This window comes from Cobetia amphilecti (genome assembly GCF_020217465.1).
In the GTDB taxonomy this organism is placed as follows: domain Bacteria; phylum Pseudomonadota; class Gammaproteobacteria; order Pseudomonadales; family Halomonadaceae; genus Cobetia; species Cobetia amphilecti.
The window spans coordinates 1,319,432-1,549,053 of record NZ_CP084115.1; the positions used below are offsets into that span (position 1 = coordinate 1,319,432).

Consider the following 229,622-nt stretch of genomic DNA (forward strand, 5'->3'; position numbering starts at 1 on the left):
CAGCGACGATTGAAGGCGTAGGCACTGATGCGCAGCCAGTGACTACCGACATTCAGGGAGAGCGAAAGGAAATATCCCAGACGTAGAGACACTTGGATAGTGAGCAGAACGCTTGAGCAAGGGCTTTGGGACCCTCCACCATCCCCTCTAGAACGACCTGGTGGCAAAACCCTTTCTCAAACGCTTTCCTGTCCTGGGTGTCGCTGTCCCGACATTCATTGCCCGCCACCATGGCGGGTTTTTTTATGCCCGGATTCCAGAAGGGCACAGCAAGTGGCTGGTCGACTCTGTGTATGGCACCTTGCTTGATGCCCGCAATATTCTGAGGGTTTTCCAGATGATTCGTAAGGATTCATCGGCAGTTCACTGTGTGGATGTCATGATGCATCACGGTGATTAAACGTTGTTGATTGCCGGCCTGCATGTCGGATATCCCGAGGCAGGATGCCATGATATCAATCAAGTGGAGGCCCATGATGGTGCGCGGAAAACTCAAGAAAGTGGCGGGTTCATTGGTGTTGGGCGTTGGTCTGATGTCAGGGAGTGTGATGGCGGGTGATGTCGTCGAAAAGCCCAAGGTGCTGATCTTCGATGTCAATGAAACGCTGCTGGATCTTGCCTCGATGCGCAGTTCCGTCGGCGAGGCACTGGGGGGAAGAGAAGACCTGCTGCCCCTGTGGTTCTCGACCATGCTGCATTATTCTCTGGTGTCTACCGTGACTCGGGATTACCACGATTTCGGGCAGATCGGTGTCGCCTCGTTGCGGGTGGTCGCGCAGAACAACGGTGTCGAATTGACGGATGAGCAGGCGAAGAAGGCCATCATCACCCCGTTGCTGACACTCCCGCCTCACCCTGATGTCAAGGAAGGTCTGGCCAGGCTGAAGGCGGAAGGCTACAAGATCGTCAGCCTGACCAACTCGTCCAACAAGGGCGTCCAGGCGCAGTTCGAAAACGCGGGATTGCTGCCGTATTTCGATGCGCGCTACAGCATTGAAGATATCCAGATCTACAAGCCGGACCTGCGTTCCTATGAATGGGTGCTGGACAAGCTTGATGTCGAACCCGAGGAAGCCATGATGGTCGCGGCACATGGCTGGGATGTCGCGGGCGCCAAGGAGGCGGGCTTGCAGACCACGTTCATCGCCCGCCCGGGCAAGGCATTGTTCCCGCTGTCAAAGAAGCCCGATCATGTCGTGAAGGATGTGAACGAACTGGCCGACATTCTGCAATAGCACCAGAACCCTTGATTGGCAGAACCCTTGATTGACAGGTGCTGAAGATATTCTGTCATCATGGCGTTTATGGCATCGGTGAGGCTGGCGGGCGTCGAGTGACAGGGCAATTTGCCTGTTCATCGTGAGATTGCCAGCCTCATCGCATGGCAGATGCCAGCGTCAATGGTAGGCTGGGCGGCATTCCCCTTCTTACCGACCGGAGCTGAACATGAGTGACGCATCACAGCAGCATGGCCACCGTGCCCCTCAGATCATCGAGCCGAGCGCCCAGGCGGATGCCTGCGTGATCTGGCTGCACGGCCTGGGTGCTGACGGCAGTGATTTCGTGCCCGTGGTGCCTGCATTGGGTCTGCCTGAGAATCACGGCGTGCGTTTCGTCTTCCCGCATGCACAGGAGCTGGCCGTGACCGTCAATGGCGGCATGCGCATGCCGGCCTGGTACGACATTCTCGAGATGAATCTCGGCCGGCGCGTCGATGAGGTGCAGCTGCGTGAATCCGCAGCCTACGTGCATGCCTTGATCGAGGAGCAGATCGCCCAGGGCATCGCCAGTGAGCGCATCATTCTGGCCGGCTTCTCCCAGGGCGGTGCGGTGGTCTATGAGGCGGCGTTGAGCTGCGAGCGTCCGCTGGGCGGCTTGCTGGCGCTCTCGACCTATTTCGCGACCAGCGCGACCATTGCGCCGAGCGCCGCCAATCAGGGCCTGGCCCTCAGTGTCCATCACGGTACCCACGACGATATCGTGCCGCTGGCACTGGGTGAGGCGGGCGCCGAGAGTGCGCGTGCACTGGGTCATCCACTTGAATGGCAGACCTGGCCGATGGCGCACGCCGTGTGTCTCGAGGAAATCGAGGCGATCGGTGAGTGGTTCAAGGCGCGTCTGCTGGCCTGATCGGCTGCCAGGATCGACTGTCAGTATCGACTGCCAGAGCAAAAACGCCGCTGACGGATCACTCCGTCAGCGGCGTTTTCATGTGCTGCCAGCGGCCCCGTCATACGCCGTCAGCGGTCTTTGCCAGTGCTGGTCGCGCTCAGCAGCGATAGCGGTAGGCGAGGTGTTCATCCTTGCGCGGGCCGGTGATGCGCCAGTCGAGATCAAAGCCCAGGGCATTGCCCACCTCATCGCGCACGATGACCAGCGTGGCGGCGTAGAGATCATCGATGCACAGATGCGCTTCACGACTGACGAAGTGATCTTCGCCTCGAGCGCTGTCGGCCACCAAGTCGAACAGGAAGACGGCGGCATCGCGGCCACGACGTTCATGACTGAGCGACAGCGCCTCGCCATCCGCAGCCAGCTGCCAGCGATAGCGGTTGTGGAAGTTGACGCTGGATGACTGGCCCTCGAGCTGGAACTGGCCCTGCTCGAGAAATACCACACTCTCCTCCTCTTGCTGAGCCGCCTGTCGTGACCCGTCGTGGGGGAAGGCTGGGGCTTCGCGGGTGACCGTCACCTCGCCGCTTCCCTGGCCAGACCAGGCATTGCGCGAGGCCGGGCCGGAGCGTGACGAAAAATCCAGCCGGCGGATCTGCGCGAGCAGCGCATAGAGGGTTACAATTGGTGTCAACTTCTTCTGGCTACCGAGTTTACTCGTCATGTCCTACCTGATTGGTGTCACGGCCCTCTGGGCCTTCTCGTTTTCCCTGATCGGCGTCTATCTGTCCGGTCAGGTCGATAGCTATCTGGCCGTACTGACGCGTATCGTGCTGGCGTGCCTGATCTTTGCGCCGTTCATGCGCCCGCGGGCGATCAGCGGTCGTCTGCGCTTCCAGTTGATGGCCATCGGCGCGATCCAGCTCGGCCTGATGTACATCTTCTTCTATCGCTCCTTCCTGCTGCTGCCCGTGCCGGAAGTGCTGCTGTTCACCATCTTCACGCCTATCTACATCACCTTGCTCGATGACCTGATGAACAAGCGCCTGTCGCCATTCTACCTGCTGACCGCCGCGATTGCGGTGCTGGGTGCGGCGATCATTCGCTACAACGGGGTCAGTGACGGCTTCTGGCTCGGCTTTGCGGTCGTGCAGGGTGCCAATCTGTGCTTTGCCATCGGGCAGGTGGCCTATCGTCAGGTTGCTCCGCAGCTGCCGGCGGATGTCGCCCATCGCCATGTGTTCGGCTGGTTCTATCTCGGCGCGCTGGCGCTGGTGATCGTGATGTTCCTGCTGTTCGGCAGTACCGACAAGCTGCCGTCGCAGCCGGTGCACTTCGTGGTGCTGGGCTGGCTGGGCATCGTGGCCTCGGGGCTGGGCTACTTCCTGTGGAACAAGGGCGCGACGCGGGTCGATGCCGGCACGCTGGCGATCATGAACAATGCGCTGGTGCCGGCGGGCCTGCTGGTCAATCTGCTGATCTGGAACCGCGACGCCGACCTGGCGCGTCTGGCGCTGGGTGGGGCGGTCATCGTGGCGGCACTGGTGATCAATCAGGTGTGGGCACGTCGCCGCGAGCAGGCGCTGCGCATGGCCTGACAGTCTGTGCCATAAGCAAATCCAGACATCGCACCTCAATCAGCCCTCGCCCTGTGCGAGGGCTTTTTGCAGGTGAGCGGTGAGGCGCGCCAGTATCTCCTGCTGGCGGGGAATCTCGTCAGAGGGCCGCGCAGCGTTCTGCATCGCTTCCTCGCCGAGCTGGGCCGCATTGAGACGCAGGCCGGATTGTTCGGCATTGAACAGGCTGCCGGGCAGGGTGGCGATGCCTGCATTCAGCAGCTCCTGATGCAACTGCTCAAGCTGGCGCGCCTCAAGGCTGGGCAGGCCACACCATTGCAGATAGCCGCCGCTCGGTGGCGGCAGCCAGACTCGGTCACCCAGCGCCGTGCTCAGGTGCGCACGCAGACGCTCCAGGCGCCTCGCATAGCAGCGTCGCATGCGCTGCACGTGGCGGCCGTAATCCCCGCTGGTGATCAGTTCGCTCAGGGCAGCATGCATCCACGGCATGTCGCCCATGCCATTGGCCCAGCGCGCCCGAATCATCGCCTGCAGCCCCAGTGGTGACTCCTGCTCGGGCCGTGACAGCCACAGCCAGCCGCAGCGGGTGCGGGGGTCCAGCGTCTTGGAAAATGATCCGAGACTGATCAGCGCAGGCATCGGCCTGTCGGCATGGCGATGGGCGAGGTCGGCCAGCCACGGCTGGCGGGTATCGAAGCTCAGCTCGGCAAAGGTGGTGTTCTCGACCAGCAGGATGGCGTGGCGGGCCGCCAGTGCCAGCAGGCGGTGGCGATCTGGCGTGCTCAGCTGTCCGCCCAGGGGATTGTGGCCATCCGCGGTCACGATCAGGGCATCCAGCGTCAGGGCGGGCGTCTTGTCATCATGACGTTCGAGCAGACGCTCGAGCGCCGCGACATCCAGTCCCTGGTGCGCGCGGGCCGGAATGGCGATCGCCTGATGGCCCTGGGCTTCGATGGCAGCCACGATGCCGAAATAGCCCGGCGCTTCGACGCCGATCCGACAGCGGCCCTTGGCGGCACGCAGCTGGCCGAGCAGCAGGGACATGCCATGCTGCGCCCCCTGGCTGATCAACAGGGCGTCGCTGTCACAGGGATGGCCGTGGTGGCTGAGGTGCTGGGCGATGGCGGTGCGCAGCGCGCTCGAGCCCGGCGGTAGGGCATAGGCGCTGGGATGCTGGGCATGCGCCCCGAGCTGAGTGCGCGCCAGACGATACAGGCGACGCACGGCGGGGGCGTCCAGCTCTGGGTGAGCGGCACCTAACGGCGCCAGGCGCGGATCACTGGCATTCGCCATCGCCTGCCAGGCCGGGTCACTGATGGTGAGGGTGGTGATGGCGCGCGGCCTGTGATGTGACTCTCGCTGCCCGTGCTCTAGCTCGTCGGGGTGGCGAGATGAAGCCGGGCTGGTCTGTGAGTCGGTATTCAGGGCATCCGCGTCGTGAGCAGCCTGCGTCGCTGGCGCGACCCGATAGCCGGCACGCGGTTCGGCGATGATCAGGCCCGCCGCCTCCAGCTCGCCATAGGCACGAATCACGCTGTTGAGGCCGAGCCCCGACTGCGCCGCCTGCCGCCTGAGCGAAGGCAGGCGCTGTCCCGCGCTCAGTTTACCCGTCGCCATCTGGGTCTTGAGCCGCTCGACCAGCTGCTGATAGCGCGGCAGCGTCGCGGCTGTGGCGCCTGAGCTGGCGGTTGAGCTGGTGGTTGAGTTGATGGCGGGGCCTGCAAGCGAAGGGCGGCTGGCGGACGAAGCGTGCTCGGCGGATGACATGCCTGTCTGTACCCCTTGAATTGGTGATTATCTGTATCTTGTGCCCCCTTGAGGGTTCGCGGCAAGCTGAAGGCTCATGTCGTGGTCCCGTCGGTGCACGTCCTGCACCTGCCTATGGGCCGACCGCTTGTCATTTCTCTCGCTGGAGTCTGCGTGATGTGGATGCCACTTTGCTTCGTGTTTCTGTTCGCCAGCGGCTTCATCGCCGCGCGCTTCGGCACCCTGGACGCTGAACCCTTCACCTTGCTGCTGGTGCGCAGCCTGCTGGTGCTGCCGGTGCTGGGGTTGATTCTATGGCTGCGCCGCAAGCCGCGTCAGTGGGGCCGGCGCAATGACCGTCTGGCGCAGATGGGCATTGGCATGCTGTTGCATGGCGCCTACCTGGGCGGCGTGTTCGCGGCGGTCAAGGCGGGGCTGCCGGCGGGCCTGACGGCGCTGCTGGTCAGCCTGCATCCACTGGTGACGGCGGCCTTGTCACTGCCGCTGTTCGGCGTGCGGCTGGGCGCCAAGCAGTGGGCGGGGCTTGGCTGTGGCGCCATCGGCGTCAGTCTGGTGCTGGGGGCAGGGCTTGCCAAGGATGGCGCGGGTACCCTGGAGTGGCCGCTGATCGGGCTCGTCTGGTGCCTGGTGGCGCTGATCGGCGTGTCCAGCTCGACGCTGTGGCAGAAGCGGGTCTCCGGGCGCATGGGGCTGGTCGAGGGGCTGATGTTCCAGTATCTCGGTGCGGGCGCGGTGTTCGTCGTCGCGGCGACCAGTGTCGGCAGCTTTGCCTTTGACCCCACGCCGCGTCTGCTGCTGACCATGGCCTGGCTGGTGATCGCCATCTCGGTCGGTGCCATCTGGCTGCTGATGCTGATGCTGGAGCGGGGCGAGGCCCATCAGGTCGCGCGCACCTTCTTCCTGGTGCCGCCGTGTGCCGCGCTGATGGCATGGTGGCTGTTCGATGAGCAGTGGACCGCGCTGATGGTGGCGGGCGCGGCACTGGTGGTGCTGGGGCTGGTGCTGGACCGCCCGCGTCCGGGCAAGGTGAGCAAGGCGCCGGCCGACGACGCCATGCCGCCTTCGCCTTCAACGCCCTCAACCTCAATAGCTTCAGCAACTTCCAAGGCCTCGGTAACGAACAGCGGGCAAGCCGCCCCGCGCTGAGGCGTGCCGAGCGCACAACTCACAACGCACAACGCACAACGCACAACGCCCCGCCGGCCCGAGATGGGCTGGCGGGGCGTTGTCGTTTCTGACCAGTCAGAAGCGCTAGCCAGGAAGTGGCTGATCAGAAGCGATAGCTGATCCCGGCCATGGTCACGATGGGGTCGATCTCGACCTTGTCGTTGACGCTGCCCGCCACGGTGACATCGGAATCGATATCCAGATACCAGGCGGCGACGTTGGCCGCCCAGTGCTCGTTGATCACCAGATCGACGCCGATCTGTGCGGCCGCGCCCCAGCTGTCATCCATCTCGAGCTTGGTGCCATCGTCGAGGGTTTCATCGGAGAAGTGGGTGTAGTTGACGCCCGCGCCGATGTACGGCTGAATGCGCGATTCACGTCCGCCAAGCGGGTAGTACTGCAGTGTCAGGGTCGGCGGCAGGTGATCGACGGAACCGGCTTTCTGGCCATTGAGCGAGATGTCGTGGTCGAAATCCTGCGCCGCCAGCAGCTCGATACCGAAGGTGTCGGTGAAGCGATAGCCGAGAGTGAAGGCAAAGGCGCTGTCATCATCGACATCCACGTCGGCACCGATGGCATCGATGCGACCGTTGTCACTCTTCGGCGAGACCTTGGCGACACCTGCACGCGTCCAGAACTGTCCGGCGCCGTAGTTGAGCGAGCTGAGAGAGTTGAGAGAGCTGTGAGAGCTGGCATTCAGCGAGTCGGCGGCCATGGCCGGTGTGGCGCCGAGAGTCGCGAGGCTGGTGAGGCCTGCCAGTGCCAGAATCTGCCACGGGCGTGCCGCAGAGCGCGGGCTGCGCGAAGTCAGGTGCGCGGGGAGGGAGGCTGAGCGAGAGACGACGTCGGACATGATGGCTCCTGAAGGATGGCGGGAAACAATGCCCTCATTCTAGGTAGCCGAATTTCGAGAAATTTGATCTGGGGCAAGAGTTTACGGGCGTTCTTGCTCGGTCAGGGACGTGGTTGATCCAGGTCAATTTCTGCGCCACGTCGCTGAAGATCGGCCATGTAGCCGTTGGCTGCCCACAACGAAAACGCCGCAGACCCGAAGGTCTGCGGCGTTTGTGTGTGATGCCCATCTGGCGCCTGGACGGCTCGGCGTTGCCGAGCTCCATCGCTGACGTTTTCATGACGCGGCATCACACGGCTTGCCAGGTACTCGCTGGAGGCATGTTCACGCCTCGTGCAAGGACTTAGAAGCGGTAGGTGACACCGGCACCGACAGTGACCGGGTCCAGCTCGGTGTCGTTCACGTCCTGTCCGGCGATCTTGGTATCGGCCTTGACGTCGGCGTAACGAGCGAAGCCGTTGACGGCCCAGGCTTCGGTGATCTTGAGGTCCACACCCAGCTCGGCAGCGGCGCCGTAGCTGTCGTCGATGTCCATGCTCTGGCCACCGGCAGACTCACCGGAGAAGTGGGTGTAGTTCAGGCCGACACCAGCGTACGGCTGGACGCGGGCTTCAGTACCGCCCAGCGGGTAGTACTGCAGCATCAGGTTGATCGGCATCTGATCGAAACCACCGGCGCTGTTTTCCCAGTCAGTGCTGAATTCTTCAGTGGACTGCAGGGCGATGGCCAGGTTGTCGTGGAACATGTAGCCCACGGAACCGGCGAAGCCAGACTCGTCCTTGGCGATCAGACCGTTGCCGTTGTTGCTCTTGCCGTCGACCTTGGCAACGCCACCGCGCAGGAAGGTATCACCCTTGCCATATGCCATGGCGGATTGTGCGCCCATTGCCATGGTGCCGGCGATAACAGTAGCGGTCAGGATCTTGATAGCTTTCATGTGTAGTTCTCCTTGAAGCTTGGCTTCGTGAGCTGCCTGTCAGCAGTGCCTCGCTACCCTACGGCTTGGGCCGTGTGCTCTGCGTGGCTGCGTCGATCAGGGGACGCTGCAAACTATAAAAAACAGCGTTCTGTTTGGCAAGCTTTTTTTAGAACGTTGTTTGAAAACTTATTAGGCGTCCTGTTAGCGGATGTTACCGATTATTTCAGGGAAGTTTAATGTCTCACGAGTGAGACTTGTGGTGACGCATTCGAGCGACATCCCCATTCATCCTCGCGCAAGGTGACCAAGACCTTGGTCGCATGCCGTGCGCGAGGTTAGTGTTCACTACGCAAAGGTCATTTCCGGCCTCTGCAGGCTCAGCGCCGCTTGCGTGCGGCGCGTGCTTCCAGCTCTTTCAGCCACTGACTGACCTCGGCGCTCTGCGCATCCGCATCGCGATAGACGGCAAGAAATTGTCGCCATTCATCGTGCTGCCAGCTCTTCAGGCGGCGCCACAGCACGTAGAGATCGCGCAGGCACTCGTGGCGGCGCAGCACGAAGCGGCGCGTCTTCTCGAGGTCGATGATGACGGCGTCCATCTGCCAGGTGCTGTTCGGCGACTCACTCGGCGGGCGACTGAGGAAGAGGTGCTTGGGGAACAGACAGCCATGCATCAGGCCAGCCTGATGAATCTCGCGAACGAGGCGGGCGCTGGCGGTGATGACCTGAGAGCGCATGCCGGCATCGAGTTCCGCCCAGCGTTCATGCCAGTGATCCAGATCATCGCGCCCGGCGAGATCGAAGGTGATCAGGATGGCGCGCCATTCCCGGCCAGCACGCCGCTCGCCGTACCAGCCGGCGTCCACTGCCGGTATTCCCAGCGCGTGATAGTGGCGGATGGCACGCCATTCGCGAGAGAAGGTCGGTTCGCCCAGCGGGCGCGCCAGGCTGCGGCCCAGGTGGTTGGTCTGGCGCTTGAGATAGAGGCGATGACTGTTGCCGTCCTCATCCTCGAGCGTCAGCAGCGAAACCGTCGAGACGCCGCCGCGTTCACGATTCGGCGCGTCGACGTCGTGGGCTGCCACTTGCCACAGGGCATCGAAGCTATTGAGGTCGTGCTGCTCCAGCAGGCGGGCGAGGCCGGCTTCGCAGTAATCGCCGTGGCCGCGCGGCGCCGTGGCGCTGGGGCTGGTGGTGGCGGTGTGACCAGCAGAGGGATGAATGGGGGAGCGATGCGTCATGTCAGGTAGGAATCACGGTCTCGGGTGATAGGCGGTAAGCGTTCACTGGCAATCCTTGGCGGTGAGCGCTGCGATGACTGGCCATGATAGTTAGCCTGCTGGGGAAGTGACAGGCCTGCGGCACAAAACTCTCCTTCCCAGCGCGTCAATGGCGCGGGGCCGTGATGGCTTGCTGCGCGGCGACTGGCGGCGCTTGGGTGCGCCAGTCGGTCGCAGCGTGGTGCAACGTCGCAGTGTGGTCGATGGTCGCAGCGCGCGCAGGGGTGCGCAGAGTCAGCGTTGAGATGGCGCCAGGCCAGCGAGGCCCGCCGCTCCAGCATCCATGCGGCTTGCAGCGGAGTTGTCCAGTGACAGCAGGCACTTGGCGGAGGTAGCGGGTGCGACATGCGCCCGGTGAGTGCGACAACCTGACATCTGGAGACTGGCGCGGGAGGGTAGACAATGCCGACCAAGGTCTTGGTGCCACGGTGCCATTGCCTGTGTGCTTGCCGGCGAGAGTCGGCCTGATGTGTCCGTCCGACGTCGGTGGCAAGCGCATGCAGGGACGGCAGCCTGACCGTCCGCCTTATCGCAAAGGGGTTAAGACATGATCTCCGATACCGTCGTGGAGCTGTCGCGGTTCCAGTTCGGCATGACCGCGCTCTACCACTTCCTGTTCGTACCATTGACCATCGGCATGGCTTTCCTGCTGGCCATCATGGAATCCCTGTATGTCATGACCGGCAAGCAGGTCTACCAGGACATGACCAGGTTCTGGGGCAAGCTGTTCGGTATCAACTTCGCTCTTGGCGTGGCCACTGGCCTGACGATGGAATTCCAGTTCGGCACCAACTGGGCCTACTACTCGCATTACGTCGGCGACATCTTCGGTGCGCCGCTGGCCATCGAGGGCCTGGTGGCCTTCTTCCTCGAGTCCACCTTCGTCGGCCTGTTCTTCTTCGGCTGGGACCGCCTGACCAAGCGTCAGCACCTGATGGTGACCTGGCTTGTGGCCTTCGGCTCCAACTTCTCGGCGCTGTGGATCCTGATCGCCAACGGCTGGATGCAGAATCCGGTCGGTGCGGCCTTCAATTTCGAGACCATGCGCATGGAGCTGACCAGCTTCGCGGATGTCATCTTCAACCCGGTCGCCCAGGCCAAGTTCGTGCATACCGTGTCGGCAGGCTATGTGACCGGCGCCATGTTCGTGCTCGGCATCAGCGCCTTCTACCTGCTCAAGGGGCGTGACCTGGGCTTTGCCAAGCGCAGCTTCGCCATCGCCGCCGCCTTCGGTCTGTTCTCGGTGGCTTCGGTGATCGTGCTGGGCGATGAGTCCGGTTATGAAGTCGGGGATGTCCAGAAGGCCAAGATGGCCGCCATCGAGGCGATGTGGGAAACCGAGCCGGCGCCGGCGTCCTTCACGCTGATCGGTCTGCCCAACGAGGAGACCCAGCACACCGATTACGGCATCCATATTCCCTATGTGATGGGCCTGATCGGCACGCGCTCGCTGGATACCGAGATTCCCGGCATCAAGGAGCTGACCGAGGAGCACCGCGGACGCATCCTCAATGGCATGCAGGCCTATGACCTGCTCCAGCAGCTGCGTGATGGCCAGGACGACATCGCGACCCGCAAGGCCTTCGATGCGGTCAAGGATGATCTCGGTTACGGCATGCTGCTCAAGCGCTACGTCGAGACTCCGTCAGATGCCACGCCGGAGATGATCGACAAGGCCGCCGCCGACTCGATTCCGCCGGTCGCGCCGATGTTCTTCTCGTTCCGCATCATGGTCGCCTGCGGCATGGCGATGCTGGTGATCTTCATCGCGGCGGTGTGGATGACCGCCAAGCAGCGCTTCGACGTGCGGCCCTTCCTGTGGATCTGCCTGCTGTCGATCCCGCTGCCGTTCATCGCCGTGGAAACCGGCTGGTTCGTGGCCGAATTCGGGCGTCAGCCGTGGGCGGTGGGGGAGATCCTGCCGACCTTCATGGCGGCCTCGAGTCTGGATGAGTCCGACCTGTGGTGGTCCATCGGTGGCTTCCTGGCCTTCTACAGCCTGTTCTTCGTCATCGAGATGTGGCTGATGTTCCACTTCGCGCGCAAGGGGCCGTCTTCCCTGCACACCGGTCGCTATCACTTCGAGCGCAGCGGCATCCACCATGGCGCCATGTCCGAAGATGACGGCATGTCACTCAATCCTTCGCTGTCATTCAAGGAGTAACGGATCATGTGGGATTACGAGATCCTCAAGCTGTTCTGGTGGGTGGCGGTAGGGCTGCTGCTGATCGGCTTCGTCATCACCGATGGCATGGACATGGGCGCGGCGATGCTGATGCCGCTGGTCAGCCGCAATGACAGCGAGCGCCGTGTGGTGATCAATACCCTGGCCCCGCACTGGGATGGCAATCAGGTATGGCTGGTCACCGCCATCGGCGCGGTGTTCGCGGTGTGGCCGGTGGTCTACGGCGCCGTGTTCTCCAGTTTCTATTTCGCGATGCTGACCATCCTGTTCTCGCTGTTCTTCCGCCCGCTGGGCTTTGACTATCGCTCCAAGCTCGAGAACACCCAGTGGCGTGGCTGGTGGGACCGCGGCATCGTCGCCGGCAGCCTGATTCCCACCGCCTTCTTCGGGCTGATCTTCGGCAACCTGCTGCAGGGCGTGCCGCTGGAAGTCGATCAGTTCATGCGTGCCAGCTACGCCGGCAGCTACCTGGGGCTGTTCAACCCCTTCGCTTTGCTGTGTGCGGCGCTGTCCATCGTGATGGTGATGCTGCATGGCGGCACCTGGCTGGTGGCACGTGCCGATGAGGCCGTCGCCGCACGCAGCGCGCGTCTGGTGCAGCCGCTGGGCCTGCTGACGCTGGGGCTGTTCGCGCTGGGCGGCCTGTGGGTGTGGCTGTCCGGCATGGGCTACAGCATCGATCAGATGGGCGATACCGCTTCGGCCTTGAAGCTGCTCGACAAGCAGGTCGGGCCAGGCAGCTGGCTGGATGTCTATGCGCGTGAGCCGCTGACGCTGCTGGCACCGCTCAGCGCAGTGGTCGGTGTGCTGGCCGCGATGGTGCTGTCGGCCCGGCGCAAGGGCGGCGCGGCCTTCACGGCAAGCTCCGTCGGGGTAGGGGGTGTGGTCGCCACCGCGGGCATCAGCATGTTCCCGTTCATCGTGCCGTCCTCGCGCATGAGCGAGGCCAGCCTGACGCTGTGGGATTCCGTTTCCAGCGAGCTGACGCTCTCCATCGTCACCGTGGCGGGGCTGGTGATGGTGCCGACCATCATCCTCTACACCACCTGGTGCTACGTGAAGATGTGGCGTCGCGTCACCGTCGCGCATATCGAGCAGGACGGTCACAGCCTGTATTGAGGTGCGCTGACCTGAGTTGAGCTGATCTGAGTTGAGCTGATCTGAATTGAGTTGAGCTAGCTGAGCCAATTGCTCCCATTTGCTATCAACAGGCGAGGGCAGTGCCCTCGCCAGGAGACGACACCATGTGGTATTTCGCCTGGATTCTCGGTGTGTTGCTGGCCTGCTTCGCGGGCATCATCAATGCATTGTGGCTTGAGCAGACCCACACCTTTGACGATGATTGAGTGAGGCGGCCCCCAACGTTACTTCTGCGCCGCTGACCGTTCCGATCAAGGAGAGCTCGATGTCACGACCCTGGTACGCCTCACGACCACCGGCCTGGTGCCGAACTCGACCTGCCCATCTGGCCTCGCTGCTGCTGTCTGCCATGGTGGCCATCTGGATGCTGCTGGGGCCGGATGCGATAGCCTCGATGCAGACAGGACCGCGCTATCTGATGTTGCTGGTCGCGCTGTGGGGGCTGGGCGCCGGCTTCACGCATGGCGTCGGCCTGGTGCCGCGCCATGCGACCCGCGCCTGGCTGCTGGGGGCGCCGCTGAGCTGGTGTCTTTTGCTCATCACGCTGGTGACCCTCGCGTCCAGCCAGTAACGCGATTGCGCGGGCTCTAATCATTACATCAACAAACACGGCCGCTCCCTGGAGCGGCCGTGTTTGTTTAGGGCTAAAGGCATGGCTCAAGGGCATGGCTTGCGAGCCCTTGAGTGATTCAGGCTTTACTTGTTGAGGCCGCAGGCTCTATAACGCAGCGAGGTGGTGTCGCGCTCAATGACCCGCGCAGACCGCTCTCGCAAGCCCTCGTAAACCCTCGCAAGCCCTTGCCGATGTCTGGCGCTGTGCGGAGCTTTTCACGGATTCTTGCAGCCGGCAGACCGGTTCGCGCTGGTCACCGTCAGCATTGACGCTGCGTTGTATTCGTCGCCCTCGGCCCCAAGAGGTAATGGAGCGGAGGGAGGAGGGGCGCCGATCGAGAACGGGAGAGTGTCTGGTAAGCCGCTGGTGCAGCACCTGTGTCCTCTTCACTCTCACCTTGTCAGATGATGATGCCCTGGCGTGTATGAATGACGGGGCTCTCGATGGAGGAAATACCATGCGGTCTTCAGCTGATGCATCCTGCGGCCAGGCGTCTGGCCGGCAGTCCTCGTCGGGGCACATTCCCCGCGACATGTCGCGCCGCCTTTCCGGTGACTGGGTCTTGTCATTGGTGGTGCCGGTGATGAACGAGGAGGAGACCATCGGTCTCTTTCTGGAGGCCATCGAGAAGACTCTGGGCTCGCAGGTGCCACACCTTGAAGTGCTGTTCGTCGATGATGGCTCGACCGACGGCACCCTGGCGTGTCTGGAGGCCGCGGCGGCCGGCGATGCCCGCGTGCGCTACCTGAGCCTGACACGCAACTTCGGCAAGGAAGCGGCCATGTCCGCCGGCATCGAGCAGGCGCGTGGCGATGCCATCGTGCCGATGGATGTCGATCTGCAGGACCCGCCGGAGGTGATTCTCGAGTTCATCAGCCAATGGCAGGCCGGCTACGACATGGTCTATGGCGTACGCGCCGCGCGTAATGAAGACACCGCCACCAAGCGCAAGACGGCAGGCTGGTTCTATCGCGTCTTCAACCGCCTGACCTTCACCGAGATACCGCGCGATGCGGGCGACTTCCGCCTGCTGGACCGCCGTGTCGTCGAGGCGCTGCGGCGCCTGCCCGAGCGCAATCGCTTCATGAAGGGCCTGTTCTCATGGCCCGGCTATCGCTCGGTGGGCGTCACCTACCAGCGCCCGTCGCGCACGGCCGGCACCACCAAGTTCAACTACTGGAAGCTGTGGAACTTCGCCCTCGATGGCGTGGTGAGCTTCTCGACCTGGCCGCTGCGGGTCTGGACCTATATCGGCAGTGTCGTCGCCGCTCTGTCCTTCCTCTATATCCTGGTGATCATCAGCAAGACGGTGCTGTTCGGCGCCGATGCGCCGGGCTATGCCTCACTGATGGTCGCGATCCTGTTCTTCGGCGGCATGCAGCTGATCTCGATCGGCGTGCTGGGCGAATACCTCGGTCGTCTGTTCATGGAAACCAAGCAGCGTCCGCTTTACCTGATCGACCATGACAGCCTGCACGACAGCCCGCCGGGCAGCGTGTCACCGGACAGGGGCCTCGATAGCGGCCTGAGCACTGCGCGAGTCGTGCGCGGCGCGTCACGCGATGCGGCGCGAGGTGAATCACTTGAGCGCTGATCGTGAGGGCGTCAGCGAGTCCGACAGGCCAGTCACTGCCCGCGCCAGGGAGGAGGCGGGCACCGCGACCCGCTTCGGGCTGGTCGGGCTGGCCGCGACGGGCGTGCACCTGGGCGTCGCCGCCTTGCTGCTGTTCCTGTGGCCGCAGCTCAATGAATTCATCGCCAATATCATTGCCTTCTGCGTCGCCTTTCAGGTCTCGCTGGTCGGCCATCGCCGGCTGACCTTCAAGCGCCAGGGCAGTGCCTGGCGTTTCGGGCTGGTCGCGGCGGGCGGCTTTGCGCTCAACAATGGCCTGTTGGCACTGCTGATGCAGGGGCTGGATCTGTCGGGCTTCGTCGCCATCGCGATCGCCACGCTCTCGGTGCCGATCATGACCTATCTGGCCTCACGGCTGTGGGCCTTCAAGGAAGACCATGCATGAATGACAGCGTCACCGCAGGACCGCGCTCGACGCTGGGGGAGCGCCTCAAGACATTGGCAGCCGAGACGCCGCCCCCTGCCGAGGCACTCGCGCGGGCGCAGGCCGTGCGCATTCCCTGGGGGCATATCCTGCTGGCGCTGCTGGTGACGCGCGCCGTCTGGCTCGCCATCGCGCTGTGGGGCGATCACAGTTATCTGCACGCCATGGCGCAGTTCGACGGCAGCTGGTTCAAGGGCATCATGACGCGCGGCTACGATGTCGAGGCGCGCGGCATGAGCGATGGCGACGCCGCCAACTGGGCCTTCTTCCCGCTCTATCCGGCGCTACTGTGGCTGGTGACGCTGGGCGGTCAGCTGGACCCCGAGCTGATGGGCGTGCTCCTGAGCAATGCCTTGCTGGCCGTCGCGCTGGGGCTGGGCTGTCGCTATCTGGCCATCACGCGCCCCGGCGCGCCGTTGCTGCTGTTCGTGTGGCTGGCGGCCAGCATGCCGTACAGCTTCTATTTCAGCGCGCTCTATTCCGAGTCACTGTTCTGGCTGCTGTGTCTGGCGTCATTGATCGACTGGCGCTGTCAGCGTACCGGCCGCGTGATGCTCTGGACGCTGCTGTTGTCGATGACCCGCGCCACCGGGGTGTTCTGGGTCATCGCGATGGGAATCGAGCTTGTGGCGCGCCTGCGCCTGCGGGCTTTCGCCGAGCTGTGGCGGCGGCCCGATTGGCTGCTGATCGGCGTGGTGGGGCCCTTGGGGCTGTTCCTGTTCATGGCGCTGCTCTATCACCGGACGGGTGACGCGCTGGCCTTCAGTCATGTGCAGATTTCCTGGGGCCGTGAGATGGGCAATCCCCTCACCAACCTCATTGAAGGGCTGAGCTACTGGCAGAGCGCGCCGGAGACGCTGCGCCCGGCGTGGCAGGCGAGCATGGCGCTGGTCGGTGTCGGCCTGATCGGCTGGCTGGGCGTGCAGCGGCGCTGGCTGGAGATGGGGCTGGCGGGCTTCACGCTGTTCGTACCGCTGGCGACCGGGCTGGACGCTATTCCGCGCTACATGATCGGCATGCCGGTGTTCGTGCTGGCCCTGCATGACCTGCTCACTCGTCTGCCACGCATGCTGGCCTGGGGCCTGGTCATGCTGGGCGCGCTCGCTAATCTCTGGCTGGTGGAGAACTGGTATGACACCGTCTTCTGGCTCGTCTGATGCCCTGTATGGCGCGCCACGGCCACGGCGCAGCCAGCGGGTCTGGTGGCTGCTGGCCACCGTGGTGGTGTTGGCCTTCGAACTCACCCTGCTGTGGCTGGCGCGCACGCCCAGGGTCGATGATCACTACCGGCGCTACTTCATCGAGCATGCCACCACCTGTTACCGGCCGATGGGCGAGGTGCCGGTACTGACGCCCGGTGAGCGCTACCCCATCCGCAAGGGCGAGCCGCTGGGCAATTGCGGCGTGCTGTGGGCCGGTTTCTACTCGCCCCAGCCAGATGTGCCGGTCAGTGCGCGGCTGGCGGAGGTCACCTTGCGCCTGCGGGTGGCGCCCGAGGTCTCGCCGGCAGGCTCGCAGGCCGTGGTCGTGGCGCTTGAGCTGTCACGCTTCCCGGATTCGGCCGCCGCGCTGCCGGTGGAAGTCATGATCGGGGAGCAGACCGTCACGCGCTGGCCGGTAGGCGGCCGTTATGAGCGCTTCGAGGTCGAGGTGCCCGCCGCGCTGATCGCGAGCGACGGCAGCTTCAGCCTGACCCTCAAGGGGCCGCCGCCCATCGCGCCGCGCGATGCGGGCCTGGATGCCAACAAGTTTCCCGTGGGCCTGCGCCTGGACGCGCTGACGCTGCGCTCACCGCTGGGACTGACGCCCGCTCGGGCGCAGCCCTGAATGGATGAATGGCCTGTCAGGGCACGCTGCTTCAGCGGCAAGAGCACTGACGTGACGCCGATAGTCAGGTAAATTGTGTGCGCGTGAATACCCAATGATCCGTTCGGCCGAGTGTCAGTGCGTCCCCGGCGCGCGCCTCGTGCCCTATAACGATAAAGCACCCGGTGGTCTGCTGACCGCCACGCAAGGGATGCTCAAGGAGTTGTCGTGGAATTTTTGAATGCCATCCCCATGGATACCAGTCAGCTGTTCGAGATAGGGCTGCAATGGGGCGGAACCCTGCTGTCGGCGCTGGCCGTGCTGGTCTTCGGCATGTGGGTCGCCAAGCGCCTGACCCAGTGGGCGACCTCGCTGCTGCACCGCAAGAGCATGGACGAGGCGGCGGCCGGTTTCGTCGGCCAGATCGCCTACGCCATCCTGGTGGTCATGGTGCTGCTGACCGCTCTGGACCAGATCGGTGTCGATACCACCTCCATGATCGCCGCGCTGGGTGCGGCGGGTCTGGCGATCGGTCTGGCGCTGCAGAGCTCGCTGTCCAATCTGGCCTCCGGCTTCCTGCTGGTCACGCTGCGTCCGTTCAAGAAGGGCGATTACGTCGAAGCCGCCGGCACCTCCGGTAGCGTCGATCAGATCACCATGCTGCAGACCCGCCTGGTGACGCCGGACAACCGCAAGGTCACCGTGCCGAACTCCAGCGTCATGTCCAACACCATCACCAACTACTCGGCGCTGCCGACGCGGCGTCTGGACCTGGTGGTCGGTGTCAGCTATGACGACGACATCCGTCAGGTCAAGGCGGTGCTCGAGGAGCTGGTCGCCGGTGACGAGCGCATCATGAAGGAGCCGTCCTACCTGATCGCCGTGTCAGAGCTGGCCGACAGCTCGGTCAACTTCAACTTCCGCATGTGGTGTCAGGCCTCCGATTACTGGGCGCTGAAGTGGGACATGACCGAACGCATCAAGCTGACCTTCGATGAGCGCGGCATCAGCATTCCCTATCCGCAGCGCGATGTGCACTTCCATCAGGCCAGCACGCCGGCCGAGTAACTTTTGCATCACGTAGGCATGTCGACAACGCCACCCTCGGGTGGCGTTTTTGATGGGCTTTCGTCGGGGCATTCCATCGCGCCCCGAGTCAGGTACTCTCGACGTCATCCGTCCTGGGTATCGTTCTGATCGGGAGTCCAGTGCATGACAAGCTCGCAGCCGTTGTCCCAAGCGTGTGATGCCGCTGATGCCAGGCGGCGTCAGGCATGGCGCATTCTGCTTGCCAGTCTCGTGGTGATCGGGCTCGGGCTTGTGCCACTGATCGCCACGCGCGCGCTGTATCTGGATGACATGAGCCGTGCCCTGGATGGCTATTACGGCTGGATGCTCAATGCGCGCCCGGCCGCCGAGGGCATCATGCGCCTGCTGGGCTTTGGCGATGTGCTGGTCAATGTCGCGCCCTTGCCGCAAATGGCGGCCTGGGGGTTGGCGGCGAGCATGGCGCTGGCCTGGTGGCGATGGCTGCCGGGGCTCTCGCTGGCGGGCTGCGTAGTGGGCAATGCGCTGATCTGGCTGACGCCCTTCACCCTGCAGAATTTCAGTTACGCCTTCGACAGCCTGCCGATGAGCGTGGCGCTGGCCAGTGCCACACTGGCCAGTCTGGTGCTGCGTGCTGGCGGGAAAAGCGGGGCAGAGGGAGAGCAAGGCGGAGGGATAAGCGAAGGGCGAGGCCCATGGCAAGTCTGGCAGCCACCGCTGAGCGCCTTGCTGCTGTTGTTGCTGGCGCTGTGCTGCTATCAACCGGCCCTGAATGCCTTTCTGGTGCTGAGCCTGCTCGAAGCCCTGTTCGCGGGCGCCGTCAGCACGTCACTGTGGTCGCGCTGGCGGATGCTGTTGCAGCGTGGGGCGCTGGCCGCCGTCGCCTTGCTGCTCTATCTGCCCATCACGCGGCTGCTGGTGGCGGGGGAGTACAGTCAGCAGCATGGCCAGATGCTGCCCTTCGCCGACCCTCAGGCCTTGCTGGCAGGGATCGAGCACAACCTGAGCGTGGCGCTGGGCGCGCTGCGTGAGGGGCTGGGGCAGGTCACGTTGTTGCTCAGTCTGGCGCTGCTGGCCGGGGCAGCGCTGTTGCGACTCCTGCCTCGAAGCGTGCCTTTATGTCATGCAGAAGCCGCTGGCGCGCCCGAGGGCAGGTCTCGCTCGGCGCGCCAGCTATCGCTGCAGCGCATGAGCTGGGCCCTGTGGGCGCTGCTGCTGGTTCCCGCCCTGTGGGGGCCGATGCTGTTGCTGGCCGAGCCGGTATTTCATTCGCGCACCCTGATCGCCTGGGGACCGCTGTTGGGCGGTGCCCTGATGCTGGCACTGAGTGTGAGTGTGAGTGTGAGAGAGGGCGCGAGCGCGGAGGCAAGCGCAACGCCGAGCATGACAGAAACGGCCAACACGCAGCGCAAGTCACCTGGCTGGCGGGGTCTGACGCAGTGCCCTTTGAAGCCGTGTCTGTTGATCGTCGCCGGCCTGTTGCTGGTGCGCCATGGGGTGATCTTCGCCGCCTGGAGCAATGCGCTGGGCGCCCAACAGGCCCATGAGACACAGCTGGCGCGCACTCTGGTGGCTCAGGCGCGGGAGCAGGGCCTGCCGCTGGACTCGCCCCGTGACGCCGAGCGCTACCAGCCGCGCGATGCCTTGCCGGTACTGGTGCTGGGCGAGGCGCCAGTGGCGCCGCTGGCGCGGGTCGCTCGCCAGCAGGCGGCGGCCGTGGGCCAGAATCTGGTTGCCGCCTTCACGCCTGACAACTACTGGGCCGTGGTGCGGCTGCGCCTGGCGGGCGCCAGCGCGGTGACCTTGCTGCGCGATGAGGCGCTCAAGGCACGCCTGCAAGCGCGATCGCCCTGTGCGCCGGGCGATGCTGTCAGTCAGGCCTCCGATCAGCCCACCAGCCAGCCCTCAGCTCCTTTATCAGTTCTGTCGCAAGTGCCGTCGCCAGCGCTGTCACTGCAAGAAGGAGTCTGGGTAATCGATTTCCGCAAGCCTCGCCAATGTGATTAGGACATATGAGAGAGCCATGACAGCCAGAGTCAGTGAGGACAAGTTGCCATGAACGACAACGCCGCCCCGAGGGGCGGCGTTGTCGTATTGCCGATATGAGCGGCAATAGGTACAGGCTTCAACAATGTGTTGTCACACCTCGATCAGGCGTGGTTCTCGACCTTGTCGAATTCCGTGGTGATCTCATCAGCCGGTGCTGCGCTCATGATGCTGGCCACGTAGATGGCGATGTAGGCGAAGATGACGCCCGGCACGATCTCGTAGAGATCGAAGATGCCACCGGAAAGCTGCTTCCAGACCACCACGGTCACGCCACCGACGATGATGCCGGCCAGCGCGCCGAAGCGGTTCATGCGGCGCCAGTACAGCGACATGATCAGCGCCGGGCCGAAGGCGGCACCGAAGCCGGCCCAGGCGTAGGACACCAGACCCAGCACGCTGGAGTTCGGGTCCAGCGCCAGGATCCAGGCGATGATGGCGATACCGACCACCGCGAAGCGACCGACCCACACCAGCTCGGACTGGGTCGCATCCTTCTTGAACAGCGCCTTGTAGAAGTCATCGGCCAGAGCAGAGGACGATACCAGCAGCTGGGAGTCAGCGGTGGACATCACGGCAGCCAGGATGGCGGCCAGCAGCACGCCGGCAACCGCCGGGTGGAAGATGAAGTTCACCATGACCATGAAGATCTTCTCGCTGTCGGCCAGGTCCTTCGGCACGTAGACGAGACCCAGCAGGCCGATACAGATGGCCGCGAACAGACCCAGTGCAGACCAGACGACGGCGATGGTACGGGCCGCGCCGATGTCCTTCTCGCTGCGGATGGCCGCGAAACGCGCCAGGATATGCGGCTGACCAAAGTAGCCCAGGCCCCACGCCAGTGAGGAGACGATGCCGACCAGGGTCAGCGCTTCGCCGGTGGAGGCGTCACGGAACCATTCCAGCAGCAGCGGGTTCTCGGCAGTGATGCGCGAGGTCGCTTCTGCCACGCCACCCATGTCGGTGAGTGCCACGATGGGCACCACGATCAGGGCAACAGCCATCATCAGACCCTGGATGAGGTCAGTCCACGACACGGCGAGGAAGCCGCCGAAGAAGGTGTAGGACACGATGGCGATGGTACCGACGGTCACGGCGATGGTGTAGTCGAGGCCGAAGACGGTCTCGAACAGCTTGCCACCTGCCACCAGACCGGAGCTGGTGTAGAAGAGGAAGAACAGCAGGATGAAGACGGCCGAGATGACGCGCAACATCTTGGAGTTGTCGCGGAAGCGCTTCTCGAAGTAATCCGGCAGGGTCAGCGAGTCGCTGGCGACGAAGCTGTAGATACGCAGGCGCTTGGCGACGATCAGCCAGTTGAGCCAGGTACCGGCCAGCAGACCGATGCCGATCCAGGCAGCGGACAGGCCGCTGAGGTAGGCAGCGCCGGGCAGGCCCAGCAGCAGCCAGCCGGACATGTCAGACGCACCGGCGGAAATGGCGGATGTCCAGGGGCCCAATGAGCGGCCACCCAGGATGTAATCCGACATGTTGGAGGTGCGCTTGTAGGCCAGCAGGCCTATGCCGAGCATCACCGCCAGATAGATAGCGAACGTGATGAGTATGGTGGGGCTGTTATCGACCATCGTGGAGTAAATCCTTTGCATTTATTGTTGTCGGACGGCGAGCGTCGTGATGATTCACTGCCAGTGACGGTTCCTGTCAGACCGTCGCCGGGAGTCCTGCGTCATGCATCGAACGTCCTTCGAGGGCCATGTCGCGGCGGCTCTCGCAAGTTCCTGCCAATCTTGTACGTTCAGACTAGCGCATAAACGAATCTTCTGACGTTCGTCCGTCCCCGCATATTGCCGTCGAGTCAAAAGGGGAAACGGCAACGGACACCGCAGGGCACGAGCATGAGGGGCCAGTCGCTGGCGATTCATGTCCGTGGGCGTCCCTGTCGGTGTCCGGGGCAGATGACGGCCTGGCGTGCTCGCCGTCATCCACTGGGCATCGTCCTGATGCCCTGTCACCTGGCTACCTCATGCACGTCCAGCATGCAGTCTTCCGCCAGGCATGACCTCTGCTGCTGCCGCGAGAGCAGGCAGCGTCGGTCATTCGTCGCCCATGGCGAGAAGAGACGCGTTGCCGCCGAGAGCCGTGGTGTTGACGGTACGGGTCTTCTCGGTAGCGAAGCGGTGCAGGTAGTGCGGGCCGCCGGCTTTCGGGCCAGTACCAGAGAAGCCCTGACCACCAAACGGCTGTACACCTACCACAGCACCGATGATATTCCTGTTGACGTAGACATTACCAACACGAATTTTCTGTGCAACGGCATTAGCAAAACTTTCGTTTCGCGAATGCACACCGAAGGTCAGGCCGTAGCCGAGGCCATTGATGGTATCGATGACCTTGTCCACTTCGCCGCCTTTCCAGGTCGCGATGTGCAGTACCGGACCGAACTGCTCGCTTTCCAGGCTATCGATGCCATCGATGCGCAGGGCGACCGGCGCAACGAAGGTGCCGTGCTCGGTGATGGTCTTGTCGACGGCGGCTTCGGCGATCACGCGGCCCTGGCTGCGATATTCCTCGATGTGCTTGAGCAGACCGGCACGCGCTTCCTCGTCGATGACCGGGCCGACGTCGGTGCCCAGATCGCGCGGGTCACCGATCTTCAGCTCGTCCATCGCGCCCTTGAGCAGGCCGATGACGCGCTCGGCGACGTCTTCCTGCACGTAGAGCACACGCAGGGCGGAACAGCGCTGACCGGCACTCTGGAAGGCGGACTGCACCACGTCATTGACGACCTGCTCCGGCAGGGCGGTGGAGTCGACGATCATGGCGTTGAGGCCACCGGTCTCGGCGATCAGCGTCGGCAGCGGAGCGTTCTCACGCGCGGCCAGCGAGCGGTTGATGATCTGCGCGGTCTGGGTGGAGCCGGTGAAGCACACGCCAGTGATGCGCGGGTCGCTGGACAGCACGCTACCCACGGTCGGGCCATCGCCCGGCAGCAGCTGGACGACATCGTGCGGCATGCCGGCTTCGCGCAGCAGCTCGACCACGCGGTGAGCGACCAGCGAGGTCTGCTCGGCGGGCTTGGCGACCACGGTGTTGCCGGTGACGGCGGCGGCGACCATCTGGCCGCAGAAGATCGCGACCGGGAAGTTCCACGGGCTGATGCAGGCGAAGACGCCCTTGCCGCCGAGCATGATCTGGTTGTGCTCGCCGGTCGGGCCCTGCAGCTCGGTCGGCTCGGCGAAGTCGGCACGCGCACGGTTGGCGTAGTAGCGGCAGAAGTCGACCGCTTCACGGATCTCGGCGATGCCGTCGGTGAGCAGCTTGCCACCCTCGCGGGAGCACAGGGTCATCAGCTCGGCGGTGTGGGTTTCCATCAGGTCACCGAAGCGCTCGAGAATCGCGGCGCGTTCCTCGACCGGTGTCTGCTCCCAGCGCGGGAAGGCAGCCCAGGCGGCGTCGATGGCCTTGGAGGCTTCCTCGGCGCTGGTCCACTGCACGTGGCCCAGGGTGTCACGACGGTCGAACGGGCAGGTGACGGCCTGACGACGCTCGGCATTGACCTCGACATCGAAGGCCAGCTGCGGACGCACGTCGTAGGTGGTGTCCATGTGCGTGGCCATCTCGTCGATCAGCGGCTGGTACTGGCTATTGATGTTCAGATTGATGCCCCGTGAATTCAGGCGGTCTGCGCCATAGATATTCGGCGGCAGCGCGATGCGTGGGTTGTGGTAGGTCTTGTACTGATTGAGCGTGACCACCGGGTGGGTGCACAGGCTCTCGACCGGCACGCGCGGGTCGACCAGCTGGTGAACGAACGAGGAGTTGGCCCCGTTCTCCAGCAGACGACGCACCAGGTACGGGAGCAGGTCCTTGTGCGCGCCGACCGGCGCATAGATACGGCACCAGGTCCCCTTGGGGGCACGCTTGAGCGCGGCTTCATACAAGGCTTCGCCCATGCCGTGCAGACGCTGGAATTCGAACTGACGTGTCTCGCCGGCGTTGGCCACATCCAGAATGGTGCTGATGGTGTGGGCATTGTGGGTGGCGAACTGCGGGTAGATGCGTCCGCGAGTGTTCTCGGACAGCAGGAAGCGCACGCAGACCAGGTAGCTGACGTCGGTGGAGGCCTTGCGGGTGAACACCGGATAGCCTTCGACACCCAGCTCCTGGGATTCCTTGATCTCGCTGTCCCAGTAGGCGCCCTTGACCAGACGCAGCGGGATCTCGTCGCCTTGCAGGTCGGCGATGCGGTTCAGGTACTGCAGGGTCGGCAGGGCACGCGTCGAGTAGGCCTGCACGACGAGGCCGAACTTGCCCCAGCCGCGGCAGGTGTCGCTCTCGTAGACGGCGCGGAACACTTCCAGCGAGATCTCGAGGCGATCGACTTCCTCGGCATCGATGGTGATGGCGACGTTCAGCTCGCGGGCGATGCCGGCCAGTTCACGCACGCTTGCCACCAGCTCTTCCAGCACCTGCTCACGACGGCCGAATTCATAGCGCGGATGCAGGGCGGACAGCTTGATGGACACGGACGGCGACGGGGTGCCTTCCTTCAGCTTGCGCGAGGTTTCGCCGACGGTGCGGATGGCACGCGCGTAGTCGTCGAAGTAGCCCTTGGCGTCGTCGCGGGTACAGGCCGCTTCACCCAGCATGTCGTAGGAATAGGTGTAGCCCTTGTCGAACAGCGGCTGGGAGCGCTTGAGCGCTTCCTTGATGTCGCGGCCCAGCACGAACTGCTTGCCCATCACCTTCATCGCCTGGTACATGGCGCGGCGGATGACCGGCTCGCCGAGACGATTGACCATGCGGTTGATGAAGGTGGCCGGCTTGCCGTCACCCTTGGGCAGATCCATCTTGATGACGTTGCCGGTCATCAGAAGGCCCCAGGTGGAGGCGTTGACGAACCAGGACTCGCTCTGGCCCAGGTGGGACTTCCAGTCGGCCACGCCGAGCTTGTCCTCGATCAGCGCATCGGCGGTTTCCTTGTCCGGAATGCGCAGCAGCGCCTCGGCCAGGCACATCAGCAGCACGCCTTCCTGGGTGTCGAGGCTGTACTGCTGCAGCAGCTCGTCGATGGAATCGACGGCGGTGTCCATGGTGCGGATCTCGCGAACCAGCTCGGCCGTCTTGTCGCCGATGCGCTTGGCATCCTTGTCTTCGGCGTTCAGCAGCCCGACCAGCTCGCTGACGTAGGCGCTTTCATCGACCAGGTAGTGGTCGCTTAAGCGCGCGAACAGCGCCTCCGGAGACTGCTGCCAGGTGCTGGCGGCCAGCATCTGGTCACTGCGCAGGATGTTGTCCTTGAGCACATTGCCCTTGAGCACCCCTTGCTTGTCGTTTGTCGATGACTGGGCGGCTGTGGACGTGGCTGAGGCGATCGCGGCATTCACTGCACTGGACTGATCGGAGGAAGTGGAGGTGGTCATGGTGCGAACCCCTTGCTGCTGGGCGTCGAAGCGCCGAATGGGATTGCCGAGTCACAGCGCCGGGAGTGATGCAGAACGCATCAGAAAGCGCGACAGCGGCACGTCTGGATGTATGACTGAGAATGTAGGGTGGCGCAGGGGGGCGGGTCTTTCCAATTTCTCGGCTGCACATGTCAAATTCACGGGCATGTCAGAAAAGTGACACGCTTCTCCGACCTTTGTCGAAGGCTGTGCAGCGAAATGATGCGATCTTGTTATACCAAGGTGGTAGAGGCTTGAGGGGCGAATTGAAGAGCGGCGTGCCAGGCACACGGGCGGATCTGACACGCACGCCTCATCGGCTCCTGCCGGCTCGATCAGGACTTGCGCAGTGCCGAAGGCGGGAAGCCGAGATGCTTGCGGAAGGCGTGGGACAGGGCGCTCTGGTTGGCAAAGCCGCAGCGATCCGCGATCTGGGACAGGGAAAGCTCGCTGGTGCCCAGCAGCTGGCGTGCCTCTTCCAGCCGACGGCGCAGCAGATACTGATAGGGCGAGAGGCCGGTCAGGACGCGGAAGCGCTCGCTGAAATGCTGCTCGGAGAGATGCGACTGGCGGGCAAGATCCGCCACGCTGAGGCGCTGGCCGAGATTGGCGTCGATGAAGCGGTTGAGCGCGACCAGATCCAGCTGACGACCACTGGTGCTCAGCGCGCTCATCGGCTCTTCTATGCGTGTGTTCAGGCAGGCGAGGAAGGTGGCGGCGAGCAGGTCGCCCGGCGCCTGCTGGTAGTCGTTGACTTCCGCGAGCATGAATTCGAGATAGCCACGCAGGCGGGTGTCCAGCGTGAAGAAGCGTGGGCGCTCGAAGAGACGCTTGAGCTCGCGATGATGGGCGGTCAGGTAGGGCGCATCATCGGGCAGGTCGAGAATCAGCTGGCGATTCTCGCCGATGCCCGCGTAGTAATGGACATGATCGGCCGGCACGATGCAGCCGGTCAGCGGGCGAATCTCGCCGCCCTGGCCCTCGATCTCGAACTCGGCCAGGCCATCGAGGCCGATCACCAGCTGGTGGTAGCTGTGATCGTGGTGCTCACGCAGGTTGGAGAGCGGGATCAGGCGCATCTCGCTGGCGGCCATCAGGCGCGAGTCTCCGCGACACCGGTGCGGGCACGCAGATGGCCCAGCAGCACGTTGAGCTCTTCACGGCCGGCGCGCGAGAACAGCGCACCGCCCTGGGCCAGCTGCCACGGCCGGGCGTGGTTGTCGAAGATGCCCTGGCAGCGGCGCCGTAGACTCTCCAGATACTCATCATGGCGAATCGGGTAGCCGATCACGCTGTGCCACTCGTTCTCGTTGATCTCGCCGCTGATCGCCTGGTCCAGCACGCGGGCGATATCGCTGTAGTCGGTACGAAAGCGCGGCGTACGCGACATCATCAGCATGGCCACGGTGCCGACGGTGACGATCAGGCAGACCACGAAGGTGATGATGAAGATGGACATGAGCGAACCTTGTGCGGGCGTAACCGGAAATAGTGTGGTAGCTCACCATTCTATCACGCTGCACGGCCAGTATCGTCAGTGCGGCAGGCGCGTCATGTTCTGTCTGTCAGAACGTTATGGCATGATTCAAGTCCATTGAGACGGCATGGCACACGTTGCCTGTCAGCCTCGTTCTTCACCTGCCGTGGGAGCCCCGCCGCATGGCCAATCAACGTGTGGAAGCGGTCGAGCGTGCCTTGACGCTGCTGGAAGCCTTTACCCCCGCGACCCCTCGCCTGACGCTCAACGAGCTGGCGCAGGCCAGTGGTTTCTACAAGAGCACGATTCTGCGGCTGATGGGCTCGCTTGAGCACTTCGGCTATGTGGCGCGTGACAGCCATGGCATCTACTCCATCGGCGCGGCGCTGGGGCGTTTTGCCCAGCTGGCACCGGCGCTGCCGGCCCGCGAGGCTCAGCTGCGCGGCTGGTTGGCGGCGCTGAATGCCGCCAGTGGCGAGACGGCCAGCCTGATGCTGGTCGAGCATGGCCCGCTGGCCGAGGCGCGCCCGGTGGAGGGCGTGACACGCCCGCGTCAGGCGATGTGCCAGTACGCGCATGTCAGCCAGTGGCCGCTGCGTCATCAGCTGGAGGAGGGCGAGCTGGTCGATGAGGCGCTGTCCGCCTTGCTGCAGCAGTGTGTCGACAGTGGCGAGATCGAGACCGGTGAAGCCGCCGGCCTGTCGGTGGCGGCGTTGGCGGTCAGCGTCGCCCAGCATCACGACGAGGGGCTGGCACCGGCGGAAGTCATCGTGCTCAGTGGCCCGACGGCGCGCCTGACGCCTGCCCAGGCCCACCGCCTGCTCGCGCAGTGGCAGCAGGGCAACTGATGCGCGCTCACCAGTGACAGGAGTCTTGAAGTGCTGAAATGACATCGCCCCCGCCGGTCTTGCCGGCGGGGGCGATGTCATTTCAGAGCGCTGTCATTCAGGGCGTGGCACCTCATGAGAGGCGCGGACCCTGGCCAGGATCAGGCGTCGGTGGCGGCCTTGGCGGCGCTCATGCGGCGACGCAGGATGGGGCCGACGATCACCGGCAGCAGCAGACCGGCGATGGCGATGCACCACAGGGTCACGGCCAGCGGGCTGCCGATCAGGATGGTCCAGTCGCCGTCAGACAGCTGCATGGCGTGACGCAGGTTCTTCTCCATCTCTGGCCCCAGCAGCATGCCGAGAATGACCGGCACCAGCGGGATATCCAGCTTGCGCAGGAAGTAGCCAGCGACCCCGAAGGCGACCATGAAGTACAGGTCGAAGGTCGAGTGGCTGATGGAGTAGATGCCCACGAAGGCGACCATGGTCACCACCGGCAGCAGATACTTGGGCGGCACGGACAGCAGCTTGACGAAGATGCCGACCATCGGGATGTTCATCAGCAGCAGGATGACGTTACCGATCAGCAGCGCCGCGATCACGCCCCACACGATGTCGCCGTGCTGGGTGAACATCAGCGGGCCGGGGGTGATGTTGAGCGAGATCAGCATCGCCAGCAGCACCGCGGTGGTACCGGAACCCGGCACGCCCAGCGTCAGCATCGGCACCAGGGCACCAGAGGCGGCGCCGTTGTTGCCGGCTTCCGGGGCGGCCACGCCGCGCGGATCACCTTCACCGAAGTTGCCTTTCTTGCCGAGGATCTTCTTCTCCAGCGTGTAGCTGATGAAGCTGCCCAGCGACGCACCGGCGCCCGGCAACACGCCGGAAATGAAGCCCAGCACACCGCCACGGAAGGAGGTCGGCAGAATCGCGACGATGTCCTTCAGCTTCAGGGTCATCTTGTTCATGGCGATCATCGGCTTGCCTTCACCGGCGTGCTGTTCGATGAAGAACAGCAGCTCCGAGATGGCGAACAGACCGACGATGGCGATGATGAAGTCGATGCCCTCGAACAGCTCCAGCACATCGAAGGTGTAGCGCTGGGTGCCGGTGGAGCCATCGATGCCGACGGTGGCGATCATCAGGCCGATGGCGGCGGCCATCAGCGTCTTGACCGGATTCTTGCCGGTGATGCCGCCCAGGGTGGCGAAGGCCAGCACGAACAGCGCGAAGTATTCCGCCGGGCCGAAGGTCAGCGCGAAGCTGGCCAGCCACGGCGCCATCACGATCAGGCCGATGGTGGCGATCAGGCTGCCGATGAAGGAGGCGATCGCCGAGATGGCCATCGCTTCGGCGGCCTTGCCTTTCTGGGCCATCGGATAGCCATCGAGACAGGTCATCATCGCCGGCTCATCGCCCGGGATGTTGAGCAGGATCGAGGAGATGCGCCCGCCGTACATGGCACCGGCGTAGACCGAGGTCAGCAGGATAAGCGAGGTTTCCGGGCTCAGGCCCAGGGTGAAGGCCAGCGGAATCAGGATGGCCACACCGTTGGCCGGGCCCAGGCCCGGCAGTGCGCCGATCAGGGTGCCCAGGAAGGCCCCCAGCACGGCGAACATCAGATTCTCTGGCTGCAGGGCGATGCCGAAGCCCTGCATCAAGAAGCCAAGACTTTCCATTACGCCACCTCCAGGATGCCCAGCGGCAGTGGTAGCTCAAGCACGAAGTTGAACAGGGCGAAGACGACGATGCCGCCGAGCAGGCCTGTCACGTAAGCGCGAACCGGCTTGGAGCCCATGCGCCAGCACAGGGTGCCGACCGCAGCGGTGGTCGTGACGATGAAGCCCAGCGGCTCAAGCAGTGCGGTGTACAGGCACAGGATGACGATGGCCAGCACCATCTCGGCGCCGGTGCGGCTCCACGGCCATTGCTGGTCCGGGTCGGGGCGCACGATCAGATACAGGCTGCTCAGCGCCAGCACGATCGAGAGCACCGTGGGGAAGGTTTCGGGCCCGATGGACTCGGCCCCGCCGAAGGGTTCCGGGAACTGCTGGGCACCCCAGCCGTACGCGACGGCCAGGGTGAGCATCAGCAGACCAAAGATGCGGTCATTCATCAGCGAATCAGCCCAATGTCCTTGGAAAGGGTCTGGATGTCCTGGATCTGTGCCTTCACGAAGGCATCAAAGTCGGCACCCGATTTGTGGAACGGCATTAGGCCGCTCTTGGTCATCACATCTTTCCATTCTTCGCTTTCATAGACGCTGTCCAGCGTGGTGGTCCAGTACTGCTCGGCATCGTCGCTGACACCGGCCGGGATGTAGAAGCCGCGCCAGTTGGGGGCGACGGCATCGATGCCCTGTTCGCGAGCGGTCGGCACCTCAGCCAGCTTGCCCGGCAGGCGCTCTTCGGAGAGCACGGCCAGCACTTTCAGGTCGCCGGATTCCATGAAGCCCTGAATCTCGGAGATATCACCGGTGAAGGCCTGCACGTGGCCGCCGACGACCTGGGTGATGGCTTCGCCGCCGTTGTTGTAGGACAGGTAGGAGACCTTGGGCAGGTTCTCGACATCGGCAGCCTGGGCGGCGATCAGCACCTTGAGGTGATCCCAGCCACCTGCGGCACTGCCGCCGGCGAACTTGACGGATTTCGGGTCTTTCTTCAGCGCGTCCATCACCTCACTCAGGGTGTTGTACGGCGAATCCTTGGAGACGGCGATGGCGCCGTAGTCCGCGCCCAGTGCGCCGATCCACTCGACCTGGTCCTGATTCATGCCCGGGAACTGGCCCTGGGCCAGACGGGTGGTGGTCGCGGTGGAGGCGGCCACCAGCAGCTGCTCGTCACCGGCACGCTTGGAGACGGTGTGCGCGAAGGCGACACCGCCACCGGCACCGGCCATGTTGATGGTCTGCACGTTGCCCGGCACGAAATCGAGCTCAGACAGGATCTTGCCGACGCTGCGGCAGGTGAAGTCCCAGCCGCCGCCCGGATCAGCCGGCGCGATGCAGTCAACCTTGCCTTTCGGTTCGAAGGCGAAGGCCTGGGCGGACATGGCGGTGACCACCGCAGCTGTCAGGAGTTTGAGTGTCATATGACGTGTCATGGCGACCTCTGGTGTTATTGGATTGTGGTAGCGGCACATGTCGTGAGTCAGGTGCTGGCAGCGGTCGAGCGAGAAACTCGCCCTGCGCCGCGAACCTGACAGCAACCTTACAATTCTGTAAGGCGGAACTTTATTCTGTATGGTGAAATTAGACTGCCGCCCGATGGCTCGCAAGATACCCATTCGTCGCACCGACCTTGGTCGAAAGGCGTATTTGCGCACCTTTGTGGTGCATTTTTGTGAATGATCCGGCGGGATGTCGTGTCGGAATCTGGCGGTTTCCGACGCTCTCTTGCTTCTCTCTTGCTTTTCTCTTGTTCCTCTCTCACTCCTCTCTTGTTTCTCTCTCGCTTCTCTATCGCTGCTCTCTGGCTGCTCTTACTTGCCTCCCTCGCACCTCGCCCAGCAGGCCCGAGCGGGACGCTTGCGTCGCCTGCGTGAGCTGTGCGTTCACGGGCGTCATGGCTTGCTTGTCGTGTTTGAAACGTTATGCGGCGTTGCAGCAGAAGCGTGGCCATTGGGCTTTGGTCTAGCGTGTAGCCGGTAGCCAGACTGCGTGCTGACCGGGTGCCATCGGCAATCGTGCAAGGGGACAGGGGAGGGGAGAAGACTCATGGCCAAGGTGTTGGGCAGTGTGTGGGCGTTGTTGCTGGGTATCGTGCTGATCATGCTCGGCAATGGCATGCACTTCACGCTGATCGGTCTGCGTGGCGGCATCGAGGGCTTCTCCTCGGCGGAGCTGGCGATCGTCACCTCGGGCTACTTCGTGGGCTTTCTCTCCGGCGCGCGCTATACGCCGGTGCTGATCCAGCGGGTCGGGCATGTGCGGGTGTTCGCGGCACTCGGCAGCTTCATCTCGGCGGCCTTGATCGCCTTGCCGCTGCTGACCGAACCCTGGGCCTGGACGTTGCTGCGCCTGCTGATCGGCTTCTGCATGTCAGGCATCTATGTCACGGCGGAAAGCTGGTTGAATGCGGCTGCCAGCAACGAGACGCGCGGCAAGGTGCTGTCGGCCTACATGATGGCGCAGACACTGGGCATCATCGGCGCGCAGGGCCTGTTGACGCTGGGCGACGCCGCGACCTCGGTGCTGTTCATCTGTGCCTCCATCCTGGTGTCGATCTCCTTCGGGCCGATTCTGCTGTCGGCAGCCGTGGCCCCGGTGGTCGAGGTGTCGCGGGCCATGTCGTTCGCGAAACTGTTCAAGGCGTCACCGCTGGGCGCCATCGGCATCTTCCTGCTCGGCAGTGTCTATGCGACCCAGTCGGGGATGGGCGCGGTCTTCGGCACCCAGGTGGGCCTGTCGGGCTCACATATCGCTCTGTTCATCGCCATGCTGTTCGCCGGCGCGCTGGTGTTGCAGACCCCGATCGGCTGGCTGTCGGACCGCATGGACCGCCGCGTGCTCATCTGCGGCCTGTCCGCCGCAGGGGCAGGCTCATGTCTGTTCGGCTGGATGGCGGGCGATGCGCTGTGGCCGTTGATCGCCTCGGCCTTCTTTGCCGGGGGCGTGACCACACCGCTGTATGCGCTGCTGCTGGCCTTCACCAATGATTCGCTGTCGGCCGAGGAGATGCCGGGCGCCTCCGGCGGGCTGGTGTTCGCCTTCGGGCTGGGTGCCATCGTCGGGCCGCTGGCGGCAGGTGGCGCGATGGAGGTGATGGACCCCTACGCCTTCTGGCTGGTGCTGGCGACCACCTTCGTGGCCATCTCGCTGTATGCGCTCTATCAGATCACCCAGCGCGAGATGGTGCCGGTCGAGGAGACCGACAGTTACCTCAACATCCTGCCGACGGCGTCACCGATGGCGGTCGAGGTGGCGGTGGAGTGGGCGCATGAACACGCCGAGGATGAGCAGCTGGCCGCCGAGGCAGCCGAGGCAGCGGCGCAGGAAGAGGCCTTCGAGGTCGCGCTGGAAGAAGCCTTCGAGGAGGCATTGGAAGAGGCGCTGGATGAGGCGTTCGAGGCCAACGTCGCACCGCTGGAGGAGGCGGAGTTGGTGGAGCCGGATCACGAGTACGTGGCAGAGCCGCTGCTCGAGGCTGATGCCGACACGGAAATCGCGTTCGAGACGGAGCGGTTGTCCGAGCTGTTGCCGGGAGCGGAGCCTCGGTCACAGACAGCTTCTGAGACAGGTTCAGGCGCTGACACAGGTTCAAGCTCGGACTCAGAGCCGCACGAAGAGAGAGACCAGGCATCGTCCTATCAATTCGACTCCGAACATCAGCCGCCCAAGGGGCCCTGGCCCTCCATGCCTTGAGGTCGTTGGAAGCCAGTCAGTCGCAAAAAGACGCCACCCCGGCTAACGGGTGGCGTCTTTTTTGGGGCTGCCTTGAGCTTTTGCCAGTCTCGAGCGTTTGCCAGGCGAGCGCGGCGCTCAGGGCTCAAGGGTCTCAGGGAGCCAGTACCTCAGGGCTTCAGTTGATCACTGCAGGCCCAGCTCCTGCGACATCTGCTCGACATCGTTGACCTGCTGGGTGATGAAGCGATCCAACGCCTGGCCGGACTTGTGGAACGGCATCAGGCCGTTGTCCTGCATCACCTGCTGCCACTCGGGCGTCTCGGCCATGCGGTTGAGGGTCTGCTCCCACCAGTCGAAGGCGGCATCCGACGCGCCACCCGGCAGGTAGAAGCCGCGCCAGTTGGGTGCGACCACATCGATCCCCTGCTCACGCGCGGTGGGGATGTCGCTGTACTGGCCGGGCAGACGCTCTTCACTGAACACTGCCAACAGGCGCAGGTGGCCGGATTCGACGAAGCCGCGGGCCTCGGTCATGTCGCCGGTGAAGGCCTCCAGGTGTCCGCCCATCACCTGGGTGATGGCGACGGAGCCGGAGTCGTAGGCGAGGTACGGCAGGGCGCGCAGATTGTCGATGCCCGCCTCACGCGCCGCCATCAGCACCTTGAGGTGATCAAACCCGCCCGCGACATCGCCACCGGCGAAGCGCACCGCCTTGGGGTCTGCCTGCATGGCGGCCAGCAGCTCGTTCAGCGATTGGTAGGGTGAGTCCTCGGCCACGGCAATCACACCGTAGTCGGCGCCGAGAGTCATCAGCCAGCGTACGTCGTCGACCTTGCCGTCCTGATAGGCATGCTGGCCCAGGCGGGTGGTGGTCGCGCTCGAGGCGGCGACGATGACTTGCTCATCGGCGTGGCGCTTGGACTTCACATGCGCGAAGGCGACGCCACCGCTGGCGCCGGGCACGTTGAGGGTCTGCATGCCGGCAGGGATGAGGTTCTGCTCATCCAGCAGGCGGGCCACGCTGCGACAGGTGAAATCCCAGCCACCGCCGGGCTTGGCGGGTGCGATGCACTCCGTCTTGCCCTGCGGGGCGAAGTCGGTCTGTTCGTTCTGCTCCTCTTGGGCGGCGTTGGCGCTCAAGGGTGCCAGCAGGCCAAGGCTGAGCAGCAGGGCAGCAGGGCAGCGGGCAGGGCGCCAGTGCGCTGTCGAGATTGCTTTCTGCGTGAGAAGGGATGGCGTGCAGGGGATGTGGCGTGCATGGCTATCGTGTCCTTGGTGTTCAGCGTCGATCGTTATGGTTATGTCAGTCAGCGTGGCATGGGGCTGAGCGTTGCTGGCTGTCGCACGCTCATGACTGTTGTGATGAGCTTGTGTCGTGAGCTTGCGAGAGTGCGAATGAACGAAAATAGCCTATTTCGGCGAGTCGCGAAAAGGCACGGCAGGCGGGCAGTGAGTAGAGAAATCGCATTTCCCGCGCCGTCACTCCTCAAGGTGGTCTCGGGATTGCTAGAATTGCGCCATCAGGCTGTGGTGAGCGCTCCGCGATCTTCCAGCCGCCGCCTTTCATTGAGGAGACGGGCCATGACCCTTACCCCGCGCATGCACGACTTTCTCGCCCGCCTGCCCAAGGTGGAGCTGCACCTGCACATCGAAGGCTCGCTGACGCCGGCCTTGATGTTCGAGCTGGCGGCGGAGCAGGGCATCACATTGCCCTACGCCACCCTGGAGGAGGTCGAGGCGGCCTATGACTTCGCGGACCTGCCTGCCTTCCTCGCGCTCTATTACCAGGGCATGGGCGTCTTGAATGATGAGTCACACTTCTACCGCCTGGCGCAGGACTACTTCCGCCGTGCGAGCGCCGATGGCGTCAAGCATCTGGAGCTGTTCTTCGATCCGCAGGCGCATCTGGCGCGTGGCGTGAGTCTGGAAACCCAGTTCGCGGGGCTGGAGCGCGCCTGTCGTGAGGCAGTGAAGGAATTCGATATCACCTCGGCGCTGGTGCCGAGCTTCCTGCGTTGTCATTCCGCGGCGTCTGCGCGCGAGCTGTTCGACGCGCTGATTCCCTTTGAATCGCGCTTCGTGGGTGTCGGCCTGGACAGCGCCGAGATCGGCAATCCGCCGGAGAAGTTCACCGAAGTCTTCCAGCTTGCGGGGGAGCGCGGCTGGCATCGTGTCGCGCACGCAGGTGAGGAAGGCCCGGCAGAGTACATCCGCACGGCGCTTGAGGTGCTGGGGGTGGAGCGTATCGACCACGGTGTGCGCTGCCTGGAAGATGCCGCCCTGGTCGCGGAGCTGGCCGAGCGGCGTATCCCGCTGACGGTGTGTCCGCTGTCCAATGTCGCGCTCAAGGTGGTGGAGCGCATGGAAGACCACCCGCTGCCGAAGCTGATCGATGCGGGCCTCAATATCACCCTCAACTCGGATGACCCGGCCTATTTCGGCGGCGGCATGCTCGACAACTTCATCGCCGTGCAGCAAGCGCTGAACCTCAGCGAGGCGCAGTGGCTTACCCTGTGCCGCAACGCCATCGACGCCGCCTTCCCGCAGCGCGGCGAAGGCCTCGGCATGAGTGACGCCCGCCGTGGTCTGCTGCTGGCGCAACTCGATAGCTGCGCAGCCTGAGAATTATCACCGGCGCTTGAATACTGAATGCAATCAACGGCTTGGCCACCAACATCGCCAGTACGACGCCGCCTGCGGCAACCGCTCCATCAGATGTTGCTTGACCGCGCTAAGTCGTTGAGTACAATGCAGTTCTGGCGTGCGCAATGCACCGCCCTGCGGGTGTAGCTCAATGGTAGAGCAGAAGCTTCCCAAGCTTAAGACGAGGGTTCGATTCCCTTCACCCGCTCCAATAGGGCATCTTCTGATGTTCTAAATTGATTCTAACCTCCTGATTTTGCTATCAACTAGCAGTCGGGAGGTTTTTCGTTGTGCGTCCATATATCCCAGTAGGCCGATCATTCCTGTATGTTGTCGTGTATGTTGTTCGAGAAACATACACGAGGCCCCCTCCGACATGAAACGCACCGCCATCAAGCGCCGACCTTTGGCCGATTCCGTGCTTGCCAATCTTGAACCTGAGCAACGCATCTATCGCGAGAGCTATGGTGTGGACCGCCTGTATTTCGTGGTGTTGCCCAGCGGCACCAAGCGGTGGGAAGTCAGGTACAAGCGTCCCTCAGATGGCAAGTGGGCGTGGGTTGGCGCTGGTAGCTACCCCAAGGTTTCTGCCAAGCGTGCGCGAGCCAAAGCGTTGGAGGTAGCCGCCATGGTGGACGAGGGGGTTGACCCTATTCATGGTGAGCAGCAGCAACAAGGCATCTCATTCCGTGAGGCATCGAAAGCCTGGTTCGAGCACAAGAAGATCCAGGGGAGAGCAGTCAAGACGCTCACGGGCATGCAGCTCTGGATGAAGAATGATGCTCTCCCAATGCTGGGTGACATGCCTCTAACGGATGTGGGGCGCAAGGAGTGTGCTCAGCTGCAAAAGCATATTGAGGATCGCAAGGCGCACAACACAGCGGAAAAGAGTCGAGTATGGCTGAAGCAGATATTCGACTATTCCATTGCAAGCGGCTGGGCAGACAGCAACCCCGCGACCAATCTTGTGGCCATAGCGGCGCCGACGCCTGTAGCAGACCGCTACCCGCACCTTATGGAATCCGAGCTTCCGGACTTCCTGAACAAGCTGAGTCTTAGCACGAGTTCGCTGCATGTGCGTACAGCTGCCAGGGTTGTGATGCTGACTGCATCACGCCCCGGGATGGTTCGAATGGCAGAGTGGCAGGAGCTCGATCTCGAGGAGGCTATCTGGAGTGTCCCTGCTGAGAAAATGAAGACCAGACGGCCTCATCGTGTGCCACTTTCCAAACAGGTGGTTCAGCTTTTGAAGGATCTCAAGCCCGTGACCGGACGGTCGAGGTGGGTATTCCCCGGGCAAGGGGAGGCTCCGACCATCAGCGACATGAGCATTAATGGATGCTTCAAGCGTATTGGCTATGGTCGGAAGATGACAGGCCACGGCGCCAGGCATACCGCCAAGACATTGTTGGCTGAGCATGGCTGGAGCCGAGACTGGACAGAAACTCAGTTGGCTCACAAGCGCCCAGGACTCGAGGGCGTGTATAACCAGGCTGAGTATCTGGAGGAGAGGAGGGAGATGATGCAGTGGTACGCCGACTATCTTGATGCCTTGGAAGCCGGCGATGGTAAGGTGCTGAAGAGGCTGTCACGCAAGACTGTCTAGCCACGAGTTGCCATTCGCTGGGTCATCCATTGATCGATCTCGCTTTCGACCCAGCGGATCTGGCAGGTACGGAGTTCTTCTCTCCCGAGCTTGATGGGTTTCGGAAAGTCCGGATCTTCATTGCGCAGCTTGTAGAGCTTTGACCGTGACAAGCTGGTCTTTTCAATGAGCTCATTGGTAGTGATGAAGCGGAGCTCGTGTTCGCTGTGTAGTGCTTGAGCTGTATCTGACATTTTCAGTCTCCTTGATATCGACCTTGGCCATAGCCCATGGCCTCACGTTCTTGCTCTGCCTGTCGCGCCGCCTGGTATTGCTCCACGGCCTGACGCACGCCGGGCACCTTCATCAGCTGGGCATGTGCTTGTCGCCAGTGATCGCGGCGCCGACTGATCATCACGATCAGGTCTTCCAATGGCAGCGCCTCACCATCGTCAGCGGCGTACCCGGTGCCATGGCAGTGAGCACAGGGCGAACGATGGAAGACGCCATGGAATGTGCCGCTGCCACCACACTGCGGGCACGGGCCATGTGCTGGCGGCTCCCACGTTGATTGCGATACCTGACGCATCTGGCCTCCCTGCGGGCACAAAAAAACCACCTCGTGGATGGCCGTGATATTCGAGGTCGTCGACTCTCAATATGCATTGATTTACAAGGGATTATTGCTTGTCTTCATGCTCTGGAGAGGGAGGTCGTCGACTCTTGAGAAACTCTTCCAGGTATTGAATTCGCTTCTTCTCGACTCGTTTGACCTGCCTGCCGACATCCCAGATGACGAGCGAGATAATCCCCCAGATGGCCAGCGTGATTCCTATGGCGACGAGTGCATCGGTAATTGTGATGTTCACTGGTCGCCGCCCTCCGCCTGCTCTCGGTGCAGGGTGGCCATGCGGTTGACCAGCTTGCAGATGCCCACTGGATTCATATCCCACGCATCCTCACCTATCGACTTTGCGAAGCGGGAAAGATCGTGGGGGTTAAGCGCCTCCAGCGCCTCAGCCTTCATGCGGGCGTCTCGTCGGGCGAGGGCGTCTGTACCTGTGGCACTTACAGCTCGTGTCCAGCGTATTGGTGCTTCGTTGATCACGCTGTAGTCCTGAAGTGCAATGTGTTTCAGCCCGGGCAACAGTGCCTCGAATGCCACGTAGAGGCCATTGCCGCTTGCCTCTAGCTCTTGGATGCGGGAATGCAGGCGCGCACTGGAATTACCAGGATTCTCGTTGACCACCGATCGCCAGGCAGCCATCGCCGCACTCGTATCTGGATCGCGTTCTGTAAGCGCCCACTGCTGAAGCTCGTCGTGAAGGGTGCGCCCACTTTTCACTAGCTCGCCAACGTGCGCCACCAACGCGTCCCGCTGCTCTGTGATGGCCACCAAGTGAGTTTTGGTATTCTCGAGCCGAGTATCACGTAGCGCCGCATAGTCGCTAGCAGCGCTGGCGATAGGGTTGTTTTCTATGAAGTTATCGAACGAGGCATCTGCCCCACAGTGAATAGCTTCATCGATCACCGTGCGGATAAGTGCCTCCAATGCATCCCGCTCCTCACGAAGTCCTCGGGCCTCCTGCCAGTGCTCGATCAGGTAGGCCAGGGAGCCGCACACTGACCGGCACAGTGACTGTTCGTTGCACTCGGTTCCGTGGGGAAGATCCACCACATGTGGCTCGATCAGATCGGCGCAGTGATGGTAGGCATCGGAAGCAGTCATCTCCGGCTCGTGGCTGCGATCTTCCAGTTCGGCCTTGAGCCGGTCCCGATCTGCCTCAGCCTTCCGAAGACGCTTGAGCGCATCCGCCATCAAGCCGGTGATGGATACATGCCCGCTCACTCCGCCGTCATACTCGATTTCGAAGGCGTTACCCTCGACGGTTTCCGGCGGCGCTTTGGCCAACAACTCGGCCTGATAGATGAACAGGTCCGTCAGGTATTGTTCGTTGCTCACCACTCTACCTCCTGAATGCCTATGGCATTGACCTCTTCATGCTCAGCCAGATCGCCGCAGAAAGTCCGGTCGGGCTCAATGACTAGCTTCACGACAAGATGCCCGGTCCGGCCTATTACGGCTTCACACGCCACTGGCGCATCCGCATCCCCCTTTACCTTTCCCTCTATCAGCGGACTCACCATGTTGGAGAACGTCTGTTGCAGGACTGCCGGATTCAGCCCGACCTTGATTTTCTTGATGTTGCTCATGCCTCGCCCTCCGCCTGCTTGCGGTACTCGGCGGCCAGCGCCTTGGTTGATCGACTGGCCGTGAAGTGCTCCATGCCTGGCTGTGCAGCAAGCTCCTTCAGCGCCTCAGTCTTCATGCGGGCGTCGCGGCGGGCGAGGGCGCCGCCTTCGTCATGTACCAACCCCGCTATCTTCTGCACGATTTCGTCTGCTTCACCTTCGCTCGAGGCGTAAGTCAGGCTGTCGGCCAGTGCCGCCATCTCGGAGAACTGAGCCGCCAATTCATCACGCTCAGCCTCCACCTTCAGCGCGGCCTCTCGAAAGCGGTTCTTCTGCTCCACCGAGATCATCGGCATGTCGCGTAGAGTGGTCATTGCAGCATCTCCCCAATGTGTTTCATCAGCCGCTGCCGAGCCATCTCAACCTGCGAGGGCGTGAGAATGTCAGCGAACATCAATCGCGTAATGGCGTCGGCCTGGTTGTCCCACGCTTGTGATCTGCTGGGGTCGATATCCACACCCTGATCAGCCAGCTGCTGCGTGATGGATGGGGCCAGCGCGCCCATCTGGATTTCCACTTGCTTGCTCATGCTGCCTCCTTGGCAACCGCCCTCATGACTTGCTTGATCGTGGCCGGCCCGATGCCCTTGATGGCCGTCAGCTGCTGCTCGATGCCGTCTGCCTGAAGTTCGGCCAGCGTCTCGATGCCGGCATCTTCCAAGCGGCGCATCACCTTGGCGGGAAGGTCGAGGTCTTCGACGCGCAGCCGGTGGTTGTCGGCGCGCCACTTGGCGGCCAGGGTGCCGATGGCGCCTTCCACGAATTCGGCGTAGTCGCCGGCGCGGATGCCGTCGATCAGCCCACAGAAGACGACGCGGGCTTTCTTTGACTTGTTGAGCGGCTGGCTGCTGACCATGTACCAGCGATCCGGCTCATGGATATGCACCTGGTTGTAGGCCAGCTGCACGATGCACTTGCCGTCGTCACTCTTGATGGTGGCGTGGTTGCCTGCGTCACGTTGCTTCTCTCGCCGGGCTTCTGCGCGGGCCTTGTCCAGTGCCTGCTTCGTCTCGTGGCGGATCTGCTTGGCCTGCTTCTCGGTGGCGTCCAGCTTGGCGCGCAGTCGGTCGGCGCGGTCCTTGTGCTGCTGGGCTTCCTTGGCGGCTTTCTCGGCCTGCTTGAGCTTGCCTTCAAGCGCCTTGCTGCGCTGGCGTTCTGCCATCAACTCGGTGCGCAGGTCGGTATTGGTGAGCTGCTGCTGAATGGCGAAGGCGAGGGGATCATCGTGCTGCAGTTGAGTGTTCATGCCTTGCTCCCTTGTACGTTGCGTGCCGGCCCCACCAAGGGCGGCTGGCCTTCATCGAGCGTCCACTCGAATATCAGGTGGCAGTCGCCGCATTGCTTCTCGTTGGTGCTGCTGTACAGCACCAGTGCCGTGCTGCCGCATTGAGGGCAGCGCTTGGTGGATGTCTTCACGGGGTGTCTCCGGAGGCGCTCACGCGGCTTGCTGCAGCGCCTTGATGATGTGGCTGACCGGCGTAGGGCATACCGCGTTGCCGAGCAGATGCACGGCGAGGCGGTGGTTGTCCGGTAGCTGGTAGGTGTCGGGGAAACTCATAGCCGACCGACATTCCCACCGGCTGAGCATGCGCATGCGGTCGCCATCGACGATGGCCCAGCGATCGCGCGTGGTGATGGTGCCGATAGGGCGATACAGCGAGCGTCCTGTCTTGGTGTTGCCGTAGTAGCTGATCAGGAATCGCTCGCCGTGGGTGGCGCGGCCAGCGCGAACACGCTCGAGAGTGGCGGCGGCTCGTCCGGGCTTCTCGATGGGTTGCCATCGGCCTGACTCGAAGTCGATGAAGCTGGCGGCTGGCAGGTGATCGAGTGTCGGCAGGTTCAGCTTGAGTGGCTGGGCAGACTGGGTGAGCACCAGGAACATGCGGATGCGGTTCTGTGGGGCGCCGAGATCCGCGGCGTCTACTACATGCGGGCTGACGGCATAGCCCAGTGCCTGCATGGCCAGCACCCAGGGGCGGTAGAGCTGCCAATCGAGGAACTCGGGGACGTTCTCCACGAGGATGGCTGGCGGCCGGTGATACTCGGCAGCTGATACCACTGCCCAGGCAGTCGAGCGGCTGGCATCGTGCTGAGGGTTGCCGCTGGCCTTGCCTCGCGCCTTGCTGTGGCCCTGACAGCAGGGCGACGCCAGCATCAGATCATGCGCGGGCACCTGACTCCAATCCGCCTGATGCAAGTCCTGGCAGATGTGCGCTGCCTTCGGATGGTTGCGGCTGTGCCACTCGACAGCATCCGGCCAATGGTTGGCAGCCCAGGCCACGTTGCAGCCGGCCATAGTGGCACCGGTGCTGAATCCTCCGGCACCGGCGAAGAGGTCGATGACGTTCATGGCGTCACCTTGCGATGGCCTGCGTCGTAGAGTGCGCCCAGCAGGTACTCTTCCGACAGTGCCCCATGCAGCTCGCGCTTATGAGCGTCAGCCGCGGCCTTGGTGATCTGCTTCATGTCCTCGATCGCCGTCTCGCGCTCGCTGTGAATGGGGCGGAAGTCATTGTTGGCAGTGTACAAGTGCGCAGTTCTCTCCGAATCGCTTGAGGTGCAGATCGTGTGGCGGCTGTCGATGTAGATGATGCGAGCCTCTACCCATTTATCAGACCAACCATGGCTAACCTCCACCACCGCACCCACCGGCGGCAGGCCATCGCCATTCCAGTCGCCTGGATCGACTTCATCTGCTGAGGTGGTTGGAACCGCATCGCAGACTGGCCGCTCGAGGTGTTGGACGTGTGCCAGCAGCGCCTCTTCCCATTGTTCCCGGGTGATGACGATGCGGCGCTCATGGGCGCCGATCCATGCGTAGTGCCATTCGTTGTTGGTCGGGCCCTTGATCCAGCCCTCGAGGTCACCGTGGCCGTTGTCGGTCGGGAGGTTGCATTCCGTCTCGGGTCGCGGCCACGGGTGAGGGAGGTGCAGCAGGCTTTCCATCAGTTGATCGCGGGTCATTGGCGCTTGTCCTCTTTCAATATGCTGTCCATGGCACTTGCTCCCCAAAGCGCCAAGACGATGAGCAGAAGCGCACCAGCCCCGAGGAACATATAGATCATGGTTACTCTCCCTTGGTGAGCAGCGTGTCGAGCCAGCCACCGGCGAGCAGGTAAAAGAAAGCCGCCAGGCAAGTGGCGGCGATGAGCAGCGGGTGAATCATGGTCATTGGCTAGAACGGGATCTCGTCATCGAAGTCATCGAAGCTGCCGGCTGGCGGTGCCCCGAAGTTGTTCGGCTGCTGCTGGCCTGCTGGTGGCTGGCCTATACCGTGATGCGTGCTTGCGGGTGCCGGTTGCTGGTAGCCGCCTTGCTGCTGGGGTGGCTGCTGATAGCCCTGCTGAGCTGGCGGCCGCTGTGCCTGGGATGGCTGGCCGCCACCGGAACCGCCGAGCATCTGCATGTCGTTGGCGACGATCTCGGTGCTGTAGCGTTCGATGCTTTGCTGGTCCGTCCACTTGCGCGTCTGCAAGCGTCCTTCGATGTACACCTGAGCGCCTTTCTTGAGGTACTGCTGAGCGATCTCGGCGGTCTTGTTGAACAGCACCACCCGGTGCCATTCGGTGCGCTCCTGGACGTTGCCGGTCTGTTTGTCACGCCACTTGTCGGTGGTGGCGATGCTGATGTTGGCAACGGCTGAGCCGCTGGGGGTGAAGCGCACCTCTGGGTCTTGGCCGAGATGGCCGATCAGGATCGCCTTGTTGATGCCGCGGGCCATGCTGGCCTCCTTGAGTGGTTACGTGGCGGGCTGAGCTTCGCCACCCATCCATGAGATGAGGTCTGATGCCACCTGGTCGAGCAGGCCAGCCATCAGTGCGAAGTCTGCTTCCAAGCGCAGCACCGGGTCTTCGTCATCATCTTGGGCGTTGGCCTCATCGATGATGGCGTCTGCGAAGTGCAGCTGCTTGATCGACATGTCATCGCAGAGCGTCATTGCTACCTTGCCATCCAGCTCAACGGCCATCTGGCTGACGATGTGCCCGAGGCTGAGAGCGGTCTGTATCTCTTCACCATCAAGGTCGTACAGGCGGGCACGGAGCACGCCATCCTCACCACCTGGCGCCGTGAGCGTGACGGCATCGCCGACGATCAGGCCTTCCGGGCGTGAACTCACATCCTTTAGCCAGGTCGTCATGACCTGTGAGGGTGGTTGAGCGACTGCCAGCGGCGTCACCTTGAGGCTGCCGAGAGACTGTCGCAGTAGGTCCAGCACCTCTTCGGCCCGCTTGGCCGTGCTTGCGTTGATCGCGATCAGTCCGCTGCGGCGACTCCACCACAGGTCAGTGCGCTTGGAGCGCGTGAAGGCCCGGGGCAGGAGCTCCTCGTATATCTGCTCCTTGAGTGTCAGCTTCTCCCGCCGGCGAAGCGGTCGGCCTTCAGTGGCCTCACGCTCGGCGACTCGTTCATCCAGCTCATCCTTGATGACGCTCGATGGCAGGATGCGATCCTGATAGAGCGCCGAGACCAGGAAGTGTCCGGACACTTCATGCACCAGCACATCGCTGTCTCGCCCCGCTGGCGGCACCCACCCGATTCGCTTGGCCTCAACCCCAGACACCGGCCGGAACCGATACTCGGGTAAGCATTCAGCCAGGCGGCCATCGTCAAGCGGCGTGCTGTCGTGCAGACGGTAGAGCTGTAGATTCTTGAACCACATGGAGGCTTCCTCATGGATGGTTGAGCGCACAGGTCAGCCCCCAGAAGAGACTGGCGTGTGAGCACAAAAAACAAAAAGCCGCCTCAGAGGGCGGCTTGGATTTGATTTAGATAGCTTGCAGAAGTTAATTAATCTGGGACAGCGCAAATATAACGAGTATGAAAATAATGATTGCGCCGATTATTTTTCCACCGAGTTCAGCTTCTTGGCCGCGCTTCTCTGTGTCTGCAATGAGTTTTTGAGTATCGGCCTCTAGCTCAGCATTAAGAGCATCGCTTTCTTGGGCGTACATCTCAAAAAAGCGAGCCTGCTCTTCGGGGCTCATGCCTTCCGTATGCTGCTCAACGATAATATCTTGCTGATCTAAAGCAAGTTGGTGGATATTTTCTCCGCGCTGGGCGGCCTCTGCTAGCTCGGTGTGATTTATCTTCACCAGCTCCCTTACTGCCTTCCTGCTTAGTGATCGATCTGTCATATGCCCCCTCCCTGGTTCTCCTTATCGTAGCTTAAGGAGCCGCTAATGAGGTAGCGCCCCAGAAGAGGCTGGCGCGTGAGCACAAAAAGGCCCACCGGTTGGGGTGGGCAAGGTGCGCCGAGAGACACGATGAAAAGGGGGATGCCCAAAGGCCCCGTCAGGGACGTGACGGGAAGCACAGGCACTGCAGGGAAAGGGCATGGGTAAGCCGACACATAGAGTGACGGCTTGCTGATGGCCTTTCTTGGATGCCCTGATCTCGCCCAGGGCAGCGCCATTTCATCCAGCTGCGATACCAGATGATCCGGTTCCGTTGTGGTTTGGCGTGGGCTTCCCTCCTCTCGGCTCAATCGCATCGTCGAGATTCTTAGGGCCATTACAACGCCGGTGATGCAGCCCGGTGCACAAGTGATGGAGGCACGGCCGGCGAGGTCGTATGCCCAGTATTTCGACAGCCCTAGGCGAGGGCGTACTCCCAGCGGCCTCTCGCGTGTCTAGCGCTACGGGCGGGCTGGGCATGCCTGATTGTTAAAGAGCAGCCGCATTGCCCGGCGGTTCGGGACTCATCAGGCGATACCGGCAGTGCCGATGCCCTCTGATAAGCGCTGTCTCTCCAGCTGTCACACCACTTGCCCAGGTGTCGGGGGTAAGGCCGCTAGCGCAAGGGAGGAACCGGCGCCTTACCTGCGGGTGGTTATGCTCGTAATCCCACTGGCACCACCTGCTGGCCGTGGGGCGAGGCGGGATCAGCGACTGGCAAGCTGCTGACCATGCGTAATCTGAGGGGTGCAGAGGCTGGCGGCATTGCGATGGAAGTCCGGCCAGCCGCGGCGCTGTGATTCGGTGAAACCGGCCTTGGCGTCTTCCTGCCACATGGCGGTCATCTCGCAGTATTCGGCTTCGCTGGCGGTCAGCTGGCGCGGGCCATCGGTCTGCTGGGTGAGGCTGGCGAGCGTGACCAGACCGCCGACGATGACGGCGAGGGTGATAGCTGAACGATGCTTACGGGCTGTGTCGGTCATGGGCTGCTCCAATCCACTCAGTGACGATGGCGATGTGCCGTGTCGATGGATCAAATATGAACTATCGGTTCAGCTACAGTCAAGTACCAAAAGTACATCTTGTGATTTAGACAATAAAAAACCCGCCACGATGGGCGGGTCAGATGGCCTGCGGGAGGCTTAGCGGTCTGCGTTCTCGATGCGTCGCTTGTACGCCTCGGCGGCCTGAGTGTCTGTGCCACCGTGTTCCGCGTAATCGAAGCTACCGGCTGGAATGGGGGCTGGCTCCCGCGTCTTTTGTGGTTGGGGAGGGGCTGGCGGTGGGGTGGGGGATTTCGCCCCGTGCGCGGGCTTGCTGGCGGTCAGTGCGCTATTACGACCGCAGTGATGACAGATGGTGGCCTGCTTGGGAATCAGTGAGAGGCAGTGCGGGCATTCCTTGTCAGTGGACTTGGCGCCGCGCAGTCGGCGGCGCTTGAGTTTCACCGGGTCGCCCGGCATGGCGATGACGTAGAGCATGCCCATCAATGGTGTGCCGAAGAATCCCACCGCGCCCGCCGAGAGGACATCCACACCCTTGTAGTACGCGGCATGCATCACGGCCAGCCAGGGCAAAAAGAAGAGAGGGAAAAACAGAATCATGATGATAGCTGCAGACATGAGTTCGCCTCCTTGCGAGTCATGTTGAAGGTTAACTGAGCTTTACTTTGCCTGACTCAATCTTTCACCCTTTAAAGTTGGGGTATAGTTGAAAGGAACCTCATACCAATACGCATTCTGCGATGATATGAGGATTTTTGATAGATCAGGCCACCACTTGAGTAGTTGGAGAGCTATTACCCACCCTTTCTTTTTGGACCATTTTTTGTCGAGATTAATGATAGTCAGTCCCGATGATCGAAACACAATTTTTTCTGGTGCACCTTTGTCAAATTTGTCTTTTGACAGGATTGCCCAGTTGCCTTCAGCTCGGAGTGTCTCTAACCACTCATGATCTGGAGTGCCGGGCTTAAATTTTTCTGTGGCATGCACAAAAGTATGATTTTCATTGAGTAACTTTTGTAAGTGGTTCATTGCGGCCGCGAGGGCTGGGCTGATGTTTTCATCAATGAATATTCGCACCAACTGCTGTCCTTGTTTCAAAGTTGGCAGCACGTATCACTTCATCTTCCGTGATTCCAAACTGTCTAGCCACTATTTCGGCATTGCCGTCCTCAGCCTCAAAAGCCTGGGCAAGAGTTCTAGTCGGCATGCAGCTGGGTAAGACATGAGGTTTGCCAAAGCCGATTTTTGGGTCTACGCGGATATTTTCGTCAGACGGATCAGGTTGCCACCACTCCGGAATTTCATTTTCATTGAAATGGATCATCTCCAGAATTGAAGGCTGCATCACTTCAGTAAATACATGTTGGAAAGTTGTCACATCTGACATGCATTCGTCGCCACTCTCTTTCAGAGTGTTAAGGAAAATCGCTCGGCCATCAGTAGAAAGTCTAGGATTGGTCAAGGGGTAGTCATCTGAATACTTCTCGCGCAGGTTGATAAGCGCGGCGCGAATAGCTTGCAGAGATACCTTGTGCTTACGTAGCGCCGACACAGCCTGTACCTCGAGAAGATCTCGAAAGCTAATGGCTTCACTGGCACCGAGAGCACTGGGCTCTGGCTCCCACAAAGGCTTTCGCCTGTCACTTTCGGATAGCAACCAGCGCCGGATGGTTTTGGAATCTATGCCTGTCAGCTTTTCAGCTTGTTTTGGGCTGTAGAGCCCTATGCCAGTCAATGTTTTCATGGGCATCACCTCTCAAATTTTGATGCCTTCCCTTTTATATCAATAGGTTATGTGTATTTGGGCACCCTTCGGTATATACAGTTTAACTCACTCCGTCACTGGCGTCGCAGTCCCTTCTCTCGCTCCTTCGACAAATTGACGTGGGCCCACCACACGGGAGGGCCGCGAGTGACATAGGAGGGTGTCACCAGTGACACGGGGAGGGGCGCACCGGTGATACGGGGAGGGTCGCACCAGTGCTACCCCCAGAACCTACCTATTAGAACCACTCTCTCTGGTTACGCGTGCGCACGAGGATTTCTCAGGCAAACACTTCCCACCAGAAGACTCGGCCGATGATCTTCGGGGCATCCGGATCGCCCAGAGTGTAGACCTCCTCCGGGTACTCGAAATGGTTATCGCTGACCACTCGCATGCGGCCCAGCGGTAAGCGGTAGAGGCGCTTCACGCGCAGCATGCCGCCATGGTCCAGCGCGTAGATCTTGCCATCGATGATGTGGCGGCAGCTCTTGTCGATGCCGATGGGTGAGCCGTCAAAGATGGCTGGCTCCATGGAATCCCCGGAGACGGTGGCGCAGGCAGCCTGCTTGGGGTCTACCCCGGCACGCGCCAGGCGCGGCAGGCTGAAGCGCATGTACGCCCCGTGGTTCTCGATGACTTGAGTGCGGCCATCGCCCGCCGCCATCTCGACTTCGCGGAAGTAGGGGATTTCCACCTCATCCTCAGCTAGCGGAGCATCGCCATCCACGATTTCAGTTTCATGGAAGACCAGCTCGTTTTTCCTGGTCTCCCGCATTGGGCCAGTCCCGAACCTCAACCACTCCGCGCGTACGTTCAGCCCTTTGGCGATCGCCACCAGCTTAGCTTGGCCTGGCATTGACTCGGCATTGAGCCATTTGCTCGCAGCCTTGGGTGTAACGCCAGTGAGGTTTTTGAGGTGCACGCCCTGGCCCCGATCAGGTATGCCCTGCTCAGCTAGTGCTTTCTTGAGGCGGGAGACGAACTCATCCCTTTCTGTCAATGAATGAACCATGGGTCCAATGATGATTGGACTTGCTTTGACTTTCAGTACACGTCTATTATGTACTTTCGGTACAAATTGAAGGGTGAGCAAATGAACTCCTTGCGCGAATTGGTCGAGCAGGCAGGAGGTGTGGAGGCGGTATCTAAGGCATGTGGAGTTTCAATCCGTGCCGTTTACAAGTGGATCGAAAAAGGATGCCTACCGAGGACTGAGTACACGGGTGAAACCTGTCATGCAGAGGCCATCGCGGAGATATCACCTGCTGGATGTGACGCTGCAAACATTCGAGCGCTGTTCACGCCCAAGAGAAGCACCGCCTGACACCAACAGCATAGCCAGCCGCCCATATCGGCTTAAACGGAACGAACACGGAGAGATTCACCATGGACAGCCATACAGCCCCCGAACGTGACATGGATACCTATCTGGATGCGGTGCATGACGTGGTTTTCGAGTGCTGCCCCAAGGTGCTGGCAAGCGATATCGGCATGTCGGTGAAGTCGCTTTACCGCCGGGTGGCCGAGGACGACCCCATGCCGATGCGACTGATCGACGTGGTGGGGGTCTTCTGGAACGTGGATCGCGAGCACCAGTTGCGCCTGATCGCCCCGTTCCTCGATCACCTGGGCATGGTGGCGGTGCCGCGCTGCGAGAAGGGCGAGGTGAGCCGTGGTGACGTGTTCGCGTCAGTGCTGGATGCCCAGCAGGGGCAGGGCGCGATGGCAGCGCTGATTCAGGCGGCGATTGCGGATGGCGAGGTAGACGAGGAAGAGGCGGCGCAGCTTGAAGCGCAGCACAAGGCCATTGAGCAGCAGATGAGCACCCTGATGGGCCAGCTGCAGGCGATGCGCAAACCGCTGAAGGTGGTGGGCCGGTAACCGGGCACCAGATACGAAAATCCCCCGAAGGCGTCGAAACCAATCCGGGGGAAGCATCTCACTATGCCAAGGGAGTATGGCATGACGATCAAGACGAGTGAAGCCAGGCAGATGTTGACCAGCTATCGGGGTTGGAGCTGTGAGTCCCTCAAGGCCGAGACCTATCGGCTGGCGGTGATGATCGAGAAGCGTGAGCGCGTGGGTGGCGTGATTGATCTGCGCATGAGCATGCAGCACCACCTGGCCGTGGTGGCCTTGCTGGAGTGCGGCAAGGTGCAGGGTGAGACAGCCCGGGAAGATGCCCGCCGCACTCTGTCGATCGACCACCACATGAGCGAGGCAGGCCGGTTTGAGCGCTTGTCACTGGGCGTGGCAGCCAAGGGCGATGAGGTATCGGCATGAGCATCACGGCACGAATGAGTTCAGCACGCCTTGAGACAGAGATGTCCCGTGCTGGCCGCAAGGTCGCCAAGCTGAAGGAGCTGCTGCCGGACCAGCCGCGCCTCTCCGGCGAATATCACTCGGCCTACGCCACCTGGCACCAGTGCAATGCGTTGCTGGCGGCCCGCCGCGGTGACAAGGACGGCGATCTGGGCAGCATGCAGTGGCATCAGGCCCGCGCTGCCAAGTATCTGACGCTGGCGGGAGGTGAGGCATGAGTCTGCATGCGATGAGTTGGGCGCGTGAGGTGATGCCCGAGATGCCGGAGTCGATCAAGGCGGGCCCGCGTCTGTTGTTGTTGCTGATGGCCGATTACGCGAACGAGCAGGGCGTGTGCTGGCCGTCCGTCCGTCGCTTGGCGGATGAGATGGCCTGCTCACGCAGCACGGTGCAGCGTTCGATTGAGGCGCTGGTGGTGCATGGATTGATGACGGTAGTGGCGCGCAAGACGCCGACCGGCCGCCAGACCTCGAACTTCTACCGCCTCGCCATGGGCAATGATCAGCAGCAACCGCAAGCCGCCGATGAGCCGTCACCGGCAGAGCTCGAGGCGCTGATGGCGGGTAGCGATGAGGAAGAAGTGCCTGCTGAGCCTGCCACCGCACCTGCCCAGGCCGAGCACCCCATCTTCGCCAACGCTGCCCAGCAGGCTGACAACGGCCAGCCGCAAGCGACTGCCGGCGCCCGTCAGGTGCCGATGACGCTGGACTGGCAGCCGGATGCCAGCCACTGGCAGACAGAGACGGTGCGCCGGGGCGATCCATCCCTGACGTGGGATCAGGGCGAGCTGGCGGACTTCACCGCGCACTTCGCGGATCAGCCCGGTCGGACGTACTCGCATCATGCCTGGTGCGCCAAGTTCGTGCGCTGGGTGAGTGATAACCGCAAGCGAGAGGCGGCCCGCCAGGCACGCATGAGCCAGAACGCCAACACTTCATCGAACAACACTGCGCGCAACGCTGGAGGCTCCCATGGAAGCCGTCGCTCAACTGGTCCAATCCGTAACTCGAAACTCTCAGCCGCTGAAGGGCGTGCACTCATTGAGCAGCGCCGCCGTGAACAAGCCGAAGGCCAGCCGCCGTCCGGCGACGTCATCGATGGCGAGTGGCTGTGATGACCTGCCACGGGTGAGCCAGAAAGCGGTGGATGCGCTGTTCGATCGCTTGGCCCAGCTGCATGGCGCCCACTGGCATCGCCGCTGCCGCGAGATGGGGTGGGGCACTGAAGAGAATGGCCAGTGGGTGAGCTGTGACGTGGAAGGTGAGTGGCTGGCGGCCCTGAGTCATCTGAGCGCCCAGCACCTGCGCTGTGGCTTGCAGGCCGAGAAGGCCCGCACGGCCAAGTCACTCCAACAGCGTGGCAACGCCTTCCCACCGGACAGCGCCATGCAGTTCGCCGAGCTATGCCAGATGACGCCCGAGGGACTGGGCCTACCGGACTTCGACACTGCCTGGCAGGCATTGCAGGACCACGCCTTCACCGGCAAGCCGTATCCGCATGAGGCCATCGCCGCCGCGGGCGAGAACATGGACCTTCACGGCATGGCCTCGGCCAGCTATCAGCGCATGGACAAGCACGAACGTGCCTTCCGCGTGTACTACCAGCAGGTGGTGGAGCGATACGCCCGGGGTGATGACCTCAAGCCGCAAGCAGCGATTGGGCATGACGGTCAGCTGTCACCGGCAGAACGTGCCGCCATGGCAGGCCAGGCCCGCGCCCAGCAGCAAGCCGAGGCCTCTGGTCTGCCTCACGCCATGAATGCCGATCAGGGGATGCGTTCCCTGCGTGCCGCACTGAAAGGAGCTTGACCCATGAGCAACGTGATCCCGTTCGAGTTTGATGACCAGCAGGTGCGTGTGGTGGAGGGCGATGGGGGTGAGACCCTGTTCGTGGCTTCTGATGTGGCGTTGGCGCTTGGGTACTCCAATCCTCGAGATGCCGTCAGTCGCCATTGCAAGGGGGTCGTGAAACGCGACATCCCCACGGCTTCTGGCATCCAGTCATTCAGCATGATTCGTGAGTCGGATCTCTATCGCCTGATCGTCAAGAGCAAGCTGCCCAGCGCCGTATCGTTTGAAGAATGGGTGTTCGATGAAGTCCTTCCGACCATCCGCAAGACCGGCAGCTATCAGGTGGCCCAGCCTGCGCCGGCACCGGTAGACCCCACCACGGACATTTCCCGTGCTTCGGCCATTGCCAGCGCGCTTGATGGTGCTGCCCGGGCGTTTGGCTTTGACGACAACATGCGCTTGCTGTCGGTGAATCAGGCCGTGCAGAAGCGTACCGGCATCAACCTGCTGGAAGAGCTGGGGGCGACCCACCTGCTGAGCCCGATGAACGAGCGCTACCTGACCCCGACTGAGCTGGGCATGCCGTTGGACATGAGCGCGATCGCCATCAACCGCCTGCTGCGCGACAAGGGTTTCCAGCGTCAGGAGCGTGACGGCAAGGGCAAGGCGTACTGGGTGATGACTGAGGCAGGCCGCCAGTCAGGTGGCCGCATGCTGGATACCGGCAAACGTCACAGCGATGGCGCACCGGTGCAGCAGTTGAAGTGGCCGGAAAGCATCGCCGAGGCGCTGCGGGAGGATGCGGCATGAGTCCGTACAGCGAAATGAAGGTTTCAAGGCAGCAAGAGCAAGAGGCGCATGCTCGTTCAAGTGCGCTTTCGGTTGTCGGATCAAGAAAAGCAGAGCTGAAGACGTACTCCAAAGGCGACTTGATCCGTTATGCGCTTCGACTGGAAGAAGCGGTCGAGCTACTCAAGAGCGATAGAGGACTTTGAGATGGAAAACCAGCACCGAAAGATCAGTGGATATCGCGAGCTGACCCAGCAAGAAATTGATTTGATGAACGAAGCTAAGGATCTGGAAGCGAAATGCTTGGCCCTTCACCAGAAGATTGGCAATCGTCTCGGCGACCAGGTGCTCGACCCCTCAGATCACAAGCGGCTGGATGCGGCAGGCGGCTTCCGCTGGCACGCCATCGCCCGCACCGACATCGAGACAGGTTTTATGGCGCTGGTTCGATCCATCGCGCAGCCTCAGCCGCGAAGCATTGACCAATAGCCCGGAGGACCTGCAATGAGCTATCGCCCCGCCGGCAGCTTCAAGCGCCCGAATCGCTCAGCCCTGCGTCGCTGCTTTGCCTGCGGTAGGCGAGTGGCTGTCCATCAGCTGGCGGCGTGCCTGGGGACGTGCAAGCGCTGCATTGCCCTGGGCGCTCCCCGCTTCAATGCCAATGGTGAGCGGCTGAGGGGGCAAGCGTGACAGAGACCACGCCCAAGCCCGCTGGCGGTCCACTTGCCCGCAAGGCCGCGATGCTATGCCAGGCCGAGGGATTCCATCGCTATCTGGATCAAGCGCGTCGCGCCCGACACGGCATCGATACCAATGTGCTGCCGGATGGTACGCACAAGGAGGAAGACGCGGTGGACTTCATTCGCACGGCCTGCGGGGTGAAGAGTCGGGCCGAGATCGATCATGAGCCGAGGGCGGCGCACATGCTGCGCCGGATCATCACCAACTATCGCCGCTGGCAATCCAATCAGGTGAGGGCATCGTCATGAGCTGGGCAACACATCCTTCCGCCAAGGTGGCGGCCCGCAAGTCGCCGAACCGTACCGCCGGCCAAGCCCGCAAGTCGGCGCCACGCATCGACCGTGAAGGGTTGGAGCAGAAGGTTCTGATTCGCTGGCTCAAGGGCGAGAAGCTGCGCGGCAAGCCGGTGGGCGTGCTGCTCGAGGATGTCACCTATCACGTCCCCAATGGTGGCAAGCGCAACAAGAAGACGGCTGCCGACCTCAAGGCCCAGGGCGTGCGGGCTGGGGTGAGTGACCTGGTGGTGGCCACGGCCCGCGGTGGGTATCACGGACTCTACATCGAGTTCAAAGCAGCCCCGCCACATGATGCCGCCCTGGCGAAGTCTCAGCGCGAATGGCTTGAGAAGATGGAGGGCAATGGCTATCTGGCGGTGCTGGCCAAGGGCGTGGATGAGGCCAAGGCGGTGCTGGTGGCTTATGCGAGCTGGCCCGAGACAGTGGTGGCCGGTGAGCCAGAAGCGATGCCGCATGGTAGTGAGTGGCGCAAGGCAACGGCATAGGGCTCACGGATCAGGAGGGCAGGACATGCAGCGGATCGAGGATATGGGGCTGGCGGAGACCTTCCGCTTGATCGAGAAGCTGCCGGAGGGCGTGAGGCGTCAGCAGGCGTTGGCGCATGCTCTGGATGAGCTGCTCGAGGAAGAGATCGAGTATCGCACCGGGCTGCGCCACCAGAACGCGGGATGGCATCAGGTGTCATCGGTGGGCGGCATGGGCGAGGGGCGAGGCGATTGCACGGGCCTGGTGGATCATGTCGGCAAGGCGGCAGAGCGTTATCAGCAGGAAAGCCAGTGGCGGACGATGGCGGCGGCGTTGCTGTCACGTCTGACCGATCGCCAGCGCATGGCGGTACTGCTGGCGGCCTATGCGATTCCGCCGGTGCAGCATTGCCAATCACCGCGCATGATGACCCAATCGCAGGCCGTGGCGGCGCAGGTGGCGATTCTGGCGCGGCTGGGGTGGGTGCCCGGGGCGGTGAAGGTGGCAGAGCCCTTCAGCACTGTGAAGTCGTTGCAAAGAGCGGCCACGAGAGCGCGTGAATCTCTACTGCATATGGTGCTTTCTCAGGCTGAAATGGCTGCCTGACTACCACATGTTGCAAAAGCGGGGGTTTGGGGGTACGATTCAGCTACTGTGTGATTCTTGTGTCCCTGGATCACCGGTCACGCTGAAGCCCCCTGCCGTCTTCGTGGTTTGTACGGCTTCCAGTTGGTAGCTGGAAGGGCTTGACCCGTTTGGTAGACGGGGTGATTCTTATAGAGATTGTGTCTTTTGCCTTATCACGGCCTCTTACTGCTTGGGGTTGTGCTTCCAGTTGTCGCTGGAAGGGCTTGATTGAATGTCAAACGAAAACGGGCTTCTGCCCTTGAGCCGGGGAGGTTGCAGCCTCCCCGGCTCCCACATGACGCCTCGCTGGCTTTCCAGCGGGGCGTTCTTGTTTCTGCCTACCGGTGATGCCCATGCCTGCACATGCCCCCGCGCACTGGCTCGATGAGGTCGAGTTGGTGGGCTTCGATGCGCCAGTTGATCCGGCAGCTGATGACGCCAGCAATCTGGCGGCCTTCCTGGACACCATTGCCTATGCCGAAGGCACACCACGTTTCAGCTCGATTGAGGGCTATGACGTGCTGGTGGGCGGCAAGACCTTCGATGGCTTCGATGATCACCCCCGCCAGTCGGTATGGCTGAAGTCGTACAACATCCACAGCACCGCGGCTGGTCGGTACCAGTTCCTGGTAGGGACGTGGGATGACTTGGCCAAGCGCTTCCACCTGCCGGACTTCTCGCCAGCCTCTCAGGATGAGGCTGCCAAGCAGTTGATCCGCCAGTGCCGGGCATTGGGGCTGGTGTATGACGGCCGCATCGCTGAGGCCATCCATGCTTGCCGGCGCATCTGGGCGAGCCTGCCAGGGGCAGGTTATGGCCAGCGTGAGCTTGATACCGATGAGCTGCTGGGCGTGTACGTGCGTGCTGGCGGCCACATCGCATAACGATAACGACGAACTACGCAGGGCCTACCGACTCAGGAGGCCATATGCATGATGACGACCACGAGCCCGCCGATATGCCACACCGCGATCCATCGACATGGCAGATGCTGCTGGAGTGGCTACAGCCGTATCAAGCCAACCTCTATGCAGCGGGTCTGTCATTCGTGATCGCGCTGCTGCGCGGCCTGCATGCCGGTGGCCGCTTCTACAAGTCAGTGCTCGAGGCGACCCTGGTGGGTGGCCTGACGCTGGCGCTCAAGCCGCTGTTGGACTGGGGTGGCTTGGATCAGGACATGGCCGTGGCCATTGGCGCCGCGATCGCTTTCCTCGGTGTCGAGTGGCTGCGTGCCAAGTCTGACGCCATCTTCGATAAGGTGCTGGGACGATGGCTGCACTGATCACGACCGCGTGGGCATGGGGCCGCAAGCTGATATCAGGCGTGAAGTTCGAGGTCATCCTGATGGCGGTGGTGCTGGGCTGGGGTGCGATGCAGACCTATGAGGCAACCAAGGCCGAGCAGCATGCCAATGACCTCAAGGCTGAGCTATCCACTGAGAAGGCGGTCAACCGCGGGCTCGAGATGATGGCGCTGCACTATGGCAATCAGATGAAGCGATTGTCCGTCGCATTGGAGGCGCGCGAAGCCAGCCGCGCCCTGGATGACCGTTCAATCATGGCTGCCCGGGCAGCTGCTCGCCGAATGGAGAACGACGATGCGCCGACTTCTGAGTGGGCTGACCGGCCTGTGCCTGATGCTGCTGCTGAGTGGCTGCAGCGCCTTCGAGAGCAAGTCAGTGGTGATGCCCACTGAGTGGCAGTGCACACCTGAGGTGCCGAGCTACCTGCTCAATCCACTGCCTGCCCCTGATCGGCCAGTGGCCTCCAATCGCGATCTGCTCAGCCTGCTGGCCGACTATGAGTCACAGCGCCGTCGCTTCAATGCTGACCGCACGGCGACAGCCTCGATCCTCGAGCGCCTGGCCGATGGCCCTGATGGGGCCGAGCAGACGACTGCTGAGTGACGACGCTCTGAGCTGCTCGGTCAAATTGACCGATCGGCATAGCTACCCAAAAGAGACCACTCCTCCTAGAGCCCTGCCACCCGGCGGGGCTTTTTTGTGGGCGCTTCACCCGTGCCCGGTACTTACCAGAGCCTTTCAGGATAGAGCCTGAGGAGCGCCGATGGCTTCATCGGGCCTCTCTGGGTTGGCGACTCCTGGGTGACAGGCTCTATCTCTAAAAGGCTCTACCGATGACAAACGTTATTCCGCTCGACTACGAAGGACAGTTCATCCGCTTCAACACGGATGGCTGGATCAATGCCACCGACATTGCCAAGCGCTTTCATAAGCGCCCTGTGGACTGGCTTAAGCAAGACGAAACGCAGGCGTATCTTCGAGAGTTTGCCGCGGCACTTAATTGTGATCCTGAGTCACTTTTAAAAACCCGCCGTGGTCGTTATGACAGTGGCACATGGCTGCACCCGAAACTCGGAGTCCGGTTCGCCCAATGGCTGGATGTCCGGTTCGCAGTATGGTGCGACCTCAGAATCGACGCATTCATGCGGGGCGAGCTGAGCGCTATGCAAGAGTTCGAAAAGGCCTGCCGCGCACTGGATGACCAGAATGCCAAGGGGAGCCTTGCCGGCCGCGAGCTGGCCAGCCATCGATGGATCAAGCCGGCGCTGGAGTCTCGCGCTGACTATTGGCGACAAGAGCTTCAGATGGCGCTGCCCATCGACTCCTGAGCTCTTGATTGCTTGACAGGGCTGATGAGCGGGAAAGGCACCCCCAGCTTGGGGGTGCCTTGATGCCCCCGAACCAAGTACATGCCGCCTCGGTCACTGCGCGAGCTACCGTCTTGACGAAACCTCCTCTTAAATACCATTTTCTGCGGTAATTAAGAGTTATCAGTGAGTTGGGCATCACTATCTCGATCATTGAGCTCCTTGATCTTCGTGCAGATAGCGGAGATGAGAGGCTATCAGAATGAAAAATTACTCACATCGCGGTAATGCCTGACAGGCCGTGACCGGCCTGCAGCCCAGAAACCACGCGGCCTGCAGAAAAATTGCGGGTCCTTCTGGCTAGGGGTGAAGCAACCACGGGGACGCAAGATCGCGGATTTCGGCATTTTTTCGGGGTTCTAGCGTCGTCAGCAGCACCGTACTCAAACCCGCATGGTTACTGGCTTTCGAGGTGCCGAAGGTGCCGATTCACCGGCAGTGATGTGATCAGCAGAGGATGGCCAGCGCATGGCAGATATCAGCGCACTACAAGAGGCCTACCACTGGAACATCACGCGCATCGCGGACGCCTTCAATCTTCACCGCGACACCGTGCGCAAGCGGCTGCGAGCCGCCGGCGTAGTGCCCGCCGGCCAGCGTGGAGGCACCAGCGTCTATGCCCTGGCCGATGTCGGCCCCGCGCTTTACTCCGACATGATTGGTGGCACGGGGATAGATCCTGACGACCTGCCTCCCCAGGAACGGAAAGCCTGGTATCAGTCTGAGACAGAGCGCGTGAAGCTCGAGCAGCAGCTGCGCCTACTGGTGCCGGTAGAGGATGCGCACCGCGAGATGAGCCGACTGGCCAAAGCGGTTGCATCAGGCCTGGACTCACTGGCTGACATGTTGGAGCGAGATGCCGGGCTGACCCCCGAGACCATACAGCTGGTCGAGCACACTACCGATGCGCTGCGCGAGCAGATGTATCAGGCCGTGATCGCTGACGACGGAGAGGCCGACGATGACTAGCACCGCCAGTGCCGCTTCTATCCGGCGTGATGTGGCCGAGCTGATTCGCCCACCGCGACGCATCCAGCCCAGTGAGGCAGCGGCCGAGGCGATGAAGGTGGTCAGCGGTGATGGCACCGTGCGCGACTGGAGCGCCGACACCACCCCGTATATGCGCGAGCCGCTGGATTGCATGGGCTCACGACTATACGACGCCGTGATATTTGTCGGCCCTGCGCGTACCGGCAAGACCAATGCCTTGGTGGATGGCTATGTCGCCTACAAGATCGAGTGCGACCCCGGCGACGGCTTGATCGTGCAGATCAGTGAGGAGAAGGCGCGCGAGTTCAGCAAGAAGCGTATCGACCGCATGCTGGTCAACTCGCCTCGCCTGGTAGGCCGCATGAGCCCGCGCGGGCACGATAACAACGTGCATGACAAGACGTTCCGCGCCGGCAACTACTTGGGCATCAAATGGCCATCAAAGAACGTTCTCGCCTCGAGTGATTACCAGTTTGTACTGATTACGGATTACGACCGCCTTCCCGATGACGTGGATGGCGAGGGCAGTGCGTTCCTGCTCGCCAGCAAGCGCACCCAGACATTCGGATCCACCGGCATGACGCTGGCCGAGTCTTCGCCAGGGCGCGAGATCACTGACCCCGACTGGCGCAGGCCAGATGACTCGCCGCACATGGCCCCACCAACCACCGGCATTCTGGATCTCTACAACGCTGGTGACCGCCGAATCTGGTACTGGCAGTGCCCCGAAACGAACTGCCGGCAATGGTTCGCGCCAGTGATGGACAACTTCAGCCGCCAAGCGGGCTGCGTGTTCTGTCCACACTGTGGCAGCGAAATTGACCCATCGGCCAAGCGCTCGCTCAATCTGGCGGGCCGATGGCTGCCGGAGGGCGCCCAGCTCAACGATGCCGGCGAGATGATCGGCACCCCGCGCCGCTCGCGCATCGCCTCATTCTGGATGGAAGGGCCATCTGCCGCCTTCCAGTCATGGGCATCGCTGACAGAGAAGCTCCGCCGCGCCGAAGAGACATACCAGCAGACGGACAGCCAAGAGACGTTGAAGGCAGTCATCAATACTGACTGGGGGCGTCCGTATCTGCGGCGCCGCGCTGCCACGCAACGCTCGAGCGAGCGGCTGGCGGATCGCTCTGAGGATTATGAGCGCCGCAGCGTGCCAAGGGGTGTCAGGTTCCTGACGGCATCGGTAGATGTTCAGGGCGGCAAGGACAGGCGATTCGTTGTGCAGATTCAAGGCTGGGGTGCTCACCGCGAGTGCTGGGTGATCGACCGGTTCAACATCAAGGAAGACCGCGGGCCTGATAACGATCAATCCCCACGGTCCATATCGCCTGCCACTCAGCCAGAAGATTGGGACCTGCTGACGCGTGACGTGATGATGCGCAGCTATAAGCTCGACGACGGCAGTGGCCGCCGCATGCCGGTCGCCGCGATTGCAGTGGATACCGGCGGTGAAGGTGAGGGCGAGGAGAGCGTGACCAGCCAGGCATATGACTGGTATCGCCGCCTGCGCACTGACGGCCTCCAGTCACGCGCCTTCCTGGTCAAGGGCTCGAGCACGCGGGGCAGCTCGCGGGTGCGCAAGACATGGCCGGACAACACCGGCCGCAAGTCTCGCCAGTCCACGGCGCGCGGCGATGTCCCGCTCTATCTGCTGGGCACCGATCTACTGAAGGATTCGGTCGCCGCCATGATGGACCGAGACAACGCTGGTGCGGGCTATCTCCATACGCCCAGTTGGCTGGGTCGCTGGTGGTATGACGAATTGACCTATGAGATCCGCGATCCCGCGAATGGCAAATGGCGCAAGCCTGGCAAGCGTCCCAACGAGGCGTTTGACCTGTGCGTCTACAACCTGGCGCTCTTCATTCTCTTGAAGGGCGAACGCATCGACTGGAGCTCTCCGCCGCCCTGGGCAGCTGAATGGGATGAAAACCTGCTGATCTCTTCTGCAGAAGAACCCGCTTCTCCGATACCTGCAGCGCCTGTTCCGAAAGGGCGCCCGCGCCGAAAGCGCGTCATCAAGCCCAACCTCTAGGAGCCACCATGGCCTATACCGCTGAACAGCTTGCCCAGGTTCGGCAGGCCATCATTGACCTCGGCACCGGCGCCCGCGTCGTCAGCGTCACGCACAACGGGCGCACGGTTCAGTATGCCGCCTCCCGTATCGAGGACCTGCGATCGCTGGAGCGATCAATCGTGGAAGGCTTGGCCTCGACCAGCCGCCGCCGTCGCTCACGCACCCGTTACACCACAACATCAAAGGGGCTGTGATATGGGCGTGATCAGCACCCTATCGAGGGGCATGCGCCGCGCCGCATCGCGGCTGGGAATCAAGGCCAGTGCCTATGAAGGTGCAGGCCAAGGCCGCCGTATGGCAGGCCGCGGGTCCGTGGCAACAGGGCCGAATGCCCCGATCGCCAACTCGCTCCCCCTCCTGCAGGCACGCAGTCACAGCGCAATTCGCAATAACGCCTATGCCTCGAGCGCGAAAGAGAAGTACGTCTCCAACCTGGTAGGCATCGGGATCAAGCCGCAATGGGGAGACCCTGAGATTCAGGCACTGTGGGACCGCTGGCTGCGAGAGTGTGATGCCGACGGCATCGATGACTTCTACGGCTTGCAGGCGCTTGCGGCGGGCGCTCAGTTTGAATCGGGAGAGGCGCTGGCCAGATTTCGCTATCGACGAGTCAGTGACGGGCTCAGCGTTCCCCTGCAGATCCAGATGATCGAGTCAGAGCATCTTGACCCCGCCTTCTCGCGCACCTTCGGTGGGCGCCTGATCAAGATGGGGATCGAGTTTGATGCCATTGGCAGCCGGACGGCGTTCCACCTATGGCGCCATCACCCACACGAGCACCTCACGGCAGAGCTGAACACACGAGCTCGCGTGCCGGCAGATGCCGTGATTCACATGTATCGCCGTACTCGCCCGGGGCAGTTGCGAGGCATTCCAGAGCTGACCCCTGTCATCGTCCGGCTGTACGAAATTGATGCCATGCAGGACGCCACGCTGGCCCGCCAGAAGCTGTCCCAGCTGTTCGGAGCATTCGTCAAGCGCAAGACGGATCACGATCCAGAAGACGATGGCCCATTTTTCGGCACCCAGGTGAGCAGCGCGGATGACCCTGAGGGGCTGTCTGAGTTCACGCCCGGCGGCATCCACTACCTGGAGGATGACGAGGAGGTGACCTTCTCGGCGCCGCCAGACATTCAGGGCCAGTACACCGAGTGGCTGCGTACCGAGCTACTCGCTGTGGCAGCAGGCTCGGGCATCACCTATGAGCAGCTGACCGGTGATCTGAAGGGAGTCAACTACTCGTCAATCCGCGCGGGGCTGCTGGAGTTCCGGCGCCGCGTCGAAGCGCTGCAAGCGCAGCTGCTGACCCACCAGTGGTGTCGCCGTATCGCTGCCAAGTGGCTGGACGTCGCCGTGACATCAGGCGCCCTGCGCATAGACGGCTACTGGCAGAAGCGCTCGCAACTGCTGGCGATTGACTGGATCGCGCCCAAGTGGGCGTGGGTTGATCCACTCAAGGAAGTGTCTGCCGACCTGATGGAAGTGCGGGCCGGATTCAAGCCTCGCAGCGAAGCGGCAGGCGAGCGTGGCTGGTCGCTTGATCAGCTCGATACCGAGATTGCCAAGGGCAATGCCAGTGCTGATGCGCAGGGGCTGATGCTCGACTCGGACCCGCGCCGCGTTGCCAAGAACGGCAGCGCGCAGGCGAATGACATTGACCCCGCTGCTGATCCCGATGCCGACCCCGACCAATGAGGAATCACCATGAAATGGTTTGAAGTACAGGCGGCCGCTGATGGCCGTCACGCTGACGTGTGGATCAATGATCAGATCGGCTTTGACTGGTGGAGCGGTGACGGCACTACGGCCAGCGCGTTTATCAACGCCATCGCGTCGCTGGGTGATCTCGAGACACTGACCGTGCATATCAACTCGCCAGGCGGTGACGTGGCGGATGGCATCGCTATCGCCAACTACCTGCGCGGCCACAGCGCCCAGGTGACCACACGCGTGGAGGGCATCGCCGCCTCTATCGCCGCCACCATCGCCATGGGCGGCGACCGCCGCGAGATGGCTACCGGTTCGCTGCTGATGATCCACGACCCGTGGACCGTCGCCATGGGCAATGCCAGCGAGATGCGCAAGCTGGCCGACGATCTCGACACCATCCGCAACGGAATCCTCGATCTGTTCGTCGCACGTGCCGGCGAGCCCCGTCGCGAGGAGATTCAACAAGCAATGAGCGCCGAGACCTGGATGACAGGTGCTGAGGCGGTGGCGCTTGGCCTGGTGGATGCCGTGGAGGCTGATATCAAGGCGGCAGCTTCGATTGGCGATTATTCCCGTGCGCTTGCCGCAGCTGGTCGGTCTGCTCAGCAGCATATCGATCAACAGAAAGCACCTGCGCCCAGCGCCATGAGCGCCGCTGATGCCCTGGCATTGGCGTTTGATCTCTCTGTCGAGCAAGCCGAAGCCCAGGCGGCCGAGCTGGGTGACCGCATCGTGGCACTTCGTCAGCGAGAAGGATCTGCCGGCGCGGGAGATCCTGTCGCCTTGGTCGCCAGCAGCCTCCAGCTTGACGCTGAGCAGGTTCGCGCCACCCCGAACATCGCCCTCGATGCCATCAATGCGTTACGCACGCAGGCTGCCTCAGCGTCACCGGCAGCACTGGAGCAGCACCTCCAGGGAGAGCGCACTCGCGTCACCGCCATCGTCAAGGCCTGCCAGACCACCGGCCAGACAAGCCTGATGGAAAAGCTGATCGGCAACGGCATGCCCGAAGCACAAGCCAGCGAATACATCTACGACGTGGCGGCGGCCAGCGGGCACGACATCCACAACTCTCATTCGCCCGAAGGCGGGCACAAGGCAGGCATTGATCACAACAAGATCTATGCCCGCCGCAATCGCAGCAACCAAGCCTGAGGAGGCTTCATGGCTAAGCACACTGAACCCCGCCGCACCGGCGAACATATCGTATCTGAGGCAAATGGCGCTCGCTCTCGAGAGCATGCCACTCTGGCGGCAGGTAACTGTGCCGCCGGCACGGTGCTGGCGCTCAATGGCGCCGGCAACTACGTCCCGCTGGCCCCGACAGCATCAGATGGTACCGAGTCTGCAAAGGCGGTGTTGTATGCCGCCGTGGATGCAAGCCAAGCGCCGCAGCCTTGCGTCGTGCACGTCCGCGCTTGCGAAGTTCATGGCGAGGGTCTGGCCTGGCCGGACGCCATTGACGAAGGGCAGATCGACACCGCCACCAATGATCTGGTGTCCGTCGGCATCATCGTCCGCTGATCGCCGCCTGAGCTGCATCAGCCCCCGTCTGCAGAATCAACGAAATAGAGAGTGAGGCCATTCATGGGCATCTTTGATAAAGACATCTTCACCCTGGCGTCGCTGACCGCGGCGATCAATGAGGTGGAGTACAAGCCGCGCCGCCTTGGCGAGCTGGGCATCTTTGCCGAGCAAGGCATCAGCACGACCAGTGTCGTCGTGGAAAAGTCCGGAACCCAACTGGGTCTGGTGCCTGCGAAAGAGCGTGGGGCACCCGGCACAGTGGTTGGCGGTGACAAGCGCACTGGCTTGACCTTCACTGCCGTGCACCTGCCGGCAGTCGCCACCATCCTGGCGGATGAAGTGAAGAACGTCCGCGCGTTCGGCACTGAGGATCAGGAGGAGGCGATCCAGACAGTCGTCAATGCACGCCTTGCCAAGATGGCGGGTCGTATTGATGTGACGCACGAGTATCAGCGTATCGGCGCCGTAAAAGGCCAGATCCTCGATGCCGATGGCACTACCGTGCTGGCGGACCTCTACAACGGGTTCGGCATCACGCAGAAGGTCGTGCCGATGGCGCTCAACACTGCCGAGACCAACGTCCAGTTGAAGTGTCTGGACGTGCTCGAAGAGATCGAGAAAGGCTTGGGTGATCTGTTCTTCTCCGGCGCTCTGGTGCTCTGTGGCAGCTCGTTCTGGCGCAAGCTGATCAGTCATGCCAGCGTCAAGGAAGCCTACCTGTATCAGCAGTCAGAGCGCCTGCGTGCCGATGGCCGTGAATCCTTCAGCTTCGGCGGCCTGAACTTCGAGCGCTATCGTGGCCACGTTGCCGGCAAGGCGTTCGTAGAGCCGGCAGAAGCGTATGCCATCCCGATGGGTACGGATGACATGTTCATCACTCGCTTTGCGCCGGCAGACTACATGAGCGCCGTCAATACGCTGGGCTTGCCGATGTACAGCTCTTCTGAGCTTCTCAAGCACGGCAAGGGTATCGAGCTGGAAGGCCAGTCCAACCCGATCCACCTCAATACTCGCCCGCAAGCCGTCATCAAGCTCAAGGAAGGCGCGAGCTGATGAGCTTCTCGGACCATTCCCGCCGTCTCGATGACGCGGTGATGATTCACTTGGGTGATGGCCTGTGCACCTATCAGGCCCGTGCCGGGGTTATCCCCGGCGCGACCCATATGTTGGATCGCGACTTCGAGGTATATGGCGAGGACCAGGTCGCCATGCGTGTCACCACGATCAGCGTTCGCTGCACTGAGATTGCCAAGTCAGCGCAGGGTGACCGGGTGGTGACGCCCTCGAGGACATGGACGGTGCAGCAGGTGCTGGAAGATGACGGCCATTGGCGGCGTCTCTGGGTGTCCTGACTCTCTCTCGTATGAGGAGGTGCGATGACTTCCCTGAAGTACGACATTCGCGAGCTGCAAGGCTTGCGGCGCAGGCTTGAGGGGAACTCCAAGCTGGTAGACAAGGCGCTTGGCTGGGCAACGACGGCGGCAGCCAACAAGGCTGCGACCCTCATCTCGAGAGATCTGCGTGATACCTACGTGCTCAAGGCGAGTGATGTAAAGAGCCATCTGCGTATCCGGCGCATCGAGCGTGATGCCACCAGGGCGCTTCTCTACACCGGTGGCCGACTGCCACTTGAGCAGTTCTCGCCCAAGCAGCGCTGGGTGGCTGTCAGTCCCAAGCGGCAGGTGAAAAGCGGCCCCCGCAAGGGGGCAGGCGCTCGACGGCGCGGGGTCAGTATCCATGTGCGCAGGGACCGAGGGCGTCAGCTTGTTGCTGGCGGCTGGTTCGCCAAGGAGCATGTGTTGCGTCGCGCCAAGAAGGAAGACAACCGCAGCGATGCCCGACGTCAATATGGCCCTTCCATTCCCGGCATGGTGGCTCACCCACACACCATTGAGGCAGCCCAGCAGATGGTGAGGGAGACGCTGCCCAATGAGTTCAGTGGGCGGCTTGAGTATCTTCTCGACCAAAAGACAGGGCGGACATGATGGACCCAGATGTAATTGACGGCCTTCTGGCCCGCCTCGCCAGCGAGTGCCCGGGACTGGTCACCATCGATGAGGCATGGTTTGCCGAGCCGATTGATGACTTCGATGCTCAGACGCCAGCAGCGTTGGCGTATCTCGCTGAGGACGCTGGCGAAGCCCTTGAGACATTGCGCCCGACTCAGCGCGTCACGCTGACGTATGGCATCTGGCTGGTCTGCGAGCGTGCAGACTTCCGCGCACAGCGTCAGGCACTTCGATCAGCACTGATGGGCCATGTGTTCAGTGAGCATCATGACCCGGCGGCATACCGTGGTGGCCAGACGACGGATATTCGCGGCGCGCTCATCTGGTGGCGAGAGTTCTGGACGGTAGATACCTGGCTTCACGGCTAGGCCTGCACCACACCTGTATGCCCGGCAATGGCCGGGCTTTTTCATGCCCGGAGGAAACATGCCCAATCAAGGCGGCAGCTACGTGCTGCAAGATGGAAAGCGCGTGCCAGGCTCGCGCTCGCGCCCGATGAAAGACCCGTTGCCAGCAGTCGGCACCGATGCGACGGACCTGACCGACAGCGGAAAGGTCACTCCCGTCAAGGCGGCGTCATCACCGGCGGACAAGACCCACAAAGTGAAGGAGCCAAGCAATGGCTAAGAAGTATCGGAGACGCTATGTCGTCGCGAAAATCGAGTCGGCCTACGGTGTTGCCAGTGCTGACATGACGGGCGCCACGGTGCTCGAGGTTGTCATGCTGGATGGCGGCAACCCGTATGCCGGCAACACGGTAGATCGCGAGCGAATGCGAGATGGTCTTGGGGCGTTCGAACAGGTCAACACTGGACCGTATGTCGAGCGAACCATTACCGTCCCGTATGCCGGTTCAGGCACTGCTGGCACGGCCCCCGCCTACGGCATCCTGCTGCGCGCGTGCGGCATGAGCGAAGACGTGGTGGTCGATACCAGTGTGACCTATCAGCCGGCCAGTGAGGGGCATGAGAGCCTTGAGCTCTGGTGGTTTGAAGACGGCCAGATGCAGCACATCAGCGGCGCGCGTGGCTCCTTCACTCTCAGCGCCGACAGCCAAGGCCTGCCGTCGCTCGAGTTCTCCTTCACCGGGCTGTACAAGAAGACCGAAGCCGCCGGCGACGCCAGCGGGGCCGATCAGGCTGTTCAAGCCAAAGAGGTGCCGGTCAACAAGGACAACACCGTGGCTGAGATCGGTGGACACCAGGCGTGTATGAGTTCGCTGTCGCTGGATGTGGGCAACCAGGTGGAGTACCGCAACCTGATCAACTGCGAGTCGGTGCATATCACGGATCGCCAGGCGACGGGCTCTACCAACATCGAGGCGCCAGATCTCGCCACCAAGGACTACTTCGCGGCGGTTGAAAGCCACAAGGCGAGCGGTGTCACTCTGGTGCCTGTCACGCTGACTCACGGCAAGACGGCCGGCAACATCATTGAGCTCAAAGGCAGCAATGTTCAGCTGTCCTCGATCTCGCCGACGGACAATCAGGGCATCATGCACTACGACATTGGCCTGCGCTTCCTGCCAGACGGCGGCAGCGACGACGACTTCACGTTGACCTTCAAGTAAGCCGGCGGCATCCGTCATAACCTCACGCCATCTGCCAAACGGTAGGTGGCGTGCATGCCTCACCCAACTCAGTTGATTCGAAAGGACACACCATGAGCTTTGTACTCAAGAAGATTCCGGATATCACCGTACCCGTCTCTGTCGTCGTCCCGGGCGAAGAAGCACCGGCCACCCTCTATGCTACCTGGCGCCTGCATCCTGTCAGCGAAACCCAGAAGATCATGGAGAAGCAGCGCGCCGGCGAGATGGACGATGAAGCGCTTGTTGATCAAGACCTGGTTGGCCTCTCAGGCATCACTGATGAGAAGGGCAAGGAAGTGCCTTTCTCCAAGGACCTGGTAGCGCAGCTGATGGACACTGCCTACGTGCGCAAGAACCTGATCATGAGCTGGTTCGCTGCCCAGCAGGGCCGCAGTGAGGCCGCCGCAAAAAACTGAAAGATGCCGGTCGGTGGTGGGCGGGTGCCGGCCGGATAGAAGACACGCGTGAGAGCGATGCCGCCGCGCTGGGCATCGCTCACCAACAGCCCGCTGAGCCAGGCGTCTATGAGCTCTGGGAAGAGCATCTGACGGCCCTCGATGTCTTCCTGTCCTGCCGAACCCAGTGGCGAGTGATCTCCGGCATGAGCGGTGCACATCATCAGGGGCTGGACTACTCGGCTCTCGAGAGCGTCATGCGGATGAAGGCGATCGAAGACCCGGGCGGCACGCTGGTGCAGATTCAGCATATCGAGGCGGGGGCACTTGAGGTGATGAATGGCGGTTGATCGTGTGTCCAGTAGATAGATAAAGCCATGGGCTCTATACTCGCCTCTCATTTCGATAGGCACCCGTTGACGCTATGCCCATGCTCAATCCCGTAGGTCAAGCTATTTCTGAGGCCATGAAGTTTTCCATGCGATTGGAAGAGCGCCGAGGGAGCATTCAGTCTTTTGATATTCGCCGATTGGAGAGTATGGCGTGCCCCCAAAAGGGTAACTACTTGATGTATCTGTCAAAAGAGATGCTCGTGGCAGAAATATGTAGGGATTTTGAGCGTTTCGATAAAGCAGCCCAGAGTTTTCTATCGCAGTCGGTGTCATGGGAATTGGCCGCCAACATGTCAATGACGGCGCTTTTCGCTTTCAGCCCTGACATGGCAAAGATGATGGCGAGACGCGCACTCGACATGGCGCCGGGCAATGGCGAAGTCATCAGCTTTGCATCCGATATTGCTTGGTTCGCTGGTGATCTGCCGTTGTGTACAGAACTTCGGAAGCGCCATGAGCGCTTGGGTGAAGAAATGGACAAGAAGCTGACGGATCAGGATACTCGACGGATTTTGGAAGACGCTGGCGTCACCGAGGGTGAGTATCAAGATTTAGTGGCAGGCTTGCATGCCTTGCTTCGAGAGCACTTGTCTGGGGCGATGAGAGATCGTGTCAGATTGCACTTTGATACTCAGCATCATGAAGATGGCTCTGAGGGCCTCGTGCTTGAGGTGCTCTCAGATATGGACGACGAGAGACTTGATGCCTTGGATGACGCTGTTTTGGAGTACGGCTCTGACACAGGGCGCTGGGGTTATGATCTTTGCCGTATCACGACCTTCTTGGTGAGAGACCTTCCTCAAAGTTCTGCAGAAGGAGCTGCTTGACGTGCCACATAGACTTCATGAAGTAGCCGGAATCCTTAAGGATGCTGACCTTTCTGGCAGTCCACATTTGGATGAGCACCAGGCCAGGAGCGTTGTGAATCGCGCTTACTATGCTGCTTATGTTACCGCCCGAGATTTTTGCACAAGTAAGGGTTTTCCAATGTCTGCAGGTGGCAGCCATGAGAAGATCGTGAATGTGCTTCTAGAACAGCCTAAATGGTCAAGAGTTGGCAATCAGCTGAAGCAGATCAAGGCGCTTCGTCATCAGGCAGATTATCAATGGGATCGCGCCATCACATGGCGAGATGCGAATTCGACATTGAAAAAGAGTCGTCAAATCATTGAGGCCATTCAAGGCGCATAATCTTTTCTGATCAGACTAATCATCCGCTTGGGTGTGAGTCGCCCGCGTAGTCACCAGCATTCAGTATCGCCCGCTCGATAACTCGTAAGCCCATATCAATATCAGCCCTGCCATCTGGCGGGGCTTTTTTATGCCTGTCATTTGAGGTGCCTGCATGGCGACACGTCGATTTACTACTGAGTTCGTCATCACCGGTGACAGCTCAAGCGGCGTGAACGCGTCGCGGGAATTGCAGCAAGCCAACGCTGACATGACGCGCGAGATGCAGCGCGCCGAGCAGCAGAGTGAGGCGACGGGCCAGAGCCTGGAAAACGTGGCGGTCCATGCGCAGAGGCTTGCGGCGGTGAGCACCGCTACGGCTGCTGCAATGGGCGCAATGGCGGTGAGTCAGACACGTAACATCGCCGAGCAGGCAGCGCTTTCTCGCTCCATTGGTGTGACCGTCCAGACGCTGCAGCAGTGGGAGTTTGCCGCCCAGAGTGTAAGCCTTGGCGCCGGCAGTATGGGCGACGTATTCAAAGACGCTGCTGAAAAAATCGGCGAATTCGCTAATTCTGGTGGCGGCGAAGCGGCAGACCTGTTTGAGCGCCTGAATCTCAATATCGCTGAATTGATGGCGATGAGTCCCGACAAGCAGCTGCTTGAAGTCGGGAAGGCACTGGACAGCGTTGCCACTCAGGGCGAGAAAGTCTTCTTCATGGAGGCGCTGGCAAATGACGCCAGTCGCCTGTTGCCGCTGCTCGAGGACAACGCGACGCAGCTCAAGGAGCAGATTCGCCTGGCGGAGCAACTCGGTGTCGCCATTCCTCAGTCGGATGTCGATAGCATTGAGAGTGCCAACCAGGCGCTGAACGAGCTGACGGCGATTGGAACCGGGTTCGCCAATCAAATCGCCGTCCAGTGGGCACCCAGTATCGTTGAGCTGTCTGCTGCTGTTCAGGATGCTGTCGTGGATCTGGGCGGCATGGGTGATATTGCCGAAGATGTTTCCGATGGCATCGTGGCATTGGCGGTCGTGTTGGGTGGACGCCTGGCGGTATCCCTTGGGGCAGCAGCTGTAGCGACCGTTCAGAACGTCAATGCCCAGCGCGCCCTCGCGGCTCAAGCAGCTCAGACGGCCAGCGTAGAAACCGGCGCCGCACTGGCAGCGGCCCGCCGGGCAGAGGCTGAGCAGGCCGCAGCGGTTGTCAGTGCGAAGGCAGCCGCGCAGCGCGCTCAGGCGGCGCAGGTTGAAGCAGCCGCACAGCTGCGCTCCATTCAGCTGACCCAGCAACAAATGGCCGCTGAGCGCGCGCTGGAGACGCAGCGCCTGCAAGCGCAGATCAGCGCCACGGGTCGCCAGCAGTCGCTGACCCGACTCGCGGAGATACGTCGTACCGAGATCGCGCTGAATGGGCAAGCCGCTGCCGCCGAGAAGGCTTTAACAGCAGCGAAGGTGCAAAGCGGTAGCGCCACAAGAATGCTGACGGCTGCCGAGGTAGATCTGGCGCGCGCCACGACGGTAACGACTGGTGCTGCCAACGCCAATACTGCCGCTCTGGGAGCCAATACCGCTGCGCAAAGAGCGATGACCTTCGCCAGCCGTGGCGTCGCCTCCGTGATGGCGCTGGTGGGTGGCCCTACTGGCGCGTTCGTCATTGCAGGTCTTGGCCTGTGGTATATGCACGACGCGCTCGATGACTCTGAGGATCGGGCCCGGGAGCTGCAGTCTGCGATCTATGATCTGACAGGGAATCTCGATCTTCTCACCAAGGCGCAGCTGGAGAACAAGCGCGCCGACTTCCTCGGCACCTTGCTTGAACAGCAGAAAGAAGCGACGCAGATTGCTGGCGAAATCGCGGCCCTTTCCGACCAGGTGAAGCTGGAAGATGTCATGTTCCAAGGGCGTCCTGGCGCTGGTCGAGCGGCACTCGAGGGCGTTACAGGCGACGGGGGGCTGGCCAAGCAGCTGGAAGATTCTCTGTTCAAGGTTGAGCAAACCTCCGGTGCGCTTGAGGACATCAACGATCAGCTCGAGCTTGTTGGCCAGCGCGCTGGCAATGCTGGTCATGGACTGAGCATCACTTCGATAGAGGCGCAGAAGGCTGCTGATGCAGCAAAGAAACAGGCCGACGCACTCAAGGCGCTGCAGCAGGAAATGGACCCGCTGCTGGCGGATCATGAGACCTACGTCGAGCGCTTGCAGGTGCTGGATGCCGCGCTGGCGGCGAATGACATCACGCAGATCCAGTACGCCGAGTCCGTCCAGTGGGCGGCCAAGCAGTACACCGATGCCGCCACTGGCGCGGAGGAGTACGAGAAGCGCGTCAAGAGCCTGGTAGGCGAGTTCGATGGCCAGGAGCAAAAGGCAGAAAAGCTGCGCCAGGCACTGATTGATATCAACGAAGCCTATCGTCGCGGCGACGTTGACGGTATGCAGTATCAGCGCATGGTCAAGAGCGTGCGCGATGAGATGGCCCAGCTCGCTGACGAGTCTGATCCGATCTCCAAGGAGATGGCCAAGTCGTGGGAAGAGGCGGCCAAGCGCATCGACGAAACCTTCGCCGATGCCTTTACCGGCGCGTTCGACTCCTTCGATGACTTCGGTGACCAGCTGCTTGATAGCTTCAAGCGCCTGTTGGCAGAACTGGCCTATCAGGCCACGCTGAAGCCGATCGTCGTCGGCTTCACCAGCGACATGCAGAGCATGATGGGGCAGTCCGGCGGCGGCGTTGGTGGCACTGGCACTGGCTCTTGGGATAACACCCTGAAGGGCTTCGAGGGTGCCAAGAAGGCTTGGGACTGGCTCTCTGCCAGCGGTGTGTCTGCCGCGACTCCAGGTAGTGCCTCGATTGGTTATGGCGGGGCAGGTTGGGCCGCTCAGGCCAACACTGGCACCTATACCGGATGGGCCGGAAGTGCATCGTCAGCAGCCAGCACCGCTGGCGGCGGCTGGGGAGCGGCAGCCTCCAATGTGGGAACGGGGCTCGCCACCGCAGGTGCGGGGTACGTTGGCAGCTATGCCGGCACCGAGCTCGGCTCGGCCCTGACAGGCAAGACAGCCAACTCCAACTATGGCGCCACCATTGGCACAGCAGCCGGCGCCTACATTGGCTCTATCGTGCCGGTTATCGGCACCGTCATTGGCGCTGCTCTCGGCGGCGCGATTGGCGGGCTCGCTGACTCGGCATTTGGCTCGGGCCGCAAATCCTATGGCCAGATAGGTTCAGAGAAAGAGGGCATTGCTGCCGGTGGCTTCACCACCCGCGATGTCTATGGTGAGCCTGGCAATACCCGCTATGCCGGCATGTATGCCGAGTCGGCTTTCGGCGGGATTGGCGTCACCAAGAAGCAGAAGACGGATGATGGCGCACTCAAGGATATGGTCTCGGCGTTCGTTGAGATCGATAACTCCCTGGCGTCAGTGATGACAGCGGCCCAGCTTGAGAGCACCCGAAACGCGCTTGACGGCTGGCGAAGCAGCAAGACCAAGAACATCGGCAAGATCGTTGACCAGCGACTGAGCGCCGTTGTCGAGGCGACGGACTCGATCTTCGAGAACACGCTCAAGGGCATGGACCGAGAGTCTCTGGTCCAAGGTCTTGTCGGCGGACTGCAGATAGAGAATGTCGGCGCCCAGATGGCGACTGCTGTCGCGGCAGACATGAATGAGCAGTTCCGGGAGGTACTGAAGGGTGGCAATGCGGAGGGCATCGATGCCGCGACACAGAGCCTGCTGGCTGCCGCCGCCGCGGTTAAAATGCTGGGCAGTACAGCCGAGACGCTCAACCTCCAGTTTGATGAGACTGCCAGTGGCGCACTGGATGCCGCGGCCAACATCGCCGGGCTGGCAGGCGGGTTCGATAGCCTTGCTTCCCTTCAAGATAGCTACCTGCAGAACTACTTCTCCGAAGAAGAGCGCCGCGAGCTGGTAATCAAGCAGCTGACCAAGCAGATCGGTCAGTTCAATGCCGCAACAGAGCAGAGCATCAACAGCAAAGGCGGGCTGCGCGACTATATCGAGTCTCTCGACTTGATGACGGAGAGCGGGCAGGAAGCCTATGCCTCGGCGCTCAACATTGCGACGGCGTTTGATCAGCTTGCTGAAGCGACTGACTCAGCGCTGACCGCCGTCAATGAGCGATATCAAGCACTGCTGGCGACGGCTCAAGCCACCTATGATTCAACGGCGCAAGCAGTAGCTCAGGCGGCCAAGGCGTTCAATACCACGGCCTTCTCCCAGCAGCTGGCGCTGCTTGAATTGGCGGGCGATGCCCAGGCGATCGTCGTGGCTCAGCGCGAGAAAGAGCTTGCCGCCATTGATGAGTCTCTGCGCCCGACGCAGCGCCGCATCTGGGCGCTGCAAGACGAGGCGGCGGCCCAGAAGGCGGCAGCCGCTGCCGGTGAGGAGTACGCGAGCGCGCTGGCGAGTGCCCAGGAGTGGCTGGGGTCAACGCTGGAAGGTATTTCCGGATGGGTAGACCAGCAGCGCGCAACTGGCGGATCGCCGCCGGATAACCTTGGCGAGTCCCGAAGTCAGTTCGATGAGCAGTTGGCATTGGCGCAAGGGGGCGACCGTGAAGCACTGCAGTCGATCACCCAGTATGCCGATCGCCTGCTGTCCAGCAGCCAAGAGATGTTCGCCTCAGGCCCTGATGCGCAGGCCGAACGCGAGAAGGTGCTGGCTGCCCTGGAAGACCTTCCAGACGCCATCAGTGCTGAGCAGTACATCGCGGATGAGATCAAGCAGGCGCTGCGTGAGCAGACCTCTGGCATCACAGACCGACTTGGCGAAGTGCTGGTCTCTGGCACGCCGGCCAAGATCGCCGAGGCGATGTCCGGCTCATTCGAGGATCTGACGCGCGGCGTGGGTGGAGTCCTGACACGAGAGCAGCTTGCAACCGTGATGCAGGGCAAGGCCACTGATGCTCAGATCGATGCGCTGATGGGCATGGTTGACCTGAACGGCGACGGCATCATCTCCGGGCTGGAAAGCGTCATCATCAAATCACTGCCGAGCGACACGCTGCTCAGCAATGTCATCAAGAACCAGCTCGAGGCCACCCGTAACAAGCAGCTGACGCACGCTCAGGTGCGCAACGCCCTGTCCCCGATCGCAACAGACGATCAGATCAATGCGCTCATCGAGCGTGTGGATGTGAACGGCGACGGGATCATCACTGAGCAAGAGCTGGCCAACGCTCGTATTAGTCAGTTAGCGGTGGGTATTGGCAACACGCTCAAGCCGATGTTCGACGGTATCGATCTCGATCTGGACGGTGTGATCGATTACGAAGAGTTCGGCAAGCAGTTCGATGGTATGGCCTCAGACGCAGAGCTGAAGCGCATCTTCCATCAGCTCGATCTCAATGGCGACGGCACTATCAGCGCCATTGAGGCAGGCAAGGCCTCAACGGATGAGGTCAGCAGCAACACCAAGCCGCTCGAGGACAGTGCCCGCGACCAGCTGGCGACACTGAATGGCCTGGTCGATGAAATGTCTCGCTCAACAGATCAATTTGTTGGCCTCAACACAACAATGATCAGCCTGCGGGATTCGATCAATGCGCTGGGCGTTGCGCAGGAAGAAATCGCGCGCATTGAAAAGGAGCGAGTGGCTGCCGAAATCGCTGAACGGGGGAAGATCGAGAAGTCACGAGTCAACTCCGAGATAAGCGAAGAGCAGCAGCGCATCAATGCTGAGATCAATAGCGCTCGTGAGCGCCGGAACGGCATTGACGATCTCACAACAACCCCTGACCGAAACGTCATCAAGTCTGGCTATAAGCACTGGAAGGACGCGGCTTCCAACATTGATGATGTGGCAGGTCGATTCATCGACCGCTTTGGTGTGAGTGACAATGCCGCTGACAAGCTGTGGGAGCATTTTACCAGCGGAGCTGGTTTCTACGCCGACCGAAATGGGAAAGGCGACGCGCCTGGTCCCGGCGGCGCTTACGCACCAGGCGGGGCGTACTGGGATTATGTTGAAGATTATGTAGAGGCGATCCACAAGTCAGCAAAGGACAATGCAGCTGCCAAGAGCAAGGTCAACAAGGAGATAGATCGGCTCAAGAAGGAGCTCAAGACTGCCGGAAGCGATGTTGATAGGAGTGAGCTGGCATCGTTGCGTAAGCAGTACAAGGACTTGACGGGAGATGCCGCGCCCTTTGCTAAGGGTGGCGTGTTTGCCAACTCCGTAGTGGATGACCCTACCTACTTCAATATGGGACTGATGGGCGAGGCTGGCCCAGAGGCCATCATGCCTCTACAGCGCGGCGCAAATGGGGTGCTCGGTGTTCGCGCGGAGTTGCCGCCGGTTTCACTTCCGCCGCTGCTGGGCAAAGACGACGCTATCGAGGTATTGCGTGACATGCAGCGCGAGATGGCGCTGCTTCGTCGTGAAAACAAGGAGCTGCTCGGCCGTATCGAGCAGCACGGCGGCGCTGCCGTCGCTGTACAGCAGGCTGGCTTCCAGCGGCAGATCAGCGAGCAGCAGCGAGGTAACCGATCTCTCGATGAGATGAGATCTTCTGCACGCCTGGAGGCATCGAGATGAGTGGCGTATGGCTATTGAGCCTCGAGGCACTTGACGAAAAGGATGTGCCGGTGATGTTGCGGTTTTCGACCGGGCAATATCACGGCGATGGGCAGGCATGGATGCCGCGCATACAGCAGGCTGGGTTGTATCGTGCCGGCCTGTTTGCGGGTGACCTGCTGCGAGTCAGTCGATCCGGATACGGAGAAACAACGCTGATCAATGCGGATGGAGCGCTGAACTACCTAGCGGGCTATGCACTAGATGGACGAAGGGCAGAGCTTCGCTATGCAACAGGGAGTGAAGTGATTGATGTGTTGGTGGGCACGGTTGCCCGTGTCAGCTATCAAGGACGCATGATATCGCTGCGCTTGCGCGATCCTATCGAGACGCTCCAGCAGCCGCATCCCAGCACGCGGTACGCCGGAAGCAACGTTCTCCCGGATGGTCTCGAAGGGACTGATGATGATATCGGCGGCACGATCAAGCCCCGCGTATACGGTCAGGTGCGCAACGCTGAGCCGGTGCAGGTCAATAGTGCTCGACTGATCTATCAGGTCAGCGATCAGGACTGCAGGGTGTCAGCCGTGTATGACAATGGCATTCCGCTCGCCTTCGATGGTGACTACTCATCCACCGCTGAACTGCAGAGCACATCGCCTTCCCAAGGGCAGTGGTCTGACTGGGAGCCACCGGCGGGGAAGTGGCGGCGCTACCAAGGGTATATCCGGCTGGGCTCGGCGCCAGTCGGCCAGATCACCTGTGATGCAGATGCGCCGGTCACGAATGCGGGCGCTGTCATGGCTGCCGTGGCTACTGAGGCAGGAGCAGTGACCGGGGATGTGTCATCGCTGGATGCGGTGGGGCAGCTGCGCCTCTGGGTCACCGACGAAGTGACAACGGCTGATCTTCTTGACCGCATCGCTATCTCAGTCGGTGGCTACTGGCGCATCGACAGCAGCGGAAAGATTCAGGCGGGGGCTCTTGCCGCGCCTGACACGCCCACGCTGACGCTGCGAGATCATCAGATTATCGATATCAGTAGAGAAGCGACTGGCGCTGGCCAGAACGGCTTGCCCGTTGGCCATGTGCTTGTGGAGTGCGACCCCATCGAGCGAACGCAGGACTCACTGGCCGGCGGTGTCAGCGAGGCCCGCCGCGCTCGGCTATCAAAGGCAGTGCGGGAGGCGGAAGCATCTGATGCCAGCACGCTATCTCGTCACCCTCTTGCTGATGACGTTCAGATTGCCAGCCGGCTGGCGACCCGGGATCAAGGGAAGGCACTCGCTTCTCGCATCCTGAGCCTGCTGTCTCCGCGCCGAGATATCTTGACCATCACGGCCCGCGTTCAAGATGCCGGCGGACTGGTCACTGGCTCCACCATCCGCATCGTGACGCCGCGACTGGGGTATTCCTCTGGCCGAGACCTGCTGGTGGTGGGACGAGAGATCGACACTTCCCGAAACCGACAAACGCTAGAGCTGTGGGGATAACATGAGCGAGAGACGCGTCACATTGTGCTGGCCCAATCGAATCGATGAGGCGGTGCTTTCGGGCGGCTCGTGGTCCGGGGGGCTGCCCAGAGATCATCTGCAGACCCCGGTCATGGCGGAAGTCGCCGAGAGTTCCGATCTACTCCCATCCAGCACCCGCTTCGATATCACCCTTCCGCGCTTTCGAGCCATCGCCGTTGCGGCGCTCTGCAAACACAACCTGAGTGTTGATGCACGCTGGCGCGTTCGTCTTTTCCGAGATGAGGCTGCCTCTGAGGAGATGTGGGATAGCGGATGGCTGCCGGCTTGGCCTTCGATCTATGCCTCATCAGAGTTGAACTGGGAGGACTCGAACTTTTGGTCTGGCGTGCCCTTTGAAGAAGATCGCCAGGACTTCACTCCACTGGCATGGGCATTCGCAGATCGCCCTCAGGTTTGCCGGTTGGTCCGGTTCGAAATTGAAGACACCAATAATGCCGATGGCGTCGTTCGGATTGGTCGCTGCTTCGTCGGGGATGCCTGGCAGCCGCAGTACAACGCGGCATACGGGATTCAGTACGGGCATGACATCGGCACTGAGTTCGAGTCGGCCGGTAATGCCGAGATGACTGAGTATGCAGATGTCAAGGCGCCCAAGCGCACCGTCACGTTCAGTCTCGACCACTTGAGTGAGGAGGAGGGCGTTCGCCGAGCGCTCGCACTTCAGCGCAAGCAGGGGTTGCACGGCGAGGTGCTGTATACCGAGCACAAGACCCCCGGGCCAATGGCATTCTCGCGCACGTTCATGGGTAGGCAAGTGTCGGTTGACCCGCTCACGCATCCCTATTACGCAACCTATGCCAATACGATCAACCTCAAGGAGATCCTTTGATGCCTGGGTTCGAGCAGTATGTGGGATTGCTGGTCAGTCATGAGGCTGGGGCGACGCCTGGGGCTGAGCACATAGCGCCGGGCCAACTGGCGTTCAACACTGCTGACCAGCGGATATTCGCGCGCTTTGGTGATGATGTGGTTGATATCACCGATGGCTATTCTCGCCACACTGTTGATCAACTTCTCGATGCAAAGGCCAGCTCGTCCGAGCTGGCCAAGGTGGCAACGACTGGGGCGTATGCAGACCTGATAGGCAAGCCGTCCTCCTACCCGCCAAGCCAGCACACACACACGCTGTCCCAGGTGACGGATGCTGGCACTGCGGCACGACTGAATGCACCGGCCAATGGGAACGCGGCCTCAAGCGAGGTAGTGACGGGGGATGACTCCCGGCTATCTGACAGTCGGCCACCGACCAGTCATCAGCACTCGTGGAGCGAAGTGACGGGCAAGCCGTCCTCCTACCCGCCAAGCCAGCACACACACACCCTTTCCCAGGTGACGGATGCTGGCACTGCAGCAGCTTCAGATGTGACGGACTTTGAGCCACGGGGCTCCGTATCGGCAGCTGAGGCGCGAGTGGTGCATCGCATCGATCAGCGCCCAGACCCTCTCCTCATGCACTTTCTCTAACACCGGAGCGAAAACATGGCAGGCGTAACATTCCCGACAGAGTATGGCGGCGACGGCAACACCTATACCGACGATGCTGACCCGAATACAGGCCTGGCGAACGATGGCCACCGGGCGCGGTTTGTGCCCGCGCTTTCCAATGCGGTGGCGATGGCCGCTTGGGCAGAGCAGAAAGCCGCCGAGGCCCATGGCGATCGACTGATAACCACCAAGGCATCAGCCCAGGCAGTGGGGGCCAAGGGTGACGCGGTAAAGGCGGCGAGCACCGCAACTGTCGCCGCTGCCCAGGCACAAGCCGCCGCGCAGGATGCAGCGGGCACCTACGGGGCAGCGGCAGATGGCCTTTCTTCTACGACTGATGGGCAGTTCTTCACAGTCCCTGAGAATGGATACCTGCAGATGTATCGCAATAGCAATGGTGCCGCCGAGCCCATCATGAAGCTGGCGTCTCAGGAGGCCCTCGTCGCGCTAAACAATCGGCCAGACCCCCTCCTTACCTCACTGATCTTCTAAGGACTCTCTATGTCTCTCAAGACCCATGCAAAAGCTCTTTCCGGCAGTGCTCAGACTATCTTTACTGTACCGCAAGGTGCGGAGGGTACGGCGCACAACATCCTTTGCACTGGCACTGGCGACCTGACGCTCCAGTATTTCCATGCTGCCACGGGCGATACTCACACAATATTTTCCGGCAAGACGGTAACGGATGAAATTGCGCTGGAGAAGTCATTCAATTTCGAGAGCGGCGACCAGCTGATCGCCAGCGGCGCGGGCCTGACGATCTTCGCCTCGATCTACTACGTTGGTTCCAACGCTAGCACAGCCGTGCTGCCTTATGGCCCTGGTCCTCAGGAGCTAGTGGCGGGTGACATGAATGCCGGGTACTTCGGCGAGGTGCCCGCCTCTGAGCTATACAGTGGCGACAGACTGGCATTCGAGCTGGCTGTTACGGAAGGCGTGCTGCAAAACAGTGATGCCGGATGGCTCAAGTTCGCACGACAAGGGAAGGTGCTTTTCATTGCCAAGCAGGCGTTCATGCACTCTGTCACATGGGATCACCTGTATGCCCGAGGCATTGTCTATGGGACTGATGATGATGGAAAAGCCCCGCGTGGCACCCCTGTGAACCAGCGAACCGTTGTCGAGCATGGCGGTAATAAATTCGTTGTCCGCCTGATGACTGGCGCTGTCGCCGATCCATTCCCAGAGTCCGATCCGCTATTCTTCACAGACGATATGTATCAGATGGATGTCGGCGGCGGCAGTGAGTGGAATGACCTGATGTATCGCGTATGCACTGATGTACCCAGCGACCCGTCCGTAGATGGGATGGCGGCTGATCGCCACGGCGGCCCACAGATTGGCGATAACTTGGCGTCACTTCCTGCCTCTAGCCTGAATATTGGGCCAGGGAATGGCCGCAATACGTGGTGTCAGGAGCAAAGCGATTCGAACTCCACCGTCCGCGTCAATCGTGGCGGTGGCGACGTAGCGCACTTCGGTCGCTCCCCTGCCTACAGCGGGGCTTCGACTTTCGGCTGGCGGCCCGTCTTGGAGCTAATCCCTAACTAATGGTCACGTGGAGGCTGAGGCCGGCCTCCATGCCCCGCACAATAATTCGAGGTAAATATGCTCACGAACAACATGATTCCACTGAAATACCGCATCACATTCTACGATAATGGCGTGGTGCGCACCGCCTACACTGACGACCGCCAATACTATGAGAAGATGGTTGCAGCGCATGGTCATCTATCAGACCTGTCAATCGAGTCGCTTGTGCTAACAGAAGCGCAGCAGCAGCGCCTTGACGAGATCAAAGATGCTGGCCTTGGCGCTCATGATGCCAGCCTTTATGTCAAATACGGCAGCACGGAAAGCGAGGATACCGGCTATTACGATGTCGCATTGCTCTCAGGCTACCAAAAAGATCAGGTAGCTCCACGCATTCAGGTGGAGCGCATCAAGCAAGAGGCTGTAGGCGTGACCGTCAACGGCATTCGCTACTCTGGCGATGCGTCGAATCGCCAAGCCATGCAGGAGGCGCTGACAGCTGCTGCTGACGGCGACCTGGATTCGTTCTCGTCGTGGAAGTGCAGTGACGGTCGCTATCACTCCAACCATCCAGTGTCGGAAGTTGAGTCTGCGCTGCGCGAGATCGGTAATCGCCGAAGCGCCCTGATAGAACTAGAGGGTCAATATGTGGCTATGGCTGCAGCAGGCGAGGTAGATGTAGAGGCCCTGGAGTGGGTGACTGGGTTCGACTGAAGTGAGCGGTGGGGATATATGCAGTCGGGAGGGAGCGCCTGCCAGGGCGATGCCGAGGTGGGCAGCATGGTCTACATGGATGGAGACCAGATCATCGGCGAGGCACCGAGCTTGCCGGTGGTGATGATCGAGGTGTGAGGAAAATTCACAGGCGATATGGTCGCGTTCAGGCTGCGACCATTCCAGCGTGGTCGCAGTTTGGTCGCAGACTGCGACTAGATAAAACCCGTCATGTGGAGAATGGAATGTGCTAAGTGGCTGAAATATCTCGAAAGACCCGCTGCCAGCGCAGTCCACGAAATGCCAAAAACGGATTCAAAATCCGCCGTGCTGCAACTACAGTTAGGCTGAGGCTTGGCGGTTGAGTGAAGCTGCTTGATCCTGCGACCCGCTCCTGATGTTCTCAGAGTTGTATTGTTGTGCGTACTTATTTCGCGCCGCATGTAGGTTTTTGTGTAGGTTTTTCTCTTAAAATCACTTCAACCACATGATTTTGATAGACATTCGATTCCCTTCACCCGCTCCAGATTCTTCAAAAAAGCCTTCCGAATGGGAGGCTTTTTTGTTTTTCACTCACAACGTTGGCGTATATCTTCCGCCAGCTCGGCCAACTTCTCATCACTTTCACGTGGGCCATCCGCGCTGACAACGTAGCCATCGTATTCGGTCATGTAGTACTTCATCTTCGAGTTTCTGGCCTGCCATTCGCCTGGCTGTGTGCCATGCAGCGGGATGAGCTTGGCGTGCAGGTGGTTGACGCCGTAGCCCTCGAAGATGATGGCGGTGCGTGCTACCCCGAAGTAGGCGTCGAGCTTGCGCGCCACGCGGCGCGTGAAGCGCATCAGGCCGAGAATCACCTCATCGTCTTGTTCATACACGCAGCTGCCCAGGTGGCGTTTGGGGATGACGACCGTGTTGCCCGGAGTAGAGGCAAAGATGGAGAGGAAGGCCAGGAACTGCTCGTCTTCGGCCACGACATGGCTTGGACTGTGGCCCGCAACGATCTGACAAAACACGCAGTCACTCATGGTTCTTCCCTGGTAGTTTAGTGTCGCCAGATTCGTCCTGAATCTGGGGCAGAGTTCTGTGATCAGAGCTTTTGTGAGCAGGGCACTTGTGAATAGCGCTCGGCAGTCTCCTTGCATGAGTGAAGTGTGATGGAGGCTGGTTGTCAATGCCAGGCAGCCCCCGCAGAAGTGGTTATCGGCAGCAACAACGTGCTCAAAGAGGGGAGCGGCTATCTTGCCGAGCCGATCGGAGCGAAAAGTGTTGCTGACGTGGCGGAGAGTCGCGATATTGGCAGGTCACCTTTCAGCAGTTCGTCACTCGTTGAACGACAAGGAAACCCAGTGGAACTCACCGTCTGGCTGGCATATGTCAGCGTCATCACTGCCTTGATCACCTTTCCCGGGCCGTTTGCGTTGCTGTGCATGGATCATGGCCTGCGCCACGGCCGACGCCGCTCGTTCGCGACGGTGGTGGGTGGGGCGGCGGCGTCACTGGTGTTGATGGCCTTATCGTCGCTGGGCCTCGGCGCAGCATTGGCGGCCTCCGAGACGGGGTTTCTGGTGCTGAAGATCGTCGGGGCGCTCTATCTCATCTATCTGGGCATTCAGGCCTGGCGGGCGCCATCCCAGCCGGTGGTGTTCGATGCCGTGGGGGAAGACGGGCAGATGCGCGCCCGAGCCACGCGTTGGCAACTGTGCCGCAAGGGCTTCGGTATCGGGATCAGCAACCCGAAGGACCTGCTGTTCTTCGGCGCGCTGTTTCCCAACTTCATCGACATGGCCCAACCGCAGCTGCCCCAGTTCGTGGTGCTGGCGCTGACCTGGCTGGTGGTGGACCTGCTGACGATGAGCACCTACGCCCATGCGGGTTCCAGCATCAGTCGCTGGTTTGATAGCCACCGGCGCGTGCGGCTGTTCAATCGCACCACGGGCAGTCTATTCGTCGTGGCCGGCGCGGGACTGGCGGCGTCGCATCGTTGAGCAGAGCCCCGCTCTATTGCACAAGACGTGAAGCGCACGAAGACGACAACGGCACCCGAGGGTGCCGTTGTCGTGTCTGGAGCCTGTCGATCATCAGTGCTTTCGGGCTCAGCGCTCAGGACGTGATTCGAGATACTTCGTCAGCAGTTCGCGATCTTCACTGGTGACCTTCTGCTTCCAGCTTTCCACCACATGCTGACTGGCCTCCTCGAGGGCATCCTGCAGCTCAGGTGGGGCCGGGGTGATCAGCTTCGCGCCGTTCTCCTGCAGGATGGCGTAGGCCTCGTCCAGCACGCTGTGGGTGGCCGTCCAGCCGGCAGACTCGGCGGCATGCGCGGCATCGATCAACGCCTGCTGCTGCGCCTCTGTCAGGTCGTCGAAGCTATCGCGATTCATGTGGATGATATTGAGCGGCATCGCGTAGTTGAGCGTGGTGAAGTGGGGCATGTAGCGGTAGAGCTCCGCACTGACACCGCCCATCGCGGAGGTCAGCGCGCCGTGGATGCTGCCACCGGGCAGCAGGGGTTTGAGCTCTCCCCAGCTCATGACCTGAGGCGCCGCGCCCAGATTGAGCAGCACACGCTGCGTGTTGCGGTCGTAGGTGCGGATCGGCATGTCCTTCAGGTCATCACCGTCAGCGATAGGCGCTTTCGACCACAGGCCGCTGGGCGTCCACGGCAGGGCATACAGCAGGATCTGGTTGTACTCGGCGAGCAGTTCCTCGTAGCGCGGCTTCGCGACCACGTACAGGCGGTGAGCTTCATCGAGGTCGTAGGCGATCGCCGGCAGTGAGGAGATGCCGAAGAAGGGGGCTTCCTCGGCGAGCGCGCCACTGAGTGTCGCGGCGATGTCGATGACACCGCCGGCGGTGGCCTGTAGGTGACTGGCGGAGCGAATGTCCGAGCGCAGCGTCAGCGTCAGGTCGCCTTCGGACTGGCTGGCGACCTGCTGACTGAATTCGGCAGCGCGTTGGCCCATCATCGTGTCGGGCTCGTAATCGCTGCTCATGCTGAGGGTCGTCTGGGCGTGCGCGCTGAGTGCGCTGATCAGGCCTGCCGTGGCCAGGCCAGCGGACAACAGCGCGGAAATGCGTGAGGAAGACGTCATGGGGAATCCTTTCTTTTTGTCATTGACCTTTGCCCGCTAGGGTAGTGCATGCCTGCGTTTATGCTCAGGTGAATCGTGACGTCGCGCATTTTCCCTGCGCTGTCGGGAGAGGTTGCCGCGTGGGGTGGCCGTCATGGCCAAGGTCGGTGGCGTGGGCGCGTGCCTGACTCAGAGGGCATCGCGTTGTGCGAGATAGCGATCCAGCAGTTCGCTTTCCTCAAGGTCAACCTTGCTGCGCCAGCTCTCGATCACGCTGACACTGGCGCGTGCCAGTGAGCGCTTGAGTTCGGGCGAGAGCGGATTGCTGACCGTCACGCCGGCCTCTTCCAGCTGGGCATGGGTCTGCTCCAGGACGCTGGCGATGGCGTTCCAGCTGGTGTCTTCGATCTCGGTCGCGGCGCTGAGAAGGGCCTCGCGCTGGGTGTCGTCGAGCGCTTCGAAGCGTGACCGGCTCATGTGAACGATATTGAGCGGCATGGCGTATTGCAGCGCGGTGTAGTGATCCAGCGTGCGGTTGAGCTCCGCCGTCAGGCCGCCCAGGGCCGAGGTCATCACTGCCTCGATACGGCCTTCGGCCAGCTGCTGTTGCATCGGCTCCCAGCCGAGCACGGTGGCGATGGCGCCAAGGTTGAGCAGTACGCGTTGGGTATTGCGGTCGTAGGCCCGCACGGGCACGCCCCGGAGGTCATCGCGTGTGGTGATCGGCTTGCGCGACCACAGCCCGCTGGGCGGCCAGGGCAGGGCGTAGAGCAGAATCTGGTCATGCTCTTCCAGCAGCGCTTCATAGCTGGGGCGCGCCAGGCGGTAGAGTTCGCGCGCCTGATGCGGGTCATCGACCAGGGTCGGCAGCGAGCTGAGGCCGAACAGCGGCATTTCGGCGGCCAGCGCGCCGCTGTGGGAGTCAGCCAGCTGGATGATGTCGGCGTTGATGGCCTCGAGATGATTCACCGAGCGCAGCCGACTCAGCGGGCCTTCTCCGAAGGAGATCTCGAGCTCGCCCTCGCTGAGCGATGCTACCTGATCGACGAACTGCTGGGCGCGCTGGCCCATCATGGTCTGGGGGCCGTATTCGCGGCTCATGGTCAGCTCGACAGGCTCCGCCTGGGCGGGCGTGCCCAGGGTGGCAAGGCCCAGTGCCAAGCCCACGCCGAGCGCTCTCTTGATGCCGAACATTCTCTTCATGTCGAGCACTCCCTGCATGACAAGCACTGCCTTCATGCCGCTACGCTGTCCGATTGGCATTCGTCGTCATCCATCCATAGGGGGTAAATCAAGTATCCCTCAAAAGTGCAGGGCGTGCTGTCGCTGTCTCGATCAACGCTTCCCCGGTTGGCCTGTTTCACGCCTGCACCGGCACGATTCGGAAGGGGCAACGGGCGTTGAACTGCCAGTTGGCGCAATGTGGTCTACGCTCAAATCATGGCTGTGCAACTGCCCTGACACGAACTCCGCGCCGGGACCGCATGGCCGGATTGTCGACGACTGTCAACGGGAGGTAGACCACATGCTGACCCACGTATGGGGCTTGATGGCGCATCCGCAACGGGAATGGCAGACCATCCGCAAGGAACACGAATCCATCACCCACCTCTACGCACATCATGTGCTGCTCATGGCGCTGGTGCCTGTCATCTGCGCCTACATCGGGACCACGCAGTTCGGTTGGAGCCTGACGGAAGGCCACGCCATTCTTCTGGAGCCTCTGGATGCCTTCTTCGCCGGTATCGCGTTCTATATCGCCATACTGACAGCGATCGGCTTCATGGGCACTGTCATTCACATGCTCTCGCAGCGTTTCTCGGGGCACCCCAGCCGCCGGCGTTGCATCATCTTCGCGGGCTATGTCGCCACGCCGATGTTCCTCGCGGGGCTGGTCGCGCTCTACCCTGTCATCTGGGTGTGTATCCTCGCGGGCACCATTGGCCTGTGTTACAGCGCATACCTGCTGTATCTGGGCATCCCGCCACTGCTCGACATCTCCAACAAGGAAGGCTTCCTCGTCACCGGGTCGACACTGGGGATCGGGGTGCTGGTTCTCGAGGGCCTGCTGGCGGTCACCGTGCTGCTGTGGGGGTATGGCGCACGCTGGTTCATGTAGTCCTTCGCGGCACGTAGGCGTCAGTCTGCTGATGCCATCGGCGCGAAAAAGCGTCTCTGCAACGCCTCGCCTTCATCGGCGGGGCGTTGTCATTTTGCGCGCGGGTTGGCGCGTGGCACTTGTGCTCGGTGGCGGCGGCGTGGAAAGTGTTGGACTCAATCGACAGTGTGGAAGAAAGCGCATGGACAAGTTTGAACAGCGACTGGAGCAGGCTGCGCGGGCTGCATGGTTGTCATATGTCGGTGGACGGACCCAGGACGACATCGCGGTTCAGCTGGGGGTGTCGCGCCCCGGCGTGCAGCGCCTGCTGTCGTTGGCGCGTCAGGAGCGGCTGGTCAAGATCTCCATCGATCATCCCGTGGCCAGCAGCATGGCGCTGTCGGATACGCTGGTGGAGCACTTCGGGCTGAGCTTCTGCGATGTGGTGCCCTCTGACACCCAGTCACCGGAGAGCATCGCGGAGTATCTGGCGGTGGCGGGTGCCGAGCGCCTGGCGTTCTATCTCGGTCGCCAGCAGCCACAGACCATCTCGCTGAGCACCGGGCGTGCGGTACGTGCGGCGGTGGAAGCGCTGAGTCGCAGCGAGCGCCCCCAGCATCGCATCGTGTCACTGGTCGGCAATGTGGCGCTGGATGGCTCCTCCAACCGCTATGACGGCGTGATGCTGCTGGCGGACAAGATCGGCGCTGATCGCTTCCTGCTGCCCGCGCCCGTGGTGGCGGCCAGCATCGAGGAGAAGGAGTCGCTGCAGGGGCAGAATCTGGTCAAGGCGGTGTTCAAGGTCGCCTGTGAGGCCGATGTGGGCATGATCGGCATCGGGCGTCTCGATGCCCAGGCGACGCTGTTCCAGGATCAGTTCATCAGCGCCGCCGAGCGCGATGAGCTGATGGAGGTCGGTGCCGTGGGGGAGTTGATGGGCTGGCCGCTCGACACCCATGGCCGGCTGATCGATTGCCCGCTGGCGCAGCGCATCACCAGTGTGCCGCTGACCTCGCTCAAGGCGCAGCCGCTGATCGGGCTGGCGGGCGGCCACGACAAGGTGCCGGCCATCCTGAGTGCGTTGCGCGGTGGTTGGCTGCAAGGGCTGATCATCGACGAGGTGGCTGCCCAGCGGGTCTGCGCGGCCCTCAAGGAGTGAGCAGAGAACTGCCGTCTTCGTATGATTTCACCGAGATGTCAGCAGCCTATTAGTTTTCTGCTGATGGCTTGCGCTTGACGGCTGGCTCCCGATGACAGGCTTTTGTGGATACAGTCTGCACAAGGCGCCGTACAAGGCGCCGAGCGAGTCATCGGGAGCAGGGCGGGGCGTATGGCCAGGCCTTGCTCCTGGTGTCGTTCTTGGTGTCGTTCGCGGTGTCGTTATCGTGGTCAGGGTTCAGCATTGTCGTTGCCCGCGCGATGCTCGCGTGAGGCCCAGGCGTCCCGTTACCTTCCCGGTGCTATTGCTCTGCTATTTCTCCGTCACTCCTTCGCCCTTCCTTTGCTATTTCTCCGCGATACCTGCGTTTTTTCTTGCCCTTTGCTCTCTCTTTGCCCTCTCTTGGTTCGCTCTTTGTTCTCTCTTTATTTCCCCTTCGTTCTCCCATCCTCGCGTAGGAGGTACGACTTTCAGGGCGAACACTGACTTCTCTTGTCTGACAATCGAGTGCGTTTGTTCACCTCAATGATAAAGAATCGGGGCGGCAATCGTGGTCCGCGTTGTTTCGTTTAACGCTAATATCTGTCTATGCTGAATTGCACGCAAGCTCAGTGGCCATGCCGCCTTGTGGCCTACACCCAAAGGATCAGATCCCAAGGTTGTATAGCCCAAGGTATAGCGCTTCAGGGTTTGCTTTTTTACAGGTCTGATCCGATCATTTGTTCACTGAATGACGTTTTGATCGAACGTGTTTGCGTCGCGATGTCTCGCCAGGACATCCGTTCACCAAGCCGGTTGATGGGAAGGTATCGGTGCCCAAGGCGCCGCTGCCCTCGAAAAGAACAATGCCAATAACGCCCCGATGGAGTGCCCTCATGCGCCTACCTCACATCACCAAGTCCCGCCGTCATCTGCTCTCGCTCGCCAGTGTCGCTGCCCTGGCGCCGCTCAGCGCCCAGGTCAGTGCCGAGACCATCACCGTCGCGACCGTCAACAACGCCGACATGGTGGTCATGCAGAGCCTGACCAGCGAATTCGAGAAGGCGCATCCGGACATCACCCTCGACTGGGTGGTACTGGAAGAGAACGTGCTGCGTCAGCGTCTGACCACCGATGTGGCGACCCAGGGTGGCCAGTTCGACGTCATGACCATCGGCACCTATGAAGTGCCCATCTGGGCCAAGCATGGCTGGCTGACCAAGCTCGACAACCTGCCGGAGGACTATCAGGTCGATGACCTGATCAAGCCGGTGCGTGATGGTCTGAGCGTGACCGAAGGCGAGAAGAAGGGCCTCTACGCGCTGCCGTTCTATGGCGAAAGCTCCATGCTCTACTACCGCAAGGACCTCTTCGAGCAGGCCGGTATCGAGATGCCCGAGCAGCCGACCTGGAGCCAGGTCAATGACTGGGCCGCCAAGCTCAACTCCGCGGATGAAGGCGTCTACGGCATCTGCCTGCGCGGCAAGCCGGGCTGGGGGGAGAACATGGCGATACTGGGCACCATGGTCAACAGCTTCGGCGGCCGCTGGTTCAATGAGGAGTGGGAACCGCAGCTGGATTCCCCGGCCTGGAGCGAGGCCATCAACTTCTACGTCGACATGATGGGCAAGTACGGCCCGCCGGGCGCGACTTCCAACGGCTTCAACGAGAACCTGGCACTGTTCTCCAGCGGCAAGTGCGGCATGTGGGTCGACGCCACCTCGGCGGCCGGCAAGCTCTACAACCCGAAGGAATCTTCCGTGGCCGACAAGCTGGGCTTCGCGCCGGCACCGATCGCCAAGACGGAGAAGGGCTCGCATTGGCTGTGGTCCTGGGCGCTGGCGATTCCGGAATCCTCCAAGTCCAAGGATGCCGCCCAGACCTTCATTACCTGGGCCACTTCCCAGGAATACGTGAACCTGGTCGGCGAGCGTGAAGGCTGGGCCAGCATCCCGCCGGGCACCCGTGTCTCCACCTACGAGAACCAGTCCTACAAGGACGCCGCACCCTTCGCCGGCTTCGTGATGGACGCCATCACCAGTGCCGACCCGACCGATCCGACCCTGGAGCCGGTGCCCTATGTCGGCGTGCAGATGGTGACCATTCCGGAATTCCAGTCCATCGGTACCCAGGTGGGGCAGATGATCGCCGCGGCGCTGGCCGGCCAGATGTCGGTCGAGCAGGCACTGTCCTCCGCCCAGCGTTCCACCGAGCGCACCATGCGCCAGTCGGGTTACTGATCTGATCCAGCCGGTCTGATCCCAACCGATCTGATCTGAACGTTGCAACGGCCTCCCGCCTTGCCTTGAGCCTCAATCGAAATTGACTCGAAGCACGGCGGGAGCCCCGTCCGGCACCCGCGGTTACCCCCTTCCTCTCGAGACTCCTGCAACGCCCTCGCGGCGTGGCACGGGGAGCCTCGGCCTGAAGCCCACCGCATTGCCGGACTTCCTCACCGTATCGAAGGACTCACCATGCGCACGAGAGCATCCGGACGCACCGTCGGGGGATTGCGAACCCTGTCGCTGCAAGCCCCAGCCGTAAGCCTGTTGTTGATGTGGATGCTGGTACCACTGGTCATGACCCTGTGGTTCTCCTTCCAGCGTTACAACCTGATGATGCCGTCGGTGTCCGGCTTTGCCGGCGTCGACAACTATTACTACCTGCTGACCGACCCGTCCCTGTGGACCGCCATGGGCAACACCTTGCTGCTGGTGGGCTGGGTGCTGGTCGCCACCGTGGTCGGCGGCACGCTGCTGGCGGTATTGCTGCAGCAGGAATTCTTCGGCCGCGGCGTCGCGCGTCTGTTCGTGATCGCACCGTTCTTCATCATGCCCACCGTGAGTGCCCTGGTGTGGAAGAACATGATGATGCACCCGGTCAACGGCATTCTGGCCTGGGTCGCCGGGCTGTTCGGTCTGCCGGCCATCGACTGGTTCGCCAGCCTGCCGCTGACCTCCATCGTGATCATCGTCACCTGGCAGTGGCTGCCGTTCGCGGTGTTGATCCTGCTGACCGCCATCCAGTCACTCGATGACGACCAGGTCGAGGCGGCGCGCATGGACGGGGCAGGGCCGGTGGCGATCTTCTTCTACATCACCCTGCCGCATCTCAAACGTGCCATCAGCGTCGTGGTGATGATCGAGATGATCTTCCTGCTGACCATCTTCGCCGAGATCTTCGTTACCACCTCCGGTGGTCCGGGGCTTGCCTCGACCAACCTGGCGTACCTGATCTACATCCGCGCCCTGCTGGACTTCGATGTGGGTGGTGCCTCCGCCGGTGGCGTGATCGCCATCATCCTGGCCAATATCGTGGCCTTCTTCCTGGTGCGTACCGTCGCCAAGAATCTCGAGAACTGATGACAAGCGCTCAGCACAGGGAGACTCAATGATGTCGACTTCAACTTCCAATTCCGTGGCCGCCGCCAGCGCTGCCGTCAGCGCCAGTCGCGCGCGCCGCAGCGTGATCAACAAGAAGCTTGTCCTGACCCTGGTGGCCTGGACCATCGCGCTGGTGATGTTCTTCCCGATCTTCTGGATGATCCTCACCAGCTTCAAGACCGAGGCCGAGGCGATCGCCACGCCGCCGAGCCTGTTCTTCACGCCCAGCGTCGAGGGCTATATCGAGATCCAGGCACGTGCGGACTACTTCAAGTACGCCCTCAACAGTGTGGTGATCTCGCTCGGGGCAACGCTGCTGGCACTGCTGATCGCGATTCCGTCCGCCTACTCGATGGCCTTCCTGCCCACCAAGCGTACCCAGGGGACACTGCTGTGGATGCTGTCGACCAAGATGCTGCCGTCCGTGGGCGTGCTGCTGCCGGTCTACCTGATCTTCCGCGATCTGGGCCTGCTGGATAGCCGTACCGGCCTGATCATCATCTACATGCTGATGAACCTGCCGATCGTGGTCTGGATGCTCTACACCTTCTTCAAGGACATTCCCAAGGACATCCTCGAAGCCGGTCGCATGGATGGTGCCAGCACCCTGCAGGAGATCTTCCACCTGCTGCTGCCGCTGACTCTGCCGGGCATCGCTTCCACCGGTCTGCTGTGCGTGATCCTGAGCTGGAACGAGGCGTTCTGGAGCCTGAACCTGACCACCTCCAACGCCGCACCGCTGACCGCCTACATCGCGTCCTTCTCCAGTCCTGAGGGGCTGTTCTGGGCCAAGCTGTCCGCGGCTTCCACGCTCGCCATCGCGCCGATCCTGATCTTCGGCTGGATGACCCAGAAGCAGATGGTACGCGGCCTGACCTTCGGCGCCGTCAAGTAATCCGCGCCAGCCAGAGACACGCAAGACGCACACGCAAGACGCATAAGCTACAGAGAGGTACGCCGCCTGCGCCACATTGGCTGATGAACATTGCCAGATGAGCATTGACTGAGAGCAGATCAGCGCAGGCGGCCGAGAGCCACACGCATGTTGCACCCTTGCCATGCCACCCAAATTTGCCATCACCTGCCCTCGGGCAGGTGCGGATAAGGAAACTTCCCATGTCCACACTCACGCTCAAGAACATCGTCAAGGAATTCACCTCCGGCAGCGGCGCCAGCGCCTCCACCACCCAGGTCATCAAGGGAGTCGATCTGGAAGTGAAGGACCAGGAATTCGTGGTCTTCGTCGGCCCGTCCGGTTGCGGCAAGTCCACGCTGATGCGCATGATCGCCGGTCTCGAGAACGCGACCTCCGGTGACATCCTGATCGATGGCAAGCGCATGAACGATATCGGCCCGGCCGAGCGCGGCCTGGCGATGGTGTTCCAGAGCTACGCGCTCTATCCGCACATGACGGTGGGCGAGAACATGGGCTTCAGCCTCAAGCTCGCCGGCGTCTCCAAGGAAGAGCGCGCCGAGAAGGTCAACGCCGCCGCCGAGGTGCTGCAGCTCGGGCCGTTGCTGGACCGCAAGCCCAAGGCTCTGTCCGGTGGTCAGCGTCAGCGTGTCGCCATCGGTCGCGCCATCGTGCGCAACCCGAGCATCTTCCTGTTCGATGAGCCGCTCTCCAACCTGGACGCCGCGCTGCGGGTGCAGATGCGCATCGAGCTGGCGCGCCTGCATGCCGAGCTCAAGGCGACCATGATCTACGTGACCCACGACCAGGTCGAAGCCATGACCATGGCCGACAAGATCGTCGTGCTGCAGGGCGGCGTGGTCGAGCAGGTCGGCTCGCCGATGGAGCTCTACCATCACCCGCGCAACCGCTTCGTGGCCGGTTTCATCGGCTCGCCGAAGATGAACTTTCTCGACATCACCGTCACTGGCGTGGCCGGCGAGGGCGTCACGGTGCGCCTGCCCGACGGCAGCGAGCGCCTGATTCCGGTGGTGAGCCAGACCGAAGATGGCGCCTCGGTCATCGTCGGCGACAGCCTGACGCTGGGCGTGCGCCCCGAGCACCTGATGCTGGACGCGCAAGGCCCGTTCAGCGGCCAGGTTCAGGTCATCGAGCGTCTGGGCGGGGTGACCTCTCTGTACCTGGCGACTCCGGATGGTTCCGGCGATGCGCCGATCGGCGGCCTCAAGTCCGACGAGCAGTCAGACAGCGGCTGGATCCTGATGGCGGATGGAGACGTCAACAGCCGCGTGGGTGACAGCATCCGCTACGGCTTCGATACCGAGCGTGCGCACCTCTTCACCCGTGAAGGGTTGGCGCTGCAGAATCTCAACCGTCACCCGCTGACCAGCCTGACGCGTCAGGACAATTCCCTGTCCAGCGCCAGCGCCGCACAGGAAGCCCGCGCATGAACCGCGCAGCCGCGAATCGGGAAGCCGCGAATCGGGAAGCCAGAGAGGATGATGAGATGAGTACACCCTTGCAGCAGGTGATCTTCGATTGTGACGGCGTGCTGGTGGACAGCGAAGTGCTGGCCGAGGAGGAGCTGTCGCGTCAGCTGGGTGAGTGGCTGCCGGATCTCGACACCGAGGCCGAGCTGCGCGCGGCGCTGGGCATGACCACCGAGGCCATCCTGGGCCATCTGGAGGCCATGAGCGCTCACACCCTGCCGCCGCAGGCGATGGAGCGCATCGACCACGCCATCGAGTCACGTCTGGCAAAGGAACTTGCGCCCATCAGCGGCATGGCGGAACTGCTTGGCGGGCTGTTGGCGAATGGCGTGGCCGTGGCGATCGTCTCCAATAGTGCCGAGCGGCGGGTGCGTGCCTCGCTGGCCGCCACCGGTCTGGATCGCTGGCTGGGCTCGGTGCCGCTCTTCACGGCCGAGCAAGTCGCGCGCCCCAAGCCCGCGCCGGACGTCTATCAGCTGGCGCTGCGTCAGCTGGGGCGCGATGCCCTGGAGTGCGTGGTGATCGAGGATAGCCTCGCTGGCGTCAGCGCGGCGGTCGCGGCCGGTCTGCGCGTGATCGGCTTTACCGGCGCCGGGCATATTCCGCCGGGCCACGCCCAGCATCAGTTGGAGGCGGGTGCCTGGCAGAGCCGTGCCAGCATGGAGGAGGTCAGTGGTCTGATCAGTCAGCTGCGTATCGGTCAGGCCAGCGACCTGAGCGCCACATGAGCACCGTCAGGGGGTGACAACATGCAGACGCTATCCGAGTCGGCCAATAATAGTGAGCCGCTGACCTCGCCACGCAGCGCCCGGCTCGCCGGCAAGGTGGCGGTGGTCACCGGTGCTGCGGGCGGTATCGGCCTGGCCATCGCCACCCGCTATGTCGCCGAAGGCGCCTATGTGGCGCTGGCGGACATCAACGGCGAGGCGGCGGAGCGTGCCGCCCAGCAGCTGCGCGAGCAGGCCGGGCCGCAGGCACGCGTCCTGGCGGTGACGCTGGACGTGACGTCGAGCGTCTCGCGTCAGAGCATGCTGGAATGCGTGCAGGCACAATTGGGGCCGATCGATATCCTGGTCAACAATGCCGCCGTCTTCGCCATGGCGCCGGTGCTGGAGGTCAGCGAGGGCATGCTGCGCCACCAGCTGGCGGTCAATGTCGAAGGCCTGTTCTTCACCCTGCAGGCGGTGGCCAGAACGATGGTCGAGCGCGGGCAGGGCGGCAAGATCATCAACATGGCCTCGCAGGCCGGACGACGCGGCGAGGCGCTGGTCAGCGCCTATTGTGCCTCCAAGGCCGCCGTGATCAGCCTGACCCAGTCCTGCGGGCTTGATCTCATCCGTCATGGCATCAATGTCAATGGCATCGCGCCGGGCGTGGTCGACACGCCGATGTGGGATCAGGTCGATGCGCTGTTCGCCCATCATGAACAGCGCCCGCTGGGCGAGAAGAAACGTCTGGTCGGTGAGGCGGTACCCTATGGACGCATGGGGCTGCCGGATGACCACGCCGGCGCCGCGGTATTTCTGGCCTGTGAAGACAGCGATTTCGTCGTCGCCCAGACACTCAATGTCGACGGTGGCAACTGGATGAGCTAAGGATGAGAGACACCTTCCGTCCCGCTGCAAGGGTGCGCATCCATTAATGAGGTAGTCACGTGACATCTTTACCCGATTCTCGCCTGGCCCACATGTCGCCCTCGTTGGACGACATGGCAAGCCGTGTGCTGGCGGAACACGCCTCCAGTCAGCGCACACGTACCATCGTGGCCCTCGCCGGCCCGCCGGCGGCGGGCAAGTCGACGTTGTCGGAATCCCTGTGCGAGACCCTCAATGCGCTGGAACCCGGCATCGCCGTGGTGGTGCCGATGGATGGCTATCACTACGACAACGCCGTGCTGGCGCCGCAGGGCCTGCTCTACGTCAAGGGCGCACCGGAGACCTTCGATGCGCGCGGGCTCTATCATGATCTCGTCAGGGTGCGCGCCGATGATGGCCCGGTCGCCGTGCCGGTCTTCGATCGCCCGCTGGACCTGGCACGTGCCGGCGGCCGCGTGGTCGGGACTCACCATCGCATCGTGCTGGTCGAGGGCAACTATCTGCTGCTGCGCCACGCGCCCTGGGACGCGCTGCTCGGCTTGTTCGACATCAGCATCTTTCTGGATATCGAGGATGAGGTGCTGGTGCCGCGTCTGTTGCATCGCTGGCGCGAGATGGGCCAGGATGCCCGCGGTGCCCACGAGCGCACCCATCACAAGGACATGCTCAACGCGCACCTGATCAAGCAGGACTCGCTCAACGCCGACTGGCGTTGGCGCCTTGCGAATGCCCCCATCGGCCCCGATGGGGAAGACAGCTGAATGACGGATGGCAGGGAGAGCCCCATGTGGGTAGGTGTTGATTGTGGGACTCAGAGTACCAAGGTGGTGATCGTCGATCCGGCCTGCGGCAGCATCGTGGCCCAGGGCCAGCGCAGTCATGCGCTGCAGGAAGGTGCCAACGGACGCCGCGAGCAGGATCCGCAGGACTGGGTGGCGGCGCTTGAGGGCGCCTTCGCTGATGCACTGGCCGCCTCGCGGCTGGACCCGCAGCGCATCACGGCGATCGGAGTGTCCGGTCAGCAGCATGGCATGGTGGTGCTGGATGAGGCCGGTGTGCCGCTCCATCCGGCCAAGCTGTGGTGTGACACCGAGACCAGCGAGCACAATGCCGCACTGATCGCGGCGCTGGGAGGTGAGGCGGGCTGTCTGGAGACGCTCGGTCTGGTGCTGCAGACCGGCTACACCGCCTCCAAGCTTGCCTGGCTGCGTGAGCGGCATCCCGAGCGCTATCAGCGCATCGCCAGCATCCTGCTGCCGCATGACTATCTCAACTTCTGGCTGACCGGCGAGCGCGTCTCCGAATACGGCGATGCCTCGGGCACCGGCTATTTCGATACCCGGCGGCGCTGCTGGCATCTGGATGTCTTCGCGCAGATCGCCCCGGAGCTTGATGCCCGGCGCGTGCTGCCCCGATTGATAGAATCCCATCAGCCGGCCGGGAGCATTCGCCCCGAGATCGCCGCGCGCTTCGGGCTGCGTGACGACGTCATCGTCTCCAGCGGCGGCGGCGACAACATGATGAGCGCCATCGGCACCGGCAACATCGCGCCGGGGCGGGTGACGCTCAGCATGGGCACCTCCGGCACGGTATGCGCCTGGTCGGCGGACTATCCGGCCGACTGCGACCCTCAGGTGGCCAGTTTCAGCGCCAGCGATGGTGGCTGGCTGCCGCTGGTGTGCACCATGAATGTGACCTCGGCCACCACGCGGGTACGCGAGATGTTCGGCTTCGACATCGCCACCTTCTCAGCCCAGGTGGCAAGCGCCCCGCGCGGAGCCGAGGGCGTGCGGGTGCTGCCGTTCTTCAATGGTGAGCGTGTGCCGATGCTGCCGCGTGCCCAGGCCAGTTTCCATGGGCTGGACAGCCGCAATGCCACCCCGGCCAACCTGTGTCGCGCGACCATGGAAGGCGCAAGTTACGGCCTGCGTTACGCACTGGAGTGCATGGGGCCGCTGGGCAGTGAGGCGCGCCAGATCCGCCTGGTGGGCGGTGGCGCCAAAAGTCCGCTGTGGCGTCAGATGCTGGCGGACATTCTCGGCCTCGAGGTGGTCTGCCCGCAGGTGACCGAGGCCGCCGCCCTGGGCGCCGCGATTCAGGCGGGCTGGTGTCTGGGACAGTCAGGCGATGAAGGACAGGGTCGCCATAGCGAGACGCTTGAGCAACTCTGTGAGCGGCTGGTCGCGCTGGATCACGCGACACTCGCCCAGCCCCAGGCCGAAGGAGTGGCCGCCTACCGCAAGGGCTACGCCGATTACCGCGCGCTGCTCGCCAGCGAGCACGGCATTACCGCCGGCGGCTGAGCACGTTGTCAGAGCACGGCGGCTGAACTCAATACATCAGCACGTCACGCCAAACACATCGCCCCCGCCGAGTGAGACTCGACGGGGGCGATGTGTTTCACGCGCTTCATTGTATCAGTCGCGGCTCAGGCACGAGCTCAGGCATTGGACGAGCGCGCCCATAGATTGACGCCGCTATCGATGGCGTAGCGGTCGATCTCGTCGAGCTCGGCCTGGGTGAAGTCGAGATGATCCAGTGCCTTGACGCAATCGCTGACCTGTTCCGGACGGCTGGCGCCGATCAGTGCGGTGGTGACGCGGTTGCCACGCAGCGCCCAGGCGAGGGCCATCTGGGCCAGCGACTGGCCACGGCGCTCGGCGATGGCGTTGAGGGCGCGCACCCGCTCCAGATTGTCCTCGGTGAGGTGATCTTCCTTGATCGCTCCGCCGCGTGCCAGACGGCTATCCTGTGGCACGCCGCCCAGATACTTGTTGGTCAGCACGCCCTGGGCCAGCGGCGAGAACACGATGGAGCCGATGCCCTCGTCATCGAGGGTGTCGAGCAGGCCGTCTTCCTCGATCCAGCGATTGATCATCGAATAGCTGGGCTGATGGATGATGCACGGCGTGCCCAGTTCGCGCAGGATGGCGGCGGCTTCGCGGGTGCGTTGGGCATTGTAGGAGGAGATGCCTGCATAGAGCGCCTTGCCGGAGCGCACGGCACTGTCAAGCGCGCCCATCGTCTCTTCCAGCGGCGTGTCCGGATCGAAGCGGTGTGAATAGAAGATGTCGACGTAATCGAGGTCCATGCGCTTGAGGCTCTGATCCAGGCTCGAGAGCAGGTACTTGCGGCTGCCCCATTCGCCGTAGGGGCCAGGCCACATGTGATAGCCCGCCTTGGTGGAAATCACCATCTCATCGCGGTAGCCGGCGAAGTCGCGCTTGAGCATGCGACCGAACATTTCCTCGGCGCTGCCCGGCGGCGGCCCGTAATTGTTGGCCAGGTCGAAGTGGGTGATGCCCAGATCGAAGGCGGTCTGGCAGATGGCGCGCGCATTGTCTTCGTGGGCGTTGTTGCCGAAGTTGTGCCAGAGCCCCAGTGACAGGCGGGGCAGTTTGAGGCCGCTCTTGCCGCAGCGCTGGTAGTGCATGCGTTCGTAGCGATCTTCAGCCGGGGTATAGCGCATGGCGGAGTCCTTTCACGAGTGGAGGCGTCGATGTCTCACAGGGATGAGGTGACATCGAATGACGCCTTCAGTCTAGGTCGCGTCTGCAGGTCTGATAAGCACATGCGAACGAATAGATTGTTCGCCAGAACGTACAATGCTGTGGCAGTCTCGTTCACTGAAATCCCGGATGGCTGGCGTGAGGAGCAGGCAGGATGCGGCATCACAAGCAGGTGGAGCGACTGATGTTGTTCGCTCAGGTGGCGGAAACCCTCAGCTTCACCCGGGCGGCCAAGGCGCTGGGCGTGTCGCGTGCTCATCTTTCCGAGCAGGTGCGGCGGCTGGAGCAGGACATCGGAGCGCCCTTGCTGATCCGCACCACACGGGCGGTACGCCTCACCGAGGAGGGCGAGCGCATTCGCCAGCGCATGCAGTCGGTACATGGCGAACTGCTGGCACTGGAGCGCGAGCTTGAACACGACCTGAAGCAGACGAGTGAGTCGGAGCGTCAGGGCTACAGCGGGGTGTTGCGCATCACGGCGCCGGTACTGTTCGCCGAGCGTTATCTGATCGAGGTCTGCAATGCCTTCCAGGCGCGCCATCCGGCGGTCGAGCTGCGTCTGGACGTCAGTTACGAGAGTCATGACCTGACCCGCGAGCCATTTGATGTGGCATTTCGCGCCACGCGCACGCCACCGGACAACATGATCGCGCGTCGCCTGCTCGATTACGTCCACTGCTGCTGCGCGTCGCCCGAGTACCTTGCCGCGCATGGCACGCCGCACACGGCCGCGGCACTTGGTGATCATCGCTGCCACGTCTGGTCGGGGCAGTCCGGCTGGCCGCTGGCCAGTGGTGAAGTCAGTCTCGCGGGGGGATTGGCCATCAATGATCACCGCCTGCTCAAGCAGCAGGCGCTGGGTCATGCCGGCATCATTCGGGTCGCCCATTACCTGGTCGACCGTGAGCTGGCCGAGGGCCGTCTGGTGCGTCTGCTGGCGCACGAGGAGGGCGAGCCCAACAGCATCTACATGCTCTATCCCCAGCGCCTGCCGCAGTCGGGCAAGCTGCGCGCCTTCATGGCGGCGGTGGAAGCCGCCATGCCGCCTCGCGGTGCGTGAACGAAAGACACAGACGCAAGAGTGGCGTATGCAAAAAGACCGCCGTGCCCTGATGGACGCGGCGGTCTTTTTATTTGCCTCTTTATCCAGGCTGGCGGGGCCTCAGAGGCCCAGCGCGGCGACCCCGGCCTTGGCGATCTGGGCATCCTGCTCCGGCTTGACGCCGGACACGCCGATGCTGCCGGCGATCTGGCCTTCGACCATCACCGGCACGCCGCCGCCCAGCATGCCTTCAAGTTGCGGCGCTGACAGGAAGGCGGTGCGTCCGCCGTTGATGGAGTCCTCGAACAGCTGGGTCTCGCGGCGACCCAGGGCGGCGCTCTTGGCCTTCTCCTGGGCGAAGTAGCCGGTCATCGCCGGGGTGTCGTCGAGGCGACGCAGACCCAGCGGGTGGCCGCCATCGTCGGCAACGGCGATGGAGACGGCCCAGCCATTGGCCTCGGCTTCCTTCTGGGCGGCGTCCAGCATCTGATTGACGTCAGCGAGGGTCAGTACGTGGCGAGTGATCATCGGGCTTCCTTGGCAGTGGTGAGGTGAAAGAGATAGTGAAACAGATAGTGAAACAGATACTGAAACAGATAGTGACGCTTCATTTCTGCGGGAGCGTCTCGGGCAGGGCGTCATCCACCAGTTCGATCCAGTGACTCACCGGCGTGCGTCCGGCGCTCGAGAGATGCGTCTGACAGCCGATGTTGGCGGTGGCGATGCGCGCAGGCCCGTTGGCCTCCAGCGCCTCAAGCTTGCGGTCTCGCAGCTGGCGTGACAACTCCGGTTGCGTGATCGAGTAGGTGCCGGCGGACCCGCAGCACAGATGGCCCTCCATGACAGGCGCCAGTGTAAAGCCCAGTTGCGACAGGATCTTCTCCACCTCGCCGCCCAGTCCCTGGGCATGTTGCAGGGTGCAGGGACAATGGAAGGCCAGCGGCTGTTGGTCGGGCGCGGCCGCGAGACTCTTTCGATCATCGCGGGCGATCTCCTCGCCGAGTACCTCGACGATATCGCGGGCCAGGGCGCTTACGCGTGCGGCGCGCTCAGCATAGTCCGGGTCATCGGCCAGCATCTCGCCATATTCCTTGACGAAGGCCCCGCAGCCACTGGCGGTCTGCACGATCGCTTCCGCACCGGCCTCGATGGCCGGCCACCAGGCATCGATGTTGGCACGCATGCGCGCGCGACCGGCCTGCTGGGCGTTGAGGTGATAGTCGATGGCACCGCAGCAGCCGGCCTCGTGGATCGGCGTGACGCCGATGCCGAAGCGCGCCAGCACGCGGGCGGTGGCGGCATTGATGTTGGGGGCCAGGCCCGGTTGCACGCAGCCCTCCAGCATCAGCACCTGGCGAGACAGCAACTGATCAGAAGGCGTCGCGGTGACGGGCGCAGCTGGGTGCTCGGCTTGACGGTCGCGCTCGCGGGCCAGCGGGATCTTGTCGGCCAGCGCGCCAGGCGCGAGGGGGCGAAAGCGCACGCCAAGTGCCAGCAAGGCCTTGAAGCGCGCGGGTTCGACCAGCGCATGGCGCAGGCCACTGCGCAGCAGGCGCTCTCGCCACGGGCGGCCGACGCGACGCTCCAGTTCCTGACGCCCGATATCGAGCAGGGTGTGATATTGCACGCCCGACGGGCAGGTGGTCTCGCAGCTGCGACAGCTCAGGCAGCGATCCAGATGCCGCTGGGTCTCGCGGGTGATCTCGCTGGCCTGCTGGCGGGTGCTTGAGTCCTGGCTCTCGGGGTCGCTCTCCAGCAGCTGCTTGATCAGATAGATGCGCCCGCGCGGCCCGTCGCGCTCATCGCCCAGCAGCTGATAGGTGGGGCAGGTGGCATTGCAGAAGCCGCAATGCACGCAGCTGCGCAGGACCTTGTCGGCCCGCTGGATATGCGGTCTGGCAAGCGCGGCGTCACTGAAGTGGGTCTGCATTCAGGTGCGTCTCCTGTCGTGGCGTGAGTCACATCTCGGCATACAGGCGACCGGGATTGAGGATGCCGTGGGGGTCCAGCTGCTGCTTGAGCTGAAGGTGATAGCGGGCATTGGGGGCGGCCAGCGGCATCAGCGGGCTGTCCTCGGCGGCGACGGTGCCCGGGGTATAGCAGATGGCATGGCCGCCCAGCCGACTGGCCAGCGCGCGGATGCGCTGGGCCGGGGCATCGCTTGCAAGCCAGCGCTGTGCACCCGCCCAGTCACACAGCAGGTCGGCATCCCCCACAGGGCCCAGCAGTTCGCTGACGGCGGCTTGCCACTCGAGGTGGTCCAGCGCCAACGGCAGCGACAGTCGCCACAGTGCCTGATGCGGTGCGCGCGCGCTGAAGAAGGGCAGGCGCTGCTCACGCAGCTCAGTCCAGTGCGCCGTCGCCTGATCCGCCGTCAGGGCCTCGCCGCCCAGCTGCTCGCACCCGGCCTGGACCGACCGCTCGCCTCCTTCCAGACGCAGGGTGAGGCGGCCGTCATGCCAGCTGGTCGCCGTGATCGGCAGCGGCGTGCGGCCCCAAGCATTCAGGTGAGACAGCGCCTCGGCGAGGCTGATTTCCAGACACAGCGATTCGCTTGCCACCGGGCGCGGCATCACCTTGAGCGAGACTTCACTGATCACGCCCAGCGTGCCCTGGGCGCCGCACATCAGGCGCGACAGGTCATAGCCCGCCACGTTCTTCATCACTTCACCACCGAAACGCAGCGCCTTGCCGTCGGCGCTGATGATGCGCGTGCCCAGCACCAGGTCGCGCAGGCTGCCGCTCCAGGGGCGGCGTGGGCCGCTGAGCCCCGAGGCGAGAGTGCCGCCGACGGTCGCCGCGGGCCCGAAGTGGGGTGGCTCGCAGCTCAGGTGCTGACCTTGCTCGGCGAGCACGGCCTCCAGCGTCGCCAGCGGGGTGCCGGCGCGCACCGAGACCATCAGCTCCACCGGGTCGTAGTGGGTGATGCCATGATGCGCGCGCATGTCGAGCACTTCCTCGGCGGCCACTTCACGGCCTAGAAAGGCCTTGCTGCCACTGCCGGCGATGCGCAACGGGCGTCTCGCCTCATGGGCGGCGCGGACCTGTGCGCGGAGTGCCTCGCTGGCATCCTGCTGCTGCGGGGGCTGGCTGGCGGCAGGCGTAGCGCACTCGGCATGGCTTGGCACCTGATCCTGGAGCGAATCATCTGGCTCTGGCATGGCATGTCTCTATTAAAGTGGCGATGAAGTGGTGAACGTCAGGTAGCGAAAGGTCAGGCGGCAGCGGATTCGAGAGCTGTCCATGACAGAGAAACCGTCCAGCCACGCGGCGTCTGTCTAGAAACGCGGCAGATCGGGGTGCGGCAACTGGTTGTCATGCACGTGCATGGCACCGAATTCGGCGCAGCGCGCCAGCGTCGGGATGTTCTTGCCGGGGTTGAGCAGGCCAGCGGGGTCGAAGGCGGCCTTCACGGCATGGAAGACGCTGATCTCCTCGTGGTTGAACTGGGCACACATCTGATTGATCTTCTCGCGGCCCACGCCATGTTCGCCGGTGATGCTGCCGCCGGCGGCCACGCACAGTTCGAGAATCTTGCCGCCGACCTCCTCGGCCAGTTCCAGCTCGCCGGGCTGGTTGGCATCGAACAGGATCAGCGGGTGCATGTTGCCGTCACCGGCATGGAAGACATTGGCCACCGCGAGCCCCGATTGGCGCGAGAGCTCCGCGATGCCGTTCAGCACGGCGGGCAGCTCGCGACGCGGAATGGTGCCATCCATGCAGTAGTAGTCCGGCGACATGCGACCCACGGCGGGGAAGGCATTCTTGCGCCCGGCCCAGAAGCGCGCGCGCTCGGCCTCGTCCTGTGCCTGGCGGATCTCGGTGGCGCCGGCGCGCTCCAGCACCTCACGGACTCGCGCGCAGTCATCGACGACATCGGCCTCGGCGCCGTCCAGCTCGCAGAGCAGAATGGCGGCGGCCTCGACCGGGTAGCCCGCGTGGATGAAGTCCTCGGCGGCGCGGATCGCCAGGTTGTCCATCATCTCGAGCCCGCCGGGGATGATGCCGCAGGCGATGATGTCGCCCACCGCGCGGCCGGCCTTGTCGATATCGGCGAAGCTCGCCATCAGCACCTTGGCGGTCTCGGGCCTGGGCAGCAGGCGCACCGTGACTTCCGTGACCACCCCCAGCATGCCTTCGGAGCCGGTCATCAGCGCCAGCATGTCCAGCCCGGGCGAGTCGAGGCTGTCGGCGCCGATCGTCATCGCCTCGCCTTCGATGGTCAGCATCTCGAGCTTGAGCAGGTTGTGAACGGTCAGGCCGTACTTGAGGCAGTGCACGCCACCGGCATTCTCGGCCACGTTGCCGCCGATGGAGCAGGCGATCTGCGAGGAGGGGTCCGGCGCGTAGTAGAGCCCGAAGGGCGCGGCGGCCTCGGAAATGGCGAGATTGCGCACCCCGGGCTGCAGGCGTGCGGTGCGGGCGTCAGGGTCGATCTCGAGAATCCGTGCCATGCGCGACATCACCAGCAGCACGCCTTGCGCCAGCGGCAAGGCACCGCCGGATAGCCCGGTGCCGGCGCCACGAGTCACCACCGGCACGCCCAGCGCATGACATTCACGCAGCAGGGCGGCGACCTGCTCGACCCGCTCCGGCAGGGCGACCAGCATCGGCATGACGCGATAGGCGGACAGGCCATCACATTCGAAGGGGTGCAGGTCCTCCTCGCGGTGCAGCAGCGTCAGGTCCGGCAGCAGGGTGGTGAGATGCGCCAGCACCTGACCCTTGTCGTGCTGGGCCAGCGGTCCATCCAGCGTCGGGTCATAGAGGATATTCATGCACTGCCTCCCGGAGGTTGGGGTCTGCGCGGCTGCTTTCTGTCGTTGCTGTCTGTCGTTACTGTCGGCTGGTGCGGGGTTCGAGCGAGTCGCCTGTCGATTCCGCCGCACCTGATCTGCACACAATCTGGCCTGCCTCCCCGGCCTTGTCCATGCTTCACATCAGTGGTCTGACCAGACATTCGTCTAGTGTTTGCGCAAGGAAAACCACGCTTTACTGGCCTCACGTCCGCTGCCATCAGGCGGCTTTGCGTCACTCGATCGACAGGTCTGACCAGTCGGAAATCTCCAGGCGCTGCCAGCGGGTTGATCAAGTGCCACGAGCGGGTTGATCAAGGCCCAGCACACAAAGGTCGAGCAAAAGGGGAGGGGCAGGATGCTGCGAACCATCGCCGAGTCAGGAGCTGACCCCCGCGCTGCGGATCAGGCCGCGGCGCGTCTGGAGCAATTGATTCTGGACGGCGTGCTCAAGCCCGGGCAGATGATCCCCTCGGAGCGCCGGCTATGTGAGCGGCTGGGTATCTCGCGGGCCTCGCTGCGCGAAGGGCTCAGGCTGTTGCGTGGCAAGGGCATCATCGAGACGCGTCATGGCAAGGGCTCGAGCGTCGCGGCGCTGTTGCCGAGCGGCGATATCAGCCCGCTGATGCACCTGTTTCGAGATCAGCCGCGCACCCTGTATGACCTGCTGGAAGTGCGGGCTTTGCTGGAAGGGCAGTCGGCGCGACTGGCCGCCCAGCGCGGCACGCCGGCGGATAGAGTGTTGATCCGGCGTCATTACGAGGCGATGGCGGCCTGCGTGCGCGAGTATCCGCCCGACTTCGCGTCCTCAGCGCCGGGCGATGAGGCGCTGCCGGATGCCCAGCAGCTGGCGCGTCACGACCACGCCTTCCACCACGCCATCTGTGAGGCGTCCCACAATCCGGTGCTGGTGCATACGCTCAAGGGCATCAATGACCTGCTGCTCAGCTCGGTGTTCGCCTCGCTGCGCAATCTCTACCATCGCCCGATTCCCCGCGGCCAGATCAATGCCCAGCACACGGCCATCTACCGCGCGGTGATGGACCAGCAGCCGGAGGCGGCAGAGAAGGCGGCGCTGGAGCATCTGCACAGCATTCGCGACAACCTGCGCGAGCTGGAGGCGGAGGACGAGCGGCTGGTGCGCTCGGCCATGCGGCTGGAAGGCTTCGAGTAGCGCGTCAGGGTTCTGGCTCAGGCGGACAAGCAGGCTGGCAAGCGGGGCGGACTCAAGGCAAAGTGGGCAGCTCATCGCCCAGGACAACGTGCTGCCTTCATGTGGAAACTCTCTTCCGCGAGTGATTGGCTCGACCGCCTCAATCACTCCCGCCACGCCATGCTGTGGCTGTTCATCGCCTCGATGCTGGAAACCCTGCTGATCCCGATTCCCATCGAGGTCGTTCTGATCCCGTGGATGCTGCGCCACCCCGAGCGCCGCTGGCGCGTGGCCGCGGTGGCACTCGCCGGCAACCTGACCGCGGCATTGCTGGGCTTCTATTTGGGAGCCTACGCGCTGGCGGCGTGGGGCGATGGGTTGATCGGCTTCTTTGGCGGGCAGCAGGCCTTCGAATCCTTCCAGCAGCGCTTCAGCGAGCAGGGCTTCCTTGCCATCATGCTGATCGGCATCGTGCCGATTCCCTTCCAGAGCGCCATGCTGGTCGCCGGTGCCAGCGGCTATCCGGTCGCGTTGTTCCTGCTGGCGGCGCTGATCGGGCGCGGGGTGCGCTATTTCGGGCTGGCAGCCCTGGTGGCACTGGTCGAGGATCAGGCACTGGCGCTCTGGCAGCGCTACTCGCGCCCGCTGGGAGTGATCGGGCTGGCGCTGACCGGCGTGTGGTTGTGGCAGGCCTTCATCGCCTGATCGCTCACTCTTGCCGGCTTGCGCTGACCTGCGACAGCAACGCCTTGCCGCGCTGATAGTCGGCCTGCCAGATCGCCTCGGGCACCATGCTGCCGCCGGTGGCCCAGACGACATGGGTGGTATTGGCCTGCACCTCGCCGTCATCCAGCCCGTTGGCCGCCCGCCAGGCGTGCCACTCGGGGGCATCATTGCGCAGTACGTGGCGGATACCGGGCACGCCGGCCAGCGCGGACGGTTCAAGCATGAGGCCTTCGCTGTCATATGCCAGCGCGAGCAGTTCGAGCAGATGCTCATCGCGCACGGTATGGATGCCGCTGAGCAAGGGGGCCATCACGCGCCCGACGAAGGCCGAGGCGCGACCCACCGCCAGGCCATCGGCGCAGGTGCGATTGTCCAGCCCGATATCCTCCACCGCGATGCCGTCATGTTCGCCGGTCAACATGCCCAGCAGCATGCAGGGGGAGCTGACCGGTTCAGCGAAGAAGCAGTGCACGGCGTCACCGAAGACCTGCTTGAGGCCGTAGGCCACGCCACCCGGTCCGCCGCCGACGCCACAGGGCAGATAGACGCAGAGCGGGTGGCGGGCATCCACCGGGATGCCCTGCGCCGAGAGCTGCTCCGCGAGGCGGCTGGCCGCCGTGGCGTAGCCCACGAACAGATCCCGCGAGCTTTCATCATCGATGAAGTGGGCGTTGGGCTGCTGCGCTTCCTGGCGCCCCGCGGCGACGGCCTTGCCGTAATCCCCGCTGTGCTCCACGACCTCCGCGCCCCGGGCGCGCAGCAGGTCCTTCTTCCATTGCTTGGCATCCGCCGACATGTGCACGGTGACGCGAAAGCCGAGCCGCGCGCTCATGATGCCGATGCTGAGCCCCAGATTGCCGGTGGAGCCCACCACGACCTGTTGGCCGGCCAGCAGGTCTCGTATCTCATCACGCTGGAAGGCGCGGTAGTCGTCTTCCTGATGCAGCAGCCCTGCGTCAATGGCGAGACGCTCGGCATGCTTGAGCACTTCATGGATGCCGCCGCGCGCCTTGATCGAACCCGAGATGGGCAGGGCGTTGTCACACTTGATCATCAGGCGGCCGGGCAGCGGGGATTCGGTTGCGCTGAGAGGAGATGCGGTCGAGGCTATGCCGCTCAGCGCCTGCTGCAAGCCGGGCGTTGCCACCAGCGGTGATTCGATGCGCCCTGACGCGGCGGCGGTCTCGGGGAAGGCTTCGGCAATCCAGGGAGCGAAACGCATCAGGCGTGCGTCGGCGTCCTCGATGTCCTGGGCTCCCACGCCACTCGCCTGCAGCGCCGGTGAGGCGAGCGCCTTGGCGGTCGCGACGCGTTCAGGGTTGAGCCAGCCGATTTCGCGGCCGGCCATCAGGCTGGCGATTTCAGGGTGACGCAGCGTCAGGGCGTGGAGGTCATGGGGCGTGGCAGACATGCGGTGTCCTTGTGGGGGCTCGATCCAGCGATCAGGTCAGATCACAGGTTAGCGCGTCTTCCACTGGCAACGCACGTAGCCCAGCTTTCACATTCCGTAAAGGTCAGTGACAAAAAAGACCGAATTTTTTGGCAACCGTCGGGATAGAAATGCAAAAGGTGCAGTCATAGTAAGCAAGGACATGATGTTATCGCGATGTTATGTCTGGCTTTAACTGTTCTTTGGTCCGCCACGGTTTTCCTGGCGGATTTTTTTATGCCTGAAATACGCGGGCTTTGGCAGGTTTTCGCCTGGGGCGTTTGGATTCTCCCAAGCTTTCAGCGACTTTCACTGTGACTATAGGTCTTGGGGGCAGGGCGCGGCACAGCGCTTCCCAACGACTGTCACCGCCTCGGGTTGCGGCGCGAGAATTGATGGGTGTCAGGCTGGCGGCAGAGATTGATTAGCCATTGGGTAATCTTCGAGGCGTTGGCCTGCTGGTGCAAGCATGCTGAAGGCGCTCTCGATGCACTCGGTTTTCTCAGCCATCACGTACAGAGCCCCCAGCGGTGATGACCGCTGGGGGCTCTGTACGTTTGGTCTGGCTCCAAGCAGTTTCTTGATGGGTGAACTGTCTCAACAGCCGTTCTGCATCACCAGCAGCGCACTCAGAACATCGCGGCGGGTGACCATGCCGATCAGGCGGCCCTGCTCGACCACAGGATAGACCTTGGGACGCTGGCCATTCATGTGCTGCGCCAGATCCGTGATGCTGTCATTCGGGCCGACGCTGAGGACTTCGTGACGCATCAGGTCGCCGACCTGGGCATGCTGGCCGCAGTGATAGGCACTGTCGAGCAGCTTGCCGAGGATGTCCTGTTCGGAGATGAAGCCGATCAGGCGGTCCAGGTCATCCACGACCGGCACGCCGGGCAGACGGTGGTGGGTCAGGCCCTGGGCGAGTTCGAGAATGCTGGTGCGCGCCTTCACGCGATAACAGTCGCGGGACATGATGTCGCGAAGGGTCGAGGGCACCTTGAGCTGGGTGGCTTTCATGGGCAGATCTCCTGCGTCACTGCTCTTCGACTCTCCGGTGAGGGAGCCGTGCGATGAATGCCGGCAGCCACTATCGTGACTGCCGGCGACATTCAACATCTGTTCAGAGCATAGGGCATCACTGCGTGAGCTGCGCGTCCCGTTGCCTTGAGGGGGTATCAGTCACCCGGACCGCATTCCATGCAGCGCTCGACGATGGCCGGGCCCAGCTGCAGGTTGGCGTTGAGGTCACGCAGCGCGGTGCGCAGGCCTTCCTCGATCACCGGGTGATAGAAGGGCATTTCCAGCATCTGCTCGATGGTCATGCGTTGCTGATGGGACCAGGCCAGCAGGTGGGCGAGGTGCTCGGCACGCGGACCGAAGATCTCGGCGCCCAGCAGCAGGCCGGTGCCTTGCTCGCCATAGACGCGCAGCATGCCCTTGTTCATGCGCATCACGCGGGAGCGACCCTGGCCGGTGAAGTCGACTTCGCCCACCGCGTAGCAGTCGCAGGCACCGTAGCGCTGTTCGATCTCGGCGGTCGAGAGGCCGATGGTGGCCATCTGCGGATCACTGAACACGACGGCGATGGTGCTCTTGCGCTGACCGGCACGCACGTCGGGGAAGCGACCGGCGTTGTCACCGGCGATTCGACCCTCATCGGAGGCTTCGTGCAGCAGCGGCAGGTCATTGTTGGCGTCGCCGGCGATGAAGACATGGCTCGGCGTGTCGTCGCTCAGACGAGTCTGCAGGGTGTGACGATTGAAGATCGGCACGCCGCGCTCGTCCAGCTTCAGGCCCAGCGCCTCGATATTGAGGCGATCGACATTCGGGCGACGGCCGGTGGCCGCGAGCAGGTAGTCGAAACGCTCGGTGAGGCGAGCTTCGCTGCCACGCTCGATGAAGGTGATCTCGACCCCGGCACCGTTATCGTCCTCGACACGTTCGATCTTCTCGACCTTTGCGTCCGGGTCGAGGTAGAACTCCTCGTTGAAGACGCGATCGGCATTGGCACGCAGCTTCTCGTCACGCAGCGGGCCGATGGCGCCGCCGACACCGAACATGCGGATGCGCACGCCGAGACGCGTGAGCGCCTGGCCCAGCTCCAGCCCGATGACGCCCGGGCCGAAGACGGCGACGGATTCCGGCAGGTCGTCCCAGTCGAAGACGCTGTCGTTGATGATCAGGCGGTCACCGGCATTCTCGAAGAAGCCCGGGTAGCTGGGGCGTGAGCCGGTGGCGATCACGACACGCTCGAAGGTGACGCGGGTCTCGTTGTCGCCGATGATCAGGCTGTTGGCGGTCTCGAAACGCGCATTGCCGCGCAGCTTGTCGTGGGAGGGAATGCCTTCCACGGACTCGACCACGAAGCCGACGAAGCGGTCGCGCTCACGCTTGACGCGGTCCATCACGGCGCGGCCATCCACCTTGACCTCGCCTTCGATATTGATGCCGAACGGTGCGGTGTCACGGGCGTGATGCGCGGCTTCGGCCGCACTGATCAGCAGCTTGGACGGCATGCAGCCGACACGGGCACAGGTGGTGCCGTAGGGGCCGCCTTCGATCATGACCACGGAATCGGTGTGTGCCTTGGCGGCGCGATAGGCACCCAGACCGGCACTGCCGGCACCGATGATGGCGACTTCAACCTGGCGTTCGTTCACGTCGTACTCCTCAAGGCGCGCCAGCGGCGCACCTGACAATGGGGTCTCAGGCGCGAGCGTGGCCCGCGCGTGATGAAAAGAGAAAGTTATCGGGGCCTGTCAGCGTGATGCGTTCAAGCGCTGGTCAGGCTGCCGAAGTAGCGGGCGACTTCATCGCTGCCGCCGACATGCTCGCCGTCGATCCAGACCTGCGGCACGGTGGCCTGACCGGTCATGGCGCGCAGGGTGCGTGAGGTTACGCCGCGGGTGCCGACTTCGATGACTTCGTAGCTGATGCGTGCTTCGTCGAGCATCTGCTTCGCACGTGCGCAGTACGGGCAGCCCGGCTTGCTGAACAGGGTAGCGAAGCTGGGACGGCCGGCGTCCGGGTCCAGATAGTCGAGCATGGTATCGGCGTCGGAGACTTCAAAGGGGTCGCCCGGCTTCTGCGGCTCGATGAACTGCTTCTCGACCACGCCGTTGCGTACCAGCATGGAATAGCGCCAGCTGCGCTTGCCGAAACCGATGTCGCTCTTGTCGACCAGCATGCCCATGCCGGCGGCGAAGTCGCCGTTGCCATCGGCGATCAGGCTCAGGTTCTCGGCTTCCTGATGCTCGCCCCAGGACTCCATGACGAAGGCGTCATTGACGGACAGGCAGACGATCTCGTCGACGCCGACAGCATAGAAGCGATCGGCCAGCTCGTTGTAGCGCGGCAGGTGAGTGGAGGAGCAGGTCGGGGTGAAGGCGCCCGGCAGGGCGAAGACCACCACGTTGCGGCCCGAGAAGATCTCCTCGCTGGTGCGCTCGACCAGACGGCCGTCGCGACGGATCTTGAAGCTGACGTTCGGGACCTGCTGGCCTTCGTGTGATTCGAGTTGCATGAAATTGGCTCCGGTCTCGATGAGACGTATCTAAAGGGGATGGCAGGCGACTGAGGCTCGATGACAATGTCGAGTGCATGAGAAATCAGTGCCTTGCGAAACTGGAGCCAGTCTAGGGGCAAGCCTCTTGCGGGTGAATTTGATTGCATCAAGCGAGGCGATAGCTTTTCTTGATGATACTGCTGACAGTCAGTCGTGTGCTGGCTCATGGCCTTGTTCTCGGCAGGAACGTGCTGGTCGGCAAGCGGCTTTTTTGCCGGAAATAGTTATACAGACTTGATATTTGCCCCTGTCAGCCATAGGTAGTGGGTACGTCACGGCATCGTCAGGCGTCGAGTCTGGCAAGCGAGGCAATAGATGAACGCACGAGAGTACATGGCGAAGCACGGCCTGGACGGCGACAAGGACAAGGAGGAGGACAAGCCTCAGAGTCTGGAAGAACATGCCTGGGCACGTGCACGTGAGTCCGGCAGCCATCGGCCACGCACCGGGACGCCGCATGACTGGGAAGACTGGGAGCGCTACCACGAGCAGCTGGCCGCGGACTCCGAGAAGCTGTCCCAGAAGATCGATCGTCAGGCCCGCGCCGGCGGATCCGCCTCTGCGCACGACGATGACGTCGACAAGGCTGACGCTGATCGAGACGGGCAGTGATCGAGAAGGACTGTGATCAAGAAGGACACTGATCAACACGAGTACCGAACATTCATGACCTCCGTGGAGTCACGGTTGTCACAATCGCAAGGAGCAACTCATGGATATCATTCGCATCATTCTGGCCATCATCCTGCCGCCGCTGGGCGTTCTCATGCAGGTGGGTGTCGCCAACAAGCATTTCTGGATCAACATCATCCTGACCTGCTTCGGTTTCCTGCCGGGGATCATCCACGCGGTGTGGGTCATTACCAAGTTCTGACCGCCGCTGAACCCCAGAGGCTCTGATATGGCTGCCCACCTCGGGCAACCCAGAGTTGAAAGGCCCAAAGCCCCCGCTGCCTTGTGTGCAGCGGGGGCTTTTCAGTGGGCGCTCACCGGGGAAGCGCCATGTGGCGTCGGTGATTCAGCGGCGGTGCATGCCGAGGGCCCTTGGCGAATGGCAGGCGACGGTAGTTCAACATTTAGACTTTCGCATAGCCTGATTTCAACGCTTTTCAGCGAGCGCGGCGCTTGTCGCCTCTCGCTTGCCCCCGTAGGGTCAAATGGGACTGAGGGCAGCGATCAGGGCCGGTGAAGCCTGTTCGATCACATGCTCCACGATAACAACAACACGTATGGATACCACGCATGGTCACGACTGCTGAGCCCGACGCGCCGCAGGAGACCAGCTCCTGCTTCGCGATCTTCAATGATGTGCAAAAGAGCTATGACGGCGAAACGCTGGTGGTCAAGGGCTTCAATCTTGAAGTCCAGCGCGGCGAGTTCGTCACCCTGCTGGGACCGTCCGGTTCCGGCAAGACCACCTGCCTGATGATGATGGCAGGCTTCGAAACGCCGACCCACGGCGACATCCTCCTCGACGGTACCCCCATCAATGACTTGCCACCGCACAAGCGCGGCATCGGCATGGTCTTCCAGAACTATGCACTGTTTCCGCACATGAGCGTGGCCGAGAACCTGGCCTTCCCATTGGAAGTGCGCGGCATGAGCAAGGAGGAGATCTCGACCAAGGTGGCCAACGCGCTGGACATGGTGCGACTCGGCGAATTCGGCGATCGCCGTCCGGGGCAGCTCTCCGGCGGGCAGCAACAGCGGGTCGCCCTGGCACGTGCGCTGGTCTTCGAGCCGGAGCTGGTGCTGATGGATGAACCGCTGGGGGCGCTGGACAAGAACCTGCGCGAGGAGATGCAGTTCGAGATCAAGCGCATCCACCAGCGCCTCGGCGTCACCATGCTCTATGTGACCCATGATCAGACGGAAGCGCTGACCATGTCGGACCGCATCGCGGTCTTCAATGACGGCATCGTCCAGCAGCTGGCAACCCCCGAGGCGCTGTATGAAGCGCCGGAGAATGCCTTCGTCGCCTATTTCATCGGCGAGAACAATCGCCTCAACGGCCAGGTATCGCAGCTTGACGCTCAGGGGGAGCATTGCACGGTGACCCTCGACAGCGGCGAGCAGGTACGGGCACTCAAGGTGGCCGTCAATGAGGTCGGCGAGCGCACCCAGCTGTCACTGCGCCCGGAGCGGGTACGCCTGCTGTCGGCGGAAGAGCCAGGCGCCGCGGGCACGCAAAGCCCTCCCGACAATGTCTTCTCCGCCGAGGTGCTCGAGGTGATCTATCTTGGAGATCATCTGCGCACGCGCGTGGCGGTGTGTGGCAGTGACGAATTCATCATCAAGACACCCAACGCCGAGGGTTATCCGCCCTTGCGGCCCGGGCAGACATTGCAGGTCGGATGGGACGCCTGCGACTGCCGGGCGCTGGATGCCTGAGGCCAGCAAAGGTCAGAACAGGCCAGCAAAGAACAGGCGAGAAAGGACAGGCGAGTAAAGACAAGGCAGCACGGGAGGTGAAGCACGCTTCCTCAGCAGAGCAAGAGCAGATTTCGCGACAAGAGTGCAGCACAACAACAAGAAATCAGGGAGATTCATCCATGTCAGTCATCAATCAGTTCACCGCGTCATTCACTACCTCGCGCCCGGGCATGCCGCTGCGCAGCCTGCTGGCGGTTGCCGTGGCAGCGGCCGGCATGAGCGCCGGAGCGGCCCAGGCCGAGACGCTCAATATCGTCTCGTGGGGCGGCGCCTATACCGACAGCCAGAACAAGGCCTATCACGAGCCCTGGGAAGAGAAGAGCGGCGACACCGTCGTCAATATCGACAAGTCATCCAATGCGCTGTCCGGTCTGCGCGCACAGGTCCAGGCCGGCAACGTCACCTGGGACCTGGTCGACATGCTGCCCAGTGATGCCTTGATCGCCTGTTCGGAAGGCCTGATCGAGCCGCTGGACCCGGACACCCTGTTCGCGGCAGCGCCGGATGGCACGCCGGCCAGCGAGGACTTCATCGAGAATTCGCTCAGCGAGTGCTTCGTGCCGCAGATCGTCTACTCCAACATCGTGGCCTTCAATACCGAGATGTTCCCCGAGGACAAGCAGCCGGATTCCATCGATGACGTCTTCAATCTCGAGGAATTCCCCGGCAAGCGTGCGCTGCAGAAGAAGCCGATCAACAACATGGAGTGGGCGCTGGTAGCCGATGGCGTGGCCCCGGAAGATGTCTACGAGATGCTGGATTCCGAGGAAGGCATCGAACGTGCCTTCGCCAAGCTCGATACCATCAAGGACAGCGTGATCTGGTGGGAAGAGGGCGCACAGCCGCCGCAGCTGCTGGCGGACAAGGAAGTGGCCTTCGCCTCGGCCTACAACGGACGCATCTTCGATGCCGAGGTCAACGAGAAGCAGCCATTCTCCATCGTCTGGGATGCCCAGGTCTTCGAGCTGGATGGCTGGGTCGTCCCGACCGGCAAGCTCGACAAGGTCAAGGATTACCTGATGTTCGCCACCGATACCCAGCGACTGGCGGATCAGGCCAAGTACATCTCCTACGGGCCGGCGCGTACCTCCTCCGCGGCACTGGTCTCGACCCATGCGGACACCGGCATCGACATGAAGCCGCACATGCCCACCTATGGCCCCAACTTCGAGACCGCCATCCCCAAGGATGACGAATTCTGGGCCGACAACCTCGATGAGCTGAGCCAGCGCTTCAACGCCTGGCTGGCACGCTGACCCCTGCACTGACCCGCTGGCCCCGGTGGCGCACACCCGCGCGCCGGGGCCTTTTTGATCATGCCTGATGGCCCGTCGGCCATGCTCGATTCCGCCAGGTTGGCTTCCGTCACTGTCACGCGGAAGCCGGCTGGCGGCCCAGGCATCCTCGGATAGCCGATCAAGGAGTGCAGGATGAGCGATTCCTCCGCCCCGGCCACGTCCGGAAGCGCAGCACATGACCCCACTGGCGCCCCCGGCGCGGCGCTGACCACCGCCGATGGCGTACCGCTGAAACAGAGCCTCAATCGCGCCATCCGTCGCAGTCGCATCAAGGCGTTGCTGCTGGTGGCGCCGTTGCTGGTCTTCATCGGGCTGGCATTCGTCATGCCCATCTTCGACATGCTGTCACGCAGTGTCGACAACCCGGAAGTCTCCACCTATCTACCGCGCACCAGCGAGGTGCTGGTCGACTGGGACGGCGAAGGGTTGCCGGAAGAGGCCGCCTACGCCGCCCTGGCGCAGGATCTGGCCGCGGGACTCAAGGCGCGCAATCTCGGGCGCGTCGCCTCGCGTCTCAACTACGAAAAGTCCGGCATGCGGTCGCTGTTCATGAAGAGCGCCCGCCGTGCCGGTCGCATGGAGGCCCCTTACAAGGCCGCGCTGATCAAGGCCGATGAGGATTGGGAGGACCCGGATATCTGGCGTCTGATCAAACGCGAATCGTCGCCTCTCACCGCTTCCTACTATCTGGCGGCGGTGGATCGCCAGTTCTCACCGACAGGCGAGATCGTCGAGAAACCGGAGTATCTGCAGATCCACGTCTCGCTGTTCATCCGCACCTTCTGGATGAGCGCGGCGATCACCGGGCTGTGTCTGTTGCTGGCCTATCCGGTGGCCTGGCTGCTGGCGACCCTGCCAGCCAGTCGCGGCAATCTGCTGATGATTCTGGTGCTGCTGCCGTTCTGGACCTCGCTGCTGGTGCGAACCACCACCTGGATCGCGATCCTGCAGCAGCAGGGGGTGCTCAATGACATGCTGGTGGGCGTCGGGATACTCGCCGAGGAGGCGCGTATCCAGATGATCTACAACAAGACCGGCACCATCATCGCGATGACCCACATCCTGCTGCCGTTCATGATCCTGCCGCTGTACTCGGTGATGAAGACCATCCCGCCCAGCTACATGCATGCGGCGCGCTCGCTGGGTGCCGGGCCGATAACCGCCTTCCGGCGTGTCTACTTCCCGCAGACCTTGCCGGGCATCGGGGCGGGCTCGATTCTGGTCTTCATCCTCTCCATCGGCTACTACATCACGCCGGCACTGGTGGGCGGGCAGTCGGGCCGCTTCATCACCAACTTCATCGCCTATCACATGCAGACCTCGCTCAACTGGGGCCTGGCAGCGGCCATTGGCTCGATACTGCTGGTCGTGGTGATCCTCTTCTATCTCGTCTACAACCGCCTGATCGGTGTGGACAAGGTCAAACTGGGGTGACAGATGGCCATACCTTCCTATGCAACTCGTGGTGAGCGGATCTGGCATTGGGTGTTCTGCGTGCTGTGCACGCTGATCTTCCTGTTCCTGATCGGGCCGATCCTGGTGATCATTCCGCTCTCGTTCAATGCCGAACCCTACTTCACCTTCTCGGAGAAGATGCTGTCGCTGGACCCGGAGGGCTACTCGCTGCGCTGGTATCAGGAGTTCTTCACCTCGGATGAGTGGATGCGCTCGATCAAGAACAGCATCATCGTGGCGGTGTGCGCGACGGTGCTGGCCACGGTACTGGGCACGCTTGCCGCACTGGGGCTTTCCAGCCGTTTCATGCCGTTTCGCAATACCATCATGGCGATCCTGATCTCGCCGATGATCGTGCCGCTGATCATCAGCGCCGCGGCGATGTTCTTCTTCTTCTCGAAACTGGGGCTGACCCAGACCTATCTGGGCGTGATTCTGGCGCACACGGCGCTGGGCATTCCCTTCGTGGTGATCACGGTGACGGCGACGCTGTCCGGCTTCGATCACTCGCTGACACGTGCGGCGCACTCGCTGGGGGCCAGTCCGAGTCGCACCTTCTTCCGCATCATCCTGCCGCTGGTGACGCCGGGGGTGGTGTCCGGTGCGCTGTTCGCCTTCATCACCTCGTTCGATGAAGTCGTGGTGGTGCTGTTCATCGCCGGGCCGGCGCAGACCACCATCCCGATCCAGATGTGGTCCGGTATCCGCGAGGAGATCAGCCCGACGATTCTGGCGGTGGCCACGCTGCTGGTGATGGTCTCGATCCTGCTGCTGACGACACTGGAGCTGATTCGCCGCCGCAATGAACGTCTGCGCGGCCTGACGCCGAGCTGACCACTGTCCTCGACCCTCTGCCCTTTGCTCTTGAGTGCTGAGCGCTTGATGGCTGTGAGAAACAGGAGTCGCAAGAAACGCCCTTGCCCCCGCAGAGTCTGTCTGCGGGGGCAAGGGCGTTTCAGGGCCAGGGCTTGAAGACAGGGCTTGGAGACAGGGCTTGAGGAAAAGCCTGCTGCGTCAGGCCGCGCCGAGTCGCTTGTAGAGCGTGGTGCGGCTGATGCCCAGCTCCCGCGCGAGACGCGAGACGTTGCCGCCCAGCGCGTCCAGCGCACTCTGCAGCTCCTCGGCACTGGAGAGATCATGCAGCGAGGGCAGGCCGCTCGGTTGCGAGGGCTGGTGGGCAATCTCGCCCTCTGCCGCGTGGCAGTCGCCCGCCAGCATCACATGGCACGGCTCCAGGGTCGGCCCATCGCACAGTGCCAGCGCCAGACGCAGCACGTTGTCCAGCTCGCGCACGTTGCCGGGCCAGTCATGCTGGGTGAGGCGATCGAGGAAGGCGGGCGTGATGCGCGGCAGCTCACGTTGCTGCTCCCCGCACAGCCGTGTCAGCAGGGCACGACTCAGTCCGGCGATGTCGTGACGCTCCCTCAGCGGCGGCAGGGCGATGGTGGCCCCACACAGGCGATAGTAGAGATCCGCCCGGAAGCGCCCGGCCTTGACCAGCTCGCTGAGGGGCTGATGGGTGGCGGCGACCAGTTCGAAATCGACCCGCTGCGGCTTGCCGCCGCCCAGCGGGGTGACTTCACGCTCCTGCAGCACGCGTAGCAGACGCGCCTGCACATGCAGTGGCATGTCGCCGATCTCATCCAGAAACAGGCGCCCGCCATTGGCCTCGAGCAGGCGGCCTTCGCGTCCGGCGGGGTCGGCACCGGTAAAGGCGCCGCGCCGATAGCCGAACAGCTCGGCCTCGACCAGCTCATCAGGCAAGGCGGCGCAGTTGATGGCGACCAGCGGCTGATGGGCGCGATGACTGGCCTGATGCAGCGCCTTGACCACTTCCTCCTTGCCGACGCCGGTCTCGCCCTGCAGCAGTAGTGGCAGGCGGGCGTTCACCAGCCGCGCCAGCAGTTCGCAGACTCTGGCCCAGCCGGCATCGCCATGATGCAGGCGCGCGAGGCTCGGGTGGCACGCAGTCTCTCGAGTGGCGACTTCGGCCGGTGGCTGGCTTGCGGAGCGCTCGGCCGGCGCACGGGCCACGACCCGTGGCCTGGGCGGGGCTGCACACAGGGTGTAGCCCGTGAAGCGCGGGTGTTGTGTGAGCATCAGGCACTGCGCATTGGCGAGCTGGGCCAGCGGCGCCCAGTCCAGCTGCCAGCGTGCCAGCGGCTGGCCCAGCAGCAGGTGGATGTCATCGCGGGTGGCGCAGCTGTCGCTGTCCGCTGCATTGGCTGCGCTGTCCGTTGCGTTGGCTGCGTTTTCGGAAGCGGGCGTGAGTTCAAGATGAGCCGCCAGCAGCTGCAGTCCCCGGCGACTGGCGGCAGCGACCTGACCTTGCGGCGTGACGGCCAGCAGGGCCGCACTGGGCGAGTCCAGCTGCGAGCGGTTGAGATGCAGGCGCAACAGGTGATGGTCGTGCCCATGCGCCTCGCCCAGACGGCGTTGCTCGATGTCATCCGCCAGTACGCCGAGCATGCCGAGGCTGTACTGGCGCACACGGTAGGGATCGCAGATCAGTCCCAGGCACCCCTCGCAGGCGCCGGGCGTCAGGCCTCGATTGGCACTCCAGCTGGCGGGTGCCAGCAGCGCGGCACTGGCACTGGCCAGCCCCTTGAGGCATTCGGCGTCATGCGCTTCGAGCGCGATGCGCGCCAGGCGATTGGCACGCGGTGCATTCAGGGTCTCGGCGATGGCGTTGTGACCCAGCGACTCCTCACGCCAGCGCGCGCCGGGGTGCAACAGGGGGGCGTCATTGCCCAGCAGCTGTTGATGGCCGTAGCTTGCCAGCACCACGCCGTCGCGGTCGGTCAGCACCAGACACGCCTGCCAGTGATCGAGCAGGTTGAGGGTATGGCCGGCCACCGCTGACGCCACCGTCGCCATCAGGTTGGCGGCCTGACGCTGACGCCAGACGAGCTCCTCCGGCGGACACCTGAGGGTTGAGGGCGGCAGCGACGAGGGGAAAGAAGAGGGAAGAGAAGAGGAGGGAGCAGGTGGAAGCGCCGCCGCAGACGTTGCGCAGGCGGCGCTTGGATCGAGCGCCTGATCCTCTGCGTGGTGAGCTGGATGCTTGGCCGAATGATGAGCAGCGTGGCGCGCTGAGTGTTTGGCGGCGTGGGGTAGTGGCATGCGATGTCCCTTGTGCGGCGGGCCTTTCAGGCCTCTGTTGTTATTGGTGCTGTTATCGATGCTGTGATCGGTCTGGGGGAGTGTTCACGGCAATGTTCACTTGTGCGTGGTGAGTGTTCAGTTCCGAGGACTCCAGTGTGCAGACACTGTTCATCAGAGTAGCGGCAGACGCGGCGGATGACGGGCTAGACCATGGTCTGCCCCTGCCTTGGTCGCATCTGGCAAGTGGCTGAATGATCGACAGAAGAGCGGAATCCGGCGCCCTCCGAGGGGCGATGGAGGCTGTCTGTGGGCAGGGGGTTGCGCGCGGCTGGCACAGGGTTCGCTTGAGGATAGTCACCAGGTGGGTGTGAACACTCGGCAGTGGTTGGCCGTGTCCTTGCCCCGATGACTTTCACCAGACGAGACAGCGCCATGTCCTTGAGCCTTGAGGCGGTCACCCGCCGGGTTGGCCGCGAGACCCATATCGACAGGGTGGACCTGACCTTCGAGCCCGGCTCCTTCAATGTGCTGCTGGGACGCACCCTGTCCGGCAAGACGTCGCTGATGCGCCTGATGGCGGGTCTCGATGTGCCCAGTGACGGGCGCATCGTGATGAACGGCGAGGACGTGACCGGCCGTCCAGTGCGCGAGCGCAACATCTCGATGGTCTATCAGCAGTTCATCAACTACCCGAGCCTGAGCGTCTACGACAACATCGCCTCGCCGCTGAAGCTGGCGCGCATGGCGCCGGAGGAAATCCGCCGCCGCGTGCACGAGATCGCCGAGATGCTGCATATCGAGCAGTTTCTTGCGCGTCAGCCGGCGGAGTTGTCCGGTGGCCAGCAGCAGCGCACGGCCATGGCGCGGGCGCTGGTCAAGGACGCCGACCTGGTGCTGTTCGATGAACCGCTGGTCAATCTCGACTACAAGCTGCGCGAAGAACTGCGCCACGAGATGCGCAGCCTGTTCGCGACCCGCAACACCATTGCCGTCTACGCCACCACCGAGCCCGGCGAGGCGCTGGCACTCGGCGGCACCACCACCCTGATGCATGAAGGGCGGGTGCTGCAGTCCGGGCCTACCGAGGCCGTCTACCATCATCCACTGAGTGTCGAGGCGGCGAAGCTCTACTCCGAGCCGCAGATCAATCTGTTCGAGGCCGAGGTGCGCGGACGTGAGCTGGCGTTCTCCGGCGCGGCCAGTGCCGGCGAGCAGGGCAGCCGTTTCGTGCTGCCCACGCCACTGGCGGGGATCGAGAGCGGGGCCTACCGCTTCGGCATCCGCCCCAGCCATCTGGGGCTGGCACCTCTGGCCGATGATGATCTGGAGTTCGCCGTCACGGTGGATATCGCCGAGATCTCCGGCTCCGAGACCTTCCTGCATGTCAGCAATGACGATCACTCGCTGGTCCTGCATCTGGCCGGCATCCACGACTTCGCCGTGGATGATGCCATCCGCGTCTATGCCCCCGCCCACAAGCTGTTCGTCTATGCCGCCGATGGTGGTGACGGGGCGGAACAGCATGGCGATGGGGCACTGATCCGCTCGCCCGAGCGACCCACCACGACTGGCGGAGGGCTGGCCTGATGGCGGAAATACACCTCAATGATCTGGCGCACAGCTACCTGGCGGCGCCCACCGCGGACAGTGATTACGCCATCCGGCGCATGAATCATGTCTGGCAGCAGGGCGGCGCCTATGCACTGCTCGGCCCGTCGGGGTGTGGCAAGAGCACGCTGCTCAACATCATCTCCGGGCTGCTGGCCCCCTCCGAGGGCGAGGTGCGCTTCGATGATCGCGTGGTCAATCGGCTGCCGCCGGAAGAGCGCAACATTGCCCAGGTTTTCCAGTTCCCGGTGGTCTACGACACCATGACGGTCTTCGACAATCTGGCCTTTCCGCTGCGCAATCAGCGCCAGCCGGAGCACAAGGTGCAGTCCCGGGTGCGTGAGATCGCCCAGGTGCTGGAGCTGGAAGACCTGCTGACTCGGCGTGCCAGCAACCTGACGGCCGACGAGAAGCAGAAGGTCTCGATGGGCCGTGGCCTGGTGCGCGATGACGTGGCCGCCATCCTGTTCGATGAACCGCTGACGGTCATCGACCCCCACCTCAAGTGGAAGCTGCGCCGCAAGCTCAAGCAGATCCACGAGCAGTTCAACATCACCATGGTCTACGTCACCCATGATCAGCTGGAGGCCTCGACCTTCGCCGACAAGATCGCGGTGATGTACGAGGGCCGCATCGTGCAGTTCGGCACCCCGCGCGAGCTGTTCGAGGACCCCGCTCACACCTTCGTGGGCTACTTCATCGGCTCACCGGGCATGAACCTGGCCAGCATCACGCTGGAATCGCAGGGCGTGCGGCTCGGCACGGGGGAGGATGCACCCTTGCTGCATCTTCCACGAGCGCTGCTAGCGACACTGGCGGAGCGCAAGGGCGAGTTGAAACTGGGCATTCGCCCCGAATTCGTCGAGCTCGAGGCCAGCGACAGCTCATCAGCGGCGGCGGTTCCCGACACCCGCGAGCATTGGCTGAGTGGTCAGGTCACGCTGGTGCAGGACCTGGGGACCTACAAGGTGGTGGATCTCGACATCGGTGGCGGCTGCCTGTTCAAGGCGCGCATCGAGGAAGATGCGCTGCTGCCGACAGGCCGCGTGCGTCTGCGCCTGCCGGCCCGCTGGCAGCGCTTCTATCTCGATGAGCACCTGCTGGACCTGTCACAGGCCGGCGCGCCCGACAGTGGCGAGGCGGACAGCTTTGCCAGAGGGGAGAGTGGCGGCCCTGTCAGAGGGGAAGATGACCAGCGGCCGGGAGGAAACGCCTGATGCAACGCACACACAACAATCGCGCCTGGTGGCTGGTGCTGCCGGTAGTCATCGTGGTGGCATTCTCGGCCATCATCCCGATGATGACGGTGGTCAACTACTCGGTGCAGGACATCTTCGACCCCTCCACGCGCTTCTTCGTCGGCACCGAGTGGTATCGCGAGATCCTGCGTGACGAGCGCCTGCACGATTCGCTGATCCGTCAGTTCGTCTATTCATTCGCGGTGCTAGCCATCGAGATTCCGCTGGGGATCGCCGTGGCGCTCTCGATGCCGCGCAAGGGCTTCATGGTCTCGCTGTGCATGATTCTGCTGGCCTTGCCGCTGCTGATCCCCTGGAATGTGGTCGGCACCATCTGGCAGATCATCGGTCGTGAGGACATCGGTCTCTACGGCTGGGCGCTGGGCCAGCTGGGCATCGACTACAACTACGCCTCCAATCCGGCTGACGCCTGGGTGACGGTGCTGGTGATGGATGTCTGGCACTGGACGTCGCTGGTGGCGTTGCTGTGCTATTCGGGGCTACGTGCCATTCCCGATGTCTATTACCAGGCCGCGCGTATCGACCGTGCCTCGCCCTGGGCCGTGTTCCGCTACATCCAGCTGCCCAAGCTCAAGAGCGTGCTGTTGATCGGCATCATGTTGCGCTTCATGGACAGCTTCATGATCTACACCGAGCCCTTCGTGCTCACCGGTGGCGGGCCGGGTACCACCACCACCTTCCTGTCCCAGACCTTGACCCAGATGGCGATCGGCCAGTTCGATCTCGGACGTGCCGCAGCCTTCTCGCTGATCTACTTCCTCATCATCCTGCTGGTCTCGTGGCTGTTCTATACCGCCATGACCCATCAGGACAGTGACGACGCCTGAGGAGACGAGTGATGACCACACGCAAGCGTCTGGTAATGACGATCTATCTGCTGTTCCTGCTGGTGCCGATCTACTGGCTGCTGATCATGTCCTTCAAGTCGAATCAGGAGATTCTCGGCGGCCTGACCCTGTGGCCCGAGAACTTCACCTTCGACAACTATCGGGTGATCTTCACCGACCCCAGCTGGTACATGGGCTACCTCAACTCGATGAGCTACGTGGTGCTCAACATGCTCATCTCGCTGGCGGTGGCGCTGCCGGCGGCCTATGCCTTCTCGCGCTATCGCTTCCTGGGCGACAAGCATCTGTTCTTCTGGCTGCTGACCAATCGCATGGCGCCGCCGGCGGTCTTCCTGCTGCCGTTCTTCCAGCTCTATTCCTCGGTGGGGCTGTTCGATACCCCGCTGGCGGTGGCACTCGCGCACTGTCTGTTCAACGTGCCGCTGGCGGTCTGGATTCTGGAAGGCTTCATGTCCGGCGTACCCAAGGAGATCGATGAGACGGCCTATATCGACGGCTACAGCTTCCCGCGCTTCTTCCTGACGCTGTTCATTCCGATGATTCGCCCGGGAATCGGGGTGACCGCCTTCTTCTGCTTCATGTTCTCGTGGGTGGAGCTGTTGCTGGCGCGAACCCTGACCTCGACGGAGGCGAAACCGATAGCGGCGGTGATGACGCGAACGGTCTCGGCCTCGGGCATCGACTGGGGCGTGCTGGCCGCCGCCGGTGCCCTGACGCTGATTCCCGGCATTCTGGTGATCTACTTCGTGCGCAACCATGTCGCCAAGGGCTTCGCCCTGGGCCGGGTGTGATCGTCACCAGGCCGAGCGCCGCTGTCATTGCCGTCAGCAAGTCTCTGCTGGCGGCCCACAAGAGGACATGATGATGGAATGGATGGCCTGGACACTGCCCACGTCACTCTTCTTTGCCGGTATCGGCACCCTGCTGCTGGGCATGACCGCCTGGCAGTTCGTGACCCCGACGCTGAGTCGGCAGGGATTTCTGCCCATCGCGACCACGCGGGGCGACAGACTGTTCATCGGCCTGCTCTCCAGCGGCTGGCTGCATCTGCTGTGGTTGGGCTTTACCGATCAGGTGCTGTGGATGATCAGCATCGTGTGTGTCGTCTGGATGCTGGTGTTGATGAAGTGGGGATGAAGTGGGGATGACATGCGGGGAGATGTGAAGAGGAGAGAGCGCTGACGACAGGCAGCGTCGCCCGGTGGCAACACGGAACCGGACAGCCTGAGGGGAGTCCCAAGCGGTTCTGACTGGCATCCGCCAGTGTCATTCGCCGCTCTGGAATCTCGTTGCATGTCGTCATCTCGTTCACCGCATCGCTCGTCTACAGGTAGTGCTTCAAAGGGTGCTTCACATGGCGCTTCACGTGGCGACTCTCCCTCGCCGGGCCGCAAGAACCGCCGTCGTCTCTGGGCGGGCGTGACAGGGCTGAGCATTGCCTGCGTTGTCGCCCTCGGCTGGTGGGCCGGTACACCGCTCGACAACCCGGACGCCGCGACGCCTGATCAGCAGGTCGGGGATGGCGAAACGGAAGATGCAGGGCAATCAACATTGTGGCAGCAGTATCAGCGCGTGTGGCAGGCCAATCAGACCCGCTCACCCAAGGCGCGCAAGCCACTGCCACTGCCAGACGTTTCCCGCGCCGGCTACCACCAGGGCGAGGCACTGCCGGCGCTTGAGCTCGAGTCCCGTGACGAGGGTGAAGCGGCAGGAAAGGGCGAGGCAGAAAAGGGCACGGCAGGTGAGAGCGCAAAGGGCGTGCTGCGCCGGTTCGATGTCACGGCCTACGGCGCGGATGGTAGTGACACCCTGAGTGATCGCCGCGCCATTCTCGAGGCGCATGCCGCCATGCGTGACTGGCAGCGCCAGGGCAGTGATGACGCTGACCGCCCGGCGCGCCGCGGCGTGCTCTATTTCCCGGCGGGGGATTACGTGGTGTATGGTGCGGCCGAGCGCGACTGGTTTCACTCCCGCCTGGTGGCACTGAAAGCCGCGGTGGCGGACGCAGAACACCAGCAGGCGCTGCGCGAGGCATTGCTCAAGATGCAGGGTTTGAGTCTGGCAGGCAGTCATTGGACCTTGATGGGCGCGGGCAGTGATGTCACGCACCTCAAGCAGACCCGGCCGATGCTGCCGTTGCACGCCAGCTGGTACTGGAGCACTCCCTGGCTGCTGCATCTGGGCAATCTGGCCGAGGGGGGCAAGCAGGAAGAATGGCAAGCCGTCACACCGACGAGACACCGGCAGCCGGCGGATACGCAGGACACGATCACGCTGGCGGATGAGGCGGGTCAGTCGGATGAGACAGATGGCGCAGCGCTCTCGCCAGGCGATGAGGTGCTGCTGGAGAGCATCGACAAGCGGCCTGAGTCAGTGGCGCGTGCCCTGGCCCCCTATCAGATGGAAAAGGACGCCAGCACCGGCGAGTCACGCTGGTTGATCGAGCGTGACGGAGTGATCAAGCGGGCGCGCTATCGCGTGGTGGCACGTGACGGCAAGCGCCTCACGCTCTCGCTGCCGGTGGTGCATGAGCGCTTTCCCGGCGAGCAGTGGCGCATCGCACGCCTGCACCCGGCGCGGGAAGTCGGGGTGCAGGGCATCACGCTCAAGGGCAACTGGCGGGGGCACTTCAAGCATCACCGCAGTGCCGAGGATGACAGCGGCTTCGGCCTTCTGGACCTGGATGGCATCACGGATGGCTGGGTACGTGACGTGCGGCTCGACAGTTTCAATCAGGGGGTGAAGGTGCGCCACAGCTCACAGCTGACACTCGAAGACGTGACGATGACCGGCAAGCCCGGGCATATCGCGATGACGATCAGTGACAGCAATCAGGTACTGGCCCGCCAGGTAGTCGACCAAAGTCATGCCTGGCATGCGCCCGGGGTGGCCCGCTACGCGACCCATAACGTCTACCTTGAACTGGAGCACGCCGGTGACAGTGGTATCGAGCTGCATGGTCAGCAATCGCGCGACAACGTGTTCGATCGCAAGCGTGGCGGTCATGTGCGTGACCGCTGGGGCGCCAGTGTCGGCCATCAGCCCAATCATCTGCGCGGGCTGGTGCTGTGGAATCCGGTCAATACCGGCAAGCCGCATGCTGCCTGGCCCTTCATGCGCGCCGACTCCCACTTCGGCAAGGTGATCATGCCGACGGTCGTCGGGGCGACCGGGCATGCGCTGGGCATCGCCAACCGCCATGACTATGCCCGAGTGATGAATGCCAAGGGCGTGACCGAGTATGACCCCTTGCCGCCGATGGATGCCTTGCAGGCACGCGTCGAGTCGCCGGGCGAGGCCGTGGAGCCCGCCTCGCTCTACCGCGCCCAGCGCGAGCTGCTGCAGGAGACGCGAGAGTGACAGCAAGCCGCTGAGTATCAGTGCATCAGGGCATCAGCGCAGCAGAGCAATCAGGTCAGCAAGGACAACAGAGCAGCAAGAACAACAGAGCAGCAGCCAACGACAGCCGATCGCAACGGCAGGAGGACGAGCAGCACCGAGAGCAAGCAAGGCGGCGAATCGCGCCGCGCGACACGTGATTGACGGAAGTGGTTGTTGGAAGACGCGACACAACAATAACGCCAATGAAGGGACATCCCATGAGTCAGCACATCATTCGACCCGCACGCCTGCGTTACGCCATCGCCTTCGCCACGGCGGCGGGGCTTGCCGGCCTTTCCAGTCAGGCCATGGCCGATCAGTATCAGGATGCGGCAAGGAAGTGGATCGATCAGGAGTTCTCACCCTCCACGCTGAGCAAGGACGAGCAGATGTCCGAGCTCGAATGGTTCATCAAGGCCGCTGAACCGCTGCGCGGCATGGAAATCAAGGTGGCCTCGGAAACCCTGACCACCCATGAATACGAGTCCAAGGTGCTGGCCAAGGCCTTCAGCGAGATCACCGGCATCAAGCTGACCCACGACTTGATCCAGGAAGGCGACGTCATCGAGAAACTGCAGACCCAGATGCAGTCCGGGCGCAATATCTACGATGGCTACGTCAACGACTCCGACCTGATCGGCACGCACTTCCGCTATGGCAAGGTCGTGCCGATCAGCGACATGATGGAAGGCGACGGCAAGGCCTTCACCTCGCCGACGCTGGATCTGGACGACTTCATCGGGCTGGATTTCACCACCGGCCCGGATGACAAGCTCTATCAGCTGCCGGACCAGCAGTTCGCCAACCTCTACTGGTTCCGTGCCGACTGGTTCGAGCGCGAAGATTTGAAGAAGCAGTTCAAGGACAAGTACGGCTACGAGCTGGGGGTGCCGGTCAACTGGTCGGCCTATGAGGACATCGCCGACTTCTTCACCAATGACGTCAAGGAAATCGACGGTGAGCGGGTCTACGGCCACATGGATTACGGCAAGAAGGACCCGTCACTTGGCTGGCGCTTCACCGATGCCTGGTTCTCGATGGCGGGTGCCGGCGACAAGGGCCTGCCCAACGGCCTGCCGGTGGACGAGTGGGGCATTCGTGTCGAGGAATGTCAGCCGGTGGGCTCCTCGGTGACACGTGGCGGCGCGGCCAACGGCCCGGCGGCCGTCTATGCCACCACCAAGTATGTCGACTGGCTGGGCAAGTACGCACCGCCGGAAGCCCAGGGCATGACCTTCTCCGAGTCCGGTCCGGTGCCGTCCCAGGGCAACATCGCCCAGCAGATCTTCTGGTACACCGCCTTCACCGCCGACATGACGCGGGATGGCCTGCCGGTGGTCAACGACGATGGCACCCCGAAGTGGCGCATGGCGCCGTCGCCGCATGGCCCGTACTGGGAAGAGGGCATGAAGCTTGGCTATCAGGACGTGGGCGCCTGGACCTTCTTCGATTCCACGCCGGAGAAGAATCGTCACGCGGCCTGGCTGTACGCGCAGTTCGTCACCGCCAAGACCGTCTCGCTCAAGAAGACCCTGGAAGGGCTGACGCCGATCCGCGAGTCGGATATCCAGTCCCAGGCGATGACCGATGCCGCGCCGAAGCTGGGCGGTCTGGTCGAGTTCTATCGCAGCCCGGCGCGGGTGCAGTGGTCGCCGACCGGGACCAACGTGCCGGATTACCCGAAGCTCGCCCAGCTGTGGTGGCAGTACATCTCCCAGGCCGCCAGCGGCGAAGCCACGCCGCAGGAAGCCCTCGATGGTCTGGCCAAGGCGCAGGACCGCATTCTCGAGCGTCTCGAGCGCGCCAAGGTGATGGACAACTGTGGGCCGAAGCTCAACGAGGAGCGTGATGCGGAGTACTGGTTCGCCCAGCCGGGTGCGCCGAAGGCCAAGCTGGACAACGAGAAGCCCAAGGGCGAGACCATCGCCTACGACGAGCTGCTCAAGAGCTGGAAGGAGTAAGTTTGGCCGGCGCGACAGTGCGCCTTCGAGCAGTTTCCTGAAAGACAGCAGCAACGACAACGCCCCTGCCGGTTTCCCGGCAGGGGCGTTTTTGTGCCACAGCGATCAGCGACAGCGTTTCATCACTTTCTCATTGCTGGCTTACCGTTACGGCTTTTAATTACCGCGTTCAGTCACGGCTCTCAATCACGGTAGAGATCGATGCTCGGGCAGGAGCAGATCAACTGACGATCGCCGTGCACGTTGTCGACCCGGTTGACCGCCGGCCACTGCTTGGCGGCCTTGACGTGCTCGCTGGGGAAGGCGCCGATCTCGCGGGAGTAGCTGCGCGTCCACTCGGCGTCCATCAGGTCGGCCTGGGTGTGCGGCGCGTGCACCAGCGGGTTGTCTTCCAGGGTCCACTCACCTTGCTCGACACGGGTGATCTCGGCGCGAATCGCGATCATCGCCTCACAGAAACGGTCGATCTCGTAGAGCGACTCGGACTCGGTGGGCTCGACCATCAGCGTGCCCGCCACCGGGAACGACATGGTCGGCGCGTGGAAGCCGTAGTCGATCAGACGCTTGGCGATGTCTTCCTCGCTGATGCCGGAAGCGGCCTTCAGCGGGCGGATATCGATGATGCACTCATGCGCCACGGTGCCGTTCTTGCCGCGATAGAGCACCGGATAGTGCCCATCGAGACGCGTGGCGATGTAGTTGGCGTTGAGGATCGCAAGCTCGGTGGCTTCACGCAGCCCCTGCGCGCCCATCATCTTGATGTAGGCCCAGGAGATCGGCAGGATCGCCGCGGAACCGAAGGCGGCGGCCGAGACGGCGGTGCATTCCGGCTTCACGCCTTCCAGCGGGGTGACCACGTGGTTGGAGACGAACGGCGCCAGGTGGGCCTTGATGCCGATCGGGCCCATGCCCGGGCCGCCGCCACCGTGGGGAATGCAGAAGGTCTTGTGCAGGTTGAGGTGCGAGACATCGCCGCCGAAGTCACCCGGGCGGCAGATGCCGACCTGAGCGTTCATGTTGGCGCCGTCGATGTAGACCTGGCCGCCGTGGTCGTGAACGACCTGACAGGCCTCGCGCACGGTTTCCTCGAACACGCCGTGGGTGGACGGGTAGGTGATCATGATCGCGGACAGCTTGTCGCTGTGCTGTTCGGCCTTGGCGCGCAGGTCGGCGATGTCGATGTTGCCGTTGGCGTCACACTCGACCACCACCACCTTCATGGCGGCCATCGCGGCGGAGGCCGGGTTGGTGCCGTGGGCGGAGCTGGGGATCAGGCAGATGTCGCGCGCGCCTTCGCCGATGGAGGCCTGGTAGCGACGGATCGCGACCAGCCCCGCGTATTCCCCCTGCGCGCCGGAATTCGGCTGCATGGAGATGGCGTCGTAGCCGGTGATCTCGACCAGGAAGGCCGACAGCTCATCGATCATCTGCTTGTAGCCGACTACCTGATCCGACGGTGCGAAGGGATGGACGTTGGCGAATTCGGGCCAGGTGACCGGGATCATCTCGGTGGTGGCGTTCAGCTTCATGGTGCAGCTGCCCAGCGGAATCATCGCGTGGGTCAGCGACAGGTCCTTGTTCTCCAGACGCTTCAGGTAGCGCAGCATCTCGGTTTCCGAGTGGTAGCGGCTGAAGGTCGGGTGGGTCAGGAAGTCGCTGTCACGCTGGCAGGCCGCCGGAATCGCGCTTGCGCCCTTGGCCAGCAGGTCCTGGTCCAGCGCGGCGACGGACAGGCCGTGCTCCTCGCCGAGCAGCACGTCGAACAGCACGCCGACGTCAGCGGCGGTGGTGGTCTCGTCGAGGTTGATGGTGATGCGGCCGTCGCCGTGGTGGCGCAGGTTGATCTCGTGGGTCAGCTCGCGACCGTGGATCTTGCCCTCATCCACGCCGGTCACGGTGATGGCATCGAACCAGCTGTCGTGGGCCAGTGCCATGCCGCAACGGCTGACGCCCTCGGCGAGAATGCTGGTCAGGCGATGCACGCGGGTGGCGATGCGCTTGAGGCCCTCGGCACCGTGATAGACGGCGTAGAAGCCGGCGATGTTGGCCAGCAGTGCCTGGGCGGTACAGATGTTGGAGGTCGCCTTCTCGCGGCGGATGTGCTGCTCGCGGGTCTGCATCGCCATGCGCAGTGCCGGGTTGCCGCGTGAGTCCTTGGAGACGCCGATGATGCGGCCCGGGATGGAGCGCTTGAGCTTGTCGGTGGTGGCGAAGAAGGCCGCGTGCGGGCCGCCGAAGCCCATCGGCACGCCGAAGCGCTGGGAGGTACCGACGACGATGTCGGCGCCGAGGCTGCCCGGCGACTTGAGCAGCACCAGGCTCAGCAGGTCGGCGGCCACCACGCTCATCGCGCCATTGGCGCGCGCGGCGTCCAGCAGCGGCGCGAGGTCGCGCACCTGACCGGTGTTGCCCGGATACTGGAAGAGGGCGCCGAAGATGTCGTGCTCGCCGACGTTCTCGGCGGCATCGATGATCAGCTCGAAGCCGAAGTAGTCGGCGCGGGTGCGCATGACGTCCAGGGTCTGCGGCAGCACGTCATCGGCGATGAAGAAGCGCTTGCTCTTGCTCTTCTTGTTGCCGCGTTGACACAGCGCCATGGCCTCGGCAGCGGCGGTGGCTTCGTCCAGCAGGCTGGCGTTGGCCAGCTCCATGCCGGTCAGGTCCATCACCGCCTGCTGGAAGTTGAGCAGTCCTTCGAGACGGCCCTGGGCGATTTCCGGCTGATACGGCGTATAGGCGGTGTACCAGCCCGGATTTTCCAGCACGTTGCGCTGGATGACCGCCGGCAGGTGGGTGTTGTGGTAACCCTGACCGATATAGGTCTTGAACACCTTGTTCTGACGCGCGAGGCGCTTCAGGTAGTCCAGTGCTTCGGATTCCGTGCGTGGCCCTTCGAGATCCAGCTCACGGCCCAGACGAATGGCGGTGGGCACCGTGCGGTCGATGAGCGTGGCGATGCTCTCTTCGCCCAGCGTCGCCAACATGCGCGTCACATTGGCATCGGTCGGCCCATTGTGGCGGGAGATGAAATCGTCGTGTCCGGCCAGCTGGGCCAGGGTAAGCGTCTCGTGAGCCATGCAAGAAATCCTGTGCTGCAACGGGGACTGCAGAGGGCAGTCCGCGGGAGGAACATCACCGTGCCAGCGAGGAAGCGGCGGGCAGGGCGTCGGGAATCATGGGGGCATCGACATCACTGCCGAGCATGCTGCAGTTGCTTCACTCCCCGCGCGACCTGCAAGGGCGGTCGTGTCAGGGGCGTCGTGCCATCGAAACGGGGTGGCGCAGTCACGAGGGTGGCTGTGCGCGAGTGCGGCTATATGCGAGCGCGGAAAGGCGCTGAAACCTCCTGCCCTGAGCGTCTGCGGCATGGACAGGAGGTTGACGGCGATCAGGCTTCGCTTTCGACCAGCTGAGAATAGGCATCAGCGTCGAGCAGCTTGTCGAGTTCGGCGCTGTCAGCGACCTTCATCTTCAGAATCCAGGCATCGTCATAGGGGCTTTCGTTGACGGATTCCGGCGCGTCTTCGAGGCTCTCGTTGACGGCGATGACTTCACCGGCCAGCGGCGCGTACAGATCAGAGGCCGCCTTGACGGACTCGATGACCCCGAACTCTTCTTCCAGCGCCAGCTCACGGCCGACTTCCGGCAGTTCGACGAAGACGACGTCGCCCAGCGCTTCCTGGGCGTGGTCGGTGATCCCGATGGTCACGGTGCCATCACCGTTGTCCTGAACCCACTCGTGACTCTCGGTGTACTTCAGCGTGGCGGGAATATTGCTCATGAGTGTTTTCCTATGTGAAAAGATTTTCTGATTCAGGGAATCGGTACGTCATTATGCCCCAAGGTCCCGGCGTGTGGCAGTGGCAGACTGCCGCGTGATGCTACGACTTTGGGCGTGTATTGCTGACGGCCGTACCTCTATCGTGGTCTGTCACTCTTCGGGCGTCCAGTGTCTTGCGTGGTTCACTCATGAAGCCCGCCATCACGGGCCTGCCTGGCCCATGGATGTGCATCGCTGGCCAGGCCGCCCAGCGCCTTTCCAGCGCGCCGTGACACCTCGTGAGAGGTTGAGTGCATTGCAGCAGCGCGGGAGATCGGTCGCGCCAGTGGGCGAGGATGTCCGGGTCACTGTTGCGAGGCGCTCAAACTCGCGTTATGGTGCCGACAGTTTCTTATCGGAAACTTGTTTCCATGTTGTGTCGTGAAGACCCGGCTGTCAATGCCTGATGCGTTCGAGCAGAGCGAACCTGATGAGAGCGCGTGAGAGTGCTAGTGGCGCTGAGGGAGTCTTTACCTGAGGGTTACCGCGCCGGGCATGCGGCTCGGCTTTCGGTTCGTCATTTGTCTCGACATCCGGCTCGGTTTGTTGTGAGACTTTTTTCGTCAGTCTCGAGATCACCCGGCGCAGGATCTGCTGCCAGAAGACACGATGAGGCGATGAAACATGCGAGTTGGCGCAGTCTCATCGTACTTTTTACGCAATGATTGCCTCACCTGCCAGCGTAAAGCCCTGTTGGGCTAGTGAAGTGAGATAGCTTCCGCTAATGTGAGCTGTCCCAACGGTGAAAATGCCGTGGGAGGCTCGTCGCGGGTCGATCACCCGCCTGGGGATGGTACCGCCACGAGTCACTGCGCATCGTGTGATAACAACAATTCAGCGGAGGAAATCTGCGTGGAAATGATCAGTTCCGTCTTTAGTGCCATCAATGGCGTCGTCTGGGGCCCATTGATGCTGATCCTGTTGCTCGGGGTCGGCTTCTATCTTCAGGCAGGCCTCAAGGGCATGCCGCTTCGCAAGTTGGGTACCGGCTTCAAGCTGTTGTGGAATGGTCGTGCGCCGGGCAAGGATGGCGACGGCGAGATTTCTCCTTTCAATGCCCTGATGACGTCGCTGTCGGCGACCATCGGTACCGGCAACATCGCGGGCGTGGCAACCGCCATCGCGCTGGGTGGCCCGGGGGCGATCTTCTGGATGTGGATCACCGCGCTGGTCGGCATGGCGACCAAGTACGCCGAGGCCGTGTGTGCCGTGCGTTATCGTGAAGTCGATGACACCGGCAACCATGTCGGTGGCCCGATGTACTACATCCGCAACGGTCTGGGCGCCAAGTGGGGCTGGCTGGGCGGTGCCTTCGCCTTCTTCGGTTGCTTCGCGGCCTTCGGCATCGGCAACACCGTGCAGTCCAACTCGGTCGCGGATGCGCTGGAAACGTCCTTCGCCATCCCGCACTGGGTCTCCGGTGTGGTGATGATGGTGCTGGCCGGCGCCGTGATTCTCGGTGGCATCAAGCGTATCTCCAGCGTGGCGGGCAAGCTGGTGCCGTTCATGGCCATCGCCTACTTCCTGGCCGGCATCATCATCCTGGTGATCAACGCCGACCAGATCGGCCATGCCTTCGGCCTCATCTTCACCTATGCCTTCAATCCGGTCGCGGCTACCGGCGGCTTTGCCGGGGCAGCGGTGATGGCCGCCATCCGCTTCGGTGTGGCGCGCGGTATCTTCTCCAATGAAGCGGGCCTGGGCAGTGCGCCCATCGCCCACGCGGCGGCGCAGACCAAGAACCCGGTTCGTCAGGGGCTGGTCGCGATGCTGGGGACCTTCATCGACACCATCATCATCTGCACCATCACGGCGCTGGCGATCATCACTTCCGGCCTGTGGTCTTCCGGGGAAACCGGCGCGGCCCTGACCTCGATGTCCTTCGATCAGGCGCTGCCGGGCGTGGGCAACCACCTGGTGGCCATCGCGCTGGCGGTCTTCGCCTTCACCACCATTCTTGGCTGGTCCTTCTATGGTGAGAAGTGCTTCCAGTACCTGTTCGGTACGCGTGCCATCATGCTGTATCGCATCGTGTTCGTGATCGCGATTCCGCTGGGCGCGATGGCCAAGCTCGACCTGATCTGGCTGATGGCGGACACCTTCAATGCGCTGATGGCGATTCCGAACCTGATCGGTCTGGCGCTGCTGTCGCCGGTGGTCTTCAAGCTGACGCGTGATTATTTTGATGGCAAGGAAGTGCTGGCTGGCGAAGATCGCTGAACGACGCTGATGACTCGCCTGGCCCTACCGTGCCACTGACTGCCTTCTGCATCGCTCGGGTCACCTGATCTGGGCGGTGCAGGCGCAGGGTGCCCTGTTCAAGTCGGCAGTGCTCTTGAGAGCAGTGCCCATGCCGGCAGGGCTCCTGACAGCGGTGCCCTGACAGCAGTGCCCATGACAACAAGCCTCTAGAGAGCGTGTGCCGTTCGGGTGCCATCTCTGAGAGTCATCGCAAGCCAACCTGGAGAATGACGATGTCCGATTCCGCCGCAGTGACGGGTCTCAAGCAGACCGCCCTTCATGACCTGCATGTCGAGCAGGGGGCCAGGATGGTCGAGTTCGCCGGCTATTCCATGCCCGTGCAGTACCCGCTTGGCGTCAAGAAGGAGCATGAACACACGCGCGCCAAGGCAGGGCTGTTCGATGTCTCGCACATGGGGCAGTTGATCCTGCGTGGCGAGAATGTGCAGGCGGCGCTGGAGGCCCTGGTGCCGACGGATATCATCGACCTGCCGGTGGGCATGCAGCGCTATGGCCTGCTGACCTCCGACACTGGCGGTATCCTGGATGACTTGATGATCGTCAATGGCGGTGATCACCTCTACGTGGTGGTGAACGCTGCCTGCAAGGATCAGGACATCGCGCACCTGCGGGTCGGCCTGCCGATGGATATCGAGCTTGAGGTGCTGGATGATCGGGCACTGCTCGCACTGCAGGGGCCGATGGCTCACGCGGTGATGCAGCGTCTGTCGCCCGAGGCCTGCGAGCTGACCTTCATGCACCATGCCCACGTCACCATCGAGGGCATCGAGTGTTGGGTCAGCCGCAGTGGCTATACCGGCGAGGATGGCTTCGAGATCTCCGTGCCCGATGCCGACGCAGAGCGTTTCGCGCGTCTGTTGCTGGCGATTGAGGAGGTGGAGTTCATCGGTCTTGGCGCGCGGGACTCGCTGCGTCTCGAGGCGGGGCTGTGCCTGTACGGTCACGATCTCGATACCACCACCTCGCCGGTGGAAGGCAGCCTGATCTGGGCGTTGGGCAAGGTGCGTCGTCAGGGCGGCGAGCGTGAAGGCGGCTTCCCGGGGGCCGATGTCATCCTGACCCAGATCGCCAACAAGGATCACACCCGCAAGCGGGTGGGGCTGGTTGCCCAGGGGCGTGCGCCTATCCGCGAAGGGGCTGAGCTCTATGATGCCCAGGACAATCGTATCGGTGTGGTGACCTCCGGCAGCTTCGGGCCGACCTATGGCAAGCCGGTGGCGATGGGCTACGTGAGCATCGCTCACAGCGCACTCGAGACCGAAGTGTTTGCCGATGTGCGTGGCAAGCGTCTGCCGATGACGGTGACGAAGATGCCGTTCGTCGAGCAGCGCTACTATCGGGGGTAAGCGCACCGTGGTCAGGTGAGCCACAGTCAGGCTCGCTGCGAGGCGTGACGACCCGTCGCGGGTAGCAGCGCCTTGAAGAGATACGAAAAGGAAGGGAAACGAAAAAGGGACTGCCCAGGCAGTCCCTTTTTTCATGTCTGGCACTCGGGCATGCGGAGGGATGCGATACCCCGCGGCGTGCGCGAACGCCAGACGCAGAAAAGCCCGCCGAAGCGGGCTTTTCTGTCGGAGGAGGGGGTAGCCTCTTCCAGCTAAAATCAAAGCTTAGTCGATCAGCTTGATGTTAGCGGCCTGGAGGCCTTTCTTGCCCTGGGTGACGTCGAAGGAGACCTTCTGACCGTCTTGCAGAGACTTGAAGCCTTCAGCCTGGATTTCGGAGAAGTGTGCGAACAGGTCGTCACCGTTGTCGTCCGGAGAAATGAAGCCGAAACCTTTGGTGTCGTTGAACCACTTGACTGTGCCAGTTGCCATGATCGTAATTCCTTACTGATGATATTGCCGGGAGTTACCCGATAAACGTGGGTAAAACAAGGAGGATATACACCAGGTACCGAAGTGCTTCGATCACGACTGACGATATTCGACTTGCTAACCAACGAGAGCAATACTGCGCTGCTCGGGCGGTAAGGTCAAATGAAATATCAAAAACTTATCCTTTTGCCTAATAATCGTGCGCAGAATTCGCCCGCAAAGCCGTGCCAATAGTGCTGAGAATTTCGCCACACCGAGGGCAAGGAGTCCGCTTGTTTTTTATCCCGTTATCTTGGTGTGAGCGATGACACCTGTAGGTAAAAGACCATAGTGCGGCTTTTCTTGTATAGGGGGTTGAATGGCGCAAAGCCCCGTATGGCGGGCGATGGACACAAAAAAGCCGGCAGCGATGGCAGCGCTGCCGGCGGATGGCGTCGAAGCCATCAAGGCTCTCGGAGAGAGGATGTGATGCGCCCATCACATCATGAGAGATTTTCCTCAAAAGAGTCGGCAAAAATCCGTGGGATGCCGGGGCCGTGTTTTGCCACCCTCGAGCGAAATTGTTTCATGAGTCAAAAGTGGCTCGAAGGTCAAAAGCGGCGCGAGGGTGGCCAGTGCCCGGGGGCAGAAGGTGCCTCAGGCGTCCAGCTGCATTTCCGGCACGTGTTCGGGGACGACCAGTTTGCCTGCGGTCAGGCGCTCGATTTCCTCGACGCTCACGCCTGGCGCGCGCTCCAGCAGGTGGAAGGCACCATCCTTGATCTCGAGGAAGGCGAGGTCCGTCAGCACGCGACGGATGCAGCCGGCACCGGTCAGCGGCAGTTCGCACTGGCTGAGCAGCTTGGATTCGCCGTGCTTGGAGGCGTGGGTCATGGTGCAGATGATGTTCTCGGCACCGGCGACCAGGTCCATGGCGCCGCCCATGCCCTTGACCAGCTTGTTGGGGATCATCCAGCTGGCGATGTTGCCGTTCACGTCGACCTCGAAGGCGCCGAGCACCGTGAGGTCGACGTGGCCGCCACGGATCATGGCGAAGGATTCGGCCGAATCGAAGATGGCGGCGCCATCGATGGCGGTCACGGTTTCCTTGCCGGCGTTGATCATGTCGGCGTCGACTTCGTCTTCATAGGGGTAGCGACCCATGCCGAGCAGGCCATTTTCGGACTGCAGCATCACCTCGATACCGTCGGGGATATAGTTGGCCACCAGTGTCGGGATGCCGATTCCCAGATTGACGTAGGAGCCGTCCTGGATTTCCTGAGCCACTCGCTGGGCCATCTGTTCGCGTGTCAAAGCCATGATTGTTTCCTTGTCTTGGGTGCCATCAACCATGAGGCACTGTGCCGTGTCGTGAAGGCGGTCGAGAAAGTTCGCCGTGGGGCCTGTCGCCCTGATGGCGGCGATTCATGCCGGCGGAGCCCTGGGCTCAACGCGAGCGGACGGTGCGTTTCTCGATGCGCTTCTCGAAGTTGCCCTTGATGACGCGATCCACATAGATGCCGGGCGTGTGGATGTCGGCGGGGTCCAGTTCCCCCGGCTCGACCAGCTCTTCGACTTCGACCACGGTGATCTTGCCGGCGGTGGCGGCCAGCGGGTTGAAGTTGCGCGCGGTATGGCGGTAGACGACGTTGCCGTAGCGGTCCGCCTTCCAGGCCTTGACGATGGCGAAGTCGCCCTTGATGGACTCTTCCAGGATGTAGGGGCGGCCATCGAACTCGCGCACTTCCTTGCCTTCGCCGATCGGTGTGCCGTAACCGGTGGCGGTGAAGAAGGCGGGGATACCGGCGCCGGCAGCACGCATCTTCTCGGCCAGCGTGCCCTGGGGAGTGAGGATCACTTCCAGATCGCCGTCGAGCAGCTGCTTCTCGAACAGCGCATTCTCGCCGACGTAGGAGGCAATCATGGTCTTGATCTGACGGTCTTCCAGCAGGATACCGAGCCCGAAGCCATCGACGCCGCAGTTGTTGGATACCACGGTGAGGTCCTTGGCGCCGAGGCGCTTGATCTCTGCAATCAGGTTCTCCGGGATACCACACAGGCCGAAGCCACCGGCGATTACCGTCATGCCATCTTCGAGGCCTGCCATGGCCTCCGCGTAGCTGGTTACCACCTTGTTGAATCCTGCCATGCGAATCTCCTTGAGTATCCAAGCTGTTGTTGTCGGGATGTCTTCATCATTGCCGACAATCCTGAGTCTGTATATATTTAATAAGTTTGTTTTTTCTATCCATTGATCAGTTTTTGATAAGAATAGATCTGCTGTTTATCGAACCTGCTCGCGAGGAAAAAGCCTGCCAAACCCCATACTGGCGCGGCTGACGCGGTAGCGGGGCGGAATGGCCTGAGCTGAGCGGTCAGTCATGTGAGAGCTTCGTGGCTGTCATCTATGACCAATGGCCTAGATGCCCTGCAAGCCTGACCTGCGAGCGCCTGCTCTGCGAGCAACAGACGACGAACTGCGCTACATCACCTCTTGTGACATCTCTTGAAACAACCCCGGGACAGGACACGACATGACTCTCAAACAGCTGAAGGCCTTCGTGGCCGTGGCGCGCACGCTGTCCTTCGCCGAGGCGGGCACGCTGGTACATCTCTCGCAGCCGGCCCTGTCGTTGGCGGTCAAGAATCTGGAGGAGTCGCTGGGCGGGCGCCTGTTTCAGCGCTCGACCCGACAGGTCAGCCTGACGCCGGAGGGGCGCGCCTTCTTCCCGCTGGCCAGGCGTCTGCTGTCGGACTGGGAGCATGCCGAGGATGAGATGCGCCAGCGCTTCAGTCTCGGGCGCGGCCGCGTGGCTCTGGCCGCGATGCCGACCTTCGCCGGCAATCTGCTGCCCGGGGTGCTGGCCGATTTTCGCCGCCAATATCCGGAGATCACCATCGAAGTGAACGATGTCATCGCCGAAGAGGTGGTCGAGCGGGTCACCGATGGCCGCGTCGAGCTGGGGATCTGCTTCGACCCCGGCGTGCGGCAGGACCTGGTGTTCGAGCTGCTGTTCGAGGACCGCTATGTGGCGATCATTCCCCCCGGCCATGCCTTGCTGGCAGAGGCGCCGACCTCCATCGAGTGGTCACGACTGCTCAAGGAAGACTTCATCACGCTGCAGCGGCCCTCGGGGGTGCGTCGCATGCTCGAGAAGCGCCTCGAGGATGCGGGCATGGCGCTGCATGTCGCCTTCGAGACTCACCAGCTGGTCACCTGCGGTCGCATGGTGGCGGAAGGTCTGGGCGTCAGCGCGGTGCCGGCGATGAGCGCGGCGCAGATGAGTGCGCTGGGTTGTCAGTGTCTGCCGCTGACAGGCCCCGAGATTCAGCAGCGGGTCGGGGTGATCCGTCGCGGCCGCCATGAGCTGTCGGTGGCGGTACAGGCGATGCTGGAGACCCTGCGCGCGCGTTACCCGTCGGCGGATTGAGTCCGGGGCGCAGTGACGCTGGAAGGGGCAACAAAAAGGGACAATAAAGCAGGCGTTAGAGCTGGAAGAGAGCAGGAAGAGGGCAAGAGGAGAGCGAGAAGAGAGAAAGCAGAGTGCACAAGAAAGATGACCTCAGCGCGAGGGCGTCAGCAACTGGCGGTAGGTCAGGCTGATGCGTAGCCCCTCCAGCTTGCGCGGCGGCAGCGCATGATGGAGGCGGTCCTGACAACCACGGCCCATCACCAGCAGCGAGCCGTGCGGCAGCCACAGATTGAACGCCGGCGTGTCGGCATAGGGGCTGCGCGGATGGCCCTTGAAGCGCAGGGGGCGCTCTCGTCCCAGCGAGATGGCGAGCACGATCGGGCGAGTGCCCAGTTCCGGCTCGTTGTCGCTGTGCCAGCCCATGCGGTCGGCGCCATCGGCGTAGCGATTGGCCAGCAGGCTGTTGAAATGCTCCGGGATCACGGGCTCGTTGCGCCCCAGGTCATCGCGTTGCGGGCTGAGCTCGTGATTGATGGCATGACGCGACAGCTCGCCCAGCTGCCAGGCGGTCATGTGCCAGGGGTTGGGTTCGAACAGACTGCCGGAGTAGCGATAGCGGGCGCCGACATCGCCCATCCACACCTGACGGCGTGGAATCGGGTGCGTCTTGCCATGCACGCTCAGGCTGGGGCGCTGCCAGTCGAGATCGCCCTCCAGCGTGACGAGGGCCTGATCGGCCTGCAGCGGCGTCAGGGCGCGCGGCTTGAGATACAGCGGATGCAGGGGGTGGCGGTACCAGCCGTGCGCGAGGTCGAGCCAGTCCTCGGGCAGTTCGCGCGGGCGAGCTGCCAGGGCCGAGCCATCCGCCGCCGCCTGGCGCGCAGCCCCATCAGCCGCGGACGTCGAATCAGAGGTCGTGAGGGCGGCGAAGAGGTCGTCGCCAGCAGAAGGAGTCGTCATGCGGCGAGAGTGCCAGAGCCGCGTCAGGTTGGGCAAGTGGCTCTCGATTCGCGCCGACCCCGGGCTGACGCATGACTCGCGAGCATCAGGTCGTCAGCAGCGCCTCGAAGGTCAGGATGGCCACCTCGGCAAGGCCCAGCCCCAGCAGCGCGCCGGCCAGCACATCACTGACGTAATGCAGGCCAAGGATCACCCGGGAAAGCGCGATCAGCAGTGCCAGCGGTGTGACGAGGATGGCAAGCTCCGGCAGCTGCTGAGCGGTCAGGCTGGCGAAGAGGGCAGCATGCAGGGTGTGACCGCTGGGAAAGCTGTAGCGGTCCAGCGGCGGCATGGTGCAGTTGATGGTATTGAAAGTGATGAACGGGCGTTCCCGACACAGCCGTGTCTTGAGCGCGCGGTAGAGCAGTGCCCCGGCACCAGCCGCCAGGCCGAATTCCAGAAACAGCCAGCCGCCCATGGCATGGTGCAGCGGCAGGCTCAGCGTCAGCAGCGCCCACACCGGCCAGTCACCCAGGCGCGAGACGATACGAAACAGGGTGAGTATCGGCCGGAACAGCGCCAGGCGCGCGACCTGGCGGCACAGGCGCCACTCCAGAAGGTCCAGTCGCTCAAAGACGGGAAGGCTGCGATCGTGCATCGGGCTTCTCCTCGGCGTGACGCAGGCAGGTCAGAAAGCCCTCGGCGATGCGGCTCCAGCCCAATGGTTCGACGCGCACGCGGGCGGCACGTCCCAGTCTGGCGATGCGGGCCGGCCGCTGGCAGGCCTCCACCGCCTGTTCGATGAAGCGCTCCGGCTGGCTGCAGGGCGCCAGCAGGCCCTGGTGATCATCGCGGATCACCTCGGCGGCCGCCGCGTAATCGAAGGCGATCACGGCCAGTCCGCTGGCCATGGCTTCCAGCACCACATTGCCGAAGGTCTCCGACAGTGACGGGAAGACGAACAGGTCGGCACTGGCGTAATGGGCGGCCAGCGCCTCACCGGTCTGGAAGCCGGCGAAGATCGCCTCGGGCAGGCGCTGCTCCAGACGCTCGCGCAGCGGGCCGTCTCCGACCAGCACCAGGGCGAGGTCCGGTTGCACGGCCAGCATGGCCTCATAGGTGCGGATCAGCAGCTCGATGTTCTTCTCGGCGGCCAGGCGCCCGACGTGCAGCGCGACGGGTTGCTGTGAGCTGACGCCCCATGACTTGCGCAATGCTTCGCTGCGATGACTGGGCGAGAAGCGCTCGCAATCCAGGCCGCGTCCCACCACCTGCACATGCTCGAAGCCTTGCTGCATCAGGCTGTCTGCCTGGGTGCGGGTCGGTACCAGCGTCATGTTGGCGGCGTTGTGGAAGCGGCGCAGGCCGCGCCGTACCAGCGGGCGTAGCGCCTTGAGCCGGTAGTGGGTGCTGTATTGATCGAAATTGGTATGGAAGCCCGCGACCACCGGCAGGCCCAGACGGCGGGCGACCATCAGCGCGCTGATGCCCAGCGGGCCTTCGGTGGCGATATAGACGACGGAGGGGCGATGCTCGCGCCACATGCGCATCAGGCGCTGCGGCGCCGGCACGCCGACCTGCACGGTGTCATATCCGGGCAGGCGGAAGCCGCGTACCTGAAGCTCCTGCTGGACACGCGGCTCCAGGCTGCCATCTCGGGTGGCGGGGCGAATGAGTTGGAGCTCACAGCCGCGTGCGATGAGTTGATCGCACAGATGACTCAAGGTATGAGCCACGCCATTGATCTCCGGATGCCAGGTTTCACTGACGAAGGCAATGCGCTCCATGACGTCTCCCTAGATGACTATTGTGGTCATTATCGAGAGAGGGAGTGACGGCGGCATAACAAGCAGGTGACGAAGCGATGACACACCCTCAACCCCTCACAACTCAGAGGTATGAGGGTTGTCTCATGAATCGTCAAGCAAGGACGACAGTCACCGGCGTGGCACCGGCGCTGTCGTCATCTGGCGGGGATTGGAGGTGGCGCCATGTCGGGCTGGCGCCGTGAAGCAACGCTGGTTCAGCGCTTCTCGAGAATCTCGCGCGGGTCGATCGGCTTGCCGCCGTGGCGCACATCGAACAGCAATTCATGCTGACCGTTGTTGCCGCGTGCGACGCGACAAAGCGGCGTGCCCGGAGTGACCTGCTGACCCACCTTGACCAGAATCTCGCCGCATTGGGCCAGCACGCTCTGCAGGTTGCCGGAGTGGTGCAGGATGACCACGTTGCCCAGTTGGCGCATGGAGTCGGCGAAGCGCACTTCGCCCCGCGCCGGTGCACTGGCGATGCCGCTGGCGGCGGTACGAATCTGCATGGGCGCCAGCTGGCCATTGCCGTTGGTGCCGAATTCACGCGTCACGCTGCCGGCGGCAGGCCAGCGCCATGACTGGCCCGGCTTCTGCAGCGGGCCGGGGTCCGGGCGGGCGACCAGGCTGCCACCGCTGGCGCGCGCGGCCGGGGCGCTGCGGCTCGGGCCACCGTTAAGCGGCACCGAGATCAGCATGCCGACATCGAGATCATTGGGGTCCTTGCCGGGGTTGGCGGCCTGAATGCGCTGCGGGCTGGCACCGAAATAGCGACCGACCTTGGAGTAGGTATCGCCGGGGCGCAGCTGATAGCGATACGGGCCGCCGGAGGGCGCCCGCTCACGCGCGGTGGGCACCAGGATGCGCTGACCGACCTTGAGGTCACGAATCTTGACGCCCGGATTGAAGCGCGTGAGGCGCAGCAGGGGAATGTCGGCATCGCGTGCGATCTGCCCCAGGGTATCGCCCTTCTGGATGGTGACCCACTGGCCGGCCGGCGAGCCGGAATAGCTGCCGGTCGCGCAGCCGCTCAGCCACAGGCCGAGACAGATCAGCGCCAGCCAGCGCAGCGCGACGCCAACACGCTGCAGAAGTGGACGGTTCACGTCAGGTTCGGCCTGCGCTCGTGCCGAGAAGTCCGCGGCATTCAGGCCGTATTCAGTGTTCATCAATGTCATTCCCTGCACGTGACAGTCGGGCATCCTTGTCCTTCCAGACCTGATTGAGCCATTGCTGGAAGCGCTCGCGATAGGCGGCGTCCGCATGATAGTTGCCGTCCAGCATCCAGGGCTCCAAGGGCCGCTGAGTGATGACGAGCGTGATGTCGCCCCCGTGACCGCACAGGAACTGCCAGAAACTGGCATCGGCATGTCGGTAATCGAGGGTGGCATCCAGAATACCGGAAAGTCGATCGCCAAGCGTGTTGATCACCTGGGCACTGCCGCCGGCACGCGGCTTGAGCAGGTGCTGGAAAGGGCTTTGCTGCTGGTTGTGCTTGGCGGGCGTGAAGCGAGTGCCTTCCACGAAGTTGAAGATCGCCATCGGCGCCTGGCGTGAGCGCTCGCACATGCGTCGCGTCGCTTCGCGATCACGCTCGGCGAGCCGCGGATTGCTGGCCAGTTTCTGCTGGCTGTAACGGCGCATGAACGGGAATTCCAACGCCCACCAGGCAAGGCCGATCACCGGTACCCAGATGAGCTCCTGCTTGAGGAAGAACTTGGGCATCGGCGTACGACGGTGCAGGGCGTACTGGAGAACGAAGATGTCAGTCCAGCTGCGATGATTGGCGATCACCAGCCACCAGCGACGTCGGGCAGACCCATCGCGTAGCGATGGCGGCACGTGGATGTCCCAGCGCGGACGCAGCACATGGCGAATCCACAGGTTGTTGGTGCCGATCCAGCCCATGGCGAGGCGGTTGAGCCCCTCCAACATGTGCAACTGCAGGCGGCGCGATGGCGTGATCAGCTTGAGTGCGGCCAGCAGGTAAAGCGGCAGCGCCCAGCACAGGGTATTGATGATCAGAAAGACAAGGCTGATGACACCTCTGATACTCGACATGCATGACTCCTTCATCAGGTGGCGCCATCGTAATTCACCCAAGAGTGGATGCCCACCCCGCTTGCGTGGGGGATGGCAACCCTGCGTTGCACGAAGCGAACGCCCCTCAGGTCGAATGGCGGGGCGCACGCAGCTGTGATGAGATGCATTGCCGGTCGTGTGACGGGTCGGTGCAAGGGAAAGGTCGTGGCAGGGTTCACGTTGAAGTCACGCCGGGCACCGTCAATCATCGCCGCCGCTGCGCGACGATATCTCAGGGAGTGAGAGTGGCATGTGGTTGCAGGGACTGTTGATCGGGCTGGCGCTGGCCGCCTTCGTGTTGATTGCCATAGAGGATGTGATCCATCTCAACAAGGCCAAGACGACCTTGTTGCTGGGCACCTTCAGCTGGTTGCTGCTGTTCATCTTCGGCCCCGCGGCCCTGGCGGTGGATGATGTCCCCGAGGCCTTGAACGAGAACCTGCTCGAGATCGCCACCTTGTGGCTGTTTCTGATGGCGGCGATGACCTTCGTGGCCTTTCTCAATGCCAAGGGGCTGATCGCCAATCTGATCTACCGCCTGCTGCCGAAACGCATCGGGGAGCGCGGCCTGCTGTATCTGACGGGACTCTTTGCCTTCGCCTTTTCATCGCTGGCCGACAACATCACCGCGACGCTGGTATCGCTGACCCTGGTGCTGTCGCTGGGCCTGGCGCCGAAGAAGACGCTGCGCTTTGCGGTGCTGGCGGTATTTGCCGTCAACTCCGGCGGCGTGGCGCTGATCACCGGGGACGTGACCACGCTGATGATCTTCCTGGCGGGCAAGGTGCGCATCAGCGAGCTGATGCTGCTGGCGCTGCCGTCCTTCCTCAGCGTGATGCTGCTGGCGACGCTACTGCTGCCCGGGCTGGGAGGCGAGGTGAACCTGGTGCGCGAGCCACGCGAGACCCGGCGTCTTGATCGTCTGGTCGCCTGGCTGTTTCTGGCCACCATCCTGTCGACCCTCGGGCTCAACGTGCTGTTTGGCGTGCCGCCGCTGCTGACCTTCCTGTTCGGGATGTCGTTGATGTTCCTGCTTGGACATGTCGCCGAACGGCGCAGCGACAGCGAAGAGCGCCGCATACTTGATTACATTCGTATTATCGAATTCGATACATTGCTATTCTTCCTCGGCATCCTGCTGATGGTCGGGGCGCTCAAGGAAGCTCGTCTGCTGGAAGGCCTGGCACAGCTCTATGCCCTGATGCCGGCGATGCAGGCCAATTATCTGGTCGGGCTGCTCTCGGCGTTGGTGGACAACGTGCCGCTGACCGCTGCAGTGCTCAAGGCGGATGTCAGCATGAACGATGCCGAGTGGCTGGCGCTGACCTATGCCGCAGGTGTGGGTGGCTCACTGCTGGTGATTGGCTCCGCCGCCGGGGTGATCGCGCTTTCCAAGGTGCGTGAGGTGAGCTTCATGAGTTATCTGCGCTTCTTCCCGGCGTTGTTACTGGCCTACAGCGTGGGCTATCTGGGGGCATACTGGCTGGGCGGGCAGATCACGAATACGCCAGTGACATTGGCGCTCTCGTCTCTAGGCTGATTTGAGGGGTGCTGGGGGGGTGTTCACTACGGCCACAGCCGCTGCCACAGTGGCCGTCTGATGCACTGCCAGATGCGTGGTCGGAAGGGGAATTGGCGCTGTTTGCGGTCGGCTGATCATTTTTTGATCAATCTGTCTGCGCTCGCCTGATCTCGATGGCGATACCTAGATGTACAGAGATTCTTCACAGCTTTTTCCACAGCTTCTGTTGATAACCTGTCTGCGACGTTAGGTTTAGAGGATCAGGCACAAGGCGCAGGCATGGCGGGGGAAAGCGGCGGGGGAAGCGGCGAGTCGTGCAGTGATGACATCATGAGGTGATGCCATGAAGAGTGATGGCAAGAGAGGGTGTGAAGGGTATGGCATGACAGGTCATGTCACTCTCTGAACACAAGAGCCCCCTACGCATGCGCAGGGGGCTGAATGCGACTCATCTCATTGCGCAGTGCTGCCAAGAGGCCATTACGCGCTGAGCTGGCACAGCGTATGTTCCGGCAGCAGTTGTTCTGCGGGACGCTGTTTTCCTTCTTGCTGAGTCGTCACCGGTGCCGTCGCCAGCAGGGCGATGCCGCCCAGCACCACCATATGCTCGTCACCGTCCGCGAACACCATGCGCTGGGCGTGGGCCGGGTAGTAGTGATACTGCAGCTTGGGATTGATGGGCAGTACCGCATGATGGCGCCCGGTCTGCGGTGCCATGCCGTAGGCCAGCATGCCCTCGCAGACCGCTTCCAGCGTTTCGCCAAGCTCTTCGGCATTGAAGCCGACATGGTGCAGGCGCGGCCCCATCACGGAGAGCCAGGCAGCCAGCGGGTTGGCCTCGAGCAGGCGCTCGAAGGTCGGCCAGTCCGGCATGTCCCACGGACGGCAGGGCGCGAGCAGGTTCTGACCCTTGCAGTCATCACGATGACTCTGACTGATCAGGCGCTTGAGCAGGTCACGGTGCATCGGCGGCAGGCTGTTGGCCTGCAGTTCCGCCAGCATGACGGCAGCGCCACCATCCGGGGGAAGCAGCAGATCGACCAGCAGGCCGCGGTCGGCCATGGCGTACTGTTTCACGCGGCGATAGCCCTGGTGGTACAGGCTGGGTAACAGTTTCTCGCTTCTGAAAGGCCCCTGATTCAGCGTCAGGAACATCAGATATTCAGGGTTGATGCTGTCTGGCCAGATATCCAGCGCCCCGATGTCGGGGTGGCGATGGACGAAGTCCAGCCATAGCTGCTGTTGGAATTCCTTGCGTTGCATGATGCCTCCTTGGACGGCCCCTATGACCTCAGTGCTGGAGCGATTATAGGTAGTCGTGCAAAGGGGTATTCAACGCCATTATCCGTTTTTTCGCGTTTCTTGATCGGAGAGTAAAAATGCCAGTGCTGGTGGCGTATTGCGTGGTTCTCATGGTGTGGTCGACGACACCGCTGGCCATCTCGTGGAGCGCTTCGGGCTGGCTGCCTGCCTGGTCGGCGATGGGCAGAATGTTAATTGCCGCATGCCTTGGTTACCCATTGTTACGCATGATGGGGCTGAAAATGGACCTTTCGCGTGGGGCACTGCGCAGCTACTCGGCAGCCGCTCTGGGTATCTGGGGTGGCATGTACTTCGCCTACCTGTCTGCGGCCTGGTTACCAAGCGGTATCATGTCGTTACTGTTTGGACTGGCACCATTGCTATCAGGGCTTTATGCACGCTGGTGGTTGAAAAGTGCTCCACTTGACAAGTTGCAGTGGATGGGGTTTGCGTTGGCATTGAGTGGACTGGCCGTCGCGGTCTCGGATTCCCTGGCGTTGCCGCCGGGCAGCTGGAAGGGAGTCTTGACCATGCTGCTGGCCGTCAATTGCTTCGCCGCCTCGGGGGTACTGGTGCAGCGCGAACGGGCAGGGCTGCATCCGCTGGTGCAGACGGAGGGTGCGCTGCTGGTCTCGCTGCCGCTCTATCTGGTGTGTGCGCTGATCGTCGATGGCGTGCCGCAGGCCCTGCCGGAGGGGCGGCCGATGGCGGCCATCCTCTACCTTGGCATCTTCGGCTCGCTGATCGGCTACCTGTGCTACTACTTCGTGCTGTCACGCCTGTCGGCCAGTACGGTGGCGCTGGCGACCTTGATCACCCCCATCTTCGCCATGAGCCTGGGCGCGGTGCTCAATGATGAGCTGATCTCCAGCCGCGTGCTCGCTGGGGCCTTGCTGATCGTGATCGGGCTGTGCGCCTATCTGTTCGGCCCGCAGTGGCGGGCGCGCCTGACGTCCCGCCGCCTGTCGCAGGGCTGAGCAGGACTCGGGCCGCTCGCCTTTCGAGGAATCGGGTCTGCACGCAAGGTGTTGCCGAGTGCCCCAACGACAAGGGCCGCCCCTGCCGGGGCGGCCCTTGTGTCTTTTCAGGCGCGACTGAGCGCTCTGACGAGTGGTGCGACGTCAGTCCTGATTGTTCTGGAACAGGCGCTTGAGCTCGACCATGGCGGCTTGCTCGCTGTTGACGAGCGCTTTCTGGTCGTGACGGTGCTCGTAGTTCTGCTTGAGCATGTTGTCATCCATTTCCCGGAACGCACGCGCCACTTCCGCCGCGCGAGCACTGGGATAGCCCATCGCCACCAGCAGTTCTCCGCCCATCTCCAGGCTGCTGGCGTAGGTGTCACGAATCACGTGCTCCACGCCCAGTTCCATCAGCTCCCAGGCGTGGTGGCGGTTACGGGCACGCACGAACAGCTTCAGGTGCGGGAATTGATGGCGCACCATGCGCACTATGCCTGTCGAGGTCTCGGCATCATCGACCGCCACCAGCATGATCCTGGCCTGCTCGGCACCCGCCGCCCGCAGCAATTCGGCGCGGCTGGCATCGGCGTAGAAGATGCGCGACCCGAACTGACGCACGAACTCGACCTGGGTGATATTGGGGTCAAGCGCGGTGAAGTTGATGCCCTGGCTCTTGAGCATGCGCGCGCTGATCTGGCCGAAGCGGCCGAAGCCGGCGATCACCACCTGCGGCGTTTCCTCACCGAAGTCCTCGTCATAGGGGCGCTTGGCTTCGCTGGTGGCGCCGAGGTGGCGGGCATAGCGATAGAGGAAGGGCGTGGCAGCCATCGACAGGGTCACCGCACTGATCACCAGGCTGGTGAGGGTCTGATCGAAGATGCCGGCGGCCATGCCGGCGGTCAACAGCACGAAGTCGAACTCACCCCCCTGTGACAGGACCGCGGCCAGCGGCAGGGCCTCGGCCATCTTGAGGCGTGCGACGCGTCCGACCAGCGTGATGACGATGACCTTGCCGAACATCAGCGCCAGCGTCAGCGCCAGCACGGTCAGCGGACGCTCCATCACCAGCGACACGTCGACCGACATGCCCACGGCCATGAAGAACAGCCCCAGCAGCAGCCCCTTGAAGGGCTCGATGTTGGCTTCCAGCTCGTGACGGTAGACGGTATCGGCCAGCAGTACCCCGGCCAGGAAGGCGCCCAGGGCCATGGACAGCCCCACCCATTCCATCAGCAGCGCCGTGCTGATCACCACGAACAAGGCCGCGGCGGTGAAGATCTCGTGGATCTCGCTGCGCGCGACCATCTTGAGCAGGCGCGGCACGACAAGGCGCCCGACGATGATGACCGCCGCGATCATGCCGATGCCCTTGGCGATGCCGATCCAGTTGGTGCCGGTGGAGGCATCGAAGTTGTCAGCGAACAGCGGCATCAGGGCCAGCAGCGGGATCACCGCCAGGTCCTGGAACAGCAGGATGGCGAAGGTCGACTGGCCGTGCGGCGTCGCCAGCTGCTGATTCTCGCTCAATACCTGCAGCGCGAAGGCGGTCGAGGACAGCGCCAGAATCAGGCCCAGCAACACGGCGGCGGGCAATTCCAGCCCCAGCCACAGGCCGACAGGGGTGAGCAGGGCGCCGCACAGCAGCATCTGGGCGCTGCCCAGGCCCGCAAGCTTGAGGCGCATGTCCCACAGGCGCTTGGGCTCCAGTTCCAGTCCGATCATGAACAGCAGCATGACGACCCCGAATTCGGCGAAGTGCAGCACTTCGCCAGGCTCCGAGATGAAACCGATCAACGACGGACCCAGCAGTACCCCGATGGCCAGATAGCCCAGGATGGAGCCGAGGCCCAGACGCTGGAAAAGTGGCACGGCAACCACCGCGCACCCCAGCAGCACGGCGCCTTCCATCAACATGTTCATGTGCGTGTCCTTGTGCATACACGGGCGGAGAAGGCAGCGATTGTCGCTGCCCCCTCCTTTTGTCGCAAGCGGCAAGGTGCGCAAGACGCGACCTTGTGTGCTGCGTTGTGGTGCGAGTAAGCGTCGTGACCAGGGGCGGGAGGCGGTGACGCAGGCACAAAAAAGCCCCCGCCAATGGCGAGGGCTTCAGCAGTGAAGCGGCTGATGGCGGCGATCAGGCCTGCGGCATCAGAGCTTCGTCCTGCACGTACTGGTTGAACTCGGTGAAGCCACCGATGTGGGTCTGATCGACGAAGATCTGCGGCACGGTCTCGACCGGCTTGCCGATGGTCTTTTCCATGTCGGCCTTGCTGATGCCTTCGGCATGGATGTCGATGTAGCGGAAGTCGAAATCATCGCGCTTGGCGGTGAGCTCTTCCGCGAGGTCCTTGGCGCGGACACAGAAAGGGCAACCCGGACGACCGAAAATGACTGCAAGCATGAGACTCTCCTAAGGTTCGTGACTCTCGTTCAGCCCGTACTGGGTGGGCCGAGAAAATGGCGCCGGCACTGCCGGTGAGTAATCGATGACCGCCATTGTGCTTGAGCCTGCCCGGGTTTGCCAATTGAGCCGTACTACCAAAGTCATTGGGGCAATCAATCACTGCCGTGCTGAGGATTAGCCCATCAGCAGCAGATTGGCGCCAAAGCCACCGACGATCAGCAGCGTGAACAGGATCAGCGCGAGCAGGAAAGGCTTCATGCCCAGTGAGCGCAGACGATCGAGGCGAGTCTCGACGCCCAGGCCCGCCATGGCCATGGTCAGTGCCACGCTGCCGAGGGTAGAGAGGCTTGAGTGCACTGCCGCCGGGATCTCGCCGGTGCTGTTGATGCCGGCCATGGCGATGAAGCCCAACGCGAACCACGGAATCGTCATGCTGCCGCCGGTCTCGCGGTCATCGCCTTCGGTACGGGCCCGCATCGCCCACAGCTTCGGCAACAGCAGCAGGAAGGGTACCAGCATCATCACGCGCATCAACTTGACGATCAGCGCATTGGCCAGGGCGTCCGGGCCGACCGCTTCACCGGCGGCCACGACCTGAGCGACCTCGTGGATGGTGGAGCCGATATAGATGCCGAACAGGCCTTCATGCATGCCACTCAGCGGGTAGAGCAGCGGGTAGACCAGCATCGCCAGCGAGCCGAACAGCACCACCGTGGCGACGGCCATGGCGGTGGCCGCCGGGCGTGCCTTGATCATTGATTCGGTCGCCAGTACCGCCGCGGCGCCACAGATGGCGGAACCGGCACTGGTCAGCAGTGCGGTGTCGCGGTCCAGCCCCAGCCAGCGCGTGCCGATGAAGTAGCCGCTGCTCAGCACCGCGGTGATCACCAGCACATCGAGGAAGACGACGCTCCAGCCCAGGCCGAGAATCTGCTGCAGGGTGATGGAGAGGCCGAACAGGATGATGCCGAGACGCAGCAGCTTCTTGGTCGCGATATGCAGCCCCGGGGAGAGCGCCGCGGCGTGCCGGCTGGTGATCGGCAGGTTGCCGACCACGATACCGCACAGCAGGGCGAAGACCAGCGGGCTGATGCCGGTGGAGGCCAGCGCCGGAATGGAATGCAGTGCCAGTCCCACCAGGGTCAGGCCGCCACACAGGGCGAGGCCCGGCAACATGCGGCGCAAGCGCTCGGCAGTGGCGGGGGGAGTCAGGGTCTGTGCGTCCATGAGCATTCTCCTTGAGGAAAGTGGCCTATCCCGTGCGGAACATGGCCTGTCTTGTTATGGGTCGTGCGCTGGCGTGTGGTGCACGGCTGTCATCGGCAAGGGCGCTTGAGTCTGCGTCGCTTGCTTAGTGCCTCTGGTTTGATGATTAGTCTATTCGGGAATATTATTCGGCAGTTAGTCGATTATTCTTTTATTACATACCGGAAAAACCGATATGCAGATCCACATCACGCTGCGCCAGTTGCAAGTGTTCGTGGCGGTGACCCGCCACGGCTCCGTCAGCGCCGCGGCGCGCGAGATCGGCCTGTCGCAATCGGCGGCGAGTCAGGGGCTATCCGAGCTTGAGCGTCATCTCGAGGTGCAGCTGTTCGAGCGCCTCGGTCGCCGCCTGGCCCTGAACGCCAATGGTCGTCGCCTGTTGGCGCGCGCCGAGCAACTGCTGGAACAGACCCACGCGCTGGAGCTGGAGGCGCGTGAGCCCGGCGTGGTGGATGGCAACCTGCGTGGCGAGCTGGAAATCGCTGCCAGCGCCACCATCGGCACCTGGTTGTTGCCGGGGCTGGCGGGGGCCTTCATGCGCGAACATCCGGGCACCGAGCTCAACCTGCGTCTGCGCAATACCCATCAGGTGGTGGAGGCGGTGCTCAACTATGACGCCGAACTCGGCCTGATCGAGGGTGACTGCCATGCGCCGCGCCTGATGAGCCAGACCTGGCGCGAGGATGAGCTGGTGGTGGTGGCGCCCCCGAGCCATCCGCTGGCCGTGCGTGGCGTGGCGCTCAGCGATGAGGACCTCGCCACCGCCGACTGGATTCTGCGCGAGGGGGGCTCGGGCACGCGGGCGGTCTTCGAGCGTGCACTGCACGGGCGGATCGAGCGCCTCAAGGTACGCATGGAGCTGGGCCAGCACGAGGCCATCAAGCAAGCCGTATTCGCCGGGCTGGGGCTGGGATGTCTGTCGCGGCTGTCAGTGGCGGCCGAGATCGCGCGTGGCGAGCTGGTGGTGCTGGCCACGCCCCAGCTCAACCTGAAGCGGCGCTTCTCGATGCTGTGGCACCCGGAGCGTTACCGCAGCCCGCTGTGGCAGGCGGTCAAGGTCTATCTGGAAGCCAGCCCGCGCTGAGCCGTCGAGGACGGAGCCGCCGCGCGCTTGATAGTTTGCTAACATAGGCGCTCCCCGCGAGCCGGCTGCCGCCGAGCCACGCCGCTGAGCCACGCCGCTGAGCCTGAGCTACCGCGCCTGAGCTACTGCGCCTGAGCCACGGGGAGCGTAACGGTCTGTCTAGCGTCCATGGAGATGATGATGAGCACAACGGTCGAGCTTTATTACCACGAGAGCGATGCTCGTGATGGCGCCGAGGAACAGACAACGAGCCAGCAGGACGCGACGCCGCTGGTCATTCTTCACGGCCTGTTCGGCAGTGCCGACAACTGGCGTTCGCATATCAAGTCGTGGTCGCGGACGCGCCGCGTGATCGCGGTGGATCTGCGCAACCACGGCCGCAGTCCGCACGTGGCCGGCATGAGCTACCCCGAGCAGGCCGCGGATGTCCTCGCGCTGCTCGACCGCCTTGCCATCGAGCGCTGTGACCTGCTGGGCCACTCGATGGGCGGCAAGGTCGCCATGCAGGTCGCACTCGAGGCGCCCGAGCGTCTGCGCAGCCTGCTGATCGCCGATATCGCGCCGGTCGCCTATGGCCACGGGCATGACGATATCTTTGCCGCCTTCGAGGCGGTACGTGACGCGCGCCCGGCCTCACGCAAGGAGGCCGACACGGTGATGGCGCAGCATGTCGATACCCCGGCCATTCGCCAGTTCCTCGCCACCAATCTGGTGCGTCTCGACGATGGCGCCATGGGCTGGCGCGTCGGGCTGGACCATATCGCGGCGGGCTACCCGCAGATCGTCGAGGCGCCGCACGGTCAGGGGCCAATCGAGCTGCCGGCGCTGCTGCTGTGGGGCTCGCGCTCCAACTATGTGCAGGCCGAGGGCCTGGCGACGATGCGCGAGCACTTCCCTGCGCTGGAAGATGACTCGCTGGAGGCCGGCCATTGGCTGCACGCCGAGCGTGCCAGCGAGTTCCAGCAGGCGGTGGTGGCGTTCCTTGATCGCGTCGCACGCGCTTGAGTACGCCGAGCAGCCACTCCGAAAATCGTCAGCCGGCCGCGAGCGAGCGGGTCATCCCGCCGGTGACCACCCACGAGCGCCTGGTGGTGGCGCTGGTCACCCTGCTGCAGTTCGCCGTCATCATGGGCTTCACCATGGTGATGGCGCTGGGCCCCGACTTTGCCACCTCGCTGGGCATTCCGCTGGATCACCTTGGCTATATCGTCGGCAGTTATCCGCTGGCCGCCGCGGTGGGCACTCTGCTGTGGACGCGACACGCCGATCGCTTCGATCGGCGCTGGGCGGTGTTGGGCTTCCTGTTCGGCGCGGCGCTCTGTCACCTGATCGCCAGCTTTGCCACCGACTTCGAGACCTTGCTGGCGGCGCGCATGCTGGGCGGCCTGTTCGGCGGGCCGGCGGCGGCGACGGCGCTGGCCATCGTGATCGACGTGGTGCCGGGAGTACGTCGGGGGCGTGCCATGGGCCTGGTGATGGGTGCCTTCTCGGTGGCCTCGGTGCTGGGGCTGCCGTTTGCGCTGTGGCTGTCGCAGGGCTTCGGCTGGCAGGCGCCATTTCGCGCCGTGGCACTGTTGGCGCTGCTGGTATGCGGGCTGCTGGCCTGGATACTGCCGCCTATCCGCGGCCATCTCGATAACCCCGAGACACGTCAGCGCAGCCGCAAGGGCACCACGATCCTGAAGATCCTGGCCCAGCCCGACCATCGGCTGGGGTTGGCGCTGATCGCCACGGCGATGTTCAGCAACTTCCTGGTGATTCCCAACCTGGCAAGCTATCTGCTGTTCAATCTGGGCCTGCCGCGTGAGGATCTCGGTGGGCTCTACATGATCGGTGGCGGCCTGTCGCTGGTCGGCATGCAACTCACGGGGCGGCTGTGTGATCGCTATGGCTGTGTCTGGCCGGGCACCATCACCTGCCTGATGACGGCGCTGGTCGGCTGGGCCTTCCTGCTGCATTCGCCGGGACCGTCGCTGATCTGGATCGGCTTCGGCGCCTACATGCTGTTCTCGTCGGCGCGGCGTGTGACCCAGAATACGCTCAACAGCTTCATTCCCGCCGACCACGAGCGAGCGGCCTTCACCAGCACCCAGAGTGCCGTGCAGCATCTGAGTTCCGCCGCCGGCAGCTATGTGGGCGCCGGACTGCTGGTCAGCACCCCGAGCGGCGCGTTAGAGGGCATGCCGCTGCTGGTCGCGGTGCTGATGATCGCGCTGGTGATTCAGCCGCTGCAGATCCTGTGGCTGTCGCGTCGCCTGGCACGCCGCTAGCGCTTGTCGAATAGGCACAAGACGGCGAGAGCGAGCCGGTCCTGAACCCAAAACGCCCTGTCGGAATCTCCGACAGGGCGTTTTGCATGGGGCGCGCTCAAGCGCTCAACGCCTCAGGGCGTGTTGACGTCGACGGCCAGGTGGCTCAGCGACTGGCGCTTCTTGATCATGCCGCGCTCGAACAGGAAGTCCTCGAAGTCACGGTAGCGGCCGGCATCCAGCGCGGCAGGACGCAGCGCGAAGCGCGGTAGGGTGGCGTACCAGGCTTCCTTGTTGAGCTCGGTATCCAGTGCCGGGTCGGAGTCGCGGAACATCTCCCAGCCCTGGTCCGGATGGTTGATGATCCAGGCGGTGGCTTCGCCGACGGCGGCGAGGAAGCCGGCGTACTGGGCCTGCTTGCGCTCGTAGCTGTCGCTGTTGGCGACGAAGATCAGCTCGTCATAGGTCGGCACGCCTTCTTCCTCGATGTAGAAGGCGCGGCCCTTGACGCCTTCCTGGGCCATCTGGGCCAGCTCGAAGTTGCGGAAGGCGCCGGTGACGGCATCGACCTTGCGCGTCAGCAGTGACGGCGTCAGCGAGAAGTTGACGTTGGTCAGCGTGATGTCATCCAGCGTCAGGCCGCTGTGCTGCAGCATGGTGGAGAGCAGCACTTCCTCGACGCCGCCTACCGAGTAGCCGACCCGCTTGCCCTTGAGGTCGGCGATCGACTGGATGTCGCTGTCGGCGCGCACCACCACCACATTCAGCGGCGTGGCGACCAGGGTGCCGATACGCACCAGCGGCAGGCCCTGATCGATCTGCAGGTGCAGCTGCGGCTGATAGCTGATGGCGATGTCGACGCGCTCGGCGGCGGCCAGCTTGGGCGGCACGCTCGGGTCGGCGGGGGCGATCAGCTCGACATCAAGACCGTGCTTCTTGAACAGGCCCAGCTCCTGCGCCAGCACCAGCGGGGCGTGGCCGGGGTTGGTGTACCAGTCGAGCATGACCTTGAACTGCGTCAATGGCTGCTCGGCGGTGGCAGCGTCCTTGGTAGCGTCATTGGCAACGCCCTTCGAGTCAGCATCAGCGCTCTGTTCGTCGCTGGCGGCTGGTTCAGCGCCGTTCTTGGCCTGCTCGGCGGCGCCGGCGGTCGCTTCCACGGCTTCCTGGCTTGCCACCGGCGCCGAGGCGGTCGAGTCACCGTTCACTCCGACCTCGGCCTGCTGAGCGACGATTTCCGGCGCTGACTGGGTGCTGGTGGCGGGTTCTGCCTCGGCGGCGTGGGCCGACATGGCGGTGGCTGGCAGGCTGCTCAGGCACAGCGTGGTCAGCAGGGTGGCGAAGGCGGTGGACAGCAGCGAGGCACGCGGTGAACGTGTCGGCTGCGCTTTGCGCCGTGGCGCCGATGACGAAAGAGACATGGCGGAGTTCCTTGTGATCACAGGGTAGTGGTGCTGCCGTTCGTGGGCGGCAGTCGTCAGGCTCATGCAATTTGTGTCGAGCGTCGTTGCGTCTTTCGGTTACGCGATCTTGCGGTCTTGCGGTAGTTGCTCGAAGCCCAGGCGTGTCAGCTCAGACGTGTCAGCCGGTCGCGGTGCCAGGGCATCAGGGCGCGCAGCAGCGCATCCAGCGAGAAATAGAGCAGCAGGGAGAAGGCGACCAGCACCAGCAGGGCGGCGAACATCAGGTCGATCTCCATGCGCGCGTTGGCGTTGAGCATCAGATAGCCCAGCCCCTGACTGGCACCGGCCCATTCCCCGATGACGGCGCCGATGGGGGCGGCGGTCGCGGCCATTCGAATGCCGGAGGCCAGTGCCGGCAGCGCGGCGGGCAGCTGGATGTGGATCAGTCGGCGCCATGGGCTGGCACCCAGGGTATGGGCAAGATCCAGCCAGCCCTGCTGGGTCTGGCGCAGGCCGTCGTAGCCGGTGGAGGCGACCGGGAAGTAGATGATCAGTGTCGCCATCACCACCTTGGACAGCATGTCATAGCCGAGCCACAGCACCAGCAGCGGCGCGATCGCGAACAGCGGTATCACCTGGCTGATCAGCAGCATCGGCAGCAGCGTGCGGCGCAGGCGGGGAATGAAGGCCAGCGCCAGCGCGGTGGCAAGGCCGAGCAGAATGCCCAGCACCAGCCCGGCCAGTATCTCGCTGATGGTGACGCCAGCGTGATGGGCCAGCAGCGGCGCCTTCTCGATCAAGACCTCGAGCACGGCCTGCGGCGTGGGCAGAATGTAGGGCGGTACGGCGGTGACGGCAATGATCAGCTGCCACAGCCCCAGCAGGAGCAGCGCGCTTATGACGAGGTGACGCATGGCGTGCAGACGTTTCATGCGGCCTCCTCGCTATCACGCAGGCGGGCGATCAGTTGTGCCTGCGCCGGTGGCAGGGCCGGGTCATCCAGTGGCACCGGGCGTGCGGCGCCAAGCCCCGGCAGGCGTTCCAGCTCGGCGCCGTGGCCCGGGAGGCTCGACGGGCGCAGCACCAGCAGCTGATCGGCGAGGCGCAATGCCTCCAGCGGGTCATGGGTCACCATCAGGACGGTGCGGCCCTTGAGCAGGCGGCTGGCCAGATCATGCAGCTCCAGACGGGTGATGGCATCCACCGCCGAGAACGGCTCGTCCATCATCACGACCGGCGCCTGCTGGTAGAGTGTGCGGGCGAGGGCGACGCGCTGGCGCTGACCGCCCGAGAGGGCGTCCGGCCAGGCCTGCTCACGGCCCTCAAGCCCGACCGCGGCCAGCAGTTCATGAGCAAGCTTGCGATTGCGCGGCCGCCGGCGCAGGTCATCGCCCAGCCACAGGTTGTCGATGACGCGCCGCCACGGCAGCAGCAGGTCCTGCTGCGCCATCCAGGCCACGCGGTCGGTCAGCGGCTGACCGTCATCGGTGGCGAGGTCGAGCTGGTGGAGGTCTGACATCTCAAGGCCGGCCAGCAGGCGCAGCAGCGAACTCTTGCCGCAGCCGGAGCGCCCCAGCAGTGCCGTCCAGCTACCGGCTTCCAGACGCGCGGAAATATCGCGGAACAGCGTGTGGCCGGCGTAATCGATTCGTGCGTTGTTGAGGGTGAGTCCCAGCGACACAGGCAATTCCGTGGTCAGGCGGCGTGCCGGCAGGAGGAAGCAGGTGACGCGCCGTGCAGGGCACGCGTCGGGGATTCCCTCCGCCGGTATCAACCGGATCAGGTTCCAGGGGTTGTCGCGCGACGTATCGCTGCGGCTCTCAGCCCATCCTCGGGCACCCCCATCCAGGTCGACAGTGTAACGTCACTCTCTTGCCGGTGTCTTGTCCGACGCGGGTCAGGGGGCGGGTCCGGTGGGCAGGGCAGAGGTGGCGTGCGAAACGGACTATGCCGATGTGCCACGCCTTGGGTATGCTGAGCATTACTGTAACAAGACGTGTAGCCCAAGGAGATCATCATGCCCGACACACCGGATCTCTCGACCTGTTCCAGTTATCCCGTTCCCCCACGGCGGCCGAGCACGGCTGAGGCCGTGGGCGAGCCGCGTCCCGTGCCCAGGGGCTGGCCCGAGGAGTCACTGACCCGCCGGCTCTCGACCTATCTGGGTCAACCGCTCGAGCCGCTGGCGCTCGCCTGGCCGGATAGCGCCAACTGGCTATGGCGCCAGCGTGGCGGCACGCCCGGCCTCATCAAGCTGGCGCGCACCGGCCCAGACCATGACCCCTTCTGGCGCGCCATGCGCGGGGTCTTCGGCGCCGATCGCTGGGCGACGCCGGAGGGCCTGACGCGACTAGCGGGCGCCTTGCCCGCGCGTCTGCCGATTCCGCCACTGCCCCTGACCTTTCTGGGGCGTCTCGATGGCGCGCCCATCTGGCACCTGCCGTGGTCCAGCGGGCAGCCGAGCGATCTCAGCATCACCTTCTGTGAGCTGCTGGGCGACCAGCTTGGTCGCCTGCATCAGGACACGGTGTCCGGCTTCGGCCAGCCGCTGGCGCAGCCGATGCCGCTATTGCACTGGAATACCCGCGTCACGCGCTTTCTTGCCCATCACCCGCGTCGCGCGGAGCTTGGCACGCTGCTCAAGCGCACCTTCCCGGCACCGACTCGCGCGGTGTGGTGTCTGCCGGACATGCGCGCCGATCAATACCTGTGCGCCGCCACAGGCTGGGTATGGAGCGATTGGGAAGCGCTGGTGTGGGCGCCGATCGAGTTCGACTGGGCGCTGGTGGAGTTGCTGCTGGAAACGCCGGAGCAGCGTCAGGCCTTCATGAAGGGCTATTCGCGCCATGGGCGCATGATCGATCTCGACGGCCAGCGCGAGCTGTGCCGTGCGCTGTTGTGGGCGATGGAGGCCTTCGGTCCGCGGCCCTATGCTGAGCTTGCGGCAGCCCCAGCCTGGGTCTCGCCGCGTAGCCTGGCGTGAAATCCGCGTGCTGCACGCTGCAAGTACATGAAAGGTGTGAAATTTCTCTGCAGCCCCATCGCTGACATGGAATACTGTGGGTGAGTCGTCATGGACGTCACTCGAGATCTGATGTAGGGCTTGGCGGGGGAGCACTCGTGGTAGAGAACCTGAATTATTATTTCTTGCTGGCAGGCACGCTGATCGCCTTGAGCGTGTTGGCCAGCCGCGTCTCGGCGCGTCTTGGCATGCCGCTGCTACTGCTGTTCCTCGGCCTTGGCATGCTGGCGGGTGAAGATGGCGTACTGGGCATCCAGTTCGACGACGCCTCATCCGCTTACATGATCGGTAACCTGGCGCTGGCGCTCATCCTGCTCGATGGCGGCCTGCGCACGCGGCTGTCCACGTTTCGTGCCGGCCTGAAACCGGCACTGGTGCTGGCCACCGTCGGGGTCTTCATGACCAGCGGTCTGGTGGGCCTTCTGGCCATGTGGCTGTTTGATCTCACCCTGATCGAAGGCCTGCTGGTCGGAGCCATCGTCGGCTCCACCGATGCCGCGGCGGTCTTCTCGCTGCTGGGCGGCCAGGGCGTTCACCTCAATGAGCGTGTCGGTGCGACGCTGGAAATCGAGTCCGGCACCAACGACCCGATGGCGATCTTCCTGACCATCACGCTGGCCGAGATCCTGACCGGTCAGCTCTCCGGCGTCGCGTCGGGCATCATGAGCTTCCTGCTGCAGTTCGGTGTCGGCGCCGCCATGGGCATCGCCGGCGGCTGGCTGATCGCCCGTCTGATGCGCTATCTGGACCTCGCGCCCGGCCTCTACTCGCTGCTGGCGCTGGCGCTGGGCCTGAGTCTGTTCGCCACCACCAACGAGATGGGCGGCAGTGGTTTCCTTGCCATCTATCTGTGCGGCCTGATGATCGGCAATCACCCCGGCCGGCATCTGGAGCACATCCTACCGGTGCATGATGGCCTGGCGCATCTCTCGCAGATCGTGCTGTTCCTGATGCTGGGCCTTCTGGTCTCGCCCTCGACCATGCTGCAGTTCGCGCTGCCGGCCGCCATCCTCAGCGTGGCGCTGATTCTGGTGGTGCGCCCGCTGGCGGTCATCCTGTGTCTCAAGCCGTTCTTCCGCTTCCGCTGGCGCGAGCTGTGGTTCATCAGCTGGGTCGGGTTGCGAGGGGCGGTGCCGATCGTGCTGGCGATCTTCCCGGTGATCACCGGGGTCGAGAATGCCGGTCTCTACTTCAATGTCGCCTTCTTCGTGGTCATCATCTCGCTGCTGGTGCAGGGCTCGTCGCTGGCGCCGATGGCGCGCAAGCTGCGGGTGGTGGTGCCGCCGGGCGCACAGCCCAGTCGCCGCAACCTACTCGGCATCATGCCGGTCAATGACTACGAGATGCTGGTCTATCGCGTCGACAACACGGCGCTGGAAGGCGTGGCGCTGCGCATGCTGCGCTTCCCGTCGGGGGCCAAGGTCGGGGCGCTGTTCCGCAACAAGGTGCTGATCCACCCCAAGGGCAGCACCTGCCTGCATCAGCAGGATGTGCTGTGCGTGGTGGGGCGCTCCTGTGATGTGCCGAGCCTCAACCGCATGTTCAATGGCGAGAGTCTGCAGCACGAGCAACGCGCCTTCTTCGGGACCTTCACGCTGGAAGGCGATGCCAACATGCAGGATATCGCCGATGTCTACGGCTTGACGCTCTCCCAGGGCGAGCACCACCTGACCATCGCCGAATTCATCACCCGGCGAGTCGGCGGGGTGCCGGTGGTCGGCGACGATGTCGACTGGCATGGTATCCACTGGGTGGTGAACGAGGTGGAAGGCAATCGCATCACCAAGGTCGGCCTGCGACTGCACTGAGTCTGAGTCCGTTTCTGGGCCTGAATCTGTGTCAGGGCCTGAGCCTGCGCCTGCGCTTCACACGATACGACGCCCCCATTGCACTGCGTGTAATGGGGGCGTCGTGTTTGGACTCATCAATATCGTATTCTGTTGATGTCAGGCCAATTTGTCCGTGACAGCGCCTGGCCACCGATTGTGGCCAGCGACAAGGAGGTGACTACATGGCCAGCCCACATCCTCATCTCGCGGGCTTTCTGCGACGATTCGAGCAATTTCCGCCCGGACTCACGGCGGATGAGAAGACCTTTCATGCCACCTTCAACGTGGTCTACGTGCTGGCGGTCAGCTGCCATCTGCTCTACGCCATCCTGCTGTTGTGGCTGGGCGAGATGGGCATTCTGGCGCTGAATCTGGCGATGCTGATCGTCGATCTGGTCTGTCTGCAGCTGCACCGTGCTCGCCGTGAAGCCCTGGCGGCCACGCTGATGGCGCTGGGCACCTGCGCGCAGATCAGTTTCTCGTTGCGCTATTTCGGCTCGGAGGCCGGGTTCGACTACTTCTACTTCGGCGCCTTGCTGTGCATCTACTCGATCCGCATGTCGTTCATGCGGCGCGTTCTTCTGTGCGCAGCCTGCCTGAGCATGCCGCTACTGGCCTACATCATCCTGATGTTGGAAGGGCCGACCAATCCGCTGCCCGCCGGCTGGATGCTGGCATTTCGCATCATCAATCTGGGCGTCTTGACCATCTTCTTCACGCTGGTGCTGGTGCAGATGGGCTGGTCGGTGGAGCGCCTGCAGCAGCGTTTCGAGACGGGAGGGCGCTTCGATGCACTGACCGGCGCCCTGAGTCGCGCCGAGCTGGTCGACAGCGGGCGTGGCATGTTGATCAACAACGGGGCGCTGAGCGTGATGATGGTGGATGTCGACCATCTGGCGCTGATCAACGAGACCTGGGGTCGCCAGGCCGGTGATCAGGTGCTCAAGGAGCTGGTGCGGCGCATGCGCAGCATCCTGCGCGGGGAGGACCTGGTCGGGCGCTATGGCGGCGAGGAGTTCGTGCTGTTATGCCCGGGGCTGCATGGCGAGCGCGTCGATCAGGTGGCAGAGCGCCTGTGCAAGGGCGCCTCGGCGTTGCCGTTCGTCATCAATGACGGCCTCAACAGTCTGGATGTCAATCTGTCGATCGGTGTTGCCCAGCGTCAGTCCGGCGACAAGGACCTGGAAGGCCTGATCGCCAAGGCCGACGTCAATCTGTTCCGCGCCAAGCAGGACGGCGGCAATGGCTTCGTCAGTGACACCCAGCTGGGCCCCGTGGGTGGGCCGGGCATCGCCGCCATCAATTGAGCGCAATTCACTGCGCGCAGAGTCTTGTGCACAGAGGTTTGCGTATAGAGATTTGCGAACAAAGCTTGGTATACAACCCAGCACGCCCCCGGAGAATGACGTTCATGTCTCCGGGGGCGTGCGTGTGTCAGGGCATCATCAGGCTTGCCCTGAGAAGAGTCAGCGGCGGTTGGACTGGCGACGACGGCTCTTGCTTGCGGACTTGGGGGCGTAGTCGCTGTTCGAGGCCGGTACCGCGAGCTTGGGCGCAAAGCCTTCCACGACTTCGCGTGTCACGAAATAGCCCAGGTGCTGCTCGATGGCGCACAGGTTGCGGAAGTCATCACGCGAGACCAGCGAGATGGCTTCACCGCTCGCCCCGGCACGGCCGGTACGCCCGATGCGGTGGACATAATCCTCGGCGGCGTCCGGCAGGTCGTAGTTGACCACGCGCTGCAGGTCATCGATGTCGATGCCCCGCGCGGCAACGCCGGTGGCCACGAGATACTTGATGGTGCCGGCCTTGAAGTCGGCCAGCAGCTGCTCGCGCATTGCCTGGCTGCGACCGCTGTGGAAGGACTCGGCGGCGATGTCACGCTTCTCCAGCTGACTCACCAGCTTGGCGGCGCCGCGCTTGGTCTCGATGAAGATCAGCGCCTGCTGCCACTGCTTCTCGTGAATCAGATGGCTCAGGAGGGCGGACTTGAACTCCTTGTCGACCGTGATCAGATACTGGCTGATATCCGGCGCGGTGACGTTCTCCGGTGCGACCATGATCTCGACGGCGTCCGTCACTGCGGTCTTGGCGAGTACGCGCACCTGGGCCGAGAGCGTGGCCGAGAACAGCAGGTTCTGGCGCTCCCTGGGCAGCTTCTCGACGATCTTGTTGATGTCGGCGATGAAGCCCATGTCGAGCATGCGGTCCGCTTCGTCGATGACGAGGGTGCGTGTCTCGTCGAGATGGATCGCGCGGCGGGTCAGCATGTCCAGCAGGCGGCCGGGCGTCGCCACCAGAATGTCCACGCCCTCGATCAGGCGTTGTTGCTGGGGTTCGATCTCCACGCCGCCATACATCGCCATGGAGCTGACTTCCAGATACCGGGCGTAGTGCTGGATGTTGTCTTCGACCTGGATCGCCAGCTCCCGCGTCGGCGTCAGGATGACGGCATGTACGCGCTTGGCACGCACCTTGGGCGCTTGCTGCAGGGTCTGCAGTATGGGCAGCACGAAGCTTGCCGTCTTGCCGGTACCCGTCTGGGCGGCGGCGATCAGGTTGTCACCGGCCAGTACGACGGGGATCGCCTTCTCCTGGATGGGAGTCGGGGTCTGGTAGCCTTGCTCGGTGACGGCCTTGACGATGGAATCGCTCAAACCAAGGGCAGAAAATGGCATGGTGTCTCGACTTGTCTAGAGGGGGAGGGGCAAGCGCACATTCTGCGGCAAGGAATGTCTGGCGCAGTGATGCTCACTGTAGCCGAAAGTCCGCTGACGGCCCGGCGCATCATTGGCCATCGCTGCTCAGGCAGGGTAGCGAAGTGGCGGCGATGGGCGCTGCGCGGCAACAATGAAAAAGCCCCGCCTACCTGAAGTAGACGGGGCTTTCGGAATTCAAGGTGGTGGAGGGACAGGGATTCGAACCCTGGGTAGGCTATTAACCTACGCCGGTTTTCAAGACCGGTGCATTCAACCGCTCTGCCATCCCTCCGACTCACGGAGCGAAATACTACCGAACCTGATGAGAATAGCAAGAGGTAAGCGAAGAAAAATCTTCGGAAAAGCCATCGCGGACAATCACTTGCAGCAGGATGGCGCCGGGGTGAGGCCGCCGGAGCCGCCTGCTGGCACCAGACCATGAATCATGATCATGTGTCAGGCCACGAAAAAGCCCCGCCTACCTGAAGTAGACGGGGCTTTCGGAATCAAGGTGGTGGAGGGACAGGGATTCGAACCCTGGGTAGGCTATTAACCTACGCCGGTTTTCAAGACCGGTGCATTCAACCGCTCTGCCATCCCTCCGACTCACGGGATGAAATACTACGGATTTTTCAGTCAGGGTCAAGGGCTTAGCGTAAATTTCCTTGTCGTTCAGATGCTTGAAAGGTCGCACATGCCACAATGGCTGCGGAGACTGACGATGTCGTTGCCTTGCACGCGCCGGATGGTTGCCTCAATAGGGCTTTTCATCGTTCTGTCTCTTGATTAGGCAAACCCCTGAGGGCATGCTGGGGTCAAATCGATGAATCCATCGTAGCAACCTGAGGATAGACACCATGGCTAACAGCTCCTGGCAGGTCTCGCAGGATACCGCGAGCCGCTCGCTCAGTACTCACAAGGTACTGCGCAACACTTACATGATGCTGGCAATGACGCTGCTGTTCTCCGCGCTGACAGCTGGCGTGGCGATGAGCATGGGCGTCGGCCGCATGAACATCTTCGTGCTGCTGATCGGTGCCTACGGCCTGATGTTCCTGGTCCACAAGACCGCGAACTCCACCGCCGGCATCTTCGCGACCTTCGCCTTCACCGGCTTCATGGGCTTCACGCTCGGCCCGGTACTGAACGCCTACCTGAGCCTGCCCAACGGCGGCCAGCTGGTGATGACCGCGCTCGGCATGACCGGCATCACCTTCGCCGGCCTGTCCGCGGTGGCACTGGTGACGCGCAAGGACTTCTCGTTCCTGGGCAACTTCCTGTTCGCCGGCGCCATCGTGCTGATCCTGGCGATGCTGGCAGCGATGATCTTCAACATCAGCGGCCTGGCACTGGCCGTCTCCGCCGGCTTCGTGCTGTTCGCCTCCGCGGCGATCCTGTTCGAGACCAGCCAGATCATCCACGGCGGGCAGACCAACTACCTGCTGGCGACGGTGAGCCTGTACGTCTCCATCTACAACATGTTCGTCAGCCTGCTGGCCCTGCTGGGCTTCGCTTCCGACGATTGATCGTCAAGCGAAGGAACATGAGACCTGCAAACGACCCCGCCTCGGCGGGGTCGTTTGCGTTCGGGTGTCAGGTGGCGTGACTCGCGCTAGAATGGCGCCCATTCATAAGCAGTCACACGAGGTTCGCATGCGTTATGCTCTGGCCGTCTACGGCGGCCCCTACAGCCAGCAGGCCAGCCATTCGGCGCTGCGCTTTGCCGACGCCCTGCTGGCGCGCGGCCATCAGCTGACCACGGTGTTCTTCTATCACGATGGCGTCTATAACGCCGCCAACATGATGGCACCGCCCCAGGACGAGCCGCATCTGCGCGATCGCTGGCTGTCGCTTGCCGAGAACCACGCCACCCGCCTGCAGGTGTGTGTCGCGGCGGGGCTGAGACGCGGCATGCTCGATGAGCGCGAAGCGGCGCGGCATGGCAAGCAGGGGCATACCCTCGAGGCGCCGTTCGAGCTGACGGGGCTGGGCCAGCTGGTCGAGGCGACGCTGGACAATGACCACCTGATCACCTTTGCATGACGTCATTTCTTGTCGTCACTGATGATGTCACTTATCGAGTGAGGAGCAGACCATGAGCGATGTGATGACGGCGCCCCTGGCAGGCGATGACGCCGGGATGGCCGCCGGTGATCTGCTGGTCATGCTGCGCCATGGCCCGCATGGCAGCAGCTGGCTGCGCGAGGGACTGGAGGCGGCGATGGTCGCGGCCGCCTTCGGGCGCGAGGTCGGGCTGCTGTTCACCGGCGATGGCGTGATGGCGCTGCTGGAAGGGCAGCAGGTCGGGCCGCTGGGGCAGAAGGGCAGTGACAACCTGCTGGCGGCGCTTGAGATGTATGACGTCGAGCGCTGCTACGTCGATGCGGCGGCGCTGCGCGCACGGGGCCTGACAGCGCAGGATGTCACGCTGTTGCCGGTCACGCTGCTCGAGCACGACGAGGTGGTCGCGCTGACCACCGCGTTCTCGCGCGTGCTGAGCTTCTGACACGTCACTGCCGCCAACGCTGGCGACTGATATGCTCGCATCAGTTTCCTGATGCCATGTCATTGATATCTCTTGATTGATGGCCAGTGGCAGTCCCAGCTTCCCTTGCCTGGATAATTGCATGAATCTACATCTACTCAATCGTTCGCCATTCTCCAGCCGCATCCATGATGATGTGCTCAATGCCATGGGCCCGGAAGATCAGCTGCTGTTGATCGAGGATGGCGTCAATGGCGCCCTCGACAACGCCGAGCAGCACCTTGCCGGGCTTGAGGGGCGGCTGTTCGCGTTGCGCGAAGACCTCGAGTCCCGCGGCCTGCTGGGGCGCTGCGCGGAGAACGTCATCGTGGTCGACGTCGACGGTTTCGTCGCCTTGACCGAGGCCGCCGACAAGACCGTCAGCTGGTTCTGAGGCGCCAGGCGCTTCTCCCTTTCAATTTTCATGCAAGACGTGAATCAGGATCTGTATGGCCAGTAGTGAAACGGTGCGCACACTGACGCTTGATGGGCGTGATATCGGACTGGATGCGGAAGGTTATCTGGTCGATCTGGATGACTGGAGCCCGGCGCTGGCGGAAATGCTGGCCGCCGAGGAGGGGCGTGAACTGACGCCGGAGCACTGGGAGGTGATCGAGGTGTTGCGCGACTTCTATCAGCGCTTCTCGCTCTCGCCGGCCATGCGCCCGCTGAGCAAGGCGATGACCCAGCGGTTTGGTCCCGACAAGGGCCGCTCGCTGCATCTGATGCGGCTGTTCCCGGACAGCCCGCCCAAGGTGGGCGCGCGCATCGCCGGGCTGCCCAAACCGACCAACTGTCTGTGACGGTCAGCCGCATGCATGAGTCACCTTGCCCGTCGTGGTGCGCTGCGCTCAACGCGCAAGACCCGGCAGGGATGGCGACGTACGGCGTTGTCTGCGTTACTATTCGTCACAGCGTTGCGGTGTCGGCCAGGAGGCCGATGCTGCTTCAGGTCCCGCGACATGGTCGCAAGGGCATTTGAATTCAGGCGGACAAGAGTCGACTTGCATGGGAAGAGCATTCCAGAACCGTAAAGAATCAATGGCGCGTACCTCTCTCAACAAGGCACGCGTGTATTCACGTTACGGGCGCGAGATTTACGTCTCGGCCAAGAGCGGTGGCCTCGACCCCAACGGCAACCTGAGCCTGCGTCGTCTCATCGAGAAGGCCAAGAAGGACCAGGTGCCGACTCACGTCATCGACAAGGCGATCGACAAGGCCAAGGGCACCGGCGGCGAAGACTTCGCTCTGGCGCGCTATGAAGGCTTTGGTCCGGGCAACGTCATGGTCATCGTTGATTGTCTGACCGACAACAACAACCGCACCTTCGGCGAAGTCCGCACCTGCTTCAACAAGGGCAAGGGCAAGCTGGGCGCGCAGGGGTCGGTGTCGCACATGTTCGACCACCGCGCCATCCTGGCTTTCAAGGGCGCGGAAGAGGACGAGGAAAAGGTCCTGGAAGCGCTGATGGAAGCCGACGTCGATGTCAGTGATATCGAGCTCGACGAAGGCATCATCACGGTTCTCGCGCCGACGACCGAGTACTTCAAGGCCAAGGGTGCGCTGACCGACATCTACGGTGAAGACCTCGACTTCGAAGTCGATGAGATCAGCTTCATTCCGCAGATCCATACCGAAGTCGGCGGCGATGATGCCGAGCTGCTCAACAAGATGCTCGAGCTGCTGGATGATTGTGAAGACGTGCAGCAGGTCTATCACAACGGCGAGTTCGTCTAGGCCAGCGTCTTGAACGTGATGCGACTGACGGTTTCACGCTGACTGGGATGCGAATGTCAGTGTGAGAGGTCAGTCAGAGAAAAGCCCCGTCGGCATGCCGACGGGGCTTTTTCATGTCTCGACACTCTGCACGTATCGACACTCTGCACGTATCGACAGTACGCGCGTCTCAGCAGTGCGCGCGCTTCAGCAATGTGCATGGTGCTGCGCTTGCGGGTCCGTCTCGCGTGGGTCCGCCATGCCACCCTTGACGCCATGCTTTACCAGCCAGACGTTGACGGGCCAGGCGGCGAGCAGCCCCAGGCTCAGGGAAATGATCAGCGAGTTCCAGAACAGCGGCTGGTGCATGCCGGCACCGCCCGCAAGCCAGAGGTCCACGGAAATCGCCACCACTTCCATCACCACGATGGAGGCCGTCTCGCTCTTGAAGGCATCACGAATCACCTGCGGCTTGTCATCACTGCCGCCCTGCAGCATCGGGCCGACCGTCAGCAGGAAGCCGAACAGGTAAGCGAAGATGAAGGTGATGATCGCGGTGGAGATATTGCCCATGGCCAACAGGCCCACCGCCAGGCTGACGCCGACGAATTCCCCCAGTCCGCAGCCCGAATAGCAGTGCGCGACGCTCCTCAGCCCCTTGCGGGCATCACCGTTGGCGGCGATCTGGCGCCGCCCGGCGAAACGATAGACCAGCAGTCCCACGACACCGGAGTAGAGCGTGGTCAGCCCCCACACCCACTTCATCATCGGGGCCAGGTGAGCATTCTTCGTGGTCAGGTCACGCACGACCCAGATCAGCGCCGGTACCATCAGCAACAGCCAGCACAGCAGCAGGCTCCAGTGGGAAAGTGACTCACGTAATAGATCTTGCATGGTGACCCCCGTAGAGTGGATGTCGCAGATGGCCGTGCGCCGATAGCAATACGCTGATAGCAGTACGCTGGTGGCGCGGCCCTCCTTGATAGCTGGTGGGGGCAGCGCGCCATATCAAGGGTGGCTGGTCATCGCCTGCTCGCAACCGCCCGTTGCTTCCGCCTGACAGGGTGACAGACGAGGGTGTGTTCTCACGCCTTGTTAACCTTGCCGCAAGCCTCCATGGTGAAGGATGTCGGGCATTGCCCTTGCAATGTCGCCACTTTTCCCAGGAGTCACCATGTCGAGATACGCTGCTACATCCCTTGCGCGCGCCGCCCGTCAATTCGCCGGCGTCGGCTTGATTGCCTCGCTCGCCGCGCCAGCCGTGGCCCAGGCGGCAGACGACAAGGTCTTCGGCTGGGTGGAGAAGGCGACCATCGAGCCGTGGGGCGTGATGGTGAAGGCCAAGCTGGATAGCGGCGCACTGACCTCCTCGATGCATGCCGAGAATATCGAGACCTTCGAGCGTGATGACGAGGAGTGGGTGCGTTTCGATGTGGAAGTCGAGGACGAAGCCAAGGGTGACAAGGTCGAGAACACCTTCGAGCGCCCCCTGTATCGCGACCTGACGGTATCCGGCGCAGGCGGACGCGATACGCGCCCGGTGGTGCTGATGACGCTGTGCATGGGCGGCGAGCGCTACGAGGAGCAGTTCAGTCTGCGCGATCGTGACGGCATGAATTACCCGGTGCTGCTGGGGCGCCGCACCATCCAGAGCCTGGGTGTGCTCGATGTGCGCAAGACCTTCCAGACCAGCCCGGACTGTGCCGAGGACGCGCCGCTGCATCGCTATGAAGACAAGGAGTATTCCGATCGCATCGGCGCGGCGTCCTGATCATATGTCGCTCTGAACGCTCATTGAGGAACGCGTACTGCGCACATTCATCACAAGAGGGAGGCCAGCATGTCGGACATCGCCAGCCAGCGACCTCAGCGTGACGGTTTGCCACTCATCAGGATCTACTACGACGCGCGCTGCCCGGTGTGTCGTCGTGAACGCGCCCGCTACGAGCGGCTGTCGCGCCAAGACGCCAACGTCGAGTGGTGGGATGCGACGGATAACGCCGAGCATCTCGCCGCTCGCGGCATCGGCCTTAAGCAGGCATTGCTGTCGTTGCATGTCGAGACAGCGCAAGGGCAGATCTGTGAGGGCATGCCGGCGTATCGCCTGCTGCTTGCGCGCATCCCCGGTCTTGCCTGGCTGGGGTGGCTGATCACGCGGCCGCTGATCGAGCCGGCGCTGACGCGAGTCTACGATGCCTGGGTGCGTCGTCGGCTGTGTCGGGACGGCAGGCTGTGAGGTGCCGACGAGCCCGACGCAGGCTGCTGGAAGCCCCGTTGCAAGCCCTGCTGGTTTATCATGCTTTTTTGATATGCAAATGCTAATAGTTTTCGTTAGTATGTGAGGCACTGTCTGTTTCTTCACGTCTGCGAGCTTCCCGATGATCGACGCGCTTTCCCCGCTCTTTGCCGGTCCGATGGTTGCCTATCGGGACCTGATCACTACCTACACTCAGGTGCAGGCAGATGATGAGGCGTCGCTCCAGCGTGTCGTGCCGGCGCGCGATGTGCTCAGCCCCGGGTGGCTGGCGGCGTGCATCGCCGCGCATGGCATGCAGTACGAGGCCAGCCCGGCAAACGCCGCCTCTCACCACAGCGCCCCCGATGAGCAGGCGCTGCTATCCCAGTGGTCCAAGTACCTGTTGTCCTCGATGGTGTCGCTGCCGCTGGCGGCCAACCTGCTGCTGGACCATCAACTGCCACTGGAGCTGCGGCATCTTTCGCTGCGCCTTGGCGAGCATGGCGTGGTCACGCAGCTGATACTCGATGATGCGGCGGGGCAGGGCGCAAGCCTCCCGGCGGAGATCGAGTCGGCCGATGAGGCGACGCGGCTCCAGGCGCGCTTTCAGGGCTACCTGGCGCATCTTGAGGCCGTCATCGAGCGCCTCGTGCCGCACACTGCGCTGGGGCCCAAGGTCTTCTGGAGCAACGCGGCACATTACTTCGTCTATATCGTCGGCATGCTGGAAGAGCAGGGCTGGGTCGCGCAGGCGGCGCCGGCACGTCAGCTGATGGCGACCAGAATTCTGGCCGACGGGCGGCGCAATCCGCTCTATCAGCCGGTCAGCGACGTGATGGACCGCCACGGCGAACGGCATACGCCGCGCAAGGTATGCTGCGTGCGTTATCGCATCGAGTGCCTGGGCTATTGCAGCAATTGTCCGCTGAGCATCGAGCGCGCCACGGCCCGCCGCGCTCAGACGCGTCGGGTCGATCAGCGCGCCAACTCGCGCGCGGCGCTGATCGGCAGCGACCTGTCCTGATGGGTAGCGTCCTGAGCGGCAGCGGTCTGTGTTGATCGGCGCCCTCTGGTAAGATGGCGGCCCCTGTCATTGTCCGGTATGTCGTCATGTCCTCGTCTTCGCGCCGCCCACGCGGTGCTTCCCTCGCCAAGTCCGGCGCATCCTCCCGACACGACTCGGCTGACAGACGTCAGCAGGGCACCGCGGCTGACCGTCGTGATCCGGCCGCGCGCGAGAAGCCTGGCGCGGCCAAGGCGCCTTCCATTAAAGCGCCTTCCAACAGGATGCCTTCCAACAAGGCGCCTTCCATCAAGGTGACCCCGGCTCGCAAGGGTCAGCTGCATCCCCGCAACCCGCATCGTGGGCGCTATGACATGGCCGCGCTGGTCAAGGCGAGCCCGGCACTGGCGGCCTTCGTGATCAAGACACCCGCTGGCAGCGAGTCCATCGACTTCGCCGATCCCCTGGCGGTCAAGGCGCTCAATCGGGCCCTGTTGAGTCGCCATTACGGTATCGCCCACTGGGACATCCCCGCCGGCTATCTGTGTCCGCCCATCCCCGGGCGTGCCGATTATCTGCATTACCTGGCGGACCTGATCAGTGAGGCGAATGGCGGTCAGCTGCCGGCGGGTGAGCACGTGCGCGCGCTGGATATCGGCACCGGCGCCAACCTCATCTACCCCCTGCTGGGCAATCGCAGCTTTGGCTGGCAGATGGTCGGCAGTGATATCAGCGCGCAGGCGATCGACTCGGCTCGCGCGATTGTGAGCGCCAATCTGCGGCTCAAGGGCCAGATCGAGGTGCGTCTGCAGACTGATCGCACGCGCCACTTCGCTGGTATCTGGGGCGCGGATGAGCGTTTTGATCTGGTGCTGTGCAATCCGCCGTTCCATGCCAGCGAAGCCGATATGGCGCGGGAATCGCAGCGCAAATGGCGCGGGCTCGACAAGTCGCGCCGGCAGCGCGGCAATGCCTCACGCAAGGGGCGTGCACGCAACGTGCCAGCGCTGAATTTCGCGGGACAGGCGGCCGAGCTCTGGTGTCCGGGCGGGGAAGAAGCCTTCGTCACCCGCATGATCCAGGAGAGTCGCAACGTCGCCACGCAGTGCCTGTGGTTCACCTCGCTGGTCGCGCATTCGGCGAGCCTGACCGGCATCAGGAAAGCCCTCAAGCTCAGTGGCGCCAGCGAGGTCAGGGTGATCGAGATGTCCCAGGGGCAGAAGGTCAGCCGCTTCGTCGCCTGGTCGTATCTCACGCCCGACCAGCGTCGGCAGTGGGGGCGGGATCACTGGCAAGGGAAGTGAAGCGTCTGTCATAGCCGTATCAAGAGAGTCTTCGACTCAATGATGTCTTTGCATTGAAGCCCCCGTCGCCCAGCGCGACGGGGGCTTCTTGCATTGGCGGTTGTCATCCGCGCTTCACTTAAGCCTGCCTTAATAGTTTGCGGGCAAACTTTCTGCCAGGAACGCGCAGCCTGCCGGTTCCGATCGCTGCAGGATCTGACATTTATCCGGCTTGCTCGACGCCCAGTCATTGCTCAGGAGTTATTCCATGAAGTCCGCGATCACCATGACATCGCCTGGTCCAGACCACCCCTCGGCGCAGGGCGAGGGGCCCTTGTGCGGAGGAGTTTCGGTGTTGATACCGGCTCGTGATGAGCGTGACAACTTGCCGGGCCTTATTGCCGAGGTGCATGAGGCGCTTGCGGGGCAGCGCTACGAGATCATCGTGGTGGATGATGGTTCCAGTGATGGCAGTTGGAGTTGGCTCAAGCAGGCTGCGCAGGAAGATGCACGATTGCGCCCCTATCACCACGGCACCAGTTTCGGACAGAGTACTTCGCTGTGGCAGGCTGCCAGGCTGGCGCGCGGTCGATGGTTGGCGACCCTGGATGGTGATGGCCAGAATGATCCAGCGGACTTGCCGGACATGTTGTCACTGGCAACGCTCGAAAAGCTCGACCTGGTAGCTGGTCATCGCACGCAACGCCGCGATGATGCCGTCAAGCGTGTGTCATCACGCTTGGCCAATGCCATCCGACAAGCGCTGCTGCAAGATGACACGCCAGATACCGGCTGCGGAATCAAGGTCATGCGTCGTGACGTCTTCCTTCGGCTGCCGTATTTCGATCACATGCATCGCTTTCTTCCGGCGTTGGTTCGCGCTCAGGGTGGCAAGGTGCAGTCATTGGCAGTCCGTCACCGCGAACGAGTGGCAGGAGTATCCAAATACGGCTTCTTCGATCGGCTCTGGGTCGGTATTGCCGATATCGTCGGAGTGATGTGGCTTGTGCGTCGCTCGCGTCTACCGTCACCGCTCGAGAATATCTTTGGCCATGCTGCCAGTGAGGCCATCGACCATGGTTCGCTGCCGTTGGTGGGGACGCCCGTGTCGACGCCTTCTGCATTCGCGCCAACAAGCCTGTTTGACTCCCCCTCTAGATATCAAGCTGATGGTCACGATGCAGCAGCAGGTGACAGCAACCCGGACCAGGCCGACGTGGCGCGGGGTGCCTGCTGATGGATGTCAGTCCGTGGTGGGTCGCTGTCGGTTTTGGAGGCCAGGCGCTGTTCTCGGCGCGTTTCATCATTCAGTGGCTGGCCAGTGAGAAGGCACGTCGTTCCATCGTTCCTCGTGCCTTCTGGTGGTTCTCGCTTGCCGGTGGCATGACGCTGCTTGCGTATGCCATCCACCGCGAGGATCCGGTATTCATTGCCGGTCAGGGGGCAGGGCTTTTCATCTATCTGCGTAATCTGAGCTTGATCAAGCGGGATCGCCGGTCACTCACGTCGCCTGGTAGCGAAGCGTCGTCTCAGGCACCGCAGGAGGCCACTGTCGTCGAACACGCTTGTGGCAAGACGGAAGATCGCGAATCGGGCACTGACGACTCCCTGAAGGCCAGGCTCGCGTCGCTGGAGATAGAAAACGCCCGACTCAAGACTGAAGTGGCACACCTCCATGTCAATCCCGTTCAGCACCAAGGGACAGGCGCATGAAGGCAATGACGCCAGCTGGCGGTGTGTACCGAAGACTTTCCCGCCATCCCTGGTGGGTCCTGGGGGCGTTGTATCTATCTGTCTCTGCCATCGGGCTTGGCATGCGTATGCCGTGGCCTGCCGATGAGCCACGCTTCGCGCTCAATGGTCTCGAAATGTGGATCACGGGGGACTGGTGGTTGCCACACCGCGCGGGAGAGCTTTATCCCGACAAGCCGCCGATCTTCATGTGGCTCAGTGCCTTGTCCACTGGCTTGGTAGGGGATATCCGCATCGGCTTTGCCCTGCCGTCGCTGGTGGCCGGAGCCGCGACTCTGGGGCTGAGCGTGGACCTGATTCGCCGCCTGCATGGCCGGCACACAGCCTTCATTGCCGGGCTGTGGTTGCTCGCGTCAGTGCAGTTCATCTTGCAGGCCCGTACGGCTCAGATCGACATGCTGGTCACGGCTTTCATCCTGCTGGGTAGCTGGGGATTGTTGCGGCATGCATTGCTCAATGATGGCGTGCGCTATTTCTATCTCGGCTGCTTTGCGATGGGACTTGGCATCCTCACCAAGGGGGTCGGGTTCCTGCCGTTGCTGATGTTGCCTTTCTGGCTGATGGCTGCGCGTCACGCATCGATTTGGCGCAGCAGTGGTCGTCGCGCAGGGCAGCTGACATCACGCGAGCTGTTGATCGGACTCTGCTGGATGCTGGCGGCTCCGCTGCTCTGGGTAGGGCCGATGCTGGTAATGTCCTTCGTGTCCGGCGATTCGGAGCTTGCCGCCTATCGCGACAACATCCTGCTCAAGCAGACCGCTGAGCGATACACCGACAGCTGGCATCATCTGAAGCCTTGGCATTACTTCCTGACCAGTGTGATTCCTTGGGCATGGATGCCGCTGCTGCTGACGCTACCCTCGTGGCCGAAGGCACTCGCTCGCCGCTTCTCGCGCCGCGATCTACGAGTCTGGCTGCCCCTGGTGGGTGCGGCATTGATGGTGGTCTTCTTCTCGTTGTCTCCAGGCAAGCGGGGAGTCTATATCCTGCCGGCGCTGCCGTTGTTGGTGATCGGTCTGGCACCCATGTTGCCGGGGTTGTCACGTAAGCCTCATGTCTCCTGGCTGGGGTTTGCACTTTGCGCCGGATTGGCAGGCATCTTCCTGATCGCGGCACTGCTCGGTGTCTTCGGGTACCCGGCATTGGCGACGCTTGCCGAAAAGGAGGGGGTGGTGCCGTGGGGGTGGTGGGGGCTGCTGGGTGTCAGCGGTATCACGCTCTGTACCTGGCTGAAACCACGGAACGGCTTGTTGGCCTTGGGGATTTGGCTCGTGGTGTTCTGGAGTCTGTGGGGCACCTGGGGGGCACGATTGATGGACCCGGTTCGCAATCCTGCCGTACTGATGGCGAAGGTTGCCGAGAAGAGCGATTACCAGGCATTGGCCATTCCCGACTTTCGTGAGCAATACATCCTGCAGGCGCGCCAACCATTGTGGCACTTCGGTTACAAGACGCCGGAGGAAGACCAATTCTCGCGCCTCTATGCATGGCTGAAGGAGGCCCCGCAGAACCGCTGGGTCTTGTTGACACCCCGCAAGCTCAAGCGGCATGCCTGTCTGGATGGCGCACAGGCCATCACATTGAATGAGCCTGATGAGCAATGGGTACTGCTACCTGGCAGCGCGGCCGTGAAATGTCAGGGCAATCCCGATGCTGCGCCGATGTATCTGGCGCCGACCTCGGTCTCGAATGAAGCGGCACAGCTGATCGGACTTCCCCAGCGCCATACTCTGATGCCGGAGGTTCAGCCATGAAGTGTCAGAAGCAACTTTCATGTGCGATATCCCTGGTGGGAAGAGGCTCCCATTCGTTGATCAACCTGAATGCCAGCGAGCGAATATGTTGGACGCTATGGGGAGTGTTGCTGATGTCAGCAGCGCTGGCACGACCCTATCTGCCCATCGATGAAACTCGCTATGTCTCGGTGGCATGGGAGATGTGGCATGCCGGCAGCGGGTTCGTCTCGACCATGAACGGGGCGGCCTACGCTGACAAGCCGGTACTGTTGTTCTGGTTGATTCACGCCGGATGGATGGTCTTTGGAGTCAATGATGTCTGGCCAAGATTGGTGATGCCGCTGGTCAGTCTGCTGGGTATCTGGCAGATAGGGCGTGTCGCCCGCACCCTGTGGCCGGCCGCTAGCCTGGCCGATGCCGAACGGCAGAGGCATGAACTTTGGGTACGCATGGTGCGTTGGATGCTCGCCGGTTGTCTGATGTGGGTGCTCTATAGCCAGGCCTTGATGTTCGATGTGCTGTTGACGACGTGTCTACTAGGCGCGTTGCGGCCCTGGTGTACACCACAGGGAGGGCAGCCGTTCAGCCTGAGCGTCGTGCTCGAGAGTGGTGTGTGGCTGGGGTTGGCATTGCTGGCCAAAGGGCCGGTCGCACTCTTGTGGTTTCTGTTGGTGGTCGGCTCGCGCCCCTGGTGGACGCAAGCACAAGCCCGCGAGGTGTGGGTCTGTGAGTGGCGCGGTTGGGTGTTGAGCCTGCTGCTGAGCATCGCGGTGTTGTGCATCTGGTTGCTTCCCGCCGTCATCACAGGCCCTCCCGACTATGTCGAGGATCTGCTTTGGGGCCAGACGGCAAACCGCGTCGTCTCCGCGCAGGATCATGCTCGACCGCCATGGTGGTATCTACCGTGGCTGGCGGTGTTGATCTTCCCGCTCAGCCTGCGCCCGCGATTGCTGATCGAGGGGTTTCTGGCCTCGGTTGCTCGGCGGCCAACGTCAGAGCATCCCTTGCTGAAGCTGGGACGCTTCTGGGCACTGGGCGCACTGCTGGTCTTTTCACTTATCTCCGGCAAGCAAGTGCATTATCTGATGCCGCTACTGGTACCGGTGAGTCTGCTGCTGGCCTGGGCTGCTCTGCGCCAGCCTCCGGCTCGCACATCGCTGAAACTGCTGGCAATGATCAGCGGTGGCCTGGGACTGACAAGCCTGGCGTTGGCGGTCATCGTCATGCCCGCAGGCTGGCTGACTGATGCCTCATTTCTGCCGACCAACGCAGCGCTGGTGGCTTCGGGCAACGCAAGCCTTGCGTGTCTCATGGCGGGAGCTAGCTTGCTGGCCTTGATGGTATGGCTATGGCCTTCCGTGGATGAGGCGAGACGCTCCATCACGGCTCAAACACCTGCCGCTGAGTCACTGGGCAATAGCGCGCTGAATGCTCAGCGGCGACTGGCGCTGGGTAGCGTGTTGCTGGTGACCTGCTTGCTGGCCCTGACATTACGTCCGTTATGGCCACGTCTGGATCAGACTGCCCTGGCTCAATGGGTTCAGCACCATCAACAGGAAGGCCAGGAGGTGGCCGTCGTTGGCTGGGACTATCAGGCAACCTGGCAATTTCTGGGGCGACTGACCCAACCGCTGAAGCAGTTGAAGCGCGATTCGAGTCAGCTGGATTCCTGGCAGACAGCGCATCCCGATGGCTGGCTGATAATCGAGGCTGACAAATGTCTGCGTCTACCCGACACGCGAGGCCCTCTGGCCGGCATGCGTGATTGGTGTCAGGCGGCAGTAGACGATGGAGCCAATGCCACGCCGGTCTTTCATCAGGGACGCCACCGATTATTGACGGTACCCGCAGCGGCATTGGGCGGCCCCTCATCAGCACCAACGGCGTTGGTCATGACCGCTCAGGAGAAACGATGAGCATGAAAATACTGGTAACTGGGGCTGCAGGTTTCATTGGTGCTGCTCTGTGTGAGCGACTCTTGAAGGAAGGCCTGCAGGTCGTCGGTCTCGACAATCTCAACCCCTACTATCCGTTGGCGCTGAAGCAGCACCGCCTGACACGTCTCGAAGCACTTGCCGGGCAGTGCGTTGCTGCCCCCGGGAATGCACGCCGGCTGGGCAGCTTTCGCTTCGTCAAGCTGGATCTTGTCGAACGTGAGGTGCTTCGCACATTGATGCAGGAAGCGGAGTTTGATGTCGTCGTCAATCTGGCGGCCCAGGCTGGGGTGCGCCACTCCATCACTCAGCCTTTTGATTATGTCGACAGCAACCTGGTCGGCTTCGTCAATCTTCTTGAGGCTTGTCGTGACACGGCTCCGAGCCATTTGCTCTATGCTTCCAGCAGTTCCGTTTACGGGGATGATACCCGTCAGCCTCTGCAGGAATCCCAGGCGGGTGTACGCCCGCTCTCGCTGTACGCTGCCACGAAGCGCTCAAATGAATTGATGGCTTACAGCTACGCGCATCTCTATGGTTTACCGGTGACAGGGCTACGCTTCTTTACCGTTTATGGCGCCCGCGGGCGCCCGGACATGGCGCCACTTCGTTTCGCACGCAAGCTGCTGGCCGACGAGGTGATCGATGTCTACAACCATGGACAGATGGCACGTGATTTCACCCATGTCAGTGATATCGTGGAGGGCATCTACCGGCTTATGCACCTGCCGCCGACGCAGGAAGTGAATGCCGCTCCCTCGCGTGTCCTGAACCTCGGGCGTGGCGAGCCCATCGCATTGGGGAATTTCATCAATGGCCTCGAGGCAGCGCTGGGTGTCCCGGCTCGCAAGCGTCTGCTGCCGATGCAGCCAGGGGATGTCGAGCGTACCTGGGCAGATACCTCGACACTCGAGACGCTGACCGGCTTTCGCCCCAGTGTCAGTCTTGCGACAGGGCTTGAGGAGTTGGCTGAGTGGGCGCAGCAGTATCCGTCACTGCTGAGAGAAACCGATGATGAGCAATCGCCCCGGGTGGGATGTCCTGACGAAGCAGGCGTCGCTGCAGGTGGACATTCTGGACGCATGACAAAGGCCGGCATGTCCGCCATGACGGCCTTGGCCTTCAGTAGTGGAACTCTCTTGAAGGCCTGAGTGCGATCAGTGGCTGTATATCTGAGGTCAGGTCGAGAAGAGACCAGTTCCCAACACAAAGAGCCCCGCCAGTGACTGGCGGGGCTCCTTGTGTCTTGCCTGTCAGCCGCTATCAGCAGCGACCCTCGCAGTTGGCAGGCTTGTCATTGGCGATGCGCCAGTCCTCCTCGTTGGCCAGCGTGGCCAGCGGCGACAGCATCGAGAAGTCGAACTCGGTGAGGCAGGTGCCGCGTTGTACGCGCTTGGGCCAGTCATGATTGGCCAGCGCCGAGCGACCGATGGCGACCAGGTCCGCGTGCTGCAGGGCGGCCTGCGCCTTCGCGACGCTGGCGACATTGCCATTGGTGATCAGACTCACCTCGGCGGCCTTCTCGCTGCGCACCTGTGCCGCCAGTGCGGTCAGGCTGAGGCTGCGCTCGCGCTCGTCGTCTGCCTCGGGGAAGGCGGGGGCATCGACATCACTGCCGGTCAGGTGCAGGAAATCCAGCCCGGCCTCCATCAGCTTGGCGAAGCGCTCGCGGGCCTTGTCAGGACCGCCCTGCCAGGTGAGCTCCGGCTCGGTCACGGTGCCCTGGGACAGGCGCATGCCGATGGCGAAGTCGGCGCCGACTGCCTCACGCACGCTGCGGATGACCGCCAGCGGGAAGGCCAGACGCGCGATGGCGTCGCCGCCCCAGGCATCGTCACGCTGATTGAAGCGCTCACTGATGAACTGGTGGATCAGGTAGCCGTTGGCACCATGCAGCTCGATACCATCGAAGCCGGCTTCCTTGGCGCGACGGGCGCTGGTGGCAAAGCCGGCGATCGCATCATGGATCTCCGCTTCGCTGATCTCGCGGGCCAGCGGGAAGGGGCCGGAGCCACCGTAGAAGCTGAGCATCTCGCCACTGGCGCGGCTCTCGGAGGGGGCGACGACCTCATCCTTGAAGCGGTTGTGCTGGGTCTGGGCGCCGGCATGCATCAGCTGGGCGATGATACGCCCACCTTGTTGATGCACGGCGTCGACCACCGGACGCCAGCTGTCCAGCTGTGCCTGGTTGGCCAGCCCCGGCTGGTTGGCGTAGCCCTGGCTGAAGGCTTCATCGGTGTAGATGCCTTCGGTGATCAGCAGCGAGAAGTTGCCCCGCGCGAAATCGCGATAGTAATCGACCATGTCGAAGTGCACCTGGCCGTCATCCTGCGCGCTGGTACGTGTCATCGGGGCGAGCACCAGGCGATTGCTGAGCTCAAGCCCGGCGAAGGCATGGGGGGTGAACAGTGCGGTGGTGTCTGTCATCTAGTACGTCTCCCGCGGAAAGCATTCCGCTGTCGTATCCGGTCGTAGGCCCTGAGCGTCTGCGTGCACAAAGAGGTGAAGATCGACGCAGTGCGGTGGCCTGAATGAATGATCGACGGATCATCTGCATGCCCTATATCGTGCCTGCCGCACCTGGGTGTCACAAGCCGGAACGCTGGAAGGAGAGTGTTGTCGTTTTGACAACCTGTGCATGTAATTGCCTGAATTTGCGAGATTTTTTCTCAAATAATTCAGGGTTGCTGCATGAAGTGGCAACGCAGTGCTGCTTTCCATGCACATAAGCATATGCGCGCAACGACGCAGGCCCCGCAACCGTGGGTTGCGGGGCCTGCGTCGTCAGCGCCAATCGTGCCTATGGCGAGTGCTCCGTGCTGGCGATCACTTGCCGTCGCACTGGGCATTCTGCTTGCTGCTGCCTGAGGGCGGGCAGCCGAACCAGTTCTCGGTCGGCTTGGCCTGGCCAGTGTTGGCGTGTCGGCCGCCCTGGCTACCGACCTCGCCGCCATCGAGGCTTTTCTGTACCTGGCGCGTGGCGTTGTCCTTGTCTTGCTGACTCGCTTCGGGCTGTTCGTTCTGTTGATAGTGCGCGCCGTTGTCAGCTGCGCCGTCTGCGGTGCGCTTGGAGTGGCTGGGCGTTGGTTGGCCCTGCGAGGAATGCTGGGAAGAGGCCGCGCCGCTGGTCCCTGTCTCGGTGTTCATCTCGTCGAAGGCCTGGGCCGGGGAGAGGCCCAGCAGGCCCAGCATCACTGCGGCGGCGCCAATGCCACGGCGCAGGCGGGTGCTCGCGGCAGGGCGCAGGCGATGGAGAGAGGCGTTGTCGTCAGTGATGTCTGTCGAGGTCTTGTAGAACATGATGAGGGGACTCCTTGCGGGTCTGGCTGCCGGTGTCGGCAGCCGCGCGGGTGAGGGATTCACCGGCGACGTATGAGGTGTCGGCGAATGCTGCGCCAGCTTGCGAGCGCACGATGCCAGACATGAGAGGGTGACGTGAGTGACTGCAACTCGGCGTTGCGCGCCAGGTAATCGATAGAACAGTTATCGGGGCACACAGCGGGAATTCAACTCTTGTTCAATAATTGGCCGTGGCGACGGGCGCACTCGCCGGGGTGGGTGGCGTGTCTTGCTCACGCAATTGATAGGCAGCCGACACACGATCGATCAGACACTTGTGATGGCAAAAGGGCAGACGCCCCTTGAAGTCGCGACGCGCCATGACAATGTGAGAGGGACAGGGCAACGGCCCTGAGTGTTCACCCAGGTCAAGGAGACAGGCATGACGATCAAGAAAACCGGTTCCGCGCATTGGGAAGGTAGCGTCAAGCAGGGTAAAGGCACTGTCAGCAGTGAAAGTGGTGCGCTCAAGGATCAGCCTTACGGCTTCAATACGCGCTTTGAAGATGGCGCCGGCACCAATCCTGAAGAGCTGATCGGGGCGGCTCACGCCAGCTGCTTCTCGATGGCACTCTCGATGATGCTGGGCGAGGCGGGTCATGAGCCCAAGGCCATCGATACCACCGCCACCGTCCATCTGGACAAGGACGACAGCGGCTTCAGCGTGACCAAGGTCGCTCTGGTGACCAAGGCCGATGTGCCGGGCATCAGCGAGGCAGACTTCCAGTCCACCGCCGAGAAGGCCAAGGGCGGCTGCCCGATCTCCAAGCTGTTCACCGCCGAGATCTCGCTGGAAGCCTCGCTGGTCAACTGAGGCGTCGACCACGACAGAAACGACTCGCGTGACCTCAAGTTTCATCTCTGCGATGCGAGCATGAAAAAACCGCCCTTCGGGGCGGTTTTTTTCGTTGTGTGCGGTGAGCTTTCCGAGGGCGTGTACTAGCGCTTGTCTGAGCCGCTTTCTGAATCGCTCTCTGAACCGCTTTCTGAACCTCTGTCTGGGCTCATTGCCAACTCCTCCTCCTCGCTGACCTCGCCGGCGTGCTGCATGGCATTGCGGCGGGATTGCAGGCGCGTCAGTGGCTTGCGATCCGGCGTGCGGTACCAGCGAATGTTCTCGCGTGAGCACTGCTCCAATTCGGCGATCACCTGGGCGCCGAGCAGCAGGATCACGGCGCCAATCTCCAGCCCCAGCAGCAGCACGATCAGCGTCGCCAGCGAGCCGTAGACGGCACCGACGAAGGACAGGTGGGTGAAGTACCAGCTCAAGGCGAGACGCGTCAGCTCCCACAGGGTGGCCGCGACCAGGCCACCGACCAGCGCGCGGCGGGTCGAGACGCGGGTCTGGGGCAGTATCTTGTAGATGGCGCTGAACAGCCCGAACATGCCGACGATGCTGATCAGATAGATCACCTCGCTGCCGGCATCGCCCAGGGTCAGCTCGATGCCGGTCAGCAGTGTCAGGGCGTCATTCATCGCCGAGGCCAGCGCCACCAGCAGGGTCAGCGCCAGCAGGCCCGCGCCCAGCACCATCACGAAGGCGTAGGGCAGCAGGGCGGAAATCCAGGCGCTGCGCTTACGAATCACCGGATGCTGATGGAAGATCAGCGCGATGGCGTCTTCCAGCATGCGAAAGGCCAGTCCGGCGAAGAACAGCAAGCCGCCCATGCCGATCCAGCTGATCACCTCGCGATTGGCCAGCAGCTTGCGCACCGCGTCCAGCAGGATATCTTCCTGGCCCGGCCCCAGATGCTGGACCTGAATGGCGATGATGCTCATCAGGCGCGTTTCATCCACCAGGTGCGTCAGCAGCACGCAGAGCAAGGCGAACAGCGGCACGCTGGACAGCAGGATGTTGTAGCCGACGCCACCGGCCAGCAGCACGCCACGGTTGGCGATGAACTGCCCGATGACGCGCAGGGCGAAGGCCAGCAGGCGCGGCAGAAAGCGCAACAGGCGGCTGCTCACGGAGTCTGCAGCAGGGTCTGGCATGGCTGGGCATCCTCGCTTTGGTTCGTTAAGTCAGTTCTGGGTGATGTCAGCCGCGCTGCCGGGCGCGATGCTGGAAGAACGTCGAGGCGGTATAGAGCGCCAGACCGGTCCAGATCAGCACGAAGGTGATCAGCATCGTCGGATGCAGGGTTTCCTTGAAGATCAGCAGCGCGATCAGAAACTGCATGGTCGGGTTGATGTACATCAGGAAGCCGACCGTGGCGAGACGCAGGCGGCGCGCCGCACCGGCAAAGGCGAGCAGCGGCAGCGCGGTGAGCACGCCGCTGGACATCATCAGCACGCTGGCGGGAAGCCCTAGCGGGCCGACATCGCTGGCCGTGAAGTGCGATTCGCCGGAGAACCACTGACCGCCGATCAGCAGCAGCGCGAGTGGCGCGAGCATCATCGTCTCGACCAGCAGGCCCGACAGGCCATCCAGTGCGATGCGCTTTCTGAGCAGTCCGTAGGTGCCGAAGGTGACGGCCAGCGAGAGCGTGATCCACGGCAGTTTCGTCAGCCCGATCAGCTGCAGGCTCAGGCCGAGAACGGCCAGCCCCAGCGCGAACAGCTGCACGCGCGTCAGGCGCTCCTTCAGGAACAGCATGCCGAGCCCGACATTGACCAGCGGCGTCATGAAGTAACCGAGACTCGCCTGCAGTACCTCATGCACCTCCACCGCGTGGATGTAGATGCCCCAGTTGAGCGCGATCAGGATCGAGCAGGCCAGCACCGGCACAAGCTTGCGGGGTTCGGCGAAGGCGGCGCGCACCGGCGACCAGCGCCGGATGACGCTGATCAGCAGCACCATGAACACGCAGCTCCACAGGATGCGGTGCAGCAGCACTTCCCAGGCGGGAATGCCCTCGAACAGCGCGAAGTAGAGCGGAAAACAGCCCCACATCACATAGGCGCCCAGCCCGAAGCCGACACCCTTGGCGCTCTCGCGGCGCGCCTGCGCCAGACTCTCGGCGCAGGGGCTTGCCTGCTCCCGCCTCATTCGGAGTCGCTCGAACCATCCTGCGCCAGCGGTTTACCTGCGATGTAGTAGCCAGAAGGTTCAAGGGCGATGAAGAAGCTTTCGGCCTCCGGATAGCCGGCCTCGTTCATGGCCTGCGCGATGGATTGGGCGCACAGATCACGCACCTTCTGGCCTCGTTCGAACCACAGCACCTCGACGAAGGGGAAGGCATCGACGAGCTGACCATCGAACACATACTGGGTGGTGATGCATTCCAGCGTGAATTCGTCGCGCGTGGTGGCGGTCGCTTCGCTCAGCTGATCGATCAGTGCGCGCGAGACAGGGGTAAGACGGGCAGGCGTGACACCGTGGAAGCGAAGCTGAGGCATGAAGCTCTCCTGTGAGTCGGGATAGGGAGGGGGCGAGCAAGCTCGCGGTGAACTGACGTCGCCGCAACCTGGCGTGGCGACTTTGCGTTCATCGCCAATATATCACTGGCTTCTGATGCTCACACCCGCCGCCAGGGTTTCGTGCGCACGCTGAGCGGTGCGGCGATGACAGATCATGCTTTGCCTCTCACATCTGATCGCCACAGACGGTAGAATGAGCGCTTTCAAGGCGTGGCACGACCAGCGGCAGGGTGGGCAAGGCTTACGCCGCCGCGAAACCGCCAGTCGCCACTCAAGCGTCCATTCAGTCAGCAGGGAGGCACGACGACCATGACGACACAGCCACAGGCGACTTCCTCGCAAGCGAATGCTGGCGATGCCTCGCGAGGGGCGATACTGCGTGTCAGCCTGGTGCAGGCGGACCTGCGCTGGGAAGACCCGGCGGAGAACTGCCGCCTGCTCGGCGAGCAGCTGGATGCCGCTGGCCTGGTCATGGGCGCCGATGGCCGCAATGCCGAAACGGACCTGATCGTGCTGCCCGAGATGTTCGCTACCGGCTTCACCATGAATTCGCGTGAGATGGCGCAGCCGATGGAGTCCAGCGAGAGCGTCGACTGGCTCAAGGCGCAGGCCATCTCCCGTGGTTGCGTGATGACCGGCAGCATCGCGGTGCTGGATGACGGCGAGTGTTACAACCGCATGCTGTGGGCCACGCCCGACGGCGAGGTGACGCACTACGACAAGCGCCATCTGTTCCGCATGGCCGGTGAGCATGAGCGTTATGGCATGGGCTATGAGCGGGTGCTGGTCGAGCTCAACGGCTTTCGGATTCAACTCTCGGTCTGCTATGACCTGCGCTTCCCGACCTGGCTGCGTCAGCGTCCCGTCATCGGTGGCGTGAGTGCTGCCGAGACCGCCGCCGACAGCGCCTTTGAATATGACCTGCTGCTGTGCGTGGCCAACTGGCCGGGCGTACGGCGTCATCCGTGGCGTACGCTGCTGCAGGCGCGCGCCATCGAGAATCTGGCCTATGTGGTGGGCGTCAACCGTGTGGGTGACGACGCCAACGGGCTGCACTATACCGGCGACTCCATGGTCTGCGACTTCAAGGGCGAGCCCATCCTCGACCCTGCGCCAGACCAGCCCTTCATCGAGACCGTGACGCTTGAACGCGGCGCGCTCGACGAGTTTCGAACCAAGTTTCCGGCGTGGATGGACGCCGATCATTTCACTCTGGAGGCCTGATGCGCCTGGACAAATTCCTTACCGAAACCACGGATCTCAGCCGTAGCGATGCCAAGAAGGTCGTGCACCGCGGCGATGTCACCGTGGATGGTGAGGTAGTCAAGAACACCGCGAGCGCCGTCAAGGATGGCATGCGCGTCGAATGGAATGGCGAGCACCTGGAGCTGATGGGGCTGCGCTATCTGATGCTGTACAAGCCGGCCAATGTGGAATGCACCAGCAAGCCGGGCCTCTATGAGCGCGCGCATGACCTGATCGATCTGCCCAATGTCGAGCGCCTGAGCATCGTCGGGCGTCTCGATGTCGACACCACCGGTCTGGTGCTGATGACAGACGACGGCCAGTGGAACCACCGTGTCACCTCGCCCAAGAAGGCTTGTGCCAAGCGCTATCGCGTCACTCTGGCGCGTCCGCTGGAAGGCGATGAGCTGGCGCGCGCCGTGGAGGACTTCGATCACGGCCTGATGCTGGATGGCGAAGAGAAGCCGACGCGTCCGGCGCGTCTCGAGATGGAAACCGCCACCGTGGGCCTGCTGTGGATCACCGAAGGCCGTTACCACCAGGTGAAGCGCATGTTCGCTGCCATCGGCAATCACGTCGAAGCCCTGCATCGCGAAGCCATCGGGGCTGTCGAGCTGGACCCGGAGCTGGAGCCGGGCGAATGTCGCTTCCTGCGTCCGGAAGAGATCGCCAGCTTCTGATCATTCGCTTCTGGTCGCTAGCTTCTGATTCATCGACGCATGCGTCATGAAAAGCCCCCGTCATTTTCACGAATGGCGGGGGCTTTTTCATGCGCGTCGTTGGCCGCCGAGCCTTGTATCGATCCAACGATCGCGCTTAAGGTAGGCAATTGTCTGCTCGTATTGTGAATTATTTACTGGAAGTGGGTTTTGCAGAAGTGGTATTTATGCAGAGGCCGTCTTCAATCAAACGCTTGTTTCCAGTATTTTCATGACAATGGCGTATTCATAACAACAACGAGGAAAATCCACTATGTCGTCCCCCTTCTTCAAGTCGTCTCCCTTCACCAGGTCCCACCTGCTGAAACCTCTGCCACTGCGCATGGCGCTGGCGGGCAGTGGCCTGTTGCTGGCAACCCTGTCAGCGCCGGCGTCTGCCGCGGAAGATGCCAGTGTCGTGTTCGCGGCGCCGCCATGGCCGGGCGTGACCATGAAGACCGAGATCGCCTCCGAAGTCTTCGAGGCACTGGGTTACTCCCCCACCACCCGCCAGCTGGGCGCGCAGATCACTTACGAAGGCATCTCGCTCGGGGAAGTCGATGTCTACCTGGCCGCCTGGTTGCCGGGGCAGAGCACCATGTACAAGGCGGCTATGGCAAAGGATGCCATGGTCGACTTCGGCAACAATGTGGATGGCGCACGTGCCAATTTCGCCGTGCCACGTTACGTGGCCGAAGCCGGTGTCACCTCACTGCATGACGTCGACAAGCCGGAATTTGCCGACAAGTTCGAAAAGACCATCTATTCCATCGAGATCGGCTCGGGCTCCAGTGAAATCGCCAACCGTGCCGTCGATGAGGATATCTATGGCCTCGGCGATTGGGACCTCAAGGAGTCTTCCACTGCCGGCATGCTTGGTACAGTCGCCAATGCCATCAAGCGTGATGAGTGGGTCATGTTCGTCGGCTGGACTCCGCACTGGATGGGCGTCGAATACGACATGGTCTTCCTCGATGACCCGGAAGACCTCTGGGGCCCGGGTGGTGGTGCCAGTGATGTGAAGACCTTGGCCAACAAGGCGTGGTCGGAAGCACATCCCAATGCATCCATCTTCCTGGACCAGATCTCCTTCACCTCCGAGGAGCAGAGTGAACTCATCTATGGCTATGGCAAGGAAGAGCGCCCGCAGGAAGAGGTGGCGGGAACCTGGATGAAGGCCAACCCGGCCAAGGTCAAGGCCTGGCTGGAAGGCGTGACCACCCGTGATGGCGAGCCTGCATGGCCGGCCGTCAAGGAGGCTCTCGGCCTGCCGGAGGCATGATCGACAGCTTGAAAAGGTGCCGCTGATCTTTGTGTATGCAACACCTTGAATATAGTGCCAAGAACACGAAGCCCGCTCATTGAGCGGGCTTCGTGTTCTACAGCAGCGAACGTGTCAAAAGCGTGCGCAGCGTCTGGACAGGAAATGGCCTCTGGCGTGCCGCGCAGCAGGGGGTGTACTCGTCGTCATGCAAATCTTGCATGGAAAATCCAAATAAAGAATTGGTCGCGGGATAGGGGCCTGTATCACCATCAGTCTGCACTCTGCGCTGCTTCCACGCGCAGCCAACAATAATGACAAGAAGGAAACACTCATGGCTGATTCAGGTTCTTCCTCCGCCCCGATACCTCGCTCTCCCGGGCCCATTGCGCGCTTTCTGTCTCCCTGGACACGTCTGGCGCTGTGGAAGCAGATCTTCATCGCGCTGGTTCTGGGTCTGGGGCTGGGCATCGTGCTCAACCAGACCGGGCGCGCCGATATCGCCGCCGATATCAAACCGCTGGGCGACCTGTTCATCCGCGGCATCAAGATGCTGATCGTGCCGCTGGTCTTCATCTCACTGGTCACTGGCGTGGCCTCGCTCAACAACCTCTCCAAGATCGGCCGCTTGAGCGTCAAGACGCTGGTGCTCTATCTGGGCATGACGGCGGTCGCCATCACCATCGGCCTGGGGCTGGCCACCGTCTTCCAGCCGGGCGTCGGGATCGACCTGGGCAGCGCGGCCAATGTCGAGGTGCGTGAAGCGCCGACCGCCGTCGATACGCTGCTCGGGCTGGTACCGACCAATGCCGTCGAGGCCTTCGCCGAAGGCAATGTGCTGCAGATCATCGTCTTCGCGATCCTGTTTGGCCTCTCCATCACGCTGGTGGGGGAGAAAGCTCGTCCGGTGCGCGTGTTCTTCGAGTCCGCGGCGGAAATCATCTATCGCATGACCAGCATCATCATCGCCTTCACGCCCTACGGTGTCTTCGCCCTGATGACCTGGGTGGCCGGCACCTATGGCCTGGCAATGCTCGCGCCGCTGGCCAAGGTGATCGGCATCGTCTATCTCGGTTGCTTCGTGCATGCCGTCGTGGTCTATGGCGGCATGCTGCGCTTTCTGGCGCGCTTGAACCCGCTGCGCTATTTCCAGGGCAGTGTCGAGCCGATCATGCTCGCCTTCACCAGCACCTCCAGTTCCGGCACCTTGCCGGTGACCATGATGGCCGCCGAGCAGAATCTGGGCGTCAAGCGGGGTGTCTCGAGCTTCGTGCTGCCGCTGGGTGCGACCATCAACATGGATGGCACTGCGCTGTATCAAGGCGTCTGCGCGCTGTTCATCGCCCAGGCCTATGGCGTTGATCTGGGCATGACCGAATACGTCACCATCATCATGACCGCGACGCTGGGCTCCATCGGCACCGCCGGTGTGCCGGGTGCCGGCTTGATCATGCTCTCGCTGGTGCTGACCTCCGTCGGCCTGCCGCTGGAAGGCGTTGCCATCATCGCGGGTATCGATCGTGTGCTCGACATGGCGCGTACCGGCCTGAACGTGGCGGGTGACTGCGCCGTCAGCTGCCTGGTCGCCAAGAGCGAAGGCGAGCTGGACGAGGAAGTCTTCAATACGCCCCACGTCATGCGCTCAGAGCTCAGTTGAGCGCTCTTGTCTGAACACCCACCGCGTCATCATCATCGGCTTGTCGGCATCCGCGTGATAAGCGTGTCAAAGACATCAGGAGAACATCGTCATGGAACGCCCCAACGCACCTTCACATAAAGCCAGCCCCTCTGTCGTTCGCTACGGCGTCGTGGGTGGCCTGGGGGCGATCGGCAGCGCGGATGTCCTGCTCAAGACGGTGCGCGCGGCGCAGTACTGCAAGCCGCCGGGCGGGGTGGATATCGCCTTCGAGCAACGCCACTTCGATGATGGGCCGGGAATCGCCGCGGAGGCCTACGACCCGCTGCGGCGCAAGTTCTACGTCTACAACGTGCTCAAGGACATGCAGGGCAAGGTCGAGAACGCGATGGTGCCATGCTTTCTCTCCCATACCTTTCTGGCCGAGATCACCCCGGAAATCAGCTTCAACGTCGTCGATATCTTCGATGCGCTGCTGGCGCGAATTCGCCGCGACTATCCCGAGGTGCGCAAGATCGGCGTGCTGACCTCAAGCTATGTGCGCGCCTCCGGCATCTTCGAGCAACGCTTCGGTGAGCCGGAGGCCACGCAAGACGGCGGCCTCGAGGTCATCTACCCCGATGCCACGCTGCAGCGTGATGCCCTGATGCAGGCCATCTATGGGCCGAGCGGCATCAAGAGCGGCCATCATGGTGGCGAGTGTCTGCAACTGTTGCTCGAGGCCTGTGATGACCTGGTCAGTCAGGGTGCGGAGATCATCGTGCCGGGCCTGAGCGAGATTCCGGTGCTGATGGAATCGCTGCAGCCGCTGGTACCGGTGCCCTTGCTCGACTCCAACCTCATCTACGCCGAATACGCCCTGGGCGTGGACCGCGAGCGCGAGAATCGCAACTTCAAGCTTGGCGTGCTCGGTGGGGTAGGGCCGGCGGCCACGGTGGACTTCATGCGCAAGGTGGTCAGCCTGACGCGTGCCGAGCGCGATCAGGACCACCTCAAGATGGTGGTGGAGCAGAATCCGCAGATTCCCGATCGCACCGCCAATCTGATCGGCAAGGGCGAGGATCCGAGCATTCCGATGCTCGCGACCTGTCAGCGGCTGGAGGCCGATGGCGCCAATGCCATCGCGATTCCCTGCAATACCGCGCATGCCTTCGTGGCGCGTATCCAGCCCTATATCGGCATCCCGATCATCAACATGCTGACGGCGGTGGTCGATCATATCGCGGCGATGCAGACGCCGGTGACGCGGGTCGGGTTGCTCGCGACCAGTGGCACCGTGACCAGTCGGGTCTACCACGACATCATCGAGGCCTCGGGGCGTGAAACGCTGGTGCCTGATGCGCGCTGTCAGACCCAGGTGATGGAGGCGATCTACGGGCATCACGGCGTGAAGGCGGGGCATACGACAGGGGAGTGCAGCGAGCATCTGCAGGCTGCCATTTCCCACCTGCTGGCGCGGGGCGCAGAAGTGATCATCCTGGGCTGTACCGAGCTTCCGTTGATCGAGCTAGATGCGGCACTGCGTGAGCGGGTAGCGCTGCTCGACCCCGCGGAAATTCTCGCGCAGCGCTGTGTGGCACTGGCGCAAGCCGAGGCCTGATCAGCGCTGCATCCATCCCGTCAGCCAGTGAAGAGAGCTTGAAGAAAAGACACGCAGCGACGCGATATACTGCGCTCACGCAGGCGCGCTGTGTGCCTTTGTCTCATTCATGCCTCTCTTCAGGTGCTCGCCGTGGAAATGAACTGGCTGGAAGATTTCCTCACCCTGGCGGTGACGCGTAACTTCTCGCGCGCCGCCACCCTGCGCAACGTGACGCAACCGGCCTTCAGCCGTCGTATTCGCAATCTGGAATACTGGGTCGGCGCTACCCTGATCGACCGCAGCCTGTTCCCCGTCGGCCTGACCCCCGCAGGCGAATCCTTCCAGCGCACCGCCCAGGATGCGCTCTCGGTATTGCGCGTCGGCCGCGATGAGGCGCTCGGCTTCGTGCCCAAGATAGAGGAAGTCGTCTCGATTTCCGCCTCGCACACGCTGGCGGTCAGCTTCTTCGTCGACTGGCATGAACAGCTGCAAAACCGACTGGGCAATCTCAAGGCACGCATCGTGCCCGACCACGTCGCCGGCTGTGTCGATGCCCTGATCAGCGGCAACTGTGATCTGATGCTGGCCTACAACAGCCCGCTACTCCCTACGCTCACCGACATCGTGCGCTATCCCTCCATCGTGCTCGGCTCCGAGCGACTGGTGCCCGTCAGTGCCGTCGATGACACAGGCCAGGCGCTTTACTCCCTCGACAGCGACTCGCCGCAACCCTATCTCTGCTACTCCAGTGACAGCTATCTCGGCCGATTGACCGCACTGATCATTGGCCGCCAGAACCTCGCCGCGCGCCTCAACTTCCGCTACGAATGCTCGATGTCTGACGTGCTCAAGCGTGGCGCTCTCGCCGGTAGCGGCATCGCCTGGGTGCCGGAACGCGCCGTGCGCGACGAGCTGGCTGCCGGGCGTCTCGTCATCATCAGCGATGACAGCCACACCGCGCCGCTGGACATTTGCCTCTTCCGCCACGCCGAGCACGACCAGCGCGTGGCCGAACATATCTGGCAAGCCTGCCTGACCGCTGAAGACGAAACCCTCGAGCCAGACCAGCCGCCTGCTGGCGGCGTGCCAGAGAAGGGATAGGTAAAGAAAGGGCCCGGAGAAGAAAGAATACGGAAAGGGCACGCAAGGCAAAGAGCACGCAAGGCAAAGAGCAGGGCAATGACCTGAAATCATCGCCAGAGCACAACGCAAGACGGGAGCCACCAGGGCTCCCGTCTTGCGTTGTGGCATCTAAGCGCATCTGACCGTATCTGAGCGCATCTCAGCTCACAGCCTATCGACCGCAGCTGCAAGTCATGCAACGCCTCTCACGACAGTCGACGCGAGTTGGCCGTTGTGCGCTTGTGCAACGGCTTGATGAAGAGGGTGCCCGTCGTCCACCACGGCGCCACCTTGCCGCCCGTCATCGCGTTCATCCAAGCCTTCTGCATCACGAACCACATCTCCCAGCTGGCCGCGATCTTCTCCGACACCATCTTCTGGTTCTCGGTGATCATCTTCGGGTCCAGCGGCGACTGGGTTCCCCACAACTGAGTGCGCGACATGATGGTCGACATGGCCGTCGACCACATCTCTACCGACGTCGTGCCCAGTTTCCAGACATCGAACATTGCAGCCGGCGTCGTCGGGACCAACTCTGACCAGGCAGGTTGTTTAGCCATTGTGCTCTCCAAGTAAGGAACCTGAGTACATTGATACGCCTGTTTTTGCTGCAGTGCAATATGAGTTTTGGCTGTGAGACGAAACGAGGCAATTTGGAGCCTCGATTATCACCACTTTCTATAATAATCAGTGAGTTACCGATGGGCGATGGGTGGAGAAGCCGGAATTTTCCGTGCCTGGGCGGAAATTTCCCGTGAGAGCGAGGAAAGTGGATTTTTGAGCGTTGTAAGTCATGACTTACACGCCTGTTAACTCTAAGTAAAGAATCTCGACAGAGATTCATTCGCTTGTAGGTCTGCGATGGTCCAGGCGGTGGAGATCTCCGCTGTATGTTCTGTTCAGGGGATGGGGTGGGGAGCGGTCAATAGCTAAATGGATATCCAGTGTACCGTTCAGGCGATGCTGAGGGGTGATAACAATAAATACATTATCGCTCTAGGCTCGGACTCCGTTATAATTAGCATTCACGAAACAACGTTACATTCTAATCTATCCATGGCTTAGGTCTCGGCTGGATGCTGAGGTTGGGACGAGACGGTGCTCACTAGCTGGGCGTCGTGCGGTAGCCGTGCATTAGGAAGTGAGGTGGACTCCATCCTTGGGACCACCTGACAGGTCATCTAAGCTCGGATCATCATCGGCGTCAGGCCGCCTGGCTCAATGGTTGTGAGAAGTACACTTCATCGAGTGTTACATCGTCCAGCCCATGGTGGGGCCGCTCCTTGTTGTACTAAGCGAAGTAACGCTTAAGATCCCTTCGCAAGTGGACGCCACTCTCGAAAGCCTTCAGGTAAACACACGCGTACTTCACGCTGCGCCAGAGTTGTTCCACGAAAATGTTGTCCTGGTAACACTTTTTCCCCTCCATGCTGATCCGGGCATCATGGGCTTCCAGAATTTCGGTAACGCCTCGCTGGTGAACTGACAGCTTTAGATCTGTATTGAATATCTCGGGCTTTCCATAGCACGCCAGGGCTTCCTCCAGCGCATCGATACAGAAGCCCGTATCCAGAGTGTTGGAGACCCGCCAGGCCAACACACGCATTGATCAGGCGCATTAACTCCAGATCATAGGCCCGTAGCGCCTTACGCTGGTAGTAATTTGAGAAGCGACTGATATCGAGTAGCTGGCACTGGCGTCGGAGGCTGATGTCGGGCGCCTGGGACTAAACAACTAGAGCCAGACGCTTGGCCCGGCTCAACGACCGAGCCTGCGTGACGAAAAATCCCGTACTACCGTCAGCTTGCCGATCTCGCGGTAGAGCGTATCGATACCCTCCTGAGTCTTCTGGACAACCTTACCTGGACTCTTGCTCCCGAAGACGCCGGTGGCGTTGTTCAGCAGTTCGCGTTTCCACTGACTCACAATGGTTGGATGGATTTCGAAGGGAGCCGCGATCTTCGACGTGGGCCGTTCCCCCTTGAGGGCGGCGAGGGCTACTTTGGTTCCTGGGTTCATAGAATAACCGCAGCACTTTGGACCGCACGATAGAGGCAGGGGGGCAGCGCCGGTACCCTTCTCGGCTCACCGACCAAAGTGAAGTAGAGCATGGAATACCGACAGCTGACCCAGACCCAACGATACCAGATCCACGCTCGCTATGACTTGGGCATGAGCCAGCGCCATATCGGCAGGGAGCTGAACCTCTACAGCAGCACGATCAGCCGTGAAATTCGCCGTAACGCTACCGCTGATGGCTATGATCCCGACACTCAGTGATCATCGGCGCCGCACTGCCACCATTTGGACAAAGCGCCTCCCAAGCATGATGGCCGCCGTTGCCGGTCGTCTACGTTAGGAGTGGAGCCCACAACAAATCAGTGGCTTCATGGCGCCCTCGGCCGGCATTAGTGTCAGTCATCAATGGATCTACTCCTTGATCTGGGACGATAAGGCACGGGATGGTGACCTTTGGCGGCATCTCCGTCAGCCTTAACGCCGCAATAAGCACCGCACGCACGCCAAAAACGCCGGGTTGGGCAAGACCCCCAATCGAGTCGGTATCGAGCACCGCCCAGATAAAATTGATGACCGGCGCTTCATCGGCCACTGGGAGGGCGACACCGTGATACAGGGCATCAAGCAATCTGGCCTAGTCACGCTGGTCGAGCGTCGCAGTGGCTATTTACTGGCGGCACGACTGCCCAGGATCTCGGCCGAGTTGACGCAAGCAGCCATGATCCGCTTGTTGAAGCCGCGCCGGGGAGCAGTCCAGACGATCACACTGGACAATGGCTCGGAATTCGCTGGCTACGAAGGGTGGCCAAGGCCGTGACGGTGGCGATGTACTTCTGCGATCCCTACTGCTCTGGAAGCGTGGAACCAACGAGAATACGAATGGGCTGATACGGTAGTACTTCCCCAAAGGAACGAATTTCCGCCAGATTAGCTATGCAGAGCTACGCAAGGTGGTCTAAAAGCTGAATTACCGTCCACGAAAGCGGGTCGGCTACCGGACATCGGCGCAGGTGTTTCTAGGGGAATACTCAGGAGGCCCAGATACCGCAGATTCTACGCTTATTGCTTGAATTTAGGATATCAAGTTTCAGTGGTTAAGCGAGCAAGATTTATTGTAATAAGAGTTGTTGTGCGAATTGTCTTTAAAGCAATGACTTGTTTTTCTTTATTATGTATTTTTATTTTCTTCCCTTAAGTTATGATAAAGGAAATAGTGTGAGTATATCAATGCCCAGAGTCGGAATGCTCGCGGCGGTTCGCAATAGGCGCGGCGTTATCTCGCAAGTTGAGCCTTTCGAAGAGCCGAGAACGTCAAGCTTGCTGCATCTAGTAACAGTAGAGTTTGGCGATGGAGAAGGGGACGCCGAGGAAACCATCCTGTGGGAGAGAGAGCAGGGGCCCGCGGTTCTGCAGCCAAACGCACTGCCACGGATAGATGTTGACGCCCCGATGAAGTATGAAGAGTTCTTGGCCCTGCAACGGGCGACTCGCTGGAGTTCGTTGACTCCGTTCCTGTCAGCTAAAGATCCCCAGAAACGCTCCGACCCTGTTCCCACGGCACCGGTTTACGGTGCGGTCAGTGCCGATGATTTCCAATTGGTTCCTTTGGCCCGCGCGATGCGCATGCCCCGTGTTTCCTTGCTTCTCGCCGATGATGTGGGCCTTGGTAAAACCATTGAGGCGGGTCTTATTCTGGCGGAGCTGATCAGGAAGCGCCGGATCCGGCGTGTATTGATCATTACTCCAGCATCGCTGAGAACCCAGTGGCAGCAGGAGATGGAGGACAAGTTCTCACTGGATTTCGATATCGTCGATAAAGCCTCTACCCACAAGCTCCAGAAAGAGCGGGGGGTGGACACCAACCCTTGGCGAGTCCTGCCTCGCATTATCACCTCTTATCACTACCTCAAGCAGCCAGATGTGCTGGAGCAGTTTATTGCGAACTGCCGCTCATCTCAGGAGCGTGGCGGAGCCCAGCTACCCTGGGACTTGCTGATCGTGGATGAGGCCCACAACCTTATGCCGTCAAACTTTGGCGAGAACAGCGATCTGGCAAATATGCTCACGCTGATTTCGCCCTGGTTCGAACACCGTCTGTTCCTGACGGCAACACCCCACAACGGCCACACACGATGTTTCTCAGGGCTGCTGGAGCAGTTGGATCCTGTGCGCTTTACCCAAACACCCAATTTTACGGAGAAAGAGCGACAGCTGATCAATCAGGTTCTGATCCGTCGTCTGAAGAGTGAAATCAACAGTCAAGACGAAGAAACTGGACGGGTTCCGCGCTTTGCCCAGCGCCACCTCGAACCTTTACCGCTTTATATGCTCAGGTCAGAAAAGGACCTGGCAAAGGCTGTCCGTGATTTCTGTAACGCCTTGAAGGGGATGATTCGAACCGCGCCGGAAGCACGCGCAGTATTGAACTTTGCCATCGAGATTCTTCGAAAACGTCTGCTCTCCAGCCCGGTTACATTTGCAGACAGCTGGCTGCGCTTCAAGGAAGGCCTGGAAGAAAAAGAAAAGATGGAAGCTGCAGAGGTTTTGGCAGCCCGGCGTGCCTCCGAGGAAGACATCGACGACGACCAGGAACGGGAGAGCCGCGGAAGACACGCAGCTCATGTTGTGGGTGGCTGGATGCACCCCTTCGTTGACAGTCTTGCCACTGAAATAGAAAAGGTCGATAGCGCTCTCACTGCCCTTAGCCTGGACGAGCAGCCCGTTGTTCATGCCGTCCCAAAATCAGACGCAAGGTTCGAGCGGCTGGCCGAGCTCATCAACAAAGAACTTCGCAACGCCGGCCAGTGGAAAGAGGACGAGCGGCTAATCATCTTTACAGAGTACAAAACGACACTGGACTATCTCGTAAACCGACTGAGGACTGAGTACGGTGGCGAAGATGGTGCCGTAATAGAACTTTTCGGCGGCATGAATGACGAGGAGCGCGAAACGGTAAAAATTGCGTTCAATGACCCCTCGTCGCCCGTGAAGATCCTGGTCGCTACTGACGCGGCCTCTGAAGGTCTCAACCTTCAGCATACTGCACGGTTGCTAATGCACTATGAAATCCCCTGGAACCCGTCAAGACTCGAACAGCGTAACGGGCGGATTGACCGGCACGGTCAGGCCCGGGATGTCACCATCTTCCACTTTGCGAGTGACGATGACGCCGACTTGAACTTTGTAGCCCGAGTGATTGCCAAGGTAAACGACATTCGTGAAGACCTGGGGTCAGTCGGTGAACTGTTCGATGCCGCTTTCCAGCGCAGAATGATGGAGCTCAACGAAGACAACGAGGTATTGGATGACCTCGACCGGGAAATCGCGGGGCGCCGTGGCGCAACCGACGATGCCCGGGTTGTTACTGAAGAGCGGGGCGAGGAAGAGAAGCGGCAGCTTCATGAACTCATGGCAGATCTGGATCTGAGCCCGAGCACCCTGAAATCCACGCTGGAAATAGCCATGGGACTGGGTAGTAGCCGAGACGTTATGGAAGGCCCGGACAACAGGGGGCGCATTCGCCTGAAACCACCCCTGCCAGTGCGCTGGCAGTCCGTTGTCGACGACAACCTACGGCTTCCAGGTCGAAAGGATGTGGCCGGGGCCATGCCCTGGATTGTTTTCGATAACGACTTCTTCATTAACTCGGTAAACGGCCGTCCGGTGTTCCGGCCCTCTCCCGACACTGTATTGCTGCATCTGGGGCATCCCCTGTTCCGCCATACCCTGAACGCGTTTGCCAGAATGCGTTTCCCGGGTAGCCAAACAGAAACCCGGCCACCTAGCCGCTGGATTGTTACCAGGGGGCAAGTACCGGAAGGTGCCCAGGCCTTGGTGTTGTTGACCGTTGAGGAAATGGCGATCAACAACCTGCGTGAAACCTTCCATCATTGGACTCGGACTCTGGCCTTGCCAGTGGCCAATAATGAATTGGGCGCGCCTCTGGCTTACGAAGGGCCCCACCATGGGCCAACAATTGCCAGCCAGGACATCGGGTTGACCAGCGAAGCAAGAGACCTGTGGGACGAAGTGGAAGATGAAGTGAGAGCGTTTGTTAACACGTACAACTCTGCTCTCACTGGCGCCCTCAAAGCAGAGCTTGGCTCAGCGCTTGAAGAATCGTCCCAGCATGAGAAAGAAGCCTTTGAGCGCCGAATCAATGAAGTGGCTGCCCTACAGCGAAACCAGAGTATTGAAAAGCTGAAACGGGAGATTGAGGAAAAGCGGGCGGAAGCCCGCCAGTTCCACCTCTTGGAAGATGCCGACGAAATGGCCGAGCGGGAGCTCCGGGATCTTGAAGACGAGTTGAAGCGCCGTCAGGGCCACTTCGGCGATTTGTTGGAGCGGCTGAAGTCTGAGAAACAGCGCATTCTGGAACAGGTTGTCCCCAAACGTTTTGCTTTGCATGGGGAGGCACAGGTATTCCCGGTAACCATTGAAATCCGTTTGCCGAAGGTGGTCGCATGAATTTCTACAACGAAGGCTGGTCATCCCTGAAGCACGGTGGTCTGCTCATATCAGCCAATAAGCTCACCGAATATTTTCCGGAAACCCTGCCTTCACTTAACCATTGGCAGATGGAGCAATTGCGCCGTGCCGTCACGGCTTTTGATGGCACCAATGCCAGTCTTGGTGCGCTTCTGGATTATATGCTTCAGGATCTATCTGGCTTCCCAGCCGATCAGTGGCAGAAAGCTCAATCCGTCGAAAGCCAGTGGAGCATCCGCAGCTTTACCGGTGCTCTTGTCAAACCGCGACGTATCTGGGGCGGGCCGAATGGCGAAGTGCTTCCTGTCTTTGTTCCGGAAGAGGGTGCCACCCGACAGTTTGGTGGCCGGCTCGGTGTAGGTCGGTCCAGAAAGCTCCTGAGTCGCGTAACAGAATGGTTGCGTCGTCAGCAGCTTCCTTTTGCGCTGGTCACCAACGGGCGCCAATGGCGATTGGTTCATGCAGGCTCGGATTTTGAGTCGTGGTGCGAGTGGGACATCGAGTTCTGGTTCGAAGAAGGCGAACCTTCTGCGCAGACGCTAGCCTGGCGCACGCTCATTAACCCAAAGAACTTTCTACGGGACGGTGGCCACAGCGCTCGTCTTCACAAGGCGGTAAATGAATCCCGTAAGGGACAGGCCGAGCTGTCCGCGGTTCTTGGAGAACGGGTTCGCCAGTCGGTGGAGAACCTCATTTCCGCTTCACAAGCGACGATCGAAACGGCCAACCTTGATGAGAAGGGTGTTGAATATAACCATCTCTACGTGGCTGGCTCGCGCATTATCATGCGGTGCATAGTGACGCTGTTTGCAGAGGCCCGGCAGCTTCTGCCCGTGGACAACACCATTTATCAGCAAGCATACAGCCTGGAAGGCCTGCGCCAGCAGCTGGATCGTCGGTCAGGCGGCCGAGGCAGTGACCGACTTACTCACGGCCGCAGTGCCTGGCCAAGGCTGATTGCCTTATTCAACCTCATCTACCACGGGTCTGCGCATCAGGCGATTCCTGTACCTCACTATGGAGGGGCCCTCTTTGAGCCGGGCGATCCGGAAAGTGCTGACCCAATTTCAAAAGCCCTGGCCGTTCTGGAAAGCCAGGATAACCTGATCAGTGACCAGCAAGTGCTCACCATCTTGCGATTGCTCACCCGAACCCGGGTGAAAATCCGTCAGGGAAATCGCAATACCTGGGTCGATGGTCCGGTCAACTTCTCTGCATTGTCTTCTGAGTACATCGGTATCTTGTACGAAGGGCTACTCGATTTTGAACTCAAGCGGGCCAAAACGGATGACCCGGTAATTTTCCTCGGCATCGGCAACCAACCGGCCCTTGCACTCTCCCAGCTCGAACAGATGGACGACAAAACTATCAAAAAATTGTTCGAAGAGCTGAAGAATAAAAGCTCCTCGGCAGGAGATGACGAAGGCGAAGAGGAACCAGAAACAGAGCTTGAGGATGAAGCTGAAACCGAGGATGAGAACGAAGATCTGGCTGAAGAAGCAGAGCAGACAACCCATGAAGATGAAGAGCCGGCCCTCACCGAGGACCACCTCGAAAGAGCTCAGGAATGGCTGGAGAAAGCCGCAATCCTTGCCGGCGTGGTGAAAAAGCCCCGCGGCCGGGGTGGCAGACAAGGTGACGGCTCCGACGAACTCAAGAAAGCCGCAAAGCAGCTCTGTGCCAAGATGATTGCTCCCGGGCAGTTTTATCTCGTGCGCTGGGGTGGCACCCGGAAAGGTGCGGGTACCTTCTACACCCGGCCGCAACTGGCAGCGCCCACCGTTCGCAGAACACTGCAACCGCTTGCCTACGAGGGTATAAGCTCGGCAATTGACTCAAGAACTGGCTTGGAGGAAGTAACGCACTGGGCGCCCAAGCCACCCGAGGACATCCTTGCTCTTAAAGTTTGTGACCCAGCCATGGGCTCCGGTTCATTTCTTGTGGGTGCCCTCCGATATCTTACGGATGCGCTGGTTGAGTCTCTGTTCCATCACGAATATGTGAAACCAGCCGGGGAAGACGAAGAGGCTAGGTTGGACGAAGAGCGGATATCCGCCTTGTTGAGCGACGAGCTGCTGAAGCTGAAACCCGGGCACGAAGGATTTGAAGAAACGCTTCGTGCTCAGCTAAAACGCCATGTGGTGGAGCGCTGTCTCTACGGTGTGGATATTGACCCGCTGGCGGTTGAGCTGGGCCGGATGGCTTTATGGGTAGAGACCATGGACCGGGACCTGCCGTTTGGGTTTCTGGATCACAAGCTCAAGGCTGGCAATGCCCTGGTCGGTGCCTGGTTCGACACCTATCGAGAATATCCCGCCATGGCCTGGCAGCGGGAAGGCGGTGATAAGGATTACCAGAAAGGTAAGCCGGATAATCTCATCAACCACTACTATGTGAAGACCCACATTAGTGGCAAAAAGAAAGGTCAGCAGGAGACCAAGGGTGACGTCTTCACCGATGCCATTAAGGAACGTAGTAAGGCTGTACCAGAGCAGATGATCGCGATCATCAGTGGCCAGGTCGATATGGATGAACGACTACCGGCCGCCGATGTCCATGACGAGCTCCTGAAGGTATTCCGAAAACTGCACCGTCTGCCAGTACATGAAAGTGACAAGCGAGAAGAACTTTATCGCGAACAGATTCTGAAAAATCCCCACTACCATGAACTCAAAGTTCGGATGGATCTTTGGTGTGCGCTTTGGTTTTGGCCAGGTGAGTCCATTGACTCAGCCCCGTTGCCTCAGGATTTTCTCGCGCCGTCAGGTGAGGCGCTGGCTATTGCTCAAGAGGTGGCCCAGACCAACCGGTTTTTCCATTGGGAGCTGGAATACCCAGACGTCTTTACGACGAAAAAGTCGGGCTTCGACGCGGTGTTGGGCAATCCACCCTGGGAAATCCACAAGCCCAACTCCAAGGAGTTCTTCTCTAACTACGACCCGCTTTACCGTGCCTACGGTAAGCAGGAGGCACTGGGCAAGCAGCGTGAATACTTTGGCAGTAATCCGGAGCTGGAACAGAGCTGGATACAGTACAACGCCGGCTTTAAGGCTATGTCGAACTGGGCGAAGTATGTAGGTGTACCGTTCGGTGACCGCGTGACTGAAGACAAAAAGGGTAAGAAAAAACACGACCTGAGTCTTGGAGGTGGTGGAAAAAACACCTTTGAAAAGTCAGAACAACTGCACAAACTGTGGCGCAAACGAAGAAAGGCTCACAAAGGTTTTGCTGACTCGGCGCATCCCTTCCTGCACCAAGGTTCTGCCGACCTGAATACCTACAAGATGTTCCTTGAGCAAAGCCACGCCATTATGGAGCAGAGCGGTAGGCTTGGGATGATTGTGCCCAGCGGGCTCTATACCGATAAAGGCACGACAGACCTCAGAACCCTTTTCCTAGAACAGTGTGATTGGCAGTGGCTGTTTGGTTTTGAGAACCGCGAAGGAATTTTTGATATTCATCGCTCGTTCAAATTCTGTCCGCTTATTGTTCAAAAAGGGTTGGAAACCAAAGCCATCCGCGCCGCTTTCATGCACAGGAATGTAGATGATTGGGAGCAGGCCGAAGACCATGTCTTGGCCTATCCCCGTGATCGGGTTTTGGAGTTCTCCCCTTACTCAAAATCAATCCTGGAGATCCGCAGCGATAAGGATCTTGATGTCCTCAAGAAGATATACTTAAACGGTGTACTGCTCGGCGACCAGAGCGAGGATGGTTGGGGAATTAAATACGCTCGTGAATTCGACATGACCAGTGATTCCAAGCTGTTTCCCGAGCGTCCTAAATGGGAGGCCCAAGGGTATCAGCCTGATGAGTATGGGCATTGGCTAAAGGGTGCCTGGCGGGATTATGAAGGTCCGAGAAATATCTTGGACCGCGAGCAGAACTTGGTTCTATCACGGGATGGTTCAAAGGCGATGTCTGTCCAGGATATTGAAGATGTTGCCTTGCCTTTGTATGAAGGACGGATGATCAATCAGTTCGATTTTAGTGAAAAAGGGTGGGTGAGTGGCAAAGGTCGAAAAGCTGAGTGGCGGGATATACCTTTTGAAAATAAGGTGATAGAGCCGCAGTACTTGATGGGCCTGAATACTTACAACACAGAAACAAAGTCGTCGGACAAAGCGGCTTTGGGCTTGAAGGTCGGATTTTTGGCAGTTGGCTCTGCAACAAACAGCCGATCGATGTTCTCAGGGATCGTGGCTGATTTTCCCGCTGGCAACTCCGTAGCAATCTTGTCGTCAGAGACAGTGATTAAAAATCTTGCGCTAATGAGCTGTCTTAACTCGACGGGCTATGACTTTGCGCTCAGAAATCGACTCGGAGGATTGAATCTCAATTATTTTGTTGTTGCTGAAACTGCTATCACCAAACCAGAAGGGTCTCTGGTAAATGAATTGGCACGAATAGGCGCAAGGCTCTGTCTCCCGCATCAAGCTTTCGCCAAAGAGTGGTTGTTAATGCAGTCTCATGAATTTAGTTGGAGAAGGCTGTTCGCCCTATCTCCACATGAACGAACGCGTTTAAAAGCCGTTAATGACGCCTTGTGTGCGTATTCATTCGGTTTGGATTTTGATGATTTTAAGGATGTTTTGGAGGGGTGCGATTTGCCTGTAGACAGCTTCTCGACCAGCCAGTCCGGTTATCTTAATCCGAAGGGATTTTGGCGGCTGGGACGAGCAAATTCGCCTGAACTCCGGCAGACAGTGCTCTCACTGGTTGCTTTAAAAGATCTGTCCGAAGTAGGTGTTGAACAGTTTCTATCCCAAAATGCCGGGGAGGGCTGGCTAATCCCTGAAACATTGCGCCTCGCTGACTACGACCTTGGCCATGACGACCGCGCCCAAGAAAACCAGCCTGTTGCATCGCGCCTCGGTCCCCGATTCTATGATTGGCAGCTTAACGAAGATGTCGAGCGCTCCTGGGAGGAGTGTGCTGCCCATGCTGAGCTGATCCGCCAGATTGTGCCCGAGCCGGAATCGGTTAATGAGGTGGCTGATGAATCCGCCGAATACAAAGTTGAAAGCACGCAAGGAGCCTTATTCTGATGTTGAACCCCATCACCTACACGGAACAAGTCGTCAGCGACTTCTTGCGCTATCAGCTCAGTACCTATGCCTTCGCCGATGACAAGCTTTACCAACAGATGCGGGAGCTGCTCAACCTGGAGCAAACCCGCAGCACCCCGCTGCTCAAAGGGCCTTACATCTCGTTGTCTCGCACTTTTCAGCAGGGTGAAACACTGGAGCAGTTGGTGAAGGAGGGCGTGTTACACCCCCATATTCGCCAACTATCTCCTTATCCGTCGGCATACCTCCACCAGGAAAAGGCGTTCCGTGCGATTCATGCCGGTAAACCTACATTAGTCTCCACGGGTACCGGTTCCGGTAAAACGGAAGCTTTTCTAATGCCTATCGTTTCGCGCTGCCTCCAACTGAGGGATGAAGGTGCCGAGGCAGGCGTAACGGCCGTTATTGTGTATCCCATGAACGCACTGGCAGAAGACCAGTTGCAACGGATGCGCGAGTTATTGGCCGGTACCGGTGTCACCTTTGGTATGTATGTGGGCAAAACCCCGCAACAGGATTCGGATGTGAGTGGTGTTCGCCTGCCGCCCGGTAGCTCTGCTGCGGATTATCAGAACAAACTGGAAGAAGTTCGGGGGAAGAAGCAGGACATTGCCGTACACCCGCCGGAGGAGCGGGTAAGCCGTGAGGCGATGCGTACTCAAGGGGAGCAGCCGCGGATTCTGCTGACCAACGTGAAACAGCTTGAGCTGCTACTGACCCGCCAGCACGATCTTGAGTTGTTTGATAATGCCCGTTTGGAGTTCATGGTCTTCGATGAGGCGCACACGTTTACCGGTGCCAACGGTGCGGAGACGGCATGTTTGATTCGCCGCCTGCGCTCTTACTGTGGCAAGGATGAAAACAGCACTACTTGCGTTGCGACCTCAGCGACGATTGCTGACCCGATTCACGGCCAGGAAGCCGGGCGGGTATTTGCCAGCCGGTTCTTCGGTGTAGATGGAAGCTCGGTTGAATTGGTGGGTGAGACCTATGAGGCCGACATTTGGGGCGAGCCTCGTGCGGCGAGTGGACCTTTAGCGGGCGACCAGGCCGTCCAGCTTTCAAACTTGCTGGAGGTACTCGGTAGGGCTGATAGCCCGGATCCAACAGAGGCTGACATACAGGCACTGCGGGTGTGGTTTCAGTCTGTCACTGGTAGCAGGCTTGCGGAAGGCAATTGGCGCGAAGCCTTGTATCAGTGGTTGAGCCATAACGAAGTGGTGTTCCAGATCGCAGAAGCGTTGCGTAAACCCCAGCGCCTGGTGGACTTGCTGCAAACACTCAGTGACACGCTGGGACGTCCGATCTCGGAGGAAGAGATTCTGATCTGGCTGGCACTGGGGGCCGCATCCCGCAACGGCAGTCGTCCATTATTGCGGCCAGTGGTTCATGGATTTGTGCGCGGCGTAGGCGGGGCCGTGGTGACATTCCCCGAATACAGCTCGGATGCGAAGCTATGGTTGTCCGCAGAGGATGCGATGGACGACAACCCGGACATGGAGCGTTTCCCCATCTCCAGCTGCACCACCTGTGGGCAGCACTATTACGAGCACTCCCTGGAAGATTTCAATTTCACCAGCACGGCGCCAGGTGGTGGCACGGCTGAAGGCAAAGCCAGGGTGTGGCGTGCAGTTGACCAGACGTTGGGTGGCGTTCGAGCGTTATCGCTGGATCATCAGGTAGGGTCGGAGGCTGACGAGGAGCCGGCGAAAACCGAAACCCTGTTCGTGTGCCGATACTGTGGCACCACCCATGACCAACAGCTCTCTGAGTGCATTGGTTGCGGCCGAGACAAGGCTTTCAAGCCCTTGTTCTTCGTTCAGCAGAAAGAAGATAACCCTGGCAAGCTGACCCGTTGCGTGTCCTGCGGCGCCCATGGCCGCCGATTTATTGGTACCTATCGGGAGCCGGCCCGTCCAGTTCGTGCAACAACGGTTTCGGATGTTCATGTTCTGGCCCAGAGCATGATTCACCGTGCCGAACGACGGCGCTTACTCGTGTTTGCCGATAATCGGCAGGATGCTGCCTTCCAGGCGGGTTGGATGCAGGATCGTTCGCGTCGCTACCGTCTACGTGAGCTAATTTACAAGCGCTTGAGAGACGGCGAGACTTCGGTCAGCGACCTAACCCTTTGGTTGGATCAGTTTCTGGATAAGGATGACGAGCTGTCCCGGGCATTGATTCCGGAGGTGTGGCGGGTTGAGCCAAAATCTCAGACCGGTGTCGCCCACAGCGAAGAGCGTAAATGGTTCCTGCGCGCCCAGATACTCCGTGAGCTGACGATGGGTGCGCGCCAGAGTACAGGCCTGGAACCCCTAGGCCGGGTGAAAGTGAAATACCATGGGCTGGATGAAGAGTTGCCCTTCGTACTCAAGTGGTCGAACCGGCTTGGCTGCAAGGCTGAGGACTTAGTGAATGGCATCGCTTCACTGATTGATAATGCCCGTTCTCGCCGGATGATTTATGACCCGATCACCAAGATCTATTCCAAGTTCTGGTTAGATGGCGAGAAAGAGGTCATGCGGGGCTACCTCCCGTCCATGAAAGGTGTGCCTGCGGCGCTGGTCTTCCAGCGTGATGGGCAGCATGAGAAGAACCGCATCAACCAGTGGTACAGCAATTACGGCAGTGTACCGCAGCAAGCTGCCCAAGCCTGGGGTGTGCCACCTGATGAGGTTGAGGACTTTCTCGCGGGTGTTTGGGGCCTTCTGCTCGATGACCTGGAAATATTCCAAAGTGTGCAGCTCAAGGGAGCCCGCGGCAAGAACCTGCCTGGTTGCCATGGCAGTGCGCAGGTCAATGCCGACCAGTTGACCTTGTATCCTGCCAAAGGCATGTATCGTTGCCAGACCTGTCGCCGCCTTCACGCCCGACCCAATCCGTCTAATGCCTGTATGGGCTGGCGGTGTAACGGCCGGTTGGAGTTCGAACCAGAAAACAAAGACAACTACGATCTGCTGTTGCTGGACCAGGAATTTGCAATGTTGCGGGCCAAGGAGCACTCCGCACAGATTCCGGGGCCAGAACGGGAGCGGATTGAAAATGCTTTCAAAGGGGATAACGAGCGAATCAATACCCTGGTGTGTACGCCAACACTGGAAATGGGGGTAAACATTGGTGCCCTCGATGCGGTCTTGATGCGCAATGTGCCGCCACTGCCTGCTAACTACTGGCAGAGAGCTGGCCGGGCCGGGCGTCAATTCAGAATGGCCTTGGATCTGACATACGCTCGTGCTACCAGCCACGACAGGGCTTACTTCAATGAGCCTCTGAAGTTGCTTGAGGGTCAGGTAGAGCCACCGAGTTTTAACTTGCGCAACCCGGTGATGGTCTCCAAGCATGTGCACGCAACAGTTCTGACTACTCTATTCAAGCTGGTACGTGAAGGCGGCCTGCCTGCTAGCGCACATGAAGAGCTGAGTACGACACTTAGCAATTGCTTGCCAACCCAGATCAAACCATACTTGTTTAATGCCGATAATTCGGTTCGCTCACAGCCGATGTCGGTTGGGGATCTTGGCGAACAGGTCAGGAAGCATCGCGAGGCCATTATGAAGGCGGTGACGGAATCTTTCCGTCAGGGATGGCCTTATGCAGATATTGAAGTGGTAGAAGTCGATAAACTCGCGGAGATGGTAGACGGCTTGGAGGACCAGCTTCAACAGGTCGTATTCCGCCTGTATAAGCGTTTGAAGTGGGCGCTGTCTCAGCTCGACCGTCTGAGAAAAGTGGCAGCAGAGAAAGGCTCACTCGACGCGGATGACGAGGCACTTAGGGGCCGCTGCGAGCGCATGGTCAAACGCCTGAAGGGTGATCTACGCCGGTTCGGCAGCAAAGCTGAGGGCTTTAATGAAACCAACACCTACGGTGTGCTGGCGGCCGAAGGCTTCTTACCAGGTTACGGACTTGATACGGGAGCGGTAACGCTCACCCATGTTGCGCCTCGGTATGGCTCTGATATCAATGACTGGGACATCCGCCGTAATAGTGCGCTGGCGGTTCGTGAATACGTGCCAGGTAACCTGATTTATGCCAACGGTCATAAGTTCGTGCCACGCACTTTCCAACTGCTCCCTGAGGAGCCACTAAGCTTCTCCGTAGATGTGGAAGCAGAGTCTGTTGTAGAGACGGGTGGCTCTCGCAGGCAGGAGGAAGCTCAGCCTGAATCCATGGGTGCAACGAGAATTCAGGGTGTATCTGTTTGCGATGTTGATGCACCCCATAACTCGTACATTTCAGATGATGAGGAATACCGTTTCCAGATGCCGGTGGCCGTTTTTGCTCAGGACCAACGCCGGCATTCCGGAGGTTCAGCTTTTGAGTGGGGCAGCACAGTACTTCATCATAAGCATGGAATGTATATGCGCCTGGTTAACGTAGGTGCCTCTGGTCAGGTCAAATCCGGCGGGATGATTGGATACCCGATATGTCAGGTATGTGGCGCCAGCCGCTCTCCCATGAGCACTGAGGCAGAGCTGAAGAAATTTAATGAGATACACCTGGAACGCTGTGGGCACCCTATGGAGCCACTGTCGTTTTACGCAGAGGTTATCGCCGATGCCCTGGTGATGCCGGATTGCGCGTCTAAAGAGGTGGCCTACAGCCTTCTGGAGTCACTGAGGCAGGGGGCTGCTGAAGTGCTGGATATGGAAATCTCGGACCTACAGGTGCAAGTGATCGCCAAACCTGATTCGGACCTTGTGGATGGCATTCTGTATGACCCGATGCCCGGCGGTTCCGGTTTGTTGGAGCAACTGCTTAAGCATTGGCCGAGAATTGTAGTTTCGGCAAGGGCGCTCGTAGAGGAGTGCCCGAGCGCTTGTGAAACCTCTTGTGTGGACTGCTTACAGCATTTCCGGAACTCGTTCTATCACGACAGCCTCAATCGCCATACCGCGCTCGACTACTACCGGGCACAGGGCGAGGGCGTGAGGTTTGCTCATGAAATACCGCCGGTTTTGCCGGATGACACCAAAGCTCAAGATCCGGGTAACGCGCCGGAGCAGCAATTGGTTGCTATGCTCAAGGCGGCGGGCCTTTCCGATTTTGAGACTGAAACACCTATCAGATTGTCCGGTGGTTTCGATACGCGCCCGGATGCTTACTTCCACGAGCCTAATGACCAGTTTGAGGGCGTGTGCGTGTACCTGGATGGCATGAGCCAGCACATCCACGGCAATGCTCAGACCGCTGCGAAGGACCATCAAATTCGGGAAGAGCTACGCAATACCGACTATGAAGTGATCGAGATTCAGTACCAGGAGCTGTTTGATAAAACTGCCATGAGAGGCCACATCCGACGAATTGCTAGAGCAGTAGTTGGCAAGAAAAAGGCCAAGGAAATCATTACCTCGGATAAGTGGTTTAATAGCGTAAGCTTGGCCCCAGATTTTGAGTACAGCACCTGAGTATACCTATAAGGTATTCCTCGGCGGTCTCAAGTTCCAAGCGCAACGCTATTGAAGGGTGCTCGGACCGCCGACGGATTTCTTGAGCACCTCGGCGTAGACTTCCAGTGGGGTTCGCCAGTCCAGTGTCTGGCGAGGCCGTGTGTTCAGTGAGTCGGCGATCTCGTCGAGCTCTTCTTGGCTGTAGACGGAGAGATCCGTGCCCTTTGGCAAATACTGCCGCAACAGACCGTTGGTGTTCTCGTTCGAAACTCGCTGCTAAGGGCTATGCGGGTCAACGAAGTAGATCGCCGTGCCGGTCTTCTGGGTGATCTCGGCATGTTTCACCATCTCTCTGCCTTGATCATCGCGTGGTGCGTTCCACCAGCGTACCGACGGCAGAGCGATTGTTGGCACCGATGATGAGATCGCCTTCCCAGTGGCCAGGCATCAAACGATCTTCGACCTCAGGCGGTCGCGCGTGGATGCTAACCAGACCGGGAATCTGGTTGCGCCGATCCGTGCCACGACTTCGTGGCCGGCGTTTGCCGTTGCCTTGTCGCAGGCAGGCGATGAGTTCCTTTTTGAGGCTGCCGCGGGGCATCACATAGAGCGCGTTGTAGATGGCCTCATGCGAGACCTGTCGACGTGAATCGTTGGGAGACATGCGCTTCAGTGTGCGGGCTATCTGTTGCGGTGACCAGTACTTGCGCAGCAGATGGACCACGACTTCAAACAACTCCCTGTCGGGGTGCAGCTTGGGACGCCGACGGGGCCGATGGCGTGTCAGGCGGGCCCGGTAGCCTGCGAGGCTGGCATCGTAGCCATTGATGGAGTGGCGAGCGATTTCTCGCGACACGGTACTCGGTGCACGGCCCAGATGATGGGCGATAGCTCGGATCGAGTGAGTCGCTCTCATCATCATGATGGCGGCTCGGTCTTCAGCAGAAAGATGGCGATAGCAGTGGTTCATGGCAACACCGTACCTGATGGGTCACGTGTTGCACTTGGTCATTGAGACCGCCCTCTCTAAGAACCATTTTATACTGACCAGCCAAGAATAGTTGGAAACCATTGCTCTCGAATTGAGAATGTTAGCTCGAAAGTGCTTCGGCTATAAATATAATATCGAGCTCACAAATGAACTGATGGTAGAGCACAATATCACACCGCACTCAATTTAATTGGTGATAATGTACTCGGTGCCGCGTTCATCAAGTCGCTTCCTAGGTTTAACTTTTAGGTTAAAAAGAATGATTTTTAGAAGGCTGAATTAAATGTAAAAATAGCATTGCTGGTTTTTTGATTCGATATCCAATAAAATCTATATCTGATAAGGCTAAATAATGTTGTTCTCGAGCAAGCTAGAGTTTGGTAATTACACACTTAGGTTTGGTGATGAAAGAGTTCTCTTAGACCTTTTTGATGAAATTGTAATGCCATCTTTTCATGAGATGCGTTATATAAGAAAGCTTAAAGGGAAAGGGGATTATTTTTTTTTAGATACAAAGTTAGTCATTTTGGATGATTCTTTAGATACACCTGTACTTGGTGTCTCTGGTAGGCTAGTAAAAAATGCTAGACTCAAAAGAGAGCAAGTTTATCGTCCCGAAGATGGCATTGTCGAAGATCGTAGTGAGTTAGAAACAGCCCCTAGTTCGACTTTCTTGTTAATACTCAATAACCATCGACTTATATTGAGTAAGGAAATGCCAGGTGCACCAACGATCCAAAACTTTCAAAGTACAAGCCAATATTGCTTGAAGAATCGTCATAGAGACTATATTAAGGAGATTTACGAGGAAGAGAAGAGTAAAAGAATTAAAAATCCAGAGCTTCAACGTGTTACAAAAAAATCTCTCTATGCTAAATTTCCTTCTCCAATTCTAAGGATTACACCACTATCAGATAAAGAGTCTCTTAAAGATTTCGTCGATCGCCTTAAGCATATCGATAAGGTTACAATAAAACTACTCTCTACAAACAAAGAAGAGATAAATAATGATGATTTTTGGTCTGACTTTGGCCGTCGCCGTGATGAAATGAATAGTAACAGTGCAAAAGTGGAGTTTACGAATACCAAACATGGACTTAATAAAGATCAAGTATATGGACAAACTAGCTCTGCCTCAGATCTAGGGAACTCAGAGATAAGTTTTAAAGGTTACGACATGCAAGGCGATACTATTCGTGGTAGTAATGAAGATTTTAACTTGATAGTTGAGTTAGACGAGCTACCTAGGAATGCAGAAGAGGCTGCACGTGTTAAATATCAGCAATTTAAGCAATTGGTTCATTCTAGTGCAATCTCAGTTCCAGAATTGGCAACTGAAGTAGTGAATAGAATCAAGGATCTCTTTTCGAGGCTTTAATTTATGTACCGCTTTAAAGAGTCAGATCTTACTAGCGAAAAATCACTTTGGGATGTGTATATACTTTCAAGAAGAATCTTGCCCGGCAAGTTCCAAGTAATTTTTGTTGCTATTATATTTTTGTTGTTATCCTTGAATGCATTTTTGCTCTCAAACGATGAAGAAATTATCTTGTCTGACTTGCGAAAATGGTCTGAGATGGGCTTTAATTTCTCTATCACAACATTAGGGTTTTTGATTGCGGGTTTTACAATATTTGCGACTCTTTCCAAGCCAAAGATGATGCTGGCGATGATGGATCACGTAAATAAGGAAACAGGGTTACCAACTCTAAAATATAATTTTTTCGCGTTTATTAAAGTTTTTATTTCGTACATATTTTTTCTTGTTTTCTACGCATTAATTTTGCTATTTGGGCAGCCGGGTGGCTTCATTGCAAATTTAAGTGAGCATGTCCCTAGTTTTGTTTGTGTCAAATATGTGACAATTAATATTGTTTACGCTATTGTTGGGAGTAGTTTTATATACCTATTGCTTCTTTTGAAGTCGTTTGTTTTTAATATATATGCAATTGTCATGAATATGCTTAGATGGGAATATTTTCAGGACTAGGTATATGACTGATATCTGTCTTATCACGTGAGCTGCGTAATATTAGGTGTCGGGGCTCGCGTGATTAATTACCCGCCTGTGAAACAGTTTGGACTGCCTTTTTTGTCAATCTTTCATGGCTGCTATCGGTGCCTAATGATGTAGCGCTTTCTGCTGGATGCAGTTATTGTAGAGCCAACAGTAATACTTAAGTGTCTGCTCCAGATCCTCCGTCGATTCGTATCATCGAGTTGCCAGTACATCGCTGATACGGCCATTTAAGCGCTCGACCATCCCGTTGGTTTGTGGGGCCGGACGGATGAGCCGATGTTTGACATGATGCTGTGCACAGGCCTTGTCGAAGAGATGGCTTCCTGTCGGCTTTCGTTCACCGCCCGGCGTGAAACGACCGGTGAAACACTTTCCATCGTCTGTCAGCACCTTCTGAACCTTGAACGGTGCCTTGTCGATAACGCGATAGAAGAACGCCTTTGCGTTCTTCGCTTACTGGCTGGAGCGCACCTCAAGATAAGACCCAGCGCGTGGCGCGGTCGATGGTTACGAACAGGTACCGTGGTTGGGCCTAATAGGGTATCTGCGGCAGGTACTTGATGTCGATGTGCAGGTAGCCTGGTTCGTAGTCCCGCAAGGCCTTGGGAGCCTGCTTGTTGACCTCTTGGACTTGGCGTGCCAGTTCAGCAAGCATTGGTACCTGCCGCCTTTTTAGCATCCGGTGCAAGGCAGCGAGGAAAAGGGACGGATGAAGAAACTCACGAGCCACCACGAGGAGATCATCTAGCCCAGGCGAAGGAACGTTCTGGCGGCGATGATCACTTCTTCCTGTTGAGGGTGTCCAGGAGGTTATGACGCGTGTGAGGACGATCATATACGTCGTCTCGATGCCGCTACCGGCGGATGGTCATATCGCTCACCCCAAAGCGCTTCGCCAATACCGTGTCCGGGATATGGCAGGAGCGGCTTAGATCTCGGCACGGATCTTGGGTGTTGTAGTGGCTTGCTTATGAAGCTTGATATCCATCTCGATACTCCTGAACGAACAGACGAAGAAGCCCTCTGGCAGCAATCAAAGGATAGCTTATTCTAGTCAATTGAACATCCGAGACCCTATAACTACAGGGCGCTGTTGAAGCGCCCAAACCAATAGACAGGGAGGTTGTACAGAATGCATGCCAGAGACGTATTTCTTACTCAGCTGATTCAGGGGCCCAAGCAGTTCCTGATTCCAATATTCCAGCGAAAGTACAGCTGGCAGGAGCCGCATTGCCAGCAGTTATTCCAGGACATCCTGCGTGCTGGAGCGTCCCAGAATGTCGAGAGTCACTTCACAGGCTCTTTGGTCTTGATACCCAACCATCAGACCATGGCGAGTATCCCCCAGTGGCAGGTGATTGACGGCCAGCAGCGCCTCACCACAGTTACCCTCCTCATGGCGGCCTTGGCTAGGCGTGCCGCTGAGCTGGGTGTCGAGCTGGTTGGGATGACGCCCCTCAAGGCAATCTACGGCTACTTTCTTACCAATGAGTACGGTCAAGGTGAAGCTGCCTACAAGTTGCTGCTGACAAAGGGGGATAGCGAGGCGCTTTGTGCGGTGATCGATGGGAAGTCCCCTAAGAGTACAAACAGCAAGAATGTTGCAGAAAACTTTCAGTTTTTCTGTGAGTGGCTGGTTGATGTCGAAACGATCGAAAAGGTTTTCCAGGGATTTCAGAAGCTCAAGGTAGTAGAGGTTGTGCTTCAGCAGAGTCAAGATGACCCGCAGGCAATTTTCGAGAGTTTGAACTCCACAGGTGTGGATCTGTGCCAGGCAGATTTGATCCGCAACTATGTTTTGATGCGTCAGCAGTATGAAACGCAGACCAAGCTGTATCTCGAATACTGGTACCCAATGGAACAGCTTTTTGGAAGCGAGGGAAGCTACCGCTTCGACCGCTTCATGCAGGACTTCCTAACGCTGGAAACTGGAAGCAGCACCTTGCTTCGATCCCAGGATGTCTACAGCACTTTCAAGGTGTGGTTTGCCGATCAGCTTGAACACCAAGATGTAGAGGTGGCGTTGAAGCGCCTACTGAAACTGGCGCGTGCCCACGCTGCCTTCATGTTTGGGGCTGAGCAAGACAAGTCGCTGCTGGAAGCCTTCAAACGTCTGCGTTCGTTGGCTGAGGTTGTGTCACCCGCCATCATGCGTTTGTACGATGCATATTCCCCAGAAGACGGAGAAGGATCGTTAAAGAAAGAAGATTTTCTCCAGGCCGTTGCCTACCTAGAAAGCTACCTTCTTAGGCGCCAGGTGTGTGGAATGCAGACCCGGTCTCTGGGTAATATCTTCGCCAACTTGGCGCAGCATATTGAGATGGGTAAACCCTTTGAGACTCTCAAGGTGGCACTGGCCAGGTTTAAGAGGAATAGTCGCTTCCCGTCAGATTCAGAGTTCGAGCATGCCTTGAAGAACCATGAGCTGTACGGGCTTCGCATACTAAAGTTTCTGCTATCTAATATCGAGAACAGGGGAAGCAAGGAAAGGATCGATACAAGCAGCTTCTCGATTGAGCATATCATGCCCCAGAATGAAAAGCTTCGTGTTGAGTGGCAGAAGATGCTGGGCGATAGCTGGGTGGAGATTCAGCAGCAGTGGGTTCACCGGCTCGGAAACCTGACCCTTACCGGATACAACCCTGAGTACAGCGACAGGAGCTTCGAAGATAAAAAATCTATTGAAAATGGTTTCAATGACAGTCCGCTTCGTCTCAATCGCTATGTGAAGAAAGAGGACGCATGGACCGAAGTACAGATACAGAAGCGAGGTGAGAAGCTCGCTGAAAAAGCGATCAAGATATGGACTGCGCTGGATATCGATAGCAAGCTGGTTGCCGAGTACGAGTTAAGGGACCGTCAGACACGCTCAAGCCAGTATGACATTGAGGGCGTTCTCGGGAAGCGTAATGTGAAGCTGTATGACTCCTTGCAGGAGGCGGTGTTGGCCATGGGAGACGATATCACGCCCATTGTCAGCAAGAAGAATGTGACGTTTTACACTCTCAGCGGCTTTCTTCAGGTCGTTCCCCGGTCTGGATATCTGGGGATGATCATGGCTGTCGAACATGACGAGCTGGATCCAGAGCTTGCTCAAGAAGTCGACCCGACACATCAGTGGAGCTATATCCGTCATGGCAACTTGACCGGCGTCTATAGGGGGGTGGTCAACGAGGATCATATCAAGGAAGTGTTACCGATCATCCGGCAGGCCTACGAACAGGCTCTGTCTTGAGAAAACGGTACAGGGATACAAGGGTAATATATGCTCCCAGCCACGCAAGCCTAGGAAGCCCACAAGCAGGTGCTGCACTATATGCAGGCCACCTCCGCCTGCGCGATCACGCCACGGAAGAGGCCTTGGACGCCTTTTTCAACGCCCCCTAAAACGGCCTGTTCAAGGGACCCTGGGTACAGATCCGCGGTCCCTTCCGGTTGGGTTCGAGGATACTTCGGGCATGTTCGATATCGAGATTCCCTATGTGCCGTTCCGCCACTAGGCGACGAGTTGGCGCCGCCTGACCATACGCGGTGGCAACCAGTCTCAGCACACGTTGGTGACGACCGTCACGGGCTTAGGCAAGACGGAGTGATTCCTTTAACCGGTGCTGGATCACTGCCAGCGGATGCACCAAGCCGGTAAGCGCAATGGCATCGAGGCGATCATTCTCTATCCGATGAACGCCTTGGCGGCGGAACAGACGGGGCGCTTTGCCGAGGAGATCCTCAAGTCGCCGTTGCTCAGCAACATGGTGGCCTAGAGGCCTAGAGGCCCAGGGCACATGGGCCAGATGATCTCCTTTTCCAGCAAGGAGGAGGGTGCAGAACCAGATATCTCTCTCGAGGTCACGCTCGAGCCCGTGAAGGATGGAAGTGGCGGTTGGATCTACAAGGCGATCGCCAACCACGAGGCCATGCAGGGAGATCCGCCAGACATTCTGCTGACCAACTACAAGATTCTCGACTACCTGTTGCTGGAGACCGAGGACGTCAGCATCTGGCGCCACAACCAGGCTAACCCTAGCCTGCTGCGCTATCTGGTGCTCTACGAGCTGTATACCCACGATGGCACCCAGGATGCCGACGTGGCCTGCTTGCTTCGGCGTTTGAAGGTACGTTTCTCGATTTCCCGCGGCCAGCTCTGCATGGTGGGGACCAGTGCAGAGCTGGCGGGGGGCGATGACGAGAGCAACCTTGGCCGATGCTCAAGCCCTGCCACTTCGCCAGTACGCTATTCGGGGAGAGCATTACCGACGAAGCGGTGATTCAGGTGAAGTGGACCCCATCCTTTGGACCACCTGACAGATCGTCTAAGCTCGGATCGGATCATCATCGGCGTCAGGCCGCCAGGGTCAGCGATTGAGAGAAGTACACTTCATCGGGTGTGGTATCGTCCAGTCCTTGGTGGGGCCGCCCCTTGTTGTACCAAGCGAAGTAACGCTTTAGATCTCTTCGCAAGTGGATGCCACTCTCGAAAGCCTTCAATTAAACACACTCGTACCTTACGCTGCGCCAGAGTCGTTCTACGAAAATGTTGTCCTGGTACCCCCCTTGCCGTCCATGCTGATCCGGACATCATGGGCTTCCAGAACTTCGGTGAACGCTTGGCTGGTAAACTGACAGCCTTGATCTGTATTGAATATCTCGGGCTTTCCATAGCACGCCAGGGCTTCGTCCAAAGCATCGATACAGAAGTCCGTATCCAGGGGGTTGGAGACCCGCCAGGCCAACACGCGACGGCTGTGCCAGTCCATGATGGCCATCAGGTACATGAACCCGCGTGCCAAGGGAGTGTAGGTGATATCGGTCGCCCACACTTGATTGGGACGGTCGATGACCCGCCCCCTGCAGTAAGTCAGGATAGATCCGATGCCCCACGCCCGGCCGGCTGGTGCATGGCTTCGGATAAATAGCCTGTAGGCCCATCTCGCGCATTAATCGCTGAACGCGCTTGCGGTTCACCGCGTATTCCAGGCGATTGAGATAGGCTGACATAGGTCGTGAGCCATAGACCGGTGTACGCAGGTGCTCCGCGTCGATCAGGCGCATTACCTCCAAGGTCCTAGGCCCGTAATGTCTTGCGCTGATAGTGCATCGAGGAGCGACTGATACCGAGTAGCTGGCACTGAGGCCAGAGGCGGATGTCGGGCGTCTACGGCACGACCAGTGCCAGGCGCTGGGCGCGGCTCAACGACCGAGCCCACGTGACAAAAAAATCCCGTTCTACCGTCAGCTTGCCGATCTCACGTTAGAGCGTATCGATTTCCTCCTGAGTCTTCTGGGCGGCTTTACCAGGACTCTTGCTCTCGAAGACGCCGGTGGCGTAGTCCAGCAGTTCGCGTTTCTATTGACTCACTATGGTTGGGTGGATCTCGAAGCGGGCCGCGATCTTCGATGTGGTCTGTTCCCCCCTTGAGGGCGCGAGGGCTACCTTGGCTTTGAACTCACTGTTGTACTGTCGACGTTTCCTGCTCATGATCAAGCTCTCCGGTCTGATCAGAGCTTAGCGCCTGGTCCGAATTCCGGGGTCCACTTCAATCATAATCCCCTAGTCTGATCCTCAAGGTTTCAGCCTATTCAGTACCTCAGTCTTATTTTTCTTCCCCAGCCATCCCCCCATACTTCCCTTTGAAATACAGCAGCGGCCGCGCGGCCGTAGCAACATCCAGATTCAGTCCCTTCACTTCTCCGATCACGATCAGGTGATCGCCTGCGGGGTGCTCAGCGTGAATCTTGCAGTCGAGCCAGTGCAGGCTGTCATTGATGACCGGGTTGCCGAGAGGGGAGAGCTTCCAGTCGATGCCTTGCCATTTGTCTGCGCCGCGCATGGCGAACTGGGTGGAGACATGGCTCTGCTCGCTGGAGAGGATGTTGACGGCGAAGCGCTCAGCCTGGCGGATCTTCGGGTAGCTGAACGAGCTGGCCTTGACGCTGAAGGAGACCAGCGGCGGGTTCATCGAGACGCTGTAGAACGACTGGCAGGTGAAGCCGATCGGTTCGTCGTCGACCTGGGTAGTGATGATGGTGATGCCGGAGGCGAAGTGGCCGAGGGCTTCACGGAAACTGGCGGGGTCGATGGTGGGGGCTGGGTTAGTGTTGGAGAGCGACATGGCAAATCCTGGGAGATTGGGGAGGTGGTAATGATCAGCCGTGGGGGAAGGGCTGCAGCGATAGCGCGGGTCTGGGCGCTTGAGTGACAAGGGTAAGAATGATGAAAAAATGGCCGTCGTGAATTCTTCACGATGGCCATTTTTGTTTGCGGCGGTGTCAGCCGCAGCTGTTTCCACTCTTGAGCACTATCGTTGGGCCAACTCGGTTCGGAACTAGCTGGACGCTATCTGTCAGTGCTGTGTCCTGGCCAGCTCGGTGTCTCGACCCAGCTATCAGCGCTGTGCTTCGAGTTCCTTGCGCACGATGGCGGCGCCGGCGCTGAGTGCCTGCAGCTTGCCGCGGGCGACTTCACGGGAGAGCGGGGCCATGCCGCAGTTGGTGCAGGGATAGAGCTTGTCGGCATCCACGAACTGCAGCGCCTTGCGCAGGGTCTCGGCGACTTCTTCCGGCGTCTCGATGGTGTTGTTGGCGACGTCGATGGCGCCGACCATGACCTTCTTGCCACGGATCAGCTCGATCAGCTCCATCGGCACGTGGGAGTTGTGGCATTCCAGCGAGACGATATCGATGTTGGATTGCTGAAGCTTGGGGAAGGCTTCTTCGTACTGACGCCACTCGGAGCCCAGAGTGTTCTTCCAGTCGGTGTTGGCCTTGATGCCGTAGCCGTAACAGATGTGGATGGCGGTCTCGCACTTGAGGCCCTCGATCGCACGCTCCAGCGTGGCGATGCCCCATTCATTCACTTCATCGAAGAACACGTTGAAGGCCGGTTCATCGAACTGGATGATGTCGACGCCTGCCGCTTCGAGCTCCTTGGCTTCCTCGTTGAGGATCTTGGCGAATTCCCACGCCAGCTTCTCGCGGCTCTTGTAATGGCCATCGAAGAGGGTGTCGACCATGGTCATCGGCCCCGGCAGTGCCCACTTGATCGGTTGATCGGTCTGCGAGCGCAGGAACTTGGCATCTTCGACGAACACCGGCTTCTGGCGGGAGACCGGACCGACCACGGACGGCACGCTGGCTTCGTAGCGATCACGGATCTTGACAGTTTCGCGCTTCTCGAAATCCACGCCATTCAGGTGTTCGATGAAGGTGGTGACGAAGTGCTGACGCGATTGCTCGCCATCGCTGACGATATCGATCCCGGCGTGTTGCTGCTCCTGTAGGGAGACGCGTAGGGCATCCTGCTTACCCGCGATCAGTGCCTCACCTTCGAGTTTCCAGGGGGACCAGAGGACCTCCGGTTCGGCGAGCCAGGACGGTTTCGGCAGGCTGCCAGCGGTGGAGGTCGGGAGTAATCTCGTCATGATGAATAACCTTGTCCTTGGAATGGTTCAGATAGCGAATGTCGTTCGTCGATCAGCGCGCGCTGTTTGCGGATCAGTGAGCTGACCAATGAGGGATTTATTGGTTGGCGGACCAGTTGGCGGACCACTGCTCGAGCAGGCTCTGGTAGGGCTTGATGAAGCTCTCTTCCACGAACTTGCCCTGCTCGATGGCGAGCTGGCTGCGCTCTTCGCGGTCGTACACGATGCGCGTCAGTGAATGGTCCTGCTGCTTCAGGCTCGCCTGATAGGATTTTCCGGCCACGGAATTGGCGTTGTAGACCTCGGGACGATAGATCTTCTGGAAGGTGTCCATGGTGCTGATGGTGCTGATCAGCTCCAGATTGCTGTAATCGTTGAGCAGGTCGCCGGTGTGGTAGAAGGCCAGCGGCGCGACGCTGCCCGGCGGCATGAAGTAGCGCACCTTCAGGCCCATCTTGCTGAAGTAGGCATCGGTCAGGGAATCGTCGTCCTGGCGATATTCCACCCCGAGGATCGGGTGCACATTCTCGGTCTGCTGGTAGGTCTTGGTGGTCGAGACGCTGATGCAGATGATCGGCGGCTTCTTGAAGCATTCCTTGTAGGCAGCAGAACCCACGAAGGCCTGGAACAGATTGCCGTGCAGCTCGCCGAATTGCTCCGGCACGCTGAAGGAGTCCTTGCCCTTGTTGTGCTCCAGCAGGCGCACGCTGAAGTCATAATCGCGCACGTAGGACGAGAAGTTGTTGCCGGTCACGCCGTCAATGCGCTGATTCGTCTGGTGATCGACGATGGTGGTCTGCAGGATCTCGATGATCGGAAGGGCGTTGTCGGAACGCGCGGCATCGAGATTCAGCTCGACGGAAATGATGTCCAGCTCGACAGAGTAACGGTCGCCCTTGGGGTTGTCCCAGTTGGCCAGCGCATTGAATCGGTTGTTGATCATGTTCAGCGTGCTGCGCAGGTTCTGCTGACGGCTCTCACCACGCGCCAGGTTGGCGAAGTTAGTGGTCAGGCGGGTGTTTTCCGCCGGAACGTAGTTCTCGTCGAAGCGCAGACTGTTGATGCTGAAACCGAATTCGTTGCTCATGGCGTTCACCCTGATCCTGAGAGAGAAATTCACTGTGTCGTCGACATCTTCCCGTGATCTTTCAGGCGTCTCGTGAGCAAGTTGCTCTCTGTGAGAACGCATCCATGCCGGGAGAGGCACGCTGCTCGCCATCACGTTCCGTGTGCTGGCTGTGAAGTGCAGCGTCATGGGAAGTCTTCATCAACGATCTGATGCAGGTGAGTATCTAGTGCCTGGCTCCATGAGACAAACTGGATTTTTTAATGTTCAAGTTGAGTGAAATTCATGATGAGGGAGGGCGTCATTTCGGGCGCTGTGAAGGCCGGCGAATCGAGCGGGGGTAGGCGGGCTCAGCAAGTGCGCAATGTGAGCCGTAGAGACGTTGACGTGAGGAGTGGGAAAGAGGGGTAAGAGGGGTAAGAATAGAAACACACACGCAGGCCCGAACTTCCGCTCGGGCCTGCGTGTGTGGCAGGCACCTGACGCTTCAGAGCACGACATCCTCATGCACTCTTCACGTTCTCCATACTCGGCCATGAAGATGCAGCTGGCTCATGAGGCGAGTGGCTGATGATTGGGCGCCACCAGGCCGTGGCGGCGCATGCGGCGGTAGATGGTGGGGCGTGAGACGCCGAGTTGGCGGGCGACCTGGCTGACGTTCCAATCCGTGTGGCGTAACAGCTCGAGCAGATCGCTGGCGTCCGCATCAGCCCCTGCAGACGCGGGCGCTGGAGAGGCCGGGTTCGGGGAAGCACCGGAGGCAAAGGCGGTGGCAGCGGCAAGCGAGCTGGCAGCCCCGCGGGCGCTGACGGTGTGGGTCTGGCAGACCTCTGGCAGATCATGCAGGGTGATTTCATCGCCTTCCGCGGTGGCCATCGCGAAGGCAATCGCATTGCGCAGTTGGCGGATATTGCCCGGCCAGTGATGACTCAGCAGCGCACTGATGGCATCGGCGCGCAGGTGGAGTGACTGGTCGCGTTCGGCTTGCAGCTCCGCATGCAGCTTGCGAATGAGGTAGTGGCGGTCGGCGCGCTCACGCAGCGCAGGTAGCAGGAGTTCGGCGCCGTTAAGTCGGTAGTAGAGGTCTTCGCGGAATTGCCCGCTGGCGATCAGTTCCGTGACATCACGATGCGTGGCGGTGATGACGCGAATATCCACCTTGATGGGCGTCTCGGCCCCCAGTGGCGACACCTCTCGTTCGGCGAGCACGCGCAGCAGGCGTGACTGGAGCGACAGCGGCATGTCGCCGATCTCATCCAGAAACAGCGTGCCGCCGTCGGCCTGTTGGATCAGGCCACGCATGCCCTTGGGCCTTCCTCCCGTGAAGGCGCCCGGCAGATAGCCGAAGAGTTCACTTTCAATCAGCGATTCCGGGATGGCGGCGCAGTTCACCGCCACGAAGGGCGCCTTGGCGCGCGACCCGCTGTCATGCAGCGCTCGCGCCAACACTTCCTTGCCGGTACCCGTCTCGCCACGAATCAGGATGCTCACGCTCTCATGGCGCATGCGGCGCGCCAGCTTGAGCAGCCGGTGCATGGATGGGTCATCTCCCGCGAGCTGGTCCAGCTCGGGCACCGGGTCATCCTGCTGACTGACAGTGGGTTGGGCTCGCACCGGATAGCCGCGTGGCTCGATCAGCGTCACGAAGACGATGGCGTCATCCGCCCGCAGACGGAAGGCGCGAATCTGATCCCGGCTGGCGTGCGGAATGCTCAATAGCTCATTGAGCTCCCCATCGAACAGCTGCGTGACAGCGGGCAGAGTGGAGACCGTCCACGGTGGCCAGCGCTCCAGATGCGCATCGATCAGGCGTCGGCCTTCGTGGTTCGCGGCGATCACCTTGCCATCTTCCTGAATGGCAAACAGGCCACGACCATTCAGGTGCACGAATTCCCGCGCTGTGTCGAAGCGCAGGATCAGGCAATCCCGATAGCGATGCAGGAAGTAGGCGTCCTCGATCATGCGGGCATGCAGGGTGACCAGGGAAAGTGCAAAGGTCTGGCTCTCCTGCGGGCGGGGTGATTTCAGCGCCGAGATGTCGAGGGCGGCGATCACTCGGCCCTGGGGGTCGGTGATGGGGGCCGCGGTGCAGGTCAGGTCGATGTGGGTGGCATCGAAGTGCTCACGCTGGTGGCAGGTGACGGCTGCGCCATCGTGCAGACAGGTGCCCGCCGCCGAGGTGCCGGCATAGCGCTCGTTCCAGTCCGACCCAAGATAGAGGCCCGCGCGCCGCAGCTCACTCAATTGATCACGCTGACCACGAAAATCCACCGCGATACCGCGTTGATCGGTGAGGATCAGCGCATAGCCATGTTGTGCGATCTGACTATAGAGCCGCTCCACCCCGGCACGTGCCACATGCAGCAGCTCATCCGCCGATTCCTGATGATCGCGCAGCGCCTGCTGGGTCAGAACGCGGACGGGGCGAGGCTGGCTGGGGTCGAGTTGGTATTCCTCCAGACAGCGCTGCCAGGAGCAACGGATGACGTCGCGCTGCGTCTCGGGGAAGACGTCGCGTCCTTCGCCCAGTTGCATCAGGGTCTGGATATGCTGCCGCTTGTCGGGCTGCATCGTTTCGAGTTGGCGGATCATGGCTGCCTCGGCGCTGGCCGTCTCGGGACGGCTCTTTTGATAGTGGCTATGGCTCTTGTGCAAGTGGCTATGGCTCTTGTGAAAGTGGCGGTGGCAATCTCGGTTGTCACAACAGCGGCCATAGCAAAAGCGGCGTGTGCTCCTTCAAGCGTATGCGGTGTGGCGGGAGCGTCAATCACCCTGTCCTGCACCCTTGGTCGGGGCGTTACAGGTGTAACGCCCCGTGTCAGGCGTACGGCGTACAGTTGTCACAAGGAAGGTGGAGAGCCAGGCGAGGCGAGGAGGGTGGTGATTCGGTAGTGGCGAATTTTGTCATTTACGACAAGTGCTTACGAGCTTTGTCAGGCGTGAATGACGAAGCTGGCATGCTTGATGCCTTGGATGGAAGGCGTGACTACAACATCCAACAACACGCGGAGAGACGCCATGACCGCACGCACGCCAACTCAGATCGCTCAGCAATGGCTCGATGATTTCGAGTCCTCCCTGACTCAGCGCGATATCGCCCGGGTTCTCTCGTTGTTTGGCGAGGAATGCTACTGGCGCGATTTGATCGCCTTCACCTGGAATCTCAAGACGTCGGAGGGCAAGGATGAGATCCAGTCGATGCTCGCGGCGACCCTCGAGCATGTCGCTCCCTCTCACTGGCAGCTGGATGGTGAGGCCAGTGAGGCTGGCGGCATCGTCGAAGCCTGGTTCACCTTCGAGACCGCCGATGCACGCGGCAAGGGCTTGTTGCGCCTGAAGGAAGGGCGCTGCTGGACGCTGTTGACCGCCATGCGCGAACTCAAGGAATTCCCTGAGCCGCTGGGCATGCAACGCCCCAAGGGCGCCGAGCATGGTGCCAACAAGCAGCGTGAGACCTGGCTTGAGTCGCGTCAGCGTGAAGAGGCCGAGCTGGGCTACGAGCGCCAGCCGTATTGCGTGATCATCGGTGGCGGTCAGGGCGGTATCGGGCTGGCCGCGCGGCTCAGACAGATGGATGTGCCGACCATCGTGATCGACAAGAATCCGCGCGCGGGCGATGCCTGGCGCAATCGCTACAAGTCCCTGTGTCTGCATGATCCGGTGTGGTACGACCACATGCCTTACATCCCCTTCCCGGCAAACTGGCCGGTGTTCGCGCCCAAGGACAAGGTCGCGGACTGGCTGGAGATGTATACCAAGATCATGGAGCTCAATTATTGGAACTCCACGGCCTGCGAGAGTGCGCACTTTGATGAGGCGAGCGGCGAGTGGGTGGTCGAGGTGGTACGCGACGGCAAGCCCGTGACCTTGCGTCCCAAGCAGCTGGTACTGGCCACGGGCATGTCGGGCATGCCCAATGTGCCGCACTTCCCCGGGGCCGAGACCTTCGAAGGCGAGCAGCAGCACTCCAGTCAGCACCCGGGGCCGGATGCCTATCGTGGCAAGAAGGTGGTCGTGGTGGGCGCCAACAATTCCGCTCACGATATCTGTGCTGCGCTGTGGGAGCACGACGCGGATGTGACCATGCTGCAGCGCTCCTCCACGCATGTGGTGAAGTCCAACTCGCTGATGGAAGAGGCGCTGGGGCCGCTCTATTCCGAGCAGGCGGTGCAAAACGGCATCGATCACCACAAGGCGGACCTGATCTTTGCCTCGATCCCCTACCGGATACTGCCTGACTTCCAGCGCCCGATCTTCGCGGCGATCCGCAAGCGCGACGCCGACTACTACCGCCGGTTGGAGGCGGCAGGCTTCCTGCTCGATTTCGGCGATGACGACTCTGGCCTGTTCCTGAAATATCTGCGCCGCGGCTCCGGTTACTACATCGATGTGGGCGCCTGTGATCTGGTCGCCAATGGTGACATCAAGTTGCGCAGTGGCGTTGGCATCGAGCGCATCAATCCGCGATCGGTCACTCTGACCGATGGCTCGGAATTGCCCGCTGATCTGATCGTCTATGCCACCGGCTACGGCTCGATGAATGGCTGGGCGGCACGAATCATCTCGCAGGACGTCGCCGACAAGGTCGGCAAATGCTGGGGCATGGGCTCCGATACGCTCAAGGACCCCGGGCCCTGGGAGGGCGAGCTGCGCAACATGTGGAAGCCGACCCAGCAGCAGGCGTTATGGTTCCACGGCGGCAACCTGCACCAGTCCCGCCACTATTCCCAGTATCTGGCGCTGCAGCTCAAGGCGCGGCTCGAGGGTATCCCGACGCCGGTCTACGGCCTTCAGGAAGTCCACCACCTGAGCTGAGGCCAGTGGCGCTGGACCGTGTGCCAGCGTCATGGCAGCAGCGCAGCATTTGCAGATTTCAGTGAGAGATTCAGGAGACGACTCATGCAACTGAACGACAAGATTGCACTGGTGACAGGGGGTGGGCGCGGTATTGGCCAGGGGATCGCGCTGGCATTGGCCAAGGCGGGCGCGGATGTCGTGGTGGCGGATCTGGACCTCGCCATCGCCCGCGAGACGGCGGCAAAAGTGGAGGCACTGGGTAGACGGTGTCTGGCGCTACAGGTCGATGTCGCGGATGCGGCGTCCGTGCGGCGCTTGATTGAAGAGGCAGAGGTCGGACTCGGCCCGCTCGATATCGCCGTCAACAATGCCGGCATCATCGGCATCCATTCCATCGATGCGCTGACGGTGGAGGAGTGGGACCGCGTCATGAACGTCAATGCGCGAGGTACCTTCTTGTGTACTCAGGCCGAGGTCGCCGTGATGCGCTCACGCCGCGTCGGGCGGATCATCAACGTGGCCTCGATGGCCGGCAAGGTCGGCTTTCCTGATCTGTCGCACTACTGTGCCTCGAAGTTCGCGGTCATCGGCTTTACCAATGCCGTCGCCAAGGAAGTGGCAGCGGAAGGCATCACCGTCAACGCGATCTGCCCGGGCGTGGTGGGCACCGGCATGTGGCGGGGCGAGAGTGGGCTCTCGGCACGCTGGAGTCAGGAAGGCGAAAGCGAGCCCGCTGCATGGGAGCGCCTGCAGAAGAGCCTGCTGCCCCAGGGAGTCGCCCAGACCCCTGAGGACATGGGGCAGCTGGTGGTCTACCTCGCCCAGGCCGAACACGTGACAGGGCAGGCCATCGCCGTCGATGGTGGCTTCACGCTGTAAGCTAGCGCTGATCATGGTTCGATACATGATGACAGCACGAGACAGGCCACCTTCGCTAATGGAAGGCGGCCTGTTTGTCGTGACGGCTCCTGACTTCTGTCACTTGAAGGCTTTATGACCCTCGCTCATGGGGCGGTCTACTCTGCAACCGCGTAGGCTCATGCGGTTATCTGTCAGCGTGTTAGTGCCCCCGTAGTACGTCATCGCTCAAGCACTTAGGGCGAATCGAGCAGGTGCGTACCAGAGGGGTCGAGTGATCAAACGTCAAGGGATCAGGCGGCGTTCCTTCATGGCCTCAAGGTGCTGAATGAGACTCTGGGGTGAGTGGCGACACATTTCTGCAAAGCCGGCTTGGCGAGCCTTCGTCAAATCAAAGACAGCGTCCTCTTCGACATGGAAGATGAAATCTCCGAAGCCACCTTGCGCAATCTTGTCGATATCTGTCTCGGCAAGTCCTTGGCGCTCTGCAAGCGTCTTCCAAGTGCTTGACACGGCAGCGAGACGTGTCTCCAACGAAATAGGTTGAGGCTCGCCAGTCTCAAGCCCAAACCAGTTGGCGATCTCTGGCCAGACGTGGCGCCACCGAATCTGATCACCATTGGTGACGTTATAGGGCCCTTGCTGGTTCTCTGCGATGGCCCACAGGGCGGCTTTGCCCACCAGATCGGCATCGCAGATGTTCAGCAAGATATCGTAGGCACGCGCCGTACCGGGGAATTGCATGGCAACACCGAGCTCCCGGCAAAGCGTGCCATAGAGACCGATAAGGTTACCGAGGTTCATGGCTGAACCCAGGGAATGGCCTATCACGATGTCGGGACGCAATGCGGTCCAACGAATTCCCTTGCCTTCGAGTTCGCGAGCCAGATCTTCATGCTCGAAATACAGGTTGGGGGGGAAGTGCCGGCTGTCCTCTTCTCGAGCCGGTGTTTTGTAGACCCCGAGGTGAGCACCGTAGACCTTCCCGCCCTGTACGAAGACCTGGTGCTCGATTGACGCTTGGGATTCTTCAAGCACCTGGAAGAGGTGCCGCATCATGTCGCCATTTTGTTGTGCTTCAGTGGCAGGGTCCGGATCCGGTTTCAAGGCGGCGTAAAATACGTGCGTCACGCTGCTCAGTACATCACTTGCATCTCGCAAAGAGGCAATATCCAAGAGATCGGCGCTGACGTGGTGTCCGCTTCCCGGACCCTCTGAGGAGCGAGAGAGTGTCGTGACTCGCCATCCTGCCTCTTCAAAGGCCAATGTTGCTGCACGGCCGATGACGCCACTGGCACCAGCGACTAATAGGTGATGTTGGCTCATGAGACTCTCCTGTCCTGTGGCGCATGATCATGGGAGGGGTCGCCCATGACGTCGGCCCTGACAGTGGCATTGTTTGTTTTGCTAATAAATGCTCGACTGATGAATTCATCCTTCACTATATGGTGAATAATGGATCGCTTGGCGTTAATGAAACTTTTTGTGGATATCTGTGAGCGTGGGTCAATGGCGGCGGTGGCCCGTCAGCGAGGCCAGTCCCCGTCATTGGTCACCCAAGCCTTACAGAAGCTTGAGCAGCAGGTCGGGGCCAAGCTTATCGTCAGAACAACGCGTGCCATGCATTTGACGGCGGAAGGCGAACAATTTCGAGACGACAGCGAAAGGATCCTGGCCGAGTATGACAAGGCTCTTGAGCGGATCTCGGGCACAGGGTCGCTGAGTGGCACCATCAGGCTGACGGCGACCAATGATTTTGGCCGCACGCGCCTACCACGGCTGATCGATCAGTTCCTGATACAGCACCCGGAAGTAAAATTTGAACTCGTGCTATCCGATGGAGTGTTGGACCTGGTCGATGAACGATTTGATCTGGCCATTCGTCATGGGCCGATGGCGGACTCAAGCTTGACGTCACGACGTCTCGTCAGTACCCATCGTGTTGTGTGTGCGGCACCTGCTTATTGGCAGGACGCAGGGCGCCCCCAACACCCATCAGAGCTGTCATCCCACCAGTGCATGGTGCTCGCTCGCCCAGGAGCGCCCCAGAACCATTGGGAGTTCCAGGAGGCAGGGCAGGTATTTTCCGTGACGGTGGCGGGGAACCGAATGGCCAGCGATGGTGGCGCGTTGCGCGAGTGGGCGATCGCAGGGGCTGGAGTGATATTTAAATCGATGGTGGATGTGGCAGAGGATATTGAGGTCGGACGACTGGAAGTTGTGCTGAATGACTATCAGGATTCCTGAAGTGAATCTGTACGCCGTGTTTCCGGAAGGCAGATATGCAAGTCGACGGATCAGTACCTTCATCGAATTTCTTCACGACAAGCTTGGCAGTGAGAGAGAGGCCTCACACTGCCAGAGTCGTGCATCCAGCTCTCGCGCTTGAGGGCTGCCGGGGAGTGGCAAGGGCAAAGAACGACCCACATCATGTCTATGGCAGGCTGGGCCTCGGATGGCCAATCCGGTTGTAGTGGTCAAGTGTTTTTGGCCACCGATCTTTGAGCATTCCAGTAGTTCTTTTCTGCCAAGTTCGGCGG

Annotated in this window: 206 protein-coding genes, 3 tRNA genes, 5 pseudogenes and 1 riboswitch (1 of these 215 cut by a window edge); of the genes and pseudogenes, 131 read left to right on the forward strand and 83 right to left on the reverse strand. The window is 61.5% G+C overall.

Features of this window, described 5'->3' with window-relative positions:
• Window positions 1-160: 160 nt before the first annotated feature.
• The 3 genes from LCW13_RS05615 (at window position 161) to LCW13_RS05625 (ending at window position 2,130) form a co-directional block, all read left to right on the forward strand.
• Window positions 161-400: a hypothetical protein gene (locus LCW13_RS05615; RefSeq protein WP_153635374.1), complete on the forward strand. Its 240-nt coding sequence runs from the start codon at window positions 161-163 to the stop codon at window positions 398-400.
• Between the two features lie 22 nt (window positions 401-422).
• Complete coding sequence (locus LCW13_RS05620; RefSeq protein ID WP_225347775.1) at window positions 423-1,235, forward strand: haloacid dehalogenase type II; 813 nt, start codon at window positions 423-425, stop codon at window positions 1,233-1,235.
• Between the two features lie 211 nt (window positions 1,236-1,446).
• Window positions 1,447-2,130 (forward strand): alpha/beta hydrolase, encoded by a 684-nt coding sequence (locus tag LCW13_RS05625; RefSeq protein WP_153635375.1) that lies wholly within the window; start codon window positions 1,447-1,449, stop codon window positions 2,128-2,130.
• A gap of 139 nt (window positions 2,131-2,269) precedes the next feature.
• Here LCW13_RS05625 and LCW13_RS05630 read toward each other — a convergent pair whose 3' ends face one another.
• A complete protein-coding gene (locus tag LCW13_RS05630) occupies window positions 2,270-2,836 on the reverse strand; it encodes a DUF6314 family protein (RefSeq protein WP_153635376.1) in 567 nt (188 codons plus the stop codon).
• On the opposite strand from LCW13_RS05630, the gene LCW13_RS05635 reads away from it, so the two are divergent.
• The gene (locus LCW13_RS05635) at window positions 2,835-3,710 is read left to right on the forward strand and encodes a DMT family transporter (protein WP_153635377.1); all 876 of its coding nucleotides are present in this window, start codon (window positions 2,835-2,837) and stop codon (window positions 3,708-3,710) included. The two genes, LCW13_RS05630 and LCW13_RS05635, sit on opposite strands and share 2 nt — an antisense overlap.
• A 39-nt stretch (window positions 3,711-3,749) precedes the next feature.
• Here the strand turns inward: LCW13_RS05635 and LCW13_RS05640 are convergent, their stop codons facing one another.
• A complete protein-coding gene (locus LCW13_RS05640; RefSeq protein ID WP_153635378.1) occupies window positions 3,750-5,456 on the reverse strand; it encodes an aminotransferase-like domain-containing protein in 1,707 nt (568 codons plus the stop codon).
• Between the two features lie 156 nt (window positions 5,457-5,612).
• Here LCW13_RS05640 and LCW13_RS05645 point away from each other — a divergent pair, with 156 nt between their 5' ends.
• Window positions 5,613-6,602, forward strand: coding sequence for a DMT family transporter (locus LCW13_RS05645; RefSeq protein ID WP_172978630.1), 990 nt, complete (start codon window positions 5,613-5,615; stop codon window positions 6,600-6,602).
• Window positions 6,603-6,726: 124 nt separating this feature from the next.
• Here the strand turns inward: LCW13_RS05645 and LCW13_RS05650 are convergent, their stop codons facing one another.
• From LCW13_RS05650 to LCW13_RS05660, 3 genes are all read right to left on the reverse strand, one after another.
• Window positions 6,727-7,338: an OmpW family outer membrane protein gene (locus LCW13_RS05650; protein WP_153636803.1), complete on the reverse strand. Its 612-nt coding sequence runs from the start codon at window positions 7,336-7,338 to the stop codon at window positions 6,727-6,729.
• 481 nt (window positions 7,339-7,819) lie between these two features.
• Entirely contained in the window at window positions 7,820-8,413 is a 594-nt protein-coding gene (locus LCW13_RS05655) for an OmpW/AlkL family protein (protein ID WP_043335424.1), read from the reverse strand.
• 359 nt (window positions 8,414-8,772) lie between these two features.
• Window positions 8,773-9,636, reverse strand: a complete 864-nt coding sequence (locus LCW13_RS05660) for a lipopolysaccharide kinase InaA family protein (protein ID WP_153635380.1) — start codon at window positions 9,634-9,636, stop codon at window positions 8,773-8,775.
• Window positions 9,637-10,222: 586 nt separating this feature from the next.
• Between LCW13_RS05660 and LCW13_RS05665 the strand changes: the two genes are divergently transcribed.
• The 10 genes from LCW13_RS05665 (at window position 10,223) to LCW13_RS05710 (ending at window position 20,530) form a co-directional block, all read left to right on the forward strand.
• The gene (locus tag LCW13_RS05665; RefSeq protein ID WP_153635381.1) at window positions 10,223-11,839 is read left to right on the forward strand and encodes a cytochrome ubiquinol oxidase subunit I; all 1,617 of its coding nucleotides are present in this window, start codon (window positions 10,223-10,225) and stop codon (window positions 11,837-11,839) included.
• 6 nt (window positions 11,840-11,845) lie between these two features.
• Entirely contained in the window at window positions 11,846-12,979 is a 1,134-nt protein-coding gene (gene cydB, locus LCW13_RS05670; protein WP_172978631.1) for a cytochrome d ubiquinol oxidase subunit II, read from the forward strand.
• A 125-nt stretch (window positions 12,980-13,104) separates the two neighbouring features.
• Window positions 13,105-13,206, forward strand: a complete 102-nt coding sequence (cydX, locus tag LCW13_RS05675; protein WP_024951692.1) for a cytochrome bd-I oxidase subunit CydX — start codon at window positions 13,105-13,107, stop codon at window positions 13,204-13,206.
• A 59-nt stretch (window positions 13,207-13,265) separates the two neighbouring features.
• Complete coding sequence (locus LCW13_RS05680) at window positions 13,266-13,571, forward strand: cyd operon YbgE family protein (RefSeq protein ID WP_082388798.1); 306 nt, start codon at window positions 13,266-13,268, stop codon at window positions 13,569-13,571.
• A 499-nt stretch (window positions 13,572-14,070) separates the two neighbouring features.
• Window positions 14,071-15,207: a glycosyltransferase family 2 protein gene (locus LCW13_RS05685; protein ID WP_225347777.1), complete on the forward strand. Its 1,137-nt coding sequence runs from the start codon at window positions 14,071-14,073 to the stop codon at window positions 15,205-15,207.
• The gene (locus LCW13_RS05690) at window positions 15,197-15,631 is read left to right on the forward strand and encodes a GtrA family protein (RefSeq protein ID WP_172978632.1); all 435 of its coding nucleotides are present in this window, start codon (window positions 15,197-15,199) and stop codon (window positions 15,629-15,631) included. Before LCW13_RS05685 ends, LCW13_RS05690 begins: the two co-directional genes overlap by 11 nt.
• Window positions 15,628-16,827, forward strand: a complete 1,200-nt coding sequence (locus LCW13_RS05695; protein ID WP_153635384.1) for a hypothetical protein — start codon at window positions 15,628-15,630, stop codon at window positions 16,825-16,827. The genes LCW13_RS05690 and LCW13_RS05695 overlap by 4 nt, the downstream gene beginning before the upstream one ends.
• Complete coding sequence (locus tag LCW13_RS05700) at window positions 16,802-17,497, forward strand: hypothetical protein (protein ID WP_153635385.1); 696 nt, start codon at window positions 16,802-16,804, stop codon at window positions 17,495-17,497. The genes LCW13_RS05695 and LCW13_RS05700 overlap by 26 nt, the downstream gene beginning before the upstream one ends.
• A gap of 207 nt (window positions 17,498-17,704) precedes the next feature.
• Window positions 17,705-18,544 (forward strand): mechanosensitive ion channel family protein, encoded by an 840-nt coding sequence (locus LCW13_RS05705; protein WP_225347778.1) that lies wholly within the window; start codon window positions 17,705-17,707, stop codon window positions 18,542-18,544.
• 144 nt (window positions 18,545-18,688) lie between these two features.
• Window positions 18,689-20,530, forward strand: coding sequence for a glucosyltransferase domain-containing protein (locus LCW13_RS05710; RefSeq protein WP_153635386.1), 1,842 nt, complete (start codon window positions 18,689-18,691; stop codon window positions 20,528-20,530).
• 143 nt (window positions 20,531-20,673) lie between these two features.
• On the opposite strand, the gene putP is transcribed toward LCW13_RS05710, so the two are convergent.
• From putP to LCW13_RS05730, 4 genes are all read right to left on the reverse strand, one after another.
• Window positions 20,674-22,155, reverse strand: a complete 1,482-nt coding sequence (gene putP, locus LCW13_RS05715; protein ID WP_153635387.1) for a sodium/proline symporter PutP — start codon at window positions 22,153-22,155, stop codon at window positions 20,674-20,676.
• A 468-nt stretch (window positions 22,156-22,623) separates the two neighbouring features.
• A complete protein-coding gene (putA, locus tag LCW13_RS05720; RefSeq protein WP_225348112.1) occupies window positions 22,624-25,803 on the reverse strand; it encodes a bifunctional proline dehydrogenase/L-glutamate gamma-semialdehyde dehydrogenase PutA in 3,180 nt (1,059 codons plus the stop codon).
• 506 nt (window positions 25,804-26,309) lie between these two features.
• Window positions 26,310-27,068 (reverse strand): AraC family transcriptional regulator, encoded by a 759-nt coding sequence (locus LCW13_RS05725; RefSeq protein WP_153635388.1) that lies wholly within the window; start codon window positions 27,066-27,068, stop codon window positions 26,310-26,312.
• Window positions 27,068-27,433, reverse strand: coding sequence for a hypothetical protein (locus tag LCW13_RS05730; RefSeq protein WP_043335450.1), 366 nt, complete (start codon window positions 27,431-27,433; stop codon window positions 27,068-27,070). Before LCW13_RS05730 ends, LCW13_RS05725 begins: the two co-directional genes overlap by 1 nt.
• A gap of 200 nt (window positions 27,434-27,633) precedes the next feature.
• On the opposite strand from LCW13_RS05730, the gene LCW13_RS05735 reads away from it, so the two are divergent.
• Window positions 27,634-28,299: a helix-turn-helix domain-containing protein gene (locus LCW13_RS05735; protein WP_153635389.1), complete on the forward strand. Its 666-nt coding sequence runs from the start codon at window positions 27,634-27,636 to the stop codon at window positions 28,297-28,299.
• Between the two features lie 140 nt (window positions 28,300-28,439).
• Here the strand turns inward: LCW13_RS05735 and LCW13_RS05740 are convergent, their stop codons facing one another.
• Genes LCW13_RS05740 through LCW13_RS05750 form a run of 3 tightly spaced genes read right to left on the reverse strand, consistent with a single transcriptional unit; the run spans window position 28,440 to window position 31,371 of the window.
• Window positions 28,440-29,960, reverse strand: coding sequence for a tripartite tricarboxylate transporter permease (locus LCW13_RS05740; RefSeq protein ID WP_043335451.1), 1,521 nt, complete (start codon window positions 29,958-29,960; stop codon window positions 28,440-28,442).
• The gene (locus tag LCW13_RS05745) at window positions 29,960-30,397 is read right to left on the reverse strand and encodes a tripartite tricarboxylate transporter TctB family protein (protein WP_043335453.1); all 438 of its coding nucleotides are present in this window, start codon (window positions 30,395-30,397) and stop codon (window positions 29,960-29,962) included. Before LCW13_RS05745 ends, LCW13_RS05740 begins: the two co-directional genes overlap by 1 nt.
• Window positions 30,397-31,371 (reverse strand): Bug family tripartite tricarboxylate transporter substrate binding protein, encoded by a 975-nt coding sequence (locus LCW13_RS05750; RefSeq protein ID WP_225347779.1) that lies wholly within the window; start codon window positions 31,369-31,371, stop codon window positions 30,397-30,399. Before LCW13_RS05750 ends, LCW13_RS05745 begins: the two co-directional genes overlap by 1 nt.
• A gap of 625 nt (window positions 31,372-31,996) precedes the next feature.
• Here LCW13_RS05750 and LCW13_RS05755 point away from each other — a divergent pair.
• The gene (locus tag LCW13_RS05755; RefSeq protein ID WP_153635391.1) at window positions 31,997-33,643 is read left to right on the forward strand and encodes an MFS transporter; all 1,647 of its coding nucleotides are present in this window, start codon (window positions 31,997-31,999) and stop codon (window positions 33,641-33,643) included.
• Window positions 33,644-33,808: 165 nt separating this feature from the next.
• Here the strand turns inward: LCW13_RS05755 and LCW13_RS05760 are convergent, their stop codons facing one another.
• A complete protein-coding gene (locus LCW13_RS05760; RefSeq protein WP_225347780.1) occupies window positions 33,809-34,765 on the reverse strand; it encodes a Bug family tripartite tricarboxylate transporter substrate binding protein in 957 nt (318 codons plus the stop codon).
• A 441-nt stretch (window positions 34,766-35,206) separates the two neighbouring features.
• Between LCW13_RS05760 and LCW13_RS05765 the strand changes: the two genes are divergently transcribed.
• The 3 genes from LCW13_RS05765 to LCW13_RS05775 all read left to right on the forward strand — a co-directional run bounded on the left by LCW13_RS05765 (window position 35,207) and on the right by LCW13_RS05775 (window position 37,874).
• Entirely contained in the window at window positions 35,207-36,247 is a 1,041-nt protein-coding gene (locus LCW13_RS05765) for an adenosine deaminase (RefSeq protein ID WP_317292824.1), read from the forward strand.
• Window positions 36,248-36,405: 158 nt separating this feature from the next.
• Window positions 36,406-36,479: transfer RNA gene (locus LCW13_RS05770), tRNA-Gly, on the forward strand.
• A 165-nt stretch (window positions 36,480-36,644) separates the two neighbouring features.
• Window positions 36,645-37,874 carry a tyrosine-type recombinase/integrase gene (locus LCW13_RS05775; RefSeq protein WP_225347781.1) on the forward strand — a complete coding sequence of 410 codons (1,230 nt, stop codon included), beginning with the start codon at window positions 36,645-36,647 and terminating at the stop codon, window positions 37,872-37,874.
• Here the strand turns inward: LCW13_RS05775 and LCW13_RS05780 are convergent.
• From LCW13_RS05780 to LCW13_RS17515, 20 genes and pseudogenes are all read right to left on the reverse strand, one after another.
• Complete coding sequence (locus LCW13_RS05780; RefSeq protein WP_200019334.1) at window positions 37,871-38,107, reverse strand: helix-turn-helix transcriptional regulator; 237 nt, start codon at window positions 38,105-38,107, stop codon at window positions 37,871-37,873. The two genes, LCW13_RS05775 and LCW13_RS05780, sit on opposite strands and share 4 nt — an antisense overlap.
• Before the next feature lie 2 nt (window positions 38,108-38,109).
• Window positions 38,110-38,442 (reverse strand): DnaJ-like cysteine-rich domain-containing protein, encoded by a 333-nt coding sequence (locus LCW13_RS05785; RefSeq protein ID WP_225347782.1) that lies wholly within the window; start codon window positions 38,440-38,442, stop codon window positions 38,110-38,112.
• A 91-nt stretch (window positions 38,443-38,533) separates the two neighbouring features.
• On the reverse strand, window positions 38,534-38,722 hold the full coding sequence (locus tag LCW13_RS05790; RefSeq protein WP_225347783.1) for a hypothetical protein: 189 nt from the start codon (window positions 38,720-38,722) through the stop codon (window positions 38,534-38,536).
• Window positions 38,719-39,816, reverse strand: a complete 1,098-nt coding sequence (locus LCW13_RS05795; RefSeq protein ID WP_225347784.1) for a hypothetical protein — start codon at window positions 39,814-39,816, stop codon at window positions 38,719-38,721. Before LCW13_RS05795 ends, LCW13_RS05790 begins: the two co-directional genes overlap by 4 nt.
• Window positions 39,813-40,067, reverse strand: a complete 255-nt coding sequence (locus LCW13_RS05800; protein WP_225347785.1) for a hypothetical protein — start codon at window positions 40,065-40,067, stop codon at window positions 39,813-39,815. Before LCW13_RS05800 ends, LCW13_RS05795 begins: the two co-directional genes overlap by 4 nt.
• Complete coding sequence (locus LCW13_RS05805) at window positions 40,064-40,420, reverse strand: hypothetical protein (RefSeq protein ID WP_225347786.1); 357 nt, start codon at window positions 40,418-40,420, stop codon at window positions 40,064-40,066. The genes LCW13_RS05800 and LCW13_RS05805 overlap by 4 nt, the downstream gene beginning before the upstream one ends.
• Window positions 40,417-40,635, reverse strand: coding sequence for a hypothetical protein (locus tag LCW13_RS05810; RefSeq protein ID WP_225347787.1), 219 nt, complete (start codon window positions 40,633-40,635; stop codon window positions 40,417-40,419). Before LCW13_RS05810 ends, LCW13_RS05805 begins: the two co-directional genes overlap by 4 nt.
• Entirely contained in the window at window positions 40,632-41,351 is a 720-nt protein-coding gene (locus LCW13_RS05815; protein ID WP_225347788.1) for a hypothetical protein, read from the reverse strand. The genes LCW13_RS05810 and LCW13_RS05815 overlap by 4 nt, the downstream gene beginning before the upstream one ends.
• Entirely contained in the window at window positions 41,348-41,521 is a 174-nt protein-coding gene (locus tag LCW13_RS05820; RefSeq protein ID WP_225347789.1) for a hypothetical protein, read from the reverse strand. The genes LCW13_RS05815 and LCW13_RS05820 overlap by 4 nt, the downstream gene beginning before the upstream one ends.
• A 19-nt stretch (window positions 41,522-41,540) precedes the next feature.
• Window positions 41,541-42,455, reverse strand: a complete 915-nt coding sequence (locus LCW13_RS05825) for a DNA cytosine methyltransferase (RefSeq protein ID WP_225347790.1) — start codon at window positions 42,453-42,455, stop codon at window positions 41,541-41,543.
• On the reverse strand, window positions 42,452-43,069 hold the full coding sequence (locus LCW13_RS05830) for a hypothetical protein (RefSeq protein ID WP_225347791.1): 618 nt from the start codon (window positions 43,067-43,069) through the stop codon (window positions 42,452-42,454). Before LCW13_RS05830 ends, LCW13_RS05825 begins: the two co-directional genes overlap by 4 nt.
• 211 nt (window positions 43,070-43,280) lie before the next feature.
• The gene (ssb, locus tag LCW13_RS05835) at window positions 43,281-43,826 is read right to left on the reverse strand and encodes a single-stranded DNA-binding protein (RefSeq protein WP_225347792.1); all 546 of its coding nucleotides are present in this window, start codon (window positions 43,824-43,826) and stop codon (window positions 43,281-43,283) included.
• Between the two features lie 18 nt (window positions 43,827-43,844).
• Window positions 43,845-44,765: a recombination-associated protein RdgC gene (locus LCW13_RS05840; protein ID WP_225347793.1), complete on the reverse strand. Its 921-nt coding sequence runs from the start codon at window positions 44,763-44,765 to the stop codon at window positions 43,845-43,847.
• 124 nt (window positions 44,766-44,889) lie between these two features.
• On the reverse strand, window positions 44,890-45,240 hold the full coding sequence (locus LCW13_RS05845) for a hypothetical protein (RefSeq protein ID WP_225347794.1): 351 nt from the start codon (window positions 45,238-45,240) through the stop codon (window positions 44,890-44,892).
• Window positions 45,241-45,986: 746 nt separating this feature from the next.
• A complete protein-coding gene (locus LCW13_RS05850; RefSeq protein ID WP_213115247.1) occupies window positions 45,987-46,262 on the reverse strand; it encodes a hypothetical protein in 276 nt (91 codons plus the stop codon).
• A gap of 159 nt (window positions 46,263-46,421) precedes the next feature.
• A complete protein-coding gene (locus LCW13_RS05855) occupies window positions 46,422-46,901 on the reverse strand; it encodes a hypothetical protein (protein ID WP_213115248.1) in 480 nt (159 codons plus the stop codon).
• A 42-nt stretch (window positions 46,902-46,943) separates the two neighbouring features.
• Entirely contained in the window at window positions 46,944-47,363 is a 420-nt protein-coding gene (locus LCW13_RS05860) for a PIN-like domain-containing protein (protein ID WP_213115249.1), read from the reverse strand.
• Window positions 47,347-48,030, reverse strand: coding sequence for a MerR family transcriptional regulator (locus LCW13_RS05865; protein WP_213115250.1), 684 nt, complete (start codon window positions 48,028-48,030; stop codon window positions 47,347-47,349). The genes LCW13_RS05860 and LCW13_RS05865 overlap by 17 nt, the downstream gene beginning before the upstream one ends.
• A 301-nt stretch (window positions 48,031-48,331) precedes the next feature.
• Entirely contained in the window at window positions 48,332-48,826 is a 495-nt protein-coding gene (locus LCW13_RS05870) for a S24 family peptidase (protein WP_225348113.1), read from the reverse strand.
• 30 nt (window positions 48,827-48,856) lie between these two features.
• A pseudogene (locus LCW13_RS17515) lies at window positions 48,857-49,063 on the reverse strand (helix-turn-helix domain-containing protein); the annotation flags it as partial.
• A 374-nt stretch (window positions 49,064-49,437) separates the two neighbouring features.
• Here LCW13_RS17515 and LCW13_RS05880 point away from each other — a divergent pair.
• The 39 genes from LCW13_RS05880 (at window position 49,438) to LCW13_RS06070 (ending at window position 81,420) form a co-directional block, all read left to right on the forward strand.
• Window positions 49,438-49,932, forward strand: coding sequence for a phage regulatory CII family protein (locus LCW13_RS05880; protein WP_213115252.1), 495 nt, complete (start codon window positions 49,438-49,440; stop codon window positions 49,930-49,932).
• An 81-nt stretch (window positions 49,933-50,013) separates the two neighbouring features.
• Complete coding sequence (locus LCW13_RS05885; RefSeq protein WP_213115253.1) at window positions 50,014-50,334, forward strand: hypothetical protein; 321 nt, start codon at window positions 50,014-50,016, stop codon at window positions 50,332-50,334.
• A gap of 41 nt (window positions 50,335-50,375) precedes the next feature.
• A complete protein-coding gene (locus LCW13_RS05890; RefSeq protein ID WP_213115254.1) occupies window positions 50,376-50,591 on the forward strand; it encodes a hypothetical protein in 216 nt (71 codons plus the stop codon).
• Window positions 50,588-51,487, forward strand: a complete 900-nt coding sequence (locus LCW13_RS05895) for a DnaT-like ssDNA-binding domain-containing protein (RefSeq protein WP_213115255.1) — start codon at window positions 50,588-50,590, stop codon at window positions 51,485-51,487. The genes LCW13_RS05890 and LCW13_RS05895 overlap by 4 nt, the downstream gene beginning before the upstream one ends.
• Window positions 51,429-52,181 (forward strand): replication protein P, encoded by a 753-nt coding sequence (locus LCW13_RS05900; protein WP_225347795.1) that lies wholly within the window; start codon window positions 51,429-51,431, stop codon window positions 52,179-52,181. Before LCW13_RS05895 ends, LCW13_RS05900 begins: the two co-directional genes overlap by 59 nt.
• 3 nt (window positions 52,182-52,184) lie before the next feature.
• The gene (locus LCW13_RS05905) at window positions 52,185-52,973 is read left to right on the forward strand and encodes a BRO-N domain-containing protein (protein WP_225347796.1); all 789 of its coding nucleotides are present in this window, start codon (window positions 52,185-52,187) and stop codon (window positions 52,971-52,973) included.
• On the forward strand, window positions 52,970-53,158 hold the full coding sequence (locus tag LCW13_RS05910) for a hypothetical protein (RefSeq protein WP_225347797.1): 189 nt from the start codon (window positions 52,970-52,972) through the stop codon (window positions 53,156-53,158). Before LCW13_RS05905 ends, LCW13_RS05910 begins: the two co-directional genes overlap by 4 nt.
• Window position 53,159: 1 nt before the next feature.
• The gene (locus LCW13_RS05915) at window positions 53,160-53,441 is read left to right on the forward strand and encodes an Acb2/Tad1 domain-containing protein (protein WP_225347798.1); all 282 of its coding nucleotides are present in this window, start codon (window positions 53,160-53,162) and stop codon (window positions 53,439-53,441) included.
• A 197-nt stretch (window positions 53,442-53,638) separates the two neighbouring features.
• Entirely contained in the window at window positions 53,639-53,941 is a 303-nt protein-coding gene (locus LCW13_RS05920; RefSeq protein WP_225347799.1) for a hypothetical protein, read from the forward strand.
• Complete coding sequence (locus tag LCW13_RS05925; RefSeq protein ID WP_225347800.1) at window positions 53,938-54,474, forward strand: VRR-NUC domain-containing protein; 537 nt, start codon at window positions 53,938-53,940, stop codon at window positions 54,472-54,474. Before LCW13_RS05920 ends, LCW13_RS05925 begins: the two co-directional genes overlap by 4 nt.
• Window positions 54,475-54,499: 25 nt before the next feature.
• A complete protein-coding gene (locus LCW13_RS05930) occupies window positions 54,500-55,060 on the forward strand; it encodes a hypothetical protein (protein ID WP_225347801.1) in 561 nt (186 codons plus the stop codon).
• Between the two features lie 374 nt (window positions 55,061-55,434).
• The gene (locus LCW13_RS05935) at window positions 55,435-55,965 is read left to right on the forward strand and encodes a glycoside hydrolase family 24 protein (RefSeq protein ID WP_225347802.1); all 531 of its coding nucleotides are present in this window, start codon (window positions 55,435-55,437) and stop codon (window positions 55,963-55,965) included.
• A gap of 44 nt (window positions 55,966-56,009) precedes the next feature.
• Window positions 56,010-56,363, forward strand: a complete 354-nt coding sequence (locus tag LCW13_RS05940; protein WP_144726159.1) for a phage holin, lambda family — start codon at window positions 56,010-56,012, stop codon at window positions 56,361-56,363.
• Window positions 56,351-56,776 (forward strand): hypothetical protein, encoded by a 426-nt coding sequence (locus tag LCW13_RS05945; RefSeq protein ID WP_225347803.1) that lies wholly within the window; start codon window positions 56,351-56,353, stop codon window positions 56,774-56,776. Before LCW13_RS05940 ends, LCW13_RS05945 begins: the two co-directional genes overlap by 13 nt.
• The gene (locus LCW13_RS05950; protein WP_225347804.1) at window positions 56,766-56,987 is read left to right on the forward strand and encodes a hypothetical protein; all 222 of its coding nucleotides are present in this window, start codon (window positions 56,766-56,768) and stop codon (window positions 56,985-56,987) included. The genes LCW13_RS05945 and LCW13_RS05950 overlap by 11 nt, the downstream gene beginning before the upstream one ends.
• A 230-nt stretch (window positions 56,988-57,217) precedes the next feature.
• Window positions 57,218-57,712: a KilA-N domain-containing protein gene (locus LCW13_RS05955; protein ID WP_225347805.1), complete on the forward strand. Its 495-nt coding sequence runs from the start codon at window positions 57,218-57,220 to the stop codon at window positions 57,710-57,712.
• A 507-nt stretch (window positions 57,713-58,219) separates the two neighbouring features.
• On the forward strand, window positions 58,220-58,720 hold the full coding sequence (locus LCW13_RS05960; protein WP_225347806.1) for a DUF1441 family protein: 501 nt from the start codon (window positions 58,220-58,222) through the stop codon (window positions 58,718-58,720).
• Window positions 58,713-60,779, forward strand: coding sequence for a phage terminase large subunit family protein (locus tag LCW13_RS05965; protein ID WP_225347807.1), 2,067 nt, complete (start codon window positions 58,713-58,715; stop codon window positions 60,777-60,779). Before LCW13_RS05960 ends, LCW13_RS05965 begins: the two co-directional genes overlap by 8 nt.
• Window positions 60,780-60,787: 8 nt before the next feature.
• Window positions 60,788-61,015, forward strand: a complete 228-nt coding sequence (gene gpW, locus LCW13_RS05970) for a gpW family protein (RefSeq protein WP_225347808.1) — start codon at window positions 60,788-60,790, stop codon at window positions 61,013-61,015.
• 1 nt (window position 61,016) lies between these two features.
• The gene (locus LCW13_RS05975; protein ID WP_225347809.1) at window positions 61,017-62,516 is read left to right on the forward strand and encodes a phage portal protein; all 1,500 of its coding nucleotides are present in this window, start codon (window positions 61,017-61,019) and stop codon (window positions 62,514-62,516) included.
• Between the two features lie 9 nt (window positions 62,517-62,525).
• On the forward strand, window positions 62,526-63,686 hold the full coding sequence (locus LCW13_RS05980) for a head maturation protease, ClpP-related (protein ID WP_225347810.1): 1,161 nt from the start codon (window positions 62,526-62,528) through the stop codon (window positions 63,684-63,686).
• Window positions 63,687-63,695: 9 nt separating this feature from the next.
• Window positions 63,696-64,055 (forward strand): head decoration protein, encoded by a 360-nt coding sequence (locus LCW13_RS05985; RefSeq protein WP_225347811.1) that lies wholly within the window; start codon window positions 63,696-63,698, stop codon window positions 64,053-64,055.
• Window positions 64,056-64,118: 63 nt separating this feature from the next.
• A complete protein-coding gene (locus tag LCW13_RS05990) occupies window positions 64,119-65,111 on the forward strand; it encodes a major capsid protein (RefSeq protein WP_225347812.1) in 993 nt (330 codons plus the stop codon).
• Complete coding sequence (locus LCW13_RS05995) at window positions 65,111-65,410, forward strand: head-tail joining protein (protein ID WP_225347813.1); 300 nt, start codon at window positions 65,111-65,113, stop codon at window positions 65,408-65,410. The genes LCW13_RS05990 and LCW13_RS05995 overlap by 1 nt, the downstream gene beginning before the upstream one ends.
• Before the next feature lie 24 nt (window positions 65,411-65,434).
• A complete protein-coding gene (locus tag LCW13_RS06000; RefSeq protein ID WP_225347814.1) occupies window positions 65,435-66,043 on the forward strand; it encodes a hypothetical protein in 609 nt (202 codons plus the stop codon).
• Window positions 66,040-66,435 (forward strand): phage tail terminator protein, encoded by a 396-nt coding sequence (locus LCW13_RS06005; protein WP_225347815.1) that lies wholly within the window; start codon window positions 66,040-66,042, stop codon window positions 66,433-66,435. Before LCW13_RS06000 ends, LCW13_RS06005 begins: the two co-directional genes overlap by 4 nt.
• 58 nt (window positions 66,436-66,493) lie before the next feature.
• Window positions 66,494-66,694, forward strand: a complete 201-nt coding sequence (locus LCW13_RS06010) for a hypothetical protein (RefSeq protein ID WP_225347816.1) — start codon at window positions 66,494-66,496, stop codon at window positions 66,692-66,694.
• Entirely contained in the window at window positions 66,687-67,637 is a 951-nt protein-coding gene (locus tag LCW13_RS06015) for a phage tail tube protein (RefSeq protein ID WP_225347817.1), read from the forward strand. The genes LCW13_RS06010 and LCW13_RS06015 overlap by 8 nt, the downstream gene beginning before the upstream one ends.
• Window positions 67,638-67,729: 92 nt before the next feature.
• Window positions 67,730-68,074 (forward strand): hypothetical protein, encoded by a 345-nt coding sequence (locus LCW13_RS06020; protein WP_225347818.1) that lies wholly within the window; start codon window positions 67,730-67,732, stop codon window positions 68,072-68,074.
• Between the two features lie 74 nt (window positions 68,075-68,148).
• Window positions 68,149-68,403 (forward strand): DUF1799 domain-containing protein, encoded by a 255-nt coding sequence (locus LCW13_RS06025; RefSeq protein ID WP_225348114.1) that lies wholly within the window; start codon window positions 68,149-68,151, stop codon window positions 68,401-68,403.
• 80 nt (window positions 68,404-68,483) lie between these two features.
• Window positions 68,484-69,272, forward strand: coding sequence for a hypothetical protein (locus LCW13_RS06030; RefSeq protein ID WP_225347819.1), 789 nt, complete (start codon window positions 68,484-68,486; stop codon window positions 69,270-69,272).
• Window position 69,273: 1 nt separating this feature from the next.
• Window positions 69,274-69,636: a hypothetical protein gene (locus LCW13_RS06035; protein WP_225347820.1), complete on the forward strand. Its 363-nt coding sequence runs from the start codon at window positions 69,274-69,276 to the stop codon at window positions 69,634-69,636.
• Between the two features lie 154 nt (window positions 69,637-69,790).
• Window positions 69,791-76,174, forward strand: coding sequence for an EF-hand domain-containing protein (locus tag LCW13_RS06040; RefSeq protein WP_225347821.1), 6,384 nt, complete (start codon window positions 69,791-69,793; stop codon window positions 76,172-76,174).
• Window positions 76,171-77,646: a hypothetical protein gene (locus tag LCW13_RS06045; protein WP_225347822.1), complete on the forward strand. Its 1,476-nt coding sequence runs from the start codon at window positions 76,171-76,173 to the stop codon at window positions 77,644-77,646. Before LCW13_RS06040 ends, LCW13_RS06045 begins: the two co-directional genes overlap by 4 nt.
• Before the next feature lie 112 nt (window positions 77,647-77,758).
• Complete coding sequence (locus LCW13_RS06050; RefSeq protein ID WP_225347823.1) at window positions 77,759-78,517, forward strand: hypothetical protein; 759 nt, start codon at window positions 77,759-77,761, stop codon at window positions 78,515-78,517.
• Window positions 78,517-79,152 carry a hypothetical protein gene (locus LCW13_RS06055; protein ID WP_225347824.1) on the forward strand — a complete coding sequence of 212 codons (636 nt, stop codon included), beginning with the start codon at window positions 78,517-78,519 and terminating at the stop codon, window positions 79,150-79,152. Before LCW13_RS06050 ends, LCW13_RS06055 begins: the two co-directional genes overlap by 1 nt.
• Window positions 79,153-79,167: 15 nt before the next feature.
• On the forward strand, window positions 79,168-79,665 hold the full coding sequence (locus tag LCW13_RS06060) for a hypothetical protein (RefSeq protein ID WP_225347825.1): 498 nt from the start codon (window positions 79,168-79,170) through the stop codon (window positions 79,663-79,665).
• Between the two features lie 9 nt (window positions 79,666-79,674).
• Window positions 79,675-80,724 (forward strand): hypothetical protein, encoded by a 1,050-nt coding sequence (locus tag LCW13_RS06065; RefSeq protein ID WP_225347826.1) that lies wholly within the window; start codon window positions 79,675-79,677, stop codon window positions 80,722-80,724.
• A 57-nt stretch (window positions 80,725-80,781) separates the two neighbouring features.
• Window positions 80,782-81,420: a DUF4376 domain-containing protein gene (locus LCW13_RS06070; protein ID WP_225347827.1), complete on the forward strand. Its 639-nt coding sequence runs from the start codon at window positions 80,782-80,784 to the stop codon at window positions 81,418-81,420.
• A 569-nt stretch (window positions 81,421-81,989) separates the two neighbouring features.
• On the opposite strand, the gene LCW13_RS06075 is transcribed toward LCW13_RS06070, so the two are convergent.
• Window positions 81,990-82,448, reverse strand: a complete 459-nt coding sequence (locus tag LCW13_RS06075; RefSeq protein ID WP_153635400.1) for an HIT family protein — start codon at window positions 82,446-82,448, stop codon at window positions 81,990-81,992.
• Window positions 82,449-82,769: 321 nt separating this feature from the next.
• Here LCW13_RS06075 and LCW13_RS06080 point away from each other — a divergent pair, with 321 nt between their 5' ends.
• Window positions 82,770-83,408: a LysE family translocator gene (locus tag LCW13_RS06080; protein WP_153635401.1), complete on the forward strand. Its 639-nt coding sequence runs from the start codon at window positions 82,770-82,772 to the stop codon at window positions 83,406-83,408.
• Between the two features lie 108 nt (window positions 83,409-83,516).
• Here the strand turns inward: LCW13_RS06080 and LCW13_RS06085 are convergent, their stop codons facing one another.
• Both LCW13_RS06085 and dctP read right to left on the reverse strand, forming a co-directional pair.
• On the reverse strand, window positions 83,517-84,515 hold the full coding sequence (locus LCW13_RS06085) for a TRAP transporter substrate-binding protein (protein WP_153635402.1): 999 nt from the start codon (window positions 84,513-84,515) through the stop codon (window positions 83,517-83,519).
• A gap of 168 nt (window positions 84,516-84,683) precedes the next feature.
• Window positions 84,684-85,697, reverse strand: coding sequence for a TRAP transporter substrate-binding protein DctP (gene dctP, locus LCW13_RS06090; RefSeq protein ID WP_172978633.1), 1,014 nt, complete (start codon window positions 85,695-85,697; stop codon window positions 84,684-84,686).
• 322 nt (window positions 85,698-86,019) lie between these two features.
• Here dctP and LCW13_RS06095 point away from each other — a divergent pair, with 322 nt between their 5' ends.
• The 10 genes from LCW13_RS06095 (at window position 86,020) to xylB (ending at window position 97,414) form a co-directional block, all read left to right on the forward strand.
• Entirely contained in the window at window positions 86,020-86,613 is a 594-nt protein-coding gene (locus tag LCW13_RS06095; RefSeq protein ID WP_082388794.1) for a Yip1 family protein, read from the forward strand.
• Between the two features lie 181 nt (window positions 86,614-86,794).
• On the forward strand, window positions 86,795-87,751 hold the full coding sequence (locus LCW13_RS06100; RefSeq protein ID WP_043334551.1) for a sugar-binding transcriptional regulator: 957 nt from the start codon (window positions 86,795-86,797) through the stop codon (window positions 87,749-87,751).
• A gap of 875 nt (window positions 87,752-88,626) precedes the next feature.
• On the forward strand, window positions 88,627-89,970 hold the full coding sequence (locus LCW13_RS06105; protein ID WP_153635404.1) for an ABC transporter substrate-binding protein: 1,344 nt from the start codon (window positions 88,627-88,629) through the stop codon (window positions 89,968-89,970).
• Window positions 89,971-90,204: 234 nt separating this feature from the next.
• Window positions 90,205-91,092: a carbohydrate ABC transporter permease gene (locus LCW13_RS06110; RefSeq protein WP_043334545.1), complete on the forward strand. Its 888-nt coding sequence runs from the start codon at window positions 90,205-90,207 to the stop codon at window positions 91,090-91,092.
• A gap of 31 nt (window positions 91,093-91,123) precedes the next feature.
• Window positions 91,124-92,008, forward strand: a complete 885-nt coding sequence (locus LCW13_RS06115; protein ID WP_043334580.1) for a carbohydrate ABC transporter permease — start codon at window positions 91,124-91,126, stop codon at window positions 92,006-92,008.
• 221 nt (window positions 92,009-92,229) lie between these two features.
• Complete coding sequence (locus LCW13_RS06120) at window positions 92,230-93,477, forward strand: ABC transporter ATP-binding protein (protein ID WP_153635405.1); 1,248 nt, start codon at window positions 92,230-92,232, stop codon at window positions 93,475-93,477.
• Window positions 93,478-93,533: 56 nt separating this feature from the next.
• Entirely contained in the window at window positions 93,534-94,244 is a 711-nt protein-coding gene (locus LCW13_RS06125; RefSeq protein ID WP_225347828.1) for an HAD family hydrolase, read from the forward strand.
• A 21-nt stretch (window positions 94,245-94,265) separates the two neighbouring features.
• A complete protein-coding gene (locus LCW13_RS06130) occupies window positions 94,266-95,111 on the forward strand; it encodes an L-iditol 2-dehydrogenase (protein WP_153635406.1) in 846 nt (281 codons plus the stop codon).
• A 59-nt stretch (window positions 95,112-95,170) separates the two neighbouring features.
• Window positions 95,171-95,872 carry a nucleoside/nucleotide kinase family protein gene (locus LCW13_RS06135; RefSeq protein WP_317292826.1) on the forward strand — a complete coding sequence of 234 codons (702 nt, stop codon included), beginning with the start codon at window positions 95,171-95,173 and terminating at the stop codon, window positions 95,870-95,872.
• 24 nt (window positions 95,873-95,896) lie between these two features.
• On the forward strand, window positions 95,897-97,414 hold the full coding sequence (xylB, locus tag LCW13_RS06140; protein ID WP_225347829.1) for a xylulokinase: 1,518 nt from the start codon (window positions 95,897-95,899) through the stop codon (window positions 97,412-97,414).
• Between the two features lie 137 nt (window positions 97,415-97,551).
• Here the strand turns inward: xylB and mgrA are convergent, their stop codons facing one another.
• Window positions 97,552-98,580 (reverse strand): L-glyceraldehyde 3-phosphate reductase, encoded by a 1,029-nt coding sequence (mgrA, locus tag LCW13_RS06145; protein ID WP_153635408.1) that lies wholly within the window; start codon window positions 98,578-98,580, stop codon window positions 97,552-97,554.
• Window positions 98,581-98,774: 194 nt separating this feature from the next.
• On the opposite strand from mgrA, the gene LCW13_RS06150 reads away from it, so the two are divergent.
• Entirely contained in the window at window positions 98,775-99,680 is a 906-nt protein-coding gene (locus LCW13_RS06150) for a LysR family transcriptional regulator (protein WP_153635409.1), read from the forward strand.
• A 102-nt stretch (window positions 99,681-99,782) separates the two neighbouring features.
• On the opposite strand, the gene LCW13_RS06155 is transcribed toward LCW13_RS06150, so the two are convergent.
• The 4 genes from LCW13_RS06155 to glcD all read right to left on the reverse strand — a co-directional run bounded on the left by LCW13_RS06155 (window position 99,783) and on the right by glcD (window position 104,440).
• Window positions 99,783-100,190 carry a GlcG/HbpS family heme-binding protein gene (locus tag LCW13_RS06155; RefSeq protein ID WP_043334532.1) on the reverse strand — a complete coding sequence of 136 codons (408 nt, stop codon included), beginning with the start codon at window positions 100,188-100,190 and terminating at the stop codon, window positions 99,783-99,785.
• 79 nt (window positions 100,191-100,269) lie between these two features.
• Entirely contained in the window at window positions 100,270-101,592 is a 1,323-nt protein-coding gene (glcF, locus tag LCW13_RS06160; RefSeq protein ID WP_153635410.1) for a glycolate oxidase subunit GlcF, read from the reverse strand.
• A gap of 28 nt (window positions 101,593-101,620) precedes the next feature.
• Window positions 101,621-102,823 carry a glycolate oxidase subunit GlcE gene (glcE, locus tag LCW13_RS06165; protein ID WP_153635411.1) on the reverse strand — a complete coding sequence of 401 codons (1,203 nt, stop codon included), beginning with the start codon at window positions 102,821-102,823 and terminating at the stop codon, window positions 101,621-101,623.
• 117 nt (window positions 102,824-102,940) lie between these two features.
• On the reverse strand, window positions 102,941-104,440 hold the full coding sequence (glcD, locus tag LCW13_RS06170; protein ID WP_153635412.1) for a glycolate oxidase subunit GlcD: 1,500 nt from the start codon (window positions 104,438-104,440) through the stop codon (window positions 102,941-102,943).
• A gap of 376 nt (window positions 104,441-104,816) precedes the next feature.
• On the opposite strand from glcD, the gene glcC reads away from it, so the two are divergent.
• A complete protein-coding gene (gene glcC / locus LCW13_RS06175; protein ID WP_153635413.1) occupies window positions 104,817-105,632 on the forward strand; it encodes a transcriptional regulator GlcC in 816 nt (271 codons plus the stop codon).
• A 99-nt stretch (window positions 105,633-105,731) separates the two neighbouring features.
• On the forward strand, window positions 105,732-106,316 hold the full coding sequence (locus tag LCW13_RS06180) for a YqaA family protein (protein WP_153635414.1): 585 nt from the start codon (window positions 105,732-105,734) through the stop codon (window positions 106,314-106,316).
• A gap of 4 nt (window positions 106,317-106,320) precedes the next feature.
• On the opposite strand, the gene LCW13_RS06185 is transcribed toward LCW13_RS06180, so the two are convergent.
• The 4 genes from LCW13_RS06185 to LCW13_RS06200 all read right to left on the reverse strand — a co-directional run bounded on the left by LCW13_RS06185 (window position 106,321) and on the right by LCW13_RS06200 (window position 111,289).
• Window positions 106,321-107,748 carry a D-serine ammonia-lyase gene (locus LCW13_RS06185; RefSeq protein WP_153635415.1) on the reverse strand — a complete coding sequence of 476 codons (1,428 nt, stop codon included), beginning with the start codon at window positions 107,746-107,748 and terminating at the stop codon, window positions 106,321-106,323.
• Between the two features lie 615 nt (window positions 107,749-108,363).
• Window positions 108,364-108,783, reverse strand: a complete 420-nt coding sequence (locus LCW13_RS06190) for a CBS domain-containing protein (RefSeq protein ID WP_043334523.1) — start codon at window positions 108,781-108,783, stop codon at window positions 108,364-108,366.
• A gap of 158 nt (window positions 108,784-108,941) precedes the next feature.
• Window positions 108,942-110,426: a dihydrolipoyl dehydrogenase gene (locus tag LCW13_RS06195; protein ID WP_153635416.1), complete on the reverse strand. Its 1,485-nt coding sequence runs from the start codon at window positions 110,424-110,426 to the stop codon at window positions 108,942-108,944.
• 113 nt (window positions 110,427-110,539) lie between these two features.
• Window positions 110,540-111,289 carry a glutathione peroxidase gene (locus tag LCW13_RS06200; protein WP_107335176.1) on the reverse strand — a complete coding sequence of 250 codons (750 nt, stop codon included), beginning with the start codon at window positions 111,287-111,289 and terminating at the stop codon, window positions 110,540-110,542.
• Between the two features lie 375 nt (window positions 111,290-111,664).
• Here LCW13_RS06200 and LCW13_RS06205 point away from each other — a divergent pair, with 375 nt between their 5' ends.
• The 6 genes from LCW13_RS06205 to LCW13_RS06230 all read left to right on the forward strand — a co-directional run bounded on the left by LCW13_RS06205 (window position 111,665) and on the right by LCW13_RS06230 (window position 117,351).
• Complete coding sequence (locus LCW13_RS06205; RefSeq protein ID WP_197738711.1) at window positions 111,665-111,943, forward strand: hypothetical protein; 279 nt, start codon at window positions 111,665-111,667, stop codon at window positions 111,941-111,943.
• Between the two features lie 100 nt (window positions 111,944-112,043).
• The gene (locus LCW13_RS06210; protein WP_043334518.1) at window positions 112,044-112,205 is read left to right on the forward strand and encodes a YqaE/Pmp3 family membrane protein; all 162 of its coding nucleotides are present in this window, start codon (window positions 112,044-112,046) and stop codon (window positions 112,203-112,205) included.
• A 368-nt stretch (window positions 112,206-112,573) separates the two neighbouring features.
• Window positions 112,574-113,722: an ABC transporter ATP-binding protein gene (locus tag LCW13_RS06215; protein WP_082388792.1), complete on the forward strand. Its 1,149-nt coding sequence runs from the start codon at window positions 112,574-112,576 to the stop codon at window positions 113,720-113,722.
• Window positions 113,723-113,883: 161 nt separating this feature from the next.
• Entirely contained in the window at window positions 113,884-115,020 is a 1,137-nt protein-coding gene (locus tag LCW13_RS06220) for an extracellular solute-binding protein (protein ID WP_225347830.1), read from the forward strand.
• Window positions 115,021-115,194: 174 nt separating this feature from the next.
• Window positions 115,195-116,496: an ABC transporter permease gene (locus LCW13_RS06225; RefSeq protein WP_153635417.1), complete on the forward strand. Its 1,302-nt coding sequence runs from the start codon at window positions 115,195-115,197 to the stop codon at window positions 116,494-116,496.
• 3 nt (window positions 116,497-116,499) lie between these two features.
• Window positions 116,500-117,351 carry an ABC transporter permease gene (locus LCW13_RS06230; RefSeq protein ID WP_153635418.1) on the forward strand — a complete coding sequence of 284 codons (852 nt, stop codon included), beginning with the start codon at window positions 116,500-116,502 and terminating at the stop codon, window positions 117,349-117,351.
• 180 nt (window positions 117,352-117,531) lie between these two features.
• Here LCW13_RS06230 and LCW13_RS06235 read toward each other — a convergent pair whose 3' ends face one another.
• Complete coding sequence (locus tag LCW13_RS06235) at window positions 117,532-119,394, reverse strand: sigma-54-dependent Fis family transcriptional regulator (protein ID WP_172978634.1); 1,863 nt, start codon at window positions 119,392-119,394, stop codon at window positions 117,532-117,534.
• A 660-nt stretch (window positions 119,395-120,054) separates the two neighbouring features.
• On the opposite strand from LCW13_RS06235, the gene LCW13_RS06240 reads away from it, so the two are divergent.
• The 7 genes from LCW13_RS06240 to LCW13_RS06270 all read left to right on the forward strand — a co-directional run bounded on the left by LCW13_RS06240 (window position 120,055) and on the right by LCW13_RS06270 (window position 128,679).
• On the forward strand, window positions 120,055-121,209 hold the full coding sequence (locus LCW13_RS06240) for an ABC transporter ATP-binding protein (RefSeq protein ID WP_153635419.1): 1,155 nt from the start codon (window positions 120,055-120,057) through the stop codon (window positions 121,207-121,209).
• On the forward strand, window positions 121,209-122,447 hold the full coding sequence (locus LCW13_RS06245; RefSeq protein WP_153635420.1) for an ABC transporter ATP-binding protein: 1,239 nt from the start codon (window positions 121,209-121,211) through the stop codon (window positions 122,445-122,447). The genes LCW13_RS06240 and LCW13_RS06245 overlap by 1 nt, the downstream gene beginning before the upstream one ends.
• Entirely contained in the window at window positions 122,447-123,316 is an 870-nt protein-coding gene (locus LCW13_RS06250; protein ID WP_043334509.1) for a carbohydrate ABC transporter permease, read from the forward strand. The genes LCW13_RS06245 and LCW13_RS06250 overlap by 1 nt, the downstream gene beginning before the upstream one ends.
• A gap of 11 nt (window positions 123,317-123,327) precedes the next feature.
• Window positions 123,328-124,128 carry a carbohydrate ABC transporter permease gene (locus LCW13_RS06255; RefSeq protein WP_043334505.1) on the forward strand — a complete coding sequence of 267 codons (801 nt, stop codon included), beginning with the start codon at window positions 123,328-123,330 and terminating at the stop codon, window positions 124,126-124,128.
• Between the two features lie 73 nt (window positions 124,129-124,201).
• Window positions 124,202-124,474, forward strand: a complete 273-nt coding sequence (locus LCW13_RS06260; protein ID WP_043334560.1) for a DUF2160 domain-containing protein — start codon at window positions 124,202-124,204, stop codon at window positions 124,472-124,474.
• A gap of 156 nt (window positions 124,475-124,630) precedes the next feature.
• Window positions 124,631-126,697 (forward strand): DUF4955 domain-containing protein, encoded by a 2,067-nt coding sequence (locus tag LCW13_RS06265; protein ID WP_153635421.1) that lies wholly within the window; start codon window positions 124,631-124,633, stop codon window positions 126,695-126,697.
• 329 nt (window positions 126,698-127,026) lie between these two features.
• Window positions 127,027-128,679, forward strand: coding sequence for an ABC transporter substrate-binding protein (locus tag LCW13_RS06270; RefSeq protein WP_225348116.1), 1,653 nt, complete (start codon window positions 127,027-127,029; stop codon window positions 128,677-128,679).
• Between the two features lie 182 nt (window positions 128,680-128,861).
• Here LCW13_RS06270 and gcvP read toward each other — a convergent pair whose 3' ends face one another.
• Both gcvP and gcvH read right to left on the reverse strand, forming a co-directional pair.
• Window positions 128,862-131,756: an aminomethyl-transferring glycine dehydrogenase gene (gcvP, locus tag LCW13_RS06275; RefSeq protein ID WP_215824173.1), complete on the reverse strand. Its 2,895-nt coding sequence runs from the start codon at window positions 131,754-131,756 to the stop codon at window positions 128,862-128,864.
• A gap of 311 nt (window positions 131,757-132,067) precedes the next feature.
• Window positions 132,068-132,460, reverse strand: coding sequence for a glycine cleavage system protein GcvH (gcvH, locus tag LCW13_RS06280; RefSeq protein ID WP_043334495.1), 393 nt, complete (start codon window positions 132,458-132,460; stop codon window positions 132,068-132,070).
• A gap of 897 nt (window positions 132,461-133,357) precedes the next feature.
• On the opposite strand from gcvH, the gene LCW13_RS06285 reads away from it, so the two are divergent.
• Both LCW13_RS06285 and gcvT read left to right on the forward strand, forming a co-directional pair.
• Complete coding sequence (locus tag LCW13_RS06285) at window positions 133,358-134,719, forward strand: alanine/glycine:cation symporter family protein (RefSeq protein ID WP_225996440.1); 1,362 nt, start codon at window positions 133,358-133,360, stop codon at window positions 134,717-134,719.
• A 254-nt stretch (window positions 134,720-134,973) separates the two neighbouring features.
• Window positions 134,974-136,107, forward strand: a complete 1,134-nt coding sequence (gene gcvT / locus LCW13_RS06290; protein ID WP_394805766.1) for a glycine cleavage system aminomethyltransferase GcvT — start codon at window positions 134,974-134,976, stop codon at window positions 136,105-136,107.
• Between the two features lie 264 nt (window positions 136,108-136,371).
• On the opposite strand, the gene LCW13_RS06295 is transcribed toward gcvT, so the two are convergent.
• From LCW13_RS06295 to LCW13_RS06305, 3 genes are all read right to left on the reverse strand, one after another.
• Window positions 136,372-136,578 (reverse strand): cold-shock protein, encoded by a 207-nt coding sequence (locus LCW13_RS06295; RefSeq protein WP_043334489.1) that lies wholly within the window; start codon window positions 136,576-136,578, stop codon window positions 136,372-136,374.
• 636 nt (window positions 136,579-137,214) lie between these two features.
• Complete coding sequence (locus tag LCW13_RS06300) at window positions 137,215-137,877, reverse strand: 3-oxoacid CoA-transferase subunit B (RefSeq protein ID WP_043334487.1); 663 nt, start codon at window positions 137,875-137,877, stop codon at window positions 137,215-137,217.
• 127 nt (window positions 137,878-138,004) lie between these two features.
• Entirely contained in the window at window positions 138,005-138,706 is a 702-nt protein-coding gene (locus tag LCW13_RS06305; RefSeq protein ID WP_043334485.1) for a CoA transferase subunit A, read from the reverse strand.
• 385 nt (window positions 138,707-139,091) lie between these two features.
• Here LCW13_RS06305 and LCW13_RS06310 point away from each other — a divergent pair, with 385 nt between their 5' ends.
• Window positions 139,092-139,988 (forward strand): LysR family transcriptional regulator, encoded by an 897-nt coding sequence (locus tag LCW13_RS06310; protein ID WP_043334482.1) that lies wholly within the window; start codon window positions 139,092-139,094, stop codon window positions 139,986-139,988.
• A gap of 132 nt (window positions 139,989-140,120) precedes the next feature.
• Here the strand turns inward: LCW13_RS06310 and LCW13_RS06315 are convergent, their stop codons facing one another.
• From LCW13_RS06315 to LCW13_RS06335, 5 genes are all read right to left on the reverse strand, one after another.
• Window positions 140,121-140,930: an alpha-ketoglutarate-dependent dioxygenase AlkB family protein gene (locus tag LCW13_RS06315; protein ID WP_225347831.1), complete on the reverse strand. Its 810-nt coding sequence runs from the start codon at window positions 140,928-140,930 to the stop codon at window positions 140,121-140,123.
• A gap of 85 nt (window positions 140,931-141,015) precedes the next feature.
• Window positions 141,016-141,567 (reverse strand): phosphatase PAP2 family protein, encoded by a 552-nt coding sequence (locus LCW13_RS06320; RefSeq protein WP_043335024.1) that lies wholly within the window; start codon window positions 141,565-141,567, stop codon window positions 141,016-141,018.
• A complete protein-coding gene (locus tag LCW13_RS06325) occupies window positions 141,539-142,696 on the reverse strand; it encodes a glycosyltransferase family 4 protein (RefSeq protein WP_043335027.1) in 1,158 nt (385 codons plus the stop codon). Before LCW13_RS06325 ends, LCW13_RS06320 begins: the two co-directional genes overlap by 29 nt.
• A 236-nt stretch (window positions 142,697-142,932) precedes the next feature.
• Complete coding sequence (locus tag LCW13_RS06330) at window positions 142,933-143,886, reverse strand: LysM peptidoglycan-binding domain-containing protein (RefSeq protein WP_225347832.1); 954 nt, start codon at window positions 143,884-143,886, stop codon at window positions 142,933-142,935.
• A complete protein-coding gene (locus tag LCW13_RS06335) occupies window positions 143,876-144,778 on the reverse strand; it encodes an acyltransferase (protein WP_043335030.1) in 903 nt (300 codons plus the stop codon). The genes LCW13_RS06330 and LCW13_RS06335 overlap by 11 nt, the downstream gene beginning before the upstream one ends.
• Before the next feature lie 271 nt (window positions 144,779-145,049).
• Here LCW13_RS06335 and nhaD point away from each other — a divergent pair, with 271 nt between their 5' ends.
• Window positions 145,050-146,339 (forward strand): sodium:proton antiporter NhaD, encoded by a 1,290-nt coding sequence (nhaD, locus tag LCW13_RS06340; RefSeq protein ID WP_213114316.1) that lies wholly within the window; start codon window positions 145,050-145,052, stop codon window positions 146,337-146,339.
• A gap of 462 nt (window positions 146,340-146,801) precedes the next feature.
• On the opposite strand, the gene LCW13_RS06345 is transcribed toward nhaD, so the two are convergent.
• Window positions 146,802-147,584, reverse strand: coding sequence for a VOC family protein (locus LCW13_RS06345; RefSeq protein ID WP_043335032.1), 783 nt, complete (start codon window positions 147,582-147,584; stop codon window positions 146,802-146,804).
• Window positions 147,585-147,700: 116 nt separating this feature from the next.
• On the opposite strand from LCW13_RS06345, the gene LCW13_RS06350 reads away from it, so the two are divergent.
• Window positions 147,701-148,600 carry a DMT family transporter gene (locus LCW13_RS06350; protein ID WP_131431689.1) on the forward strand — a complete coding sequence of 300 codons (900 nt, stop codon included), beginning with the start codon at window positions 147,701-147,703 and terminating at the stop codon, window positions 148,598-148,600.
• Between the two features lie 144 nt (window positions 148,601-148,744).
• Here the strand turns inward: LCW13_RS06350 and LCW13_RS06355 are convergent, their stop codons facing one another.
• From LCW13_RS06355 to LCW13_RS06365, 3 genes are all read right to left on the reverse strand, one after another.
• Window positions 148,745-150,502 (reverse strand): monovalent cation:proton antiporter-2 (CPA2) family protein, encoded by a 1,758-nt coding sequence (locus tag LCW13_RS06355; protein ID WP_107335164.1) that lies wholly within the window; start codon window positions 150,500-150,502, stop codon window positions 148,745-148,747.
• 214 nt (window positions 150,503-150,716) lie between these two features.
• Window positions 150,717-150,983, reverse strand: coding sequence for a GrxA family glutaredoxin (locus LCW13_RS06360; protein WP_043335038.1), 267 nt, complete (start codon window positions 150,981-150,983; stop codon window positions 150,717-150,719).
• Between the two features lie 177 nt (window positions 150,984-151,160).
• The gene (locus LCW13_RS06365; protein WP_225347833.1) at window positions 151,161-152,213 is read right to left on the reverse strand and encodes a YeiH family protein; all 1,053 of its coding nucleotides are present in this window, start codon (window positions 152,211-152,213) and stop codon (window positions 151,161-151,163) included.
• A 214-nt stretch (window positions 152,214-152,427) separates the two neighbouring features.
• On the opposite strand from LCW13_RS06365, the gene LCW13_RS06370 reads away from it, so the two are divergent.
• The 3 genes from LCW13_RS06370 (at window position 152,428) to LCW13_RS06380 (ending at window position 155,606) form a co-directional block, all read left to right on the forward strand.
• Window positions 152,428-153,336, forward strand: a complete 909-nt coding sequence (locus LCW13_RS06370) for a LysR substrate-binding domain-containing protein (protein WP_043335040.1) — start codon at window positions 152,428-152,430, stop codon at window positions 153,334-153,336.
• 180 nt (window positions 153,337-153,516) lie between these two features.
• Complete coding sequence (locus tag LCW13_RS06375) at window positions 153,517-154,341, forward strand: alpha/beta fold hydrolase (protein WP_317292831.1); 825 nt, start codon at window positions 153,517-153,519, stop codon at window positions 154,339-154,341.
• On the forward strand, window positions 154,338-155,606 hold the full coding sequence (locus LCW13_RS06380; RefSeq protein WP_225347835.1) for an MFS transporter: 1,269 nt from the start codon (window positions 154,338-154,340) through the stop codon (window positions 155,604-155,606). Before LCW13_RS06375 ends, LCW13_RS06380 begins: the two co-directional genes overlap by 4 nt.
• 113 nt (window positions 155,607-155,719) lie before the next feature.
• On the opposite strand, the gene LCW13_RS06385 is transcribed toward LCW13_RS06380, so the two are convergent.
• The 3 genes from LCW13_RS06385 to LCW13_RS06395 form a co-directional block, all read right to left on the reverse strand.
• Window positions 155,720-157,006, reverse strand: coding sequence for an ABC transporter substrate-binding protein (locus LCW13_RS06385; RefSeq protein ID WP_225347836.1), 1,287 nt, complete (start codon window positions 157,004-157,006; stop codon window positions 155,720-155,722).
• Between the two features lie 146 nt (window positions 157,007-157,152).
• Entirely contained in the window at window positions 157,153-157,920 is a 768-nt protein-coding gene (locus LCW13_RS06390; RefSeq protein ID WP_225347837.1) for an ABC transporter permease, read from the reverse strand.
• Window positions 157,917-158,669 (reverse strand): ABC transporter ATP-binding protein, encoded by a 753-nt coding sequence (locus LCW13_RS06395; protein WP_200906787.1) that lies wholly within the window; start codon window positions 158,667-158,669, stop codon window positions 157,917-157,919. Before LCW13_RS06395 ends, LCW13_RS06390 begins: the two co-directional genes overlap by 4 nt.
• Window positions 158,670-158,727: 58 nt before the next feature.
• Window positions 158,728-158,841, reverse strand: a riboswitch (TPP riboswitch).
• Window positions 158,842-159,005: 164 nt separating this feature from the next.
• Here LCW13_RS06395 and LCW13_RS06400 point away from each other — a divergent pair.
• From LCW13_RS06400 to LCW13_RS06410, 3 genes are all read left to right on the forward strand, one after another.
• Window positions 159,006-159,971 carry a phosphotransferase family protein gene (locus tag LCW13_RS06400; protein WP_225347838.1) on the forward strand — a complete coding sequence of 322 codons (966 nt, stop codon included), beginning with the start codon at window positions 159,006-159,008 and terminating at the stop codon, window positions 159,969-159,971.
• Window positions 159,972-160,108: 137 nt separating this feature from the next.
• Window positions 160,109-161,818, forward strand: a complete 1,710-nt coding sequence (locus LCW13_RS06405) for a potassium/proton antiporter (protein WP_131431696.1) — start codon at window positions 160,109-160,111, stop codon at window positions 161,816-161,818.
• 203 nt (window positions 161,819-162,021) lie between these two features.
• The gene (locus LCW13_RS06410; RefSeq protein WP_054557336.1) at window positions 162,022-163,146 is read left to right on the forward strand and encodes a GGDEF domain-containing protein; all 1,125 of its coding nucleotides are present in this window, start codon (window positions 162,022-162,024) and stop codon (window positions 163,144-163,146) included.
• Between the two features lie 159 nt (window positions 163,147-163,305).
• On the opposite strand, the gene LCW13_RS06415 is transcribed toward LCW13_RS06410, so the two are convergent.
• From LCW13_RS06415 to LCW13_RS06425, 3 genes are all read right to left on the reverse strand, one after another.
• Window positions 163,306-164,517 carry a DEAD/DEAH box helicase gene (locus tag LCW13_RS06415; RefSeq protein WP_225347839.1) on the reverse strand — a complete coding sequence of 404 codons (1,212 nt, stop codon included), beginning with the start codon at window positions 164,515-164,517 and terminating at the stop codon, window positions 163,306-163,308.
• 222 nt (window positions 164,518-164,739) lie between these two features.
• Window positions 164,740-164,830, reverse strand: a tRNA-Ser gene (locus LCW13_RS06420).
• A 220-nt stretch (window positions 164,831-165,050) separates the two neighbouring features.
• Window positions 165,051-165,141 (reverse strand) — tRNA-Ser (locus tag LCW13_RS06425).
• Between the two features lie 254 nt (window positions 165,142-165,395).
• Here LCW13_RS06425 and LCW13_RS06430 point away from each other — a divergent pair.
• The 6 genes from LCW13_RS06430 to LCW13_RS06455 all read left to right on the forward strand — a co-directional run bounded on the left by LCW13_RS06430 (window position 165,396) and on the right by LCW13_RS06455 (window position 168,799).
• Window positions 165,396-166,064 carry a Bax inhibitor-1/YccA family protein gene (locus tag LCW13_RS06430; RefSeq protein ID WP_054557334.1) on the forward strand — a complete coding sequence of 223 codons (669 nt, stop codon included), beginning with the start codon at window positions 165,396-165,398 and terminating at the stop codon, window positions 166,062-166,064.
• Window positions 166,065-166,191: 127 nt separating this feature from the next.
• A complete protein-coding gene (gene tusD / locus LCW13_RS06435) occupies window positions 166,192-166,581 on the forward strand; it encodes a sulfurtransferase complex subunit TusD (RefSeq protein ID WP_043335054.1) in 390 nt (129 codons plus the stop codon).
• 52 nt (window positions 166,582-166,633) lie between these two features.
• Entirely contained in the window at window positions 166,634-167,044 is a 411-nt protein-coding gene (gene tusC / locus LCW13_RS06440) for a sulfurtransferase complex subunit TusC (protein ID WP_225347840.1), read from the forward strand.
• 121 nt (window positions 167,045-167,165) lie between these two features.
• Window positions 167,166-167,456 (forward strand): sulfurtransferase complex subunit TusB, encoded by a 291-nt coding sequence (gene tusB, locus LCW13_RS06445; RefSeq protein ID WP_043335056.1) that lies wholly within the window; start codon window positions 167,166-167,168, stop codon window positions 167,454-167,456.
• A gap of 55 nt (window positions 167,457-167,511) precedes the next feature.
• Entirely contained in the window at window positions 167,512-167,865 is a 354-nt protein-coding gene (locus LCW13_RS06450) for a TusE/DsrC/DsvC family sulfur relay protein (RefSeq protein WP_166019546.1), read from the forward strand.
• A gap of 205 nt (window positions 167,866-168,070) precedes the next feature.
• Window positions 168,071-168,799, forward strand: a complete 729-nt coding sequence (locus LCW13_RS06455) for a YebC/PmpR family DNA-binding transcriptional regulator (protein ID WP_054557332.1) — start codon at window positions 168,071-168,073, stop codon at window positions 168,797-168,799.
• 186 nt (window positions 168,800-168,985) lie between these two features.
• Here LCW13_RS06455 and LCW13_RS06460 read toward each other — a convergent pair whose 3' ends face one another.
• On the reverse strand, window positions 168,986-169,672 hold the full coding sequence (locus LCW13_RS06460; protein ID WP_153635435.1) for a DUF4396 domain-containing protein: 687 nt from the start codon (window positions 169,670-169,672) through the stop codon (window positions 168,986-168,988).
• Window positions 169,673-169,952: 280 nt separating this feature from the next.
• On the opposite strand from LCW13_RS06460, the gene rloA3 reads away from it, so the two are divergent.
• From rloA3 to LCW13_RS06505, 9 genes are all read left to right on the forward strand, one after another.
• Window positions 169,953-170,549, forward strand: a complete 597-nt coding sequence (gene rloA3 / locus LCW13_RS06465) for a retropepsin-like aspartic peptidase RloA3 (protein WP_225347841.1) — start codon at window positions 169,953-169,955, stop codon at window positions 170,547-170,549.
• A gap of 69 nt (window positions 170,550-170,618) precedes the next feature.
• A complete protein-coding gene (locus tag LCW13_RS06470; RefSeq protein WP_225347842.1) occupies window positions 170,619-171,014 on the forward strand; it encodes a thiol-disulfide oxidoreductase DCC family protein in 396 nt (131 codons plus the stop codon).
• Between the two features lie 142 nt (window positions 171,015-171,156).
• Window positions 171,157-172,038: a siderophore-iron reductase FhuF gene (fhuF, locus tag LCW13_RS06475; RefSeq protein WP_225347843.1), complete on the forward strand. Its 882-nt coding sequence runs from the start codon at window positions 171,157-171,159 to the stop codon at window positions 172,036-172,038.
• A gap of 86 nt (window positions 172,039-172,124) precedes the next feature.
• Window positions 172,125-173,321, forward strand: a complete 1,197-nt coding sequence (gene rlmF / locus LCW13_RS06480) for a 23S rRNA (adenine(1618)-N(6))-methyltransferase RlmF (RefSeq protein WP_225347844.1) — start codon at window positions 172,125-172,127, stop codon at window positions 173,319-173,321.
• Window positions 173,322-173,652: 331 nt separating this feature from the next.
• Window positions 173,653-174,537, forward strand: coding sequence for a glycosyltransferase family 2 protein (locus LCW13_RS06485; RefSeq protein ID WP_225347845.1), 885 nt, complete (start codon window positions 173,653-173,655; stop codon window positions 174,535-174,537).
• Window positions 174,537-175,013, forward strand: a complete 477-nt coding sequence (locus tag LCW13_RS06490; RefSeq protein ID WP_225347846.1) for a lipid-A-disaccharide synthase N-terminal domain-containing protein — start codon at window positions 174,537-174,539, stop codon at window positions 175,011-175,013. The genes LCW13_RS06485 and LCW13_RS06490 overlap by 1 nt, the downstream gene beginning before the upstream one ends.
• A gap of 101 nt (window positions 175,014-175,114) precedes the next feature.
• Complete coding sequence (locus LCW13_RS06495; RefSeq protein WP_225347847.1) at window positions 175,115-176,806, forward strand: ArnT family glycosyltransferase; 1,692 nt, start codon at window positions 175,115-175,117, stop codon at window positions 176,804-176,806.
• 56 nt (window positions 176,807-176,862) lie between these two features.
• Window positions 176,863-178,704 (forward strand): ArnT family glycosyltransferase, encoded by a 1,842-nt coding sequence (locus LCW13_RS06500; RefSeq protein ID WP_225347848.1) that lies wholly within the window; start codon window positions 176,863-176,865, stop codon window positions 178,702-178,704.
• A 2-nt stretch (window positions 178,705-178,706) separates the two neighbouring features.
• On the forward strand, window positions 178,707-179,873 hold the full coding sequence (locus LCW13_RS06505; protein ID WP_225347849.1) for an NAD-dependent epimerase/dehydratase family protein: 1,167 nt from the start codon (window positions 178,707-178,709) through the stop codon (window positions 179,871-179,873).
• Between the two features lie 112 nt (window positions 179,874-179,985).
• Here LCW13_RS06505 and LCW13_RS06510 read toward each other — a convergent pair whose 3' ends face one another.
• Both LCW13_RS06510 and LCW13_RS06515 read right to left on the reverse strand, forming a co-directional pair.
• Entirely contained in the window at window positions 179,986-181,149 is a 1,164-nt protein-coding gene (locus LCW13_RS06510) for an oxidoreductase (protein WP_225347850.1), read from the reverse strand.
• 399 nt (window positions 181,150-181,548) lie between these two features.
• On the reverse strand, window positions 181,549-182,022 hold the full coding sequence (locus LCW13_RS06515; protein ID WP_225347851.1) for a hypothetical protein: 474 nt from the start codon (window positions 182,020-182,022) through the stop codon (window positions 181,549-181,551).
• Window positions 182,023-182,443: 421 nt separating this feature from the next.
• On the opposite strand from LCW13_RS06515, the gene LCW13_RS06520 reads away from it, so the two are divergent.
• Window positions 182,444-182,875: an OsmC family protein gene (locus LCW13_RS06520; RefSeq protein WP_043335071.1), complete on the forward strand. Its 432-nt coding sequence runs from the start codon at window positions 182,444-182,446 to the stop codon at window positions 182,873-182,875.
• 125 nt (window positions 182,876-183,000) lie between these two features.
• Here LCW13_RS06520 and LCW13_RS06525 read toward each other — a convergent pair whose 3' ends face one another.
• Genes LCW13_RS06525 through LCW13_RS06535 form a run of 3 tightly spaced genes read right to left on the reverse strand, consistent with a single transcriptional unit; the run spans window position 183,001 to window position 185,400 of the window.
• Window positions 183,001-184,053, reverse strand: coding sequence for a YihY/virulence factor BrkB family protein (locus LCW13_RS06525; RefSeq protein ID WP_225347852.1), 1,053 nt, complete (start codon window positions 184,051-184,053; stop codon window positions 183,001-183,003).
• A gap of 46 nt (window positions 184,054-184,099) precedes the next feature.
• The gene (rarD, locus tag LCW13_RS06530) at window positions 184,100-185,050 is read right to left on the reverse strand and encodes an EamA family transporter RarD (protein ID WP_225347853.1); all 951 of its coding nucleotides are present in this window, start codon (window positions 185,048-185,050) and stop codon (window positions 184,100-184,102) included.
• Complete coding sequence (locus LCW13_RS06535) at window positions 185,047-185,400, reverse strand: DUF1904 family protein (protein WP_225347854.1); 354 nt, start codon at window positions 185,398-185,400, stop codon at window positions 185,047-185,049. Before LCW13_RS06535 ends, rarD begins: the two co-directional genes overlap by 4 nt.
• A 330-nt stretch (window positions 185,401-185,730) precedes the next feature.
• Here LCW13_RS06535 and LCW13_RS06540 point away from each other — a divergent pair, with 330 nt between their 5' ends.
• The 6 genes from LCW13_RS06540 (at window position 185,731) to LCW13_RS06565 (ending at window position 192,944) form a co-directional block, all read left to right on the forward strand.
• A complete protein-coding gene (locus LCW13_RS06540) occupies window positions 185,731-186,645 on the forward strand; it encodes a nitrilase family protein (protein ID WP_225347855.1) in 915 nt (304 codons plus the stop codon).
• Window positions 186,645-187,346, forward strand: a complete 702-nt coding sequence (locus LCW13_RS06545; RefSeq protein WP_054555772.1) for a pseudouridine synthase — start codon at window positions 186,645-186,647, stop codon at window positions 187,344-187,346. The genes LCW13_RS06540 and LCW13_RS06545 overlap by 1 nt, the downstream gene beginning before the upstream one ends.
• 292 nt (window positions 187,347-187,638) lie before the next feature.
• The gene (locus tag LCW13_RS06550; RefSeq protein WP_225347856.1) at window positions 187,639-188,646 is read left to right on the forward strand and encodes an ABC transporter substrate-binding protein; all 1,008 of its coding nucleotides are present in this window, start codon (window positions 187,639-187,641) and stop codon (window positions 188,644-188,646) included.
• A gap of 313 nt (window positions 188,647-188,959) precedes the next feature.
• Window positions 188,960-190,282 (forward strand): dicarboxylate/amino acid:cation symporter, encoded by a 1,323-nt coding sequence (locus tag LCW13_RS06555; RefSeq protein WP_225347857.1) that lies wholly within the window; start codon window positions 188,960-188,962, stop codon window positions 190,280-190,282.
• Window positions 190,283-190,373: 91 nt separating this feature from the next.
• A complete protein-coding gene (gene cuyB, locus LCW13_RS06560; RefSeq protein ID WP_225347858.1) occupies window positions 190,374-191,861 on the forward strand; it encodes a cysteate racemase in 1,488 nt (495 codons plus the stop codon).
• 138 nt (window positions 191,862-191,999) lie between these two features.
• Window positions 192,000-192,944 carry a LysR substrate-binding domain-containing protein gene (locus tag LCW13_RS06565; protein ID WP_225348119.1) on the forward strand — a complete coding sequence of 315 codons (945 nt, stop codon included), beginning with the start codon at window positions 192,000-192,002 and terminating at the stop codon, window positions 192,942-192,944.
• A gap of 227 nt (window positions 192,945-193,171) precedes the next feature.
• Here the strand turns inward: LCW13_RS06565 and LCW13_RS06570 are convergent, their stop codons facing one another.
• Window positions 193,172-193,525 carry a hypothetical protein gene (locus LCW13_RS06570; protein ID WP_043335079.1) on the reverse strand — a complete coding sequence of 118 codons (354 nt, stop codon included), beginning with the start codon at window positions 193,523-193,525 and terminating at the stop codon, window positions 193,172-193,174.
• Between the two features lie 1,199 nt (window positions 193,526-194,724).
• Window positions 194,725-194,985 carry a hypothetical protein gene (locus tag LCW13_RS06575; protein ID WP_225347859.1) on the reverse strand — a complete coding sequence of 87 codons (261 nt, stop codon included), beginning with the start codon at window positions 194,983-194,985 and terminating at the stop codon, window positions 194,725-194,727.
• Window positions 194,986-195,075: 90 nt separating this feature from the next.
• On the opposite strand from LCW13_RS06575, the pseudogene LCW13_RS17570 reads away from it, so the two are divergent.
• From LCW13_RS17570 to LCW13_RS06600, 4 genes and pseudogenes are all read left to right on the forward strand, one after another.
• A pseudogene (locus LCW13_RS17570) lies at window positions 195,076-196,055 on the forward strand (IS30 family transposase).
• A gap of 85 nt (window positions 196,056-196,140) precedes the next feature.
• A complete protein-coding gene (gene drmD / locus LCW13_RS06590; RefSeq protein ID WP_225347862.1) occupies window positions 196,141-199,452 on the forward strand; it encodes a DISARM system SNF2-like helicase DrmD in 3,312 nt (1,103 codons plus the stop codon).
• Window positions 199,449-204,521, forward strand: a complete 5,073-nt coding sequence (locus LCW13_RS06595) for an Eco57I restriction-modification methylase domain-containing protein (RefSeq protein WP_225347863.1) — start codon at window positions 199,449-199,451, stop codon at window positions 204,519-204,521. The genes drmD and LCW13_RS06595 overlap by 4 nt, the downstream gene beginning before the upstream one ends.
• A complete protein-coding gene (locus tag LCW13_RS06600) occupies window positions 204,521-209,950 on the forward strand; it encodes a DEAD/DEAH box helicase (RefSeq protein WP_225347864.1) in 5,430 nt (1,809 codons plus the stop codon). The genes LCW13_RS06595 and LCW13_RS06600 overlap by 1 nt, the downstream gene beginning before the upstream one ends.
• 48 nt (window positions 209,951-209,998) lie before the next feature.
• On the opposite strand, the pseudogene LCW13_RS06605 reads toward LCW13_RS06600, so the two are convergent.
• A pseudogene (locus LCW13_RS06605) lies at window positions 209,999-210,902 on the reverse strand (IS30 family transposase).
• 373 nt (window positions 210,903-211,275) lie between these two features.
• Here LCW13_RS06605 and LCW13_RS06610 point away from each other — a divergent pair.
• Window positions 211,276-212,301: a hypothetical protein gene (locus LCW13_RS06610; RefSeq protein WP_225347865.1), complete on the forward strand. Its 1,026-nt coding sequence runs from the start codon at window positions 211,276-211,278 to the stop codon at window positions 212,299-212,301.
• Between the two features lie 3 nt (window positions 212,302-212,304).
• On the forward strand, window positions 212,305-212,913 hold the full coding sequence (locus LCW13_RS06615) for a hypothetical protein (protein WP_225347866.1): 609 nt from the start codon (window positions 212,305-212,307) through the stop codon (window positions 212,911-212,913).
• A 42-nt stretch (window positions 212,914-212,955) separates the two neighbouring features.
• On the opposite strand, the pseudogene LCW13_RS06620 reads toward LCW13_RS06615, so the two are convergent.
• A pseudogene (locus tag LCW13_RS06620) lies at window positions 212,956-213,931 on the reverse strand (DDE-type integrase/transposase/recombinase).
• Between the two features lie 144 nt (window positions 213,932-214,075).
• Here LCW13_RS06620 and LCW13_RS06625 point away from each other — a divergent pair.
• The 3 genes from LCW13_RS06625 to LCW13_RS06630 all read left to right on the forward strand — a co-directional run bounded on the left by LCW13_RS06625 (window position 214,076) and on the right by LCW13_RS06630 (window position 217,208).
• Window positions 214,076-216,178, forward strand: coding sequence for a DUF262 and DUF1524 domain-containing protein (locus tag LCW13_RS06625; RefSeq protein WP_225347867.1), 2,103 nt, complete (start codon window positions 214,076-214,078; stop codon window positions 216,176-216,178).
• A 391-nt stretch (window positions 216,179-216,569) separates the two neighbouring features.
• A complete protein-coding gene (locus tag LCW13_RS17430; protein ID WP_263643037.1) occupies window positions 216,570-216,704 on the forward strand; it encodes a hypothetical protein in 135 nt (44 codons plus the stop codon).
• A gap of 21 nt (window positions 216,705-216,725) precedes the next feature.
• The gene (locus LCW13_RS06630) at window positions 216,726-217,208 is read left to right on the forward strand and encodes a DEAD/DEAH box helicase family protein (protein WP_225347868.1); all 483 of its coding nucleotides are present in this window, start codon (window positions 216,726-216,728) and stop codon (window positions 217,206-217,208) included.
• A 73-nt stretch (window positions 217,209-217,281) separates the two neighbouring features.
• Here LCW13_RS06630 and LCW13_RS06635 read toward each other — a convergent pair.
• The 5 genes and pseudogenes from LCW13_RS06635 to LCW13_RS06655 all read right to left on the reverse strand — a co-directional run bounded on the left by LCW13_RS06635 (window position 217,282) and on the right by LCW13_RS06655 (window position 223,962).
• A pseudogene (locus tag LCW13_RS06635) lies at window positions 217,282-218,419 on the reverse strand (IS3 family transposase).
• 115 nt (window positions 218,420-218,534) lie between these two features.
• A complete protein-coding gene (locus LCW13_RS06640; RefSeq protein WP_225347869.1) occupies window positions 218,535-219,053 on the reverse strand; it encodes a flavin reductase family protein in 519 nt (172 codons plus the stop codon).
• 273 nt (window positions 219,054-219,326) lie between these two features.
• Window positions 219,327-220,361, reverse strand: a complete 1,035-nt coding sequence (locus tag LCW13_RS06645) for a methionine synthase (RefSeq protein ID WP_054555785.1) — start codon at window positions 220,359-220,361, stop codon at window positions 219,327-219,329.
• A gap of 97 nt (window positions 220,362-220,458) precedes the next feature.
• Window positions 220,459-221,448: a DUF1852 domain-containing protein gene (locus LCW13_RS06650; protein ID WP_191236798.1), complete on the reverse strand. Its 990-nt coding sequence runs from the start codon at window positions 221,446-221,448 to the stop codon at window positions 220,459-220,461.
• Between the two features lie 531 nt (window positions 221,449-221,979).
• Complete coding sequence (locus tag LCW13_RS06655) at window positions 221,980-223,962, reverse strand: sigma-54-dependent Fis family transcriptional regulator (RefSeq protein WP_225348120.1); 1,983 nt, start codon at window positions 223,960-223,962, stop codon at window positions 221,980-221,982.
• Window positions 223,963-224,445: 483 nt separating this feature from the next.
• On the opposite strand from LCW13_RS06655, the gene LCW13_RS06660 reads away from it, so the two are divergent.
• Complete coding sequence (locus LCW13_RS06660) at window positions 224,446-226,242, forward strand: NAD(P)/FAD-dependent oxidoreductase (protein WP_225347870.1); 1,797 nt, start codon at window positions 224,446-224,448, stop codon at window positions 226,240-226,242.
• Between the two features lie 84 nt (window positions 226,243-226,326).
• Window positions 226,327-227,103: an SDR family NAD(P)-dependent oxidoreductase gene (locus LCW13_RS06665; protein ID WP_043336843.1), complete on the forward strand. Its 777-nt coding sequence runs from the start codon at window positions 226,327-226,329 to the stop codon at window positions 227,101-227,103.
• Window positions 227,104-227,367: 264 nt separating this feature from the next.
• On the opposite strand, the gene LCW13_RS06670 is transcribed toward LCW13_RS06665, so the two are convergent.
• Complete coding sequence (locus LCW13_RS06670) at window positions 227,368-228,408, reverse strand: SDR family oxidoreductase (protein ID WP_043336845.1); 1,041 nt, start codon at window positions 228,406-228,408, stop codon at window positions 227,368-227,370.
• Between the two features lie 129 nt (window positions 228,409-228,537).
• Here LCW13_RS06670 and LCW13_RS06675 point away from each other — a divergent pair, with 129 nt between their 5' ends.
• The gene (locus LCW13_RS06675; protein ID WP_209443821.1) at window positions 228,538-229,329 is read left to right on the forward strand and encodes a LysR family transcriptional regulator; all 792 of its coding nucleotides are present in this window, start codon (window positions 228,538-228,540) and stop codon (window positions 229,327-229,329) included.
• Between the two features lie 230 nt (window positions 229,330-229,559).
• Here LCW13_RS06675 and LCW13_RS06680 read toward each other — a convergent pair.
• Window positions 229,560-229,622 (reverse strand): IS3 family transposase gene (locus tag LCW13_RS06680; RefSeq protein ID WP_225348121.1) (it continues 1,112 nt past the right edge of the window). Within the gene, window positions 229,560-229,622 belong to an annotated coding region that runs on past the window's edge; the region does not span the whole gene.

Coding starts and splice junctions, on each gene's coding strand:
- LCW13_RS06045 (WP_225347822.1), top strand. CDS start 76,171: ATGAGTGGCGTATGGCTATTGAGCCTCGAGGCACTTGACGAAAAGGAT.
- LCW13_RS06315 (WP_225347831.1), bottom strand. CDS start 140,930: ATGACGACTCCTTCTGCTGGCGACGACCTCTTCGCCGCCCTCACGACC.
- LCW13_RS05990 (WP_225347812.1), top strand. CDS start 64,119: ATGGGCATCTTTGATAAAGACATCTTCACCCTGGCGTCGCTGACCGCG.
- rloA3 (WP_225347841.1), top strand. CDS start 169,953: ATGTCGAGATACGCTGCTACATCCCTTGCGCGCGCCGCCCGTCAATTC.
- LCW13_RS06110 (WP_043334545.1), top strand. CDS start 90,205: ATGCGCACGAGAGCATCCGGACGCACCGTCGGGGGATTGCGAACCCTG.
- LCW13_RS06235 (WP_172978634.1), bottom strand. CDS start 119,394: ATGGCGACGGTGGCGTCAGCGGTGGCCGGCCATACCCTCAACCTGCTC.
- LCW13_RS06390 (WP_225347837.1), bottom strand. CDS start 157,920: ATGAAACGTCTGCACGCCATGCGTCACCTCGTCATAAGCGCGCTGCTC.
- LCW13_RS06615 (WP_225347866.1), top strand. CDS start 212,305: ATGTACCGCTTTAAAGAGTCAGATCTTACTAGCGAAAAATCACTTTGG.
- LCW13_RS06125 (WP_225347828.1), top strand. CDS start 93,534: ATGAGTACACCCTTGCAGCAGGTGATCTTCGATTGTGACGGCGTGCTG.
- LCW13_RS06360 (WP_043335038.1), bottom strand. CDS start 150,983: ATGCTTGCAGTCATTTTCGGTCGTCCGGGTTGCCCTTTCTGTGTCCGC.
- LCW13_RS05730 (WP_043335450.1), bottom strand. CDS start 27,433: ATGTCCATCTTCATCATCACCTTCGTGGTCTGCCTGATCGTCACCGTC.
- LCW13_RS06120 (WP_153635405.1), top strand. CDS start 92,230: ATGTCCACACTCACGCTCAAGAACATCGTCAAGGAATTCACCTCCGGC.
- LCW13_RS05780 (WP_200019334.1), bottom strand. CDS start 38,107: ATGTCAGATACAGCTCAAGCACTACACAGCGAACACGAGCTCCGCTTC.
- LCW13_RS06300 (WP_043334487.1), bottom strand. CDS start 137,877: ATGGCTTTGACACGCGAACAGATGGCCCAGCGAGTGGCTCAGGAAATC.
- LCW13_RS06105 (WP_153635404.1), top strand. CDS start 88,627: ATGCGCCTACCTCACATCACCAAGTCCCGCCGTCATCTGCTCTCGCTC.
- LCW13_RS06490 (WP_225347846.1), top strand. CDS start 174,537: ATGGATGTCAGTCCGTGGTGGGTCGCTGTCGGTTTTGGAGGCCAGGCG.
- LCW13_RS06260 (WP_043334560.1), top strand. CDS start 124,202: ATGGAATGGATGGCCTGGACACTGCCCACGTCACTCTTCTTTGCCGGT.
- LCW13_RS05625 (WP_153635375.1), top strand. CDS start 1,447: ATGAGTGACGCATCACAGCAGCATGGCCACCGTGCCCCTCAGATCATC.
- LCW13_RS06085 (WP_153635402.1), bottom strand. CDS start 84,515: ATGACGTCTTCCTCACGCATTTCCGCGCTGTTGTCCGCTGGCCTGGCC.
- LCW13_RS05925 (WP_225347800.1), top strand. CDS start 53,938: ATGAGCTGGGCAACACATCCTTCCGCCAAGGTGGCGGCCCGCAAGTCG.
- LCW13_RS05745 (WP_043335453.1), bottom strand. CDS start 30,397: ATGAATGACCGCATCTTTGGTCTGCTGATGCTCACCCTGGCCGTCGCG.
- LCW13_RS05930 (WP_225347801.1), top strand. CDS start 54,500: ATGCAGCGGATCGAGGATATGGGGCTGGCGGAGACCTTCCGCTTGATC.
- LCW13_RS06570 (WP_043335079.1), bottom strand. CDS start 193,525: ATGGCTAAACAACCTGCCTGGTCAGAGTTGGTCCCGACGACGCCGGCT.
- LCW13_RS06005 (WP_225347815.1), top strand. CDS start 66,040: ATGATGGACCCAGATGTAATTGACGGCCTTCTGGCCCGCCTCGCCAGC.
- LCW13_RS06650 (WP_191236798.1), bottom strand. CDS start 221,448: ATGAGCAACGAATTCGGTTTCAGCATCAACAGTCTGCGCTTCGACGAG.
- gpW (WP_225347808.1), top strand. CDS start 60,788: ATGGCCTATACCGCTGAACAGCTTGCCCAGGTTCGGCAGGCCATCATT.
- LCW13_RS06230 (WP_153635418.1), top strand. CDS start 116,500: ATGGCCATACCTTCCTATGCAACTCGTGGTGAGCGGATCTGGCATTGG.
- LCW13_RS05940 (WP_144726159.1), top strand. CDS start 56,010: ATGCATGATGACGACCACGAGCCCGCCGATATGCCACACCGCGATCCA.
- LCW13_RS05870 (WP_225348113.1), bottom strand. CDS start 48,826: ATGCGGGAGACCAGGAAAAACGAGCTGGTCTTCCATGAAACTGAAATC.
- LCW13_RS05950 (WP_225347804.1), top strand. CDS start 56,766: ATGCCCACTGAGTGGCAGTGCACACCTGAGGTGCCGAGCTACCTGCTC.
- LCW13_RS06010 (WP_225347816.1), top strand. CDS start 66,494: ATGCCCAATCAAGGCGGCAGCTACGTGCTGCAAGATGGAAAGCGCGTG.
- LCW13_RS05935 (WP_225347802.1), top strand. CDS start 55,435: ATGCCTGCACATGCCCCCGCGCACTGGCTCGATGAGGTCGAGTTGGTG.
- LCW13_RS06600 (WP_225347864.1), top strand. CDS start 204,521: ATGTTGAACCCCATCACCTACACGGAACAAGTCGTCAGCGACTTCTTG.
- LCW13_RS06200 (WP_107335176.1), bottom strand. CDS start 111,289: ATGCAACTCGAATCACACGAAGGCCAGCAGGTCCCGAACGTCAGCTTC.
- LCW13_RS06245 (WP_153635420.1), top strand. CDS start 121,209: ATGGCGGAAATACACCTCAATGATCTGGCGCACAGCTACCTGGCGGCG.
- LCW13_RS06665 (WP_043336843.1), top strand. CDS start 226,327: ATGCAACTGAACGACAAGATTGCACTGGTGACAGGGGGTGGGCGCGGT.
- LCW13_RS06185 (WP_153635415.1), bottom strand. CDS start 107,748: ATGTCTGCCACGCCCCATGACCTCCACGCCCTGACGCTGCGTCACCCT.
- tusB (WP_043335056.1), top strand. CDS start 167,166: ATGAATCTACATCTACTCAATCGTTCGCCATTCTCCAGCCGCATCCAT.
- LCW13_RS05700 (WP_153635385.1), top strand. CDS start 16,802: ATGACACCGTCTTCTGGCTCGTCTGATGCCCTGTATGGCGCGCCACGG.
- LCW13_RS06335 (WP_043335030.1), bottom strand. CDS start 144,778: ATGTCGAGTATCAGAGGTGTCATCAGCCTTGTCTTTCTGATCATCAAT.
- LCW13_RS05845 (WP_225347794.1), bottom strand. CDS start 45,240: ATGACAGATCGATCACTAAGCAGGAAGGCAGTAAGGGAGCTGGTGAAG.
- LCW13_RS06210 (WP_043334518.1), top strand. CDS start 112,044: ATGGATATCATTCGCATCATTCTGGCCATCATCCTGCCGCCGCTGGGC.
- dctP (WP_172978633.1), bottom strand. CDS start 85,697: ATGAAGAGAATGTTCGGCATCAAGAGAGCGCTCGGCGTGGGCTTGGCA.
- LCW13_RS05895 (WP_213115255.1), top strand. CDS start 50,588: ATGAGTCTGCATGCGATGAGTTGGGCGCGTGAGGTGATGCCCGAGATG.
- LCW13_RS05810 (WP_225347787.1), bottom strand. CDS start 40,635: ATGAGCAAGCAAGTGGAAATCCAGATGGGCGCGCTGGCCCCATCCATC.
- LCW13_RS06495 (WP_225347847.1), top strand. CDS start 175,115: ATGCGTATGCCGTGGCCTGCCGATGAGCCACGCTTCGCGCTCAATGGT.
- LCW13_RS06115 (WP_043334580.1), top strand. CDS start 91,124: ATGTCGACTTCAACTTCCAATTCCGTGGCCGCCGCCAGCGCTGCCGTC.
- LCW13_RS05630 (WP_153635376.1), bottom strand. CDS start 2,836: ATGACGAGTAAACTCGGTAGCCAGAAGAAGTTGACACCAATTGTAACC.
- LCW13_RS06595 (WP_225347863.1), top strand. CDS start 199,449: ATGAATTTCTACAACGAAGGCTGGTCATCCCTGAAGCACGGTGGTCTG.
- LCW13_RS06515 (WP_225347851.1), bottom strand. CDS start 182,022: ATGTTCTACAAGACCTCGACAGACATCACTGACGACAACGCCTCTCTC.
- LCW13_RS05695 (WP_153635384.1), top strand. CDS start 15,628: ATGAATGACAGCGTCACCGCAGGACCGCGCTCGACGCTGGGGGAGCGC.
- LCW13_RS05830 (WP_225347791.1), bottom strand. CDS start 43,069: ATGACCCGCGATCAACTGATGGAAAGCCTGCTGCACCTCCCTCACCCG.
- nhaD (WP_213114316.1), top strand. CDS start 145,050: ATGTGGTTGCAGGGACTGTTGATCGGGCTGGCGCTGGCCGCCTTCGTG.
- LCW13_RS05805 (WP_225347786.1), bottom strand. CDS start 40,420: ATGACCACTCTACGCGACATGCCGATGATCTCGGTGGAGCAGAAGAAC.
- LCW13_RS05685 (WP_225347777.1), top strand. CDS start 14,071: ATGCGGTCTTCAGCTGATGCATCCTGCGGCCAGGCGTCTGGCCGGCAG.
- LCW13_RS06355 (WP_107335164.1), bottom strand. CDS start 150,502: ATGAACATGTTGATGGAAGGCGCCGTGCTGCTGGGGTGCGCGGTGGTT.
- LCW13_RS05975 (WP_225347809.1), top strand. CDS start 61,017: ATGGGCGTGATCAGCACCCTATCGAGGGGCATGCGCCGCGCCGCATCG.
- LCW13_RS06640 (WP_225347869.1), bottom strand. CDS start 219,053: ATGTCGCTCTCCAACACTAACCCAGCCCCCACCATCGACCCCGCCAGT.
- rlmF (WP_225347844.1), top strand. CDS start 172,125: ATGTCCTCGTCTTCGCGCCGCCCACGCGGTGCTTCCCTCGCCAAGTCC.
- LCW13_RS06220 (WP_225347830.1), top strand. CDS start 113,884: ATGTCAGTCATCAATCAGTTCACCGCGTCATTCACTACCTCGCGCCCG.
- LCW13_RS05755 (WP_153635391.1), top strand. CDS start 31,997: ATGGCCAAGGTGTTGGGCAGTGTGTGGGCGTTGTTGCTGGGTATCGTG.
- LCW13_RS06525 (WP_225347852.1), bottom strand. CDS start 184,053: ATGCCAGACCCTGCTGCAGACTCCGTGAGCAGCCGCCTGTTGCGCTTT.
- LCW13_RS06320 (WP_043335024.1), bottom strand. CDS start 141,567: ATGCACGATCGCAGCCTTCCCGTCTTTGAGCGACTGGACCTTCTGGAG.
- LCW13_RS06205 (WP_197738711.1), top strand. CDS start 111,665: ATGGCGAAGCACGGCCTGGACGGCGACAAGGACAAGGAGGAGGACAAG.
- LCW13_RS05740 (WP_043335451.1), bottom strand. CDS start 29,960: ATGGAAAGTCTTGGCTTCTTGATGCAGGGCTTCGGCATCGCCCTGCAG.
- LCW13_RS06285 (WP_225996440.1), top strand. CDS start 133,358: ATGATCAGTTCCGTCTTTAGTGCCATCAATGGCGTCGTCTGGGGCCCA.
- LCW13_RS05995 (WP_225347813.1), top strand. CDS start 65,111: ATGAGCTTCTCGGACCATTCCCGCCGTCTCGATGACGCGGTGATGATT.
- LCW13_RS05775 (WP_225347781.1), top strand. CDS start 36,645: ATGAAACGCACCGCCATCAAGCGCCGACCTTTGGCCGATTCCGTGCTT.
- LCW13_RS06510 (WP_225347850.1), bottom strand. CDS start 181,149: ATGACAGACACCACCGCACTGTTCACCCCCCATGCCTTCGCCGGGCTT.
- LCW13_RS05800 (WP_225347785.1), bottom strand. CDS start 40,067: ATGAGCAACATCAAGAAAATCAAGGTCGGGCTGAATCCGGCAGTCCTG.
- mgrA (WP_153635408.1), bottom strand. CDS start 98,580: ATGCGCTATACCCCGGCTGAAGATCGCTACGAACGCATGCACTACCAG.
- rarD (WP_225347853.1), bottom strand. CDS start 185,050: ATGAGGCGGGAGCAGGCAAGCCCCTGCGCCGAGAGTCTGGCGCAGGCG.
- LCW13_RS06565 (WP_225348119.1), top strand. CDS start 192,000: ATGAACTGGCTGGAAGATTTCCTCACCCTGGCGGTGACGCGTAACTTC.
- LCW13_RS05960 (WP_225347806.1), top strand. CDS start 58,220: ATGGCAGATATCAGCGCACTACAAGAGGCCTACCACTGGAACATCACG.
- LCW13_RS06255 (WP_043334505.1), top strand. CDS start 123,328: ATGACCACACGCAAGCGTCTGGTAATGACGATCTATCTGCTGTTCCTG.
- LCW13_RS06365 (WP_225347833.1), bottom strand. CDS start 152,213: ATGGACGCACAGACCCTGACTCCCCCCGCCACTGCCGAGCGCTTGCGC.
- LCW13_RS05660 (WP_153635380.1), bottom strand. CDS start 9,636: ATGACGCATCGCTCCCCCATTCATCCCTCTGCTGGTCACACCGCCACC.
- LCW13_RS05955 (WP_225347805.1), top strand. CDS start 57,218: ATGACAAACGTTATTCCGCTCGACTACGAAGGACAGTTCATCCGCTTC.
- LCW13_RS06345 (WP_043335032.1), bottom strand. CDS start 147,584: ATGCAACGCAAGGAATTCCAACAGCAGCTATGGCTGGACTTCGTCCAT.
- LCW13_RS05635 (WP_153635377.1), top strand. CDS start 2,835: ATGTCCTACCTGATTGGTGTCACGGCCCTCTGGGCCTTCTCGTTTTCC.
- tusC (WP_225347840.1), top strand. CDS start 166,634: ATGAGCGATGTGATGACGGCGCCCCTGGCAGGCGATGACGCCGGGATG.
- LCW13_RS06460 (WP_153635435.1), bottom strand. CDS start 169,672: ATGCAAGATCTATTACGTGAGTCACTTTCCCACTGGAGCCTGCTGCTG.
- LCW13_RS05855 (WP_213115248.1), bottom strand. CDS start 46,901: ATGTCTGCAGCTATCATCATGATTCTGTTTTTCCCTCTCTTCTTTTTG.
- LCW13_RS05945 (WP_225347803.1), top strand. CDS start 56,351: ATGGCTGCACTGATCACGACCGCGTGGGCATGGGGCCGCAAGCTGATA.
- LCW13_RS06065 (WP_225347826.1), top strand. CDS start 79,675: ATGTCTCTCAAGACCCATGCAAAAGCTCTTTCCGGCAGTGCTCAGACT.
- LCW13_RS06215 (WP_082388792.1), top strand. CDS start 112,574: ATGGTCACGACTGCTGAGCCCGACGCGCCGCAGGAGACCAGCTCCTGC.
- LCW13_RS06015 (WP_225347817.1), top strand. CDS start 66,687: ATGGCTAAGAAGTATCGGAGACGCTATGTCGTCGCGAAAATCGAGTCG.
- gcvT (WP_394805766.1), top strand. CDS start 134,974: ATGTCCGATTCCGCCGCAGTGACGGGTCTCAAGCAGACCGCCCTTCAT.
- LCW13_RS06030 (WP_225347819.1), top strand. CDS start 68,484: ATGCTCAATCCCGTAGGTCAAGCTATTTCTGAGGCCATGAAGTTTTCC.
- LCW13_RS06240 (WP_153635419.1), top strand. CDS start 120,055: ATGTCCTTGAGCCTTGAGGCGGTCACCCGCCGGGTTGGCCGCGAGACC.
- LCW13_RS06520 (WP_043335071.1), top strand. CDS start 182,444: ATGACGATCAAGAAAACCGGTTCCGCGCATTGGGAAGGTAGCGTCAAG.
- gcvP (WP_215824173.1), bottom strand. CDS start 131,756: ATGGCTCACGAGACGCTTACCCTGGCCCAGCTGGCCGGACACGACGAT.
- LCW13_RS06325 (WP_043335027.1), bottom strand. CDS start 142,696: ATGGAGCGCATTGCCTTCGTCAGTGAAACCTGGCATCCGGAGATCAAT.
- LCW13_RS06190 (WP_043334523.1), bottom strand. CDS start 108,783: ATGAAAGCCACCCAGCTCAAGGTGCCCTCGACCCTTCGCGACATCATG.
- LCW13_RS06225 (WP_153635417.1), top strand. CDS start 115,195: ATGAGCGATTCCTCCGCCCCGGCCACGTCCGGAAGCGCAGCACATGAC.
- fhuF (WP_225347843.1), top strand. CDS start 171,157: ATGATCGACGCGCTTTCCCCGCTCTTTGCCGGTCCGATGGTTGCCTAT.
- LCW13_RS06270 (WP_225348116.1), top strand. CDS start 127,027: ATGGCCGATCAGTATCAGGATGCGGCAAGGAAGTGGATCGATCAGGAG.
- LCW13_RS06155 (WP_043334532.1), bottom strand. CDS start 100,190: ATGATCACTCGCCACGTACTGACCCTCGCTGACGTCAATCAGATGCTG.
- LCW13_RS06575 (WP_225347859.1), bottom strand. CDS start 194,985: ATGAACCCAGGAACCAAAGTAGCCCTCGCCGCCCTCAAGGGGGAACGG.
- LCW13_RS17430 (WP_263643037.1), top strand. CDS start 216,570: ATGCACCAAGCCGGTAAGCGCAATGGCATCGAGGCGATCATTCTCTAT.
- LCW13_RS06455 (WP_054557332.1), top strand. CDS start 168,071: ATGGGAAGAGCATTCCAGAACCGTAAAGAATCAATGGCGCGTACCTCT.
- LCW13_RS06310 (WP_043334482.1), top strand. CDS start 139,092: ATGACTCTCAAACAGCTGAAGGCCTTCGTGGCCGTGGCGCGCACGCTG.
- LCW13_RS06350 (WP_131431689.1), top strand. CDS start 147,701: ATGCCAGTGCTGGTGGCGTATTGCGTGGTTCTCATGGTGTGGTCGACG.
- LCW13_RS06630 (WP_225347868.1), top strand. CDS start 216,726: ATGGGCCAGATGATCTCCTTTTCCAGCAAGGAGGAGGGTGCAGAACCA.
- LCW13_RS06545 (WP_054555772.1), top strand. CDS start 186,645: ATGCGCCTGGACAAATTCCTTACCGAAACCACGGATCTCAGCCGTAGC.
- LCW13_RS06100 (WP_043334551.1), top strand. CDS start 86,795: ATGGACAAGTTTGAACAGCGACTGGAGCAGGCTGCGCGGGCTGCATGG.
- putA (WP_225348112.1), bottom strand. CDS start 25,803: ATGCTGGCCGCCAGCACCTGGCAGCAGTCTCCGGAGGCGCTGTTCGCG.
- LCW13_RS05980 (WP_225347810.1), top strand. CDS start 62,526: ATGAAATGGTTTGAAGTACAGGCGGCCGCTGATGGCCGTCACGCTGAC.
- LCW13_RS06370 (WP_043335040.1), top strand. CDS start 152,428: ATGCAGATCCACATCACGCTGCGCCAGTTGCAAGTGTTCGTGGCGGTG.
- LCW13_RS05710 (WP_153635386.1), top strand. CDS start 18,689: ATGACAAGCTCGCAGCCGTTGTCCCAAGCGTGTGATGCCGCTGATGCC.
- LCW13_RS05650 (WP_153636803.1), bottom strand. CDS start 7,338: ATGGCCGCCGACTCGCTGAATGCCAGCTCTCACAGCTCTCTCAACTCT.
- LCW13_RS06470 (WP_225347842.1), top strand. CDS start 170,619: ATGTCGGACATCGCCAGCCAGCGACCTCAGCGTGACGGTTTGCCACTC.
- LCW13_RS06385 (WP_225347836.1), bottom strand. CDS start 157,006: ATGTCTCTTTCGTCATCGGCGCCACGGCGCAAAGCGCAGCCGACACGT.
- LCW13_RS05840 (WP_225347793.1), bottom strand. CDS start 44,765: ATGTGGTTCAAGAATCTACAGCTCTACCGTCTGCACGACAGCACGCCG.
- LCW13_RS05785 (WP_225347782.1), bottom strand. CDS start 38,442: ATGCGTCAGGTATCGCAATCAACGTGGGAGCCGCCAGCACATGGCCCG.
- LCW13_RS06265 (WP_153635421.1), top strand. CDS start 124,631: ATGTCGTCATCTCGTTCACCGCATCGCTCGTCTACAGGTAGTGCTTCA.
- LCW13_RS06410 (WP_054557336.1), top strand. CDS start 162,022: ATGGCCAGCCCACATCCTCATCTCGCGGGCTTTCTGCGACGATTCGAG.
- LCW13_RS06540 (WP_225347855.1), top strand. CDS start 185,731: ATGACGACACAGCCACAGGCGACTTCCTCGCAAGCGAATGCTGGCGAT.
- LCW13_RS05815 (WP_225347788.1), bottom strand. CDS start 41,351: ATGAACACTCAACTGCAGCACGATGATCCCCTCGCCTTCGCCATTCAG.
- LCW13_RS06505 (WP_225347849.1), top strand. CDS start 178,707: ATGAAAATACTGGTAACTGGGGCTGCAGGTTTCATTGGTGCTGCTCTG.
- putP (WP_153635387.1), bottom strand. CDS start 22,155: ATGGTCGATAACAGCCCCACCATACTCATCACGTTCGCTATCTATCTG.
- LCW13_RS06660 (WP_225347870.1), top strand. CDS start 224,446: ATGACCGCACGCACGCCAACTCAGATCGCTCAGCAATGGCTCGATGAT.
- LCW13_RS06550 (WP_225347856.1), top strand. CDS start 187,639: ATGTCGTCCCCCTTCTTCAAGTCGTCTCCCTTCACCAGGTCCCACCTG.
- LCW13_RS06655 (WP_225348120.1), bottom strand. CDS start 223,962: ATGCAACTGGGCGAAGGACGCGACGTCTTCCCCGAGACGCAGCGCGAC.
- LCW13_RS05985 (WP_225347811.1), top strand. CDS start 63,696: ATGGCTAAGCACACTGAACCCCGCCGCACCGGCGAACATATCGTATCT.
- LCW13_RS05910 (WP_225347797.1), top strand. CDS start 52,970: ATGAGTCCGTACAGCGAAATGAAGGTTTCAAGGCAGCAAGAGCAAGAG.
- LCW13_RS06075 (WP_153635400.1), bottom strand. CDS start 82,448: ATGAGTGACTGCGTGTTTTGTCAGATCGTTGCGGGCCACAGTCCAAGC.
- LCW13_RS06610 (WP_225347865.1), top strand. CDS start 211,276: ATGTTGTTCTCGAGCAAGCTAGAGTTTGGTAATTACACACTTAGGTTT.
- LCW13_RS05765 (WP_317292824.1), top strand. CDS start 35,207: ATGACCCTTACCCCGCGCATGCACGACTTTCTCGCCCGCCTGCCCAAG.
- LCW13_RS06430 (WP_054557334.1), top strand. CDS start 165,396: ATGGCTAACAGCTCCTGGCAGGTCTCGCAGGATACCGCGAGCCGCTCG.
- LCW13_RS05850 (WP_213115247.1), bottom strand. CDS start 46,262: ATGACCGACACAGCCCGTAAGCATCGTTCAGCTATCACCCTCGCCGTC.
- LCW13_RS05865 (WP_213115250.1), bottom strand. CDS start 48,030: ATGAAAACATTGACTGGCATAGGGCTCTACAGCCCAAAACAAGCTGAA.
- LCW13_RS05680 (WP_082388798.1), top strand. CDS start 13,266: ATGTCACGACCCTGGTACGCCTCACGACCACCGGCCTGGTGCCGAACT.
- LCW13_RS06040 (WP_225347821.1), top strand. CDS start 69,791: ATGGCGACACGTCGATTTACTACTGAGTTCGTCATCACCGGTGACAGC.
- LCW13_RS06330 (WP_225347832.1), bottom strand. CDS start 143,886: ATGAACACTGAATACGGCCTGAATGCCGCGGACTTCTCGGCACGAGCG.
- LCW13_RS06450 (WP_166019546.1), top strand. CDS start 167,512: ATGGCCAGTAGTGAAACGGTGCGCACACTGACGCTTGATGGGCGTGAT.
- LCW13_RS06400 (WP_225347838.1), top strand. CDS start 159,006: ATGCCCGACACACCGGATCTCTCGACCTGTTCCAGTTATCCCGTTCCC.
- LCW13_RS06070 (WP_225347827.1), top strand. CDS start 80,782: ATGCTCACGAACAACATGATTCCACTGAAATACCGCATCACATTCTAC.
- cydX (WP_024951692.1), top strand. CDS start 13,105: ATGTGGTATTTCGCCTGGATTCTCGGTGTGTTGCTGGCCTGCTTCGCG.
- LCW13_RS06250 (WP_043334509.1), top strand. CDS start 122,447: ATGCAACGCACACACAACAATCGCGCCTGGTGGCTGGTGCTGCCGGTA.
- cuyB (WP_225347858.1), top strand. CDS start 190,374: ATGGAACGCCCCAACGCACCTTCACATAAAGCCAGCCCCTCTGTCGTT.
- LCW13_RS05735 (WP_153635389.1), top strand. CDS start 27,634: ATGGCCAATCAACGTGTGGAAGCGGTCGAGCGTGCCTTGACGCTGCTG.
- LCW13_RS05885 (WP_213115253.1), top strand. CDS start 50,014: ATGACGATCAAGACGAGTGAAGCCAGGCAGATGTTGACCAGCTATCGG.
- LCW13_RS06180 (WP_153635414.1), top strand. CDS start 105,732: ATGTGGAAACTCTCTTCCGCGAGTGATTGGCTCGACCGCCTCAATCAC.
- LCW13_RS06415 (WP_225347839.1), bottom strand. CDS start 164,517: ATGCCATTTTCTGCCCTTGGTTTGAGCGATTCCATCGTCAAGGCCGTC.
- LCW13_RS06375 (WP_317292831.1), top strand. CDS start 153,517: ATGAGCACAACGGTCGAGCTTTATTACCACGAGAGCGATGCTCGTGAT.
- glcE (WP_153635411.1), bottom strand. CDS start 102,823: ATGCCAGAGCCAGATGATTCGCTCCAGGATCAGGTGCCAAGCCATGCC.
- LCW13_RS06645 (WP_054555785.1), bottom strand. CDS start 220,361: ATGACGAGATTACTCCCGACCTCCACCGCTGGCAGCCTGCCGAAACCG.
- LCW13_RS05915 (WP_225347798.1), top strand. CDS start 53,160: ATGGAAAACCAGCACCGAAAGATCAGTGGATATCGCGAGCTGACCCAG.
- LCW13_RS06150 (WP_153635409.1), top strand. CDS start 98,775: ATGCGGCATCACAAGCAGGTGGAGCGACTGATGTTGTTCGCTCAGGTG.
- LCW13_RS05640 (WP_153635378.1), bottom strand. CDS start 5,456: ATGTCATCCGCCGAGCACGCTTCGTCCGCCAGCCGCCCTTCGCTTGCA.
- LCW13_RS06535 (WP_225347854.1), bottom strand. CDS start 185,400: ATGCCTCAGCTTCGCTTCCACGGTGTCACGCCTGCCCGTCTTACCCCT.
- LCW13_RS06295 (WP_043334489.1), bottom strand. CDS start 136,578: ATGGCAACTGGCACAGTCAAGTGGTTCAACGACACCAAAGGTTTCGGC.
- LCW13_RS05965 (WP_225347807.1), top strand. CDS start 58,713: ATGACTAGCACCGCCAGTGCCGCTTCTATCCGGCGTGATGTGGCCGAG.
- LCW13_RS06050 (WP_225347823.1), top strand. CDS start 77,759: ATGGCGGAAGTCGCCGAGAGTTCCGATCTACTCCCATCCAGCACCCGC.
- LCW13_RS05665 (WP_153635381.1), top strand. CDS start 10,223: ATGATCTCCGATACCGTCGTGGAGCTGTCGCGGTTCCAGTTCGGCATG.
- LCW13_RS05905 (WP_225347796.1), top strand. CDS start 52,185: ATGAGCAACGTGATCCCGTTCGAGTTTGATGACCAGCAGGTGCGTGTG.
- LCW13_RS06625 (WP_225347867.1), top strand. CDS start 214,076: ATGCATGCCAGAGACGTATTTCTTACTCAGCTGATTCAGGGGCCCAAG.
- LCW13_RS05725 (WP_153635388.1), bottom strand. CDS start 27,068: ATGGCCGCCAGCGAGATGCGCCTGATCCCGCTCTCCAACCTGCGTGAG.
- LCW13_RS06020 (WP_225347818.1), top strand. CDS start 67,730: ATGAGCTTTGTACTCAAGAAGATTCCGGATATCACCGTACCCGTCTCT.
- glcF (WP_153635410.1), bottom strand. CDS start 101,592: ATGCAGACCCACTTCAGTGACGCCGCGCTTGCCAGACCGCATATCCAG.
- LCW13_RS06055 (WP_225347824.1), top strand. CDS start 78,517: ATGCCTGGGTTCGAGCAGTATGTGGGATTGCTGGTCAGTCATGAGGCT.
- LCW13_RS06305 (WP_043334485.1), bottom strand. CDS start 138,706: ATGGCAGGATTCAACAAGGTGGTAACCAGCTACGCGGAGGCCATGGCA.
- LCW13_RS06130 (WP_153635406.1), top strand. CDS start 94,266: ATGCAGACGCTATCCGAGTCGGCCAATAATAGTGAGCCGCTGACCTCG.
- glcD (WP_153635412.1), bottom strand. CDS start 104,440: ATGAATATCCTCTATGACCCGACGCTGGATGGACCGCTGGCCCAGCAC.
- LCW13_RS06000 (WP_225347814.1), top strand. CDS start 65,435: ATGACTTCCCTGAAGTACGACATTCGCGAGCTGCAAGGCTTGCGGCGC.
- LCW13_RS06670 (WP_043336845.1), bottom strand. CDS start 228,408: ATGAGCCAACATCACCTATTAGTCGCTGGTGCCAGTGGCGTCATCGGC.
- LCW13_RS05825 (WP_225347790.1), bottom strand. CDS start 42,455: ATGAACGTCATCGACCTCTTCGCCGGTGCCGGAGGATTCAGCACCGGT.
- LCW13_RS06060 (WP_225347825.1), top strand. CDS start 79,168: ATGGCAGGCGTAACATTCCCGACAGAGTATGGCGGCGACGGCAACACC.
- LCW13_RS06555 (WP_225347857.1), top strand. CDS start 188,960: ATGGCTGATTCAGGTTCTTCCTCCGCCCCGATACCTCGCTCTCCCGGG.
- LCW13_RS05750 (WP_225347779.1), bottom strand. CDS start 31,371: ATGACACTCAAACTCCTGACAGCTGCGGTGGTCACCGCCATGTCCGCC.
- LCW13_RS05880 (WP_213115252.1), top strand. CDS start 49,438: ATGGACAGCCATACAGCCCCCGAACGTGACATGGATACCTATCTGGAT.
- LCW13_RS06675 (WP_209443821.1), top strand. CDS start 228,538: ATGGATCGCTTGGCGTTAATGAAACTTTTTGTGGATATCTGTGAGCGT.
- tusD (WP_043335054.1), top strand. CDS start 166,192: ATGCGTTATGCTCTGGCCGTCTACGGCGGCCCCTACAGCCAGCAGGCC.
- LCW13_RS05890 (WP_213115254.1), top strand. CDS start 50,376: ATGTCCCGTGCTGGCCGCAAGGTCGCCAAGCTGAAGGAGCTGCTGCCG.
- LCW13_RS05620 (WP_225347775.1), top strand. CDS start 423: ATGTCGGATATCCCGAGGCAGGATGCCATGATATCAATCAAGTGGAGG.
- cydB (WP_172978631.1), top strand. CDS start 11,846: ATGTGGGATTACGAGATCCTCAAGCTGTTCTGGTGGGTGGCGGTAGGG.
- glcC (WP_153635413.1), top strand. CDS start 104,817: ATGCTGCGAACCATCGCCGAGTCAGGAGCTGACCCCCGCGCTGCGGAT.
- LCW13_RS05645 (WP_172978630.1), top strand. CDS start 5,613: ATGTGGATGCCACTTTGCTTCGTGTTTCTGTTCGCCAGCGGCTTCATC.
- LCW13_RS05655 (WP_043335424.1), bottom strand. CDS start 8,413: ATGAAAGCTATCAAGATCCTGACCGCTACTGTTATCGCCGGCACCATG.
- xylB (WP_225347829.1), top strand. CDS start 95,897: ATGTGGGTAGGTGTTGATTGTGGGACTCAGAGTACCAAGGTGGTGATC.
- gcvH (WP_043334495.1), bottom strand. CDS start 132,460: ATGAGCAATATTCCCGCCACGCTGAAGTACACCGAGAGTCACGAGTGG.
- ssb (WP_225347792.1), bottom strand. CDS start 43,826: ATGGCCCGCGGCATCAACAAGGCGATCCTGATCGGCCATCTCGGCCAA.
- LCW13_RS06095 (WP_082388794.1), top strand. CDS start 86,020: ATGCTGACCCACGTATGGGGCTTGATGGCGCATCCGCAACGGGAATGG.